Source organism: Euzebya tangerina (assembly GCF_003074135.1).
Classification (GTDB): Bacteria; Actinomycetota; Nitriliruptoria; order Euzebyales; family Euzebyaceae; genus Euzebya; species Euzebya tangerina.
Genome location: NZ_PPDK01000002.1, coordinates 403,701 through 575,425, shown reverse-complemented (window position 1 = coordinate 575,425; position 171,725 = coordinate 403,701). Strand labels below are relative to the sequence as shown.

Annotated in this window: 143 protein-coding genes, 2 tRNA genes and 2 pseudogenes (1 of these 147 only partly in view); 47 read left to right on the top strand and 100 right to left on the bottom strand. The window is 68.9% G+C overall.

Annotated features, from left to right (window positions below; all coding sequences use genetic code 11):
• The 12 genes from C1746_RS18355 to C1746_RS18300 form a co-directional block, all read right to left on the bottom strand.
• Positions 1-309, bottom strand: a 309-nt coding sequence (locus C1746_RS18355; protein ID WP_162867928.1) for a hypothetical protein, incomplete at its 3' end; no start/stop codon positions are given.
• 40 nt (positions 310-349) lie between these two features.
• On the bottom strand, positions 350-757 hold the full coding sequence (locus C1746_RS18350; protein WP_116716190.1) for a BlaI/MecI/CopY family transcriptional regulator: 408 nt from the start codon (positions 755-757) through the stop codon (positions 350-352).
• A gap of 53 nt (positions 758-810) precedes the next feature.
• Entirely contained in the window at positions 811-1,584 is a 774-nt protein-coding gene (tpiA, locus tag C1746_RS18345; RefSeq protein ID WP_116716189.1) for a triose-phosphate isomerase, read from the bottom strand.
• 26 nt (positions 1,585-1,610) lie between these two features.
• Positions 1,611-2,801, bottom strand: a complete 1,191-nt coding sequence (locus C1746_RS18340; RefSeq protein WP_240599047.1) for a phosphoglycerate kinase — start codon at positions 2,799-2,801, stop codon at positions 1,611-1,613.
• Positions 2,802-2,805: 4 nt separating this feature from the next.
• Positions 2,806-3,810, bottom strand: a complete 1,005-nt coding sequence (gene gap, locus C1746_RS18335) for a type I glyceraldehyde-3-phosphate dehydrogenase (RefSeq protein WP_116716233.1) — start codon at positions 3,808-3,810, stop codon at positions 2,806-2,808.
• A gap of 113 nt (positions 3,811-3,923) precedes the next feature.
• Positions 3,924-4,835: a DNA-binding protein WhiA gene (gene whiA, locus C1746_RS18330; protein WP_116716188.1), complete on the bottom strand. Its 912-nt coding sequence runs from the start codon at positions 4,833-4,835 to the stop codon at positions 3,924-3,926.
• 13 nt (positions 4,836-4,848) lie between these two features.
• Positions 4,849-5,814: a gluconeogenesis factor YvcK family protein gene (locus C1746_RS18325; RefSeq protein ID WP_162867927.1), complete on the bottom strand. Its 966-nt coding sequence runs from the start codon at positions 5,812-5,814 to the stop codon at positions 4,849-4,851.
• Positions 5,815-5,821: 7 nt separating this feature from the next.
• The gene (gene rapZ, locus C1746_RS18320; RefSeq protein ID WP_240599045.1) at positions 5,822-6,715 is read right to left on the bottom strand and encodes an RNase adapter RapZ; all 894 of its coding nucleotides are present in this window, start codon (positions 6,713-6,715) and stop codon (positions 5,822-5,824) included.
• Between the two features lie 10 nt (positions 6,716-6,725).
• Positions 6,726-8,711: an excinuclease ABC subunit UvrC gene (gene uvrC, locus C1746_RS18315; RefSeq protein ID WP_116716185.1), complete on the bottom strand. Its 1,986-nt coding sequence runs from the start codon at positions 8,709-8,711 to the stop codon at positions 6,726-6,728.
• Positions 8,712-8,774: 63 nt separating this feature from the next.
• Complete coding sequence (locus C1746_RS18310) at positions 8,775-10,250, bottom strand: protoporphyrinogen/coproporphyrinogen oxidase (protein ID WP_162867926.1); 1,476 nt, start codon at positions 10,248-10,250, stop codon at positions 8,775-8,777.
• A gap of 126 nt (positions 10,251-10,376) precedes the next feature.
• Positions 10,377-13,241, bottom strand: a complete 2,865-nt coding sequence (gene uvrA, locus C1746_RS18305) for an excinuclease ABC subunit UvrA (RefSeq protein WP_116716232.1) — start codon at positions 13,239-13,241, stop codon at positions 10,377-10,379.
• 69 nt (positions 13,242-13,310) lie between these two features.
• A complete protein-coding gene (locus C1746_RS18300; protein ID WP_162867925.1) occupies positions 13,311-15,464 on the bottom strand; it encodes a cell wall-binding repeat-containing protein in 2,154 nt (717 codons plus the stop codon).
• A gap of 139 nt (positions 15,465-15,603) precedes the next feature.
• On the opposite strand from C1746_RS18300, the gene C1746_RS18290 reads away from it, so the two are divergent.
• The gene (locus C1746_RS18290) at positions 15,604-18,687 is read left to right on the top strand and encodes a DUF302 domain-containing protein (protein ID WP_162867924.1); all 3,084 of its coding nucleotides are present in this window, start codon (positions 15,604-15,606) and stop codon (positions 18,685-18,687) included.
• 153 nt (positions 18,688-18,840) lie between these two features.
• Positions 18,841-22,449: a cell wall-binding repeat-containing protein gene (locus C1746_RS18285; protein ID WP_116716182.1), complete on the top strand. Its 3,609-nt coding sequence runs from the start codon at positions 18,841-18,843 to the stop codon at positions 22,447-22,449.
• 110 nt (positions 22,450-22,559) lie between these two features.
• Here C1746_RS18285 and C1746_RS18280 read toward each other — a convergent pair whose 3' ends face one another.
• Positions 22,560-25,331 carry an AfsR/SARP family transcriptional regulator gene (locus C1746_RS18280; protein WP_240599053.1) on the bottom strand — a complete coding sequence of 924 codons (2,772 nt, stop codon included), beginning with the start codon at positions 25,329-25,331 and terminating at the stop codon, positions 22,560-22,562.
• A gap of 141 nt (positions 25,332-25,472) precedes the next feature.
• On the opposite strand from C1746_RS18280, the gene C1746_RS18275 reads away from it, so the two are divergent.
• Positions 25,473-28,892, top strand: a complete 3,420-nt coding sequence (locus tag C1746_RS18275; RefSeq protein WP_116716180.1) for a cell wall-binding repeat-containing protein — start codon at positions 25,473-25,475, stop codon at positions 28,890-28,892.
• Between the two features lie 49 nt (positions 28,893-28,941).
• Here the strand turns inward: C1746_RS18275 and C1746_RS18270 are convergent, their stop codons facing one another.
• The gene (locus C1746_RS18270) at positions 28,942-31,836 is read right to left on the bottom strand and encodes an ATP-binding protein (protein WP_162867922.1); all 2,895 of its coding nucleotides are present in this window, start codon (positions 31,834-31,836) and stop codon (positions 28,942-28,944) included.
• Positions 31,837-31,916: 80 nt separating this feature from the next.
• On the opposite strand from C1746_RS18270, the gene C1746_RS18265 reads away from it, so the two are divergent.
• The gene (locus C1746_RS18265) at positions 31,917-32,582 is read left to right on the top strand and encodes an MBL fold metallo-hydrolase (RefSeq protein ID WP_116716178.1); all 666 of its coding nucleotides are present in this window, start codon (positions 31,917-31,919) and stop codon (positions 32,580-32,582) included.
• A 34-nt stretch (positions 32,583-32,616) separates the two neighbouring features.
• Here the strand turns inward: C1746_RS18265 and C1746_RS18260 are convergent, their stop codons facing one another.
• Both C1746_RS18260 and C1746_RS18255 read right to left on the bottom strand, forming a co-directional pair.
• Complete coding sequence (locus C1746_RS18260; RefSeq protein WP_116716177.1) at positions 32,617-33,006, bottom strand: type II toxin-antitoxin system death-on-curing family toxin; 390 nt, start codon at positions 33,004-33,006, stop codon at positions 32,617-32,619.
• Complete coding sequence (locus tag C1746_RS18255) at positions 32,999-33,202, bottom strand: CopG family transcriptional regulator (protein ID WP_116716176.1); 204 nt, start codon at positions 33,200-33,202, stop codon at positions 32,999-33,001. Before C1746_RS18255 ends, C1746_RS18260 begins: the two co-directional genes overlap by 8 nt.
• Before the next feature lie 77 nt (positions 33,203-33,279).
• On the opposite strand from C1746_RS18255, the gene C1746_RS22210 reads away from it, so the two are divergent.
• A complete protein-coding gene (locus C1746_RS22210; RefSeq protein ID WP_162867921.1) occupies positions 33,280-33,426 on the top strand; it encodes a hypothetical protein in 147 nt (48 codons plus the stop codon).
• A gap of 211 nt (positions 33,427-33,637) precedes the next feature.
• Here the strand turns inward: C1746_RS22210 and C1746_RS18250 are convergent, their stop codons facing one another.
• Positions 33,638-34,036 carry a hypothetical protein gene (locus C1746_RS18250; protein ID WP_162867920.1) on the bottom strand — a complete coding sequence of 133 codons (399 nt, stop codon included), beginning with the start codon at positions 34,034-34,036 and terminating at the stop codon, positions 33,638-33,640.
• A gap of 143 nt (positions 34,037-34,179) precedes the next feature.
• On the opposite strand from C1746_RS18250, the gene C1746_RS18245 reads away from it, so the two are divergent.
• Complete coding sequence (locus C1746_RS18245; protein ID WP_116716174.1) at positions 34,180-37,353, top strand: choice-of-anchor B family protein; 3,174 nt, start codon at positions 34,180-34,182, stop codon at positions 37,351-37,353.
• 112 nt (positions 37,354-37,465) lie between these two features.
• Here the strand turns inward: C1746_RS18245 and C1746_RS23260 are convergent, their stop codons facing one another.
• Positions 37,466-37,810 carry an Lrp/AsnC family transcriptional regulator gene (locus tag C1746_RS23260; RefSeq protein WP_414627975.1) on the bottom strand — a complete coding sequence of 115 codons (345 nt, stop codon included), beginning with the start codon at positions 37,808-37,810 and terminating at the stop codon, positions 37,466-37,468.
• 4 nt (positions 37,811-37,814) lie between these two features.
• Here C1746_RS23260 and C1746_RS23255 point away from each other — a divergent pair.
• Positions 37,815-38,179, top strand: a pseudogene (locus C1746_RS23255) (RidA family protein); the annotation flags it as partial.
• Between the two features lie 17 nt (positions 38,180-38,196).
• On the opposite strand, the gene C1746_RS18225 reads toward C1746_RS23255, so the two are convergent.
• The 4 genes from C1746_RS18225 to paaK form a co-directional block, all read right to left on the bottom strand.
• Positions 38,197-40,929, bottom strand: a complete 2,733-nt coding sequence (locus C1746_RS18225; RefSeq protein WP_116716173.1) for a choice-of-anchor B family protein — start codon at positions 40,927-40,929, stop codon at positions 38,197-38,199.
• A gap of 112 nt (positions 40,930-41,041) precedes the next feature.
• Positions 41,042-41,707 (bottom strand): hypothetical protein, encoded by a 666-nt coding sequence (locus C1746_RS18220; RefSeq protein ID WP_162867918.1) that lies wholly within the window; start codon positions 41,705-41,707, stop codon positions 41,042-41,044.
• 116 nt (positions 41,708-41,823) lie between these two features.
• Positions 41,824-42,525 (bottom strand): fasciclin domain-containing protein, encoded by a 702-nt coding sequence (locus C1746_RS18215; RefSeq protein WP_116716171.1) that lies wholly within the window; start codon positions 42,523-42,525, stop codon positions 41,824-41,826.
• Positions 42,526-42,747: 222 nt separating this feature from the next.
• Positions 42,748-44,052 carry a phenylacetate--CoA ligase PaaK gene (gene paaK, locus C1746_RS18210; RefSeq protein ID WP_116716170.1) on the bottom strand — a complete coding sequence of 435 codons (1,305 nt, stop codon included), beginning with the start codon at positions 44,050-44,052 and terminating at the stop codon, positions 42,748-42,750.
• A 221-nt stretch (positions 44,053-44,273) separates the two neighbouring features.
• Here paaK and paaZ point away from each other — a divergent pair, with 221 nt between their 5' ends.
• From paaZ to C1746_RS18195, 3 genes are all read left to right on the top strand, one after another.
• On the top strand, positions 44,274-46,313 hold the full coding sequence (paaZ, locus tag C1746_RS18205; protein ID WP_205711979.1) for a phenylacetic acid degradation bifunctional protein PaaZ: 2,040 nt from the start codon (positions 44,274-44,276) through the stop codon (positions 46,311-46,313).
• Between the two features lie 137 nt (positions 46,314-46,450).
• On the top strand, positions 46,451-47,125 hold the full coding sequence (locus C1746_RS18200; protein ID WP_162867917.1) for an alpha/beta fold hydrolase: 675 nt from the start codon (positions 46,451-46,453) through the stop codon (positions 47,123-47,125).
• Positions 47,126-47,208: 83 nt separating this feature from the next.
• The gene (locus tag C1746_RS18195) at positions 47,209-48,993 is read left to right on the top strand and encodes an acyl-CoA dehydrogenase (protein ID WP_116716167.1); all 1,785 of its coding nucleotides are present in this window, start codon (positions 47,209-47,211) and stop codon (positions 48,991-48,993) included.
• An 87-nt stretch (positions 48,994-49,080) separates the two neighbouring features.
• On the opposite strand, the gene C1746_RS18190 is transcribed toward C1746_RS18195, so the two are convergent.
• The 7 genes from C1746_RS18190 to C1746_RS18160 all read right to left on the bottom strand — a co-directional run bounded on the left by C1746_RS18190 (position 49,081) and on the right by C1746_RS18160 (position 59,371).
• Positions 49,081-50,025: a hypothetical protein gene (locus C1746_RS18190; RefSeq protein WP_116716166.1), complete on the bottom strand. Its 945-nt coding sequence runs from the start codon at positions 50,023-50,025 to the stop codon at positions 49,081-49,083.
• Positions 50,026-50,029: 4 nt separating this feature from the next.
• The gene (locus C1746_RS18185; protein ID WP_116716165.1) at positions 50,030-51,979 is read right to left on the bottom strand and encodes a cell wall-binding repeat-containing protein; all 1,950 of its coding nucleotides are present in this window, start codon (positions 51,977-51,979) and stop codon (positions 50,030-50,032) included.
• A complete protein-coding gene (locus C1746_RS18180) occupies positions 51,973-55,386 on the bottom strand; it encodes a S8 family serine peptidase (RefSeq protein ID WP_162867916.1) in 3,414 nt (1,137 codons plus the stop codon). Before C1746_RS18180 ends, C1746_RS18185 begins: the two co-directional genes overlap by 7 nt.
• A 201-nt stretch (positions 55,387-55,587) precedes the next feature.
• Positions 55,588-57,639, bottom strand: a complete 2,052-nt coding sequence (gene uvrB / locus C1746_RS18175; protein WP_116716163.1) for an excinuclease ABC subunit UvrB — start codon at positions 57,637-57,639, stop codon at positions 55,588-55,590.
• Positions 57,640-57,735: 96 nt separating this feature from the next.
• Positions 57,736-58,458, bottom strand: a complete 723-nt coding sequence (locus tag C1746_RS18170) for a mechanosensitive ion channel domain-containing protein (protein WP_116716162.1) — start codon at positions 58,456-58,458, stop codon at positions 57,736-57,738.
• Positions 58,455-58,814 (bottom strand): hypothetical protein, encoded by a 360-nt coding sequence (locus tag C1746_RS18165; protein WP_116716161.1) that lies wholly within the window; start codon positions 58,812-58,814, stop codon positions 58,455-58,457. Before C1746_RS18165 ends, C1746_RS18170 begins: the two co-directional genes overlap by 4 nt.
• Positions 58,811-59,371, bottom strand: a complete 561-nt coding sequence (locus C1746_RS18160; protein ID WP_116716160.1) for an RNA polymerase sigma factor — start codon at positions 59,369-59,371, stop codon at positions 58,811-58,813. The genes C1746_RS18165 and C1746_RS18160 overlap by 4 nt, the downstream gene beginning before the upstream one ends.
• Before the next feature lie 139 nt (positions 59,372-59,510).
• Here C1746_RS18160 and C1746_RS18155 point away from each other — a divergent pair, with 139 nt between their 5' ends.
• The 5 genes from C1746_RS18155 to C1746_RS18135 are packed head-to-tail and all read left to right on the top strand — an operon-like array spanning position 59,511 to position 64,880.
• Positions 59,511-60,293 (top strand): crotonase/enoyl-CoA hydratase family protein, encoded by a 783-nt coding sequence (locus C1746_RS18155; protein WP_116716159.1) that lies wholly within the window; start codon positions 59,511-59,513, stop codon positions 60,291-60,293.
• A gap of 16 nt (positions 60,294-60,309) precedes the next feature.
• Positions 60,310-60,678: a hypothetical protein gene (locus C1746_RS18150; protein ID WP_162867915.1), complete on the top strand. Its 369-nt coding sequence runs from the start codon at positions 60,310-60,312 to the stop codon at positions 60,676-60,678.
• Positions 60,675-61,700 (top strand): AAA family ATPase, encoded by a 1,026-nt coding sequence (locus tag C1746_RS18145; RefSeq protein WP_162867914.1) that lies wholly within the window; start codon positions 60,675-60,677, stop codon positions 61,698-61,700. Before C1746_RS18150 ends, C1746_RS18145 begins: the two co-directional genes overlap by 4 nt.
• 55 nt (positions 61,701-61,755) lie before the next feature.
• Complete coding sequence (locus C1746_RS18140) at positions 61,756-62,730, top strand: DUF58 domain-containing protein (RefSeq protein ID WP_116716156.1); 975 nt, start codon at positions 61,756-61,758, stop codon at positions 62,728-62,730.
• Positions 62,715-64,880 carry a transglutaminase TgpA family protein gene (locus tag C1746_RS18135; RefSeq protein WP_116716155.1) on the top strand — a complete coding sequence of 722 codons (2,166 nt, stop codon included), beginning with the start codon at positions 62,715-62,717 and terminating at the stop codon, positions 64,878-64,880. The genes C1746_RS18140 and C1746_RS18135 overlap by 16 nt, the downstream gene beginning before the upstream one ends.
• A 200-nt stretch (positions 64,881-65,080) precedes the next feature.
• Here C1746_RS18135 and C1746_RS18130 read toward each other — a convergent pair whose 3' ends face one another.
• The 13 genes from C1746_RS18130 to rpsA all read right to left on the bottom strand — a co-directional run bounded on the left by C1746_RS18130 (position 65,081) and on the right by rpsA (position 80,391).
• Positions 65,081-65,821 (bottom strand): SRPBCC family protein, encoded by a 741-nt coding sequence (locus tag C1746_RS18130; protein ID WP_116716154.1) that lies wholly within the window; start codon positions 65,819-65,821, stop codon positions 65,081-65,083.
• Positions 65,822-65,860: 39 nt separating this feature from the next.
• Positions 65,861-66,448: a nucleotidyltransferase family protein gene (locus tag C1746_RS18125; RefSeq protein WP_276310003.1), complete on the bottom strand. Its 588-nt coding sequence runs from the start codon at positions 66,446-66,448 to the stop codon at positions 65,861-65,863.
• 21 nt (positions 66,449-66,469) lie between these two features.
• Positions 66,470-67,642 carry an XdhC family protein gene (locus tag C1746_RS18120; RefSeq protein ID WP_116716152.1) on the bottom strand — a complete coding sequence of 391 codons (1,173 nt, stop codon included), beginning with the start codon at positions 67,640-67,642 and terminating at the stop codon, positions 66,470-66,472.
• Positions 67,643-67,663: 21 nt separating this feature from the next.
• Positions 67,664-68,881: a vWA domain-containing protein gene (locus C1746_RS18115; protein ID WP_205711978.1), complete on the bottom strand. Its 1,218-nt coding sequence runs from the start codon at positions 68,879-68,881 to the stop codon at positions 67,664-67,666.
• Between the two features lie 44 nt (positions 68,882-68,925).
• Positions 68,926-69,897, bottom strand: coding sequence for an AAA family ATPase (locus tag C1746_RS18110; protein ID WP_116716150.1), 972 nt, complete (start codon positions 69,895-69,897; stop codon positions 68,926-68,928).
• A gap of 3 nt (positions 69,898-69,900) precedes the next feature.
• Complete coding sequence (locus tag C1746_RS18105; protein ID WP_116716149.1) at positions 69,901-70,752, bottom strand: FAD binding domain-containing protein; 852 nt, start codon at positions 70,750-70,752, stop codon at positions 69,901-69,903.
• Positions 70,753-70,756: 4 nt separating this feature from the next.
• Complete coding sequence (locus C1746_RS18100; RefSeq protein ID WP_116716148.1) at positions 70,757-73,132, bottom strand: xanthine dehydrogenase family protein molybdopterin-binding subunit; 2,376 nt, start codon at positions 73,130-73,132, stop codon at positions 70,757-70,759.
• Positions 73,133-73,134: 2 nt separating this feature from the next.
• Positions 73,135-73,608 carry a (2Fe-2S)-binding protein gene (locus C1746_RS18095; RefSeq protein WP_116716147.1) on the bottom strand — a complete coding sequence of 158 codons (474 nt, stop codon included), beginning with the start codon at positions 73,606-73,608 and terminating at the stop codon, positions 73,135-73,137.
• A gap of 287 nt (positions 73,609-73,895) precedes the next feature.
• Positions 73,896-74,897 (bottom strand): GTP 3',8-cyclase MoaA, encoded by a 1,002-nt coding sequence (gene moaA, locus C1746_RS18090; RefSeq protein WP_205711977.1) that lies wholly within the window; start codon positions 74,895-74,897, stop codon positions 73,896-73,898.
• 40 nt (positions 74,898-74,937) lie between these two features.
• Positions 74,938-77,058 (bottom strand): molybdopterin-containing oxidoreductase family protein, encoded by a 2,121-nt coding sequence (locus tag C1746_RS18085; RefSeq protein WP_116716145.1) that lies wholly within the window; start codon positions 77,056-77,058, stop codon positions 74,938-74,940.
• Positions 77,059-77,169: 111 nt separating this feature from the next.
• Positions 77,170-77,880 carry a helix-turn-helix transcriptional regulator gene (locus C1746_RS18080; RefSeq protein ID WP_116716144.1) on the bottom strand — a complete coding sequence of 237 codons (711 nt, stop codon included), beginning with the start codon at positions 77,878-77,880 and terminating at the stop codon, positions 77,170-77,172.
• Between the two features lie 33 nt (positions 77,881-77,913).
• The gene (coaE, locus tag C1746_RS18075; protein ID WP_116716143.1) at positions 77,914-78,516 is read right to left on the bottom strand and encodes a dephospho-CoA kinase; all 603 of its coding nucleotides are present in this window, start codon (positions 78,514-78,516) and stop codon (positions 77,914-77,916) included.
• Positions 78,517-78,612: 96 nt separating this feature from the next.
• Positions 78,613-80,391 carry a 30S ribosomal protein S1 gene (gene rpsA, locus C1746_RS18070; RefSeq protein ID WP_170124923.1) on the bottom strand — a complete coding sequence of 593 codons (1,779 nt, stop codon included), beginning with the start codon at positions 80,389-80,391 and terminating at the stop codon, positions 78,613-78,615.
• Positions 80,392-80,689: 298 nt separating this feature from the next.
• Here rpsA and C1746_RS18065 point away from each other — a divergent pair, with 298 nt between their 5' ends.
• On the top strand, positions 80,690-82,123 hold the full coding sequence (locus C1746_RS18065; RefSeq protein WP_116716142.1) for an AAA family ATPase: 1,434 nt from the start codon (positions 80,690-80,692) through the stop codon (positions 82,121-82,123).
• Here C1746_RS18065 and C1746_RS18060 read toward each other — a convergent pair.
• The 7 genes and pseudogenes from C1746_RS18060 to polA form a co-directional block, all read right to left on the bottom strand.
• Positions 82,108-83,280, bottom strand: coding sequence for an O-succinylhomoserine sulfhydrylase (locus tag C1746_RS18060; RefSeq protein ID WP_116716141.1), 1,173 nt, complete (start codon positions 83,278-83,280; stop codon positions 82,108-82,110). The two genes, C1746_RS18065 and C1746_RS18060, sit on opposite strands and share 16 nt — an antisense overlap.
• A 108-nt stretch (positions 83,281-83,388) precedes the next feature.
• The gene (locus C1746_RS18055; protein ID WP_116716140.1) at positions 83,389-83,706 is read right to left on the bottom strand and encodes a YciI family protein; all 318 of its coding nucleotides are present in this window, start codon (positions 83,704-83,706) and stop codon (positions 83,389-83,391) included.
• Between the two features lie 124 nt (positions 83,707-83,830).
• Entirely contained in the window at positions 83,831-84,244 is a 414-nt protein-coding gene (locus tag C1746_RS18050; protein WP_116716139.1) for a rhodanese-like domain-containing protein, read from the bottom strand.
• A gap of 30 nt (positions 84,245-84,274) precedes the next feature.
• Positions 84,275-84,670 carry a DUF983 domain-containing protein gene (locus C1746_RS18045; protein WP_116716138.1) on the bottom strand — a complete coding sequence of 132 codons (396 nt, stop codon included), beginning with the start codon at positions 84,668-84,670 and terminating at the stop codon, positions 84,275-84,277.
• A 128-nt stretch (positions 84,671-84,798) separates the two neighbouring features.
• A pseudogene (locus tag C1746_RS23250) lies at positions 84,799-86,726 on the bottom strand (acyl-CoA dehydrogenase family protein).
• A 54-nt stretch (positions 86,727-86,780) separates the two neighbouring features.
• Positions 86,781-87,560, bottom strand: coding sequence for a TIM barrel protein (locus C1746_RS18035; protein WP_414627977.1), 780 nt, complete (start codon positions 87,558-87,560; stop codon positions 86,781-86,783).
• Positions 87,557-90,316, bottom strand: coding sequence for a DNA polymerase I (polA, locus tag C1746_RS18030; RefSeq protein ID WP_116716136.1), 2,760 nt, complete (start codon positions 90,314-90,316; stop codon positions 87,557-87,559). The genes C1746_RS18035 and polA overlap by 4 nt, the downstream gene beginning before the upstream one ends.
• A gap of 187 nt (positions 90,317-90,503) precedes the next feature.
• Here polA and C1746_RS18025 point away from each other — a divergent pair, with 187 nt between their 5' ends.
• Complete coding sequence (locus C1746_RS18025; RefSeq protein ID WP_116716135.1) at positions 90,504-91,895, top strand: ABC transporter substrate-binding protein; 1,392 nt, start codon at positions 90,504-90,506, stop codon at positions 91,893-91,895.
• Between the two features lie 71 nt (positions 91,896-91,966).
• Here the strand turns inward: C1746_RS18025 and C1746_RS18020 are convergent, their stop codons facing one another.
• From C1746_RS18020 to sodN, 5 genes are all read right to left on the bottom strand, one after another.
• A complete protein-coding gene (locus tag C1746_RS18020; protein WP_116716134.1) occupies positions 91,967-92,812 on the bottom strand; it encodes a MaoC/PaaZ C-terminal domain-containing protein in 846 nt (281 codons plus the stop codon).
• Between the two features lie 63 nt (positions 92,813-92,875).
• Positions 92,876-94,417 carry a DUF4153 domain-containing protein gene (locus C1746_RS18015; RefSeq protein ID WP_116716133.1) on the bottom strand — a complete coding sequence of 514 codons (1,542 nt, stop codon included), beginning with the start codon at positions 94,415-94,417 and terminating at the stop codon, positions 92,876-92,878.
• 241 nt (positions 94,418-94,658) lie between these two features.
• Entirely contained in the window at positions 94,659-95,762 is a 1,104-nt protein-coding gene (locus tag C1746_RS18010) for a HAMP domain-containing sensor histidine kinase (RefSeq protein WP_462686286.1), read from the bottom strand.
• Positions 95,644-96,351 carry a response regulator transcription factor gene (locus C1746_RS18005; RefSeq protein WP_116716131.1) on the bottom strand — a complete coding sequence of 236 codons (708 nt, stop codon included), beginning with the start codon at positions 96,349-96,351 and terminating at the stop codon, positions 95,644-95,646. Before C1746_RS18005 ends, C1746_RS18010 begins: the two co-directional genes overlap by 119 nt.
• 173 nt (positions 96,352-96,524) lie before the next feature.
• On the bottom strand, positions 96,525-96,935 hold the full coding sequence (gene sodN, locus C1746_RS18000) for a superoxide dismutase, Ni (protein ID WP_116716130.1): 411 nt from the start codon (positions 96,933-96,935) through the stop codon (positions 96,525-96,527).
• 11 nt (positions 96,936-96,946) lie between these two features.
• Between sodN and C1746_RS17995 the strand changes: the two genes are divergently transcribed.
• The gene (locus tag C1746_RS17995; RefSeq protein WP_205711974.1) at positions 96,947-97,366 is read left to right on the top strand and encodes a S26 family signal peptidase; all 420 of its coding nucleotides are present in this window, start codon (positions 96,947-96,949) and stop codon (positions 97,364-97,366) included.
• A 4-nt stretch (positions 97,367-97,370) separates the two neighbouring features.
• On the opposite strand, the gene hemB is transcribed toward C1746_RS17995, so the two are convergent.
• Positions 97,371-98,354 carry a porphobilinogen synthase gene (gene hemB, locus C1746_RS17990; protein WP_116716129.1) on the bottom strand — a complete coding sequence of 328 codons (984 nt, stop codon included), beginning with the start codon at positions 98,352-98,354 and terminating at the stop codon, positions 97,371-97,373.
• An 83-nt stretch (positions 98,355-98,437) separates the two neighbouring features.
• On the opposite strand from hemB, the gene C1746_RS17985 reads away from it, so the two are divergent.
• From C1746_RS17985 to C1746_RS17975, 3 genes are read left to right on the top strand one after another with little or no spacing between them, the layout of a single operon-like run.
• Complete coding sequence (locus C1746_RS17985; protein ID WP_116716128.1) at positions 98,438-99,520, top strand: S-(hydroxymethyl)mycothiol dehydrogenase; 1,083 nt, start codon at positions 98,438-98,440, stop codon at positions 99,518-99,520.
• Positions 99,521-99,522: 2 nt separating this feature from the next.
• On the top strand, positions 99,523-100,158 hold the full coding sequence (locus tag C1746_RS17980; RefSeq protein WP_116716127.1) for an MBL fold metallo-hydrolase: 636 nt from the start codon (positions 99,523-99,525) through the stop codon (positions 100,156-100,158).
• Positions 100,159-100,204: 46 nt separating this feature from the next.
• On the top strand, positions 100,205-100,933 hold the full coding sequence (locus tag C1746_RS17975; protein ID WP_116716126.1) for a copper resistance CopC family protein: 729 nt from the start codon (positions 100,205-100,207) through the stop codon (positions 100,931-100,933).
• Here the strand turns inward: C1746_RS17975 and lgt are convergent.
• Positions 100,820-101,788, bottom strand: a complete 969-nt coding sequence (gene lgt, locus C1746_RS17970) for a prolipoprotein diacylglyceryl transferase (protein WP_116716125.1) — start codon at positions 101,786-101,788, stop codon at positions 100,820-100,822. The two genes, C1746_RS17975 and lgt, sit on opposite strands and share 114 nt — an antisense overlap.
• 107 nt (positions 101,789-101,895) lie before the next feature.
• Here lgt and C1746_RS17965 point away from each other — a divergent pair, with 107 nt between their 5' ends.
• Both C1746_RS17965 and C1746_RS17960 read left to right on the top strand, forming a co-directional pair.
• Positions 101,896-102,675: an SCO family protein gene (locus C1746_RS17965; RefSeq protein ID WP_162867911.1), complete on the top strand. Its 780-nt coding sequence runs from the start codon at positions 101,896-101,898 to the stop codon at positions 102,673-102,675.
• The gene (locus C1746_RS17960) at positions 102,672-103,208 is read left to right on the top strand and encodes a copper chaperone PCu(A)C (RefSeq protein WP_116716123.1); all 537 of its coding nucleotides are present in this window, start codon (positions 102,672-102,674) and stop codon (positions 103,206-103,208) included. The genes C1746_RS17965 and C1746_RS17960 overlap by 4 nt, the downstream gene beginning before the upstream one ends.
• A gap of 36 nt (positions 103,209-103,244) precedes the next feature.
• Here C1746_RS17960 and leuA read toward each other — a convergent pair whose 3' ends face one another.
• Positions 103,245-104,984 carry a 2-isopropylmalate synthase gene (leuA, locus tag C1746_RS17955; protein ID WP_116716122.1) on the bottom strand — a complete coding sequence of 580 codons (1,740 nt, stop codon included), beginning with the start codon at positions 104,982-104,984 and terminating at the stop codon, positions 103,245-103,247.
• 287 nt (positions 104,985-105,271) lie between these two features.
• Between leuA and C1746_RS17950 the strand changes: the two genes are divergently transcribed.
• Together C1746_RS17950 and C1746_RS17945 are read left to right on the top strand one after the other, a co-directional pair.
• Positions 105,272-105,835: a disulfide bond formation protein B gene (locus C1746_RS17950; RefSeq protein ID WP_116716229.1), complete on the top strand. Its 564-nt coding sequence runs from the start codon at positions 105,272-105,274 to the stop codon at positions 105,833-105,835.
• Positions 105,832-106,572, top strand: coding sequence for a TlpA family protein disulfide reductase (locus tag C1746_RS17945; protein ID WP_116716121.1), 741 nt, complete (start codon positions 105,832-105,834; stop codon positions 106,570-106,572). Before C1746_RS17950 ends, C1746_RS17945 begins: the two co-directional genes overlap by 4 nt.
• Positions 106,573-106,619: 47 nt before the next feature.
• Here C1746_RS17945 and C1746_RS17940 read toward each other — a convergent pair whose 3' ends face one another.
• From C1746_RS17940 to C1746_RS17895, 10 genes are all read right to left on the bottom strand, one after another.
• A complete protein-coding gene (locus C1746_RS17940; protein WP_116716120.1) occupies positions 106,620-107,450 on the bottom strand; it encodes a HugZ family pyridoxamine 5'-phosphate oxidase in 831 nt (276 codons plus the stop codon).
• 21 nt (positions 107,451-107,471) lie between these two features.
• Positions 107,472-108,263, bottom strand: a complete 792-nt coding sequence (locus tag C1746_RS17935) for an ABC transporter ATP-binding protein (RefSeq protein WP_116716119.1) — start codon at positions 108,261-108,263, stop codon at positions 107,472-107,474.
• Entirely contained in the window at positions 108,260-109,177 is a 918-nt protein-coding gene (locus C1746_RS17930; RefSeq protein WP_116716118.1) for an ABC transporter ATP-binding protein, read from the bottom strand. The genes C1746_RS17935 and C1746_RS17930 overlap by 4 nt, the downstream gene beginning before the upstream one ends.
• Positions 109,167-110,204 (bottom strand): branched-chain amino acid ABC transporter permease, encoded by a 1,038-nt coding sequence (locus C1746_RS17925; protein WP_116716117.1) that lies wholly within the window; start codon positions 110,202-110,204, stop codon positions 109,167-109,169. The genes C1746_RS17930 and C1746_RS17925 overlap by 11 nt, the downstream gene beginning before the upstream one ends.
• 12 nt (positions 110,205-110,216) lie before the next feature.
• Complete coding sequence (locus tag C1746_RS17920; protein ID WP_162867910.1) at positions 110,217-111,545, bottom strand: ABC transporter permease subunit; 1,329 nt, start codon at positions 111,543-111,545, stop codon at positions 110,217-110,219.
• Positions 111,546-111,636: 91 nt separating this feature from the next.
• Positions 111,637-112,389: an amino acid ABC transporter ATP-binding protein gene (locus tag C1746_RS17915; protein WP_116716115.1), complete on the bottom strand. Its 753-nt coding sequence runs from the start codon at positions 112,387-112,389 to the stop codon at positions 111,637-111,639.
• Positions 112,373-113,518: an amino acid ABC transporter permease gene (locus C1746_RS17910; RefSeq protein WP_205711973.1), complete on the bottom strand. Its 1,146-nt coding sequence runs from the start codon at positions 113,516-113,518 to the stop codon at positions 112,373-112,375. Before C1746_RS17910 ends, C1746_RS17915 begins: the two co-directional genes overlap by 17 nt.
• Before the next feature lie 159 nt (positions 113,519-113,677).
• Positions 113,678-114,574 (bottom strand): transporter substrate-binding domain-containing protein, encoded by an 897-nt coding sequence (locus tag C1746_RS17905; RefSeq protein WP_116716114.1) that lies wholly within the window; start codon positions 114,572-114,574, stop codon positions 113,678-113,680.
• Between the two features lie 89 nt (positions 114,575-114,663).
• On the bottom strand, positions 114,664-115,263 hold the full coding sequence (locus C1746_RS17900; protein WP_116716113.1) for an ANTAR domain-containing response regulator: 600 nt from the start codon (positions 115,261-115,263) through the stop codon (positions 114,664-114,666).
• A 27-nt stretch (positions 115,264-115,290) separates the two neighbouring features.
• Positions 115,291-115,364 (bottom strand) — tRNA-Leu (locus C1746_RS17895).
• A 101-nt stretch (positions 115,365-115,465) separates the two neighbouring features.
• Between C1746_RS17895 and C1746_RS17890 the strand changes: the two genes are divergently transcribed.
• The 3 genes from C1746_RS17890 to C1746_RS17880 are packed head-to-tail and all read left to right on the top strand — an operon-like array spanning position 115,466 to position 117,580.
• Positions 115,466-116,197, top strand: a complete 732-nt coding sequence (locus tag C1746_RS17890; protein WP_116716112.1) for an SDR family NAD(P)-dependent oxidoreductase — start codon at positions 115,466-115,468, stop codon at positions 116,195-116,197.
• Positions 116,198-116,242: 45 nt separating this feature from the next.
• Positions 116,243-117,133 (top strand): TIGR01777 family oxidoreductase, encoded by an 891-nt coding sequence (locus tag C1746_RS17885; RefSeq protein WP_116716111.1) that lies wholly within the window; start codon positions 116,243-116,245, stop codon positions 117,131-117,133.
• A 6-nt stretch (positions 117,134-117,139) separates the two neighbouring features.
• Complete coding sequence (locus C1746_RS17880; protein WP_116716110.1) at positions 117,140-117,580, top strand: hypothetical protein; 441 nt, start codon at positions 117,140-117,142, stop codon at positions 117,578-117,580.
• A 134-nt stretch (positions 117,581-117,714) separates the two neighbouring features.
• Here C1746_RS17880 and trpA read toward each other — a convergent pair whose 3' ends face one another.
• The 7 genes from trpA to hisI all read right to left on the bottom strand — a co-directional run bounded on the left by trpA (position 117,715) and on the right by hisI (position 124,186).
• Positions 117,715-118,518, bottom strand: coding sequence for a tryptophan synthase subunit alpha (trpA, locus tag C1746_RS17875; RefSeq protein WP_116716109.1), 804 nt, complete (start codon positions 118,516-118,518; stop codon positions 117,715-117,717).
• Positions 118,518-119,750 (bottom strand): tryptophan synthase subunit beta, encoded by a 1,233-nt coding sequence (gene trpB, locus C1746_RS17870; protein ID WP_116716108.1) that lies wholly within the window; start codon positions 119,748-119,750, stop codon positions 118,518-118,520. Before trpB ends, trpA begins: the two co-directional genes overlap by 1 nt.
• A gap of 186 nt (positions 119,751-119,936) precedes the next feature.
• A complete protein-coding gene (locus C1746_RS17865) occupies positions 119,937-120,752 on the bottom strand; it encodes an indole-3-glycerol phosphate synthase TrpC (RefSeq protein ID WP_116716107.1) in 816 nt (271 codons plus the stop codon).
• Positions 120,749-121,723: a Ppx/GppA family phosphatase gene (locus C1746_RS17860; protein WP_162867909.1), complete on the bottom strand. Its 975-nt coding sequence runs from the start codon at positions 121,721-121,723 to the stop codon at positions 120,749-120,751. The genes C1746_RS17865 and C1746_RS17860 overlap by 4 nt, the downstream gene beginning before the upstream one ends.
• A complete protein-coding gene (locus C1746_RS22200) occupies positions 121,720-122,304 on the bottom strand; it encodes a hypothetical protein (RefSeq protein ID WP_162867908.1) in 585 nt (194 codons plus the stop codon). Before C1746_RS22200 ends, C1746_RS17860 begins: the two co-directional genes overlap by 4 nt.
• Positions 122,301-123,836, bottom strand: a complete 1,536-nt coding sequence (gene trpE, locus C1746_RS17855; protein ID WP_116716105.1) for an anthranilate synthase component I — start codon at positions 123,834-123,836, stop codon at positions 122,301-122,303. The genes C1746_RS22200 and trpE overlap by 4 nt, the downstream gene beginning before the upstream one ends.
• The gene (hisI, locus tag C1746_RS17850; protein ID WP_116716104.1) at positions 123,833-124,186 is read right to left on the bottom strand and encodes a phosphoribosyl-AMP cyclohydrolase; all 354 of its coding nucleotides are present in this window, start codon (positions 124,184-124,186) and stop codon (positions 123,833-123,835) included. The genes trpE and hisI overlap by 4 nt, the downstream gene beginning before the upstream one ends.
• 103 nt (positions 124,187-124,289) lie before the next feature.
• Between hisI and C1746_RS17845 the strand changes: the two genes are divergently transcribed.
• Together C1746_RS17845 and C1746_RS17840 are read left to right on the top strand one after the other, a co-directional pair.
• The gene (locus tag C1746_RS17845) at positions 124,290-125,018 is read left to right on the top strand and encodes an alpha/beta hydrolase (protein WP_162867907.1); all 729 of its coding nucleotides are present in this window, start codon (positions 124,290-124,292) and stop codon (positions 125,016-125,018) included.
• 121 nt (positions 125,019-125,139) lie between these two features.
• Complete coding sequence (locus C1746_RS17840; protein WP_116716102.1) at positions 125,140-125,625, top strand: nuclear transport factor 2 family protein; 486 nt, start codon at positions 125,140-125,142, stop codon at positions 125,623-125,625.
• A gap of 36 nt (positions 125,626-125,661) precedes the next feature.
• On the opposite strand, the gene hisF is transcribed toward C1746_RS17840, so the two are convergent.
• The 6 genes from hisF to hisD all read right to left on the bottom strand — a co-directional run bounded on the left by hisF (position 125,662) and on the right by hisD (position 131,195).
• Positions 125,662-126,432 carry an imidazole glycerol phosphate synthase subunit HisF gene (gene hisF, locus C1746_RS17835; RefSeq protein ID WP_116716227.1) on the bottom strand — a complete coding sequence of 257 codons (771 nt, stop codon included), beginning with the start codon at positions 126,430-126,432 and terminating at the stop codon, positions 125,662-125,664.
• A gap of 17 nt (positions 126,433-126,449) precedes the next feature.
• The gene (gene hisA, locus C1746_RS17830; RefSeq protein WP_116716101.1) at positions 126,450-127,178 is read right to left on the bottom strand and encodes a 1-(5-phosphoribosyl)-5-[(5-phosphoribosylamino)methylideneamino]imidazole-4-carboxamide isomerase; all 729 of its coding nucleotides are present in this window, start codon (positions 127,176-127,178) and stop codon (positions 126,450-126,452) included.
• Between the two features lie 102 nt (positions 127,179-127,280).
• Positions 127,281-127,937, bottom strand: coding sequence for an imidazole glycerol phosphate synthase subunit HisH (gene hisH / locus C1746_RS17825; protein WP_116716100.1), 657 nt, complete (start codon positions 127,935-127,937; stop codon positions 127,281-127,283).
• A gap of 19 nt (positions 127,938-127,956) precedes the next feature.
• Positions 127,957-128,556 carry an imidazoleglycerol-phosphate dehydratase HisB gene (gene hisB / locus C1746_RS17820; protein ID WP_116716099.1) on the bottom strand — a complete coding sequence of 200 codons (600 nt, stop codon included), beginning with the start codon at positions 128,554-128,556 and terminating at the stop codon, positions 127,957-127,959.
• A gap of 31 nt (positions 128,557-128,587) precedes the next feature.
• On the bottom strand, positions 128,588-129,673 hold the full coding sequence (hisC, locus tag C1746_RS17815) for a histidinol-phosphate transaminase (RefSeq protein ID WP_116716098.1): 1,086 nt from the start codon (positions 129,671-129,673) through the stop codon (positions 128,588-128,590).
• Positions 129,674-129,872: 199 nt separating this feature from the next.
• Positions 129,873-131,195, bottom strand: a complete 1,323-nt coding sequence (gene hisD / locus C1746_RS17810; protein WP_116716097.1) for a histidinol dehydrogenase — start codon at positions 131,193-131,195, stop codon at positions 129,873-129,875.
• 115 nt (positions 131,196-131,310) lie between these two features.
• On the opposite strand from hisD, the gene C1746_RS17805 reads away from it, so the two are divergent.
• Positions 131,311-132,006, top strand: a complete 696-nt coding sequence (locus C1746_RS17805) for an LON peptidase substrate-binding domain-containing protein (protein ID WP_162867906.1) — start codon at positions 131,311-131,313, stop codon at positions 132,004-132,006.
• A complete protein-coding gene (locus C1746_RS17800; protein ID WP_414627976.1) occupies positions 132,003-132,599 on the top strand; it encodes a DNA-3-methyladenine glycosylase I in 597 nt (198 codons plus the stop codon). Before C1746_RS17805 ends, C1746_RS17800 begins: the two co-directional genes overlap by 4 nt.
• Positions 132,600-132,655: 56 nt before the next feature.
• On the opposite strand, the gene C1746_RS17795 is transcribed toward C1746_RS17800, so the two are convergent.
• The 3 genes from C1746_RS17795 to C1746_RS17785 all read right to left on the bottom strand — a co-directional run bounded on the left by C1746_RS17795 (position 132,656) and on the right by C1746_RS17785 (position 138,746).
• The gene (locus tag C1746_RS17795; protein WP_116716096.1) at positions 132,656-133,762 is read right to left on the bottom strand and encodes a sensor histidine kinase; all 1,107 of its coding nucleotides are present in this window, start codon (positions 133,760-133,762) and stop codon (positions 132,656-132,658) included.
• A gap of 94 nt (positions 133,763-133,856) precedes the next feature.
• Positions 133,857-137,381, bottom strand: a complete 3,525-nt coding sequence (dnaE, locus tag C1746_RS17790) for a DNA polymerase III subunit alpha (RefSeq protein WP_116716095.1) — start codon at positions 137,379-137,381, stop codon at positions 133,857-133,859.
• A gap of 150 nt (positions 137,382-137,531) precedes the next feature.
• Positions 137,532-138,746 carry a saccharopine dehydrogenase family protein gene (locus C1746_RS17785; RefSeq protein WP_116716094.1) on the bottom strand — a complete coding sequence of 405 codons (1,215 nt, stop codon included), beginning with the start codon at positions 138,744-138,746 and terminating at the stop codon, positions 137,532-137,534.
• Positions 138,747-138,861: 115 nt separating this feature from the next.
• Between C1746_RS17785 and C1746_RS17780 the strand changes: the two genes are divergently transcribed.
• On the top strand, positions 138,862-140,004 hold the full coding sequence (locus C1746_RS17780) for an SGNH/GDSL hydrolase family protein (RefSeq protein WP_116716093.1): 1,143 nt from the start codon (positions 138,862-138,864) through the stop codon (positions 140,002-140,004).
• On the opposite strand, the gene C1746_RS17775 is transcribed toward C1746_RS17780, so the two are convergent.
• The 3 genes from C1746_RS17775 to C1746_RS22590 all read right to left on the bottom strand — a co-directional run bounded on the left by C1746_RS17775 (position 139,966) and on the right by C1746_RS22590 (position 144,620).
• Positions 139,966-142,272, bottom strand: coding sequence for a putative bifunctional diguanylate cyclase/phosphodiesterase (locus C1746_RS17775; RefSeq protein WP_116716092.1), 2,307 nt, complete (start codon positions 142,270-142,272; stop codon positions 139,966-139,968). The two genes, C1746_RS17780 and C1746_RS17775, sit on opposite strands and share 39 nt — an antisense overlap.
• A 16-nt stretch (positions 142,273-142,288) precedes the next feature.
• Entirely contained in the window at positions 142,289-144,163 is a 1,875-nt protein-coding gene (locus tag C1746_RS17770) for a VanW family protein (protein WP_116716091.1), read from the bottom strand.
• A gap of 61 nt (positions 144,164-144,224) precedes the next feature.
• Positions 144,225-144,620, bottom strand: coding sequence for a DUF4399 domain-containing protein (locus C1746_RS22590; protein WP_205711972.1), 396 nt, complete (start codon positions 144,618-144,620; stop codon positions 144,225-144,227).
• Positions 144,621-144,785: 165 nt separating this feature from the next.
• On the opposite strand from C1746_RS22590, the gene C1746_RS22585 reads away from it, so the two are divergent.
• The 3 genes from C1746_RS22585 (at position 144,786) to C1746_RS23240 (ending at position 145,804) form a co-directional block, all read left to right on the top strand.
• Positions 144,786-145,178, top strand: coding sequence for a hypothetical protein (locus tag C1746_RS22585; protein WP_205711971.1), 393 nt, complete (start codon positions 144,786-144,788; stop codon positions 145,176-145,178).
• A gap of 87 nt (positions 145,179-145,265) precedes the next feature.
• On the top strand, positions 145,266-145,499 hold the full coding sequence (locus tag C1746_RS23245; protein WP_116716090.1) for a DUF433 domain-containing protein: 234 nt from the start codon (positions 145,266-145,268) through the stop codon (positions 145,497-145,499).
• Entirely contained in the window at positions 145,496-145,804 is a 309-nt protein-coding gene (locus C1746_RS23240) for a DUF5615 family PIN-like protein (protein ID WP_162867904.1), read from the top strand. Before C1746_RS23245 ends, C1746_RS23240 begins: the two co-directional genes overlap by 4 nt.
• A gap of 72 nt (positions 145,805-145,876) precedes the next feature.
• Here C1746_RS23240 and C1746_RS22190 read toward each other — a convergent pair whose 3' ends face one another.
• Both C1746_RS22190 and C1746_RS17750 read right to left on the bottom strand, forming a co-directional pair.
• Entirely contained in the window at positions 145,877-146,260 is a 384-nt protein-coding gene (locus tag C1746_RS22190) for a hypothetical protein (RefSeq protein ID WP_162867903.1), read from the bottom strand.
• Positions 146,261-146,895: 635 nt separating this feature from the next.
• Positions 146,896-146,969, bottom strand: a tRNA-Val gene (locus tag C1746_RS17750).
• A gap of 50 nt (positions 146,970-147,019) precedes the next feature.
• On the opposite strand from C1746_RS17750, the gene C1746_RS17745 reads away from it, so the two are divergent.
• From C1746_RS17745 to C1746_RS17735, 3 genes are read left to right on the top strand one after another with little or no spacing between them, the layout of a single operon-like run.
• Positions 147,020-147,307: a DUF3467 domain-containing protein gene (locus C1746_RS17745; RefSeq protein WP_162867902.1), complete on the top strand. Its 288-nt coding sequence runs from the start codon at positions 147,020-147,022 to the stop codon at positions 147,305-147,307.
• Between the two features lie 4 nt (positions 147,308-147,311).
• A complete protein-coding gene (locus C1746_RS17740) occupies positions 147,312-148,007 on the top strand; it encodes a lipoyl protein ligase domain-containing protein (RefSeq protein ID WP_116716087.1) in 696 nt (231 codons plus the stop codon).
• On the top strand, positions 148,004-149,467 hold the full coding sequence (locus C1746_RS17735) for an alpha,alpha-trehalose-phosphate synthase (UDP-forming) (protein ID WP_116716086.1): 1,464 nt from the start codon (positions 148,004-148,006) through the stop codon (positions 149,465-149,467). The genes C1746_RS17740 and C1746_RS17735 overlap by 4 nt, the downstream gene beginning before the upstream one ends.
• Before the next feature lie 28 nt (positions 149,468-149,495).
• Here C1746_RS17735 and otsB read toward each other — a convergent pair whose 3' ends face one another.
• From otsB to C1746_RS17710, 5 genes are read right to left on the bottom strand one after another with little or no spacing between them, the layout of a single operon-like run.
• Positions 149,496-150,245: a trehalose-phosphatase gene (gene otsB, locus C1746_RS17730; RefSeq protein WP_162867901.1), complete on the bottom strand. Its 750-nt coding sequence runs from the start codon at positions 150,243-150,245 to the stop codon at positions 149,496-149,498.
• Between the two features lie 17 nt (positions 150,246-150,262).
• Positions 150,263-150,901, bottom strand: coding sequence for a MiaE family protein (locus C1746_RS17725; protein ID WP_116716084.1), 639 nt, complete (start codon positions 150,899-150,901; stop codon positions 150,263-150,265).
• Positions 150,898-151,671, bottom strand: coding sequence for an XdhC family protein (locus C1746_RS17720; RefSeq protein WP_116716083.1), 774 nt, complete (start codon positions 151,669-151,671; stop codon positions 150,898-150,900). The genes C1746_RS17725 and C1746_RS17720 overlap by 4 nt, the downstream gene beginning before the upstream one ends.
• A 10-nt stretch (positions 151,672-151,681) precedes the next feature.
• Positions 151,682-153,115 (bottom strand): wax ester/triacylglycerol synthase family O-acyltransferase, encoded by a 1,434-nt coding sequence (locus C1746_RS17715; RefSeq protein ID WP_116716082.1) that lies wholly within the window; start codon positions 153,113-153,115, stop codon positions 151,682-151,684.
• A gap of 32 nt (positions 153,116-153,147) precedes the next feature.
• Complete coding sequence (locus tag C1746_RS17710) at positions 153,148-153,822, bottom strand: ACT domain-containing protein (protein WP_162867900.1); 675 nt, start codon at positions 153,820-153,822, stop codon at positions 153,148-153,150.
• A gap of 206 nt (positions 153,823-154,028) precedes the next feature.
• Here C1746_RS17710 and C1746_RS17705 point away from each other — a divergent pair, with 206 nt between their 5' ends.
• Complete coding sequence (locus tag C1746_RS17705) at positions 154,029-154,955, top strand: SGNH/GDSL hydrolase family protein (protein ID WP_116716080.1); 927 nt, start codon at positions 154,029-154,031, stop codon at positions 154,953-154,955.
• Between the two features lie 106 nt (positions 154,956-155,061).
• On the opposite strand, the gene C1746_RS17700 is transcribed toward C1746_RS17705, so the two are convergent.
• A complete protein-coding gene (locus C1746_RS17700) occupies positions 155,062-156,510 on the bottom strand; it encodes a hypothetical protein (protein ID WP_116716079.1) in 1,449 nt (482 codons plus the stop codon).
• A 42-nt stretch (positions 156,511-156,552) separates the two neighbouring features.
• Positions 156,553-157,434, bottom strand: coding sequence for a KPN_02809 family neutral zinc metallopeptidase (gene ypfJ, locus C1746_RS17695; RefSeq protein ID WP_116716078.1), 882 nt, complete (start codon positions 157,432-157,434; stop codon positions 156,553-156,555).
• 78 nt (positions 157,435-157,512) lie between these two features.
• Between ypfJ and C1746_RS17690 the strand changes: the two genes are divergently transcribed.
• A complete protein-coding gene (locus C1746_RS17690; RefSeq protein WP_162867899.1) occupies positions 157,513-159,312 on the top strand; it encodes a cell wall-binding repeat-containing protein in 1,800 nt (599 codons plus the stop codon).
• Between the two features lie 17 nt (positions 159,313-159,329).
• Here C1746_RS17690 and hrpB read toward each other — a convergent pair whose 3' ends face one another.
• On the bottom strand, positions 159,330-161,819 hold the full coding sequence (gene hrpB, locus C1746_RS17685; RefSeq protein ID WP_205711970.1) for an ATP-dependent helicase HrpB: 2,490 nt from the start codon (positions 161,817-161,819) through the stop codon (positions 159,330-159,332).
• A 122-nt stretch (positions 161,820-161,941) separates the two neighbouring features.
• Here hrpB and sigK point away from each other — a divergent pair, with 122 nt between their 5' ends.
• Genes sigK through C1746_RS17665 form a run of 4 tightly spaced genes read left to right on the top strand, consistent with a single transcriptional unit; the run spans position 161,942 to position 165,580 of the window.
• The gene (gene sigK / locus C1746_RS17680; RefSeq protein ID WP_116716075.1) at positions 161,942-162,502 is read left to right on the top strand and encodes an ECF RNA polymerase sigma factor SigK; all 561 of its coding nucleotides are present in this window, start codon (positions 161,942-161,944) and stop codon (positions 162,500-162,502) included.
• On the top strand, positions 162,499-163,323 hold the full coding sequence (locus tag C1746_RS17675) for an anti-sigma factor (RefSeq protein WP_116716074.1): 825 nt from the start codon (positions 162,499-162,501) through the stop codon (positions 163,321-163,323). Before sigK ends, C1746_RS17675 begins: the two co-directional genes overlap by 4 nt.
• A gap of 26 nt (positions 163,324-163,349) precedes the next feature.
• Positions 163,350-164,027 (top strand): uracil-DNA glycosylase, encoded by a 678-nt coding sequence (locus C1746_RS17670; protein WP_116716073.1) that lies wholly within the window; start codon positions 163,350-163,352, stop codon positions 164,025-164,027.
• Entirely contained in the window at positions 164,024-165,580 is a 1,557-nt protein-coding gene (locus C1746_RS17665) for an ATP-dependent DNA ligase (RefSeq protein WP_205711969.1), read from the top strand. Before C1746_RS17670 ends, C1746_RS17665 begins: the two co-directional genes overlap by 4 nt.
• On the opposite strand, the gene C1746_RS17660 is transcribed toward C1746_RS17665, so the two are convergent.
• A complete protein-coding gene (locus C1746_RS17660) occupies positions 165,577-167,091 on the bottom strand; it encodes an MFS transporter (RefSeq protein ID WP_116716072.1) in 1,515 nt (504 codons plus the stop codon). The two genes, C1746_RS17665 and C1746_RS17660, sit on opposite strands and share 4 nt — an antisense overlap.
• Before the next feature lie 108 nt (positions 167,092-167,199).
• Here C1746_RS17660 and yczE point away from each other — a divergent pair, with 108 nt between their 5' ends.
• Positions 167,200-167,898, top strand: a complete 699-nt coding sequence (gene yczE / locus C1746_RS17655; protein WP_205711968.1) for a membrane protein YczE — start codon at positions 167,200-167,202, stop codon at positions 167,896-167,898.
• On the opposite strand, the gene C1746_RS17650 is transcribed toward yczE, so the two are convergent.
• From C1746_RS17650 to C1746_RS17640, 3 genes are read right to left on the bottom strand one after another with little or no spacing between them, the layout of a single operon-like run.
• Entirely contained in the window at positions 167,879-169,555 is a 1,677-nt protein-coding gene (locus C1746_RS17650; RefSeq protein ID WP_116716071.1) for a cell wall-binding repeat-containing protein, read from the bottom strand. The two genes, yczE and C1746_RS17650, sit on opposite strands and share 20 nt — an antisense overlap.
• Before the next feature lie 3 nt (positions 169,556-169,558).
• Positions 169,559-170,533, bottom strand: a complete 975-nt coding sequence (locus C1746_RS17645) for an MBL fold metallo-hydrolase (RefSeq protein ID WP_116716070.1) — start codon at positions 170,531-170,533, stop codon at positions 169,559-169,561.
• 55 nt (positions 170,534-170,588) lie between these two features.
• The gene (locus C1746_RS17640) at positions 170,589-171,074 is read right to left on the bottom strand and encodes a hypothetical protein (RefSeq protein ID WP_116716069.1); all 486 of its coding nucleotides are present in this window, start codon (positions 171,072-171,074) and stop codon (positions 170,589-170,591) included.
• Between the two features lie 217 nt (positions 171,075-171,291).
• Between C1746_RS17640 and C1746_RS17635 the strand changes: the two genes are divergently transcribed.
• Positions 171,292-171,725, top strand: partial view of a serine/threonine-protein kinase gene (locus C1746_RS17635; RefSeq protein WP_116716068.1) — the start only. It continues 1,390 nt past the right edge of the window; the window shows 434 of its 1,824 coding nt (coding positions 1-434); it begins with the start codon at positions 171,292-171,294; its stop codon lies off the right edge, out of view.

The following is a 171,725-nucleotide window of genomic DNA, read 5'->3' as shown; positions in this document are numbered from 1 at the left end:
CCCGTAGGCCACGAGTAGCCACTCCAGCCGACGGATCGCGAAGGTGGACCCGAAGACCTCGAAGGGCTGGCCGTCCGCGACACTGACCACCAGTGATGGGAGGAAGGTGCTGCCTGGGGCTAGGCAGGCCGCCGCGGCCGCGGCCGCGACAACAACAGGAGCGAGGATCAAGGTCCGGCGGGCCCGGCCCGATCGGATCAGCCCGAACCGCGCCGCCAGTGCGGCAACAACCGCCGCGAGGACCGAGCCGAGCAGTGCCCGGACGGCGAACGACTCGAGCGACACGAAGACGCCCAACCCATCTGACATGAACCCACTGGAACTCACCGGAGTGCCTGGCCCTCGCGGTCTACCGGTCCTCTTCCGCCCGCTTGGCGTCGATGCTGGCCCTCAGCGTGGCGACGACGTCCGCATCGGAGCTGTCGTCGATCTTCTCGACGAAGTAGCTCATGGCTGGTTCGGGGAAGGCCTGGACCAACCAGTCGACAACCGACGTGACGGTGGAGCGGGCGTAGTCATCCCGGCTGATGGTCGGGCGGTAGCGGTGCGCCAGGCCGGTGGTGTCACGTTCCAGCAGACCCTTGGCCGCCAACCGCGCCATCGTGGTCATGATGGTGGTGTAGGCAAGGTCACGCCGATCGGCGAGGCTTGCGTGCACATCGCGGACGGTCGCCTCCTCCAGCGTCCACACCATCTCCATGACATCAGTCTCGAGCGGTCCGAGAAGACCTTGCAGGTGCTTGTTCCGCTTGCCCATCGTGGTGGTCCGTTCGCGTGGTCGGTGTCCGTCTCAGGTGAGTCTACTGCGAGTCACAGGCGCTTGAACCGAGCGATCACCGCGAAGTCGTCAGCGGTCAGGCTCGCGCCACCGACCAGAGCGCCGTCGATCTCGGGCTGGCTCATCAACTCGGCCACGTTGCCCGGCTTGACCGACCCGCCGTACTGCACGCGGACGGCGTCGGCGGTGTCCTGGCCGTGCAGCTCGGCAACGGTCCGACGGACCACACCACAGCCGTCGTTGGCGTCCGATGCGAGAGCGGTGCGGCCGGTCCCGATGGCCCACACGGGCTCGTAGGCGATGACCATGCCGGCCACGTCCTCGGCTGCGATCCCGGCAAGGCTGCCGGTCACCTGGCTGGAGATGACGGCCTCGACCTGGTCCGCGTCACGCTCCTCGAGCGTCTCGCCGACGCAGAGGATGGGCGTCATCTCGGCCCCCAGGATCGCCTTGATCTTGCTGTTCACGACCCCGTCGTCCTCCCCGAACAGCGCTCGACGTTCGGAGTGGCCCGCGAGGACGAACTCGCAGGCCAGTGCAGCCAGCATCGGGGCGGCGATCTCGCCGGTGTAGGCGCCGGAGGGCTCGTGGTGACAGCTCTGCGCCCCCAACCTGATCGCGAGACGGTCGCCCTCGATGAGCGTCTGGATGGATCGCAGGCTGGTGAAGGGCGGGATCACGGCCACGTCGGTGGCGTCGTAGTCATCCTGCGTCAGGTGGTAGCTGAGGTTCTGCACCAGGGCGATGCCCTCCAGGTGCGTGAGGTTCATCTTCCAGTTGCCTGCAATGATCGGCTTGCGACTCATGAGGGTGTCCTCCGGGGATCTCGCGGTCAGTTCTTCAGTGCTTCGACGCCCGGGAGGTCCTTACCCTCCAGGAACTCCAGTGACGCGCCGCCGCCGGTGGAGACGTGACTCATGGCCGACGCCAGGCCCATCTGGCGCACCGCGGCGGCGCTGTCGCCGCCGCCGATGACGGTGTAGCCGCCGTTCTCAGCGACCGCCCGGGCCACGGCCTCCGTCCCGGCGGCGAAGGCCGCCCACTCGAAGACGCCCATGGGTCCGTTCCACAGCACCATCGAGGCGCCGGCGATGACCGCCGCGTACGCCTCGGCGGAGTCCGGCCCGATGTCAAGACCCATCATGCCGGCGGGGATGTCGTCGGCGGGGACGACACGGTGATCGGCGTCCGCTGCGAAGTCGCTTGCTGCCACGATGTCGGTCGGCAGGTGGATCTCCACCCCCTGCTCCGTGGCTTGGTCGAGCAGCGAGAGCGCAGTCTCGATCTGGTCCTCCTCGACGCGGGAGGCACCGACCGACCCGCCTGTGGCGGCCAGGAACGTGAAGCACATCGCCCCGCCGATGAGCAGGTGGTCGACGCGCGGGAGCAGGCTCTGGATGATCTCGATCTTGTCGCTGACCTTCGCACCACCGAGGATTGCGACGAAGGGTGACTCGGGCGCGTCGAGGAGTCGGGACAGCGCCCGGATCTCCGCGGCCAGCAGATCGCCGGCGTAGTGCTGGCTCAGCACGGCAGGAACCCCGACGGTGGAGGCGTGGGCCCGGTGGGCGGCACCGAAGGCCTCGCTGACGTAGACCTCACCCAGGCCGGCAAGTTCGGCCGCGAAGTCGGGGGCGTTGGCCTTCTCCCCCGGCTCGAACCGCAGGTTCTCGAGGAGTGCCACCTCGCCGTCGGCCAGGTCGGCGACCGTCGCACGGGCCTCCTCACCGATGGTGTCGCGGGCGTACCGCACGTCGGTCTCGAGCAGGGAGGCCAGCCGACCGGCGACGGGGGCCAATCGCAGACTCTCCACGACCTCGCCCTTGGGTCGACCCAGGTGGCTCATCAGGATCACGCGGGCGCCGGCCTGCCGCAGCCGGTTGATGGTGGGGACCACCGCGACCAGCCGGAAGTCGTCGGCGACCTCACCCGTGTCGGTCAGCGGGACGTTCAGGTCGGCCCGGACCAGGACGCGCCGACCGGCTGCGTCCAGCTGATCCAGGCCGGGAAGGGCGTCAGCCACCGCGCTAGAGAGAGGCGGCGACGAAGTCGACGAGGTCGATGAGGCGGCAGGAGTAGCCCCACTCGTTGTCGTACCAGCCGAGGCACTTGACCGTGTTGCCCATGGCCATGGTGGTCAGGCCGTCGAGGATGCACGAGTGGGGGTTGCCCACGATGTCGGAGGAGACGATGGGATCGGTGGTGTACTCGAGGATCCCCTTGAGCGATCCTTCCGCGGCCGCCTTGAAGGCGGCGTTGACCTCGTCGGCGGTGACCTCGCGACTGAGGGTCACGGTGAGGTCGGTGACGGAGCCGTCGGGGACGGGCACCCGGACGGCCATGCCGTCCAGCTTTCCCTCCAGCTGCGGCAGCGCCAGGGATGCCGCCTTGGCGGCCCCGGTCGTGGTCGGGATGATGTTGACGGCAGCAGCACGAGCCCGGCGGAGGTCCTTGTGGGGCGCGTCCTGGGTTCCCTGGTCGTTGGTGTAGGCGTGGATCGTGGTCATGAAGCCCTGCTCGATCCCGAAGCTCTCGTCCAGGACCTTCGCCATCGGAACCACCGAGTTGGTCGTGCAGGAGGCGTTGGAGATGACGTGGTGGTTGTCCGGGTCGTAGGTGTCGGTGTTGACGCCCATGACCAGCGTGACGTCCTCGTTCTTGGCCGGTGCGGAGATGAGGACCTTCTTGGCGCCGCCGTCGAGGTGGAGGGCAGCCTTGTCCCGCGATGTGAAGAGCCCGGTCGACTCGATGACGATGTCGGCGCCGAGGTCACCCCACGGCAGGTTTGCGGGATCGCGCTCGGACATCACCTTCAGCGTGTCGCCGTCGATGACGAGTCCGTCCTCGTTCACCTCGACGCTGCCCGGGAAGACGCCGTGAACGCTGTCGTACTTGAGCAGATGGGCCAGCGTGTCGTTGCTGGTCAGATCGTTGACGCCGACGATGTCGATGTCAGCGCCGCCCTTCTTGGCGGCTCGGAGAAAGTTGCGACCGATGCGGCCGAAGCCGTTGATGCCGACCTTGGTGGTCATGGGGGACACGCGCTCCTTGAGCTGTTGGGGGTTCCGGTGCGCCGTGAACATAGCCCACGGCGGCCGGTCGCAACCGTGCGATGCAGGTGAGAACGGGTGACCGGTCGGACGGCTCAGCCCGTGTCGGGATCGATCTGCTCGGCTGTCTCCTGGGCCAACTGGTCGATTCGTGCCAGACGACGGTGGACGGTCGCCTTGCCCACGGGTGGGTCGAGCAGTTGGCCGAGGTCGGCCAGTGAGGCGGCGGGGTTGGCGATCCGGACCAGCGCCACATCGCGCAGCTCGGCCGGCATGCCGTCCCAACCGATGGCGGCAACGATCCCGTTGATGCGGTCGATCTGGCCTGCGGCGGCCGCGGTCGAGCGGCGCAGGTTCGCACGCTCGGCGTTGACGGAGCGGTTGACCCGTCCGCGGAGCTCCCGCCGCATGCGGCTCTGATCGAACTCGAGGAACGTTCCGTGTGCGCCCATGCCGATCAGCAGGTCGCCGACGGCCTCACCGCTCTTGATGACCACTCGGGCGCCGGTGGCGCGTCGGCTGAGCATGGCGGCGAGGTCCGCTGCGGTTGGCTCGCTGGGCGCCGCGATCTCGAAGTGCACGGGCTGACCGGTGCCGGACAGGCGGCCGGCGACCATCACCGCACCCGCGAGGTAGTCCAGCGGCCGGCCTGTGTGCGGCGGTCGAATCCCACGCTGGGGTCGCCCATCGGCGTCCAACAGACCGAGCGTCGTCAACCCCGGGCCGGCCAACTCGACGAGGTAGGCCGATGTTCGGTCGAGTGTGCCGGCGGACTGGATCACGGTTGGTCGGTCCCCCAGGAGGTCGAGCACGCTCTCGCGCAGCCGTCGCGCCACTGCCCCGTGGCCGCACCGGACGACCACCGTCACGCGGGTGCCGTCAGCGCCCCCACGGAGGGTGAGACTCCCGCCGAACCGGACCATGGCGGCAAGCTCCGCCTGCCGCCCGTCGTCGTCACGGCCCGGCAGGTGCGCCAGCTCCTCGCGAAGTGCGGTGGTCAGGCTCACACGCGCGCGATCGTCAGGCGGTCGAGGGTCGTGCCGCGGTCAAGATCTGCGACAGCTGGTTCGCCAGCCGCTGGGAGTCGTGTGCGGCGACGACGGTCCCATCAGGCCGTCGGCTGGCCAGATCACCGGTCACCACGCGCACCCGGGGGTGGTCGACGACCGGAGCCAGGGAGGCCCCCGACCCCTCCGCTGGTGGGCCGTCGTGGGCCAGGACGGTGACGGGTCGTCGACCCGGCAGGTAGCGCAGCAGCGCCTCGACGTGTGCCTGGAGGTCCATGCCTGCGGTCTCGCCCGGTTGGGAGGTGAGGTTGCCGACGTACACCAGCGGAGCGGTGCTGGCCTCGACGGCCACGGCGATCTCGGGCACGAGGAGGTTGGGGATGACCGAGGTGTACAGGCTCCCTGGCCCCAGCAGGATCAGCTCGGCCGCCTCGATGGCGCCACGGGCGCCCCGGAAGGCAGGGACGTCCCCGGGATCGGACCAGACCTCTTCGATGGTCCCGACCGTCGTCGCGATCGCCACCTGACCCCGAACCGTCGTCCCGTCGATGCGGGCGCAGAGGGTCACCTCGCTGGTGGTGCAGGGGTGAACCCGCCCGGCACAGCCGAGCATCCTGCCGGCGGTGGCGACCGCGGTTCCGACATCACCACCCCCCTGCTCGAGCAGCGCCAAGAGGATCAGGTTGCCGACAGCATGCCCCTCCAGTTGGCCCGCGGAGAAGCGGTGACCGAAGACGGTGGCGAGGGGGCCGGTCCGGGCCAGGGTCTCGAGGGCCATCCGCATGTCCCCGAGCGCCATGATCTTGTGGTCGGACCGCAACTTGCCGCTGCTGCCACCATCGTCCGCGACGGTGACCACCGCGTCGGGGTGCAGTCCCAACTCGACCAGTGCCTCCAGCGTCCGCGCCAGGCCGTGCCCGCCGCCGATCGCGACCACGCTGGTGCGAGGATCCGCCGTGTGGGAGAAAGAGCCGTGCACGCTGGGGCTACTCCCGCAGACGGTCACGGTGGTTGACGTGGACGGTCTGCCCGTCCTGCCGGATGTGCGCCGCGACCCGTTCGGTGAGGGCCACGGACCGGTGCTTGCCGCCGGTGCAGCCGATCGCGATGGTGAGGTACCGCTTCCCCTCACGACGGAAGGCAGGGATCATCAGATCCAGCAGCGGGAGCAGGTGATCCAGGAACTCCTGGGCCTCCGGCTGACCCAGCACGTAGTCGCGAACGGGCTCGTCGAGGCCCGTGTACGGCTTGAGTTCGGGGACCCAGTGCGGGTTCGGCAGGAACCGGACGTCGAACATCATGTCGGCGTCACGAGGCGTTCCGTGCTTGAAGCCGAACGAGACCATGTTGGTGACCATCACGGTGTCGCCCGGCGAGCCGAACGCGTCGGTCAGCTTGTCCCGAAGTTGGTGGACGTTCAGCTTCGTCGTGTCGATGACCAGGTCCGCGTCGGCGCGGAGCTCGGCCAGGATCTCACGCTCCCTTGCGATCCCCTCGATCACGCGGTCCTCGCCTGCCAGCGGATGCACCCGCCGGCCGGCTTCGTAGCGCTGGACCAGGCTCTGGGTCGACGCCTCCAGGTACAGGACCCGGACGCTCAGGCCGCGCTCCTCCAAGGAGCGGACGGTCTGGCGGAGGTCACCGAAGAACTGCCGGCCCCGGACGTCGATGACCAGCGCGATCCGGCTGACCTCGGCGCCGGGTCCGGTGGCCAGTGTGACGACGGAATCAAGCAGCTGGGGCGGCATGTTGTCGATGACGAAGTAGCCGAGGTCCTCGAGGACCTTGGCTGCCGTGGTTCGTCCTGCGCCGGAGAGACCGGTGATGATGGCGATGGTTGGCTGCGCGGCCGCGTCCATGGGCTCGTCTGGGTGCTCCACGGTGATGAGCCTAGTGTGCTCGCGCGCCAACCCGCGGTCGGAGGTGGTCGTGGATCGTCCCGGCAAGGGTGTCGCTGATCCCGTCCACCTCCGCCAGGTCGGCTGCGCTGGCCTCGCGGACGGCCTTGACCGTGCCGAAGTGCGTCATGAGCGCCGTCCGCCGCGCGGGCCCGACGCCCGGGATGTCGTCGAAGACGCTCTCGACCATCTCCTTGCCGCGCAGGCTGCGGTGGTAGGTGATGGCGAACCGGTGGGCCTCGTCGCGGATCCGCATGACGAGGAACAGTGCCTCGGAGGAGCGCGGCAGCATGATCGACTCGGCCCGGCCGGGGCGGAAGACCTCCTCCATCTTCTTCGCGAGGGACGCGATCTCCACTCCTTCGACGCCAAGGTCATCGAGCGCACGCTTGGCGGCCCCGAGCTGCCCCTTCCCGCCGTCGATGAGGACGAGGTTGGGTGGGTAGGCGAACTTGCCGGGTTGGCCGTCGCGTGTCTCGAGCTCGTCCTTCTCCGCGAGGTACCGCTTGAACCGGCGCGTGATGACCTCGTTCATCATGGCGAAGTCGTCCTGGCCGACGACACCGCGGATCTTGAAGCGGCGGTACTCGCTCTTGCGTGGCAGCCCGTCCTCCATGACGACCATCGAGGCGACCGAGTTCGTCCCCTGCAGGGTGGAGATGTCGTAGCACTCGATGCGCAGCGGGGCCTGCTCGAGGGACAGGTGCTCCTGAAGTTCCTTGAGCGCCTGCGAACGTGCGTTGAAGTCCTTGGCGCGCTTGAGCCGATGCTGCTGGAAGGACTCCTCGGCGTTCTCGCGCACCGTCTCGAGGACCGTCACCTTGGGGCCTCGTTGCGGGACGCGGATGGTGACCCTGGAGCCGCGCAGCTCGGCGAGCAGCTCCTCGAGGACGTCGGCGTCCTCAGGCATCTCGGGAACCAGCACCTCTTTCCCCACGACCTGCGTGGTGGCGAAGTCGGGCTCCTTGAGCAGCCCGTCCGAGCCGCCCTTCGCGGTGGCCGTGAGCGTGCGGGACGGACGGCCGAGGGTTGAGACCCGCTCGCTGAAGACCTGCACGATGAAGCGGGTCAGGAGCGCCGCCATGTCGAGGGCCTCCACGCGGTCGACCGTCCAGCCCTTGCGGCCGACCACCCGGCCGCGTCGGACGAAGAAGACCTGGAAGGCCACCTCCAACTCATCGGCGTGCCAGCTGATGGCGTCGAAGTCCTCACGGCGTCCCGTCACCATGACCTGCTTCGCCAGGGCGGTCTCCATCGCCTTCAGCTGGTCACGGATCCGTGCCGCTGCCTCGTAGTTCTGCTTGTCCGCCTCGGCCTGCATCCGGCGCTGCAGTTCCTCGACGGCGCCGTCGGTGTCGCCCTCGATGAAGCCCATGAGCCCGTCGAGCAGCTCGTCGTGCTCCTCGGTGCTCACCTCCCCCGTGCACGGGGCCGAGCACTTGCCGATGTGGAACAGCAGGCAGGGACGACCCGACCGGCGGTGGCGGTCGAAGACCCCCTTCGAGCACGTCCGGACGGGATACACGCGCAGCAGCAGATCCAGCGTCTCGCGGATGGCGTAGGCGTGGGCGTAGGGGCCGAAGTAGCGGGTGCCGTCGTTGCGCGGGTTGCGGCGAACCATGGCTCGCGGCACGTCCTCCCCCAGGGTGACCGCCAGGTAGGGGTAGGATTTGTCATCGTTGTAGCGGATGTTGAACCGCGGTCGGTGCTGCTTGATCAGGTTGTACTCGAGGTGCAGCGACTCGACGTCCGAGGCGACGATGATCCACTCCACGGCTGCGGCCGCCTCGACCATGGCCTGGGTCCGCTGGTGCAGCTGGGAGAGGTCCTGGAAGTAGGACGCCAGCCGTGACCGCAGGTTCTTCGCCTTCCCGACGTAGATGACCCGGCCGTGCCGGTCCCGCCACAGGTAGCAGCCCGGATCGGTCGGGATCGTCCCCGGATCCGGGCGAAACGCGAGAGCAGGGTTTTCGGGCACAACCTGATCTTGCCAGCCCCCTGTGACTCCGCCGCCCGGGCCCGCCCCGCTGAGGGGCCGCCCTCAGTCCTCCACGACGTTGGTGGCGATCTCGCCCAGAGCGCGCTGCCAGCGTGAGTCGTCCCACGCGCCGTCGTCCGTGAGGCAGCCGACAGCCAGGTGGGCCATCTCGATGACGTGGTGGAGGTTGTCGATGACGGTCAGCCCCTGCCGACCCAGCAAGGTGACCCCTGGGATCGACCCGGCGCGCTGGACCAGCCGCCGCAGCCCTGGGACGGCGTCGTTGCCGTACCGGGGGTACACCCTGGGCAACCGGATGACCTCGACGGCGGACGGCCGCACAGCTGGCAGCCCCAGCCGCTGGATGCCGTCTGCCACCAGCGACCCGAGTTCTTGCACCGAGGACGACCAGGTGCGATCACCGACGGAGGCCGGGACCTCGGCACAGATCACGGTCGTGTCCGGCGGGTCGGGACCGTCCCGATAGTTCTTGGGTTCGGAGAGGCGCACGAACGGCACGCCGGGCGTGGGGACGTAGTGGGCGTCGAAGGCCGTGTACTGCGGGCGCTGCAGCGTGAGGTAGACGAGGACGACGCCACGGAAGTCCAACCCGGCGACCGGCACGGCGGCCTCCTCGCCCATCGCCTCGAGCAGTGCGTCGGGCGGCGCCGTCCAGAGGACCCGCTTCGCGGTCAATCGCCGCCCGGAGCCGAGCGTCACGCTGACCGTCGCGCTGGGTCCCGCCGCGGCCGGAGCGGGACCGGGCGCACCCGATCCTGCGGACGCCGAGGGTCGCGGGCTGCTGGCGACCGATAGCTGTGCAGGCGCGTCGGCCAATGCGATATCGACGCCGGCCTCGACCGCCGCTTCGGCCAGGCGCTCGGCGATCTGGCCGTAGCCCAGCCGCGGGTAGAGGAACGTCCGACCCTCGGGTCTGGCGGTGCCGACGAGCTTGCGGAGCACGTCCCCTCCCCCGGTCAGGGCGATCCGTCGCCGGGCCAGCTCGCCCGCGAGGCGGGAGGGCGGAACACCCCAGAGCTTCTCGGCGTACGGACCGTGGAAGGTGCGGAGTACCGTCGGGCCCAGGCGGGCGCGGATCACGTCGGCGTAGGAGTCGGATGGGGCTTCGCGCCGCAGGGGGCCGGTGAGCAGATCCCGGCCGATGGCGAGCGCCTGGGCGGGTGGGACGGTGCGAACCAGGTCGCCGACCTGCAGCGGGAAGCCAACCCACCGCTCCCCCAACCGCAGGCGGCCGCGACGGGGGCGGACCTGCACGTCCTCGCCCAACAGCTCCTCGACGAGCGCACGGCTGCGGGCCGAGGCCGCGGGGTGCAGACGATGGCTGCCGAGGTCCACGCGCTGGCCGCTCACCGTCACGCTGGCCGACATCCCGCCGAGCCGGTCGGACGCCTCGACCAGGACCACGGAGAACCCGCGCCGCGCGGCGAGGAGCGCTGAGGCGAGCCCGGCCGGCCCCCCGCCGACCACCACGACGTCCGCGCTCCGACCGGGGGTGTTCACGTCGGCGTGTGGGGTCACTGGGCGGTGCCGGCTTGGTTCGGTGGGTGGACCTGCCGCGCCTGACAGGCGGCAAGTCCACCCACCAAGACCGGACAGCGACCCGTCACACCCTGCCCTCGCGCCCTCACCCGCAAGATGACAGGATCAGTCCAGCATCCCGGCCAGGAACTTGCCGGTGTAGCTGTTGGGGGTGTCGACGATCTGCTCCGGTGTCCCCTCACCGATGATGGTGCCACCGCCCGACCCGCCCTCGGGCCCCAGGTCGATGATCCAGTCAGCGGTCTTGACCACCTCGAGGTCGTGCTCGATCACGATGACCGTGTTGCCCTTGTCCACCAAGCGGTGCAGGACGTCCAGCAGCTTCCGGACGTCGTCGAAGTGCAAGCCGGTGGTGGGCTCGTCAAGGATGTAGACGGTCTGGCCGGTCTGGCGTTTCCGCAGCTCGCTGGCGAGCTTGACCCGCTGCGCCTCTCCACCGGACAGCGTGGTCGCCGACTGTCCCAGCCGGACGTAGCCCAGGCCGACGTCGACCAGGGTCTCCATGTGGGTTCGGATCGACGTCAGGTTCTCGAAGAACGTGAGTGCCTCGTCGATCGGCATGTCGAGGACGTCGGAGATGGTCTTGCCCTTGTAGTGCACCTGCAGCGTCTCGCGGTTGTATCGCGCGCCCTTGCACACCTCACACGGGACGTAGATGTCCGGCAGGAACTGCATGTCGATCTTGATCGTCCCGTCGCCCTTGCAGTTCTCGCACCGGCCGCCCTTGACGTTGAAGGAGAACCGGCCGGGCTGGTAGCCGCGGACCTTCGCCTCCTGCGTCGCAGCGAAGAGCTTGCGGATGTGGTCGAAGACCCCGGTGTAGGTGGCGGGGTTGGAGCGCGGCGTCCGCCCGATAGGCGACTGGTCGATCCCGACGACCTTGTCGATCTTGTCCAGACCGTCCACCTTCCGGTGTGCACCGGGAACGGTCCGCGACCCGTAGACGTGTCGCAGCAGCACCTGCTTCAGGATGTCGTTCACCAGCGTCGACTTGCCCGAGCCGCTGACGCCGGTGACGGCCGTGAACACCCCGAGCGGGAACTTCACGGTCACATTGTCGAGGTTGTGCTCACGTGCCCCGCGGACGGTGATCGACTTGGACTTCGTCACCTTGCGCCGAGCCTCCGGCACCGCGATGGACTTGCGGCCCGAGAGGTAGGCCCCGGTCATCGAGCGGTCGTTGTCGAGCAAGCCGTCCAAGGTGCCGGAGTGGACGATCTCACCGCCCCGCTCCCCCGCCCCCGGGCCGATCTCGACGATGTGGTCCGCCGCCTCCATGGTCGCCCGGTCGTGCTCGACGACGATGACGGTGTTGCCCAGGTTCCGCAGACGCACCAGCGTGTCGATCAGCCGCTCGTTGTCGCGCTGGTGCAGGCCGATCGACGGCTCGTCCAGGACGTACAGGCAGCCCACGAGCCCGGACCCGATCTGGGTGGCCAGCCGAATGCGCTGTGCCTCGCCACCCGCCAGCGTGCCTGCGGCGCGGGACAGGGTCAGGTAGTCGAGACCGACGTCCAGCAGGAAGGAGAGCCGCTCATTGATCTCCTTCAGCACCGGTGCGGCGATCATGGCGTCGCGCTCGTCCAGCACCACCTGGTCGAAGAAGGCCTCGCTGTCGCGGATCGACATCGCCGACACGTCGGCGATCGACTTGCCCTCGATCAGCACGTGGAGCGGGAGGGGCCGCAGGCGCGCGCCCTTGCACGTCGGACACGGCACCTCGCGCATGTACTCCTGGATCTTGTCGCGCTGGTAGTCGGAGTCGGTCTCCGCGTACTTGCGCTGCAGCCACGGGATGGCGCCCTCGAAGTTGGCGTTGTAGGAGCGCTTCCGGCCGTAGCGGTTGGTGTAGCTGACGTGGACCTTGCCGTCCAGGCCGTGGAGCAGCACGCGCTTGTCCTTGGCCTTCAATGACTTCCATGGCGTCGAGGTCTTGAAGCCACGCTTGTCCGCGATCGCGGCGAGCACCTGGGAGAAGTAGCGCTGCTGTGGCCCGCTGGAGAACGGGATGATCACCCCGTCGTCGATCGAGTCGTCGATCGATGTGATCACCAGATCCGGGTCAACCTCTTTGCGGATGCCCAGACCGTCGCAGGCCGTGCAGGCCCCGTACGGGGTGTTGAACGAGAACGAGCGCGGCTCCAGCTTGTCGAACGACAGCCCGTCGTAGGGACAGGCGAGATGCTCACTGAAGACCGTCCGCTCCCCCTCCCCGTCCTTGGGTACCGTCACCACCGCCGCCAGGCCGTCGGCCAGGTTGAGCGCCTGCTCGATCGCGTCGTTCAGTCGCCGGCGGATGTCCGGCTTGGCCACCAGTCGATCGACCACGACCTCGATGTCGTGCTGCTCGTACCGCTCGAGCTCGGGCGGGTCGGCAAGGTCCGCCATCTCCCCGTTCACCAGCGCACGAGCAAAGCCCTTCTGCGAGAGCTCCTTCATGAGCGTCGTGTAGTTGCCCTTGCGTCCCCGGACCACGGGTGCGAGGACCATGAAGCGCTCCCCCTCGGGCAGCTGCTCCAACTGGTCCACGATCTGCTCGGCTGACTGGCGCTCGATCGGCCGACCGCACTCCGGGCAGTGGGGCTTGCCGATCCGCGCGAAGAGAAGCCGGAGGTAGTCGTACACCTCCGTGATCGTCCCGACCGTGGACCGCGGGTTCTTCGAGGTGGTCTTCTGGTCGATCGAGATGGCCGGGGACAGCCCCTCGATGAAGTCGACGTCCGGCTTGTCCATCTGGCCCAGGAACTGCCGCGCGTACGCGCTGAGCGACTCGACGTACCGCCGCTGCCCCTCCGCGTAGATGGTGTCGAAGGCCAGCGATGACTTGCCGGAGCCGCTCAGACCGCTGAAGACGACCAGGGCATCCCGCGGGATCTCGATCGAGACATCCTTGAGGTTGTGCTCTCTGGCACCGGCCACAACGAGGGTCGATGCGGGGGCGGGAACGGCGGATGGGTCAGGGCTGCTCACGATCCGCCCCAACCTACCCGGGGGGTGCGACAGCCACTCCCACTCGTCTGGCGGAGGTCGCCACACCGGTCATCCCGTCGTTGAGAATTCGCCCCACACTCCCAAGGGCCCGCGGTCTCTCTCGATCTGGATCTGGCCGCCGTCTTGGAGCGTCAATGGGTGCCCCAGGTACATCACGAGGATGCCGTCCGACCCGTCTATCCACAGGAAGGTACAAGGGAGACCGGCAGGAGCCATCAACTTGCTGGGCGTCGACGCAAGCTGTCCAAAGAAGCAGTTGGCCCGGATGTTCCTGTCCAGGATCCACACGGGAACACCCTCACGTTCTGGCGCTGGCCAACTCGTGTCGACGATGGCGAGGCTGCTTACCAGAACGTCGTATGTGACGGTGATCGGGTCCTGGTCCGGGCTCGCATCGGCGATGTCGAGCTCCACGGTTTGCCCGGTGCCGCCGAAGACCTCGGTCGAATCATCCCCTTCGCCGATGGTGACCTGGTAACGGTTGACGAAGGTGGCGTCCGAGTCAGCGATGAGTTTGAGCGTGCACCGGGCGTCGCTGAGCACCTCGCTCTGGCCTTGCATGTCATCCCAAGTCGCGAGCGGGGGGTACGGGTTTCCGTCAGCGTCAGCGACAGGGACCTCACCGGTAAGGATGAGATCATCGACGTTCTCGATGCCTTCGGGGTCATGGTCGCACGTCGTGGTTGACCGCAGCACGACCGGATACGGGGTGTCGCGGTCGTCCCGCACGGAGGGGATGACGGTTATGTCCACATTGTCGGGTTCGACACTGCCGGCCGGCCGAACGTAGCCGCGGCTGACCACGGCCGTCTCCCCGTTGTCGAACGTGGCGCGCAGGGTCGAGTCACAAGTTTCCCGTTCGCCGTAGCGAGGCACTTGCAACACGGCGTTGCCCGAATCGTCCAGCTCGATGACTCCCGAGGCATCAGGAGTTGCAGCGGCTAGGCAACCCTCGATCAACAGTTCGGTACCCGCCGCCAGATCGACGGGGTCCACACCAATCATGACGTTCGAACCGAAGCCGACTGCGGCGCCGTCCGCAGGACGGATCCCGATCAGCGGTGATGGCGGCAGACCGGTGCCGCGACGTCCGAACTCGCACGTCTCGAAGGAGATGATGCACAGCAGGACCGTGTCGTCGTCCTCTGGAGCGGCCACCTCCGTCTGGCTCATCTGTGCTTCAGTCTCGACGGGAAGTGCCTCGCCGGTGCCCAGCAGGATGGGAGAGTCGGTGGCCGCGGAGACAGAGGCAGCGGCAAAGCCGGCCTGCCACGCATCCTCCTCGGTGCCCTCGATCAGGGTCCACCCGGCGATGCCGTCCGCATCGTCGACCGTGTCTCTGTCGGCGACGACCTTGGCGATCTCGGCGGCTGTTCCGAATCGGTTGGGGCCGGCCACCCGGGTGACTCGGGTCAGTGTCTCCAGCTCTGCCTCGACAGCGGCGCTGATCGCCTCGGTGCCCCCCACGATGTAGACGTCCTCCACGCCGTCCCGGATGACATCCCGCGTGCGGCTTGACAGCGTGCTGCTGTCGGTCAGCAGGATCGGCCAGCCCGTCTCGGCGCCCATTGCGCCAGCGGCGAGCGCGTCGGCGAAGGCTTGAGTCGGGTCGCCGCTGCTCCCGTACGCGCGCGCGAGGATCACGGTCTCGACCGGCTCGTCTGAGGCAATGCGGTCGGCGATCTCCGCGGCGGTCGAGATCCGATCGGGGCCGGCGACGCGGTCGACGGCGAGACCCAGTCGAATCAGATCGCCGATGACAGTGTCGGACACGGCAGCGGTGCCGCCCAGAACCACGACGCGCTCGACGCCCAGTCGGCTGATCTCATCGCCGACGATGGCGGGCAGCTCGCCCTGCCCAGGAATCAGGAGCAGTGGTCGGGTGCCCTGTAGGGCGCCAGACGCCAGTGCGTCAGCGAAGTCGTCGTCCCGGGCGATCAGGACTTCATCGATGACCGCATCGTCCGGCATCTCCTGGGAGATGGCGACGCTGAGCTCGGCCGGGGTGTCGTACTGACTGGTGTCGATTATGCGGGTACCCGAACCCGGCTCGGACTCGCTGCTGGTGTCGAGACCGCTACCCGACTCACTATCTCCCTGAGCTGACGCTGGTCCTCCAACCAACACCGCCCAACCCGAGATGGCAATCGCCATCGCGACCATCACCATGACCAACTGTCGTGACGTCAACGCCTTGTCCATCGTCCCGCTCCCGTCTTGGACGCCTACCCGCAAACAACGCGTTCGAGATCCTACCGTTGGACGGCACCGCGTCTGGAGTTGCAGCGATACCGCTGTCGTCCTTGTGCTAGCGGTGGTGTGTAGTCGAGTATGCGGCCCCATGAGCCGAACCAGAACAGCAGTCCTGACCGCCTTCCTCCTTCTCGTGAGCCTGGTCGTACCGGCCGCGGCACAGGAGGATTCAGATCGACCGGAGTACGTCGTCGTGGATCCCGCGGAGGGGTTCGAGGCCCTGCCCGGCGCCACCGCGTTCGCCGGCACCATCGACCTGGGCAACGGCGAGTCGGGGTATCGGATCGAGGTGCCGGATGCCTGGAACGGCCAACTCGTGCTCTACGCCCACGGCTTCGTCGGACCGCAGGACCCCAATCTGGTCGTGCAGAACCCCCGGGATGCGCTCCGTGAATACTTCATCAGCGAAGGCTACGCCTGGGCGGCCGCCAGCTACTCCCAGAACGGCTACACCATCGATACCGCGATCGAAGAGACGGACGCCCTGCGGTCGCAGTTCTTCGACCTTACCGGTCTGGACACACCGACCGGCACCATCTTCCACGGGTTCTCCATGGGCGGACACATCACCGGTGCGGCTATCGAGCGCCGTCCAGACGCCTACATCGGGGCCCTTCCCGGCTGTGGCGTCATGGGCGACTACGACCTGTTCGAGTACTTCACGGACGTGAACCTGGTTGCTGGGGCGCTGGCTGGTGTAGAGGTCCCGGTTCCGGGCGACCCCTCATTCCTCGCCGGGCCCGCGCAGCAGATCACCGAGGCCCTCGGCCTTCAGTCTGGCCTGTCGACTCCGGAAGGACGACAGTACTCAGGAGCCGTCGAGGTCCTCAGCGGTGGTGAGCGTCCTACGTTCGATGAGTCCCTCGCCTACTGGAACGCCTTCCCGATCCCGTTCCTCCAGGCGCTGTACGGTCGCGGGCTGTCCGGGGGCATCGAGGACCCGGTCGGCTTGGACGAGTCGTACGACAACTCCGCAACGATCTACGGCTTCCCCAACGGCACGTCCGCGGAGCCAAGCCCGCAAGAGGCTGCATTGAACGCGGCGATCCCACGGTTCGACAACACAGAGGATCCCCCCTTCCCCGTCATCGACGGCACGCCGCAGATCCCGGTCCTCTCGCTGCACAACACCGGTGACCTCTTCGTCCCGCTTCTCAACCAGGTGGTGTACGCGCAGGAGGTCGCCGACAACGGGTTGAGCGACAACCTGGTCCAGCGGACAATCCGATCCCCCGGGCACTGTGACTTCTCGGGCGAGGAACTCGTCACCGCCTTCGCCGACCTGGTCGCGTGGATCGACTCGGGCATCGCTCCAGCCGGTGAAGACCTGCTGGACCCAGCGGTCCGGGCGGATCGGAACCTGGGCTGCGCCTTCACCGTGGGCGAGACCGACCCGAACCAGGGCCGCTTCCTGATGCCCGCGTGCACCGACCCAGCCCTGATCCCGTTCTCGGGCGACGACCCGGTCGCCACGTCGTTGGCCCTCGCCGCCCTCACCGACACGGGCACGGACACCGACACTTCGAGCACAACCGTCATCGCCCGGTCCGACGTCTTCGCCGACGGGCTGACCGGCTCGGCCCTGGCTGGCGTCCTCGGTGCGCCGCTCGTCCTCAACCCGATGGACAGCCTGGACCCTCGCGTGCTGGCTGAGCTGCAGCGGCGCGGCACCACCGACGTCACCCTCCTGGGTGGTGTGGATGCGCTGTCCGCGGACGTCGAGCAGGCCCTGGTCGACGCCGGCATCGCCGTCACCCGGATCGGCGGTCTGAACCGCTTCGACACTGCCGCGCTCATCGCGGAGGCCGTGACCGCAGCCGGCGGCTCGCCGGCACAGGTCTACCTGGCCTACGGCGGCAACTTCGCCGACTCGGTCGCGGTCGCCGGACTGGCGGCCTTCCTCGGCCAGCCGATTCTGCTGACCGAGATCGATCGCGTTCCGACCGAGACCACGGCGGCGCTCGAGACGCTCGACAGCGGCACCGAGACGATCGTCGTCGGCGGGAACGCCGTCGTCAGCGACGAGGTCGCCGGGGACAGCCTGCGCCTGGCCGGGCCGACCCGCTACGGCACCAGCGCGGCCGTCGTTGACGCCTCCCGCAACGCCGGCTTGTCCATCAACAACCCCTGGGTCGTGACCGGCGAGTCCTTCGCCGACGCTCTGATCGCCGGTCCGGCAGCTGCCCGAGCTGGCCAGATCATGGCCATGGTGGACGGCGATGACCTGCAGATCTCTGGGGCGTCGACCAATGTGCTGCTGGAGTCCCTGGCCCCCGACGTCGACAACCTCGTCGTCGTGAGCAGCGGCGGCGCGGTGACCGACACATCGGCCGACACCCTGCTGGCCGCCGTCACGACCGGTGCGGCGGTCACCGAGGGGGCCGGCCTGGTCACCGTGGACCTGGCCGGCACCGTCGAGGAGGAGGTCGCGGCGATCACCCAGCGGATCGAGGACGCACCGCCCAGCCTGCGACTGGAGGTCGACCACGCGGCGAATGCCGACGGGGCTGGCCTGACCCTCGAGCCGACCACCCTGCTCATCTTCGGAGCCCCGCCCGTCGGGACCCCGCTGATGCAGGCCTCCCGCTCGACGGCCATCGACCTCCCGCAGAAGATCGTGGTCTGGTCGGATGTCGACGGCACCCACGCCACCTACACCCATCCGGACTACCTGGTGGCCCGGCACGGCTTGGAGGGGGTCGATGAGCAGCTCGCGGCGATCGGCAACCTGATCCCGAGCCTGCTCGGACTGCCCGCAGCACCTCCGGCGCCCGCTGGTGGCGCAGGCCGCGGGGTGGGTCTCGCGACCGTCGAGGTGGAGGGCTCGGTCGAGGACGTCGTGGCCGACATCACGGAGCGGATCGATGGGGCACCACCGACCCTGATCGACACCATCGACCACGCCGCTGCGGCGGAGGCCGCGGGACTGGAGCTTGACCCGACCACGCTGCTGATCTTCGGCGCTCCCCCGGTGGGAACCCCGCTGATGCAGTCGGCACGGTCGGTTGCGATCGACCTGCCGCAGAAGCTGCTGGTGTGGTCCGACGACGCCGGCACCTACGTGACGTGGAACACCCCGACCTACCTCGACGGTCGCCATGGTCTCGAGGGCGTTGATCAGCAGCTCGAGATGATCGGCATGCTGCTGCCAACTCTGGCCACCGGCGGATAGACACCCCCGCGAGCAATCCCAACGGGCCCCGATCAGTCGGGGCCCGTTCTGCGTGTGTAAGGACTCCTACCGAGTTCCTACCGGCCCTTCCTAGCGTGCGTACCAACCCCGGCTTCGAGGGGTGTACGCACTGCTTCTTGAGGGAGAGCCATCATGTTCCGCCACAACGCCATCAGACCCGTCATCTCGTCCGTCCTGAGCCTGGCCCTGCTCGCCAGCCTCCTGACCCTCTGGCTCAGCGTGACCGCGTCACCTGCCAGCGCGGAACTGGTCCGCTCGATCGTCGATAGCACCCGCGATGCGGGGACGTTCTCCTCGCTGGTGCTCGATGCCGACGGCAACCCGGTGATCAGCTACCACGAGTCCGTGCGCGGTGAGCTCAAGCTGGCGCGCTGCAACGATCCAGACTGTGCCGGCGGCGACGAGGCCATCCAGGTGGTCGACACCGACGGTCGTGTGGGCTCCCACACCTCGTTGGCGCTGGCGGCCGACGGAACACCGGTGATCGCCTACTACGACATCGACAACGCCGACCTGAAGGTCGTGCGCTGCAACGATCCGAACTGCGCCGGAGCCAACGAGACTCCCCGGACCGTCGACGCCACCGGCGACGTCGGCCAGCACGCGTCTCTGGCGTTGGATGCCGGCGGGCACCCCGTCATCAGCTACTACGACGCCACGAACGACCGCCTCAAGGTGGCGCTCTGCGACGACCCCGCCTGCGCAGGAGGGGCGTCGATCCAGACCGTGGACGGCGCCGCCTCGGGTGGCACCTTCACCTCGCTCCATCTCGACGACGCCGGCCATCCCGTGATCAGCCACCAGGGGGCGGCACCCCAGCCGTTGACCGCCGCGGTGCGGCTGGTCCACTGCGACGACCCTGCCTGCGCAGGTGAGGACGCCGGCGTCCGGGTCACCACCACCGACGCGCCAGGTCACCGCAGCGCGCTGGAACTGGACGACGCCGGCAACCCGATCATCGCCTACCGGGATGCCCGGTTCCCGGGCGGTGTCATCCCGCGGCTGCAGGTCCTGCACTGCAACGACCCCGACTGCAGCGACGGCGACGAGATCATCTCGGTGCCCAATGGCGCCGTCGGCGTTGGTGCCTTCATCGACATGACCCTCGACGTGCTCGGCCATCCCGTCATCAGTCACTACGACATCACCAATGCCGATCTGCGGGTGGTCCACTGCAACGACCCGTCGTGCGCCGGACAGGACGAGTCCAACCGCAGCCCCGACTGGGCAGGGGATGTCGGGCAGCACACCTCCATCGCCCTCGACGCCGTCGGCAACCCGGTCATCGCCGAGTTCGTCGCCGGATCGAACGACCTGAAGCTGGTCCACTGCGACTCCCCGTCGTGTGGGGAGGACGAGGCGATCAGGACACCCGTCGGCACCGGCACGGTCGGCCTGCACTCCTCGTTGCAGCTGAACGCCGCCGACAACCCGGTTGCCAGCTTCATCGACGGGTCGAATGGGGACCTCGAGATCGTGGTCTGCAACGAGCCCATCTGCGGCGGCGGGGACGAGATGGTCTCGGTCCTCGAAGACGGCTCGGTCGTCAGCCAGGGAACATCTCTGGCCCTGGGGACGAGCGACAACCCCTCGGTGGCCTTCCGCCTGGGTGGTGACCTGGCTCTGGCCCACTGCACCGATCAGGACTGCGCACAGCCGACGGACGTCTCGGTGAACCTGCTGGCCGATTCACCCCCGCCGGGAGGCACTGGGCCCTTCCAGGGCGCGTCCGTCGTACTCAACGGCGATGAGAACCCGGTCGTCAGTTTCGCCAACTTCCAAGGTCGGGTGAACACGGTGTTCTGCAACGACGCCGCCTGCGCCGGCCGGGACGAGCTCTTCTCGAACCTGGACGACGGCTTGGGGAACGCCCGACCGACCGCGCTCACCCTCGACGACGCAGGCAACCCAGTTGTCGCCTACGACCGCCTGAACGCGGGGACCAGCGACTTCGACCTCCTCCTCGCCCACTGCAACGATCCCCTCTGCCAGGGCGACGACGAGTCCATCGAGGAGATCGGTGACCCCAACGCCTCACTCGGCTCCCCCAGGGCCATCGTGCTCGACGCCGACGGCAACCCAGTTGTGGCGTTCGAGAGCTTCATCAGCTCCACAGCCGTCGGGGTCCTCCACTGCAATGACCCGAACTGCGCCGGCGGTGACGAGTCGCTGACCTTCCCCGACACCAGCGGCGTCACCTTCGACGCCGACTTGGCGATTGCACCCGACGGGAACCCGGTACTGGCCTACACCGCCCGCCCGTCCAGCACGACACCGCCGAGCCTGCGCCTCTTGCACTGCAACGACCCGAACTGCGCCGGCGACGACGAGTCACCAACAACCATCGACGACCAGGGAGCGGTCGGCATACAACCGTCGCTTGCGCTGAACAGCGCCGGCCACCCCGTTGTCAGCTACCACGACGAATCGAACGGCGACCTCAAGGTCCTGCACTGCAACGACGCCGGCTGCCGTCCCAATCAGCTCCCGACCGCGGACGCCGGTGGCCCCTACTCGACCATCGCCGGGGATGCCGTGACCCTGGCCGGATCGGGCGGCGACCCCGACGGCGGGGCCGTGACGTACCAGTGGGACCTGGACGGTGACGGCGACTTCGATGATGCGACAGGTGCCGCGCCGGAGGTGGACACGACGGGCTTCGAGCCAGGCGACCGGACCATCGCCCTCCGCGTGGTCGATGACGAGGTCAATCACACGACCGCGAGCACAACGCTGACCGTCCAGCCCGACCCCGACGGACCCGGCGACCCGAACCCTGGGGACCCCGACGACCAGCCCGACCCCGATAACGTCATCGAGACCGCGATCGCGCTGTCCCAGGAGCGCTTCCCGGACAACCCGCAGGTGCCACCGACGCACGTGGTCCTGGCTCGCACGCTGGTGTTCGCGGACGCGCTGACAGGCTCGGTCCTGACCTCGCAGGCGCCACTGCTGTTCACGGACCAGGCGGCATTGGACCCGCGGACAGAAGCCGAGATCAACCGGCTTCTCGGGGGCCAGGGCACGGTGATCCTGCTGGGCGGCATCAACGCGCTCGCACCCGCCGTCGAGCAGGCCCTGATCGCCGCCGGCTACGACATCGTGCGGCTGGAGGGCCCGTCACGGGTTGAGACGGCCGTTGCCATCGCCGATCACGCTCGCACCCTCTTCGGGGACACCCCGGAGGTTGGCATCGCCCGGGCGGACAGCCCGCCCGACAACCCCACCGCGGCGTGGGCGGACAGCGTCAGCGCGGGCGGCTGGGCGGCGAACATCCACGCGCCCATCCTGCTGACACCAACGGCGAGCCTGCACCCGGCCACGGGGCAGTGGCTGGCCGACCACCCCGATCCGTCACGGGTCATCCTCGGTGGCACGGCCGCGGTGTCTGACGCGGCGGCTCAGGCGATCGGTCCGCACCAGCGGGTCGGCGGTTCCAACCGGTTCGAGACCGCGGTGCTGATCGCCACGCAACTGCGCACCGACAGCCAAGGAACCACGTTCCAGATCACGAACGGCGAGCACGTCGACGGCTGGGCCTACGCCCTGGCCGGGGCGAGCCTCTCCGCCATCGACGACGCGCCACTGCTGCTCGCAGCCGACGGCCGACTTCCGATCGAGACCGACCAGGCGCTCTGTGCCGGCCCCGACCGGGCGACCGTGCGCATCATCGGCGACACATCGGTCGTAGGCCAGGCCGTCCGAGACGCGCTGGCGACGGACTGCCCGACCACGCCGTGATCAGGTGACCCCCCCCCACCGGCACTCGCCGTCCCCCTCATGCGGCTTGCTCAACTGTCGTAGACGGCGAGTGCCGGTGTCCTGACTCCGAACCCCATGGGCATCGGAGGTCATAGCTCGTCCTGCCACGCATCCAGTGCATCGGGTAGTGACCTGATCGTCCGGGCCAACAGGACCGCCGCGCGGGGGCCGAGCGAGGCCTTCGCAACGTCGACCGCGGCTCGATAACCGGGCGCCTGCGGGAGCTGGCCCCCACGTCCGTACCGCTGCACCAACCGCTCGCCGAGCAGCACCGCCTCGTGCTTGCCCAAGGCGGACAACGGCTCGAACAGCCACGGCAGGGAGGCAATGGCCTGGATGTCATGGCCGGCCTCTCGTGTCCTCCTCAGGGCCTGGACGAGGGCGCGCAGCTTCTCCTCGTGGTCGAGGCCCTGGGCAAGACCGGTCCAGGTGGCACGAGCGACGGCCTCGATCGTGGCGGCCCCACTCTGCTCGCCGTAAGTCAGCGCCTCAGCCAGGGCCTCGCGCGCCACGTCGATCTCGCCCAGCGTCATGTGCGCAAGTCCCGTGGCATACCACGTCCACCCCAACAGGGACGGCACGCCGGTGCCAGCGGCCAGCTCACGGGCTTCAGACGCCGTTGCCATCAGCCACTCGCGAGGGCGGGCGGCCATGGCCCCGTACATGGCCATGGCGCCCTGGTTCATGGCCCCCGCGTAGGTGTTGCCCGTGGCGAGGACCCGCGCCGCATTGGCCTCCAAGCGACCGAGCGCGTTCTCCAGGTGCCCTTCGGCGGCCAGCGCGTGGGCCGCCAACGTGGCCAACTCAGCCGCCTCCCACTGATGGGCTGGCGGGCACGCCGCCAACGCCTGATCGACCATCGAGATCACCGTGGAGGTGCCCCCGGAGACGAAGGGGCCCCAGCCCGCGACCCCCGTGGCCCGACAGAAGCCCGGTAGGCCCCTGTGCGGCGAGCCGGTGATGGCCTCATGCGCCCACGCCGACACATCCGGACGAGACCGCCATCCCACGAAGCACATCGTCTGCGCCGCCAGCCACACCTGCTGATCCGACCGTCCCCTGCGACCCAGCTCAACGTGGACGGCGTGCAGGTTCGTGATCTCCTGCTCCATGCGCTGGGCGGCCCGCGGTTCGTCTGACGTCCGCATCCGAGCGTCGAGGCCTCGGGCCAGATCGACGTGGTAGGTCAGCACCTGCCGGGTCAGGTCCTCGGTCAGCTCGGGCACCACGTCACTGAGCGCCAACTCCCGGACCGTGTCCAACATGCGGTAGCGGCCCGCGTCGACGTCCAGATAGGCCACGCTGGCCTCGGCAAGCTCCACCACCTCATCGAACAGACCCAGGTGGTCCAGCAGGTCCGGTCGCGCGCCGCCCGGCAGAGTCGCCAACACCCGCATCGCGCGACGTTGCGGCATGTCCAGCCGGTCCACGGTCCACCGGATGGTCTGCCCCATCGTGTGGTGCCGCTCGGGACGGACCCCGCTGCGATCGGCAAAGGCCAGTCGGTCTCCGAGTTCGGTGAGAACGGCGGCAGCGGGGACAACAGCGAGGCGCGCAGCCGCCAACTCGAGCGCCAAGGGCAGCCCCTCCACTCGTCGGGCGATGGCGGCCAGGGCATCGCCGTCCTCCTCAGCGTGCCGCTGGGCTCGCAGTCGCGATCGCAGTAGCAGCGCGGCCTCCGAATGCTCCTCCCCCTCACCTCTCGTCGTCCGCAGCGGATCAAGCCGGTGGACTGCCTCGCCAGGGATCCCGAGTCGGCGGCGACTGGTCACGAGGATCCGAGCGGTGTCCGGCAGCGTCACCGCGTTCAGCAGTCTGGCGAGGTCTTCGCGGACCAGATCGGCGGAGTCGAGCAGGACCAGACCCGCCGCGGTCGCCAGCAGACGACAGACCTCCGGGCCAAGGGCCTGGCCCGGCGCCGGATTCGCTCCCAGGACCCGTGCCAGCGCCACGTGGAGATCATCGGAACGCCGCGCAGCGGCCAGGTCGACCCAGACCGCGGCAGCCGACGGATGCTGCTGCATCACGGCTTGCGCGAGGCGGGTCTTGCCGACACCACCGGGACCGACGATGGTGACCAGCTGATGGGTGGCCAGGAGCCGCTCGAGCCTGGCCATGTCCGCCTGCCGGCCGACGAGGTCACCAGTGCGATCGGTCGGACCGTACGAGGTCCGGAACAGGGCCGCGGGGTCCAGCGCAGCGAGGTGAGCCCGGCGGAGCTCTTCGCCCGGATCAAGTCCGATGTCCGCCAGGCGACGGTGCGCCTCCAGGAAGCTCGTGGTCGCCTCAGCTCGGCGCCCCAGCGCATGCAGTCCGGACACCACAGCCAGCCACGCCGCCTCCAGGTATGGATCCTCCTCCAGCACGCGGCGTGCCAGGGCAACGGCATCCGCTGGTCGGTCGACGCGGAGGTACGCCGCCGCGCAGTCGCACAGCACCTGGTTCCGACGGGTCCGGACCCGGGTCCGCGCCGCATCGAACTCCCCCCGGTGCGGGAGATCGGCGAACGGCACCCCGGGTGGCCACCGGGCGACGATCTCATCGACGCGCGACGCGTCCGGCCGATCCTCTACCCGTCCGCTCGGCTGAGCTGTGGCGACGGTCGCGACCGGTCCGAGCCGATAGCCCTCGGATATCGTCTCGACGAAGCCCGCGACGGTCTTGGCCCGAACCGTTCGGATGTAGTTCTGCAGGGTCTTGCGAGCGGTCGCCGGCGGCGCGGCATCCCAGACCGCAGCAATCAGCTCGGTCGTCCTCGCTCCGACCGGGTGGGAGGCGGCCAGACAGGCGACGATCGCCCGTTCACGTGGGGCCAACGGCACGACCTCACCCCCTGATGTGACGGTCGTCGGCCCGATCACATCGACCAAGAACGCATCATGGGTAGCGATCTGTCGACCGTAGAGGATGGTGGCCGGGCGGCTCGACAGTTTCTCTCGACCGTTTCTCGACCGCTGGCCTCTAGCGTCGCGCCAACGTCCTGACTCTGAGGGGAGCACGTCATGCAGAACAGCCGACCGAGAACCGGTCCGAGCAGGTACGGCCTGGCCCTGGGGGTGGCACTCGGGCTCGTGCTCTCACTGCTCGTGGCCGTGCCGACCACCGCACAGGAGCCCGACCTGGTCCGGGTTCAGCTGGCCGACACCGTTGATGTCGCCGTCGACATCTCCGGCCTGGGGTTCCCCAGCGGCGAGGCCGTCGACCGCGTGCTGCTCGGCCGGCGTGACCTGTTCGCCGACTCGCTGGCCGGCGGCGTCCTCGGCGACGGCTCGCCGCTGCTGCTGACCGACAAGGGGTTCCTGTCCGATGCGGTCGTCACCGAGCTGGAACGGCTCAGCCCGACGCGGGTGACGATCCTCGGTGGCGACCAAGCCATCGCCGCGGAGGTCGTGGACCACCTGGAGGCGATCGGCTACACCGTCGACCGTCTGTTCGGCCCCTCACGGATCGAGACAGCGGTCGAGATCGCCGAGTCCGTCAGTTCGTCCAGCGCCATCCTCGCTCGGGCTTTTCCTGCTGCCGGTTCGGCCGACGACACGCAGGCCTTCGCCGACTCCCTCCCCGCGGGCGCGCTGGCGGCCCAGACGGGCCAACCGGTCCTGCTGACCCAGACCGATGTCCTGACGGGGTCGACCCGGGACCACATCCAGGCCGCCGGGTACGACCGGATCACGATCGTCGGTGGCACGGCGGCGATCAGCCAGAGCGTCGAGGACGAGGTGGCGGCCCTGGTTGGCACGGTCGAGCGCGTCAGCGGCCCGTCCCGGTTCGACACGGCGATCGCGATCAACCAGGCCCGGGGCCTCACGGAGCCGAACGCCGGAGCGACCCTGATCATCGCCGACGGGCAGGTGCCGGATGCGTGGAGCGCCGGCTTCTCCGCAGCGGCGCTGGCGGCCGCGGACGATGCTCCGATGGTGTTCACCTCGGGGACGACCGTGCCGCCGGCCACCGCCACCTTCCTCGAGGGTGGCAGCCCGCCGGCCCGGGTCATCTGCTCTGCGCACCCGGATGCGTGCAGTCAGGCGGAGGTGCTGCTCGGCGTCGAGGCCGCCGGCACGATCGGCCCCATCGACATCGGCGTCGACCCCTCCATCACCCCCAGTCGGGCCACGATCACCGATGCGGAGGGCAACGAGCGACCGGTCGCGGTCATCGACGATGGCCTCGGCGGCCGGATGGAGTTCGTCGCCGACGAGCTGGTCGTGATAGGTGATGCCGACGACCTCGCGATGGCCATGGATGCGGCGGCGGGAACCATGGCCGAGAGCGCCTCGACCGACGAGCTGACCGGTGACTCGGGCGGCACCGCCCAGCTGATCCGCGTCGACACGGCCGCCGCGGACCCACCCGCCCTCGCTGACGGCCTCTTCGCTCTGGACCCGTACGCCCGAGGCTCGCTGATGGCCTCGAGCCAGGACGGGCTGGACCTGATGGCCGTCGCCGCCCAGTTGGCCGCGCAGGGCGTGGTCGCCGGACCGAACATCGTGTTCGGTGGGGACGACGTCGTCAGCGGCGACCTCGCCGAGGCCCGCACCGGCGACTTCACGCCCTACAGCCGCGACCCGCAGACCTGGGACTGGCTGGACGGGAGCCTCAACTTCGGTGTCCCCGACGCCTGGCGGGCCCTCGCCCTGACCGGCAACGCCGACACCCGGTCGCTCGACTTCGGCGTGATGGACGCCGGTTTCCCGATGGACGAGGAGATCCCTCCCGGGTCCGCCGGCTTCAGCAACATCCCCAACGCCCCCGGCGCCTGTGGCGGCGGTGACTGCCCGTTCCACGGATTCGACGTCACCGTCACCGCCGTCGGCCAGGTCGGCAACGGCCGCGGCACCGCCGGCGTGGCGGGGCCGGTCGCAAGCGCCCAGATGGTCTCCTTCGCCGGCGACCTGTGGGACATCCTGGCCTCGGTCCTCGGCGGCGCGCCGCGGCTGCTCACCTCCGACGTCATCAACATGTCGTTCTCGGCCAAGGTCCCCGCGATCCTCTCACCGCTGACCTTCCCACTGGATGTGATCACACGGAACCTGGCCCGGGCCGGGGTCATCATCACGGCCAGCGCAGGCAACGTGAACGGGGGCAATCCAGATTCAGCCAACGTGGACGGCGAGGACTGCTTCATCGTCTGCTGGGAGGAGCAGCGGGTGATCCCGTGTGAGCTCGATCGGGTCGTCTGCGTCGGCGGGGTGGCGCCGAACAGCACCGACCGGGATCCCGGCTCGTGGTTCGGTCGCGAGGACGTCGACCTCTGGGCGCCCTTCACCGTGTTCGTCGGTCCACAGGTGACGCGTGGCGGTCCGGACATCACCGACGGGGTCACGCAGAAGAGCGGCACCAGCTTCTCCGCGCCCTACGTCGCTGGGGCCTTCCTGTTGGTCAAGGCCGCCAATCCCTCGGCCGGAGCGGGTCGGGTCCTCAACACCCTCCGGACGACGGCGCTGGCGGGAACCAACCGGGCCGGTGCCATCGTGCAGCCGTACGCAGCCGTCCAGCAGGCGCTCGGAACCTCGACCGATCCGTTCTTCCTCGACTGGACGTCACCGGAGGATGGCGCCACGATCACCTTCGGCGACGTCCGCCTCCGAGCAACCGTCACCGAGGTCGACGGGCCGGTGGACGTGCAGTGGTTCCTCAACGGGGGCCTGGTCTCACGAGACCCCGAGTTCGACCTGGACCGCGATCTGCTCGACGTCGGAGCCAACGAGATCCGACTGGTCGCCACGTCCGGGCCTTACACCTTCGATCAGTCCCGCAGCATCAGCCGATCGAACACCGCGCCGACGCTCACGATCGAGAATCCCGCAGACGGGCAGACCTTCTTCGAGAGCCAGACCATCCCCTTGACCCTGCGATCCTTCGACCCGGACGAGTCGCCCGGCTTCGAGCTGCCGGACAGCGCCATCACCTGGCTGGCCGGGGGTGTGGCGATCGGAGCCGGCAGCAGCGACAGCGTCCCGGCAGCTGATCTTGGAATCGGTGCACACACGATCACAGCACGTGGCGACGACGGGCTCGAGACCGTCGAGGAGACGGTGACGATCACCGTGGAGGCGGACCCCGCCAACGTCCCCCCGAGCCCGCTGATCACCGCGCCGACCACGGACAGCATCGACGCCTGTTGCATGGCCAACCCCGGCGACCCGGGCCCCTGGTACGCCGAGGTCGATCTGGCTGGCACCGCCTCCGACCCTGAGGATGGGTCCCTGAGCGGCGCCTCACTCGTGTGGACCACGACGGCCGACGAGAACGGCGACGACACCGAGACCACCCGCCAACTCGGGACCGGCACATCCCTGTCGAACGTCCGTCTCTACGTCTCCGGCTGCGGGACGGTCCATCAGCTGACCCTGACCGCAACGGACTCCGGGGGTGAGTCGTCGGACGTGACGCAGTCGTTGTCGGTGTCGCTGCTCTGCTGAGCCCATCGAGGTGGCGAGACCTCCTTGAGCGGTCGACCGGGACCGATGGCTACGGCTCGTCGCTCCCGGCGGTCACCTGCTCCAGCATCGCCTCCAGATCGTCGAGGGACCGCTCGAGCTCGGGAACGGGCCGGCCCGCCAGGCGTCCGGCCTGCTGACCCAGCCGGCGCCGAGCCTCAGCCAGGCCCTCGTCGTACCCCGGTGCCTGCGGCACCCGACCCGGATGGCCGAAGCGGCGGATGAGCCGCTGCACCTGGAGCACCTCCCCGTCCCGTTCGAGCTGCGCGAGGGGCCCGATCATCCACGGGAGGAGCATCATCGACTGCCGCGGCTGATCGGTGGCCCGCATCCGACGCATGGTCCGGAGATGGGACGCCAGGACCTCCTGAGGCGAGAGGTCCGGCGAGATGGCCGTCCAGGAGCGTCTCGCGACGGCGTCGATGAGGGTGGCACCTCCCTCCTCCGCCATGGCAAGCGCTTCCTCGAAGGACAGCAACGCCTCGTCCAGCTGACCGCCTCGCACCTGCCACATGCCGGTGGCGTACCAGCTCCACGCCAGCAGGGTCGGAACACCGAGCTCGGCTGCGATCGAGCGGGCCTGCTCCGCGACGGCGTCCCAGTCCTGCGTGATCTCGGGGGCCAGCGCCCCGTAGAGGACCATGGCCCCGAGGTTCATCGCCTGGGCGTAGCGATTGCCACTCGACCTCGCCAGCTCCTGCGCATCCCGCAGACGGGATTGCGCGCCCACGAAGTCCCCCGCGGCAGCCAGTGCGTGGGCGACCATCTGACCGAGCTCGGCCGCTTCGTGGTGCTGGGCCCGTGGGGCGGCGCCGATGGCGCGATCAACCAGGTGGGCGACCCGCTCGGTGTCATGTGCCACGTACGACGCCCACGCAACCACGCCGGTCGCCCGGCAGTAGCCCGGGATGTCGATCCGGGGAGCCTGGGCGACGGTTGCACCGAACCAGGCGGCCAGGTCAGGGCGGGAACGCCACGTCGCGTAGCACGCGAACTGGGCCGCCAGCCAGATCTGATCCTCCCCGCGCCCGAGCTCACCGAGCAGGTCGAAGGCCGACCGGAAGTTGGGGAGCTCATCGGTGATCCTGCGCACCGCCTTGCCCTCCGCTGGGGTGCGCAGTTGCGCGTCCAGGTCGACGGCCAGCACCACCTGGGTCTGCAGCAGCCGGTCCAGGAGTTCGGCGGGCAGCTCTGGCAGCGCGAGCTCACGCCCGTACTGCTGAATGACGTCCAGCAGCTGGTAGCGACCACTGTCGATCTCGAGGAACGCCAGGCTCATCTCGGCCAGCTCGATGGCGCCGTCCAGCACGTCGAGCGTGGTGAGCAGCTCCGTGTCCGCGCCGGCCGGCAGCACCGAGAGCACGCCGAGCGCGAGTCTGGCTGAACGACCCAGACGGTCATGGCTCCACTGGATCGTCTCCCGCAGGGTCTGATGCCGACGTGGCCGGGTGGAGCCCACGTCGGAGAGGGACAGCAGGTCGTCCAGCTCGGCCAGGAGCTGCGGCGCAGGGACGGTCGCCAGCCGGGCGCCAGCCAGTTCCAGGGCGAGGGGAAGCCCATCGACGCGGGTTGCGATGGCCGTGACCGCGGCGTGCTCGGCAGGGGCGAGACGTCGGCTGCGGCGGGCCCGGGCTTCCAACAACCGGTCAGCGGGCGAGGGGCCGCCCCGGCCATCGCCGCTGCTCGACGCGGCAGTCTCCAGCGGGCTCAGGTGGAACAGCACCTCGCTGGGCAGGCCGAGCCGCTGACGTGAGGTGATCAGGAAGCGGGCATCCGCGGGCAGTCGAGCGGATGCCAGGAGCCGGGCGAGGTCGTCCACCACCAGATCCGCGCAGTCCACGAGGACCAGACCGCGGACGCCGGCCAGGAGCGTCTGCACCTCGGGTTCGAGCTCGGCACCCGCGACCGGTGTGGCACCCAGCGTCTGCCCGAGTGCGACGAGCATGCTGTCCCTCCCCCGGACGTTGGAGAGGTCGACCATCCCGCTGAGCTGCTGCGTGTCCGCCGTCGCCACCTCCTGAGCCAGCCTCGTCTTGCCGACGCCGCCCGGCCCGGTGATGGTGACGATCTGGTTGACACCCAGCAGGTCGTGGACCTCGGCCATCTCGCGTTCGCGCCCGACGAAGCTGGTGCTGGTGGGTGAACGCAGGGACGACGAGAGGGGTGGCACCTCGGGGTCGGCCGCGAGGGTCTTGCGGTGCAGAGCCGCCAACCGACCCCCCGGTCGCAGCCCGACCTCGTCGAGGCGACGATGCGCACGAAGGAACGTGGCGGCGACTTCCGCCCTCCGGTTCTGCGCCACCATCACCGAGATCAGGACCACCCAGCCGTGCTCGATGAACGGATCGTCGGCCAGCACCCGGACGGCGATCTGCTCGGCCTCGGCCAGCTCACCGCGGGCCAGCCGGTAGGTGGCGCACCAGGTGAGACATCGGGTGCGATCGTGCCGCAGCCCGGTCCGCTGGGCCTCGACGTCGGCATCGCGAAGCCCACGAAGCAGCTCCCCCGGCGGCAGGGTGGCTTCGAGCCAGCGCGCCTCCTCCTCCGAGATGGCGGCATCAGCGTCGGCGGGGTTGTGGATGCGGGAGGCCAGCTGACGCACCCGTTGGGCGTCGACCGACACGCCAGGCGAGAGGCGGTACCCGTCGCCGGTCGTGTGGACCAGATCGGGGGTGGCGGCCCGCCGCAAAGTGACGACGTAGGTCTGGAGGGACTTCCGGGCGGTCGCGGGGGGTGTGTCCCCCCACACGGCGCTGATCAGAGCGTCTCGGTCCACGACGCGCGGCGCGGAGATGGCGAGTCGTCCGAGGACCTGGCTGACCTTGGGTGGCAGTCGGATCTCCTCGCCGGAGGGCGCGCGGAGGACGGTCCGGTCGAGGATCTCGACCCGGAAGGCGGGGGGTGTTCCACCGGCGCTGCTTCCCACCGCTCCACCGTAGAAGATTGCGCCCCAGCCCGGCCGTCTGAACGCGCCGCCACTCCCGGTCATGCAGTAGAACAGGAGCCATGAGCACCGATGCGTCATACCCGGAACGTGGCCATGTCGAGACCGGCGGCCCGGCGGCCGTGAGACAGGTGGGCGATGGTCAGGGCGGTCACGTCGAGATTCGCAAGCTCTCCGTCGGCCCCATGGACAACAACTGCTACGTACTGGTCAGTGGCGGCGAGGCGCTGCTGATCGACGCAGCCAACGATGCCGAGCGGATCCTCGAGGCTGTCGAGGACCTTGACGTGGTGACGATCATGACGACCCACGGGCACCAGGATCACTGGCAAGCCCTGGCTGCGGTCGCGGAGGCGACGGGGGCCGAGGTCGTCTACCACCCGGCGGACGACGACATGATCCCGGTCGAGGCTGACCGGCACGTCGACCACGGGGTCGAGTTGTCATTCGGATCGGCCGGCGTGCGCCTGATCCACAACCCCGGTCACACCCCAGGGTCGACCTCGGTGCTGCTCGGGGAGTCACACGTGTTCACGGGAGACACGCTGTTCCCCGGCGGAATAGGACGTACACACTCTCGCGAGGAGTTCGACGTGGCCTACGAGCACGTCGTCGAGCACCTGTTCAGCCTGCCGGACGACACCTGGGTGTATCCGGGGCACGGGGACGACACCACGATTGGGGACGAGCGTCCGAGTCTTGAGGAGTGGCGGGAGCGCGGCTGGTAGCTCGATGCTGCTCCCATAGCGTGACGGCAGGGCATCAGCGTGGGTTGAGCCGGCGCAACTCCCGGGCGATATCGGGAACGTCGCGCAAGGATCCGTCGGCGACCGCGATCACCAGATCGTACGCCGCGTCGGCGTCGACTTGTTCCAAGAGGACGCCGTTCTTGGCCAGGAACACCCAGGTGGCGAGCCACCCCAGTCGCTCGTTCCCGTCGACGAGTGGGTGACTGCTCACGATCGAGTGCAGGAGCGCGGCGGCCATGTGCCACACGTCGGGGTAGGCGTCTTGGCCGAACAGGGATGCTCGGGGCCGGTTGACCGCCGCATCCAGGAGACCGAGATCGCGCACGACAACGGGTTCGCCGGTGGCCACTCGCGCGATCTCAAGGGCCTGCTCGGTGGTGAGGTGGTTGACCGGCTCACTCACCGAGTCGAGCAAGCAGGGCCGCAAAGCGCTCGGCGCCCTCCTCGGCCAGTCGAAGGGTCAACTCGCCATCGGCTCGCCGCATGAGGTACTCCTCGACCGCCGCGGTGACGACCTGGTGCATGGAGCGGCCTTCGGTGTCAGCCCGTGCCCTGAGGGCGGCAGTCTGCTCGTCGGTGAACCGGACGTTCATGGCCATAACCAATACGGTACCATATCGGTACCAGTAACCAGCCCACGCTTGTCACCATGGCAGCTGCACCGAAGACCTAGCTGATGTACACCGCAGGGTCTCGATTCCCCGGTGGACCGGGCAACACCTTCGGCAGCGCCGATGCCTTCGACGTCACCATGGACTCCCTCGAGTCCGAGATCTTCGGGCCGTTGGGCGACGATGTCTGGGTCTATCCAGGGTCACGGTGACGACACAACCCGGGTTAGGAGCGGCCCAGCCTTCAGGAGTGGCGCCAGCGCGGCTGGTGAACGACCCACCAGCGTCCCCAGGCCAGGCAATCGGCCCGGCCGAAGACGTTGTCCGCGGGGAGCACGCCACGAGATCCTCGACGAGACCGATCGCGACGAGGTCACGATGGACATCATCGGCTTCCTGGACCGCACAATCGGCTCGTAGCGATCAGCGGCGCCGACCCAGCACCGCCGCAGCCGCCAACACCAGGGTCACCAGTGACAGGACCACCAGGCGGGGCGCTGCACTGGTGTCGTCGTCCGGCGACCGGGTCGTCAGCTCGAGGAAGAGCAGACTGCCGAACACGGTCAAGCACACGTACAGCGCCAGTCGTGACCCCCGCCGAACCAACTCCCCCGCCGCAACCGTGACCACCCCGGCCACCAGCAAACCACCCTGCGCCGAGGCGTTCAGGTTGATCACATCCGTCGACATGCTGACGACGGCCAGGACCGCGTTGAGCGCGCCAAGGACGAGGAGCATCCAACCGGCGGCCCTGCCCAGAGGTGTCGCTGCGGCTCGGGTGACCCCCGTGGAGGTGTCTCGATGCTGACTCGTGGTCTTCACGCCACCGGATTCTGGCACAACCGCTTGACCTCGGCGGGTCGTCTGGCCTAGGTTCGCTTGAATCCGACGTGAGCACGCCGCTCTCCGTCGATCCGTCGCCTCCCGTATGGCCGCCGCCTGCGGGCTTCTCGGAAGGAACCGCAGTGTCCCACCGCTCCCTCAACCATCCCAGTCGGGCTGCCGCCACGCTGCTGGCCATCGCGCTGGCCGCGACCATGCTGTTCTCGGTGCCGCAGACCGCTCAGGCTCACGATGGCTGCACGGTCGCGCCACCCGCTGCAACGGGGGCCGTCGGTGCTGTGCTGGACGCCGTCAACGTGTTCACCTCCCTGATCGGCGACTCGGTTGCCGAGTGCACCGGTTTCGAGGTCGACAGCGTTGCCGACATCAGCGTGAACAGCGCCGAGTGCATCGACGGCATGGCCGGTGAGTTCCGTTGCGAGAACATCGATCTCGTCGGTCACGTGTCACACGAGGAACTCGGGACGACCGTGCTCAACGACATGTGGGGCTGGACGGATCCTGAGAGCGGCGAGGACTACGCGCTGGTCGGGTCGCGGACCGGGACGGCCTTCGTCAACATCACCAACCCGGCGTCGCCGGAGGTCTACGGCTTCCTGCCAACAGCCTCCAGCCAGGGCGGCGACGTGTGGCGCGACATCAAGGTCTATGAGAACTACGCCTACATCGTGTCCGAGCACGACGATCACGGCGTCCAGGTGTTCGACCTGACCAGGCTGCGTGACTGGAACGGGACGTACACGACGTACGACGTGGACAACCTCTACACGGGCCACGGCTCGGCCCATAACATCTTCATCAACGAGGACACCGGCTTCGCCTACTCCGTCGGCGCTGGCCCGACCTCCGACCAGCGCCCCTACGAGGTCCGGGTCGATGGCGGTCCGACGTACCTGGCCAGCGGCGCGGCCTTTGGTCCCGCACCGGGTGACCCGCCGGAGACGGGCGACTTCATCCTGACCGATGACGGCGTCGTCGACACCAACTCCGACACCACAACCGACGCGTGCACCGAACTGACGCAGACGCTCGACGGTGAGATCGCCATCGCGCTGCGCGGCAGCTGTGCCTTCACCGTGAAGGCCGCGAATGCGCAGGCCGCGGGTGCCTCTGCCCTCATCGTCGTCAACTCCGGCCCGGGCAGCTTCGACATGGCCGGAGCCGACGACACCATCACGATCCCCTCGGTCATGGTGTCCCAGGGTGATGGTGAGGCCATCATCAACTCCCTCCCGCAGTCCGGCGAGATCGGCCTGAACAGCAACTCCGCGCTGTGCGGCAACGGCCTGCACATGATCGATCTGGCCGACCCGGCCAATCCCACGTTCGGCGGCTGCTTCCAGACGCACGACTACGTCCACGACACCCAGTGCGTGATCTACGACGGGCCGGACGCCGAACACGTCGGCAAGGAGATCTGCTTCAACTCCAACGGCATCGAGTACGCCGCGATGGGTGAGAACTACCTCTCCATCGTCGACGTCACCGACAAGCTGAACCCGATCCCGCTGGCGCGGATCCCCTACGACACCTCCGGCTACTCCCACCAGGGCTGGCTGACCGAGGATCACACCCGCTTCATCCACAACGACGAGGGCGACGAGGTGCTCGGGACGGTGCAGGAGACCTCCACCCGCGTCTTCGACGTGACCGACCTCGACAACCCCTCGGTGGAGAGCACCTTCAACAACGGCGAGGTGTCGATCGACCACAACATGTACACCCAAGGTCGCTACGTCTACGCGGCGAACTACACCTCCGGTCTGCGGGTGTTCGACTTGATCGAACTCGGCACGCCGGGCGGTGAGCTCAGCGAGGTTGCGTGGTTCGACACCTTCCCCGACGACGATGCCAACCCGGTCACCGAGTTCGGCGGCGGGCTGTGGAGCAACTACCCGTACTTCGCACAGCGTGGACTGATCGGTGTCAGCAGCCAGGACCGCGGTCTCTTCCTCCTGGCACCCAACCTGGAGGACGTCGTGACCGTCGAGGCCACCGTGGAGACCGCGGATGCCGAGACCGACGGCGAGTTCACCCTGACACGGGCGCAGTCTGCGATCGAGGCGCTGACCGTCGAGTACCAACTGGGTGGCACCGCTGCCATCGGTGAGGACTACGTGGAGCCGACCGGCACGATCACCTTCGACGCCGGCGAGACCGAGGCGTCCTTGCCGATCGAGGTTCTTGACGCCATCGAAGAGGACGGCACGGTCGAACTGACCGTCATCGCTGGCGACGACTACATCCCGGGCGACCCGGCATCAGCAACCGTCACACTCCAGGCAGGCGACCAAGCGTCGGTCACCGAGCTCGAAGCCGACGACAACGTCGCTCGGTCCATCGAGCTCTCCCAGCTGGTCTTCCCGCCGGACAGCGACACCCCGACCGACACCGATGGCCGCTTCGCTCAAGAGGACGACACGTCAACTGACACCGTCCTGATCGGCCGCGACAACCTCTTCGCCGACTCCCTGTCCTCTGGAGGCGCACAGGGTGTCCTGGGCGCACCGCTGCTGCTGACACCCGGCGAAGGCCTTGACGACCGCGTCGCGGACGAGATCGAACGTCTCGGTGCTGAGCGGGCCATCCTGCTGGGTGGTGTGGACGCCCTGTCCGAAGAGGTCGCCGACGATCTGGAGGATGTGGTCGACACCGTTGACCGCGTCGAAGGCCCGACGAGGCTCGAGACCGCGGTTGCGGTGGCCGACGAGTTGGTCGACACGAGCAGCGACACGGCCATCCTGGCCCGTGCGTACCCGGCTGACGATGGCGAGCCGACCCAGGCCTTCGCCGACGCGCTGGCCGCGGGTGCGCACGCCGCGGACGTGCAACTGCCGCTTCTGCTGACCCAGACCGACGTGCTCAGCACCTCCACCTCGGAGTGGCTCGAGTCGAACGACATCGCCAACGTCGTCGTCATCGGTGGCAACCTGGCCATCAGTGACGAGGTCGTGACCGACCTAGAGGATCTGGGCATCACCGTGACCCGGGTCGGCGGCGAGAGTCGTGCTGAGACAGCAGTGTCGATCGCAGCCGCGAGAGGCGCAGCAACCGCAGCCGACGCTGACTCGTCGCTGTTGGTCGACGGCGCGAACGCAGATGCCTGGGCGGACGCCTTCCCGGCAGCCCTGTTCGCGAGCCAGCAGCTGACACCCATCGTCCTGGTCTCGGGAGACACCGTGCCCCCCGAGACGGAGACCTATCTCACGGACGGTGGCACCCCCTTGGTCTGCGCGAGCTTGACGACCGAGGCCGCTTGTGAGGCCGCCGCCGATCTGCTGGGAATTGACTCCTAGCAGGTCGCCCTGCACAGACGGGCCCGCCACCTGGCGGGCCCGTTTGCTGTTCACGGCAGGTCGAGCGAGGGCGGGCGCGGAAACCCGTCGAGCTGACGGAGCACCACCCGCGTCATCGTCTCCTCAGCGCCCACGTCCTCGACGAGCTGTGCCAGTGTCCGGTCGAGGTCGGCGATGTCTGCCGCCGCGACTCGCAGCTCGTAGTCATGGGGCGCCCGGTGACATGAACTGCGTCCAAGATCGATTGCACGTCGAGGAGCGCCGCATCGGCCTCTGCCTTGGAGACACCGCGGCGCAACCGCATGTCGACGAACACGAGAATCGGTCGACCGACTGCGCTGGGATCCAACTCGACTGTGAACCGACGGATCAGCCCTGAGGCTCTCAGGCGTCGGAGACGTTCGGTCGTCGCGGAGACACTGAGCGGGAGGTGATCGGCAAGCTGCGTCGCCGTCACCCGGCTGTCGCTCGTCCAGCAGCGGACGATTTCACGGTCAATCTGGTCCCACGCGGTGGAGGTGAGCGCCCCCAACCGCACCGTCTACGTCGCGGGGACCATGGGGCTGCATCCGAACGGGGAGGCACCCGCCGACCTCGACGAGCAACTGCGCTTGGTCTGGTCGAACATCGCCCGGATCCTGAGCGCCGCGACATGTCCTTGGACAACGTCGTTCGGGTGACGTCCTACCTGACCACGCCGGAGGATGCGGAGCGCAACGCTGCGGCACGCGTCCGGGCCCTGCGCGGGCGACTCGTCCCGACCACGGCGGTGGTGGTGACCACGCTGGACCCGACCTGGCGGGTCGAGGTCGAGGTGATCGCCGCCGCCTGGTGCTGGGCGGATCAGTCGATGCCGAGCAGGACACCGGCGGCCGTGCAGGCCGTAGTCGATGTCAGGGTGCCGCAGACCAGGTCAGTCCCTCCGTCCGTCAGGTAGACCGTGGTCTCGGGCGGGATCACGTCGTCAGCGGTGAGCACGATCGGCCGCAGTTCCTGGCTGGCGTACAGCGCTGCCGGGAAGGCATCCGTCCAACCGAACTCAGCGGCCCCGTCAACGAGGATGTTCGCTGCCGCGTCTGCAGCAGTGTCAGCACCTCGTGCAGCTGCGATCGCCGTGGCGGTCCCGGCGCGGTTGGGCCCTTCGGTCCTCGTCACGGTGATGCCAGCGCTCTCCAAGGAGCTGACCACGTCGGCACTGATCGCCGCCTCGCCACCGATGACGACGACATTGGTGACGCCGTGTGCCCCCAGCCACGCCGATGTCGGCGCGCTGAGCACGTCGGTCTGGGTCAGCAGAACCGGGATCGTCGCCTCGGCAGCCCACCCACCGGCAGCCAACGAATCGGCGAACGCCTGCGTCGGGTCGCCGTCACCGTCGCTCGGGTAGGCCCGGGCGAGCATCACGGTGTCGGTTGGTGTGTCCTCGGTGATCTCGTCCGCAAGGTCGACTGCCGTCTCGAGACGGGTCGGGCCCTCAACTCGGTCGACGGTGTCGACCACAGCAGCGAGATCGGTCGCCACCTGCGCGGACAGGGCCACCTCCCCACCCAGGATGATCGCGCGGGAAGCGCCGAGTCGTTCGATCTCCGCTGCCACGTCTGCGTCCAGACCCTCGGTCCCGGTCAGCAGCAGCGGGGCGTTCAGGGTGCCCTGGGCCCCGCCCGACGCGAGCGAGTCGGCGAACAGGTCATCGCGGCCGATCAGGACCACGTCGGCACCGCCGTCAGGGAAGGCCAACTCCGACCAGACGATGGACCGGTCCGGTGACTCCTCCTGGGAAGGCAGGACGGTTGTGGTGGGCTCATCAGGTCCGGGGTCGGAGGGGTCCCCGGGGCCCGAGGGCTCGCCGGCGTTCAGGGTCAGCGGTGCCGAGTCGACGGCGGCGCTGCCGTCGTCGTAGCTTCCCCGCACGAAGACGGTGCTGTCGCCAGGCGGGAGGTTGCTGGTGTCGATGGTCGGGTTGATGCCGGTTGCATCGTCGTACTCACCGTCGCCATCGATGTCCCAGGTCAGATTCAGCGCCTCCGCGTCCATGGAGCCCGAAGCATCCAGGGTGATCTGGTCACCGACGTCACCGGCGTACGGACCGCCTGCGTCGACGGCGATGGGCCGCAGGATGAACAGGCCGCGGTCGATCGATGAGACCGCGACCACGCCAGGCTGGGCGGCGTAGGGCCAGTTGCTCCAGGTACCGGGGAAGTCATCGGTCGTGACCACGCCGTCGGGGTCACGGCCGTCGTCCTCGGGGAACATGTCGAAGAACCCGACTTCCGTCAGCTCGCCATCTGCGACGCCCACGAGGTCCTGGACCCGAAGTCCGTTGGTGTAGTTCGACTGGGTCATGTAACGACCCTCGACGTACATGTTGTGGTCGATGCCGACGTGGCCGAGCTCGACGGCCTCGACCAGCACAGGGGCGTCCAGATCGCTGACGTCCCAGATGCGCGTCACCGTCTGGTTCGACCCATCGGTGTTGGATTCCACGATCTCATCGAGCTCGTCGCCGTGGAGGAAGTGGGCATGATCCTGGGTCAACCATCCCTGGTGGCTGTACCCCTCGAGGTCGTACTCGACGTTGGACAGGATGAGCGGATTCGACTTGTCGGTGACGTCCACGATTGACAGCGTGTTGATCCGCTCCTCGGCTGCGAACAAGGACGGCATCGGACCGATGTCCCCCTCCACAGCGGTCGAGTTGAGGCAGATCTCGCGGCCGGTGTAGTCACTGTCCGGACCGTCGTAGATGACGCACTGGGTGTCGTGGACGTACCCCTGTGCTCCAGCACAGCCAGCGAACGTCGGGTTGGCGGGGTCGGAGATGTCGACCATGTGCAAGCCGCCGTTGCTCTCCGGTGCGTTCTCGATCGCCCCGTCGTCACCACACGAGCGCGTTCCGACGATGTAGGCAAACCCGGAATCGGTGTTGATGGCGATGTTGTGGGAGCTGCCGACGGGCTCGCTGGAGGTGCCGGTGTACAACGCGGTCTCGGTGAACGTGACCGGCGCAGCAGCTGGATCGACGTCCCGCAGCTGAGTCAGGTCGAACACCTGCATCCCGTGACCGAGGTCCTCCGACACCACGAATGCGTGATCGGCGTAGACCTTGATGTCGCGCCAGAACGGCGAGTTGGTGGCCGTGGCCGTCGGAAGCTGGCCCAGCACGACAGGAGCTGTCGGATCGCTGAAGTCGACGAACGTCGTGCCCTCGATCCCTCCGATCAACGCGTAGTCCTTCCCCGTCTCACCGTCCGTCCAGCCCCAGATGTCGTTGACGAAGGAGAATCCGAGGTCGCCAGGCGAGACGTGGCCCAGCAGGTCCACGTTGTTGCAGGCGAACACCTCCGTCGCCGTGTCCACCGTCACGGTCGCCTCACCCTCGACGCAGTTGGCGGCCGGCATCGACTGCACATCGCGCTGCGACATCGAAGCCTGGATGTGGGTGTACTGGTGGAACTGGGAGAGCCCCGACCCCTGGCTGACCCCTTGGGAGAGTTCGGTGAGCTCCGCGATCGCACCGGGTGCGGCGACCAGGAACACCCCGGCGACGATGAGGAACAGGATGGAACGGCGTGTCATGGAGTCTCGCTTCCGCGTGGATGTGTGGCCGGACTGCGCGCTGCGGCTTCTCCGGCGAATCCGGGCAGACCCTCGCAGGTCACCACCCGCTGGGCAAGCAAGTCGAAGTGATCTAGGCGCAGTCCCGGCAGTACTCGTCGCCGTCGGGGAACAGCGACGGCGCGCGCAACAGGCCGCAGGAGGGGCACAGGCGGTCGGGCACCACCGTCTTCTTCGGTGCGCTGGAGGCCCGGGAGGTGGCTCGCCGCCGAACCGTCGCGGTACGGGATCGGCTGGGAACGTCGGTGGCCGGCCGCCCGAGGAGGTCGTCGACCTCACCGGCCAGGCGCTGCCAGCGCGTCTGCTCGGGAAGCTTGCGAATGCGGTGGCGACCCTTGGTCATCGCAGCGACCAGGAGTTGGTCGGCTTGGTCGCTGGCCAGACGACCGAACCACCGCGTCGGACGTTGTTGGTGATGTGAGCCACCCGCCGGGGCATAGCGATATGGACCGGTGATCTCCCCGAACAGCAGATCACCGGCAGTGTGGTCGAGGACCACGACCGTGTCACCGGCCGACATGCGGTCGGCGAACATGCGCAGGTCCTTGATCTGGTCCTCCGGCTTGGCAAGTCCCGCAGCCTCGAGATCCAGGTACACCTGCGCGTCCGAGCGCGCCGAGAGGTCGCCGGTCAGATCGGCATCCCAGCCGAAGCTGACCATTCCTTCGGCGACGAAGTCGCGAGCGTGGGAGCCGCGGCGCGGCAGGCGGATCATCCAGCAGGTCGATTCGGGGCTCACCGCCACAAGTCTGGCACGAGGTGATCGCCTGCCACACACCAACGGCCATCCCTCCGGAGAGTGGGATGGCCGTTTGCGAGGTCCTCAGGGAGTTGGACCTCTGGAGTCCGGGTCAGCTACTCACCCGCGACGCTCGGAGGCACCAGGACGGTGTCGATCAGGTGCACGGTGGCGTTCGCCGTCTGGATGTCGGGGACGACGATCTCGGCCTGACCGGCGACGGTGGTGCCCTCGACCGTCAGGGCCTCCTCGGTGAAGGTGGTGTACTCACCAGCGATGTTCTCGGACCCGACCTGTTCGCCGGGGATCACGTGGTAGCCCAAGACGGAGGTCAGGAGGCCGGCCGGATCGGCCAGTGCAGCCTCGAGCGTCTCCTGATCGAATTCAGCGAAGGCGCAGTCCGTCGGTGCGAAGACAGTCAGTGCGTCAGCGGAGTTCAGGGTGTCACCCAGTCCAGCTGCTCCGACCGCGGTGGTCAGCGTGGTCAACACGGGGTTGTTGGACGCGGCCGTGGCGACCGGGTCGTCGGTCATACCGGCAACCGTGCCCTCCTCGGCACCGCCTTCGACGGCTGCGAGGATGGCGTCAGCGTCACACGCCTCTGCGGAGTCGGTGACCGCCGCTTCGGTCTCTTCCATGGCACCGTCGTCCATGGCCTCGGTCTCTTCCATGGCACCGTCGTCCATGGCTTCGGTCTCTTCCATGGCCTCGTCAGTTGGCTCGGCGTCAGACGCGTCGTCCTCGGCGGCGCAAGCACCGGCGAAGAGGGCGAAGACGAAGAGCAGCGCAAGGCCGCGCAACTTGAGTGGGGATCGCATGAGGGGTGTCCTTCGTGTGGGGGATGGGTTGTTCGGAGCAGGCTCGTGCCGGCCCCCTTCGGCGTCGGAGCAATGGCTGAGCCGTACTCCCAGCATCACCGTGTCTGGCATCCCAAAACGAGGCAGACCCGTCCAGCGGGTCGGGTAATCGCCTGCATCCGCCGACGCTTCGGTTCCGAACGCGAGGTCAGCCCAGCGTCGGCGCCACGCCGGGCGGGTCGGTCAGTGCCGGTTGTCGATCAGTCGCTGCGCCTTGCCCATCGACCGGGGGAGACCGCCCGGATCCTTGACCTCGACCTCCACCGTGACGCCGACTCGTTGCTTGACCGTGGAGGCCAACCGACCGGCGACCGCCCGGGCCGCCTCCGGCGAGAGCGTCTCCCGGGACTCGGTCATGACCGTCAGCACATCCATCCGGTCCGGCTTGGTCAGCACGCACTGGAAGTGCGGGGAGAGAGCGTCGATGTCGAGGAGCAGCTCCTCGATCTGGCTGGGGAAGACGTTTACACCTCGGAGGATGATCATGTCGTCGCTGCGGCCCGTGACCTTCTCCATCCGTCGCATCGACGGCCGGGCAGTCCCGGGCAGCAGCCGTGTGAGGTCGCGGGTTCGGTAGCGGATGATCGGCATGGCCTGCTTGGTCAATGAGGTGAAGACCAACTCCCCCTCCTCGCCGTCCGGTAGCACCTGGCCGGTCTCGGGGTCGATGATCTCCGGATAGAAGTGGTCCTCCCAGATGTGCAGACCGTCCTTGGTGTCGACGCACTCCTGGGACACACCAGGCCCGATCACCTCCGACAGCCCGTAGATGTCGACCGCATGCATGTCGACGGTGTCCTCGACCTCCTGGCGCACCGCCTCCGTCCACGGCTCGGCGCCGAAGATCCCGACCTGCAGGCTGGTCGACGCCGGGTCCACGCCCTGCCGGCGCATCTCGTCGATCAGTGCCAGCATGTAGGACGGCGTGACCAGGATGACCTCGGGCTCGAAGTCCTGGATCAGCTGGATCTGCCGCTCGGTCATGCCCCCGCTCACGGGGATGACGGTGCAACCCAGCCGCTCGGCGCCGTAGTGGACACCAAGTCCACCGGTGAACAACCCGTACCCGTACGCGACGTGGACGCGCATGCCGGGCCTGACCCCAGCTGCACGGAGCGACCGGGCCACCACGTCGGCCCACATGTCGATGTCCTCGGCGGTGTAGCCGACCACGGTGGCCTTCCCGGTGGTGCCCGACGAGGCGTGGATCCTGGAGACCTGATCGCTTGGGACGGCGAACATGCCGAAGGGGTAGTTGTCGCGCAGATCGGTCTTGACGGTGAAGGGGAAGCGGGACAGGTCGCCGAGCGTCCGGCAGTCCTCCGGACGGACGCCCACCTCGTCGAACGCCCGGGTGTAGTGCGGCACGTTGGCGTAGACGTGCGCAAGCGTCGACTGCAGACGTTCGAGTTGGAGCTCGCGCAGCTCGGCCGTGGACGCCCGTTCGATGGGATCCAGGGTGTCGGGGTCCGGGGTGAGGTCGTTCATCGGGGGTCCAGATGTCGTGTGACGGGAATCGGCCGACCAACATCCTAGGAATACGACGTCCTCTGTGGCCAGCGGTGCGTCTCCTGCGCATCTACTGGAGGAGTTGCACGGGCTCTGCGTCGTACGCACACCACGAGCACGCCTGGCACCACGACTATGATGCGCCCCTCCACCCGGCCCGCCCCTCACCGGGCCCGTCCGCGACCATCAGGAGAAGAGCCGTGCTGACCCTGCAGAGCTACGTCGAAGGTCGCTGGGTCACCGGCGACGGCGAGCAGACCCTGATGCGCGACGCCGCCACCGGCACCCCGGTCGCGGTTGCCTCCTCCGATGGCCTCGACTTCGGCAGCATCTTGGACCACGGGCGGACCGTCGGCGGGGCCGCCCTGCGCGCCATGACCGTCCACGAGCGTGCCGTGGCCGTCAAGCTGATGGCACAGGACCTGATGGCCCGCCGTGAGGACTTCGCCGAGTTGTCCTGGTCCACGGGCGCGACCACGGCCGACCGCCAGTACGACGTCGAGGGCGGGTTCCTCACCGCTCGAGCGCTCTCCTCCGCCGCCCGGCAGGCCCTGCCCAACGGTCACGTCATCCACGACGGCCCGCCGGTCCAGCTCAGCCGCGACGGGTCCTTCGTCGGGCAGCACGTCTACACACCCCGACAGGGTGTGGTGGTGCAGATCAACGCCTACAACTTCCCGGTGTGGGGGATGCTTGAGAAGCTCGCCCCGGCGCTCATCGCCGGCATGCCCTCGGTCGTCAAGCCGGCACCGCAGACGGCCCAGCTGACCGAGGCCGTGGTGCGGCGGATCATCAAGGCCGGCCACCTGCCCGACGGAGCCATCCAACTCGTTGTCGGGGAACCCGGCGACCTACTCGATCACGTGACCAGCCAGGACGTGGTCGCCTTCACCGGGTCGGCCGCCACAGCCCGCACGCTGAAGGCCCACCCGTCGCTCCTGGCCAGCGGCGCGACGTTCAACGCCGAGCAGGACTCGCTCAACTGCGCGATCCTCGGCCCTGACGCCGGTCCCGGAACCCCCGAGTTCGAGCTGTTCTGCGCCGAGGTCGTCGGCGAGATCACCGCCAAGGCCGGCCAGCGCTGCACCTGCATCCGTCGCGTCATCGTGCCGGACGCCCTCGGCGATGCGGTCGCCGAGGCGCTGCTCGACCGGTTGGGCGACACGGTCGTCGGTGACCCGCGGGACCAGACCACCACGGTCGGCCCACTGGTGACCACAGCCCAGCGTCAGGCCGTGCTGGAGGCGGTGGAGGCCCTGTCGACCCATGCCGAGGTGCTGACCGGCGATCCCGAGAGCCCCTCGCTGCAGGGCGACGTGGACCAGGCCGGGTTCCTCGCCCCAACCGTCCTGCGAGCCGCCGATCCGTGGGCCGAGCCACTCCACACCGTCGAGGCGTTCGGTCCGGTCACGACCATCATCGGGTACGAGGACGTGGACGAGGCGGTGGCGTTGGCCGCCGCCGGGGACGGAAGTCTGGTCGGCTCGCTGTTCACGACCGACCGGTCGGTTGCCGCGGCCGTCGTCGGTGGGGCCGCTGCCCACCACGGGCGCATCCACATGGTCGATGCCAGCGTGGCGAAGAGCCAATCCGGCCACGGCACGCCCATGCCGACGATGGTCCACGGTGGCCCGGGTCGTGCCGGCGGCGGTGAGGAACTCGGTGGGGTCCGCGGGATCTTCCACTTCATGCAGCGCACGGCGCTGCAGGGCCCACCGGCGCTGATCACGGCGGCGACGGGCACCTGGCTGCCGGGCGCTGAGGCCCGCTCCCCCGAGGTGCACCCGATGGCCATGGATCTGGAGTCCGTCCAGATCGGCGATCAGGTCACGATCGGCCCTCGCGAGGTGACCTTGGCGGACATCGAGGCCTTCGCCCACTCGACCGGCGACCACTTCTACGCCCACATGGACGCGGATGCGGTGGCCGACCACCCGTTCTTCGAGGGTCGGGTTGCCCACGGCTACCTGCTCCTCAGCTGGGCGGCCGGCATGTTCGTCCACGCGCCCAAGGGGCCCCTGCTGGCCAACCAGGGCCTGAACGACCTCCACTTCGGCGTGCCGTTCTACCCGGGAGATGAGATGACGGTCACGCTGACCTGCAAGCAGAAGTCCCCCCGGACCGACCAGCCGTACGGAGAGGTCCGCTGGGACACTCGGATCTCCAACCAACGGGGCGAGGAGTGCGCCAGCTACGAACTGCTCACCGTGGTCGCCAAGCCAACAGGGGCTGGCTCCTGACGCCCGGCCATCATGGCGGGGCAGGAGTGCGTGACCTGCTGACGCAGTACCTCACCCCGGTCGATCCACCCAGGCGCGTTCGGGAGTCCCGGCAGCTGGAAGGGGCCGATGAATCGGTTCTGCATGTGGGCGATCACATGGTCCGTGTCCGAACCATCGGTGCTGGGCGGACGGTGGAAGCCGGCCGGACCGTCCTGGCCGCACACGGCTGGTCCGGCGGATCCGATCAGCTGGGGTTCATCGTGGCCGCCCTCGTCGACGCCGGCATACGGGTCATCCTCCCCGACCTACCCGGACACGGTCGGACGCCCCCGTTCCACGCCGATGGGACGGCGACGTTCGGGGACTTCGCCCAGGTCATCGGCGCCATCGCGGCCGCCCATCCGCTGCACGCCATCGTCGGCCACTCCGGTGGTGCGCTGGCCGCCCTGATGGCGATGCGCGATGGCGCCCACGCCGATCGGTTCGTGGGCGTCGGCATGCTGCCCAGGCTGCGAGAGTCCGTGGATCGCTTCCTCGACCGAGTCGAGGCCACCGCCGAGGAGCGGGCCACGTTCGAGGCCGACGGACGGAGCCGGTTCCCAGGGGATGTGTACGCCTGGACCAACGCCTACCGCGCAACAGCCGATCTCCAAGTCGACGCACTCCTCATCCATGACGTCGACGACGAGGCGGTCCCGATCGTCGAGGTCCGGGCGCTCGCGGCGGCGTGGGTCGACGCAACGCTGATCGAGACCTCCCGGTACGGCCATCACCTCATCCTCCGACGGGCCGACGTCATCGCAGAGATAGCCGACTTCCTGGACCGCTGACAGGGCCGCCGCAGTTTGTTCTCCGGACCTGGCCCCGGGGTACATTCGCGGGGACCCCGAGATCCTTGGAAGAGTTCAGACCCATGAGCTATCGCGCCCCTGTCAAAGACATGATGTTCACCCTCGAACACGTGGCCGGCCTCGACGAGATCGCCCAGATCGATGCCTTCGCTCACGCCGAGTCCGACCTGGTGGAGGGGATCCTGCGCGAGTGCGGCCGCTTCTGCTCAGAGGTGGTCGCGCCGACCAACGAGGACGGCGACATCCAGCACTCCCGCATGGTCGACGGCGGCGTCACCACCCCTGAGTCGTTCAAGGGGGCCTATGACTCCTACGTGCAGTCGGGCTGGGGTGCGCTGCAGTTCCCCGAGGAGTTCGGCGGTGGCAACTTCCCGACCGCGGTCGCGACGGCGGCCAAGGAGATGATCACTGCCGCCAACATGGCCTGGAGCCTCAACCCGCTGCTGACGACGGGTGCCGTGGTCGACCTGCTCGAACACGGTGACGACTACCTGCAGCAGACCTTCCTGCCGAAGATGGTCACCGGTGAGTGGTCGGGCACGATGAACCTCTCCGAGCCACAGGCCGGCTCCGACGTCGGCGCCCTGACCACCAAGGCCGTCCCGAATGACGACGGCACCTACGCGGTCACCGGCACCAAGATCTGGATCACCTGGGGCGAACACGACCTGACCGAGAACATCTGCCATCTGGTCCTGGCCCGACTGCCGGACGCGCCGGTCGGCACCAAGGGCATCTCGCTGTTCCTGGTCCCCAAGTTCCTGGTCAACGACGACGGCTCGTTGGGCGACCGCAACGCGGTCCAGGTCGTCGGCGTCGAGGACAAGCTGGGCATCAACGCCTCCCCCACCTGCGTGATGGAGTACGACAACGCCGTCGGCTACATGGTCGGCGGGCCCAACCAGGGCATGCGGCAGATGTTCACGATGATGAACGACGCCCGGCTCGGCGTGGGCGTGCAGGGCCTCGCGATCTCCGACCGGGCGTACCAGATGGCCGTGGACTACGCCATCGAACGGCGGCAGGGACTCGCGCCCGGCGACGAGGACACCGAGAAGGGTCAGTCCCGCATCGTGGCCCACCCGGACGTCCGTCGGATGCTGCTCACCATGCGCTCCCAGATCGAGGCCATGCGGGCGCTGACCTACCGCAACGCTGCCGCGCTGGACCACGCCCACCACTCCCCCGACGAGGCGAAGGCCGAGTACGAACGGAAGATGGCCGACCTGCTGACCCCGCTCAGCAAGGCGTGGTCGACCGACCTCGGCGTGGAGTTGACGTCCATCGCCATACAGGTCTTCGGCGGCATGGGATACGTGGAGGAGACCGGTGTTGCCCGTCACTTCCGTGACGCCCGTATCGCACCGATCTATGAGGGAACCAACGGGATCCAGGCTATGGACCTCCTGGGTCGGAAGCTGCCCATGGACGGCGGCGCCTACGTCAAGGGGTTCATGGCCGAGATGCGCGAAGTCGCCGAGAGCCTGGATGACGAGGCCTATGGAGCCATGGGCTCTCAGCTCGTCAAGGCGCTTGACACGGTTGAAGAAGCCACGACGTGGCTGATGGCCAACCGCACCGACTTCTCCGCGTCCTTCGGCGGCGCGACCCCCTTCCTGCGGATGTTCGCGACCACCGTCGCCGGGTACCTCCTGGCCGTCGGCGCCAAGGCGGCGCAGGCCAAGATCGAGGCGGGCGAGGAGGACCCGTTCTACGCGGACAAGCTGACGACGGCCCGCTTCTACTGCGACAACATCCTCCCCACGGTGCACGGCCTGCTGGACGCGACCACGGCCGGTGCGGACGACCTGTTCGCGATCGACGCCGACCGGCTGCAGTCGGCCTAGGAGCGACGACGGCGAAGGGGCGAGCCATCCGGCTCGCCCCTTCGTCTGCACTCACAGTGGAATAGGCACCACGTGACCAGCGGGTGATTACGGTCCGAGCTCGGGCTCCGACGTGCCGCCATCCTGGCCGATCGTGTTGTCGATATCGGTGCACGGCACGCCCAGCTCGTAGTCGCCTGCCGATGCCCCTGGCCCGCCGTCGCTCGGTGCGAATAGGCTGTTGGACTCGATGCACTCCTCGGTGGGCGTCGGATCAGGATCGGGGGTCCCCCCGCCGCCGCTGCCGCCACCGGTGCCGGGGGTCGCCGTGATCGGCGGAAGCGTCGCCGGGGTCGTCGGCGTCACCGGGGCTGCCGTGGGCGAGGGCTGTGTCGTGGGCGTCGGGGTCGTGGTCGTCGCGGTTGGCGTCGTCCCGACCGGGGTCGCTGCGGTCTGCGTGGTGGCTGCGGAGGCCACGATGATCTCCGCGTCCTCGCAGAGGAGGAAGTGGCGGACGTCGTCGCCGTTCACCTGCAGGTGGACGTTCGCGACGCGGTCGGCGACACGGAGCAGCTGTCCGTCGTAGGTGAAGGACACCACCATGGTCTTCAGGCCCTGGCCGAGATCCCGGCCGGCAAGCGGCCCACTGACCATCGTCCAGCCGGTGTCGGACTCGATCGAGCCCTCGACGAGCTCGTTGGACTCCGAGAAGCCGACCGGGATCTCACCGTCGAACCACGCCTCACGGCAGTCATCCACCGTGTAGGTGAGCAACGGATGGTTGTTCGCCACCACGAAGGCCAGGCCGGCCTCCGCACCAGCGGCAAACGCCGCGTTGCGGGCATCCCAGTAGTCCTCGATGGCCTGGATGTCAGCCTCGGTCGTCTCCTCCGGCGGCATCGCCGGTTGCGTGGTGACGACCGGGAGGACGACGGGGGCGGCGTCGGTGGCCGGCGGCTCGGACGAGACGCAGGCCGTGGCCAACAGGCCGACGACTGCCATCAGGACAGCGGAGCGGAGGCGGGCGGGCAGGGAGTGCTTGGGGCGGTTCATGGGCTTACTCGACTTCCACGATGCGGGAGATGGACGTCTGGTTCGGTTGGCCGTCATCGCCTCGGGAGGCCGTGGTCAACGTCATCGTGACCTCGTACTCGCCTGGGGCGTCGTAGGTGTGGACGAAGCGGTCGTACCGCTCAGTCTCCACAGAGCCGGTCTCGTCGGGGAAGAAGTTGCCGTCCCCGAAGTCCCAGTTCACGCGTTGGTCAAGACCCCAGGAGTCGTTCTCGAAGATCACCTGGTTCGTGGGTGCATTGGGGATGGTCGCGATTCGGTAGTTGGCCAGGTAGGAGTCAAGTTGGAACTCGATGCTCTCCTCGAAATCCACGCCCTCGTCCTCGGCGTCGTTGACCACCAGCGGTGAGACGACGGTGATGCGGCACACCCCGGACGGATCCTCCATCAGCACCGGCTCTTCGATGTCTGGCTGGATCGGCTCGGGAGCGTTCTGCTGTCCCAGGTAGTAGCTCGGTCGTGTGTCGAGGATTCCTGTTCGGACGAAGCTCTGGGGGATGGCGAACGAACCGCCGGTGATGCAGTCGCCGGACAGTTCCACGGAGTTCTGCAACTCGACGAGCGGGTCGTTCAGCCTGAGCTCCAACGCCACGAAGGCAGGAGTCCCGTCGATCGGCGGCAGCGGGGCACGGAGGATCTCATCGACGATCTCGTCGACGCACTCCGCGTACTCCTCGCTGTCAGGGTCCAGACCACGGTCGTTCTCGCAGGTGTCCTGCGCGCCCTCCGTGATGGCCTCGAGGTTCAGGTTGACGAAAGGCTCGATCACCGATCCCTCCGCAGGGATCGAGCTCAGCTGGACGGCATCCGTGACGGGTTCGGGCGGCTCGGTCGGGCCCGTGGTCGGAGTGTCCGTGGGGGTGTCCGTCGGCTCGGGCGCGATGTCGGGATCGATCTCCTGACACGCCGGAAGAGGCACGACGCAGGTGATTGGGCGGGCCTCGTAGACCGGGTTGTTCTGGATCAGCGCGGCCACGGCGGGCGGAAGCTGGTCACCCTGCGCCGGCAGGATGGCGCCGCGGGTCTCGACCGCATGCCGTGCGCTGGCGAAGCCACCAACCCAGCCATTGTCGGCGAATCCGTCGACGATGATGCTGCGTTGCGGGGCGTCCAGGACTCCCCGTGCCGCGTTGATCTGCAGTGCCGTGTCGACCCTGTCGGTGCCCGCGATGCGGAACACGCCGTAACCGAGACTCAGCAGTTGCGTTTCAACCGTGCTCGACACCGCTGCGGTCCCACCGATGATGATCACATCCGTGATCTGGGACTCCTGAAGGTACGCGGCAGTTGCGCCCGTCAGCGTCTCCTGCTGCGTCAGCAGAATCGGGGCCCCCTGCTCCAAGGCCAGTGGGCCACTGCTCAGGGCGTCGACCCATCCTTGCGTGGGATCGGTGGCCTCATCAGACCCGAATGCCCGCACGATGAGGGCGGTCTCGGCACTGGGTGCGCCCACTCGGGCCACCTCGACGGCGGTCTCGATCCGGCTCGGGCCGGCGATCCGCTGTGTCGGATACCCAGCGGCCTCGAGCGCGTCCACCGTGGACTGGCTCACGGCGGCTTCCCCACCGAGCACGAGCACCCGCTCGACGTCAAGGCGGAGCAGTTCGGTCGCGACCGCGTCCGGAATGGGCCGGCCCGCGGGGATGTCATCCAGGACCAGCAGCGGACCGAGGTCCTGCAACCCGGCCGATGCCAACGAGTCCGCGTAGGACCGATTGTCGGACGAGGCCACGATGACCGTGCGGGCCTCGCTCACCGTCAGCCGGCTGAGTCGGGCAGTGATCTGCTGGTTCGAGGGGGTGGAGCCGTCGATCACGACGATGTTGTCGTCGTTCTGTTGGGCCCCACTGACGCCGGACATCAGTCCGGCCGTCATGAGCAGAGCGGCAACGGCGGCGATCGTCGCGCGAGCCGTCATGGAACTGGTCTTCAGCATGTGGTGGCCTCCATCAGCGCGGCCTCGGCAGTGCCAGAGACCAGCGTCGCCCCGCCCGCGATGCGGACGCCGTCAGATGCGACGCACGACTCCGCCAGCAGCTGGGCTGTGGCCGGTGGCACGTCGTCGAATCCGGTGTAGAGCAGTGGTGAGTTGGTGTCGGCGGCAACGCCCGCCGCGGCAAGGCCGTGGACCCAGCCTCGGGCGAAGTAGCCGTTCGCGACGAGGTACCCGTCCTGCTCACCGCCCCAGAGCTCGCTGGCAACCGCAACCGCAGTGCTCGCACGGTCCGGACCGGCGATTCGAGTTGCGCTGGGCAGTTGGGCCGCCACCGCATCACTCACGGCCGCTTCCCCGCCGAACACGACCGTGTTGGTGGTCCCCCACGCCTCGAGGGCCGCAGCAACCTCGGGGTGCAGGGCGTCGGTACCGGTGATCACGATCGGCGTGTCGGTGGCTGCGGCCCAGGCACCTCCGGAGAGGGCATCGGCCCACTGCGCCGTCGGGTTGTCCCCGCCATCGGCGCGGGCAATGGCCACGGTGTCGGTCTCCGGCGTCAGCCGGCGAACCTCCTCAGCGATGGCCAGCGCGGTCTGGTAGCGGGAGTCACCCGCCAAGCGCACGACGTCGTAGCCGGCGTCGCTCAGTTGCGTGTCGATCTGCGGGCCCAACGCGGCCTCGCCACCGAGCACGTAGACCGTGCCGCCGGGCTCGACCTTCTCGGCCAGCACCTCCATGGTGGAGGGGGCCACGTTGTCACCGCGGGCCACCAGCAGCGGCGCGTTGGCGGTCAGGGGCGCACCCGCCAGCGCATCGACGGCAACGTCGGCGCGGGCGAGGACCGCCGCCGGGAAGATCTCCGGTCGACTGACGGCCAGGCCCTCCGCGGCCTGGACGACCGAGTCGACGTTGGTCCGGGGCAGCAGCCCGCGGGCGGGATCGCCCAGGGGGCCACCACGGGGTTCGACGTCGAGCATCCGGTTCAGGTCGAAGCGACCGTGTCCACTGGCCGCGTCATGACCGGCCGGTGCGAGGTCGATCGATGCGTTCTGGACGGCCAATCGCACGTCGTCGACGGTGCGTTGATAGCTGCCGTCAGGCTCGGGCAGGTTGACGTCCGGTGGGTACGGTGCGTTGTCGGGTGCGCGGACGAAGTCGCGGCTGATCTGCGGGTTCAGTCCCATGTAGAGAGAGATGGACCCGGTGACGAGTGGTGCGGCGAAGCTGGTCCCGGCGACGGAGCGGACCCGGTCCAACTCCCACAGCACGGCGATGTCACCGGCGAGGGTTCGCGAGTTGTTCCCACCGGGCGCGATGGTGTCCAGCCAGCGGCCGGTCGAGGAGTAGAACGCACGGTCGGCGTCGCGGTCGGTGGCACCGACGGTGATGACACCGGGGTAGGCGGCTGGGTAGACGATCGGGTCGTCCTCCGAGCCGAAGTTGCCGGCAGCGGCCACGACGGGGACACCCTTCTCGAGGGCGTAGTCGATGACCTCGCGCAGCGGGTCGAAGTTCTGGCTCTCACCGTCATTGCCCTCGAAGTTGTCCTCCGGGCTCGTGCACGACGGGTCGTCGAGGTCGATCTCGTCGTTGCCGTTGTTGTCGCGACCGTCGCTGCAGGCTGGCGTGGTGTCGAGGCCGCCGTCGCCGCCGTCGAGCGCGGACAGGCCCTCTGAGCCGTCCTCAGCGTCCTCGCAGCCGAAGTCGGGCTCGGCGCCGTTGGCCGGCTGGAAGTCGGCGGTCCCGTCGCGGTCGTTGTCGATGCCGTCGCTGCACTCAGGGGTGTCGGCCTCGCCACCCTCGGTCGTGACGACCTCGGTGCCGGGCGCGCCCAGCGAGACGTGCACGACGTCGGCGCCGTGATCGACGGCCCACTTGATGCCCTCAGCGACCACGGTGTTGCCGATGCAGCCGTTCACGTCGTTGACGCGGATTGGCATCAGGTTGACGCCCCAGTCCACGCCGGCGATGCCGAAGGTGTTGTTGCCACGGGCGCCGATCAGGCTGGCCACACCCGTGCCGTGGGGGTCACGGTCGGAGTTCCGTGCAGGTGGGCTGGCTCCGAAGGTCTCGTACGGCACGGAGTCCGCACCGATGAACGGGCCGATGGCCCCGCCGGCGTCACCGCCCTCGAGCTCGAGGCCATAGACCGCGTCCAGACCCCCCACGATGCGGGATCCGCCGTCGCGGAAGTCGAAGCGCGTCGCGTCGATGCCGGTGTCCACGACGGCTACGGTCACCGGCCGGTCCCGGCCGCCGCTGGAGGAGTCGCGGATCGTCGACCAGGCCTCCGGGGAGTTCATCTGGTCGTGGTACCACTGGAAGCGGTAGCCGTCGTCGTTGGGCGTGACCTGCTGAGGGGTCAACCGGTAGGCGATCTGGCCGCCCTCGGTCTGCAGACCGCAGGAGTCGGGCACCGGGAACTGCGGGATGTGGGTGCCCTGCTGGGCGTCCTCGCCTGATCCGGCACGCTGCTGCCAGTTCCGCTCGGGGAACCAGTCGCGGCCCGGGTTGTTCTCCTGAGCGTCGACGACCTCGACGGTCCAGGCGAACCCGGAGTCGGCCGTGAAATCACCGATCGCGCTGGTGGGGACGACGCCGTCGATCTCGAAGCCGTCGATCCGTTGCGCCGGGCCGGCGTAGGTCAAGGTCCAGGTGGCCGGATCGGGTGAGGGTGTCCGGGCCGCCAGCACCTGCAGCGGCCGGTTGGGGACGGAGGGCTCCGGGAAGAGCGAGACGACGAAGTCGGGCCCGGACTCGGAGTCGCCGAGGACCGTCGGGTACTCGGTCTCGCCGTCTTCGAAGGTGGTGTAGAGGCCGAAGGTCACACCACCGGAGCCGAGCGCCGCTGTCGCCCACTCCTGGCAGGCGTAGACGAGGAATCCGGTCTGGTCGAACCGCCCATTGTCATCCGTGGTCTGTGCGATGAAGATGCTGCGCAGGTCGACCGCTGGCGGCGGCGCGGCCGGCCCGGGGTTGTAGCTGACACCACCGGTCGTGTCGCCGCCACCGCGGTACAGGCTCTCGCGGCTGGCCTGCAGACCGGCGTCCGGCAGGTTAGTCCCGTCGTCGCACTCATCGTAGTACTGCTGCGCCAGGGCCGAGGACCGCTGGGTCTCGAGGTCGTTGAACGTGGCACCTGCCTCGTCCAGGCCCCCATCCGCACCCGTGGCCTCGGTGTAGTTGTCCACCAGAGCCGACCGAGCGGCGGCAGCTGCGGCGTCCTGACCGTCAGCCAGGGCCGCCCACTGGCTGCTCTCGTACTCGGTGCGGTTCTCGCGGGCGAACGCGGCCCAGTCGATGTCGAGCTGACCTGGCGTCCAGGACTCTGACACGACGGCACCGGCGTCAGATGGCGCGGCGGCCTCTGATGATTGGGTCGCTCCGGCGGCGGGAAGCAGGCTCACCAACAACACAAGGGCAAGCAGCACTGACAGGGGGAAAGACGAACGCATCCGGGGACTCCTCATCGGACGTTCTCAGTAGTTAACAGCAATCACAGTACTTGACGCTGGACCGCAGCATGCGGCGGAATACCCTCCCTCTATCGGCGTCTTTGCGTGAAAGCTGAGCCCTTTTTACTACGTCGTTCGCCCAGGCGCGTCGTCCTACGTCGCCGCGGCCATGCCACGCAGCTCTCGCTTCAACTCTCCGATCTCATCGCGAAGGCGCGCGGCGTACTCGAACTTGAGTTCGGCAGCCGCTTGGTGCATCTCATCGGTGAGGGTCTGGATGAGCAGCCCCAACTCGTCAGCCGGCATGTCGCTGACGTCGGGGAACTGCACGTCGCCTGGGGCTCCCTCCCGACTCCCCGACTCTGCAGTCTGATAGGGCATGCCGGCCTCGGCCGCGCGGGCCATCTGGATGATGTCACCGACACGCTTGCGGATCGTCTGCGGGTCGATCCCGTTCTCGGCGTTGAACTGCTGTTGGAGTTGGCGTCGACGATTCGTCTCGCTGATCGCGCTCCGCATCGAGTCGGTGATGTTGTCGGCGTACATGACCACCCGACCGTGGATGTTGCGGGCGGCCCGACCGATCGTCTGGATCAGTGAGGTCTCCGAGCGGAGGAACCCCTCCTTGTCGGCGTCGAGGATCGCCACAAGCGCGACCTCCGGAAGGTCCAGCCCCTCACGCAGCAGGTTGATGCCGATCAGCGCGTCGAAGTGGCCCAGCCGCAGTTCCCGCAGGATCTCCACCCGCTCGACGGTGTTGATCTCGGAGTGCAGGTACCGGACCTTCAATCCAGCTTCGAGCAGGTAGTCGGTGAGGTCCTCGCTCATCTTCTTCGTCAGGGTGGTCACGAGCACCCGCTCGTCCCGCTCGGCGTGCTCGCGGATCTCGGCGATGAGGTCGTCGATCTGACCCTTGGTCGGCCGCAGCACCACCTCTGGGTCGACCAGCCCGGTCGGTCGGATGACCTGCTCGACGATGGTCTGGCACACCCGCTTCTCGAACGGCCCAGGTGTCGCGGAGACGTGGACGGTCTGACCGGCCTTGCCCCGGAACTCCTCGAACGTCAGCGGCCGATTGTCCAGCGCACTCGGCAACCGGAAGCCGTGCTCGACCAGCGTGAGCTTGCGGGACCGGTCGCCCTCGTACATACCACCCACCTGCGGAATGGTCACGTGTGACTCGTCCGCGATGATCATGAAGTCATCGGGGAAGTAGTCCATCAGCGTGTAGGGCGTCTCACCGGGCTTGCGACCGTCCAGGTGCCGCGAGTAGTTCTCGATGCCGGAGCAGATCCCGATCTCCCGCAGCATCTCGAGGTCGTAGTTGGTCCGCATGCGCAACCGCTGGGCCTCGAGCATCTTGTTCTCGCCCTCGAGCACCTCGAGCCGCTCCGCCAGCTCGGCCTCGATGGTCCCGATCGCCGTGGCGAGCCCCTCCCCGCCGGTGATGTAGTGGGAGTTGGGGAAGATGTTGACCCGTTCGAACTCGCCGATGAGTTCACCGGTTATGGGCTCGAGCCGGGTGATCCGGTCGATGGTGTCGCCGAAGAACTCCAGGCGCCAGGCCGTCTCACCGTCGGAGGGGAAGATCTCCAGCGTGTCGCCGCGGACCCGGAACTTCCCGCGGACGAAGTTCAGCTCGTTGCGCTCGTACTGCAGGTCGACCAGCCGGCGGATCACCCCGTCGAGCTCGATGTCTTGACCCTCTGACAGCATCAGGTGGTACTTCTCGTACTGCTCGGGCGACCCCAAGCCGTAGATGCACGACACCGAGGCCACGATCAGCACGTCCCGTCGGGTCATCAGCGCCATGGTGGCCTCGTGTCGCAGCCGCTCGATCTCATCGTTGATCGATGAGTCCTTCTCGATGTAGGTGTCGGAGGACGGGACGTAGGCCTCGGGTTGGTAGTAGTCGTAGTAGCTGACGAAGTACTCCACCGCGTTGTGGGGGAAGAACTCCCGGAACTCGCCCGCCAACTGGGCGGCCAGCGTCTTGTTCGGTGCCATCACCAGGGTCGGCCGCTGCACCTCGGCGATGAGGTTGGCCATGGTGAACGTCTTGCCGGAGCCGGTCACCCCCAGCAGGCAGACGTCGGACTCACCCCGTGCCAGGGCGTCCGCCATCGCCGTGATCGCGCGCGGCTGATCGCCCGCAGGTTCGTAGTCACTGACGATCTGAAAGCGGCCATCCGCGGGCTGTGGCATGAGGATCAGCAGTCTATCGACGCCGTGTGACACGCCCCCGCCGGGCGACACCCTGGCGGCGCAGCCGGTCAGGTGCCACTCGGCTCCCAGGTGGGCTCAGGAGGCCTCGGTGCGTGCGCTCCCGTCCTCCAGGAAGTGCGTGTGCGGGACGTCGTGGATGGTGCCGGTGTCGTCGCGGATCTCGACGGAGACGTGTCCGACCTTCAGCACCTCACCCGTGACCCGGCCGATCGTCACCGACTGCCCGACGCGGAGCATGGTGTCGACGTGACGGCCGGCGATGACCGCGGACAGCAACTCGCGCATCCCGAGACCCACGCCCAGCGCGGCGGCGGCCAAGGTCGCGGCCAGGACCAGCAGCAGGATCTGGCGGAGCACCGCGATGTCGATCCCGGCCTGCTCGATGGCGATGAGGCCGACCAGGATCACGATCGACCAGTACACCAGCGTCCCAGCAGCGGTTGCGATCGCCGGCCGGACAGCGCCGACCAGTCGCTGCACGGCCGCGCGGACGACGGCAGCGACGAGCAGGGCACCGATGACGAGGATGAAGCTGATCGTGAGGCCGGGGAGGGCGCCGACGATCCCCGAGAGCGCGTCTTCGAGCCCCCGATCCGTCGCCTCCCGTCCCACCAGACGGCCGATCCCCAGCAGCACACCGACCGCGGTGACGACGACGAACGCCGTGCGGGCCAGCGAGTCGACCTCGCCCTGGTTGTCCAGCAGGCGCCCGCCCAGCAGCTTGACGAGCACGTAGGCGCAGATTGCGACCGCGACACAGACGACCACGGGGACCACGGCAGCGAGGACGGCGCTCATGGCCCGGCATCATCGCTGTTCGCCGAAAGGCCGTCCACCGCACGGTCGTTCCCCCGGTCTGCTGCCGCTCCGGGCGCGGGGTCAACCAGCCCCAGGAGGTCGGGGGCCGCACGTGCGACCCGGCCGAGTGACCCCCCGACCGTTCCGAGGACCGCGCCGACCACAGCCTCGACCTGCAGGCGGCTGACGACCTGCTCGACCGCATCGGGTCGCGGCACCGCAGCACCGCTCAGCAACGCGGCGGCGTCGCGGACCAGTGCCAGGGTCTCGCTGGCCAGCCCGTCGGGGTCACGCTCTACCTCGTCGTCGAGGTGGCCCGCACCCGTCGACCCACCGTCGAACGGCACCGCGGTCATACCGCACTCCCCTGCAGGTCGTAGGCCTTCAACGCCTCTGCGACCGTCTGCCGCGCACGGTAGATCCTGCTCTTGACGGCCGCGAGCGAGATGTCCAGGGTCGAGGCGATCTCGTCATAGGAGAGGCCCTGGACGTCGCGGAGGACGAAGGCAGCGCGCGCATCGGGAGGCAGGCCGTTCATGGTCTCGCGCACCACGGTGAGTCGCTGTCGGTCCTCCAACCGGAACTCCGGTGAGGTCGCGGTCGAGGCCCGGTCCGGGATCTCACTGCTCGCCTTGTCCTTGCGGCGTGAGACCAGCGTGAGGCTGACGTTGGTGGCGATGCGGTGCAGCCAGGTCGAGAAGGCGCTGTCGCCGCGGAAGTTCGGCAGCGCACGCCAGGCCCTGACGAAGGCCTCCTGGGTGGCGTCCTCGGCATCGCCGTCGCGCCCGGTGATGCCGCGGGCAACGCCGTAGACGGCTCCGTAGTGCTCCCGGACCAACGACTCGAACGCGCGGACGTCGCCCTGCTGGGCCTTGGCCACGCGCAGGTCTTCGTCGTTCTCATCGTCTGCCATCCGTTGGTCGCATCAGGATTGCACGGAGGTCCCGGGCACGCACACTCCCTTGGACTCGGCTCAGCACCGGATGTCGCGGCGTTAGGCTCCGGTCGATCAGCACCACACGAGCAGCACTCGCCGACGAGCAGGGAGCGCGATGCCAGCAGAGAACATCACCACCGACGTCCGTGGCCACGTCCTCCACATCGGCATCACCCGACCGGAGAAGCGAAACGCCTTCGATCGGGCGATGAACACAGCGCTGGCTGAGGCATACCACCTGCTCGCGACGGACGACGGGCTCCGCGTCGGGGTGGTCTACGCGGAGGGTGACCACTTCAGCGCCGGGCTCGATCTAGCTGACGTCGCACCTGCGATCGCCGCCGGAGAGCCGTTCTCGCCGGAGGGGCTGACCGACCCCTACGGCATCTGGGGGCCAGCCTGCCCCAAACCCGTCGTGCTGGCTGTGCAGGGCATCGCCTTCACGCTGTCGATCGAGTTGGCCCTCGCGGCTGACATCGTCGTTGCCGCCGAGGACGTGCGGTTCGCCCAACTCGAGGTGGCTCGTGGCATCGTCCCCTTCGGTGGCGCGACCGTCCGTGCGGCCCGGCACCTCGGGTGGGGCAACGCGATGCGGTTCCTGCTGACCGCCGAGGAGTTCGGTGCGACCACCGCCAAGGAGATCGGCCTGGTCCAGGACGTCGTGGCCGTGGGCCAGCAACACGAGCGGGCCACCCAGATCGCCGAGACCATCGCCGCCATGGCGCCGTTGGGTGTCCAGGCAACACTTCGCCAGGCCCGACTCTCCCGTGACGTCGGCATCGATGCCGCCGTCGCCGACATGCAGGAGAGCCTGCACGGCATCATGACTTCGAACGATGCTGCTGAGGGGGTCCAGTCGTTCCTCGAGCGGCGGTCCGGGACCTTCACCGGCTCCTGAGCCCGACACGGCACGCGTGTTTCGTCGAGTGGTTGCGGCCGGCACCGGCGGGCTGGTGGTCGCGGGGCTGGTCAGCGCCGGTCTGGCCATGCTGCAGCCGCCGGCCACTCTCGTCACGGCCCTCGCCCTGCTGGCGGTGATCGTGCCCCTCTCGGCCGCGGCCGGAACGGTCGCCGGTCTGACCCTTGCTGGTCTGGCGGGTCGGGCGACCGCCGCTCGACTGGCCGCGCTGGGCGCCCCCATCCTGGCGATCCTGCTGCTGTTCACCGTCGACCTGGTGGTGGTCAGCCCGGACTCGACAGGGACCCAGATCGCCTCGTTCGTCCTGGGCTCGGGCAGTGCCGCTGCACTGGCGGCCCGGTTCAGCGACGGAACGGGATCGTGACCATAAAGAAACAGCCTGATCTGCCGATGTTGGACGTCATGCACCCTGGCGTCAGCGCACCGGTTCAGTCCAGCACGTCCTCGCAGTCCAGCGGCACCGCATCGCCCAGCCGAGCCTTGATCGACCACGTCCAGCAGGTCGTCGTCGGCAAGCAGCCGGTGGTCGAGCTTGCCGTGACGACGCTGCTGGCCGGCGGCCATCTGCTCATCGAGGATGTTCCGGGCGTCGGCAAGACCGTGCTGGCACGGGCGTTGGCGCGCTCGGTCGGCGCGACGGAGAGCCGTGTGCAGGGCGCACCCGACCTGCTGCCGACCGACCTGACCGGATCATCCGTGTGGCGGCCCGGCGGCGCGGATGGCGACGGCTCGTTCGAGTTCATCCCCGGTCCGCTGTTCGCCAACGTCGTGCTGGTCGACGAGGCGAACCGCATGTCGCCCCGCACGCAGGCTGCGCTGCTGGAAGCCATGGAGGAGGGGCAGGTGTCCACCGATGGTGTCACCCGTGCCCTGCCACAACCCCACATCGTCATCGCCACCCAGAACCCGAGTGAACACCAGGGGACGTACCCGCTCCCTGATGCCCAACTGGACCGGTTCACGGCCGCGACCTCGATCGGCTATCCGGAGCCGGCCCACGAGGCCCGGATCATCACCGACCAACTCCGTGCCACCCCGATCTCCGGGCTTGGTGCGCTGATGGACCTCCATCAACTGGCCGCACTCCAGGCCGACGTGCGACAGGTCACGGCAACACCGGACCTGGTCGACTACGTCGTCAGGCTGGTGGCCGGCAGTCGCGTCCTCCCGGGCATCGCACAGGGCGCCTCGCCACGTGCCGGCCTCCAACTCACCCGCATGGCACAAGCTCGCGCGCTGGTTGCCGGTCGCTCCCACGTCCTGCCAGATGACGTCAAGGCCCTTGCGGAGCCGGTCCTGTGTCACCGGTTGATCCCGCACAACGAGACCACCAGTCCGGCCGACGCCATCCGGGACCTCGTCGCGCGCACGGCGGTGACTGGCTAGGCCCGTGCGCTCCACTGACCGAACGACGGGCCGTACGCGCCATCGGCTTCGCCGCATGGGCTGGGCCTCGGCCGGGCTCTCGGTCGTCCTGTACCTGGCGGGGAGCAACATCGGCTCGGGCTGGATCGTGATGCTGGCCGCGGCACTGGTTGCCGCGCCGGCCCTGGACCTGGTGACCGCGGCCGTGACGTCGCGCCACACCAACCTCGCCATCTCGGTGTCCGGACCCCCACGGGTCGGCGGCACGAGGCTGCGTGTGCAGGTCACCCGGCCCGCTGGGGTCACCTCCCTGCGGATCAGCGCCGCTGACGGCGAGTCGCGGGGCACCGTTCGTGGTCAGATGGCCACGATCACCGGTGTGGCAACCCTGCCGCGTGGCGTTCACGACGCCGTGAGCGTGAGGGCCGAGACGGTTGGTCCGCTGGGCCTCGCCGTGGCCAGGCGTCGCCACCAGGTGGCGACCAACCGCCTGATCGGACCATCGACGCTGCCCTGCCCCGTCCGTGTGCGGACCGGCATCGCCGGGGTCGAGGCGGACCGAGCCGCCGGCCACGCCGACGACGAGATCGCGAGCATCCGTCCGTTCGTGCAGGGAGACCCCAGACGGCTGGTGCACTGGCGTTCGACGGCCCGCCACGGCCAGGTCATGGTTCGCGAGCACATCCGTGTTGGAGGGGGAGGCCAGCTCTTGCTCGTCATGGACGGCGGGACGTGGACGCAGGAGGCCGCGGACCTCGCCTGTACCGTGCTCGCCAGCCTGGCCGAGCAGGCGACCGCGGACGGCCACGACGTGCTGGTGGCCATCGATGGGTCACTGATCACGTGGGAAGCCGGCTCCATCGGGACCCTCGCCGCCGTCCCGCCCGCCCACGGGGTTCCTGCCCGTCCTCTGGACATGCCTCCGGCCGTGCCGAACCCGCCCGCGGTGACCCTGCGCTGCCGGGACGGCCACCTGATCGTCCTGGCCTCCAGTGCTCCGGACGTCCAACTCGACAGCATGCAGGAGGTCCGCGCGTGGCTGCAACCGTGACGGAAGATCCCTCCGGCGGGACGACGGCACCGCCGACCTCGGCGGGTCGCCGGGCGCTGGCCATGGTTGCCGAGGTCAATCGGACCAAGCGGCCTGAGCACGACATCGTCCTGCGCTGCCTGATCCTCGGGACGGTGGTGCTCGGGGTTCTGGCGGTTGTTGCCGCTGGTGCGGCGCCGCTGCTCGAGACGCTGCTCGTCCTGCTCCTGCTGCCGGTCGGCTTCATCTGGTCGCACCGCCAGCGCCGCTCCTCCAACCTCACCGCCAAGGGAATCATCAGCGTGCTGGTGATCCTGGTGCTGTGGCGCTTCTTCGGTGATGTCCGAGGCATCGGCAACGTCGATGACGCCCGCCTGCCCCTGACCGTGATGTTCCTGGAGATCCAGGTCCTGCACGCCTTCGACCTGCCGCAACGGCGGGACCTGATGTTCACCCTGACCTCGTCACTGGCCTTGGTGGCGTTGGCCCTCGCCGGAGGCCCACCGACCTGGGTGGCCGTCGTCGTCGCCGCCTACGTGGTCCTGCTGGCCGTGTCGCTGAACCGCTGCCAGCGGTCCGTCGATGCCGAGTGGGTGGAGGGAGCGGAGCGCGCACTCAGGGCCGGCCCCGGTGCGGCGGCGCGGCCCGACGAGGCCGCGTCGTCCTGGTCGCGCCTGGTTCCCCCGATCGGTCTTCAGCTGACCGCGATCGTGCTGCTGGCCGGCCTGGTGTTCGCGTCGGTCCCCCTCCGCTCGGACGCCTCGCTGGGTGGTCTGCCGATCAGCTTCGGCGCGTCAGGACCACAGACCCCTGAGGGCTCTTCGCGTGTGGGCGGGGACCTGCCGTTCGGCGACTCGGATGGCGAGGGCGCTCGGGAGTTCGACCCGGTCGAGTACTTCGGGTTCGCCGAGCGCGTGGATCCCCGCGCCGTCGGTGAGCTGAGTGACACCCCGATCCTGCAGGTCAGGACCAACCGACCACGTCCACTGCGGGGTGTCGTCTTCGACTTGTACGACGATGGCGTCTGGGGTCGCAGCGCAGAGGAGCCGGCCCCCGTCCAGGGGCTGCCGGTGCGCCTCGATGCGCCCCGGTCGAGTCTCTCGGAGACGACGCGGGTGACCCAGACCATCGAGTTGCTGCGGCCGACGCCGAACCTCATCTTCTCCGCCGCGGATCCGGTTGAGGTCTGGACGGCCGCGCAGAGCGCGACGCCGTGGGACGACGGAACCGTGACCACCCTGATCGAGATGGACGTCGGGACGATCTACTCCGTGGTCTCGGAGGTCGACGTCACGGCGCGGGAGCAGTTGCGCTCCCAGCCGTTCGACTACGCCGCCAGCGTCCCGACGGCCCTCGACCGGTGGACCCAACTGCCGGATACGGTGCCGCAACGGGTGCACGACCTGGCGGCGCAGCTGATGGCCTCGGCCCCGCGGCAGACGCCGTACAGCATCGCCGAGACGATGCAGGACTACATCGGTGAAGAGATCCGCTACAGCCTGGACGGACCCATCACCCCGGAGGACGCCGATCCGGCGGATCACATCCTCTTCGACTCCCAGGTCGGCTGGTGCGAGCCGATCGCCACGTCGATGGTGGTGATGCTCCGCTCGGTCGGCATCCCGGCGCGCTTCGTGACGGGCTTCCAGCCCGGAGAGCGGCAGATCCTGAGTGGCCAGTACATCGTCAGGGCGTCCAACGCCCACGCGTGGGTGGAGGTGTTCGTGCCGAACCACGGCTGGGTGGCGTTCGACCCGACCGGTGTCACGACCCCGGTGCTGGATCCCGAAGGCGACGGCGCGCAGATCCTCCTGGCCGACCTCGCACGCTGGGTGGGCGAGCGCCTGCCGGACGATCCGGTCACCTACGTCTGGATCATCGGTGGGCTGCTGGTCCTCGGTGCGGCGGCGAGGACGCTTCGTGAACGACTCCGTCGGGCTGCGCTCCGGCGCGCCGGGCCCTGGGCGGGGCTGGTCGCCCGGCTCCGGTCCGACGGGCTTGACCCGCCGGAGAGTGACACGCCGGCGGAGGTGGCCGAGCGAGCACAGCGTGCACTCCCCCACCTCGACCAGGACGCCTTGGCGCAGCTCGTCAGGTACGAGGAGACCCGTCGCTACACCACGGATGAGGTGGACCGGACGGAGGCAGACCGGGCCCTGAGCCGCCTGTAGCCCCGCTGGGGCGTCCCACCTTCTCGGTGGGGGGCTTACTGTCCCGCTGGGGAGCCTTTCTTCCCGGTGGGGAACCCTACCTCCCGGTGGGGAACCTGACCTCCCGGTGGGGAACCTTACCTCCCGGCGGGGAAACTCAGCGTTCGTCCAAACTGTGTGCCTCCCCGACCTGCGCCTGCCCGAGCGGCGACGAACGGGTGCTACTCGCCGCGCCGCTTGAGCCACCACAGGAGGAGGACGACCGCCAGGATCCCGACCACCGGAGCGGCGCGCTTGGCCACCGGGGCGCCCGCGACGTCCAGCAGGTCGATTGCCTCCGGCTCCTGACGCGGGGCCGCTGCAGGCTTCCCACCCGTCGACGTTGCCGCCGATCCGGCCGTCGCGGCCGATGAGGACCCACCGCTGGAGAGTGACGCTGCCGAGCTGTCCGGCGTGTCCTCGGAGTCCTCGGCGCTCCCTTCGCTGCTGTCCTGTGCCGCGTCGTCCTCCTCTCCACCATCATCCGCCAACTTGGTGGCCAAGCACTCGGCGAACTGGTTGATCAGCTTCTGCCCGACCTCCTCCATCACACCTCGGCCGAACTGGGCCGGCTTGCCGGTCACGGCCAGGTCGGTCACGACGTTGACGTCCGCGCCGTCGCCGGAGGGCGTGATGTTGGCCCGCACGACCGCGTTCGCCGTCCCCGATCCGCGTGACTCCTTCCCTCGGGCGTTGATGGTCGCAGTCAAGGCTTCCGCGTCCACCTCCGAGTACTCGGCCTCCCCCTGATAGGTGACCTTGATCGGGCCGATCTTGACCTTGACGGTGCCGGTGAAGTCCTTACCGTCGACGCTGTCGATGGTTGCGCCGGGCATGCAGGGGCCGATGCGCTCGATGTCCTGCAGCACCTCGAAGGCGACCTCTGGCGCCACCGGGACGGTGAAGTTGTGGGTCAGTTCCATTGGTTCTCCTCGTGCTGGGTTCAGTGCCGGACGGATGGATCAGTAGGCCTGACTGGCGTTCCGCCGCCACCGCTCCAGCTGGTCAGGGGTGTCGAGATCGTTCGGGTCGCCGATGTCAGAACATTCAACACCCTCGACCAGGTCTCGGTTGGCTTCAAGCCATACCCGGGCACCGCTGTCCCCAACAGTGGCGGCCGAAACCTCCTCGAAGTACGAGGCACCGATGAGTACCGGGTTGCGCGGGCGACCCTCGAAGGTCGCCTGGACCACCCGCACCCCGGCACCCCCGCTGCCGTGCTCGCGGACTCGACGAACGACCGCTGCGCCGAGGCCCGGCGTGTCGACCGGCAGGATCACGACACCATCGGCACCAACCCGCTCCGACCACTCGAGCGCCTGGCGCACCGACGTGGACATACCCTGCCGCCACGCCGGGTTGTGGAGTTCGTGAACCTCCTCGGGGAGGAGGGTCGAGACCTGGTCTGCCGCCGCACCGATGACCGCCCCGACCGGCGAGCAGCCGCCGTCCAGCAAGGCGGAGACGGCGCCCCGGACAAGGGGGCCGTGAGGTCCGCTCAGCAATCCCTTCGGTTGTCCCATCCGTCGCCCGGCTCCCGCGGCGAGCACGACCCCGGCGATCACGTCGAATCACGCGCCCGCAGCCAACGTTCCCTCGGCCCAGGCGTCCTGCGACGACGCCGTCCCCGCGGTGACCTCGTCGGCCTCGTCGCCCGCGTCCGGGTGGATGCGGCCCTCGGTGTCGGTCAGTGGTCGGCCGCTGCCGCCCCACCGCAACTGCGTGATCTCGGCGGCGATGGAGACGGCCGTCTCCTCTGGCGTCCGTGCACCGAGATCCAGGCCGATGGGTGAGCGAAGCCGAGCCAGTTGCGCCTCCGGTACCCCGAGCTCGCGCAGTCGGGCCATGCGGTCATCGTGGGTGCGCCGGGAGCCCATCGCGCCGATGTATCCGGCCTCCGTCGCGAGGGCCACCTCCAGCAGCGGCACGTCGAACTTGGGGTCGTGGGTCAGCACGCACAGAGCGGTCCGGCTGTCGACTGGGGCGGTGGGCAGGAAGCGGTGGGGCCACTGGACCACGACCTCGTCGGCCTCCGGGAACCGAGCCTTGGTGGCGAACACGCGGCGAGCGTCGCAGACGGTGACGTGATAGCCGAGGAACTTGCCGATCCGGGCTACCGCGGCGGCGAAGTCGATGGCCCCGAAGACGTACATGCGCGGCGGCGGCTGGAAGGACTGGATGAAGACGGTGACGTCATCCACCCGGCGCTCGCCGTTCGAGCCGTAGCCCCGGTGCGCCGTCCGACCCTGCGCCAAGAGGCCGCGAGCGTCCGAGGAGACCGCCACCCCGAGGCCCTCGGAACCCAGATCGCCGTAGATGGCGTCCTCGGTCACGACCAGCTTGGAGCCGACCAGCCCGGGCCCGTCGACCACGGTGGCGACGGCGACGGGGATCCCCTCGCGGATGCGGTCCCGCACCATGTCGAACTCGGGGATGTCGAATGGCTCGATGAACAGCGAGATCTCGCCACCGCAGGTCAGACCCACGGCCATCGCCTCGTCGTCGGAGACGCCGTAGGTGACCTGCCGGGCCGGCCCGCCGTCCAGCACCTCACGGGCCTGCTCGACGACGGCACCCTCAACACACCCGCCCGAGACGCTGCCCACCACGATGCCGTCAGCGTTGACCGCCATGGCCGCACCAGGATCACGTGGTGCGCTGATGCGGGTGTTGACCACGGTGGCAAGCGCCGCGGGTCGGCCCGCCGCATGCCACTGGTCCAGCTCGGTCAGGATCTCTCGCATGGCTGTTCTCCTACTGGCGCCTCACCTACTGGCGCGGTGTGTCCCAACTCTGCCGCGATTCGGCTCTGTCGACACTCCAGCAACGACGGCTGCGAGCCGTTCGAGCGCTGCAACGCTGTGGCCGCTCAGGAACTGGTCCACGTGCGGCAGGGCCGCAGCCATCCCGCCGACCAGCGGCCGGTAGCCGGGTGCAGCCTTGCGGGGGTTGGACCAGACGACCCGGTGGGCCAGCCGCTGGAGTCGCGCCATCTGCTCCCCCAGGATGCCGGCGTCGCCCCGCTCCCACCCGTCGCTGAGGATCACCATCACCGCGCCACGAGCCAGTCCGCGTTGCCCCCAGCGGTCCAACCACTCCTTCAGTCCGTCTCCCAGTCGAGTCCCTCCTGACCAGTCGGGAATGGCCCCGGCGACGGCGGCCATGGCGGTGTCCGGGTCGCGGTGCCGAAGTTCGCGTGTGATCCGCGTGAGCCGGGTGCCCACGGTGAAGGCCTCGGTCGGACGGGTTCGGGGCCCGCGACCGACGGCGACGTGGGCGAACCGAAGCAGGGCGTCGGCGTAGGAGGTCATCGACCCGGACACGTCGACGAGCAGGACGACCGCTCGGGGACGGTCCTGTTGTCGGCGGTGTCGCAGCCGTCGCGGATCGCCCATGCCGTGCAGCGCCTCGCGGACGGTGGCTTGGCGGTTGATGCTGCCGCGGTGCCATGGTTCGTGGCGGCGGGTCCGCCGTGCTTCGCCCGGCAGGCGGAGGGTGGCGAGCAGCCGGTTGACCACGTCACGGTCCCCGGCGTTGAGGGACGCCAGGTCGCGCTGGCGAAGGATCTCGGTCCCGGACGCGCCGGCCTCGAGGTTGAGGATCTCGGCCTCGTCGTCGGCGTCGTGCCCGTCAGTCAGCGGAGCGGTGAGTGACTGCAGGTCGGGTGGGGAGGCGTCGGGTGGGGCGACCTTCAGCCGTTCGTGGGGTGCCTCGCCGGTGAAGAAGGCGTGGAACGCGCGGTCGTACCGGCCGAAGTCCTGCGGGTCGCTGCAGAGGGTGGAGTGGCCGGCCCAGTAGACGTCAGTGGTGGAGGTCGGGTCGAGCAGGGCTAGGGAGTCGACGAAGGCCTGGACCCGCCCGGTGGTGACCGGGACGCCGGCGGCGCGGACGGTCCGGGCGAACGCGGTGGCGGTGGCGGCCATGTCGGCGCGCGGACCGCCTCTGACCGGGGGTGTGTCATCTTGGAGTTCTTCGTCACGCATGAATGACTCACCTCAAGGGAGAAACGCGACGACTCGCAGGTGGGTCACGCTGACAGGGCCTTCTCCAGCATCGCGTGGACGTTGAGGCGTTGGGCGTGCTCGAGGTCTTCGCGGTACTTCAGGACCGACCCGAGCGTTGCCGTCGCCAACTCCGCATCCAGCGTGTCCGCCCCGAGGGCCACCAGTGCCTGAGTCCAGTCGATCGTCTCGGCCACGCCAGGAGGCTTGAAGAGATCCTCCTCACGGAACTGCTGGACGACGCCCACGACCTGCTCGGTGAGGGCTGCGGACGCCGCCGGGCATCGCCGCCGGACGATCGCGCACTCGCGCTCGAAGTCCGGGTGGTCCAGCCAGTGGTAGGTGCACCGTCGTTTCAGGGCGTCGTGGACCTCTCGCGTCCGGTTCGAGGTGATGATCACCACAGGCCGTACCGCCGCGTGGACGCGGCCCAACTCGGGGATGGTCACGCTGAACTCGCTCAGCAGCTCGAGCAGGAACGCCTCGAACTCGTCGTCGGCCCGGTCGATCTCATCGATCAACAGCACCGACGGAGCGGTCCGGAGGGCCCGCAGCAACGGCCGCTCCAACAGGAACCGCTCGTCGTACAGCTCACCCTCGAGTGCCTCGACGTCCCCTGTCGACCCGGCCGTCTCAGCAGCGCGGAGGTGCAGCAGCTGGCGGGGGAAGTCCCAGTCGTACAACGCCTGGGAGGCATCGATCCCCTCGTAGCACTGCAGCCGGATCAGTGGTGCGTCCAGCAACTCCGCGAGGGCTTGCGCCAGCGCCGTCTTCCCGACCCCTGGCTCGCCCTCCAGGAACAGCGGTCGTCCGAGCTTGAGCGCGAGGTAGGCCACGGTCGACAGCCCGGTCCCGGCCAGGTAGTCGGTCCGCGCCAGCTGCTCGGCCAGCGCCGTGGGACTGTCCACCCCGTCCGGCAACGCCGCGACAACACCGCCGGAGGCGACCGCGTGGGCCGCCTCCGACCGTGGACTGGCTGTGTCGTGGTTGTCGCTCAAGCCTCAGCCGAGCGCAGCCGTGACGGCACGCTTGGTCAGGACACCCGCCAGGTGCTGGCGGAAGGCGCCGTCGCCGTGGAGGTCCTCCGGCGGCGTCGTCCCCTCCCCTGCCGAGGCGCAGGCGGCCGCGATGCCGGCGGTGTCGTCTGACGCCACACCGGTCAGGGCGCTCTCCACCGAGGTCGCCCGTACTGGCACCGAGCCCATGTTGGTCAGGCCGATCTTGGCGTCGGTGATGGAGCCGTTGGCGGAGACCACGGCCAACGCGCCGACGATGGCCCACCCCTGCGAGGTGTGCTGGAACTTCTGGTAGTTCCACCGGGTGCCGTTGGCCAGACTCGGCCACGACACCTCGACCAGCACCTCATCCTCATCAACTGCCGTCATCAGGTAGTCGACGAAGAACTCCGACGCCGGGACGGTCCGCCGGCCACCAGGACCGTGGATGGTGAACTCGGCGCCGAGGGCCAGAGCCATCCCCGGCATGTCGCTGGCGGCATCGCCGTGGGCCAGCGAGCCACCGTGCGTACCGCGGTGCCGCACCTGCGGGTCCCCGACGTGGCCGGTGACCTCCGCGATGACGCCGCAGTTGTCCTTCACCGTCTGGTTGGTCATGACGTCGTAGTGGGTGGTGGCCGCGCCGATGACGACGCGGTCACCGTCCATGCGGACGCCGGTCATCTCGTCGACCCGGCCGATGTCGACCAGGGTCTCGGGGTAGGACAGCCGCAGCTTCATCAGCGGCAGCAGGGAGTGCCCACCGGCCAGGATCTTGGCGTCCTCGGAGGCCCCGAGCGCCGAGACGGCCTCGTCCACCGAGCTTGCCCGGACGTACTCGAACTCTGCTGGGATCATCGGTCTAGCCCTCTCCGTCTGATGCGGCCTGCATCGCGTTCCACACGTTCTTGGGTGTCATCGGCATCAGGACGTCAGTCACGCCCATCGGCCGCAGCGCGTCGATGACCGCGTTGACCACTGCCGGGGTCGAGGCGATGGTGCCGGCCTCGCCGACCCCCTTGACGCCGAGGTCGTTCGAGGTGGCCGGCGTCTCGGTCCGGTCGGTGATGAGGTGCGGCATGTCGACGGCGGACGGCAGCGTGTAGTCGATCAGCGACGCGGTCAGCAGGTTCCCGGCGTCGTCGAACTCCACACCCTCCCACAGCGCCTGGGCGATGCCCTGGGCCAGGCCTCCGTGGACCTGCCCCTCGACGATCATGGGGTTGATGACGTTGCCGACGTCGTCAACGCAGACGTACTTGTGGACGCTCACCTTGCCGGTCTCGGTGTCGACGTCCATGGCACAGAGGTGGGTGCCGTGGGGGAAGGAGAAGTTCTCCGGGTCGAACACCATGTTGGCGGTGAGGTCCAACTCGACGCCCTCGGGGTAGTCGTGGCCGGCGAAGACCGCCAGGGCGATCTCCTGGATCGTCACTGACTTCTCCGCGTCACCCTTGACCGAGTAGGTCCCGGCGCTGAACTCGAGGTCGTCGACGCTGGCCTCCAACATGTGCGCCGCGAAGGGCATGGCCTTCTCCACGACCTTGTCGCAGGCCCGCTTCAGTGCGATCCCACCCACCACCAGCGAGCGTGACCCGTAGGTGTCGAGGCCCATCGGCGCAATCTTGGTGTCGCCGTGGAGGACGTCGATGTCATCGAAGGGCACACCGAGGTAGTCGGAGGCGATCTGTGACCACGCAGTCACGTGACCCTGCCCGTGGGGGCTGGTACCGGTCACGACCTCGACCTTTCCGGTCGGGAGCATCCGCACGGTGGCGGCCTCCCACCCTCCGGCGCCGTAGGACAGCGACCCCAACACGCGGGACGGGGCCAAGCCGCACATCTCGGTGAAGGTGGAGATGCCGATGCCGAGCTGGACGGTCTCGCCGGCATCCCGGCGGCGCTGCTGCTCGGCGCGGAGGCCGTCGTAGTCGAACAGCTCCATGGCCTTGTCGGTGGCAGCCTCGTAGTTGCCGGTGTCGTAGGTCAGCCCGGTGATCGTGTCGAACGGGAACTCCTCGTGGGTGATCCAGTTCTTCCGCCGCAGCTCCATCGGCTCCATGCCGAGCTCGTTGGCCAACTCGTCGACGATCCGCTCGATCGCGAAGGTCGCCTCGGGGCGGCCTGCCCCGCGGTAGGCATCGGTCGGCGTCTTGTTGGTGAAGACACCGGTGCAGGTGAAGTGATAGGCGTCCATCTTGTAGATCGACGGGAACATGAGGGCGCCGAGCACCGGGACACCAGGGGTGACCAACTGCAGGAACGCGCCCATGTCGGCCAGCAGGTCGACCTTGAGACCGCGGATGGTCCCATCGGCGTTGGCCGCGATCGAGATGTCCTGGATCTGGTCCCGGCCGTGGATCGTGGCCTGGATGTCCTCCGAGCGGGTGGCGGTCCACTTGACCGGCTTGCCCATCTTGCGGGCGATGGCCGTCATCAGGACCTCTTCGGCGTACACGTTCAGCTTCGAGCCGAAGCCGCCGCCGACGTCGGGGGCGACCACACGCAGCTTCTGCTCCGGGATCCCCATGGTCAGTGCCAGCATCAGACGGAGGACGTGTGGCACCTGGGTGGCCGAGTAGACCGTCACGTCGCCGCTGGCCGCGGAGGGATCGACCACGACCGAGCGCGGCTCGATGGCCGCGGGGATGAGGCGCTGGTTGATGAACCGACGAGTCACGACCGTGTCGGCGCCGTCGAACGCCGCGTCGACGTCGCCGGCCTCGAAGGGCCACAGGAAGCTGCGGTTGGACTCGAGGTCGGCATGGACCAGCGTCGCGCCATCCTGCGCGGCGGCTTCCATGTCGACGACGGCCTCCAACGGCTCGTAGTCCACGTCGATGTGCTCCAGCGCATCCACGGCGGAGGCGCGGTCCCGGGCGACGACGACGGCGACGGCGTCACCCACGTAGTTGACCTCGTCGACCGCAAGCGCCATGTGCGGTGGGTTGACCATGTCGGGAGTGACGGGCCAGGCACAGGGCAGCGCGCCATACTCACCTTCGAAGTCCGCGGCTGTGTAGACCTCGATCACGTTGGGCTGGGACTTGGCGCCCGAGACGTCGAGGTTGGTGATCTTGGCGTGCGCCATCGGCGAGCGCAGCATGGCGGCGTGCACCATGCCGGGCAGGACGATGTTGTCGGTCCAGCGGGTCTGACCCGTGATCAGCCGCGCATCCTCCTTGCGCAGGGTGGCCTTGCCGATCTCGGTGTCGGGACGTTCTTCGATCGCGGTCATCGCTATGCTCCCTGCATCTCTTCGGCGGCCTGCTGCACGGCTGCCACGATGTTCTGGTATCCGGTGCAGCGACAGAGGTTGCCCTCGATGCCGTGCCGGATCTCCTCCTCGGAGGGTGAGGGGTTCTGGCTGAGCAGCGACGTGGCCGCGCAGATCATGCCGGGTGTGCAGTAGCCGCACTGCAGGCCGTGCTTCTCATGGAAGGCCTTCTGCACCGGGTGCAACTCGCCGTTGGCCAGACCTTGGACGGTGGTGACCTCGGCCCCGTCCGCTTGCACCGCCAGCATCGTGCACGACTTCGCCGACCGGCCGTCGACCAACACGGTGCAGGCACCACAGTTGGACGTGTCGCACCCGATGTTGGTCCCGGTCAGACCCAGGACGTCGCGTAGGTAGTTCACGAACAGCAGTCGTGGTTCGACGTCGTCGGTGTAGGTGGTTCCGTCCACCGTGACCGAAACTGATTGCTTCGCCATGAGCCCTCCATATGAAGTTCGATGTCGGCTCCGACATCAGATGACCGTCGTCGATCGTGGTAACCGATGACGGGTGCGCTGGATCTCGGATGTGCCGAGGACCGGGCAGCACGCTGCGTACAAGCCGGAGCGTAGTGGCAAGCAAGTGGCGGCGAAAGGCCTGCTCGGTCGTTTCGGACACAATCTTCCGACACGTTCGTTGCAGAGGTCGGCTGCCCCCTCCATGCGGAGGTACTCCGCGAGCGCACCGGCGTCGGCCGGACCTCGCCATGTGGCGAGGCGGGGCCTTACCCGCCTATGTAGCTCATCTCGACCCGGCCCTCCGGTTGGACTGGATGGGCGCCACGGATCTCGGAATAGCGGTCGGACCGGACCCCCCAGATGGCAGCCAGCCGGGCGACCAGCGCGTCGTGGCTCTCGCCGGCACGCAGGACCGCCCGCAGGTCGTGGCCCGAGGAGGCGAACAGACAGGTGAACAGCTCCCCGATCGCCGAGAGGCGAGCTCGGACACAGGTCCGACAGAACGGATCGGTGACGCTGGCGATTACCCCGACCTCGCCAACCCCGTCGTCGTAGGTCCAGCGATTGGCAACGGCACTGCCCGAACGCGCAACCGCCGTGAGCGGGTGGACCTCGTCGATGGTCTCGACGATCTCGGCTGCGCTCACGACCTGGGACAGGTCCCACCCGTTGGTGCTGCCGACGTCCATGAACTCGATGAAACGGACCGTGGCACCCGTCTGGCGCCCGTACTCCGCCAGCGGCACGATCTGGCTCTCGTTCACGCCGCGCTGGACCACCGCGTTGATCTTGGTCACCAGTCCGGCGTCCACGGCTGCCTCGACGGCGCCGGTCACGGTCGCAACCGGGACCTTGACGTCCGCCATCCGGGCGAAGACGTCGGCGTCGAGCGCGTCCAGGCTGACCGTGACCCGGGACAGGCCCGCCGCCATCAGGTCGGGCAGGGCCGCGGGGAGCAGTACCCCGTTGGTCGTCATGGCGATGTCATCGATGGCGGGAACGGCGTCGATCGCCGCGATGAGGTCCGGCAGATCGGTGCGCAGCAGTGGCTCACCGCCGGTCAGCCGGATCTTGGTGACACCCAGCTCCGCAGCCGCCTCGATGACGGCCACGATCTCTTCGAAGGTCAGGAGCTCCGACCGGGGCAGGAACGCGTGATCGGGACCGAACAGCTCGCGCGGCATGCAGTAGGTGCAGCGGAAGTTGCACCGGTCGGTCACGGACACTCGGAGGTCCCGGAGTCCGCGTCCCAGCTGGTCGGTCGTCACGTCATCGAGGGTAGCCGTCACGCGTGCACCACCAGCCTGATCACACGGCGCTGACCTCGACGGCTGTGTCGTTGAAGGTCGGGTTGCGACCGAGGTCGCCGTACCGGTCGGCGGTCAGCGCGTTGACGGTCAGGCCTCCCTCGACCTTCTCCGGCCAGTGGCCCATCGGCAGCAGGACCACACCCGGGCGGACGTCCTCGGTGACCGAGGCCGTGGCCCGAATCCGGGCCCGGCCGTTGGTGACCTGCACGGCGGCGCCATCGGCGATGCCTCGTGGCTCCGCATCGAGTGGGTTCATCGCGCACGTCGGACCGCGCTGGATGCGCCGCTGGTGGGTCATGTTGCCGTACTGGGAGTTGAGGAACGCGTGGGCCTTGGGAGTCACCAGAGCCAGCGGGTAGCGGTCGTCGCTGCCCAGCTCCTGCGGTGGGATGTAGGTCGGCAGCGGTTCGACCGGGCTGCCGTCCTGACCTGCCACCACGCCCTGTCGGAACAGCGGTGCCACGAAGTTGCCACCAGCGGCCATGGATGCGACCAGCTCCACCTTGCCGGACGGGGTCGGGAAGTTCCCCTCCACATGTGGTGCGTAGGAGTCGGTCTCCGGGACGGTGAGCCGGACGAACCCCTCCTCCTGCAGCCGCTCCAGCGTGATGCCCTCCATGACCGGCGCGGTCCAGTCCAGCGACTGGCGCATCATCTCGTCGTCGTCGAGGTCGAACCAGGGGTCGTCCAGGCCCATGCGCCGTGCCAGTCGTCGGAACAGCTCGGTGTTGGACACCGACTCACCCACGGGGTCGATGGCCTGCTCGTTGTAGGTCAGGTAGAGGTGACCCCAGGAGAACATGACATCCTGATGCTCTGCGGAGGTGGTGGCCGGCAGGACCAGGTCGGCGTAGCGAGCGGTGTCGGTCACGAAGTGGTCGGAGACGACGGTGAACAGGTCCTCTCGCTCGAGGCCGCTGAGGACCGACGCCTGCTCCCCCACCACCACGGCCGGGTTGGAGTTGTAGACGAACAACGACCGGATCGGTGGCCCATCGAGATCGCCGGCCAGGGCCTGCCCGAGCCGCCACTGGTTGACCACACGAACACCGTCGGCGTTGGGGTGCGTCCCGTGGAGGTGGTCCCAGTTGACGGGGAACGCCCAGATCGGCATCTGCAGCAGCCCGCCACCGACGTGGCGCCACGAGCCGGTCAGCGCGGGGAGTGAGAAGATCGCTCTCGCGGCGCTGCCGCCCCCGCTGGACCGCTCGAGGGCCACACCCACACGGATCACCGAGGGCTGATTGGTGGCCAGGCCACGAGCCAGACGGCGGATGTCCTCCGCCTCAAGGCCGGTCTCCTCGGCCGCCCACTCGGGTGTCGCCTCGGCGACGTGGCCGACCAGCTCGTCGTAGCCGACCGTGTGGGCGTGAGCCCACTCCTCGTCGACCAGGTCCTCGGCGATCAGGACGTTCATCAGCGCAAGGGCCAACGCGCCATCGGTGCCGGGACGGATCGGCAGGTGCCAGTCGGCCTTCTTGGCCGTCCGGGTGGCAAACGGGTCGATCACCACGACGGTGGCGCCGTCGCGCTGCGCCTGCTCGATGAAGGGCCACAGGTGCAGGTTGTTGGACAGCACGTTGCAAGCCCAGATGACGATGTACTTGGCGTGGACCAGCGCCTCCGGATCCACCGCCGCCGTGGGGCCGAGTGTCATCAGGTAGGCAGAGATGCCTCCGGAGTCGCAGAAGGTCCGCTCAGAGACACTGGTGCCCAGGCCGTTGAAGAAGCGGTCTCCCACGGTCAGACCGTTGAGGATCCCCATGTTGCCCAGGTAGCTGTACGGGAGGATGGCCTCAGGGCCGTCGGTCTCGATGATCTCGGTATAGCGGTCGGCGATCTCGTCCAGCGCCTCGTCCCACGAGATCGGCTCGAACTCACCCGCCCCCTTGGGGCCGACCCGGCGGAGGGGTGTGGTCACCCGGTCCGCCGCATGGACGTGTCGCTCGTAGTCGTTGACCTTGGCGCACAGACCACCCTGCGTGTAGGGATGATCGGCCCGCCCGGTCACGCCGGTCACCTCGCCGTCTTCGACCGTGAGGGTCATGGCGCAGGTGTCCGGGCAGTCGTGAGGACAGGCTCCGTGCACCTGTCGAGGTCCCGACTCAAGTGTGGTCATGGCGTCTCCCTGGGGCCGCGTGTTGGTTCCTCCACGGACGCTAGGACCCCGGCGGAGGCGTGGTCAATGGCTGGAACCTGCTACGGCGGTTGCCCCTGCGGTGCGGCGCGGCTACGCGGTGCTGATCACCCGGCAGAGCGCAGCGGTGTTCGCGACGCCGAGCTTCCGGCGTGCCGCCGCCAGTTGGTGGCCCACGGTGTTGATGGACGTCCCGCGGCTGTCGGCGATCTCGCGGTACGTCAGGCCCGCGGCGGCAAGTCGAGCAACGTCGGACTCGGCATCGGAGAGCGTCGCGAGCGGATCTGGGTGTCGTGGCTGCGACCGAGCTTGGCGAAGCACCGGCTGGAGGACCTTGGTCACGAACTCCTCGACCAGTGCGACCTGGAGGCTGTCGAGCTCGGCCGGTCGATCAACCCAGTCGACGCAGATCACGCCGTTGCCGTCGCCGGCCCGCTCGAGGCGGCGGACCACCATCGCCCGGGTGCCCAGCTCCGTCATCACCTGACCGGTGGTCGACGAGCCGAGCTCCTCCCGTACGTCGTGCACCACGAACGTCCGCGGGGTGGCCAGAACCTGGCGCAGCACCTGGTCGTCCAGCGGCAGCGCGAAGCTGGAGGGAGGGTCATCCCCGACGGAGACCGCCCAGGAGGGCCGGTAAGTCGTTTGGCCGGTGTGCGCGTGACCTCCGTCTGCCCGGTCCGCGGCCAGCAGTGTGCACAGCGCCTCCAGCCCTCGACGCATCACCAGGCCGGCGTCGTGCCCGACCTCGAGGACAGACGTCGTCGCCTCCCAGAGATCGCGTGAGGGGACAACCGACGGCATGCCCTCACCCTAACCAGCGAGGGAGGGTGCCTCCTACCGCGGGTCGGCGGTGATGGCGGCCACGAGCCGGTCGACGGCATCGTGGAGGTCGGGGATGGAACCGGAGTTGTCGAGGACGTGGGTGGCAACGGCTCGCCGCTCATCGTTGGAGGCCTGGGCGTTGATGCGTCCCCAGGCCTCGTCGGGGTCCATGGCGCGATGGTCCACGAGTCGGCGGTGTTGGGTCTCCGGGTCGGCGACGACGACGATGATGGTCGGGTAGTTCTCGGCGTGGCCCATCTCGACCAGCAGCGGGGAGTCGACGACAACCGGCTTGGGGTGGTCGGCCAGGGCGTGGATGCGGAGCGCCATCTCCTCGGCGATCCGTGGATGGGTGATCTGGTTGAGGGTCTGCCGCGAATCGTCGTCGGCGAAGACGATCGCCCCGAGCCTGGCGCGGTCGAGGGTTCCGTCGTCGGTGATCACGTCCGGCGCGAAGTGCTCGGCGATCTCGGCGAGGGCCGGTTGGCCTGGCTCGACGATGTCGCGGGCGACCCGGTCGGCGTCGACGACGGCCCAGCCGTGGACCTTCCGCAGCCGACTCGAGACGGTCGACTTGCCCGAGGCGATCCCGCCGGTGAGTCCGATCAGCTGCATGAGCCCATGCTGTCAGGCCGCCACGGCCTCCGGAACCGTGGGGTCAGAACAACGAACGGGACCACCGCTGGGTGGTCCCGTTCGTCTGTTCTGGTCCTACTCTTCTTCGTCGGAGGCCTCGTCCGCAGTTGGCGTGTCCTCGGACTCGTCGTCGGAGGTCTCGGCCACCGGGTCTTCCGCTGCCTCTTCTGGCTCGTCGGCTGCCTCCGCCTCCTCGGCGGTGGCTTCCGGTGCCTCGGCGCCGGATGCCTCCTCCGCGCTGTCGTCCGCCGCGGGCTCGTCGTTGACCTCCGCAACCTCCGCAGCCTCCGCAGCCTCAGGCTCGGTGGACTCTTCGGCGGCCGCCTCCGCCACCTCGTCGGCCGGCGGAGCCTCGGTCTGGACCTCGTCGGCCATCGCCTCGGCCGCAACAGCCTCCTCGGCGACCGCAGCTGGCTCGTCATCGACGGAGTCGTCCGCCCCGACGGGCGCATCGTCCTGAGCCACCTCTGCGGCCTGGGCCTGGACCCGGGCGATGATGTCCTGCGCGGACAGGCCCGTGTCGCCCGCCTCGGCTTCGGCGTCCTCGCTGCCGCCCCCACTGCCGGAGGAGCGCTGCATCGCCTGCGCCAGTGCGGCACCCATCGCCGAGCCACCGTCGCCCGAGCTCGAGCTCGAGCCGCCACCTCCACCGCCGGAGGAGGGAGCTTCGGCAGCGTAGGCCGGGACCTCCTCGATCTCCGGCGCCTCGCCGTAGCCGGCCTTGACGGCCTGCTTGAGCGACAGGGAGATCCGGCGACGGACGTCGTCGATGTCGATGATCTTCACGGTGGCGGAGTCGCCGACCTTCACGACCTGCTCGGGCTGCTCGACGTGGGCGTCGGCCAGCTCGGAGATGTGGATCAGACCCTCGATGCCGTCCTCGACCTTCACGAAGGCGCCGAAGGGCACGAGCTTGGTGACGCTGCCCTCGACGAACTCGCCGACGTAGTGCTGCCGGGCGAACTGCTGCCAGGGGTCTTCCTGCGTGGCCTTCAGGGACAGCGAGACGCGCTCGCGCTCCAGATCGACGTCGAGCACCTCGACCTCGACCTCCTGGCCCAGCTCCACGACCTCACCAGGGTGGTCGACGTGCTTCCAGGACAGCTCGGAGACGTGCACCAGACCGTCGACGCCACCGAGGTCCACGAAGGCACCGAAGTTGACGCAGGAGGAGACGGTGCCCTTGCGGATCTCGCCCTTCTGCAGGGTTTCCAGGAACTCGCGGCGGAACTCGCTCTGCGTCTCCTCCAGGAACTTCCGGCGGGACAGCACGACGTTGTTGCGGTTCTTGTCCAGCTCGATGACCTTGCACTCGAGCTCCTGCCCCACGTAGGGGTGCAGGTCGCGGACCCGGCGCATCTCGACCAGCGAGGCGGGGAGGAACCCTCGCAGACCGATGTCGAGGATGAGGCCACCCTTGACCACCTCGATGACGGAGCCGGTGACGGTGGACTCGCGCTCGTGGATCTCCTCGATCTTGCCCCAGGCGCGCTCGTACTGGGCGCGCTTCTTGGAGAGGACCAGACGGCCGTCCTTGTCCTCCTTCTGCAGGACCAGGGCCTCGATCACGTCACCGACGGCGACGACCTCATTGGGGTCGATGTCGTGCTTGATCGACAGTTCGCGGCTGGGGATCACACCCTCGGACTTGAACCCGATGTCCAGCAGGACCTCTTCGGGATCGACCTTGACGACGACGCCTTCGACGATGTCACCGTCGTCGAAGTCCTTGACGGTCGCTTCGAGTGCCGCGAGGAAGTTCTCCTCGGATCCGAACTCCTCGAGGAGGATGGCTGCACCCCGCTCCCGCTCTTCGTCGACGGCGGTGGTCAGGGTGTACTTGGGGTCGGTCATCGTGTGGCGGTCCAGTCAAGGGGGGCACACCCGCCCAGGTGGCAGGCGTTGGGATTCGTATCGCGACGCCGACGGGGCAGATGTCCCCGGCGGCCTTGTGTGTCCGGCGGCGGCCGCGCGTGGGCGTGCAGCACAGACGGCCCCGTGACGGGGCAGGGCGAACAGTCTGCCACGATGGGGCACACGCTGCTACGGGTGGGAGGGTGCTTGGACGCGTCAGCCGCTGGCACCCAGGGGCTCGACACCCTACGGTCGTCAGGCGACCGCACGCATCAGCGCTGCGCCAGGGGAAGGGATCATGGAACGCACCGAGTTCGCCGAGTTGTTCGCCGACTTCCTGCGCGGAATTGCGCAGGACCGCAGGCCCGGCGAGTCACCCATCAGTGCGGCCATCCGCGACCACCTAGGCCAGCCAGCCTCGTCGCTCGACGTGGTCTCGCTCAAGCTTGCCCCGCACGAGCAGCCAAACGTGCAACTGGCGCTGGACCTGTGGGCAGATCGACCGAACCGGGAGCTCGAGTTGATCGGCCTTTCGGGCCAGGGACGTCGCAACCGCGGCCTGACCCTGGGCGAGTTGATCACTCCGATCGACACCGGGCTGTTGGGACACGGGGGGATGGGCCTCGGCCCCGTGGACTACGTCTCGCGACCGATCGCCGTCGGACGTTCGCTGTCGTGCGTGGACTTCGGTGTCGTCCTCGCCAAGGATGGGCAGGCATCCATCGTCGCCTTCATCAGTGGACCGGCACCGCGACATGGGCAGGACAAGCTGGTCGTCGAGGCGGTCGCGGCCGAGCGTGCCGGCGCAGAGCGCTTCCTCGCAGAGTTGACCGAACTTCGGCGCGAGCACGACGTCCACCGCGGTCAGGTCGTGACGCTGGGCAACCCCCACGGTCCCTTCCACCACGATGCGGCCGAGGTGGAGTTCATCGACCTCCCCCGGGTGGTCCGCGACGATGTGGTCCTGCCGGACGGCACACTCGACCTGATCGAGGAGCAGACCATCGGCATGGCGCAGCGCGCGCCGTCGCTGCTGGCCGGTGGCCGACATCTCAAGCGCGGGTTGCTGCTCTTCGGCCCACGGGGCACGGGCAAGACGCACACACTGACCTATCTGATGGGCGCGATGCCCGACCGGACGTCCATCGTCTTGTCCGGGCAGGGGTTCGGCGCCATCGCTCCCGCAGCAGAGATGGCTCGGAGCCTGGCTCCCTCCATGCTGATCCTCGAGGACGTGGATCTGATCGCGCAGGAACGAGGGATGGGACCGTCTGGAACGAATCCCCTGCTGTTCCAGTTGCTGAACGAGATGGACGGCGTCGGCGCCGACGACGACGTGATCTTCGCGCTGACCACCAACCGCGTGGACCTCCTCGAGCCGGCCCTGGCGGCTCGGCCGGGCCGAATCGACCTGGCGATCGAGATCCCCCTACCGGACGCGGACGGTCGCAGACGGCTCTGGCAGGCCTACGCGACGGGGTTGATCGTGGATGCCGTCGACGTCGACGCCGTGGTGGACCGGACCGAAGGCGTGACCGCGTCGTTCATCAGCGAGTTGCTGCGACGAGGGGCGTTGTACGCCGCCGACACCAGCGGCAACGTCCCGGTCCTCACCCAGTCCGTCGTCGACAGGGCGTTGACCGACATGTTGGAGCGCGGCGGAGCGCTGGGCCGTCGACTGCTTGGCGGAGAGCCGGCCGACGTCGCGCCGCACGGTCACCCCAGCGCCTGATCCAGGTCATCGAGCAGGTCGCCGACGTCCTCCAGGCCCACCGACACCCGGATGACCCCGTCCGTGATCCCGATCGCCGCACGAGCGTCCGGCCCGATGCGTCGGTGGGTGGTCGTTGCCGGGTGGCAGGCCAGCGACTTGGCGTCGGCGAAGTTGTTGGAGATGTCGACGGTCTCCAGCCGGTTGAGGACCTCGAAGGCCCGCGCGGTCCCGCCAGGCACCTCCCAGGTGACCACGGTCCCGCCGCCGCTCATCTGCTGTCGGGCCAGCTCGGCCTGCGGGTGGGAGTCCAACCACGGGAACCACACCCGCTCGACGCGGGTGTCACCCTCCAGCCACTCCCCCACGGTCAGCGCCGAGGCGGCCATGTGCTCCACACGCAGCCGCATGGTCTCCAGCGACTTCAGCACGACCCAGGCGTTGAAGGGACTGATGATCGGTCCGGTGTGGCGCATGAAGGGCTGGACCTGCTCGGCGATGAACGTCTCCGTCCCCAAGATCATCCCGCCCATCGTCCGGCCCTGACCGTCCATGTGCTTGGTGGTCGAGTACACGACGACGTCAGCCCCGAGGTCCAGAGGCTTCTGGAACACCGGTGAGGCGAAGATGTTGTCGACGATCACCGTGGCGCCTGCCGCGTGGGCTAGTTCGGCGACGGCGGCGATGTCGACCAGGGTCTGCATCGGGTTGGCGGGGGATTCGAAGAACACGGCCTGAGCGGGAGTGGCCAGCTGGGCCTCCCACTGGTCAAGGTCCGCCCCATCGACGAAGTCGCAGGTGATGCCGTACCGCGGCAGCAGCTCGTCGAGGACCACGAAGCACGAGCCGAACAGGCTCCGAGCAGCCACGACCCGGTCGCCGGCGGAGAGCGATGCCAGAAGTGCGTAGAACACCGCGGCCATGCCGCTGGCCGTCGCCCACGCGGCCTGCGCCCCCTCCAACTGCCGCACTCGCTCTTGCAGCATGGCGACGGTCGGGTTGGACACACGCGAGTAGCGATGGCGGTCGAGCTCACCAGCGAACGCCGCCGCCGCCTCCTCCGCGGACCCGTAGACGTATCCCGAGTTGAGGAACAGGGCCTCTGAGGTCTCCGCCATCGGCGACCGGGTTTGCCCCGCCCGGACGGCAGCAGTGTCGGGCCGCCACTCGGCCGTCATCGGCCGGGACCGGTCGGAGTGGTCATGGCCGACAGGTGTACCCGACCCGGGCCGCGGTGTCCCCGGCCCGGGCAGGTTGATTGCTGGGAACGCCTCGTCCTGCGGGGGTCAGCCCATGTCGATCGCGGTGCTGACTTCCACCGTGCCGTCGCCGGTCAGGATCGGGCAGCCCTTGGCCAGCGTGGTGGCGTGGTCGAGGTCGTCCGCGGCCAGGATCGTGTAGCCGGTGAGCTTCGAGACGGGCTCGCCGGACACCGCGCCGTCGGGGGTGATGCTCCGGGACTCGCCCAGGGGGGCCCCGCCATCGACGACAGCGTCGCCCAGGGTCTCATACCAGGTTCCCCAGGCCTGCATCACGGCGGCTTGGTCGGCAGGGTCGGACGGCATGTCGGATCCGCCCGTGTAGGTCAAGAGGTAGTTCGGCATCTGTGCGCTCCTTGTGCTGTGGGGTGGAAGTGGCTGTTCCACTTCTCACCCGTCCCGACGTACGGGGGAGCGTCGAATCGACACCGAGCCGGAGATTGCCCTCTGTCCGGCCGGGATCAGGCGGTCAGGACTGGACCCACGGCAGGCCGTCAGCCTTCCAGCCGGCCCGATTGCCGCGATGTCCGTCCTCGTCCACGCCGCCCTCGAACCCGTCGGAGATGTTCTGCGCCCTCTCGAACCCGGCGGCTGTTGCGGCGCTGGCGGCGGCTTGGGAGCGAGCCCCGGAGCGGCACAGGAACATCACCGGCGCGGCCTTGGCCACGCCAGCCGCCTGCAGTTGGTCCAGGAAGGCGTCGTTGCGGACGCCGCCTGCGTGGTTCCACTCGATCTGGAGGTAGCGCCCCGCCGCGTCGTCCAGACGGGGAGTGCCCACGAAGGCCCACTCGGCCTGGGTCCGCACGTCCACGATCGTGGCGTCGGCGTCGTCCTGGATGATGTCGAACGCCTGGTCCGGCGTCACGTCGCTGTGATAGCTCATGGCCCCTGTCTACCCCTCGGTCAGCCCGTCCTACTCAGACCAGCGCGGATTGATTCGGTGGTCCGCCCAGATCCAGATCGTCTTGGAGCGCGGGTAGAACCAGATCGGGATGATGACCATCGCGGCGACGGCGATCCAGGTGACCAGGGTCCAGGGGACGTCGGGCCAGGTGACCAGCAGCGAGACGCCGAAGATCACGAGGAAGGAGAGCAGGCACACGGCCATGCTCATGATCATCGCGCCGACGTAGTAGCCGGACTCGCCCCGCTCGAAGTCGAACCCGCAGCCCTCGCAGGTCTCGACGATCTCACCGAAGGAGTGGGTCACCGGCGCGTACCCGCACATCGGGCACTGCATGAGCAGCGCCCGTCGCAGCCGCGCCCGCTCCTGCTCGCGCGGGTAGATCTGCTCGGGCGGCTCGGGCATGCCGGCCAGTCTGCCGGCCTCTTGCGGGTACGCATGCGTGAGATCGCCCGCCCTGAGCGGGTCAACTCACGCATGCGTCGACGCACGGCGCACCCGATCGAACCGAGCCCGCCCGGCCACCGACCTGGTCAGCGGCGGGCGATCGGTGCGAGCATCTCTTCCGGCACCCCGAAGGCGTCGACCAGCTCGACCGCGTGTGGTGCCACCTCGCGCAGCAGGTCCTCGACCTCGCGGGTGACGGCTTTGGACGCCTCGGCGCTCAGGCGACCGTGCTCCATGAACCAGGCCCGATCCTCGTGGATGATCGACAGCGCGTAGAGGTCGCTCAGCAGCTCGAGCCGCTGCCGGGCGGCCTCGTCGTCACACGTGTCGACGAAGATCGTCAGCTCCTGCAGCACCAGCGCGTCCACGTGGGCGCGGGCCGCCGCAAGGACGTGGTTCTGCACGCGGTTGAACGCGCGGAAGGCATCGCCGTGATCGTCGAGGCCGCCCTTGATCCTCGCTGCCGCCGTCTCGAGCAGGTGCTCTTCGCGATGGGTGAACATCTGGATCTGCCAGGCCCGGTTGCGCAGACCGACCTCGTGGTCGGGGGTCTCCTCGGACGCGGGCATCGCGCGACGCAGCGACGACACGAGCGACGCGCCGCGCAGTCGCTCGACCAGCCGGTCCAGCACCATGTCGGCGCCGAACCGGACCGTGCCCAAGAGGTCGAGGTCACTGAACTCCTTGCGGTACCCGGTCAGCAGCCCCTTGGCGACCAGTTGCAATAGGACGGCGTTGGCACCCTCGAAGGTGGTGAACACGTCGGTGTCTGCCCGCAGATCCGGCAGGCGGTTGCGGGAGAGGTAGCCCGCGCCGCCACACGCCTCGCGGCAGGCCTGGATGGTGTCGCTGGCGTGCCAGGTGGCGACCGCCTTGAGTCCGGCTGCCAGCGACTCCACCTCGCGCCGGGCCCTTGGGTCGTCGTCGGCAAAGGCCTGCACCAGGCGGTCGACCAGATCCTTCTGGGCGGCGTGGAGGGCGTAGGTCTTGGCCAGCGCCGGCAGCAGCGTCGATTGATAGGCCTGATAGGTCAGCAGGGGGACGTCCTCGCCCTCCATCACGACACTGGACCCGGTCGGCGCCTCGAACTGGCCACGCGTGGCGCCGTAGCGGACGGCGATGGTCAAGGCGACCTTGGTGGCGCTGATCGCCGCGCCAGCGACGCTGCACCGGCCGGTGACCAGGGTCCCGAGCATCGTGAAGAAGCGGCGCGTCGGGTTCTCGATCGGGCTCGAGTAGGTGCCGTCGTCGTCGATGTCGCCGAAGCGATTGAGCAGATTGCCCGTGGCACGTGGACGTTGTCGAAGGCGAGCGAGCCGTTGTCGACGCCGTTCAGGCCGGCCTTCGGGCCGTCGTCGTCGATGGTCACGCCCGGGAGCGGTGCCCCGGCATCGTCTCGGATGGGCACCACCACGGCGTGGACGCCGTGCGACCCGGCAGCGGTGACCAGTTGGGCGAACACCACGGCGGCCCGGCCATCTCGGGCGGCGTTGCCGATGTAGTCCTTGGTGGCATCCGGCTCGGGGGTGTTGATGACCAGCGTGTCGTCGGCGGCGTCGTACGTCGCCGTGGTGGCCAGCGACTGGACGTCGGAGCCGTGACCGACTTCGGTCATGGCGAAGCAGCCGGGCAGCGTCAGATCGGCGATGTCGGCCAGGTAGGTGCGGTGGTGCCGTTCGGTCCCGAGGTTCTGGATGGCCCCGCCGAACAGCCCCCACTGCACGCCGGCCTTGACCAGCAGCGACAGGCTGCCGAAGGCGAGGGTCTCGAAGGCGGCGATGCCCGCGCCGAGGTCACCGGCGCCACCGTAGGTCTCGGGGTAGCCGAGCGCGGGGCTCAGCCCCGCTTCCGCGAGCGCGCCCAGCTGCTCCCACACCCGCTCCTGGTGTTCGTCGCGGGTCATGCCGGCGCGGGGGTGGAACAGCGGGTCGGTCAACAGCTCCCGGACCTGATCTCGCACCGCCCCGTAGGAGCCGTCGAGGTGCTCGGCCAGGACCGCGGTCACATCGCTCATGGTGGCATCCTCCCCTACCGAGGAGCGCAGCATCCGCCCGCGCCGGCCGCGGCGTCAGACCGTGAAGGCCTCGCGGAACCGCTCGAGTGCCGTCTCGCTGTCCGCGCTGGCCCACCCCTCCAGGCCGACCACACCCTCGTAGCCGACCTCAGCCAGCGCCCGCGCGATGGCCGGATAGTTGATCTCACCGGTACCGGGTTCGCAGCGTCCCGGCACGTCAGCGACCTGCACCTCACCAAGCCACGGAGCGGCACGACGAACCAGCTCGATCAGGTTGCCCTCCCCGATCTGGGCGTGGTACAGGTCGAGGTTCATGCGGAGGTGGGGGCTTTCCGCGGCGCTGACCAGCGCCAGGACGTCGGCAGCGCTGGCAAAGGGCACACCCGGATGGTCGACCTCGGTGTTCAGGTTCTCGACCACGAAGGTGACCCCTTCCCGCTCCCCCAGGACCGCCACCCGCCGGAGGGTGTCGGCTGCGGTGATCCACTCGGCTCCGCTCGGGTCGGACAGCGGCGTGACCGGCAGACCCTCGGGCCCCAACCCCGTGCCGTGCAGGTTGAGGTTGGGGCCGCCCAGCAGGTTCGCCACGGCCACGCTCTCCTCAGCGGTCCGGAGCAGCTCCTCGGCACCCTCCGGATCGCTCAGCCGACCGCTGATGTAGCCGGTCATCGAGGTGACCTGTGCTCCGGTCGCGACGATCCCCTCGATGTCCTTCCCGCGCCAGTCCCACATCTCGACGGCGAACCCCAGCTCGTGAATCCGGCGGACGCGGTCGATGAACGGACGGTCGAGGAACACCATCTCGGCGCACACCGCCAGCCTGACTGGCATCAGTGCTTCTCGGCCTCCGCCCAGGACGGTCCGGCCGCCGTGTCGACCTCCAGCTCGACGTCGAGGTCGATCACACCCGACATCGTGGTGACGAGCAGCTCCTGCAGCTCGTCCTGCTCCTCCGGGATGGTCTCGCAGACCAGCTCGTCGTGCACCTGCAGCAGCAACTGCGACCGCAGCTCGCGCCGCTGCATCTCCGCGCGGACATCGATCATCGCGATCTTCATGATGTCGGCGGCGGTGCCCTGGATGGGCGCGTTGAGCGCCATCCGTTCGGCCATCTGCCGGCGCTGTCGGTTGTCACTCATCAGGTCGGGGAGATAGCGCCGGCGACCTGTGAGGGTCTCGGTGTAGCCCGTCCGCCGGGCCTCCTCCACCCCGCCGTAGAGGTAGTCCCGGACACCGGGGAACCGCTCGAAGTAGGCGTCCATCAACTCCTTGGCCTCATCCCGCCCGATCTGCAGCTGCTGCGCCAGCCCGTAGGCGCTCAGGCCGTACGCCAACCCGTAGGTCATGCCCTTGATCTTCGATCGTTGGGTGTTGTCGACGTCGGCGATGGGCACGTCGAACACCATCGAGGCCGTCTGGGCGTGGATGTCCTCGCCGGATCCGAAGGCCGCGAGCAGACCGGCGTCCTGGGAGAGGTGGGCCATCACCCGCAACTCGATCTGGGAGTAGTCCGCCACCAGCAGTGTGTCAAACCCCTCGCCCGGGACGAATGCCCGTCTGATCTGGCGACCCAACTCGGTCCTGATCGGGATGTTCTGCAGGTTCGGGTTCTGCGAGGAGAGCCGGCCGGTCACGGCGACGGTCTGGTTGAACTCCGCGTGGATGCGGCGGCGCCCGTCGCCGACCAGCCGTTGGAGCGGCTCGATGTAGGTGCCCTTCAGCTTGCTGAACTCCCGGTAGGACAGGATCGCGGGCAGCACCGGGTGCTCGTCCAGGATCTTGGTCAACTCGGTGGCGTCAGTCGACCAGCCAGTCTTGATCTTCTTGGTCTTGGACAACCCGAGGGCGTCGAACAGCAGCGCCTGCAACTGCTTGGGCGAGTCGAGGAACTTGAGGTCGGCGAAGTCGGCCAGGTCGTGTTCGTCCTGCTCGACGGCCGCCAGCGCCTGCTGGCGTGACGCGGTGACCTTGGCGTCGAGGTCGGCGCCCAGCTCTTCCAGCACCGCCCCATCGACGGTGATGCCGACGCGCTCCAGATCGGCCAGCCCGGCGATCAGAGGGACCTCGATCTCGCGGATCAGCTCGGCTTGCCCACGGCCGGTCACCTCGGCGTCGAGCACCTCGGATAGCTCGTACACCGCCTGGGCGCGCAACGCCCGCTCGTGCCACTCCGCATCAGCCTGGCCGTCCTCCTCGAGGTCCAGCAACCCCAGCTGCGCGGGTTCGTCATCGCCCGACGGCTCCTCCGCCGTGGTCGACAGTCGCTTGTTCAGGTACTCGAGCGCCAGGGCCTGGAGGTCGTAGGTGCGGACGGAGGGCTGCAGGATGTAGGCCCACAACTCGGTGTCGATCGCGGGCTCGGCGACCGCGGGAAGCTGCAGGGCCCGGGCGAAGTGATGGAGGGCCTTGCCGTCGTGCACCCACAGCTGGTGGCCGCTCGCCCCCGACACGACCTCACCCAGGGCGGCGCGGTGGTCGGCGTCGAGATCCTCGGCCGCGGCCGCCACCGGGTCCGCCCCGGCCGCCGCCAGGGCGACCGCGACGGGTGAGACGTCGGGCAGGAGACCGCGGCCGAACGGAACCACCGCGATCGGCTGGCCGGTGGGAACCTTGGTGATCCACTCGGCCAGCTCGGACCCGCTCACGCGACGAGGTTCGGCGTCGAAGACGCCAGCCTGCTCCTCGGCCTGTGTGCCGAGGACGTTGTCCTGCAGCCGGTCCCAGAGCGAGCGGAACTCCAGGGTGGCGAACAGCCGCCGCACCCGATCGGCGTCGATGTCGGCACGATCGAAGTCCGTGATCGGCTGGGGCAGCTCGAGCGTCCTCGTCACGGTCGTCACCTGCTCGCTGACGAAGACGCTGTCCCTGTGCTCGGCGAGCATCGCCGGGACCTTCTTGCCGCGGAGCTTGTCGAGGTTGGCGTAGATGCCCTCGAGATCCCCCCACTCCGTGAGCAGCTTGGCGGCCGTCTTGTCCCCCACCCCGGGGACGCCCGGGATGTTGTCGCTGGGATCCCCTCGCAGGGCCGCCAGGGACGGGTAGGACAGCGGTGGGATCCCATAGCGGTCGACGACGGCGTCGTGGTCCATCACCACGGTGTCGCTGATTCCGCGTCGGGTGTAGAGCACCTTGACGTGGTCGTCGACGAGCTGGAACAGATCACGGTCACCCGTCACCACCAGGACGTCCCAGCCCGCGTCCTTGGCCTGCTCGGCGTAGCTGGCGATGAGGTCGTCCGCCTCCTGTCCCTCGAGGTCGACCCGGGGGATCGACATCGCCGCCAGCACCTCGTCGATCAGGGGCAGCTGGCTCTTGAAGTCGTCAGGCGACTCGCTCCGGTTGGCCTTGTACTCCGGCATCAGCTCGGTCCGCTCGGCCGGCCGCCCTCGATCGAAGACCGCCGCCAGTCCCTGGGGGTCGTGTTCGTCGAGCAGCTTGATCACCATGGAGGTGAACCCGAAGGCCGCGTTGGTCACCTGACCGGTCGTGGTCCGCAGGTCCTCCGGCAAGGCGAAGAAGGCCCGGTAGGCCAGGCTGTAGCCGTCGATCAGGGCCAACGTCGGGCGCGTGGTGTCGGCAGGGGCGCTCATGCGGGGTGATCCTACGCGGCGGCTGTGACGCTGGGCATCGCTCGCAGGTCGGCGGTGGAGCGGCCGGAGCCGTTTCGTGACATTCGTCTTACGGCCATAGTAGGTTTGCGGCAGTCGGCACGGTCGATCGTGATCGGGCGCCGACCCTGACGAAGATGTTTCCCACTCTCACAGAGGAGTCTGTGGCATGACCACGAAGTTCAAGTGGCTGCGCCTGGTTGCGATGATGTGCCTGCTGGCCATCGTTGCTGCCGCCTGCGCAGCTGAAGATGACGCCGGCGACGAGGCAACCGACGACGAGCCCACTGAGGCGATGGAGGAGGAAGAGCCCACCGAAGCCATGGAGGAGGAAGAGCCCACCGAAGCCATGGAGGAGGAAGAGCCCACCGAAGCCATGGAGGAGGGCACCGAAGAGGAGGCCGCATCCGGTGGTGACGGCGAGGCGCTGAGCATGGCCTACGTCCTCCCCGAGACCGGTCAGCTCGCCTTCCTCGGCCCGCCGATCATCTCCGGCTTCCAGCTGGCGGTCCAGGAGATCAACGAGGCCGGTGGCGTCAACGGCACCGAGGTGGTGCAGGACGGCGGTGACGAGGGTGACGGCGACGGCACCATCGCGAACCAGACCGTCGACCGCCTTCTGGCCGACGACGTGGACATCATCATGGGAGCGGCCTCCTCGGGCATCTCGCTGACGATCATCGACAAGATCACCGGGGCTGGGGTCGTGCAGTGCTCGCCCTCCAACACCTCGCCGACCTTCACGACCTACGACGACGGGGGCCTGTACTTCCGTGCCGCCCCGACCGATGCGCTGCAGGGCCCTGTCCTTGCTGAGCAGATCGTTGCCGCTGGCGGGACCAATGTGGCCGTGCTGGCGCGTGCCGACGACTACGGCCAGGGTCTGCTGGACGCGACCGAGGCTGCGCTGGAGAACGCCGGTGCCACCATCGCCGTGGCAACCACCTACGACCCACAGGCCCAGAGCTTCGACGCCGAGGTCCAGCAGGTCGTGGACGCCGGTGCTGACGCGGTTGCCGTGATCTCCTTCGACGAGGGTGCCCGCATCCTGTCGACCATGATCGAGCGTGGCGTCGGCCCAGCCGACATCATCGTCTTCGGTGCTGACGGGATCGCCTCCGGTGACACGCCCGAGCTGGTCGACCCGGACAACCCCGGCGTGCTGGAAGGCATGATGACCACCTCCCCGACCCCGGCGTCGGACGAGGACTTCAACTCCGCGCTGAACGAGTTCAACCCCGACCTCGAGGACACGCTCTTCGCGGCTGAGGGCTACGACTGCGCGATCGCCGCTGCACTGGCGGCTCAGGCTGGCGGCGAGAACTCCTCGCAGGCCATCGCCGACAACATGATCGCGGTCACCGGCGAGGGCACGAAGTGCACCTCGTACTCCGAGTGCCTGGAGCTGCTCGAGGCCGGCGAGGACATCGACTACGACGGTCCCTCCGGTCCGATGGACTTCACCGAAGCCGGTGAGCCATCCCAGGGCACCTACGCCGTGAGCATGTTCACGGCCGACGGTGAGCTGGAGCAGGTCGAGACCGTGCAGTCCTCCCTCTAGGGATCACTGCGTAGACAGCTGACGACGGGCCCGGGCGCATCACGCGTCCGGGCCCGTTGGCGTTCCGGCAGTCAGGTCAGCGTGAGCTTGGCCTGCTTCAGCACCGTCGAGCCGTTGACCGCTGACTCCACGATGACCTCGTCTCCCTCCCGCCACAGGCTGTGGACCAGCGTGTCGCCCGGCATGACGACGCCGGAGAACCGGGCGCTGAAGCTGCGCACGGCTGACCCGTCACCGTCGAGCACGGTGTCGACGGCCGCCTTCCCCGCCGACCCGAACGTGCACATGCCGTGCAGGATCGGTCGGTCGAAGCCGCCGACGGCCGCGAACTCGGGGTCCACGTGGAGCGGGTTGTAATCACCTGACAGCCGATACAGCAGTGCCTGCTGCTCCAAGGTGGGCGCGTGGACGACGGCGTCGGCGTCACGCTTCGGGGCCCGGACCCGCTCAGGCCGAGGGCCACCGTCACCGCCGAAGTCGCCCTCCCCCTTGATGAAGGCCGACATCGTGTTGGTGATCAGCACCTCGCCGTCGACCTCGGTCGTGATCTCGAACACCGCCATGGCGCCGGACCGCTTGTCGTAGACCGCGCTCGGCTGGCAGCGGGACACCGCCGTGGCGGAGGTGGGGAGGGACCCGTGCAGCTGCAGGGTGTGGTCGGCGTGGACGAGCATCCGCAGGTCGATGTCGAAGCCCGGCAGCTGGTCGAACCGGTCGATCGGCATGAAGCCCGGGATGGTCCCGAACGTCGGCAGCACCACCAGGTCCTCCTCGTACACGTACCGCAACTCCCGAGGGTCCGTGGCCGGAACACCGGCCCCGATCCCGAGGTGGTACAGCATGACGTCGCGCTGTGTCCACGACGAGTCCCACTCGATGGGCGGAGCGGCCAGCAGGGTCTCGATGTCGATCGGCATGCGACTGGTCTACCAGTCGACACCCCCCGTGGGCACCGCCCCTCGCCGTGGGACGGCAACGGTTCACTCGCAGAGCCGGGCCAGCGCCTGCGTTGCAGATGCGCGGCCGTGGTTCCAGTCAGCGATGCTGGTGTCATCCGGGCGGTCGGGTTCACACAGCCGAGCGACGGCATCGGCTCGAGTCGTGGCGTCAAGACCCGGCTGGGCCAGTGCGTCGACCACCAGCGGCACCGCATCATCGGACAGCCCCGCCAGGTACCGCAGGTCGACGTCGTGTCCTCCAGCGATGCCCCGCTCGATGTTGGTTCGAGCGATCAGCGCATCCGGTGACAGTCCGGCGACGACGAGGCTGGTGGCCACGACCAGGATGACCATGGCGGGCAGCAGCCACGGTCGCTCAGCGTCGTGACGCATCGTTCTGAGCCCGACCAGGACGAAGCACCCGCCGATCAGGACGGCACCGATCATGGCCCAGAGGCGCAACTCGCTGAGTCCGAATGCCTCGGCGTAGAGCTGGAGGCGCCGGACGGCGGAGGCGACGACGAGCAGGACGCCCACCGTGACGGCCACCGTGACGGCGCGCACACTGCGGGCCAAGGTGCCGGCAGCGGTGTACCGCACCGAGCCGAGCACGGCCGTCAGCACGAGAAGCGTGATACAGGCGACGGCGAGGAGTTGGAAGAAGCCCTCGCGGGCGTACTCGGCATAGCTGACACCTGCCTCCGCGAGGATGGCCTGTGCCCCGCCGGTGGCCGCGTACACCTGGGAGCCGACGAAGAGGGCGAAGACGCCGGTGAGGGGCACCAGGACCGTGAGGCACTCGGTGATCCCCAACCACCGCGGGACCTCTGCATCGTCCAGGCACGCACTGGCGGTCGCCCGGACCATGGCCGCAGCACCCCAGGCCGCCAGCAGGGTCACGATGACCCGTTGGGTGGCGGTGTCCAGCAGGTTGTCCGGCAGGTCGACGGTCAGCAGTCCCGCGAAGACCTGGTCGGCGCTCAGCAGCGAGGTGATCAGCCACAGCAGCGGCACAGCCAACAGCAGACCGCGGACGATCGCCCGTGTCCGGGCGCGTCTCAGCCGACCAGACTCTCCTGGCCGTCCAGGCTGACGGGCGCCCAACCGACGGAGGACCGGTTGCAGATAGCGGGGGCCGACCATGACGTTGTAGAGGAGCTCCAGACCGCGCAGCATCGCGCGCATCGGACCGGTGGCCCAGACCGACGGACCGTGGGCACTGGTTGCGACCAGGCTGAGCGCGCCGCCGTAGGCGGTGAGCAGGAACAGGATGGTGGGTGGACTGGTTCGCAGCGGCACGAACACGGCGGTCGCCGCCGCCCCGGCGAGCAGCACCGTGTCGGCGGTGGACCGGGCCGGCAGCGACCTGGCGACCACGACCACGAGGCCGAGGAGCAGGACAGCGACGCCGAGACCCGTCAGCCTGGTCGGACCCAGGACGAGCGCGACGGCGGCCAGCGTCGCCACCGCCATCAGGTCGGACCGCGTGGGCGGTCGCAGACGCCGGAACAGCACATCGGGCGTGCTGCTGCCGGGGTCCGGTCGTCCCGGCGGCGTGGCGGCGTCGGTGGTGGTGCTGGACATCGTGGTGCCTCCTTCTCTTACTTCTCTCGGGGTGAATGTGTCTCGTGGGGTCAGGTGCTGGGATCTGGTCGCCCGCGAACGGCGCGAGAACGATGGAGCGCACCGATCGACCACTGACGGGCGCTCGGCCGTGGCCTCGTCCGGTCAATTAGTGCGGAACGCGTTCCCCTCAGGCGGCTGGCCTGGGGAGATGACGGAGGGTCAGGTGAGCGACCCCGCCGTGGTGGTCAATCTGTGCGGATCAGGGAGGCGCCGTCGGGAGGTCCATGACCATCCGGCAGCCCGGAGCGGTCGGGTCGTGCGCGATCCGGCCACCGTGGAGGTCCACGATCCAGCGGCAGATGGCCAGGCCGAGGCCGGCACCTCCGCTGCTCCCGCGGGCCCGGTCCGCCCGGTAGAAGCGCTCGAAGACCCGTTCGGAGTCCTCGCTCGAGATCCCAGGACCGTCGTCATGGACGACGACCTGACCGCTGTCGGCCACCACGACGCGGACCACACCACCCGCTGGTGTGTGCCGGAGCGCGTTGCTGATCAGGTTCGCGACGACCTGCCGCAGGCGCACCGGGTCGCCAGGGACCACGACGGCGTTCGCGGCAGCCGTCACCTCGACGGTGAGGGTCACCTGCTGGTGCTCGGCGAGGGCGGTCAGGTCGCCGACGACGGATCGGGCAACGGCCGACAGGTCCACCGGCCCGGATGCCAGGCCCGCGGCGCCCGACTCGAGCCGGGACAGATCCAGCAGCTGCTCGACCAGCGCACTCATCCGATTGACCTGGTCGAGCAGACCCTCCACGGCGACCTCGTCGGTTGGTGTCACCCCGTCCACCAGATTCTCGAGGGTGGCTCGCATGCCGGCCAACGGGGTCCGCAGCTCGTGTGAGGCGTTGGCCACCAGATCCCGTCTCAGCCGGTCGGTGGTGGCCAGCTCCTGGGCCATGGCGTTGAAGGCGTCAGCCAACTGCCCGACCTCGTCAGTCGCGTCGGTGGCGACGACGTGGTCGTACTCGCCGCGACGCATCCTCGTTGCGGCGTGGGCCATGTCCCGCAGCGGCCGGGTCATGCCGCGGGCGAGGACCTGGACGAAGAGCAAGGCGATGGCCACGGAGATGACCGGGCGGACCCAGACGGGCCAGCCGAGCCGGAAGCCGAACGTCGACACCGTTGCGCTGACCACCACTGCGACGACGATCAGGATCCCGAGCTTGAGCTTGATCGATGGGATGCGGTCAAGGGGACGCAACGCCACGCCCTCCTCCGGCGTCCGCCGGCGCCTGCGCGGCGTACCCGACCCCACGAACGGTGCGGACCACCTCGTCGCCCAGCTTGGCTCGGATGGCGCGGACATGGCTGTCGACGGTGCGCTCGGCCGCCTCATCGCTGTAGCCCCATAGGGAACGAACGATGGTCGGCCGATCCTTCACGACCCCGACCTCGGCGGCCAGGACAGCAAAGAGGTCGAACTCGGTGGCGGTGAGGTGCACCCGCGCTCCCGACCGCGTCACGATTCGTCGGGCGACGTCCATCGTCACCTCACCGACGACCAGGTTCCCGCTGGCACCGTCGTCCTTGTCCCGCTGGACCCGGCGAAGCAGCGCACGGATGCGGGCCACGAGCTCACGCGGTGAGAACGGCTTGGTCAGGTAGTCGTCAGCTCCGACGCCAAGCCCCACGATCATGTCGACCTCATCGGCCTTGGCCGTCAGCATGATCACCGGAACAGCTCGGTCGGCCTGGACACGACGGCACACCTCCAGGCCGTCAAGGCCGGGCAGCATCAGATCGAGGACGATCAGCGCCGGCGAGATCTCCGCGGCCTGCTGCACCGCCTGGTTCCCGTCGCCCACGACGGTGGCCTGGAACCCCTCCGACCGCAACCGATCGGCAACGGCCTGCGCGATGATCGCGTCGTCCTCCACCACGAGAATGTGCTGCATGGCGTCAGACAGTACGACGGGGCCAGTGCAGATCCGCCCGACCGCCGCGTGAAGATTACGTGCAGAACGCCCCACCACCAACTGGTGATGGGGCGCTCAGGGTTCGTCAGGGGTTGGCTCGTCGTCTGCTGGCGATACCGCCCAGGGGGCTGGCCGCCCCCGTAGACCCCGCTCTAGCTCTTCGTCTGCTGGAAGATGTCGTCGATCTCGGCGATGAGATCGAGCAGCTTCTGGCCGTCGGCGGGGTCGACGCTCTTCTTGGCGTCACCTGCTGCCTTGATGGCGCGCCAGAAGAGGTCGTGCAGTTGCGGGAACTGCTCGACGTGCGGCGGCTTGAAGTAGTCCGTCCACAACACCGAGAGGTGGTGCTTGACCAGCTCGGCCCGCTCCTCCTTGATGGTGATGGCGCGCTGGCGGAAGACCTCGTCGTCCGAGTCCTGGTACTTCTCAGCGGACTTCAGGACCGACTCCGCCTCGATGCGGGCCTGGGCCGGGTCGTACACGCCACACATCAGGTCACAGTGGGCGTACGCGCTCTCAGGGGCACGGAAGCGATCGGTCAGTTCGAGTACTCGACGAAGCATTGCGTCTCCTTATGGCTCAAGACTTGGTGATGCTGGCTGCCGGTACCGTTCCCGACGTGCGCGGTCCTAACCATCACAGGCGCCTCCGGTCGGGGCTGCGAGGTGCGCTCTGGCACCGCCCCCGGCGGGTGGCGGTCGAGGGGCTCAGCATGCTGCCCACGCTGCACCCGGGCGATCACCTGCTGGTGGTGCCGCTCCCTCCCCGGACCGGGAGCCTGGTCGCGGTCCGCGATCCTCGCGAGGAATCACGGATCATGATCAAGCGGGCCGGCGTGGTCCGCGCCGACCGCAGCGTGGAGGTCGTGGGCGACAACCCGGACCACAGCACGGACAGCCGCACGTTCGGGGCCGTTCCGCCGCACCTGGTCCTCGGACGTCCCGTCTACCGCTACACGCCGCCGCAGAGGGCCGGTTGGCTGTGGCGGGCGTAGGTCGTCACGCCAGCCAGGCCGCGACATCGGCCGCGAAGTAGCTGAGGATGATGTCCGCCCCGGCACGCTTGATGCCGGTCACGCTCTCGAGCACCACGGCTTCCTCCTCCAACCACCCGGCCGCGCTCGCGGCCTTCAGCATCAGGTACTCCCCGGACACCTGGTAGGCAGCCACCGGCAGGACCGATGCCGCCGCAACCCGTGCCAGCACGTCGAGGTACGGCCCGGCCGGCTTCACCATGACGACGTCTGCCCCCTCCGAGACGTCCAGTGCCAGCTCACGCAGGGCCTCCCGGCTGTTGCCGGGGTCCATCTGGTAGCCCGTCTTGTCACCGTCCTTGGGGGCGCTGTCCAACGCGCCGCGAAACGGTCCGTAGAACGCGGAGGCGTACTTGGCCGTGTAGGCCATGATCGCCGTGGTCGTGTGCCCGTCCCCATCGAGCGCCGACCGGATCGCCCCGACCCGTCCGTCCATCATGTCCGACGGCGCGATGATGTCCGCCCCCGCCTCGGCGTGACACAGGGCCTGGCGGACGAGCATCTCGACGGTGACGTCGTTGGCAACCCGGCCGTCAGGGCCGACGATCCCGTCCTGCCCGTCGCTCGAGTAGGGATCGAGCGCAACATCGGTCACCACCAGCAACTCCGGGTGCGCGTCCTTGATCGCCGCGATGGCCCGCGGAACCAGCCCGTCCGGGTTGGCGCACTCCACGCCGTCGGCGGTCTTCAGCGAGTCCTCGATCTTGGGGAACAGCACCACACCGCGGATGCCCAACTCGGCGACTCGTCCGGCCTCGGCCACCAGACCGGGAACGCTCCAGCGGGTGACACCAGGCATGGACTGAAGTGGTGTGTCCTCCGCATCTTCGTGCACGAAGACGGGCATGAGGAAGTCGTCCGGCGTCAGCGTCGTCTCGCGGACCAGGCGTCGCATGGCCTCGCTGTGGCGGTTGCGACGCGGGCGGCTGGTCAGGTCGAGCTGAGGCATCGGTCTCGACGGTACCCGGCCGCGGGCGGCCGTCGTCTACGCTCCGCAAGGGCACCACCGCACCCAAGAGTCAGGAGCCACACGTGCACACCGTCCAAGGAGTCATCGCCCGATCGGCTGGTGAACCCGTCACGCTGGAGACGATCCTGGTCCCGGACCCTGGGGCCGGTGAGGCACTGGTCCAGGTCCAGGCCTGCGGCGTCTGCCACACCGACCTGCACTACCGTGAGGGGGGCATCAACGACGAGTTCCCGTTCCTGCTGGGACACGAAGCGGCGGGCGTCGTCGAGGCGGTTGGCGAGGGGGTGACCGACGTGGCCGCCGGCGACTTCGTCGTCCTCAACTGGCGCGCGGTCTGCCAGCAGTGCCGCGCCTGCAAGCGGGGCGACACCTACCTCTGCTTCGACACCCACAACGCCGAGCAGCCGATGACGCTGGAGGACGGAACGGAACTGTCACCGGCATTGGGCATCGGCGCCTTCGCGGAGAAGACGCTGGTCGCGGCCGGGCAGTGCACCAAGGTCGACCCGGCGGCCGACCCCGCCGCGGCCGGGCTGCTGGGCTGTGGGGTGATGGCCGGGTTCGGTGCCGCAGTCAACACCGGCGGCATCACCCGCGGCCAGTCCATCGCGGTCATCGGCTGCGGCGGGGTCGGCGACGGGGCCATCGCGGGAGCGGCGCTGGTCGGCGCCTCACCCATCATCGCAGTGGACACCGACTCGCGGAAGCTCGAGTGGGCCACGGAGATGGGCGCGACCCACACCGTCGATGCCTCCCAGGCCGACACCGTCGAGGCGATCAAGGCGTTGACCGGTGGGTTCGGCGCGGACGTGGTGGTCGAGGCGGTCGGCAACCCGGCCACCTACGAGCAGGCGTTCAAGGCTCGGGACCTGGCCGGAACCGTGGTGCTGGTGGGCGTCCCCACCCCGGACATGACCCTCGAGATGCCACTGATCGACTTCTTCAGCCATGGTGGGGCGCTCAAGAGTTCCTGGTACGGCGACTGCCTGCCCGAGCGGGACTTCCCGATGCTGGTCGACCTGTACCTGCAGGGCCGGTTCCCCCTCGAGAAGTTCGTCTCCGAGCGGATCGGCATCGACGGCGTGGAGGGCGCGTTCGCCAAGATGCACGACGGTGACGTCCTGCGCTCCGTGGTGGTCCTGTAGGGATGGCCGGCGACCTCCGCATCGATCACACGATCACGTCCGGATACTTCAACCTGGACGGCGAGACCTTCGACGTCGACAACAACGTCTGGGTCGTCGGGGACGACGACGAGTGTGTGGTCATCGACGCCCCACACGACGTCGAGGCGATCCTCGAGCTGGTCGGAGACCGCACGCTCACGGCGGTGGTGTGCACCCATGCCCACGACGATCACGTGAAGGTCGCTCCGCAACTCGCGGATCAGACCGGGGCCACGATCATGCTCCACCCGGACGACCGGGTCGTGTGGGAGCTCACCCATCCGTGGCGCGAGGCCAACGCCGAGCTGTCCGACGGACAGACCATCCGGGTCGGCGATGGCCACCTTCGGGTGATCCACACCCCCGGCCACGCCCCGGGAGCGGTGTGCCTCTACCTCGACACGCAGGGGGTGCTGTTCAGCGGGGACACGCTGTTCAACGGTGGTCCGGGGGCGACGGGCCGCTCCTTCTCCGACTTCGACACGATCCTCGAATCGATCCGCGAGAAGCTCTTCGAACTGCCGGACGACACGCGGGTGCTGACCGGGCACGGGGACGAGACGACCATCGGCGCGGAGCGGCCGGCCTACGACGAGTGGGTTGCTCGCGGACACTGACCGGTCGCACGCCTCGACCCGGGTCCCACCCCCGTACTGTGGGGCCATGACGCACCCAGCCCGCCGCCTGCTCGCCTGGCTGACCCTGTCCCTGTCGCTGGCTGTGCTCGTCGTCCTGCCGACGCCGGCCGGGGCGCACACCGAACTCGAGTCATCGGTGCCGGAGGATGGTGCTGCCGTTGCCGATCCACCGTCAGAACTGGTCTTGACCTTCACAACCGCCGTGGCCGACGCCGAGGCCGCCCAGGTGAGCGTGACCGATCCCGCGGGTGATGACCTGGTGGCCGCCGACCCGGTGATCTCCGAGGACCTGACCCGCGTCACGGTGCCACTCAATCAGGCCGTCCTTCCCGGCGATCACACGGTGGAGTGGGCGGTCGTGGCCGAGGACGACCACCTGATCTCAGGCACCCTCACCTTCACCTTGGCACCACCGGAGGAGGTGCTGACGCCACTGCCGCCGACCGACGGCCCGGTTGTGGAGCCGGCACAGGAGGCGACGGAACCGGTCACCGAAGAGCCGGCGGACGCGGTGTCCCCACCGGAACCGACGCCGCAACCCGAGACGACCGCTGGCGACGAGCCCGAACCGACCCCGAGGGACGACGCGTCAGCCCAACCGACCGAACTCGCCACCGACCTCACGGCCAGCGACGAGGGCTCACCGCTCGTCGGAATCGTCCTCGGTGGGCTCGCTCTGCTCGGCGTCGCCGCTGTCCTCGTGCTCCGTGTCCGGAACAGCGGACCCCTCGGTGACGGAGACCAGGACAGCTGAGGCCTCGGACGGCTCGGCGCCCTCGTCGGCTGCCGCCTTCGCGGTGGGCTTGCGGCGACGCAGACCGACGTCGGAGACCTGACCCTTGCTGTTCCACCAGCGCAGCATCAGGACGCCGCCGGCGATGAAGACCAGGGAGAACAAGCCGTTGCGCGACAGGCCCAGCAGCCGGAACTCGGTGTCGGTCCGAATCAATTCCAGGGCGAAGCGGATCACGCCGTACCCGATCGCGTAGACCATGATCAGGGAGCCGCGCTTCAGCCTGCCGGTCTTCTCCACCCGCAGGATGACCGCCATCAGGATCAGGTTTGCGATCGATTCGTACAGGAACGTCGGGTGGAACGTGGTCAGCGGCGCCTCGCCACGGATGGGGTCCTCGATGACGACGCCCCACGGCAGGTCCGTCGGCGTTCCGTAGAGCTCCTGGTTGAAGTAGTTGCCCCACCGACCGATGGCCTGGGCCAGGGGAAGAGCCGGTGCCAACCCGTCCATGAACGCCGGGAAGTTGCCACCCCAGCGTCGCAGCAGCACGTAGAGGGCGATGAGGCCGAACGTCAGCCCGCCGTAGAGCGCCAGCCCGCCCTCCCAGATCTGGAACACGGCCAGCGGGTCGTCGATGAACCGGCCGATCCGAGCGCTGACGTACGCCGACCGTGAGCCGATGAAGGCGATGACCACAGCCCAGACGGTCACGCGGTCGGCCAGTTCGCCACTGCCGCCGTATGACTCGTACCGCTTGCGGGTCCACGTCGCCGCCACCAGCACCGCAACGGCGATCAGGACGCCGTAGATGCGAACCTCGGTGAATCCGAGATCGAAGCCCTGGATCGGTGGCACGGGTATCTGGGCGAACATGGCGACCACCGTAACCGTGCGCCCGTGAGATGGGTGAGGTGGAGGGGGCCGGGCAAGAAGTTGTGTGCGATGTGAACTCTGGCGCCGTGTCCGGCGACACTTGGGGCATGAAACCGACGTCTCGTGGCTTGACCCTGCTCGCTGCGCTCGTGCTGGCCCTGACAGCGGCCTGCGGCAGCGACTCGGGCGATGACGCAGCTGGCGACTCGACTCCTCCCGCCACACCGGTCACCGAAGCGCTCACGGCAACCGTGGACGAGGAGACCCTGGCCGATCACAGCGGCCACGAGACGAACTCGACGGCCGCCAGCCAGATCGCCGGCCGGCAGTTGCAGCAGAACCTGATCCCCGACCCCGACGCCAGCGGGTGGCAGGGTGCGGTGCTGCCCGAGCCCGTTCCCAAGCCCGACTTCACGTTGACCGACACCGACGGCGACGCGTTCGACTTCCGCGCCGACACCGCGGACGCCGACGTCACCTTCTTGTACTTCGGCTACACCACCTGCCCGGACATCTGCCCGCTGCACATGGCGTCGATCGCCACGGCCCTGCGGTCGGCCCCCGCAGACGTGGCCGATGAGGTCGAGGTGGTCTTCGTCAGCGTCGACCCCTCCAATGATGAACCACTGCTGCGGCAGTACCTGGACAGCTTCGATCCGTCCTTCACCGGATTGATCGGCTCGGCGGAGGAGGTCAACCGGATCATGGCGGACATCGGCCTGATCCCCAGCGCCATCGCCGACTCCAGCGGCTACCCACCGAGCCACCCCGTCAACATCATCGCCTTCACCGGTGATGAGTCACGGCTGGCCTACCCGACCAGTGTCCCCGGCAGCCTGATCGCCGAGGATCTGACGCAGATCGCAACCGAAGGACCCCCCGCATGAGAACCCGCATGACCGCCGCCGTCCTCCTCAGCCTGGCCCTCCTCGTCAGCGCCTGTGGAGGAGACGCCGACGGCGACGTCGCACTCGGTGAGGCGTTCAGCTTCACCCCCGCCATCGACACCACGGCCGCCTACTTCGACATCACCAACAACTCCGAGGACGACGACGTCCTGCTCTCGGCCGACGCGGACGGGTTCGAGGACGTGCAGTTGCACGACACCGTCGTCGCGGACGGGTCAGCATCCATGGTCGAGCAGGAGGACGGCATCCCGATCCCGGCCGGCGAGACCGTCACGTTGGAACCGGGCGGCCTCCACGTCATGCTGATCGGTGCGGAGAACGACCTCGCCGCAGGTGATGAGGTCACGATCAGCTTGGAGTTCGAGAACGCGGGTGCCGTCGAACTGACCTCAACCGTCCGTGACCGCACCGAGGAGGACCCGCAGCCCATGGAGATGGACATGGAGGGCGAGATGGACATGGAGGAAGGGTCGATGGACGGAGAGTCCATGGATGAGGACGGCGAGGGGTAAGCCCGGCAGCTCGATCCGGCGGACAGGCGCCGGCCGTCAGTCCGACGAGCGCCGTTGCGACCGGTTGACCGCGCTGATGATGGCCTTCAGCGAAGCACGGACGATGTTGGGGTCGACGCCGACGCCCCACATGATGTCGTCGCCGAACTGGCACTCGACGTAGGCGGCCGCGCTGGCGTCACCACCGGCGCTGAGCGCGTGTTCGGTGTAGTCCAGGACACGCAGGTCGACGCCCCGGCCCTGGAGGGCGGTGACGAAGGCGTTGATGGGCCCGTTGCCCTCGCCCTCGACCAGGATCTTCTCGCCGTCCTCGAACAGGTGGACCGCCAGTTTGTCGCCCGCATCACTGGAGCTCTCCTGGGTGTAGCCGTTGACGCGATAGCGGCCCCATGACCCCTCCTCACCCGGGTCGGTGGGCAGGTACTCGTCGGTGAAGATCTGCATCATGGTCGCGGGCGTCACCTCACCCCCGTGGGCGTCGGTGTGAGCCTGGATGACGCCGCTGAACTCGATCTGCAGGCGGCGGGGCAGGTCGAAGGAGTACTCGTTGCGCATCACGTAGGCGACGCCGCCCTTGCCGGACTGGCTGTTGACCCGGATGACCGCTTCGTAGGTCCGGCCGACGTCCTTCGGATCGATCGGCAGGTACGGCACCGCCCACGTGGCATCGGCCACGGACACACCGTCCGCCGCGGCGTCGATGTCCATGTGCTCGAACCCCTTCTTGATGGCGTCCTGGTGACTGCCGCTGAACGCGGTGTAGACCAGGTCGCCGCCGTAGGGGTGGCGTTCGTGCACGCCCAGTTGATTGCAGTACTCGACGGTCCGGCGGATCTCGTCGATGTCGCTGAAGTCGATCTGAGGGTCGATCCCCTGGCTGAAGAGGTTGAGGCCGAGGGTGACCAGGCACACGTTGCCGGTGCGCTCCCCGTTGCCGAACAGGCACCCCTCGATCCGGTCTGCGCCGGCCAGGTAGCCGAGCTCCGCCGCGGCGACGGCTGTCCCGCGATCGTTGTGCGGGTGCAGGCTCAGGATGACGGAGTCCCGCTGGGCCAGGTTGGCGTTCATCCACTCGATCGAGTCGGCGTAGACGTTCGGCGTCGCCATCTCCACGGTTGCCGGCAGGTTGATGATCATCTTGTGATCCTGCGAGGGCTCCATGACCGCCAGCACAGCGTTGGAGATCCGGGCGGCGAACTCGAGTTCGGTGCCGGTGTAGGACTCGGGGCTGTACTCGAAGGAGATGTCGGCGTCGCTCCGCTCGGCCAGCTTCTTCACGAGCCGCGCACCGTTCAGGGCGATGTCGGTGATGCCGTCCATGTCGGTGCCGAACACCACACGACGCTGGAGCGTCGAGGTGGAGTTGTAGAAGTGCACGATCGCGCGGTCGGCACCCTCGATGGCGTCGAAGGTCCGCTCGATCAACTCGTCGCGGCACTGCGTCAGGACCTGGATCGTCACGTCGTCCGGGATGGCGTCGTCGGCGATCAGGTCGCGGACGAAGTCGAAGTCGGTCTGGCTGGCGGCGGGGAACCCGACCTCGATCTCCTTGTAGCCCATGCGGACGAGCAGGTCGAACATGCGACGCTTGCGCTCGGGACTCATGGGGTCGATCAGCGCCTGGTTGCCGTCCCGGAGGTCGACAGCGCACCACCGGGGTGCGGTCTCGATCCGCTTCGAGGGCCAGGTGCGATCTGGCACATCGACGGTGATCTGGTCGTGGAAGGGGACATACCGGCCGATCGGCATGCCCGACGGCTGCTGGGTGTTCTTCATGGCTGCTCTCCTACTGGCGCTCGCGGTGGTCGTGCTGCGGTGGTCCTGCTGGGCCCCGGACACCGACTGGTGTGTGTTGATTCGGGGTGGTGTGCGACCGGCGCGCCTGGATGCTCCGCGGGCGAGTGACCGGTCTTAGGAGGTCTCGCCGCGGCGACCAAGGAGAAGGAGGCTGCGCATCTACCCGGTCACGATAGCACTCCATGGCCTGAACTTTGCCAACTATTGTCGCTGGAGCGGGTCTTCAGCTCTGACGTCGGTCGGTCGATCACTCAGACTGGATGATGATGACGCTGTTCCTCACCCAGGTCTTCGCGCTGCTCGCCGTGGCGGTCCTCGTCGGCCTGGGTGCAACGCTTGCCTCGCCGAGGTTTCGTGCCGCGGTCCAGCCGCATGCCGTTGGTGCGGCCGCCGCCATCACCGGCACGGCAACCGCTGGCAGCCTCTACCTCTCCGAGGTTGCTGGCTACGTGCCCTGCGAGCTGTGCTGGGCTCAACGGATCTTCATGTACCCCGTGGCGGTGATCTTGCTGGTGGGGCTCCTGGCCCGTCGACCAGCGACGGAGGCCTTCCGCTACGCCGCCCCGCTCGCCGGGCTCGGCCTGGCTACCAGCATCTGGCACGTCATCATCCAACGCCTCCCGGTGTCCCAGGGGTCCTGTGACCCCGACAACCCCTGCTCGGCGATCATCATCGAGCGGTTCGGCTTCCTGACCATCCCCACCATGGCCGGCATTGCCTTCCTGGCGGTGCTGGTGCTCTGGGGCATCACCCGCGGAACGGGCGGCGTCACTCCGACGACCCCTGAACACGACACCCGAGACCTGACAAGCGAGAGCATCCCATCATGAGCAGCGACCTGAAGAACAGCGACGTCGACCCCACTGACGGGGACAACTCCAAGCGCGCCAGACAGAAAGCTCGTCGAGCTGAGCGGCTGGCCGCCGAGCAGGCAGAAGCGGCGAAGCGGGGCACCAAGCAGACCCTCCTGAAGGTGCTCGGTGTCATCGGCGCCATCGCCCTGGTCGGCGTCCTCGGCTTCGTCCTGGTCCAGGGCAGCGACCCCACGCTCGGCATCGAGACGGCCACCGTCGACGGCGACGCTGCAGCGCTCCCCCAGGTCAGCGCGCAGGGCGCGGCTGATGCGGCCGTCGGATCACCGGCGCCCGTCGTCGAGGGCTTCGACGCGGACGGCACCCCGGTCACCATCGGCGAGCCCGGTCAGGCCCAGGCCGTGGTGTTCCTGGCGCACTGGTGCCCCCACTGCCAGGAAGAGGTGCCGCTGATCACCCAGTGGGCAGCGGACGGCGTGATCCCGGATGACGTCCAACTGGTGGGCGTGTCGACCCTGCAGGACCCGGCCCGGTCGAACTGGCCACCGGATGAGTGGCTGGCCGGCGAGGACTTCCCCGGGCCCGTGATCTACGACGGCGACGAGACCACCGCAGAGAGCTGGGGCCTGTCCGGTACACCGATGTGGGCCTTCACCAACGCGGACGGTCAGATCGTCGCGCGCTACTCCGGCCAGATCGACCAAGCCACCTTCGAGCAGGGCCTGGCGCTGGCCAGCGACGCAGCGCCGGCCTAGTCAAACGGCCTGGTCGCCACCCGCGCGACGTGGAACGGAGCGCCTGCTCAGGCCGCTCGCGCCTGCCTGACCAGTTCGACCATGGCCGTCCGGGCCTCATCGGCGGCTTGGAGCGGCTCGCCGAACCCGATGCGACCGAAGGCCACCTCATGCCCCTCGGGATGGTCGTCGACGGCGATCTGCACCTCGAAGCCGTACCGGTCACACGACAGCATCGAGACCTCACCGATGCTGCCCGGCACGTCCAGGAAGGCTCGGGTCATCTCCACCAGTGACTCGCCGTGGTCGGCGTTCATGTGCGCCACGATGCCGGCCTCGGCAGGTGCAACCGGATCGGGCTTCGCAGTCGGGTAGCCCGCGACATCGACCCAGCTCATCTCGCCGAACCCGCGGACGTACCGGATGGCCGAGACGCCAAGACGGCGAACCGCGAAGTCGGGGAAGCGGGCCCAGAACGCCGCGGGGTGTGTGTCAAGGTAGGTCTGCGTGGCGCGTTCCTGCTCAGCCTCAGGGACCGGATGGACCTCCCCGACCAACGTTGCTCGGGCGGCGGCAAGTCGGCCGGCGCCCTCGCCCGTCGCGCTCACCAGCAGGGAAGCCCGACAGTCGGCGTCGAGGTTGCGGGCGTGCTCCGCCATGCTGCTCATCAGGATGAGCGGCGCCCCGTCCGCATCGACCGCGAACGTGACGATCGAGCCGAACGGATGGCCCGCCGGGTCGAGGGCGATCGTGGCGAGCGTCCCGTCGGTGGAGCCCGCCAGCAGCGTGCGCGTCCGTTCGGCGTGGCTGGGCTCGGCGGCGCCGGGCTGGCGGTAGGTCGGCGGGCCGCCGCGGGAGTGGGGGTCGTCGCTCACAGGGTCGTTCACGGGGTCGCTCACCAGGTCGACAGTAGCGGTGCCCTACTCGTTCTTGGCCAGGGTTCCCAGGTACAACTCGATGACCTTCGGGTCGCTCAGCAGCTCGTCGCCCGTCCCCGTGTACGCGTCGCGCCCCTGGTCGAGCACGTACCCGCGGTCGCAGATGCGCAGGCACTGCTGGGCGTTCTGCTCCACCATCACGATCGTCACGCCAGCGTCGTTGATCTGCTTCACCCGGTGGAAGACGACCCCCTGGTTGGCCGGCGACAGACCGGCCGAGGGTTCATCCAGCATGAGCACACCCGGATCCATCATCAGCGCCCGACCCATCGCAACCATCTGACGCTCACCGCCGGACAACGACCCAGCCTGCTGCTTCCGCCGGGTGCCGAGCTTCGGGAACAGCCCAACCACGAAGTCGAACCGCTCCTTGAACAGCGAGGGCTTGAGGTACACGCCCATCTCGAGATTCTCCTCGATGGACAACGACGGGAAGACGTTGTTGGTCTGGGGGACGTACCCGACACCGTGGTCGACCAGTTCGTGCGCGCTCATGCCGGTGATCTCCTCGCCGGCGAGCACCACCCGTCCGTCCCGGACCTCGACCAACCCGAACATGGACTTGATCAGGGTCGACTTGCCGGCACCGTTGGGTCCGATGATGCCGACCAGTTCTCCCTTGCGGACGTGCAGGTTGCAGCCGTTCAGGATGTCGACGCCCGGCAGGTAGCCGGCCACGAGATCCTCGGCGAACAGTATGGACTCCTCCGGCGTCGGCGGGGTGCCGGCCTCGGACAGGACCTGCGCGTGCTGGCGGGTGTCCTGGTCGCTCATGAGTCGTCCTCGTCATCGATGTCGGACAGGGAGATCTCGCCCTGACCCTCGGCCCCGCCCAGGTAGGCCTGGATGACCGTCTCGTTCTTCCCGATCGACTCCGGGGGCCCCTCGGCGATCACCCGCCCCTCAGCCATCACGACCACCCAGTCGGAGATGTCCATGACCACATCCATGTCGTGCTCGACGAAGACCACGGTCATGCCGAGCTCATCCCGCAAGCTCTTGACGTGGCCGAGCAGGGACTGGACGAGCGCCGGGTTGACGCCGGCCATTGGCTCGTCGAGGCAGACCAGGCTCGGTTCGACCATGAGGGCGCGAGCCATCTCGAGCAGCTTGCGCTGGCCCCCGGAGAGCGTTCCGGCCAGATCCTCCCGCTTGGTGTCGAGCTTGAAGCGGGCCAGCAGATCATCGGCCCGCTCCGTGATCGCATCCTCCTGCTTCGCCCAGGTCCACGGCATGATCGCCGGCAGGAACCGCTCGCCGGTCTGACCGGTGCCGGCCAGCCGCATGTTCTCGATCACGCTCATGCGGTTGAGGGACTTGGTCAGCTGAAACGTTCGGACCATCCCGTACTTGGCGACCTTGTGGGCGGCCACACCCCCCAGGTCGTGGCCGTCGAAGGACCAGCTGCCCTCACTGGGCTCGTCGAACCCGGTCATCAGGTTGAAGAAGGTCGTCTTGCCGGCTCCGTTTGGTCCGATCAGGGCGGTGATCAGACCCCGCTGGATCTCCAGATGGTCGACGTCGACGGCGGTCAGACCGCCGAACCGTCGCGTGACGCCGTCCACGATGAGGGCCGGGTCCGGCTTGGCCACGCCAGCCTCCGGTGCGACGGAGGTCATGGCGGCCTGGGACTCCCGCGTGAGCGGGTTCACCTCCGCCGGCGCGTCCGACTCGGTCTCAGCGGGCATCGAGCAGCATCTCCTCTCGGTTGCCGAAGATCCCCTGGGGTCTGAACGCCATGAGCAGCGCCAGCATCAGGCCGACCATGATGAACCGGATGGGTCCGACCTCGGGCAGGGCGATCACGGAGTCCGGGATGATGCCCTCGGTGATCAGCTCACGGATCAGCGTCTCGAGGCCCGAGGTGATGAACAGGAACAGGAAGCTGCCGACCACCGGACCCCAGATGGTCCCGGTGCCACCCAGGATGATGATGACGTAGGCGAAGAAGGTGCGGACCGGGATGTAGGTGTCGGGTGCGACGGCCTGGGTTCCGATGGCCAGGAACATCCCACCGAACGCGCCGAAGACACCGCCCAGGATCAGGGCCTGCATCTTGTAGCTGAAGACGTTCTTGCCCAGCGCCCGGGCGGCGTCCTCGTCCTCGCGGATCGACTTGAGCACCCGCCCCCAGGGCGAGCGCATGAGCAGATAGGTCCAGGCCACCAGCACCAGCACCAGGCCCCAGCCGACCGTCATGGTCCACAGCTGCTGGGAGGAGTAGTTGAGTTGCCCGAAGTACCGTCCGGCCGGGATCGGGTTGATGGCGAAGAAGTCGTCGGCGAACTGCTGGATCCCGAACACCGAGTTGGTCAGTGGCTGGAAGGTGTCGGAGCGGAACAGGAATCGGAGGATCTCGGCGGCCGCGATGGTCGTGATCGCGAGGTAGTCGCTGCGCAACCGGAGGGTCGGGACCCCGAGCAGCAGGGCGAGCACCACCGCCAGGACGATGCCGAGGATGACCCCGAAGATCAGCGGCTGGCCACAGGGGCCGATCTGGTCGGCCGCCGTCTGGGTGGCGGCTTCGTCGGGGCAGGCCCGGGCCATGATCGCCACGCCGTAGGCACCGACGAGCATGAACCCGACCTGCCCGAAGTTGAGCAGGCCGGTGTAGCCGAAGTGGATGTTGAGGCCGATGGCGGCCAGCGCGAAGACGACGGCTTCGACACCGAGGCCGGCCCGCAGGCCGTCGTACAGGACGTTGGTCAGTTCCATGCGTGCGCCGCCCTATCCGAAACGTTCAGCTCGTCCCAGGATCCCCTGGGGTTTGACCAGCAGGACCAGGATCAGGATGAGGAGGGCCCACACGAACTTCAGCTGGACGCTGAAGAAGGCGGTGGACACCTGGCTGATGACCCCCACGACGAGGGAGCCGAGCATCGCGCCGTACGCCGTGCCGATGCCGCCCAGGATCACCCCGGCGAACATCAGCAGGAGCAGATTGAAGCCCATGTTGACGTTCACCTGCTCCGTCGAGCCGAGCAGCACGCCGCCGAGCGCCGAGAGGCCACCGCCGAGGACCCACACGAACTGGATGACCCGGTTGACGTTGATACCCGAGGACTCAGCCAGGTCCCGGTTGTCCGACACGGCCCGCATGGCCTTGCCGATCTTCGTGCGTTGGAGCATCAGCCCGATGCCGACGAGCACGACCGTGCTGATCACGATGATTCCGAGGTCACGGGGGACGATGCGGATGCCGAAGAGGCTGATCTGCTCCTGGATGTTGTAGTTGGTGAACGGCCGGGTGTCGCCGCCGTAGGCGATGAGGATGACGTTGCGGATGATGAACGACAGCCCGATCGAGATCACGAGCATCGCGATGAGCCCGACCCCACGACTGCGCAGTGGCGCCCAGACGGCGGACTCCAGGCCGCCGCCGAAGATGCCGCCGATGATGATGGCGACCACGCCGGCGAAGACGAGGTGGACGCCGGGCCCCGCCGGCGAGGCGTTGATGAAGAAGGCCACGACGGCCCCGAGGGTGACGAGCTCGCCGTGGGCGAAGTTCACCAGTCCGGTGACCCCGAAGATCAGCGACAGGCCGATCGCGCTGATGGCGATGATGAACCCCAGCTTGATGCCGTCGACGAAGAGCTGGGGGACGCGGCTCAGCTTGTTCGCGAACGCACCGCCGCCCGCCCCACCCGTGCCTTCGCCGTCCAGCGGGAACAGCGCGTTGGCCTGCCGACCGGGCTGGACGGTCTGGGTCCGCTCGGTGGTCTCGTTCCGGGGCGTCAGGCCCTCGGGCAGGGTGGTGGCGTCCATCTGGATGGTGTACTCACCGGGGCCGGGGAGGTCGATCAGGGCCTCACCGTTGTCATCGGTGAGGGCTGAACCGATCTCCGCTCCCTCCGCATCGATGACCGTGATGCCGACGTTTGGTATCCGCTCCTGGTCCTGGCCGGCGCCACTGAACACACGGGCCAGCGCCTGCTCGGCCGGTTCCTCGTCCTGGGCCAACGCCGAGGGCGCCCAGGCGATGCCGACCGCGACCAGGACGGTCGCGATGAGCGCAACCGCTCGCTTCCACTCCACAGCAACCACGTAACTCACCTTGTGTTGGGTCTCATCACGCGAGGTCACGCGTGGCGAGTGGTCGGCAGCATACTCCCGATGGAAGGACACGTGGTGTCGTGCGTGTAACTCACAGGACCTGGCTGAGGAACTCCTTGAGGCGATCGCTCTGCGGGTTCTCCATGATCTCGAGGGGCGGGCCATCCTCGACGATCACGCCGCCGTCCATGAAGATCACGCGGTCGGCGACCTCGCGGGCAAAGCCCATCTCGTGCGTGACGACCATCATGGTCATGCCCTGGCTGGCCAGATCGGTCATGACGTCCAGGACGCCCTTGACCAGTTCGGGGTCGAGCGCGGAGGTGACCTCGTCGAAGAGCATCACCTCGGGCTCCATGGCCAGCGCGCGGGCCATCGCGACGCGCTGCTTCTGCCCGCCGGAGAGCTGCGCGGGGCGGACGTCGGCCTTCTCGGCCAGACCCACCTCGGAGAGCCGGGCCATCCCGATCTCGTTGGCCTCCGACTTCGACATGTCCTTGACCTTGCGAAGCGCGACCGTGACGTTGCCGAGGACGGTCATGTGCGGGAAGAGGTTGAAGTGCTGGAAGACCATGCCGCAGCGCTGGCGCATGCGGTCGACGTTGACGCCGTCCTCGGTGATGTCGATGCCGTCGAGCAGCACCTGACCCCCAGTCGGCTCCTCGAGGAGGTTGACACACCGGAGCATGGTCGACTTCCCGGAGCCGGACGGCCCGACCACGACGACCACCTCACCGGCCGGGATCTCGAGATCGATACCGGTCAGAACCTTGAGGGACCCGAAGGACTTCTGGAGGTTGCGCAGTTCCACTCGTGGGGTGCTCACCTTAGACTCCCCCAGCATTGGTCATGCCCAGCCCAGGTTCCAGCGGGTCGTCGTCTTCGCCGCCCTTCTGGCGGGCCTCGGCTTTTCGTCCTTCCCGCAATCGGTCGTCGAGGTAGTTGGTCAGTCTTGTGAGCGGAACCGTGAGCAGCAGATAGAAGATCCCAGCCAGCACCACAGCTGAGTAGTTGCCGTTCTGCTGGGCCAAGTTGGTGCCCACGCGGTACAGGTCGCGGCCCTCGAAGAAGCTCGTTGCGTTGGCTGCGAGCCCAACCACGAAGATCAGTGACGTGTCCTTCAGCAGCGCGATGTACTCGTTGGTCAACGGCGGGACCACCCGCCGGAGCCCCTGCGGCACGATCACCAACCGCATGGCCTCCCGATGTGGCATGCCGAGCGACCTCGCCGCCTCCATCTGTCCCTCATCGATCGACTGGATGCCTGATCGGACGATCTCCCCGACGTAGGCCGTCGCGACAAGCCCGAGGGCGAACGCAGCCTTGAAGATGGGGTTGTTCCCGACCGGACGGATACCCGCCAAGGGCAGTGCAAATCCGATGAGGACGATGGTCAGGATTGCCGGCAACCCGCGGAAGATGTCGATGTACAGAACGGCGAAGTTCCTGATCAGCCACACCCGCGAGATGCGCATCAGAGCGAGGATCGTCCCGAGGATCTGACCCATCACCGTGGCGATGATCCACGCGATCATCGTCACCTTGAGCCCCTCGAAGAACATGGTCGGCAGCGCGTCTGCCATGAAGCCGAGGTCGAAGAAGAGCGTCTGGAGCGTGGACAGTTGCTCGGAACTGCTGAGCGACCACGAGATCAGCCCGCCCACGACGAAGATGGCAAGTCCAGCCAGGCCCGCCTGCTTGCCCATCGTGGCTTGGCGCATGGTGCCGTCCCCAGGCGGGCTGTAGTCGATCCGACGGCCGTACTGCGTGGCGACCCACCAGGCTGCAACTCCCGCGATGGGCACCAGGGCGCCAGCGATGCCGACGTTGACGACGAAGATGACGACCGGTGCGGCGATCAGCGTGAAGGCGCCCAGTGCAAGGGCGATCTTCGGCGCCGTGTCCCCGCCGCTCGGCGTCACCCGGTCGGGACGATCCAGCATGGCTGGTGGTTGCTGCGCAGTGTCGGTCATGGTCATCCGATCCTCACTGGACCACCTCGGGACGTGGTCCGATGCGCACTCTCGCACAGATGTGTTTCCGGAGACACCTGCCGACGCAACAGCCGCGAAAACAGCGACGCCCCACCCGGTCACGGGTGGGGCGCAGGCTCTTGCCTAGCTGGCGATTCCCTAGCTGGCGAACTGCTCCGGGACGTCGCCCTCGAACCAGGTGCCGTAGATCTCGGCGTAGGTTCCGTCTTCGATGATGCCGGCCAGGGCCTCGTTGATGGCGGTGGCCAGACCGGTGTTGCCCTCACCGACCCCGATGCCATACAGCTCGTCGGTGTTGACCTCCTCGGCAAGCACGGCCGTCCCAGCCTCGACCTGACCGCCGACGACGGGGAGGTCGATGAAGACCGCATCCACCGACTCGCTGGCCAACGCGGCAAACGCGTCGACGGAGGTCGGGAACTCCTGGATGGAGCTGTCCGCGAAGTTCTCAAGTGCGTAGTCAGCACCCGTCGTCCCGGACTGGACCGCGATCGTCGTGTCGGCGGTGAGGTCGCCGACGCCCGTGATCTCAGAGCCCTCGAGCGTCGCCAGACCCTGGTTGGCGGCGAAGTAGGGGTCGGAGAAGTCGATGGTCTCGTCGCGTTCGTCGGTGATGGTGATGGCTGAGATGATGGCGTCGAAGGAACCACCAGCCAGCTGCGTGAAGATGGTGTCGAACGGTGTGTTCTGGTACTCCACCTCGACACCGATCCGAGAAGCGATTTCGTCCATCAAGTCGATGTCGAACCCAACTGGCTCGCCATCCACGATGCTCTCGAACGGCTCGAAGGCGATGTCGGAGCCCACGAGGAGCTGACCCTCCTCGAGGAGCCCGAGGTCACCCGAGGAGGCGGCCTCCTCGGCGTCCTCCATGGCCTCGTCGGCCGATGCCTCGACGTCGTCGACTGCCGCGCTGGCCTCGTCGGCCGACTCCTCCACCTCGGCATCTCCGTCATCGTCCGACGCACAGGCGGCGGCCGTCAGAGCGAGCAGCGTCATCAGGGCGATGAGCCAGCGGAAACGTTCGATCTTCATTGCGTGTCCCTTCACATGGAATTTGATGGCGAATGCTATCGGCCCGATGCGGAGACTTCCCAGAAACCTCCTACGACAGTCGTAGGGCGTCAGCCTGCGGCGTCAGCGTGGTCGTTGATGACCTGTTCCGCGATGATCTTCATGGTCAGCCGCTGCTCCATGGCGGCCTTCTGTAGGTGGCGGAATGCAGCGGCTTCGGTCATGCCCTCCGTCTCCATGAGGACACCCTTGGCCTTCTCCACAACCTTGCGGGCCTCGAGCCGGTCGGTCAAGGTCCCGACCTCCGCCTCGAGCCCCTTCAGGTCCTTGAACCGGCCTGCGGCGATCTCGATCGCAGGCAGCAGGTCGTGCTTCTGGAAGGGCTTGACCAGGTACGCCATGGCCCCTGCGCGACGTGCCTGCTCGATCAGATCGCGCTGGCTGAAGGCTGTCAGGATGAGCACGGCCGAGAGCCGCTCACCCGTGATCTGGTCTGCGGCCTGGATGCCGTCCATGACCGGCATCTTGACGTCGAGGATGCACAGGTCCGGCTGCAACTCCCGCGCCATCCGGACGGCCGTGGCGCCGTCACTGACCTCGGCAACGACCTCGAAGCCCTCCTCGACCAGCATCTCCTTGAGGTCGAGGCGGATCAGTGCCTCGTCCTCGGCGATCAGGACCCGGATCGGTGCGTCAGCGACGTCGGTCATTCGCAGGAAGGCCTTCCGTGTTGTGGGTACCCCCGGTGGGATTCGAACCCACACTTGCACGAGTTTGAGTCGTGTGTCTCTGCCAGTTGGACTACAGGGGCGCGTGGCCCACGTAGCTTAGGCGCGCCGTCCGAGCGGTGCTACGGGGCCCGCCCTCATCGAGGCGTGGATACCGAGACCTCGGGCGGGGTACCCCTCCCCCATGAGCGAACAACAGTCAGTCGTCATCGTCGGAGCAGCAGGTGGCATCGGGTCGGAACTGGTCCGCCGTCTCGCCAAGTCCGGAGCCACACTCACCCTGGCCGGACGAACCAAGGAGCCACTTGATGAGTTGGCCAGCGAGGTGGGTGCCACGTCTGTTGTCTGCGACGCCACGGACCCGGAAGCGGTCGACGCACTGTTCGAGGAGGCCGGGGAGATAACCGGGGCGGTGAACCTGGCCGGCTCGTTGCTGCTCAAGCCGGCCCACCGAACCTCACCGGAGGAGTTCAGCGACACCATCAACGCGAGTCTGCTGACGGCCTTCAACGTCGTCCGCGCGGCCGCCGGGTCGTTGGTCACGGCACGGAGCGGTGGGTCGATCGTCCTCATGTCGTCCGCTGTGGCCCGGACCGGGATGCGGCACCACGACGCGATCGCCGCCGCCAAAGGTGGGGTCGAAGCGCTGGCACGTGCCTCGGCATCCTCCTACGCCGACAAGGGGATCCGCGTCAACGCGGTCGCTCCCGGCATGACCGAGACGGCCTTGACCAGCAAGCTGCTGGCCACCGACACCGCCCGCAAGGCCAGCGAGAACCTCCACCCCATGGGGACGATCGCCCAGCCCGAGGAGGTGGCGAGCGCCATCGCCTGGCTGCTCGACCCGGTCCAGCGGGTGGTGACCGGCCAGGTCCTGGCCGTCGACGCCGGTCTGGGCAGCCTCCATCGGCGCTGAACCCTGCTCGGCCGCTCGCCCAGCCCACCACGAAAGCAGCGCAGCATGAAGATCGCCATCACCGGATCCACCGGCCTCATCGGAGAGCGCCTCGTGGCGGACCTTCTCTCGGACGGGCACCAGCCCATCCGCATGGTCCGGAGCAACCCGACGGGCTCTGACATCGTCTGGAGTACGACGGGGCCACTGGACCCTGCCGCGCTCCGGGGTGTGGACGCCGTCGTCCACCTGGCCGGTGAGCCAATCGGTGCGGGCCGGTGGACCGACGCCCGGAAGCGACGGATTCGTGAGAGCCGCGTCAACGGAACGACCACGCTGACCACGGCGATGGCGGCTGCTGATGGTGGCCCGAAGGTGCTGGTCAGCGCCAGCGCGATCGGCTACTACGGCGATGCCGGCGACACGGTGCTGACCGAGTCCTCGCCACCTGGGGACGACTTCCTGGCCGATGTGGTCGTGGCGTGGGAGGCGGCCGCAGACCCGGCGCGTGAGGCCGGGATCCGGGTGTGCCACCCGCGCACTGGGATCGTGCTGGATCCGGACGGTGGCGCCCTGCAGAAGATGCTCCCCTTGTTCAAGCTGGGGGTCGGGGGGAAGTTCGGCTCCGGCGAGCAGTGGTGGTCATGGATCACGATCGACGACGTGTCGGGAGCGATCCGCTGGATGCTCGAGAACGAGGACGCCGACGGCGCGTACAACCTCACGGCGCCCAACCCGACGACCAATGCCGAGTTCACCGAGGTCCTCGGCGACGTACTCGGCCGACCGACGTTCCTGCCGGTGCCGAAGTTCGGCCCGAAGCTCATCCTGGGCGAGTTGGCCGACGCGCTGCTGTTCCACTCCCAACGAGTCGAACCGCAGCGGACGGAGAAGGACGGGTACACCTTCCAGTTCGCGAATCTGGCGGCTGGTCTGCGGCAGGTCCTCGGCAAGTAGCTCGTCGTGAAGCCGGTGGTCCTGGCCAACGTGGCCTCGTCGGTCTTCATGGCCGGGATGATCTGGACGATCCAGGTCGTCCACTACCCCCTGTTCGAGCAGGTTGGCGAGGGAACGTTCGTGGCCTACATGGCCGAGCACCAGCGCCGCATCAGCCTGGTGATCCTGCTGCCCTGGGCGGTGGAGGGGCTCAGTTCGCTGGCCTTGGTCGCTGACCCACCGGACGGAGTCGGACGGGTCCTTCCGCTGGCCGGTCTCGCGGCCGCTGGGGTGGCGGTGCTGGCCACGGTCGGCTTGGCCGTGCCGGAGCATGGGCGCCTGTCAGACGGGATCGACCTCGAGGCCATCCGGCGTCTGGTCTCCACCAACTGGGTCCGGACAGCAGCCTGGTCGGCGCACGCCGGGATCGCGCTGTGGATCGCGGCCAGGGCGGCTCGGCGGGGCTGAGCAGTGGGCCAAGTGTGTCAAGTTCGAGCGGCCCCGCAGGCACACGTGACACACCAACCTGGACCGGGCCACAGCGCACGGAGGTGCGTCAGGTTCGAGCGGCCCTCCAGGCACAGGTGACACACCCTCAGGGGTCAGGCGCGCGCAGCCCGACGGACACCCTCGGCCAGCCCGGCCACGTACTCCTTGACCGCCTCGGGGCCTCCCTCCCCGGCCGCCTTGACGACGGCTGAGCCGACGATCACCCCGTCGGCGAAGCCCGCGATCTCCTCGGCGTGCTCCGGCAGGGTCACCCCGATCCCGACGCACACCGGCTTGTCGGTCAACGGCCTGATGCGGTCCACCAGCGGCCGGGCTCGCTCCGACAGGGACTGCCGGACCCCGGTGACACCCATGGTCGAGGTGGCGTACACGAATCCGGTGGAGGCCTCCACGACCCCGGCGATCCGCTCGTCGGAGGAGCTGGGCGAGGTCAGGAACACCGTCTCCAACCCGTGCGCCGCGGAGACCTTGCACCAGGTGACCCCCTCGTCGGCGGGCAGGTCGGGCAGGATCGTCCCGGCCAACCCGGCCTCGGCGCAGGCGTCGGCGAACGCCTCCAGCTGGTCCACGCCGTCGTAGTGCCAGGCGATGTTGTAGTACGTCATCGCCACCGCGGGAACGTCGATCGCTGCCGTCAGGCGGCCACACATCGCCAGGTCATCGGCCGGGGTGTACCCGTGGCCCATGGCGACCTGGTTCGCGGCCTGGATGATAGGCCCGTCCATCAGCGGGTCGGAGTAGGGCAAGCCGACTTCGATCAGATCCGCACCGCCCTCCACGGCGGCTTCGATGCATGCCTGTGAGGTGTCCATGTCCGGGTACCCGGCGGGCAGGTAGACGATGAGGGCTGCACGCCCCTCGGCGTTCACGGCCGCAATCCGCTGGGCGACGGCCATCACGCACCTCCGGCCGGCGGCGCCTCAGCACCGTCGAGGCTGGTCATCTCGAGCACCCGTGCCACCTCGTCCACATCCTTGTCCCCGCGGCCGGAGAGGTTGATCACCACGGTGGCGTCCTCGCCCATCTCCCGGGCCAGCCGCAGCGCAGGCACGACGGCGTGCGCCGGCTCGAGGGCTGGGATGATGCCCTCCAGCTCGCAGAGCAGCTTGAACCCCTCGAGCGCCTCGGTGTCCGTCGCGGCCAGGTACTCCGCACGGCCGGTGTCGGCCAGCCACGCGTGCTCGGCCCCGATGCCCGGATAGTCCAGGCCTGCGCTGATCGAGTGGGTCGGCTGCACCTGTCCGAACTCGTCCTGCAGGACGATCGTGCGGGCCCCGTGGAGGATCCCCTCCGTCCCACCGCTGATCGTGGCGCAGTGCCGGCCGCTGTCGACCCCGTGGCCGGCCGCCTCGACGCCGACCAGTCGGACGCCCGGGTCCTCGATGAACTCGTAGAACGCACCCATCGCGTTGGACCCACCACCGACACAGGCGACGACGGCATCGGGCAGCGCACCCTCCACCTCGAGCATCTGGCCCTTGATCTCCTCGCCGATGACCTTGACGAAGTCGCGGACCATGGTCGGGAAGGGATGCGGACCCATCACCGAGCCGATGAGGTAGTGGGTGTCGTCCACGTTGGTCACCCAGTCGCGCATGGCCTCGTTGATGGCGTCCTTGAGCGTCCGGGTACCTGACGTGACCGGCACCACGGTCGCACCCATGAGCCGCATGCGGACGACGTTGAGCCGTTGACGCCGGCAGTCCTCCTCTCCCATGTAGACCACGCACTCGAGGCCGAGGAGTGCGGCGATGGTCGCCGTCGCGACGCCGTGCTGGCCGGCGCCGGTCTCGGCGATCAGGCGCGGCTTGCCCATCCGCTTGGCCAACAGGCCCTGTCCGAGGACGTTGCAGAGCTTGTGGGAGCCGGTGTGGGCCAGGTCCTCGCGCTTGAGGTAGATGGTCGCGCCACCGGCGTGCTCGGTCAGCCGGTCGGCTCGGTACAGCGCGGTCGGCCGGCCGCCGTAGGTCGCCCGGAGGCCGTTCATCTCGGTGAGGAAGGCCGGGTCGGCCATGGCCTCGCCGAAGCTGGCGGTCAACTCGTCCAGGGCACCCATGAGCGCCTCGGGGACGTACTGGCCGCCGAAGCGGCCGAACTGGGTGTCGTGTGGTGCGTCGAGGGTGGTCACGGAAGGCTCCGATGGGGTCCGGTCGCGGGAGGCCCAACGGTACGCGGCCTGGTCCGCACGGCCAGGTCTGCGCCGGTCGGCCACCGGTGGGTGGACATACCCCTCCCGCGGGGTGGTATGTCCACCCACCCAGGTCACCCGCAACGGCGACCGGACCTCAACGGGCAGACCAGGGCGCGGCGGACCTCAGCCCAGCAGCGCCCGTACGGCCGCGGTGGGGTCCGCAGCCGTCGCGACGTGCTCCCCCACCAGGATCGCGTCAGCGCCGAGCGCCTCGTACTCCGCCACGTCCGCACGGCCGCGGATGCCGCTCTCGGCGACGAGCAGGGCCCCGTCAGGCAGGTCGGCCTCCTCCCGAACTCGGGCCACGTGGCCGCGGTCGACCTCCAGCGTCACCAGATCGCGGGCGTTGACCCCGAGGATCAGACGCCGACCTGTGTCAGCCGTGGCGTGGGCGGCCACGCCTCGCGCCACCTCCTCCGCGCTGTGTGTCTCGACCAGGCAATCGAGCCCCGCCCGGTCGGCCACCCGCATCAGCTGGCCCATCTGGGTGTCCTCCAACGCCGCCACGATCAGCAGCACGGCCGCGGCCCCAGCCGAGCGCGCCTGCCAGACCTGGTACTCGACGACGATGAAGTCCTTGCGGATGACCGGAAGATCAACCGCGTCAGCCACCGCCTCGAGGTCGGTCAGGCCACCGGAGAAGTGAGCCGGCTCCGTCAGCACGCTGATCGCGCTGGCACCGCCGTCGGCGTAGGACCTGGCCAGTGCCGCGGGGTCGGGGATGTCGGCCATGTGGCCGCGGGAGGGGCTGGCCCGCTTCACCTCCGTGATGGCCGCAACCTGACCGGCTCGCGGGTCGGCGAGGGCAGCTGCGAAGCTCGGAGGTGGCGCCGTGGCCTGGGCCTGGTGGATCATCTCGGCCAGCGGGACCTCGGCTTCGTCCGCCGCCACCCGCTGGCTGGCCTCGGCACACACCTGCTGCAGGAATCCAGATCTCATCGGTCGGTGACCACCTTCGGGTCGACGATGTGACACCCAGCGACCACGTCGAGCAGCACCCCTTCGCGGAGACCCCAGTCGCACAGGGTGATGGCCGGCAGATCCAGGGCCTGCATGGTCGCCAGCACCGCCACCCCGGCCCCGGGCAGCAGATCAGCCCGCTTGGCCGAGATGCCCTCGATGTCCATACGGGCGTGGGCGTCCATCGAGCACAGGTGGGCGTAGGCGAGCTCCAACTGGTCGCGGCTGACCAGCATCCCCCGGACCTTCTCCGGCACCGCGCCTCCGATCATCTTCAGCCCCAGTCGGCCGAGGTCCCGGATCGTCCCGGCCGTGCCGTAGGTGACCAGCCGCTCGTCCGGGTACCGCCGCTGCGCCAGGATCTCCTCCGCGGCCGGCTGGATCAGCTCCATGCAGTGCCGGTGCAGCGCCGCCTGCTCGTGCAGTCGGGGCGGGTCGGACACGTGGTCGACCAGCTTCCCGCCCCCCAGGGGCAACGAGACGCCAGCAGCCATCCCGCCGGTTCCTCCCAGGGCGATCTCCAGGGATCCGCCCCCGAGGTCCATCATCAGCACCTCGGCATCGTCGGCCAGATTCATGGCCGAGACGATCCCCTTCAGGCTGAGCGCGGCCTCGTCCCGCCCGTCCAGCAGCTGGATGGGTACCCCGTGCCGCTTGCGCATCTCCTTGCGAAAGGCGTCCCCGTCTTCGGCGACCCGCAGTGCCTCGGTCGCGACGGCCACGACCTGCTCGGCTCCCTCGTCCTCGACGATCTCCATGAGGTCATCGAAGGCGGTCGCGGCGCGCTTGAAGGCGTCCTTGCCCAGCTTGCCGGTCCTCGCCACCGGCTCGCCCAGTCGGTTGGTCAGCTTGCGGGTCTTGACGCGCTTGATGCGGCCCCGCGGGCGGGTGTCGGCCACGAGGAGGTGGAACGAGTTGGAGCCGAGGTCCAGGGCGGCCAGCCGACTCACGAGTCGCGCTCCGACGTCGAGTTCGGGGACGCGTCGGCCAGATCCCACTCCTCGTCCGCGGTCGTCTCGGCTTGGACCGCCTCCACGGTGTAGCTGCTGTCCGCCACGTCGGCCGCCGGAGCCGACGGGGAGCGCAGCCGCCACGCCAGACCGCACAGCACCAGACACCCCAGCAGGGCGAGGCCGTAGAGCCCCATGGCCGGCAGAACGGTCTCATCGGGGTCCACACCGCCCAGGAGGACGACGCCGAAGGATTCTCCGGGAATGGTCAGGACGGGCACGATCGCACCGAACACCGTGACTGTGGCGAGCGCGATGGTGATGGTGCGGCCACGTCGACCGGCAACTCGCCCGACCGGACTGACCAGCAGCAGCAGCGTCCCCGCGGCCATGACGATCAAGGACGTGGGAACTGACCCTGGCCTCAACTCGGCCCCGCTCAGCCCACGAATCCGCTGCGGCAACTCGAACTCCTCCGGGGAGGGGCTGGCGACCGCGACCTCCCACCACGTTGCGGTGGTCAGTCCCAGCATGAGCACGCCCAGCAGAACCACGGCAAGGCCCAGGTAGCTGGTCTTCACCCCCGGTCCTCCCCCACTGTGGCGACGTGGACGGCCGTGTCCTCGACGCTCCGCTCCCACGCCTCGGCTGCCCGCACGGCACTGAGCAACGCCATCGCCTTGTTGCGCGTCTCCTCGTGTTCGGTCTCTGGCACGCTGTCCGCCACGACACCCGCGCCCGCCTGGACGTAGGCGTGGCCGCCGTGGAACACCAGGGTCCGGATGGCGATGCACAGATCGGCGTTGCCGGCCAGGTCGATGTAGCCGATGCCGCCGCCGTAGATGCCGCGCCGGGTGGGCTCGAGCTCCTCGATGATCTCCATCGCCCGGACCTTGGGTGCACCGCTCAGCGTGCCAGCCGGGAAGGTTGCCCGGATGACGTCGATCGGTCCCATGCCCTCGGCCACGGTGCCGCTCACCCGACTGACCAGATGCATGATGTGGGAGTACCGGACCACGGACATGAAGTCGGTGACCTCGACGGAGGCGACGTCGGAGATCCGCCCCAGGTCGTTGCGGGCCAGGTCGACCAGCATCACGTGTTCGGCGCGCTCCTTCTCGTCGGTCGTCAGCCGCTCCTCCAGTTCGGCGTCCTCGGCCGGGGTCGCACCGCGCGGCTGCGAGCCGGCGATGGGCCAGATCTGCGCCGTCCCGTCATTGACGGTCACCAGGGCTTCGGGCGAGGATCCGACGATCTGCAGGTCCCCGAAGTCGAAGAGGTACATGTAGGGCGAGGGGTTGATGACCCGCAGGACGCGGTGGACGGCCAGCGGGTCGACCGTGGTCTCGAGGGAGAAGCGCTGCGACGGGACGATCTGGAAGGCGTCCCCGGCTCGGATGTAGGCCTTGGCGGCGTCGACGGAGGCCATGTACTGGGCCGGCTCCATGTTCGCGGCTGCCTGCTCGACCTGAGTCGGCTCCGGTGGGGGGATGACCGGGGCGGCGATCGGCTCCGCCAGGTGTGTGACCAGCCGCTCCCCGGCCTCCACCGCGGCCCGGTGCGCACCCTCGGGGTCCGACCCCGGGATGGTGTTGGTGACCACGGTCAGCCGTTGCCGCAGATGATCGAAGGCCACCACCTGGCCGGGCACGATCAGGCGCGCATCATCCAGCCCTTGGTCGTCGATCGTGTCCGTCGGGAGGCACTCGATGAACCGGACGACGTCCCACCCGAGGTACCCGACGAGCCCGGCGAACAGCGGCGGCAGGGCGGGCAGCTCCGGCACGGTCAACCAGTCGAGGAGTGCCTGCGCCGTGACCAGTGGGTCACCGGTTGCGGCCGCCTGATGGACGGCGTCCGGTACCTCACCGTCCACATGGACGACGCCATCAGCAGCGGTCATCGTGATCAGCGGCGCCAGGCCGATGAAGGAGTAGCGGCCCCACCGCTCACCCTGCTCGACCGACTCGAGGAGGAACGAGCCTGGCTCCCGCAGCCGCGCGTAGACGCTGACCGGCGTGGAGACGTCGGCCAGCACCTCCCGCACGACTGGGACGAGCACGTGTCCGTCGGCCAGTTCGAGGAAGTGGTCGAGATCGGGTGAGGCACTCACTGTCGAGGCGTGTCCTCCAGCGATTCCAGTGGCCCGAAGCAGGTGCGGGCGCCCGTGTGGCAGGCGACGCCATCACCCTGGTCGACCGCGACGAGGAGGACGTCGGCGTCACAGTCGATCTGGACGTCCACGACCCGTTGGGTGTTGCCGCTGGTGGCGCCCTTGTGCCAACGCTCGCGACGGGAGCGCGACCAGAAGACGGTCTCCCCCAGTTCCAGGGTCTCGGCCAGCGTGGCCGGGGTCATCCAGGCCATCATGAGCACCTCGCCGGTGTCGTGCTGCTGGATGATGGCGGGGATCAGCCCCTCCTCGGTGAGGGTTAGGCGCTGCGTCAGCTGGTCGGCGTCCATGGGTCGCGGCGATGGTAGGCGCTCGGTGGCGTGCGGCCAGCCCGGCCAGCTGGTCTCGCAACAGGGGATTCGTGCGCCGACGACGACCCCACGGGGAGGCATCATGATCGCTGTGCGCTTCACGCTGGTCCACAGCCCGCTGGTCGGTCCGGGCACCTGGACGCCCGTCGCCATGACCCTACGAGATGAGGGTCACGACGTGGCCGTGCCGTCTCTGGTCCGGCTGGCGGCTCAGGGACGGTGGGAGGCCATGGCCGACTCCGCCGCCGCACGAGCAGCCGAGGGCGACGGACCGCACGTGCTCGTCGGTCACTCCGGCGCGGGGCCGCTGCTCCCCCAGATCGTCAGCAGGATGCGGCCCGGACCGGACGCGCTGATCCTGGTCGATGCCGTCATCCCGCCCGCCTCGGGAACCGTCGACGTGGTCCCGCCGCAGTTCTTCGACTTCGTCCGCTCCCTCGTTCCCGCAGCCCAGGAGGGGTCATCGTCCGCGGGCGACGACGTCGCGCGGCTGCCGGTGTGGGCGGAGTGGTTCGGGGATGACGCCATGGTCGGACTGGTCGTGGATCCGGAGGTCCGAGCCCGGCTGCGGCAGGAGATGCCACAGCTGCCGCTGAGCTACTTCGCCCAGCCGATACCGATCCCGGCCGGCTGGGATGGACGGTCGTGCGGCTACCTCCTGCTCAGCGACGCCTACGGCGCGAACCTGGACGCTGCGGTCTCGCGCGGCTGGACCGTGGCCGTCGAGCCGGGCAACCACCTCGACATGGTCAATCGGCGCGCGTCCATAGCGGCGACCCTCGTGGAGATGGCCGGCGCCCTGCTGGGCTGAGGACCTCGGGGCACCCGGACGGGCGGGCCGACCGCGATGTTCCCCCGGTGACGGATCCACAGAGTTCTCACAACCTCACCCGTCACAGTGGAGTCCCAACCGCCGCTGGGAAGGACACTCCATGGACCGCCGCACCGTCATCCTCGGCACTGCCACAAGCGTGGCCGGATCAGCCACGGCAGCGCTGGCCTGGCCACCCGAGCGGCGCTGCGATGACCCTCGCGAACGGCGCAACCTCCGGGTCATGGAGGAGTGGGTGGACAACCTCGTGACCGGCGGTGACAACAGCGCCTTCAAGTCGCCCGACATGACCGTGACGACGCCAGCCGCGCTGCCGTACGGCGGGACGATCCCCGATGCCGAGTACGGTGAGGCGCTGGCCCGGTATTGGGGACCACCGCCCACGCCGCCGGAGGGCGAACCGACGCTCTTCGCCGACGCTGACCGCGTGTTCCTGCAGGGCACGTTCGCCGCCACCGGGCAGCCGACCGGTCTGGCCGTCGAGGTGCCGCTGGTGGAGGTCTTCACCCTGGCGCGCGGGCTGGTCACCAACGACACCCTGTACTTCCTCGACCTCGACGTGATCCTGGCTGCGCTCGACGCCTAGGGCGAATCGACCTGGGACCTCGCGCGACGGGTCCGCTCAGGTCATCCGGACGGGCAGGCCGGCCGCGGCCATGCCCTGCTTGACCTGGCCGATCGAGATCTCGCCGAAGTGGAAGATCGACGCGGCCAGCACTGCGGAGGCCCGTCCGTGAGTCACCCCCTCGATCATGTGGTCGGTTGAGCCCGCTCCGCCGCTGGCAATGACCGGGACGGTGACGGCGTCGTCGACGCGGGCCAGCAGCTCGGTGTCGAACCCGATCTTGGCGCCATCCCGGTCCATCGAGGTCAGCAGGATCTCGCCGGCTCCGCGGCGCTCGCACTCGGCGATCCACTCGATCGCGTCCACACCGGTCGGTCGCCTGCCACCGTGGGTGTAGACCTCCCAGCCCTGGCTCGGGTCGTCGGGGTCACGGCGCTTGGCGTCGACCGCGCTGACCACGCACTGGCTGCCGAAGGCATCGGCGATCCGGCTGAGCACGGTGGGGTCGGCCAGGGCGGCGGAGTTGACCGACGTCTTGTCGGCCCCCGCCCGGAGGAGCTTGCGAGCATCCTCCACCGATCGCACTCCACCGCCCACGGTCAAGGGGATGAACACCTGCTCGGCAGTGATCCGGACGACGTCGTAGATCGTGTCCCGGTCGTCGGAGGAGGCGGTGATGTCGAGGAAGACCAACTCGTCGGCACCCTCGGCGTCGTAGAGGCGGGCGAGCTCGACCGGGTCACCGGCGTCCCTGAGACCGGTGAACTGAACGCCCTTGACCACCCGGCCGGCGTCGACGTCGAGGCAGGGGATGACGCGGACTGCCAACCCGTCCTGGTCCGTCGTCACCGGTTGGCCACCAACTCCAGAGCCTCCGTCAGGGTGAAGGCCTCGGCGTAGAGCGCCTTGCCCACGATGGCGGCATCAACCCGCTCGTGGCAGCGCGCAAGGGTCTCCAGATCGGCCAGGGAGGAGACCCCACCGCTGGCCGTCACCTGCGCCGTGGTGGCGTCGGCCACCTCGCAGAGTCGCTCGACGTTCGGGCCGCTCAGCATCCCGTCACGCCGGATGTCGGTGAAGACGAACCGGGCCACACCCATCTCGGTGAAGGTCGCCAACGCCTCGAACAGGTCACCGGACTCCGAGGTCCAGCCTCGCGCCTTCAGCGTGTGCCCTTCCGCGTCCAGGCCGATCGCGACCCTCTCCCCGTGGGCGTCGAGGGCGGCCTCGACGAAGGAGGGGTCCTCCAGCGCCATGGTGCCGATCACCACCCGCTGGGCGCCGTACCCGATCGAGGCGTTCAGGTCCTCGAGGGTCCGGATACCCCCGCTGGCCTGCACCTTGACACCGGTCGCCTGGACGATGTCGGCGATCAGGTGGCGGTTCTTCGGCTCGCCGGTGAAGGCGGCATCGAGGTCGACGACGTGCAGCCACTCGGTCCCCTCGTCGGCGAAGCGCTGCGCGGCTGCGACCGGGTCGACGTCGTAGACGGTCTCGGCATCGGCCTTGCCCTGGGTCAGTCGGACGGCGCGGCCGTGCTTGATGTCGACGGCTGGGAAGAGGGTGAGGGGCATGGGCGACAGGGTAGGTCGCCGCCATTCAGCAACATGGTGCAGATAGCCGGCGGTCTGCAGGGCAGGTGCACCTTGGTGCCCCATGGCCTCGAGGGGGCTGCGTCAGGACTGGGCCACCGCGGCCACCTCGGCCCGGATGGCCTCCAGCAGTCGACGGCCGACATCGGCTGACTTCTCGGGGTGGAACTGGGTGCCGATCACGCTCCCCTCCCGTGCGATGGCCGGGACGTGTCGGCCGCCGTAGGTCGTCTGGGCGATCACGTGGTCGGGGTCGGACGGCGCGGCGTAGAAGGAGTGGACGAAGTAGACGCGCTCACCCACGACCGGTCGGACCAGTGGGTCGGGCTCGTCGCCGCCCGGCACGCCAAGGGCGTTCCAGCCCATGTGCGGCACCGTCAGCGGCTGGCCGTCCGCGGCGACGGCCGGGAACCGGTGAACCCAACCCGGCAGGATGCCGAGGCCTCGGACGTCGGCGTCCTCATCGGACCCCTCGTACATGATCTGCAGGCCGACGCAGATGCCGAGTACGGGCCGACCGTTGGCCACTCGGTCGCGGATGAGGGGCGTGAAGCCGGCCTGGTCGAACTGGCGGACGCACTGACCGAAGTGCCCCACACCGGGGACGACCACAAGATCGGCGTTGGCAGCCGCACGCGCGTCAGCGGTCACCTGCGCGTCGAAGCCGGCTCGGTCCAGGGCCTTCTCGGCCGACCGCAGGTTGCCGGCGTCGTAGTCCAGGACGGCAGCGGTGACGCTCACCGCCGAGCCTCAGGAGCGCTCACTGCAGGACGCCCTTGGTGGAGGGCACCCCCTGCCCGGTGACCGCCACGGCCCGGCGGAGGGCGACGGCCACTCCCTTGAAGACACACTCCTGGATGTGGTGGGAGTTGTCCCCGGCCAGACAGCTCACGTGCAGTGAGATGCGCGAGTTGGCCACCAACGCCTCGAAGAAGTGCTTGGTCAGACTGGTCTCGTAGGTCCCGACGAGCTCCACGGGCGTGTCGGCGTCGTACACCAGATACGGCCGACCCGACAGATCCACCGCGACCCGGGCCAGCGCCTCGTCGATCGGCACCAGCGCGTCGCCGAACCGTTCGATGCCGGCCTTGTCACCCCAGGCCTCGGCCAGGGCCTGGCCGATGGCGATGCCGGTGTCCTCGACGGTGTGGTGGGCGTCGACCTCGAGGTCTCCGGTCGTGCGGACGTGCAAGTCGATCCGCCCGTGGCGACCCAACTGGTCCAGCATGTGGTCGAAGAACGGCACCCCGGTCTCGATGTCGGCGGTGCCGGTGCCGTCGAGGTCGAGCTCGACCAGGACGGCCGTCTCCTTCGTGGTCCGCTCGATGCGGGCCGTGCGGGTGGGTGACTGGGTGGTCATGGGTCAACTCACTGAGGTGGCGTGCGGCCGCTCAGGCGGTCAGAGCCGCGCCGAGGGCGGTCAGGAAGGCGTCGTTCTCCTCGGGGGTGCCGATGCTGACGCGCAGACACCCGTCGAGGCGAGGTTTGGTCGAGAAGTCCCTGATCAGGATGCCATCCGCCAGCAGCCTGTCGAACACCTCGGCAGCCGTCACGCCCGTGGCGTCCACCCGGAGCAGGATGAAGTTCCCCGCTGAGGGCCAGACGGTCACGCCGTCCAGCGTGCCGAGGGCGTGCAGCACCCGTGCCCGTTCGGCGACGAGGACCTGGATGTGGCTGGTGATCTCGTCGGCCAGATCGAGCGCGGCCAGACCGGCTGCCTGGGTCAGCGCGTCCAGGTGGTAGGGGAGCCGCACCTTGAGCAGATCCTCGACCACCCACGCAGGGGCCAGGAGGTAGCCCAGGCGAAGGCCGGCCAGCCGCCAGGCCTTGCTGAACGTGCGGACGACGACCAGCCGGTCCAGCTCGTCCAGCAATGCCCGACCCTGTCCGGGATCGTCGGCCAGCTCGACGTAGGCCTCGTCCAGCACCACCAGTCCGTCGAAGCTGTCGTGCAGCGCGCGGACGGTCTCTGGCTGGACGGTCAATCCGGTCGGGTTGTTCGGAGAGGCCAGGCACACCAGGGCCGGCCCAGTGCGCTGCACCGCCTGGACCGCCACCTCCGGAGGCAACGAGAAGTCCTCCGCCAGGTCGAACTCGACGACGGCCGTCCCCGTAACCGTCGCGAGCAGCGGGTGGGCGGAGTAGCCGGGACGGGGCAGCAGCACCGACCGTCCGGCCCCGCCGTAGCAGGCGAACAGCTGAGACAGGATCTCGTTGGACCCGTTGGCGACCCAGACCTGCTCGACCGGCAACCTCTCGCGGTCGGCCAGGGCGGTGCGCAGCGCGACGGCGTCCCGGTCGGGGTAGCGGTGGAGGGGCAGTCCCTCGGCCACCCGCTGGGAGAGCGCCTCGAAGAAGGCGGGTGGTGGCGCCCAGGGCGTCTCGTTGGTGTTGAGGCGGATCGGGACGTCGAGTTGCGGGGCCCCGTAGGGCACGACGTCCACCAGGTCATCTCGGACCGGCGGTTGTCCCGTCACGGTCGCCCCGGTCTTGCCTTGCTGTCCGAGCCCAACTCGCTGCCTGAGCCGCCGTCGTCCGAGCCCAACCCGTCGTCCGAGCCCAACCCGTCGTCCGAGCCCAACCCGCTGTCCGAGCCCAAGTCGGCATCTGCCTGGCCGGGTGGGTGGACTTCCCACTTCTGGTGGGTGGGAAGTTCACCCACTCTGACCGAGCCGCTCACAACCGGCCCTCTCGCCGGGCGTCCAGCCGGGCTTCGAGAGATCGGACGTGGGCGGGGAGCCCCTCAGCCTGACCCAGCGCACGCACCACCGGAACCATCCGGTCGAGCGAGTCCGTGGAGAACTCCACCCAGTTGATCGGGACCATGAAGTCATCGGTCCGCAGACCCCCGGTGAACCGCGCCGTGCCTCCGGTCGGCAGCGTGTGGTTCGGACCCGCGCAGTAGTCGCCGAGGGCTGTCGGGGTCTGCACCCCGACGAAGATGGTCCCGGCCACGCCGATCTGCTCGGCCACCGAGCGGGCGTCGGCAGTCTGGATCTCCAGGTGCTCGGGAGCGAAGGCATCGGACACCTCGACGGCGTGGGCCAGGTCGTCCACCAGGATCACCGCACCCTGCCCGGCCAGCGCCTGCCCGATCCGCTCGCCGGTCGGGAGCGCGGCCACCTCCTCCGCCACCAACGGCGCCACCTGGTCGGCCAGCCTCTCGGACGGTGTCACGAGGATCGAGGTGACCAGCGGATCGTGCTCGGCCTGCGCGATCAGGCTGGTCGCCACCAGCCGCGGGTCGGCGGTGCCGTCGGCGATCAGGAGCACCTCGGTCACCCCGGCCATGGCATCGATGCCGACCACGCCCTGCGCGGCGACCTGCATCTTGGCCTCAGCCACGAAGGCATTGCCCGGCCCGACGATCTTGTCGACCTTCGGGATGGTCTCGGTGCCGAAGGCCAGCGCCGCCACGGCCTGGGCGCCTCCGACGCGGACCACGCTGTCCACCCCGAGCAGTGCGGCGGCCGCGAGGATCGTCGAGTTGGGCATGCCCGAGGGCCCCGGCGGGGTTGCGAGGACGATCTCGTCGACGCCGGCCACCGTCGCCGGGATGACGGTCATCAGAACCGTTGAGGGATAGGCGGCCCGTCCGCCCGGCACGTAGACGCCGACGCGCTTGACGGGCGCGTGACGGACACCCATCGTCGCGCCGTCGTGGACGTCGTCCCAGTCGCGCGGCCGGGACTGGCGGTGGAACCACTCGACCTGCTCGGCGGCCGTCTCCAGGGCCTGGCGGAGCTCGGGATCCAGTGCCTCGAGTGCCAGCTTGAGCTCGGCCGGCGGGACCAGCCACGCCGATCCGTCCCAGCCGTCGAAGCGCCGTGTGTACTCGGCGACGGCCGCATCCCCTCGCTGCTGCACGGCGGCGAGGACGTCGGTCACCACATCACGGGCGTCCGTCATGGTCCCGGCGGGCGGACGTGGCAGCCGATCGGAGGGGTCGCTGCGGTCGCCGCGCAGGTCTATCCGTCGGAGCGGTGGGGCGGGGGACATCGGCCCGCAGCGTAGCCGTCGGCTGGTGCCTCAGACGCGGCCGGCGCGGTGCCCGCACGGCGGCATCACACAGCGTGAAGGCACCGCCAACCGGGCTCAACTAGTCTGGGCAGCTGTGGACCTCCCGCTGTTCCCCCTGCACCTGGTGCTGTACCCGGGCCGGCCACTTCCCCTGCACCTGTTCGAGATGCGCTATCGGGACATGTTGCGTGACTGTCTGGCCGGTGACGGATTGTTCGGCGTCGTGGCCATCCGCTCGGGCCGGGAGGTCGGGACGGACTGGACGACGGGCAAGAGCCACCCGCCCGCGGATCCCTCTCCGCCCACGCAGCCCTCCTCGTCCATCTACGCCGTGGGGACCATAACCAAGATCAGGACAGTCTCCGAACGTGACGACGGCCGCTTCGACATCATCACTGTCGGCAGCGGCCGTTTCCGTGTGCGAGAGACCCTGAACGACCGCAGCTACCTGCACGCCGACGTCGACGAGCTCGATGAGTCGGAGGAGCCCCAGGACGTCATCGCGGCAGAGGAGCTGCGAACCGTGCTGCTCCCCTACCTCAAGGGGCTCGGCGTGCCGGAGGAGTTCTGCGAGCGCCTGCCGACCTCCCCAGCCGAGTTGTCCTACCTGGCGTGCAGCGCCCTCCAGGTGGAGGTCCCCATACAGCAGGGCCTGCTCGAGTTGCCAACCCACGCCGAGCGGATGCTCGCGACCGCCAAGATCATCCGCCGCGAGGCTGGGATCATCCGGCACCTCGGCGCGGTGGGCTCGTTCCGGCCGCCGGGTCCTGGCGGCGCCCAGCTGAACTGACCGTGGCGACGCAGGACGGCCTGATCACAGGCCAGGACGGACGTGTCCGCTGTTGGTGGCCAGGCGATGACGAGCAGTACGTCGCCTACCACGACACCGAGTGGGGCCGGCCCGTCCACGACGACGTCCGCCTGTACGAGAAGCTGTGTCTGGAGGGCTTCCAGTCCGGCCTGTCGTGGATCACCATCCTGCGGAAGCGGGACAACTTCCGGGCCGCGTTCGCCGGGTTCGACCCAATGGTTGTGAGCGAGTTCGGGGCGTCCGATGTCGACCGGCTGCTCCAGGACGCCGGGATCATCCGTCATCGGGGAAAGATCGAGGCGGCGATCACCAACGCAAGTGTTGTGCTGGAGATCCAGGACCAGCACGGGTCGCTGGACGCGTTCGTCTGGCGGTTCGCACCGGAGACGGGGACGCGTCCGCGTTCGCTTGCGGAGGTGCCGGCGACGACGCCCGAGTCCACCGCGCTCGCCAAGGCCCTGAAGGCAGAGGGGGCACGCTTCGTCGGCCCCACGACGGCCTACGCCTTCATGCAGTCGATGGGCATGGTGGATGACCACATCGTGGGGTGTGAGTTCGGCCGCGCTGACTGACCGTGGCCGCTTGTCTCGGCGGACGCCGACGACCTGCGGCGTGAGTTCGGTCGAGGCTACGCCGGCAGTCGGAGCGTGACCGTCGTTCCCTCGCCGACCTGAGAGGTGATGGTCACATCGCCTCCGAGCCGCCGGACGGCCAGCGCCACGATGCCCAGCCCGATCCCGTGGCCGGGGTAGCGCTCGCGGGCGTGCAGACGGGTGAAGAGATCGAAGACGCGGTCCAGGTCGCCTGTTCGGATCCCGAGCCCTCGGTCGGCGACGGTCACCGACACCCAACGATCGTCGGCTGTCGCGGTGATCGAAACCACGGGTGACTGGTCCTCCGCCACGAACGTCAGGGCGTTCGAGAGCAGCTGGATCAGGCAGACCTGCAGGAGCTTCCCGTCGGTCCGGATCGTGGTCACCGATGGGAGGTCGACATCGATGGTGGCCCCGTCGAGCAGGCTCTCGGTCCCGAGCTGGGTGATCGCCGCCTCCAGCGTCTCGGCCACGTCGACGTCATCCAGGACGATCTCGTGGCGAGTGATCCTGGAGAGCTCGAGCAGCCCGCCGATCATGGAGGCCAACCGGTCGGTGCCGTCGAGGATGAACCGGAGGTAGGTCCGCCCATCGCCCTCCAGCACCTCGCCGTAGCGCTGCTCCAGCAGCGTGGCGAACCCGCTGACCGCGCGGAGCGGCTCCTTCAGGTCGTGGGAGGCCGTGTACGCGAAGTTCTCCAGTTGTTGGCCGGCGAGGGAGGCGGCGGCCAGCGCGGCATCGCGATCCGTCCCAGCTCGGAACGCCGCGACCGCACGATCCGCCCGGAGGACCACCTCCTCCACCACGGTCGGCGTGGGGATGACGTCGCTTGCACCTGACCGCAGCAATCCCGCCCGCTCGGTGGAGGTCGTCTGCGCCACCACCAGGATCGGCAGACCAGGCGCACCGCCGGAGGACGCGAGACGCTCCACGGCGTCTTCTGCCACCTCGGCATCGTCCGCCACGAGAATGACGACCTCGGCCGCTCCCTCGGCCACCAAGTGGGCAGCCTCTGCAACCGGCACCGGTGGCCAGTTCCAGGGCCCACCCTCCAAGCTGGACGCGGCCCCCGGGCCGCCGGATGCGAGGACAGCCGCGTGCTGAGGGACCTCGACCCGCCCGTCCGCCGAAGTGTCCGCCATCCACCGCCCGACTCTAGATGCCCTCGAGCTGTCCCGGCATCGCGGAGGCTGCTGCAGGCCGCCTTCATCCCGTGCGTCGGCCGAGCTCAGGTCGTCACAGGCACTGCGCGCCGAGGAGGGACTTGAGCTCCGCGAACAGGCCCTGGCTGCGGCGGACCCCGAGCGACTCCGGAACCGCCAGTTCCGTCGAGCGACCCCCCAACCCCGCAACGGTCAGCCTGACGTCGACCGGTCCGGCGTGCTCGGCGAGGACCGCCCGCAGGCGGGTGACCATCTCGGGGGCACACTGCCGCGGGTGCAGGCTCAGGTTCAGGGGCGCACCGGTGGCCTCGCTCAGGTCGGGCCGTGACACCCGGTCGGCGATCAGCTGGGTGGTGTCCCGGCCATCGTCGACGCGCCCTTGGACGACCAGCACCTCATCCTCGACGAGCAGATCGGCGTACCGCGTGTAGCACGACGGGAAGAACATGACCTCGATGCCGCCCTGCAGGTCTTCGATGGTCCCCACCACGTAGGACTCGCCCTTCTTGGTGAACTTCTTCGTCACCGCGGTCAGCAGCCCGGCGATGGTCACGTCGGCCCCGCCCTTCGCCTCGTGGATGGCGGGGATCGGGGCAGACGAGATCTCCTCCAGAGCCCGCTCCAGCCCGTGCAACGGGTGGTCGCTGACGTAGAGGCCCAGCATCTCCCGCTCCGCCTGGAGCTTCTCCTTCCGGTCGAACTCGAAGTCGGGGATCTCGACGGCATCGAGCTCCGTCTCGTCCTCGCCTGCCCCGCCGAGGCCGCCGAAGAGGTCGTACTGCCCCTCCTCCTCCCTGCGCTTGATGGCGAGCGCGTTCTCGATGATCGGGTCCACGACCAACTGCAGGCCCTTGCGGGGGTGGCCGAGCGACTCGAACCCGCCGGCCTTCACCAGCGACTCGATGGTCCGCTTGTTCAGGGTGCTGATCGGGACCTTGTCCACGAAGTCGTGGAAGTCGGTGAACGCTCCTCTGCTGCGACGGGCCTGGATGATCTCGTCGACGACACCCTCCCCCACGTTCCGCACGGCCGACATGCCGAACCGGATCTGCCGCGGTGGGATCTCGGCCGGCCCGTCGGTATCCCCGGCTGCCTGCCCTCCGTTCCGCGACGGCGTCACCACCGGCGCGAAGTTGATCAGCGAGTCGTTGATGTCGGGGACGAGCACCTCGATGCCCATGGTCCGGCAGCTGTGAAGCGCGGCGGGCAACTTGTCCTTGTTGTTCTTGACGCTGGTGAGCAGCGCGGCCATGTACTCCACCGGATAGTGGGTCTTCAGCCAGGCCGTCTGGTAGGTGACCAGCCCGTACGCCGCCGAGTGCGACTTGTTGAAGGCGTAGCTGGCGAACCCCTCGATCTCACTCCACAGGTCGGTGCCGAGCTTCTTCGGGTACCCGCTGGCGACGGTCCCCTCGATGAAGTCGTTCTTGATCGCCGCCATCTTGTCCTTCAGCTTCTTGCCGATGGCCTTGCGGATGCCATCGGCCTGCCCCAGCGAGAAGCCGGCGATCTTCTGAGCGATCTTCTGGACCTGCTCCTGGTAGATCAGCAGGCCGTAGGACTCCTGCAGGATCTCGGTGACATCCTCGTGGATGTAGGTGACCGGACTCAGGCCGTTCTTGCGGTTCGCGTACTCCACGTGCAGGTTCGCGCTCATCGGACCGGGTCGGTAGAGCGCGCCGAGGGCGGTGATGTCCTCGAACCGGTCGGGCTGCATCAGCTTGCACAGGGCCTTGTAGCCGGCGGACTCGAGCTGGAAGACCCCGTCGGTCTCGCCGCGCCCGATCAGCGCGTAGGTCTCGGCATCGTCCAAGGGCAGGTGATCGACGTCGATCTTCTCCCCCGTCGTCATCTCGATGTGCTCCAGCGCGTCGGAGATGATCGTGAGGTTCCGCAGCCCCAGGAAGTCCATCTTGAGCAGGCCCAGGTCTTCGACCTGTCGGCCGTCGTACTGGGTGACGACCTCGGCTTCTCCATCGACCTGGAGGGTCGGGACGATGTCGGTGATGGGCTCGTCGGCGATGACCACTCCGGCGGCGTGGATCGAGTGCTGGCGGCGCAGCCCCTCCAGGCCCGCGGCCAGATCGAGGACCTTCGCCGCGTCCGGGTTGGTCGTCTTGGCCTCGGCCAGCTCGCCCGACTGCTGCAGCGCGTCAGCCAGCGGCGCCTCCTTCCCCTGCACCGCCGGAGGGAACATCTTGCACAGCCGATCCCCGAAGGCGTAGGGCAGGCCCAGCACCCGCGTGGCGTCCTTGATGGCCTGCTTGGCCTTGATCGTCTGGAACGTCACGATCTGGGCGACGTGGTCCTGGCCGTACTTCTGCGCCGTGTATCGGATCATCTCACCCCGACGGCGCTCGTCGAAGTCCATATCGATGTCGGGCATGGAGATGCGCTCGGGGTTGAGGAACCGCTCGAACAGCAGGCCGTGGTGAATCGGGTCGAGGTCGGTGATGCCGGTGCAGTAGGACACCGCACAGCCGGCGGCCGACCCGCGACCGGGCCCGACCCGGATGCCGACGTCGCGGGCGTGGTCGATCAGGTCGGCGACGATGAGGAAGTAGGCGGAGAACCCCATGTCCTCGATGACGCCGACCTCGTACTCGATCCGCTGCTTGACCTCGTCCCGCAGCCCCTCGTAGGTGGTCGCGCCGTCTTCCGCGCCGTACCGCCGGACGGCGCCGATCTTGACCTTCTCGCGCAGGTAGGAGGCCTCGTCGTGGTCGGCGGGACAGTCGAACTTCGGCAGGTGCATCGAGTCGAAGTCGAACTCGACGTGGCACCGCTCCGCGATCTCCAGCGTGTTCTTCCAGGTCTCCGGGTGGTCGGGGAACAGCGCCTGCATCTGCTCCGCCGGCTTGACGAAGAACTGGTCGTTGTGGAACTTGAAGCGGTCGGTCTCGGACTTCAGGGCCCCGGTCTGCACGCACAGCAGCGCGTCGTGGGCGTCGAAGTGCGTCTGCTCGGTGTAGTGGCTGTCGTTGGTGACAACCAGTCCGACATCCATCGCCTTCGCGATCTGGATCAGCTGGCCGTTGGTGGCGTGCTGCTCCGGGATGCCGTGGTCCTGCAGCTCGATGTAGTACCGGTCGCCGAAGACCTCGCGGTACCAGCCGGCTGTCTCACGGGCATCGTCGACGTTGCCGACCAGCAGCTTCTGGTTGAGCTCGGCTCCGAGGCAGCCGGACAGGATGATCAACCCCTCCGAGTGCTCCTCGAGCATCTCCCGGTCGACTCGCGGCTTGTACCAGTACCCCTCGGCGTAGGCCCGCGAGGTCAGCTTCATGAGGTTGCGGTAGCCGACCTGGTTCGAGGCCAGCGCGGTCAGGTGGTAGTACCGCTTGCCCTCGACCGTCAGCTCGGTGGTGTTGCGCCGGCCGTGTGGCGCCAGGTACAGCTCGCAGCCGATGATCGGATTGATCCCTCGCTTGACGGCCTGCCGGTGGAAGTCGATCGCCCCGAACATGACCCCGTGATCGGTCATGGCGACCGCGGGCATCTCCAGACGCTCCACGGCATCCATGAGCTGACCCACGCGACTGGCACCGTCCAGCATCGAGTACTCGGTGTGGACGTGAAGGTGTGCGAAGTCGCCCATGCGCAGCAGGTTCCCCGGACGTGTCGGTGGTGGAATTACCGGAATGAAGTTAAGCGGGGAAGGGTGTCCTGACAGTAGCCAGTTGCACCGTCGTGCTCAAGGGCGATTTCACTTTGAGGGCCGACGTCTGCGGACCCCGGTCGAGTTCGATCAGAGCACCTCGAAGGTGAGACCCGCGTGGGCCTGCAGCCCCTCCAGCAACGGCTCTCCCATCGCCGAGGCCGGGGTCCAGTGGCCCCCACCGACGTCGGCCTTGCCCTCGGCCAGGGTGATCGATGCCTCAGCCAGCATCTTCGAGGTGGACCCGTAGCCCGGATCCATGTCCCCGGTCACCCGGATCAGCAGGGTTTTGGTCGGATCCTCGGGGTGCTCGGCCACCAGGCGGATGTCGAAGAACCCGTTCTCGCGGGCTTTGGGACCTGGGCCGGTGCCGGCGTCGGGCATCGCCCGCTCCGCCAGCCTGCGCAGCGGGTCGACTGACAGTGCCGCCATGCCCCCGGCCGTCCCGGCGCCGAGGATCCCGGCCTTGGCGGCACCCGCGAGGCCGGCGCCCATCAGCATGCCCTCCTCATAGCGGAAGTGGTGGCCCCACGGATAGTCCAGGAGTGCATTGGTGCGGCGCACCACTCGCGTGTTGACCGCCGCCATGACGAACGGTCCGACCCACTGCCCGAAGGCCTCATCCTGCTTCGGTGCGACCGCGTCGTTCTGATCGGGACCGTTGCGGTGGCCCTCGGGGTTCAGGGCGTAGGGGTCGGCCATGATGTTCCTGACCTCGGGGTCCTCCTTCGCCTCGGCCAGCATCGCCATGCCGCTGGCCAGCGTGCCACCCGACGCGCCACCTCGCGCGGCCTTCAGTCGGAACCGCACCTGCGAGGCGTAGACGCCGTGTCGCCGCATCATCTCCTGCTGGGCGAAGAACACCCCCAGGTCGGAGGGGATGGAGTCGAACCCACAGGTGTGGACGATCCGGGCACCCGTCGCCTGCGCAGGTACCTGCGTGGCGTCGATCATCCGTCGCATCCACGGCACCTCGCCGGTGAGATCGGTGTAGTCGGTCCCGGCCTTGACACAGGCCTCGACGACGGGAGTGCCGAAGCGTGCGTAGGGACCGACGGTGGTGCACACGACCTTGGTCGCCTGCGCCATCGCAGCGAGTGAGTCGGGGTCGGTCGAGTCGGCCACGACGTGCGGGATCCCCTCGGCACCGATCTCGTGGGCCACGGTCGCGAGCTTCTCGGCGCTGCGTCCGGCCATGGCCCAGCTGAAGCCGTCCGGCGCGCGGGTCAGCAGGTGCTCGGCCACCAGCCGGCCGGTGAATCCGGTTGCTCCATAGATGACGAGGTCGTACGGGCGGTCGCTCATGGTGCTGCTGCTTTCGCTGGGCGGTTCCGCCCACTGTGCCCGCGCTGCGGCGTCAGAACACGCCCGGGGCCCCACCTGCCCGGCTCGTCCGCCGTGCGAGGATAGGTTGGCCACGATGAGCAGGAGTGAGCTCGGGGCCTACCACCGCAGCACCATGTCGGCGGGCAAGGCGGTGGTGGTCGTGCTCATCAGCCTGCTCCTCGGAGGCCTGCTGAACGTGACCAGCCTGACCCAGGCCGCCGAGCGGCAGAACGGGGTCGGCCGCCAGGTCGCCATCGTGCTGGTCTGGCCCTTCAGACAGGTCAGCAACGTCCTGGGTCTCGATCAGCCCCGCGAGCTGCTGACCGAACGCCTGGGGCGCGACCCGCTGCAGGAGGAGGGGGCCGCGCCGGGCGCAGATGAGGCGGCTCCCTCCGACGACCAGGCCAGCACCGACGACGTCGCACCGGGGCCTGGCGTGGAGGACGCGCTGGCCGCCGCCGCGGCTCTGGCCGGTCGGGAGGCCGTGGACCCCGAGGCGGTGGCCATCCCGCTGGACCTCGACCCCGAGGCACCGGCGTTGGCGGTTGCCGGGGACCTGCCGGACCGGTTGACGGCGACGTTCACCGACGAGGACCCGTTGGACGTGGCGGTCGTCGGCGACTCGTTGACCGAGCAGTTGGGCCCCGCCCTGATCGACCAGGCCGCGCGGAGCACCGTCCCGACGGTGGTGACCCACGAGTTCACCTACTCCTCCGGCCTCACGCGCCCTGACTTCTTCGACTGGCCGGCCGAGGCGGCCAGCCTGGCGGAGCAGCTCGACCCCGATGTCTGGGTGGTGATGCTCGGGGCCAACGACGCCCAGGACGTGCGCGACGCCGAGGGTCGGTTCCAGCAGATCGGCTCCGACGAGTGGGAGGCGGTCTATGAACGCCGGGTGGGGGCGCTGATGGACCAGCTGACCGAGGACGGCCGTGCGGTGATCTGGATCGGCCAGCCGGTGATGCGTTCCTCGGAGTTCGACAACTCGATGCGGTACGTGTCAGAACTGTACGAGCAGCAGGCGGCGGCTCGGCCCCTGGTGTCCTTCGTCAACTCGCGCCGTGTGTTCGACGACGACCAGGGCCGGTACGCCGACTACCTGCCGGGGGCGACCGGCCAGCTGTCGCAGATGCGACTGAGCGATGGCATCCACCTGACGCGAGCCGGGGCGGAGCGATTGGCCCAGCAGGTGCTCCCGCTACTGCCCGGGCTGCCGGTCGAACCCGTCCAGGAGTGACGGGTCGTCCGGGATGGTCTGCGACTGCACGATCGCGCCGACGTCTGCTGCCGGCATCGGTCGACCCAGGTGGAACCCCTGCGCCTGCCGGCACCCCAGCGACATCAACTCCTCCAGGACATCGGCACTCTCGACCCCCTCCGCCGTGCAGGGCACGTCGACGCCCGCAGCAAGCTCGAGGCAGGCTCGCACGATCGAGGCCGCCGCGGGATCGACCATCATGTCCTTGACGAAGGACCGGTCGATCTTGAGGACGTCGATGGGGATGCTCCGAAGCTGCGAGAAGGAGAAGTAGCCGGTTCCGAAGTCGTCGACGGCGATGCTGATGCCTGCGGCCCGCAGCTGTCCGAGTGCGTTGATCAGCCGGGCGGAGTCGCCGACGATCGCGCGCTCCGTCAACTCGATGACGATCGACGAGGGCGGGACTTGGTGCTGCTGGAGGGTGCTGAGGAGGTTGGTGACGTAATCGTCACGAGCCAACTCGTTGGCGGACACGTTGATGCTGACCGGGATGTCGATGGCCTGGTCCCGCCACCGCGCGATCTGCTCGCAGACCATCTCGAGCACCTGATGGCCGACCTGGTGGATGAGCCCACTGCGCTCGGCGACGTCGATGAACAGGTGGGGGCTGTGCACGACCCCGGCGCTGTCCTTCCACCGCACCAGCGCCTCTGCACCGACCACACGGTCGCCCTCCAGGTCGACCAGGGGCTGGTACTGCATCATCAGCTCGTCGTTCCGCAATGCGCGACGCAGCCCCTGCTCGACGCGGAGCTGCTCCAGCGAAGCCGTCCGGAGCACATCGTTGAAGGGCACAACCCGCACGGACCCGCGCTTCGCGGCGTACATCGCGAGGTCGGCGTCGCGGATGAGCGACTCGGGTGTCGAGGCGTGGTCCGCCATGGCCACACCACAACTCGACTGGACCCGGACCTCGTACTCGGCAACCGACTCGAGACCGCTGGCTGCCGCGACGTAGCGATGACCGGCCTTGACCGCATCGCTGACGCCAACGGCGTCGGTCAGCACCACGATGAACTCGTCGCCGCCGAAGCGCGCGACCAACTCGGAGGGACCCTGCGCCATGAGCAGCCGGTCGGCCACCGAGGCGAGGACATCGTCGCCAGCAGCGTGGCCGAAGTTGTCGTTGATGAGCTTGAAGTCGTCCAGGTCCATGAACAGCACCGCCACCGTCTGCGGGTCCAGCCGCAGGCTGTCCGCGAGGTAGCGCTCGATCATCTGCCGGTTCGGCAGGCCGGTGTGCTGGTCGAAGCTGACCCGACGCCGCAGGTCGCGTTGCGTGGCCTGCTGACGGTCGATCGCCGCGTCACGTTGTCTGAGGACGGCGTTGACGCGGGGCACGAACACCGCGAGGACGGCCAGGCCCGCAAACGCGTAGGCCCTGACCTCCCCCGGCCACGACGGACCGACCATCAGGCCGATCGGGAGGGCGGCAACACTGCAGCTGAGGAAGACGAGCTGGTTCAGTCCCAGCCGCGGGAGCTGTGGTTCGCCGATGTCGGTGAGCGTCTGGGCCGATGGCGGAAGTGTGGCCCCGGCAGCCATGAGGCCGCCGATCCCCCCGGTCACCATGACACCTGTCAGCACGGCCGAGGGCGTCCCTGGCGTCGCCGTGGCCAGGACCAGCAGCAGCGAGTGCGCGACGTACGCCAAGGCCGCACCCAGGATCAGCGTCAGACTCGGTGTTCGGGGCCCTCGCAGGTACATGGCGACCGTGAGGCAGGCCAGCGTGCAGCAGAAGAAGAAGTCGCCGGCCGCCACGATCAGCGGCTGGACCGCGGCCCCGTCAGCCACTGCCGGACCGATGAGAACCTCCGCCACGACCACGAGCGGGACCAACGAGGCAACCAGGCCGTCGACCAGCAACTCGATGTGGCTCCCCCGCGACCGCAGCCGAACGACGGCGAAGATGCCGAACAGGATGATGACACGGGTCACCACGTCGGCGATGCGGATCGGCGACGCGGCCTCGGCTGCGAAGGTCTCGAAGTCCGCGGCGCGGCGTGCCGTGTTCAGCACCATCGTGCCGAGTGCGACCGACCCGAACGCCAGCCACGGCAGCGCCTGCCCACGCGGCACGCGGGAGGCACGCCAGAACGATGCCACACCAGCCGCGCTCGCCATCAGCAGCTCGACCGCCGCCCGAGGGGCGTGCTCCGCGGGGACCAGCAGCGCGACCCCCAACAGGCACACTGCGGCCGTCACGCCACAGAGAGCCAGATACGGAGTTGGGATTGCTCGCAGCATAGACCCCGAAGGTTACCTAGGAGTCACGTGGTCGTTCCACTGTGTAGAAGGTCGTCCATGATTCCTGGATCGGTGCCCCGTCGGGCGGCGTCCGGATTCTGTCGACGGTGATGGAGAACTCACCGCCACAGGCACACGGCCCGCTGATGGTCTCGACCTGCCAGTACGGCAGCGACCAGAAGGTGACGGTGACGGAGTTGGCGTCGGCCTCGGTGTCCACGAGGATCGCGTGGGGCGTGTCGTTCCTGACCTCGAGATTGACGTTCGGGTAGTTGACCGTGGCCTCTCGGCCCGCCGGGTAGCGGGAGAAGTAGATGCTGTGGGCCTTCCAGTCAACCAGTTCGATCCCGGCGAACCAGGCGGCGTTGAAGAACGTGGTCGCGAACTGGCTGACGCCGCCGCCGATGTCGGTCGTCAGCTCCCCGTCGATGATCGCCCCACCCGCCACGAACCCGTTGTCGACCGTGCGGCGACCGACCGCGTGGTTCAACTCATAGGTCTCGCCAGCCGGGATGATGGTGTTGTCGACGATCTCGGCCATCCGTTGGATGTTGATGTTCCGGGATTGGCCGGCCGTGTAGAAGGTGGTGAAGGTCGAGATGGGTTCGACGATCCCGATCGTCTCCGGCGTCGCCTGCTCGCCGCTGTCCCCCTGCACCGCGACGGTGCCGCCGCCGGCCAGTCCGGCCTCGATGATGCCGGCCAGTGTGGCCTCGCGGTTGGGGACGAACCCACCCTGGGAGTCCTCCAGCACGATGTCGCCGGTGATCGAGGCGACGTCGGTCAGGTCCTCCCCTCGTCCGGGGGTCGGGGACCGATTCTCGATTCGCGCTTGGATGATCGGGTCGATCTGGGCCAGATCGAGGAGCGCGATGACCCGCGCGGGGGCGGCGGCCAGGTCGGGCTCGAGGATCAACTCGCCCCCACCGGCCTCCTCGACGGTCACGAGTGCACGGAGTTCGCGAGGTGAGAGGGTGATCTCGGTCTGGATGCGCTCACTGCCGACGGCCGTTCCGCCATCACCCTCCGTTGGCGGCGCCGGGGTGTCCGCGACCAAGGTGACGTCGGCCGACTCGAGTGTCTCGATCTGAGCGATGACGGCATCGATGTCGGCCTGCTGGACCGTGGGGCCGGCGGCGGTGCCGTCCACGCCGCGGGTGAGCTCGTCAGGCCACTCGCTGGGGTCGACGGTGTCGACCTGGGCGACGGCATCGATGACGGCGTCCTCGACCGCGCCCGCACTGATGTCCAGCCCGTCGTCGGCCTCGGTGACCTCGATGCCGGCGGGTTCGACGAGCACATCGGCGTTGGTCGGGGCGACGGTGAGCTGCTCGGCGGCACGGGTCAGCGGAGCCGTCTCGATCGAGTCGAGGACCAGCGGGTTGGCCTGCGGACCCTGGACCACACGACGGAACCAGGTCTGGATGGACGGCAGGCCGGTGCGCACCGGGTCGGTGCTCCGCTCGCGGTCGACCTCGAGGCCGAGATCGGCACCGCTGACCGTCACCTCGCTGCCCGCCGCGGTCGTGAGCAGGATCGGCAGCTCGTCGAGCGCCTGCTGGGCGGCGTCCAGGGCGGCGTCGGCGTCGGCCTCATCGGCCACGGTGGTACCGGCCAACGTGGTGGTGCCCGGCAGTCGAGTTGCCGTGAAGAACGCGGCACCGGCAAGGAGCACCACAGCTGCCAGACCGCTGATCAGCAGGGTCCAGTTCCGGCCGGTCGGCTCGACCGCCATCGTCGGCTCCCACGACGACACCGACATGACGGGGTGCCAATCGTCAGCATCGTCAGGCCCGTCCTCATCTGACAGCAGGGCAGGCTCCGCCTCATCTGCGGCATGCTGGTCCTCGAGGTCACGGGCGTGATCGTCAGAGACACTGGCTTCACGCACGCGGACACGGTACCGCGGGCCGTCGCGGAATCAGCGACGCCTCAGCGGCAAATCGGGCGCCCTACTCGACGGTGATGCTGACCTCGTCGGTGAGGTCGAGTGCCGTGTGGGCGCCGTCACCGGCTTGGAGGCAGAGGGAGTACTCACCGGGCTCAAGCTCCAAGGTCGTGGAGGTGGAACCATCGCCGTAGTGGAGGTGCGCGTCGTCGGAGGGGATCACCTCGCCAGGGGTCACACACGGCGTGTTGACCATGACGTGCATGTGGCCGGCCCCGTCTACGACCTCGCCGGCCTCCTCGACCTCGAAGTCGGTGACGTCGAAGGACACCTCAACCGGGCTGGTGACCGTGTCGCCGTCGCTCAGGTCCTCGAACGCGACGGCGGGTTCGCCTCCGTCGCTCGAACAGGCGGCGAGCAGGAGGAGGGCGGTCAGGAGAGCGATGCTCGTGTAGCGCACGGCGGGTCCTTTGCGGCGGCTGGATCGGTGCACGACCCAGTCAAGACCAGCGCCGGCGGCGTGTCCAGGGCATCTGTTGGTGGTGGGGCATCGCTGGTAGTGCGGCCCTAGACTCCAGTCCCACCGCCGTGGTGGTCCGTCGCCCCCGTACCGAGGAGTTCTTCGATGAGCGAGCAGTTGTCCACCCCCAGGCACGAGGTGACGGGGATCATCGCCGATCCGTCGCGGGCCGGTGAGGTGGTCGATGCGCTGCACGGCGCTGGGTTCGGCGAGGATGAGATCCGGCTGCTGTGTGGCCCCGAGGCGAGGGAGGCGTTGGATGACCATCACGGGGATGGGCTGCTGGGCCGACTCGCCCACGCCATCGAGCACTTCGGCGCCGAGGGCGGAATCCGTCACGAAGCGGTCCAGGCGCTGGATGAGGGGCAGATCCTCGTGGGCGTCGCCGCACAGGACGACGCGGTCAAGCGGCAGGTCGTGGACGCGCTGCCGGCTGACGCGGTGGGCCACCTCCGCTACTGGACCCGCTTCGAGGTGGAGGACATCCTCCGCCGCTGAGAGGCCAGTGGCGATCAGCGGGGTTGCACCCGACCGTCGCGTGTGCTCCCGCCGGGCGTCGAAACTTGTAGACCTATTCTGGTTCTCATGACAGGAGATCAGGTTGACCTCATCGTGCGCGACCCTGACGTGCTCCACGGACAAGCACACATCCGCGGAACAAGAATCCCAGTGAGCGTCGTACTGGACTGCCTGGGTAGCGGTCTTACCGAGCGAGACATCATGAGCCACTATCCGTCCTTCGGGACCGACGGAGTCAGTGCGGTATCTGCGTACGCTGCAGCCCTGGCTCGCGAGGAAGTACTGCCGCTTCTGGCGTGAACTTACAGCTTGACGAGAATCTCTCGCACCATCTCGTTCCAGTGATTGCCGAGATGGGCCACGACGTTGACACCGTTGCTGACGAAGGGTTGGTAGTGAGTTCTGACCTTGACGTCCTAGAGGCTGCTCGGACCGAGGGCAGAACGATCTTGACGCAAGACCGTGGATTCGGTGACATCCGGGCGTATCCGCCTGGCAGTCACCAAGGGATCATCGTTCTGAGGCCAACCAGCCAGGATCCGATCTCGGTTCATGACCTCGTGAGCCGCCTGCTCCGCACGATCGACCTTGACGATGTCCTGTAGCGGCCCAATCCTGGATCGCGCACACTCAGCGAGACCACGTAGGCACTCGCCACGATCTACGGAGAAGAGCCACTACTCATTGAACTCAATCGACCCATCGGGGTTGAAGATCCACTCCATCCCGTTGCAGAAGGCTCTGTCCAGTCGCGCGATCTCGTTGCCGGCCGTATCACGGGCCACGGCCGGTCGAGGTGGACAGTCGTCTCTGCCCGCTGAGGCCGCTGAGGTGATAGCGCCCGCAGGCACATTCAGCGACCAGTCTTCGTAGCGCGGGATTGGCGAGGTAATGACGATGTCAACATCGGAGTTATTGACAATCTTCATGTCGTCCGGACCTCGCAGGAGACCGCAGCCCGCGCCAGCAATGACCAGAGCGGCGAGACAGGACGCTAGTCGGGGTTTCATGAAGTGAACTCTTTCGTTCTTGAACGGCGAGAGGAAATTACGCATCGCCATCAACTACTCGTTGAACTCGATCGACCCATCGGCGTTGAAGATCCACTCCATGCCGTTGCAGAAGGCTCTATCAACACGAGCTACTTCGTTTCCATCACTGTGGCGGGCAACTGCCGCCATGCCTGGGCAGTCCCTGCCTGGGTCTGATGGCGCCAGGGCGACACTGTTGGCCGCTACTCTCACCGTGGAGTAGTCCCGACCGGGCGCGGCGGACTCGACGAAGATGTCCTGATCCGTGTTGTTAACTATCCTCATGTCGATCGGGCCCCGGAGAAGATCGCATCCCGCAGCGGCAGCCGTGAGGGCCACCAGACAAACAGCTACTCGCAATTTCATGCTGGCGTTCTCCCTGTGATGTCCTCGCCCACCTGCTGGCATTGATCTGAGAACGTCGTCTTGAGCCTAAAGCGTACGGGGTCCGTACGGCCACAAGCCCGCCCTAAGACTTCTGAGGCGCCCAATCGGCAATCCAGACACGCGAGAGAGCCCCCCGCACGCCGTCGGGCACCGTCACTGGTTCAGCCCGGCCTGGCCTGAACGCCCGGCGGAGCTAGGACGCCTGGGCTTGCCCGCTGGGACGCGGAGTGACCTGCCAGGTGAAGGATGCTCGCGTCGGCGGAGCGAGTCGGTCCCAGTGGGCGCTGAGGGGCTCGAACCCCCGACCTCCTCGGTGTAAACGAGGCGCTCTCGCCATCTGAGCTAAGCGCCCGAGAGCCTGTCCGTCAGCGACGGCGGGTCCACCATCCTACGATGCCGCCCATGAGCGACACCCCGACCCCACCAGCCGCACCGAAGATCTCGATCAAGGTCGACGACGACCGCAAGTTCGGGGAGTACGCCAACTTCCTGGTGGTCTCGCACTCCGCCCACGAGTTCACGCTGGACTTCTGCCAGATCATGCCCGGCGGCGATGCCGGGAAGGTCGGAGCCGAGGTGGTGAGCCGGGTCAAGATCGCCCCGACCATGGTCGGAAAGGTCATCCGGGCCCTCAACACCAACATGACCGGCTACGAGGACAAGTTCGGACTGGTCAACGACGTCGGCTGAGCGCATGACCGAGTGGGTGGATCTGGGCCTGGAGCAGGACACCAGCGCCGCCCTCCTCGAGCGGTCCGTCGATCTGCTCGCCCAGACCGGCGAGGACGGACGGCCCCGCCTGCGGTGGTACCTGCCGACCGACCAGGCCATCGTCCTCGGCCGAGGACAACGCGACCCCACCCCGGTGGACGGCTACGCGGTGATCGGCCGTCCTTCCGGCGGCGGGGCCGTGCTCATGGACCGCCACCTCCTCTCCCTCGACGTCATCCTGCCCACGGGGCACCCGTGGCTCGCTGCAGCGGACCTGGGGCAGGTGTTCGACCCCGTCGGACAGGCATGGGCCGACGCCCTGACCGCGCTCGGGGTCCCCGGCATCACCATCCACACCGGCCCGGCGACGGCCACCCGCCTCGGCCCGCCCGAACAGCGGCCGCTCGCTGAGATCTGCTACGCCTCGCTCGGCCGCGGAGAGGTCAGCAGCGGCGGCCAGAAGTTGGTCGGGCTGTCCCAACGTCGCCGCCGTCACGGGGCCCTCATCCAGTGCGGGCTGCTCCGTCGCTGGCGACCTGACCCGCTGATAGCGGCCCTGGACGTCGGTCGAGCAGCCCAGGCGATCCGTGCGGCTGCCATCGGGCTCGACGACGTGACGCAGGACCCTATCGAGAACCAGGCGATAATCGAGGCGGTATCGGGAAGGGTCGCAGCATGACCTCTGGTGATGACCAATCGCAGCGCAAGCTCATCGTGGCGTCCAATCGCGGGCCGGTCTCCTGGAGCCGTGAAGACGACGGCTCGTGGACCGCCACCCGCGGCAGCGGCGGACTGATCGTCGCCCTCGGTGGCGCGCTGATGGACCGGCCGGGCGTGTGGGTGTCGGTGGCACTGGAGGAGGGCGACGTGGAGATGGCGGCAGCGCACGACGGCGCAGCCTTCGACGCGGAGACCGACCGCGGGACGTTCACCCTGCGGCTGGTCGATGCCGGCGAGGCCTACGACCAGTACTACAACCGGGTCGCGAACCGGCTGCTGTGGTTCACGCTGCACCAGCTCTGGTCCGACCCGTACCGGCCGAGCGGCATGAACTGGTCCGACCCGTTCGAGGACTACCTCGCGGTGAACGAGATGATCGCCGAGGCCGTGATCTCCGAGGCCACCGACGAGGATGGCTCGTCCCTGGAGTGCGAGATCCACCTGCAGGACTACCACCTGCTGACCGCCGCACCGACCATCCGCACCGCGCTGCCGGACGCGAGGATGTTGCTGTACATCCATACGCCGTGGGTGCATCCGCAGTACCTGCAACGGCTACCCGACCGCATGGTCTCCGCGATTCTCGAGGGTCTCTCCGCCTGCGATCTGGTGGGCATCTCCGCACCTGAGTGGGCGCACAACGTCCGCGACTGCCTGACGACGGTTGGCGGCGGCGTCGCCGACTTCGACCGAATCCGCACCGCTGATGGCAGCACGCTGGTCCGGGACTTCACCCTCGGCATCGACCGACCCGGCCTGCTGGCGGTCCAGGACTCCGACGCCGCCAGGCGCGAGCGCGAGGACCTGCGCGAGCAGGTGGGCCAGCGCCAGCTGATCGTGCGGGCCGATCGCACCGACCTTTCCAAGAACATCTTGCGCGGCCTGCACGCCTACGACCTGCTGCTGCAGACCCACCCCGACCTGGCCGATCGGGTGCACTTCCGCATGCTGCTGAACACCTCTCGTCAGGGCGTCGAGGAGTATCGCGAGTACCTCGACCGGTGCCTGCAGGAGGCCGATCGGATCCGCGAGGTGTGGGGCGAGGCGGTGCTGCTGGTCGACACCGAGCAGAACTTCCCGCGGGTGGTCGCGGCCATGAGCGAGTACGACGTGCTCTTCACCAACCCGGTGATCGACGGCACCAACCTGGTGGCGAAGGAGGGCCCGTCTCTGAACGAGAACGACGGGGTGCTGGTGCTCTCACGCAACGCCGGTGCCGCCACCGTCCTGAAGGACGCGATCATGATCAACCCCTTCGATGTGGCGCAGCAGGCCGAGGCGCTGCATCGCGCACTGACCATGAACGCGACGGAGCGGGCCGAGCGAGCCGCCGGTCTGCGCGCGGCCGCCGACCTCGGCGCACCCGCGGAGTGGCTCGCGGCACAGGAGGCAGCGCTGGAGGAGGCGCTGGCGTACTGAGCGACCGCCGGACGACCGGGGCCGTCGCTCAGGTGACGCGGTCGAGGACGGCCCGCAGCCACCGGGCCATACCCTCGGTGCCGTCCACCACGACCGACGCCGCGCGCAGGACCCGAGGGTCGGTCTCGGCCCCGTGGTCGACGGCGACGCCAAGGCCACCACGACGTGCGACCTCGGCGAAGGCGGGAAGGTCGCCGACGTCATCGCCCGCGTAGACCACGGTCGCAAAGCCCTCCGCCAGCCCGGCCACAGCGGTGCCCTTGTCGGCCGGCACCGGGGGTCGGAGCTCGATGACCATCTTCCCCTCCTCGACCGCGAGCTCGCCGGCCGCGTCCTGCACGGCCCGGACGAGGGCCTGCTCGGCGTCCGGTGAGTCCGCCCGACGCCAGTGGACCCCGAGTGCCCGCCCCTTGTCCTCGAGTTCGGCTCCGGCCCACTCGGCCACGACAGCGGCCAGCACCTCACGGGCCCGGTCGAGGTCCTCCTCATACGGCGCCACCCGGTCGTCGGGCACGATCTCACCGTCGACGACCCGCTCCAGGCCGTACAGCCCGATCAGCTCCACACCCGGGATGCGCACCCGGTCGGCCAGGAAGGCCGCCTGCCGCCCGGAGACCATGGCCACGCGCCCCAGCTGACCGACCAGGCCCTGGACGATCTGCGCGGTGCTGTCCGGCATGGCCGACCTCGCCGGGTCGGCCGTCATCGGGGCCAGCGTGCCGTCGAAGTCGAGCACGAGGCAGGCACGGTCGGGGGCGGTGTCGGGCCAGTCAGCCATGGTGTGGTCCATCCTGATCAGTGGATGCGCGGCTCGTGGGGGAGGTCGGCGATGACGCCGGCCTCCACCTGCGCCAGTTCCGACAGCCGACCGTGCACGTCCACGCCCGGGCACTCAGCGTCGGCCAGCTCGACGAAGACCCGGTAGTGACCGGCCTCCGACCTGGCCAGTTCGCCGTAGAACTCCCCCAACTCGACGTCCCCGGCCGACCGCAGGGCCCGCCCGAGCAGGTTCAGCCGCTCCCACGATCGGGCCTCGATGAGCGCCGCCACCAGCAGCCGGTCGCACAACCCCTCCGCTCCCCCACCACGCCGCTCCGACAGCAGCGCCCCGGCGAAGCGGTCCGGCCGGTCGGCCAGGAGCGACCAGCCGCGCCGTCGCATGTGCCCGATCACCTGGTCCAGGTGGCGGATCTCCTCCCGCGCGAGCTTGCCCATCTTGTAGACCAGTTCGTCTCGCGCCGGGTTGGCGTTGAGCAGCGACAGCGCGGAGAGCGCGGCCTTCTTCTCCGCGTGGGCGTGGTCGCTCATGGTGGCGTGGAGGTTCCCGAGGGCGACCTCCTCCCAGCCGGGCGGTGTGGCGATGAGCAACGCCTCGACCCGCTCATCGGGCACGAAGGGGTCGCGCGCCGGCTGGTCCGCCGCTGGCGGGCTCATACCTCCGACCAGTCCAGACCCAGGCGGCCGCCTGTCCGGTCGTGCTCGACCATCAGCATCTCCGCCACGATGGACAGGGCGATCTCGGCGGGCTCACGGCCGCCGATGTCCAGGCCGACCGGCGCCCGCAGCCGGGCCAGATGGTCTTCCGGCGTCCCGCTGTCGCGCAGGCGCGCCACCGCCTCGGGTGCATGGCGCCTCGACCCGAGCATGCCCACGAAGCGGGCGTCACTGGCCAGCGCCACCCGCAGGACCTCGTCCACGTACGGCGCGTCGTGATCGCTGAGCAGCACCGAGTCACCGGCTCCCGGCGGTGCCGCCAGCAGGTACCGACCGGGGTCGTCGGCCTTCACCTCCACCCCAGCGGGCACGTCGGTCGTGCCACCTGGCGCCACCAGCACGACCCGGCGGCCGAGCAGCGTCGCCTGGGCCGCGACAGCCTGTCCGACCGGTCCGGCACCGAAGATCAGGATCGACTCCTGCGGGTGGTGGACCTCGGCGAAGACCTCGATGGCCCGCTCCTCGCCGTGCCCGCCGAACTCGACCCGTCGCCTGATCGGCCCGCCGTTCGCGAGGGCCTCGGTCGCAACCTCGATCCCAGCGGTGTCGAACTCCGAGCAGCCCAGCGACCCGGCAATCGGGCCGTCGGCGCCGACCACCAGCTTCGCGCCGGTGTGCGAGGAGGCGTTCTCGGTCACCTCGAGCACGGTGATCAGCACCACGGTCTGCCCGCCCCCGCGGGCCTTGGCCAGCGCGTCGTACACGCTCATGACAGCTCCTTCATGACAGGCTCTTCGGTCCGGCTGCCGGGCTCGTCGCCGCTTCGTGCAGGTCGGCGATGGACTCGGTGATGAAGTCCCCCAGCCGTTCGATGTCGAACAGCGTGTCCCGGTCGCCGAGCAGCCCGAAGTGCATGCGGCCGGCGTAGGAGGAGACGGCGATCGAGAGGGCACTCTCACCCGCCAGAGGAATGAACGGGTAGGACTCCTCGAGCAGGGTGCCCGCCAGATAGCGGGGTTCCTGGGGCCCCGGTGCGTTGGAGAGGGCCACGTTGTAGCGCTCCTCGGCCAGCACCAGTCGCGCCGCGCGGGCGTGCAGGGCCGGCGGGGCGTACCCGGCGAGCTTCACCAACTGGTCGGCCGCGACCGCCTGGCGTGACTCCTTGAGCCCCGCCATCTCCCCCATGATCCGGTACAGCCTGGCGACCGGGTCCATCTGCATGACGGGGAGCGGAGCCAGCACGCCGACCACGCCGTCCCCCACGGTGCGGGCCTCGCCGAAGCCACGTGGCCCCGGCTCGGGCTCGTCGACCCGAACCGGCACCATGACCTTCAGATCGAGGTCCTTGGTCTCGTGTCCCCGCCAGCGCAGCAGCCGCCCGACCGCATCACCGACCACGGCGACGACGACGTCGTTGATGTTCCCCCCGAAGGCCCGGCGGATGTCCCGCAGATCCTCCAACTCGCACTCAACCGTGGCGAATCGCCGATGCTGGCTGAGGCGGCGGTTCAGCGGCGACTGCGGCGCACCTCGCGTCAGCCGACCGATCAGACCCCCGGCGGCTCCCGCCACCCCGGCGGCGTTCCGCAGGTACACCCGCGGATCGATCGACTCGATGACCGCCAAGACGGCCTGCTGTCCGCGGTGCACCCGCTCGGCCATCGCGTCGGCCACGATCGCGGACTGCGGCGGCGGCCGGTCCGGATGCCAGGACGGCTGGAACCGACCGGCGCCGGCGGTGAGGTCCGTCGGCTCCTCGTCGAGGAGCGGGCCGAAGGGGTCACCGTCCTGGCCGTTGGCCATCGCCAGGTGCACCTTGCGGAAGAGGCAGACCCGGTCGCCCTCCAATCCGTCGATGACGTAGATCTCCCACAGCGGCCGGTCGCGGTCCATCCGGCGGCTCATCAGGCGCGACAGGAACTCTCCCAGCTGCCCGCGGTCACCGGGGCTGGGGAGGGCGGCGTGGCGGACGTGGTAGCTGAGGTCGAAGTCGGGATCGTCCACCCAGATCGGCCGGCCGGCGACGGGGTTGTTGAAGACAACCCGCTTGCGGGCCTTCGGGATCCGATCGATCCGCTCGCGCAGGACGCGGACCACGTCGGCGTAGCGCAGGCCCGGCTCGAACACGCCCAACCCGCCGACGTGCATGTGGTGAGCCGTCGTCTCGAGGTTGAGGAACGAGGAGTCGAGGACGCTGAGCCGGTCAACTGCCATAGACCGCGATGGTATCGGCGGCTGTCGGGCGATCAGGCCTGCAACCGGCTGGCGCCAGCGCCGAGCACCTCCGCCCGCACCGCGATGTGGGCCAGTCGCCCCAACTGGTCGACCTCCGCCGGCAGGAATCGGGGGCCCTCATTGCGACCCATCAGCACGGCCGTGTTGCGCTCCACCAACGGCGCGGCCGCCACCTGCAGCTGCGTCAGGTCCTGCCACGCCTCCGGCATCCAGGGCGCGCGCTGCAGCCGCCGGCCGTCATCCAGTGGCATCCACGGCGCCTCCAGCCCCTCGACCGACGGGACGTTGCCGCTGCGGTGGAGGATCTCCGGTCCGGTGTGGGTCCCGGCCACGACGATGGCCCACGTCGCCCACAGGGCCTCCGGCAGCCCGTCGACGAGCAACCGGACCGCCCCCACTCCACCATCGACCAGGCGGGTGGCCAGGCGTAGCGGAGCGGTCAGGTCACGGAAGGTGTCACTGTGGACGATGGTCTCGACCACCACGGAGGGGACGTCCTCGATCGCCCGACGCAGCAGATCCGGCTCGACCTCGGCCTCCACCGTGATGTCGTCCACGGCCATGCCGTCAACGACGCCGACGACGTCGAGGGACAGGATGTTGCCACCGGCCTTGCCGATGGCGCTCGAGACCGCCGAGAGGGCTCCCCGCCGATCGGGGAGGGACAGGCGAATCGCAAACCGCATGGCAGCACGGTAACCCTCACGGGTCACATCCAGGGCGCAGGGATGCAACGGCCTCATTTCCTCGCCGGGGACAGCGGGCTCGAGTTCCGACCGTGCTGTTGTTGTTCGGGAAGATGACGGTTCGATGACACGGGGAATGACTCAAGGCAACGTCGGGGTTGTCCGATCATTGGCGATACCCCACGCAGCCCAAGGACGGTGATCCAATGCCCACGTCACGCTCGACCGTCGGAGCGTTCGTCGCCGGGGCGCTGATCGGGGTTCCCAGCACGTTGGGTGTCGTGATCGGCAACCAGATCAACCGAGCGCGGCGACACGGGTTCCTGCCGCTCCCCGAGTACGACGTGGACCTGCGGGTCAGTCCCCCGTGGGTGGACGGCGACGTCCTCTCCGTGGCGTTCCTCGGCGACTCTCTCGTGGCCGGCGTCGGAGCACCGCTGGCCGAGCAGTCGTTGCCGGCGCAGACCGCCTACCGACTGGCTGCCCATCTCGGTCGTCCGGTCCACATGCGGGGCCACGGCGTAGCGTCGAGTCGGATCGAGCACGTCATTGCAGAGCAGGTGCCGGAGCTGGATCACTCCGTCGATCTGGTCGTGGTCCTGGTCGGTGCCAATGACGCAACACGAGCGGCCAATCCCCGCGAGTTCGGTCGGCGGGTCGACCACCTGACGACGGAGGCGTCGACGCGGACCGGAGGCGCCCCCGTCGTCTTCATGGGCATCCCTCCGCTGTCGACCGCGCCCCTGCTCGCCTGGCCGCTGAAGGGTGTGGCCGGCCTGGTCGGCGACGCACTCCACCTGGTGCAGCGACGGGTGTCCTGCTCACATCCTGGCGCGCGCTACATCGATGTGCGGTCAGCCGTCTTCCAGGACTTCGCCACCATGAGCCGGCGGCTGTTCAGCGCCGACGGCTACCACCCCAACCCCGCGGGATACGCCGTCCTGGCCGAGGCGGTCGCGAGCGCGCTTGCGGACCTGCTGGTCGAGGAGTTCGCCCAGACCACCCGTCACGGCGGCCGGGGTGAGGGACCGGGCGAGGCCGAGTGGCCCGCTCCCTCCTCCGCGGTGCACCTCCCTCCGACCGAGCACTACGAGCCCGGCATCCCACCCCCCACCCTGGTGGACGCGGCCTGACCGCGGCTCCCAGCCACACGGCAAGGTTCCCCACCACGAGGCAAGGTTCCCCACCACGAGGCAAGGTTCCCCACCACGCGGCCAGACCCCCGGTGCCACGGGCAGATCAGGTCGGCGGCGGGACGACGGCGGCCGTCCGGCGCCGGGCCGCCGCTGCGGCTGAGACCTCCTGTGCTCTGGTGACCAGCGCCTGCAGTTCCTGGCGAGAGCGGTCCGCGGCGTCCGCGGCGTCGTGCAACTGATCGGCCACGTCAGCCAGACGGCCGATGACCGCCTCCGCCCGGCCCGCGCCGTCATCCAGACGGTCGGCGACGGCCTCCGCCCGCTCCAGCGCCTCGGCCTGCTCCGACCGCACGCCCTCGGTGTGCTCCTCGATGACCGAGAGGACCTGCCGCGTCACCTGGTCCAGGCGGGCCGCGGCGTCCTCCTGCGCCTGGGCCTCGTCGGCACGCCGTCGTAGCAACGCGGTGGTGTCGTGGATGGTGCGCGCCAACTCGCCCTGCTGCTCGGCGATGCGGTGGGTCTCCTCCCGCAGCGGCTCGACACTGTGCCGGACCTCCTGCGTGATCGACTCCTCGGCGTGATCAACTGTCGCGCGGAGTCGCTCGAGCGCCGCCTCCCCCGCCTCGTCGATGCGCCGCAGCGACGCCTTGGTGGTGGACGCGAGGTCGTCGGTCAACGTCTCGACCACCTGCTGGATGCTGCGCGTGGCCCACGCCAGCGTGGTGGACAGCGCCTGCACCTCCGCCGCCGTCTGCTCGGTCCCGGCGGTCAGGACGGCGTCGAGCATCTCGCTGATCCGCTGCTCCAGGGCTCCGGCCGACTCGGTGATGCGGTCCAGCGCTGCCACGGACATCGTGTGGAGGTTCGCGGCCGTGTCGGCCATCTGCTGGGAGGCATCGGCGGCGGTGTCCCGGGCCGCGGCCAGGTCGGCGACCGCAACACCCAACTGCTCGGTGGCGGCGGTCAGCAGACCCGTGTGATCGGAGACGCGCTGGTCCAGCCGGTCGATCATCCGCTGGAGGCGCACCTGGCCGTCGTCAGCGATGCCGGCCAGGTCGGCACCGGTGTCGGTCACCGCCACCCGCAGCGCCGTCAGCACCTCGGCGATGTCATCGACCAGGCTGGTCCCGATCGTTGCCGCTGCCCGCTCCAGGCTGCTGATCGCACCGAGGGTCGAGACCTCGTACGCCTCGATGTCCGAGCGCAGACGGCGGCTGTACTCGCCCGTCGCACCTCCCAGGCGATCCACGCGCAGGGCCACGTCAGCGATTGCCTCGTTCGTGGTCTGGGTGGCGCTCAGCAGCCGAGCCAGCATGCTCTCGGCATCGCGGGCGAGGTGCTGCATCCGCCCACCGATCCCGTCAGCGCTGCTGCTCGCGTCCGCGAGCGCCGTCGCCACCTGCGAGGACAGCCCGGACACCAGGGTCAGCAGACGGTTGGTCTGGGCGTGGTTGGTCTCCATCCGGATCTGCAGCGCCGTCAGGCGGCTGCCGAGTGCCCGGCTTGACTCCTGATCGGTCGGCGCGAGACCGTCCTCCCCGTCGGGGGTCATGCGATCACGGGATGGATCGGCCACGTGGTTGCCCGGTCACCCTCAGATCGAGCCGCTGAACGTGTCGCAGACGTTGGGATCGCCAGCGTCGAAGCCCTCCCGGAACCAGCGCATCCGTTGCTCGGACGAGCCGTGCGTCCAGGTCTCGGAGTTCACCGGCACCCCGGCGTTCGACTGGATGGAGTCGTCCCCGACGGCCGCAGCGGCGCGCAGACCCTCCTCCAGATCGCCGGACTCGAGCAGGTCGTCGCTGAAGGCTGAGAAGGCCCAGACACCGGCGAGGCAGTCGGCCTGCAGCTCGAGCCGGACGGAGAGGTCGTTGGCCTGGCCCGGGTTGGCCTGCTGTTCGTTGCGGACCTGGCTGGAGATGCCCAGGACGTTCTGGATGTGGTGACCGATCTCGTGCGCCAGGACGTAGGCCTGGGCGAAGTCGCCGGGGGCCCCGAAGCGGCTGGCCAGCTGGTTGAAGAAGGTCAGGTCGATGTAGACCTTGCTGTCGGCCGGGCAGTAGAACGGGCCGGTCGTGGCGGACCCGAACCCGCATCCGGCCGTGTCGGTCCCGCCGGTGTACAGCACCAGGGTGGTGCGGTCGTAGATTCGTCCGGTGGCGGCGAACTGGTCGGTCCAGAAGGCCTGGATGTCATCGAGCACGAAGGAGATGAACTGGTCCTGCTCGGAGGTCGCCTCGCCACCGGTCTCGACGATGTCGTCGTTGCCACCGGCTGGTTGGGCCACCTGGGCGCCGACCTCCCCGAGGATCGAGCCAAGATCGCCTCCGCTGCCGGTGAGCAGCGTGAACACCAGCACCAGGATGGCCCCCAGACCCAGTCCTCCGCCACCGATGGCAGCCGTCCGACCCCGAGGGCGCTCTCCACGCCGATCCTCGATGTCGTCGGACAGCTGACCACGTCGTTCGAACTTCATCGCTGTCGAGACTAGAGGAGAAGTCCCGGACGTGGTGTTTCCCCGGGACGGATTCCGGTGAAGCCAACACTGATGGGGATGCGACGCAGGATCATGGCTCTGGTGACGATGTGGCTGCTGGTCACCGCGCTCGGGGTTCCCGTGGCCCCGGCACAGATCAGCTCCGAGCCGGAGGCGCCGGACGTTCAGCGTGTGGCGGGCAGCGATCGGATCGGCACGGCAGTCGCCCTCAGTCGCGTGACGTTCGACTCCGCCTCCACCGTCGTCCTGGTCCGCGCGGACGCCTTTCCGGACGCACTGACCGCCGGGCCACGGGCGGCGGAGGTGGGTGGGCCGGTGCTGCTGACCGACGGCCGCACGTTGCGGGACGACGTCCGATCTGAGCTGGAACGACTGGGGGCCCAGACCGTCCTGGTCCTGGGCGGTGAGGAGGCCGTGTCGGACTCGGTGCTGGAGGATCTGGGAAGCGAGGTCAGCCACAGCCGGATCGCTGGCGAGGACCGGTATGAGACCAGTGCGGCGGTGGCCGCGGAGTTGCCGGAGGCCGACGGCGTCGTTGTCGCCACCGGTGAGGACTTCCCCGACGCGCTGGCCGCCGGTCCGATGGCGGCGCTGCTCGGCTGGCCGCTCCTGATCACCGAACAGGACGCGCTCCCAGCCGCCACGCGTGCGGTCCTGGATGAGCGGCAACCGACCGAGGTCCTGCTGGTCGGCGGTGAGTCGGCCGTCGGTGCCTCCGTCGCCGACGACCTGGCGGCGGTCGCCCCGGTCAGACGAATCGCTGGCTCCAACCGCTACGCGACCGCGGCCGCCGTCCAGTCCGCCGCGATGGAACGGGGCGCCGACCCCACGGTCCTCACCGTGGCGACCGGGCGAGACTTCCCCGATGCGCTGGCAGTCGGCCCTGCTGTGGCGGCGCGTGGCGGGTCGCTGCTCCTGGTGGACGGCGCTGACCTTCGGGAGCCACTGGAGGTCGCTCTGCGCATCCGCTCGCAGGTCGCCGAGGAGCGGACGACGACCGTTCAGGTGCTCGGTGGCACGGCGGCCGTGACTGACGACGTCGAGTGGCAGATCCCGACGATCACGACCGGGAGCGAACTCCCCGGCGGCGGGTTCACGCTCTTTCCCCGCAACCGCATGGTCGCCTTCTACGGCAACCACTCGACCGCCGGGCTCGGGGTACTCGGTGAGCAGCCTACGGACGCCGCGTACGACAGACTCCTCGACCAGGCCGAGCCCTACGAGGCCGGCACCCGCCAGGTCCTGCCGACCTTCGAGCTGATCGTCTCCGTCGCGACGGCCGCCGCAGGCCCCGACGGGGACTACAGCGCGCCCTCCACGCCCGAGCAGATCCAGCCGTGGCTCGACGCGGCCCGTCGCAATGGCGCGTACCTGGTCCTCGACCTGCAGTCGGGGCGCACGGACTTCCTCACGGAGGCGAGGCGATACGAGGAGTTCCTACGCCAGCCCGACGTCGGCCTCGCGCTCGACCCCGAGTGGCGGCTCGATCCTGGTGAGACCCCCACCGGCAACGTCGGCGAGGTCGACGCGGCCGAGGTCAATGCGGTCGCCGAGTACCTCTCCGGGCTGGTCCGCGAGGAGCGGCTTCCACAGAAGCTGCTGGTGGTCCACCAGTTCCAGATCCGCATGGTCGAGAACCGTGACGCCATCATCAACCCGCCCGAACTGGCGGTGACCTTCCACATGGACGGCCAGGGCCGACAGGCGGTCAAGCTGGACACCTACCGGTTCATCAGCGATGACACCGGCCGCTGGGCCAACGGCTTCAAGCTGTTCTACGACGAGGACCCCGATCTCTTCACGCCTGCGGAGGTCCTGGCTCTGGATCCCGTCCCGGACTTCATCAGCTACCAGTAGATCTCCCTGGGTCCGGCCTACCTCCGGCGTTTGGTCTTGGCGGTCGGTCTGGCGGAGAGCGGGTCTTCGGGCCACGGATGTTTGGGGTAGCGGCCACGCATATCCGCTCGGACGGCGGCGTAGGAGCCCCGCCAGAAGCCGGCGAGGTCGTCGGTGACCTGCAGCGGCCGACCCGCGGGGCTGAGCAGATGGACCAGCACCGGCTCCCCCCCGACCGTCGGCGTCAGGTCCAGGCCGAACAGCTCCTGCAGCTTGACCGCGAGCACCGGTCGCTCGCCGGTGTAGTCCAGCCGCACCTCCCGCCCTGTCGGAATCTCGACGCGGGAGGGCGCATGGACGCTCACCTGGGCCTGCAACGCATGGGGCGCACGGGCGAGCAGCGCGTCCCGCAACGGGATGGCCTGGAGGTCTGCACGGCGTCGGGCCGTGGTGAGGAAGGGCCCCAGCCACTCCGGCAGCTCACGGATGAGGGTCTCGTCGTCCATCGCTGGCCACCCGGCCTCGGGGTCAACCCGGTTGAGGTGGCGCAGCCGGTCCCGCAGGTGGGTCGTCGACGCCGTCCACGGCAGGGGTCGGAGTTCCTCCTGGGCGATGCCCTGCAGCAGCGCACGGTGGACCTGATCCACCGGTGGGTCGGGCAGCGGCGTCCGTGAGAGCACGGCGGCGCCGTAGCGCAACTGCCGTTCCGCGATCACGTCGGGATCGGCGTCCGGGCGTCGGCGGCCCCACCTGACCACGTCCACGTCGGATGCCATGTCGCGGGCCGAGGCCGGATCCAGGGCGGCCGCGAGGTACACCCGGGCCTCCTGTGCGCCGCGATCCAGCGAGGCGATCACGATCAGCTCCTCACCGGCCAGCGCGTCGCCGTCTCGCAGGCGGGCCCCTCGGCCACCGGCCATCACGAAGGAGCCTCGTTCGCCGCGGGCCATCGCAACCCGGTCGGGGTAGGCCAGGGCGACCAGTCGTCCGACCTCGTCGCCACGGTCGGGCCACGGGGCGGCCGACTCGGCTGACGACGGTGCGGACGCGCCGGCGCGGTCGACCAGGCGCTGGATCCGCCGCACGCCCCGGATGACCCGAGCCAGGCCGCCGCGGTGCACATCGCCGGGCGGGGCTCCGCGCAGTGCCTGGAGCCGAAGGCCCAGGTCGGTGTCGCGTCGCTGCAGGATGTCCCGTTCGCCCAGCAGTGCGGCGACCTGGACCGCCGTCCTCCGCTGCGCGGGTGGCGCGGTCAGCACCATGTGGCCCAGGCGGGGGTGAAGTGGCAGGTCGACCAAAGCACGGCCGTGGTCGGTCAGCGAGCCATCGTCCGTGGTCGCCCCGAGGTCGGCCAGCACCTGCTCGGCAGCGTCCCAGCTGGCCGGTTGCGGCTGGTCGAGCAGCGCCAGGTCCTCCACGGGTGTGCCCCACGCCGCGACCTCGAGCGCGGTGGCCGTCAGATCCTCCTCGGCGATCGCGGGCGCCGGATGGGCGACCAACGCCTCGGTCCCGGCCCACAGCCGCAGGCACAGCCCGGGGCCCTCCCGCCCTGCTCGCCCGCGCCGCTGGTCTGCGGCGGCGGCCGAGACGCGGGTCGTGACCAGTCGGGACATGCCGGAGGAGGGGTCGAACGCCGGGCGTCTGACGTACCCACCGTCGACGACGATCCGGACCCCGGGGACGGTCAGGCTGGATTCGGCGATGTCGGTCGCGACGATGATCCGGCGACGATCTCCACCCGGGCGCAGCGCCCTCCGCTGCTCCTCGGCCGGCAACGCCCCATACAGCGGCCGGACATCGAATTCAGGTACACGGCCGCGCAGCTCACGCACGGTCCGCTCGATCTCCGATCGGCCTGGCAGGAACACCAGCACGTCCCCCTCGTGCTCATCCAGTGCCTGCACGGTCGCCCGGGCAACGCCGGCTGGCAACTCCCGGCCGCTGGGAACGGGTCGGTGGACGGTGGTGACCGGATAGGACCGGCCCAGGCTCTGCACCACGGCGGCGTCCTCGAGCAGATCGGCAACCCGCTGCGCCTCCAGCGTCGCCGACATCACCAGCAGGCGAAGGTCCGGGCGGAGCGCCGACTGCGCTTCCAGCGCGAACGCCAACGCCAGGTCGGCCTCGATCGAGCGCTCGTGGAACTCATCCAGGATCACCGAGGTGACGCCTTCAAGCGCCGGATCACGTTGGATGCGGCGCACCAGGACGCCCTCGGTGATCACCTCCACGCGCGTCGCGGCCGACACCGACCGGCCGTCACCGGTGGTGTAGCCAACCGTGCCGCCGACCGGCTCGTCCCGCAGCTCCGCCATCCGTTCGGCCGCTGCCCGAGCCGCGATCCGGCGGGGTTCGAGCACCAGGCAGCGTCCCGTGTGCCAGGGGCTCTCGACCAGGCTCAGCGGCACCAGCGTGGTCTTGCCAGCGCCGGGCGGAGCGTGCAGGACGACCCTCGGCTGCTGGCGCACGGCCTCACCGAGGGTGTCCAGGACCTCGGTGATCGGCAGCGTGGGCAGCGATCCGGCCATCGACCCCATGTTCGCAGCGTGACGATACGCTGACCGACGTGCAGGGAGACCAATCCGGGGACCCACCCCGCGCCGAACCAGTGTCAGGGCCTGCTGAAACCCTGCCACCGGCCAGGGATGTCATGCAGTCTCCGTCTCCTGATGACCCCGACCAGTTGATGACCGTGGTGGCAACAGGCGACCGCGCAGCATTCGAAGCCCTGTACGACCTGATGGCACCACAGGTGTTCGGCGTGATCCGCCGAGTTCTCCGTGACCCTGCCCAATCCGAGGAGGTGACCCAAGACGTGTTGACCGAGGTGTGGCGAACTGCGCCGCGATTCGACACCAACCGCGGGTCCGCCCGAGGCTGGATCCTGACGATGGCGCACCGCAGAGCCGTCGACCGGGTGCGCTCGGAGCAGTCGTCCCGCGATCGGGAGGAGCGCGTCGCCCGCCGGGACACCGATCGGCCCTTCGACCGGGTCGCCAGCGAAGTCGAACACCGCTTCGAGACCGCGCAGGTCCGGGAGGCCCTGGACAGCCTGAGCGACGTGCAGCGCCAGGCTATCGAGCTGGCCTACTTCGGCGGCAAGACGTACCGGGAGGTTGCGATCGACCTGGACGCGCCGCTGGGCACGGTCAAGACCAGGATGCGTGACGGGCTGATCCGACTGCGAAACGCGATGGAGGCCAGCTCATGAGCCTGCCTCCCGAACACGACCTGATCGGCGCCTACGTCCTGGATGCGCTGGACGCTGAGGAGCGAGCCGCCGTGGAGCAGTACCTGTCGACCTCGCCCGAGGCCGCCGCTGAGGTTGCGGAGCTTCGGGACGCCCTGACCGCGCTGGCGGAGACCGCTGCCGAGGCGCCCCCGGCCAGCCTCAAGGGCCGTGTCATGGCCGCGGTGGACGAGACCTGGCAGGTTCCGGGTCCGGTCGCCGTCATCGGCGAGGAGTCCGATCTCGTCGTCGAGCACGACCTGAGCTCCGAGCAGCCCGAGGCCACAGCTGAGCCGGACCGCGAGGACGTCGTCATCTCCTTGGCGGACCGTGCGCGCGACCGCGACGACCGACGTGGCGCGACGGGCGTCTGGACCCGACTGGCGCTCGGGGCCGGCGCGGTTGCGGCCGGCGTGGCGGTCGTGCTGGCCGTGTCGCTGGCCAACCTGAACGAGCGGCTTGACTCGATCGAGCAGCAGGCCGATCAGATCGCCGCCGTCGTGGCCGCAGACGATGCCCGCCAGGTCACGGTCGACGTCGAGGGTGGCGGGACGCTCAACGCGGTGCTGTCGGTCAGCGACGGCGCAGCTGTGGTGGTCAGTGACGGGTTGTCCGTGATCAGCGACGACGAGATCTACGCGCTGTGGACCATCGACGGTGGAGTGCCGGCGCCTGTCGGTCAGCTGACCGACGGTGAGGCCCTCGCCGTCACGGCTGACTTCGAACTCATCGGGTTGACGGTGGAGCCTGATGGTCCCCTCGACCAACCCACCGGCGACATACTGGCGCTGCTGGAGGCCTGACACGGGGACGCACTAGAGTGCGCCGGGTGCCACCTCGCCCCCTTGATGACGTGCTCGGACCGGGCTGGGCCAAACCCATGGAGCCGGTCGCCGACGCGATCGCTGCCATGGGCGACTTCCTGCGCGCCGAGATCGCAGAGGGCCGCTCGTTCCTGCCGGCCCCCGATCGGGTGTTCGCCGCCTTCGGCATCCCCTTCGACCACGTCAAGGTCCTCATCCTCGGTCAGGACCCCTACCCGACACCCGGCCACGCCATGGGCCTGTCCTTCTCCGTCCACCCGGACGTCCAACCCCTCCCCCGATCGTTGCAGAACATCTTCACCGAGTACGCCGACGACCTCGGGCACCCGCCGCCGACCACCGGTGACCTGACGCCGTGGGCCAATCAGGGGGTCATGCTGCTCAACCGATCGCTGACCGTGGCACCTGGCAACCCGGCCTCCCACCGCGGCAAGGGCTGGGAGCCGATCACCGAGCAGGCCATCCGGGCCCTGGCCATGCGCAACAAGCCCCTGGTGGGCGTGCTGTGGGGCCGCGACGCCCGCAACACCAAGCCGTGGCTCCTCGACGCCCCCACGATCGAGAGCGTCCACCCCTCGCCGCTGTCCGCCTCGCGTGGCTTCTTCGGGTCACGACCGTTCTCGAGCGTCAACCAGCACCTGGAGGCCGCGGGTGCGCCACCGATCGACTGGCGCCTGCCGTGACCGCACTGGCACAGCTGGTGGCGGTCGCGGAGCGGGTGGCGGCCACCTCGGGGCGCAACGAGAAGGTCGCGCTGATCCGAGACCTGCTGCGGGGTACCGCCCGGAACGGGGGCGAGCAGGACGTGGCCCTCGTCGCGACCTACCTGGCCGGCGAGCCGAGCAGGCGGCGCTTGGACGTCGGGTGGGCGTCGGTCTACGACATCGACGTCGACCCCGCTCCGACCTCGACCCTTCGCCTGGGCGACGTCGACGCCGCCCTGGACCAGCTGGCGACGGCAGGCGGCCCGGGCTCCGTCGGATCTCGTCGGGCCGTGCTCGATGAGCTCTTCGGCCGGGCGACCGACGACGAACAGGACTTCCTCCGTCGCCTGATCCTGGGTGAGATGCGCCTGGGCGCGTCGGCTGGCGTCGTCACCAAGGCGGTCGCGACGGCAGCCGAGGTGCCCGAGACGGTCGTGCGACGTGCTGTGATGTTGTCTGCGGATCTGGGCGGCACCGCCACGGCAGCGGTGTCGTCGTGGCGGGACGGCGGGCCTGCGGCGGCCCGCGCCGCGCTGGAGGCGACCCGGCTCGCTGTGGGGCAGGGTGTGCAGCCGATGCTCGCCTCGACCGCGGCGTCGGTCCGCGAGGCCGTGGAGGGGATGGGCACGGCCGTGGTGGAGTGGAAGCTCGACGGCGCGCGGATCCAAGTACACCGGACCGACGATGGCATCCGGGTCTTCACCCGGAACCTGAACGACGTCACCGAGCGCTCCGCCGCCGTCGTGGAGGTGGTCAGCGCTCTGCCCGCCCGCCAGCTCATCCTTGACGGTGAGGTCCTGGCCGTCGGCCCGGATGGCCGTCCGTCGGCGTTCCAGGACACCATGAGCGCCTTCTCGGCCGACGAGGTGGAAGAGCGTGGCCTCTCCCCCTTCTTCTTCGACATCCTCCACTTGGACGGTGACGACCTGATCGATGACCCGCTGTCCGAGCGGCGGCGGATCCTGCATCGCCTCCTAGACGAGGCCCAGCGGATTCCCAGTGAGATCGTCGACGACGCGGATGCCGGGGAGGCGATCCTGTCCGCGGCCCTCGATCGTGGTCACGAGGGGGTCATGGTCAAGTCGCTCGACGCGCCGTACGCCGCGGGACGGCGCGGCAAGGCGTGGCGGAAGGTCAAGCCGGTCAAGACGCTGGACCTTGTCGTCCTGGCGGTGGAGTGGGGCTCCGGTCGACGAACGGGGTGGCTGTCGAACATCCACCTCGGCGCCCGCGACGGAGACGGGTTCGTGATGCTGGGCAAGACCTTCAAGGGCATGACCGACCAGATGCTGGCCTGGCAGACGGAGCGCTTCCTGTCGCTCGAGGTCCGGCGCACCAAGCACGTCGTCCACGTGCGTCCGGAGCAGGTCGTGGAGATCGCGGTGGACGGCATCCAGACCTCGAGGCGGTATCCCGGCGGCGTGGCGCTGCGCTTCGCCAGGGTGCTGCGCTATCGCGATGACAAGGACCCGTCGGAGGTCGACACGTTGGCGACCGTCAAGGCCCTGGGCGACTCAGCAGGCCAGGGCTAGGGCTGGTCAGTCCCCGCCCGCGCCAGGTCGCGGCGGGCAGGAGCCGGGCAGTCCACGCTGGTGTGCGGATGCTCGTGCGCCTCGGGCACCCGGTCGTCCCGCCGTGAGACGGACAGGGAGCCCGGCAACCCCACCGCCGCAAGGGCGGCCCCCGCGACGGCCAGGCCCGCGCAGATCGTCATCGCCTGACCGAAGCCGTCGGTCAGGGCCGTGACGGACTCGAGCGCATCGGGCCCGAGCCCTGCGGCCACCGGCAGGACGGCCACGGCGATCAGCCCAGCCGTCCGCGCCACCGCGTTGTTGACCCCCGACGCCAGGCCGGCTCGCCGCTCGTCCGCGGCGGCGAGCACCGTCGCCGTCACCGGCGCCACCAGGCAGACCAGCCCGAACCCGAACAGCAGCACGCCCGGGAGAACCCCGGTCGTGTAGCTGCTCCCATCATCCAACTGTCCGAACAGCAGCATCCCGCCGGCCAGCAGGAGCGGCCCGACCGTCAGCGGGATGCGAGGGCCGATCTGGTTGCTCAGCCGGCCGGACCGGGCACTGAGCGCGAACATCAGCAGCGTCACCGGCAGGGTTGCAGCACCCGCCTCGAACCCCGAGTACCCCAGCACCTGCCGAAGGAAGACGACCAGCAGGAAGAACACCCCGCCGAGAGCGGCGTAGACGACGAAGGTGAGGGCATTGGCGATGACGAACACGCGGTCGGCGAACATGGACGGCGGCACCAGCGGGGCCTCACCACGCCGTTGGGTCTCCACGAACAGCGCCAGGACGGCGGCGCCGGCGACCACGATGGTCACGCCGGTCAGCGATACGCCACCGCCCAGACCGATCAGGCCGTAGGTGAGCAACCCCAGTCCCAGGGCCCCGGTCACCGTGCCGGCCCAGTCGATGTGGTGCGCCGTCGCATCCGGGTCGGTGCTCTCGGGCAGATGGCGCGTGGTCCAGATGATGGCGAGCACACACACGGGCACGTTGAGGACGAACAGCCACCGCCACCCGGCGACGTCGAGGATCACACCGCCGAGAAGCGGCCCGATCGCCGCTGCGACCCCGCCCAGTCCCGACCAGGCGCCGATGGCGGCGGCGCGGTCGTCCTTGACGAACGAGGCCTCGAGGATCGCCAGGCTGCCGGGCGTGAGCAGCGCGCCCCCGACGCCCATCACGGCCCGGGCCGCCAGCAGCACGCCGAGCGTAGGAGCCAGCGCCGCGGCCACTGACGAGGCCCCGAAGATGACCGTGCCGAGCAGATAGACCCGCCGGCGACCGAAGCGGTCACCCAGCGCGCCACCGATCAGGATCAGCGACGCGAGCGTCAACATGTAGGCGTTCAGGATCCACTGCACGCCGGTGGTGCCGGCATCCAATCCCCGCGCGATGTCCGGCAGCGCCACGTTGACCACGGTCCCGGTGATCTGAGCGACGGCAGAGCCGGCCACCGTTGCGGCGATCGCCCACCGCCCCGCCGTCGAGGCGAAGTGCAACCCATCGGCGGTCGGCGAGCTCACAGTGGCGGATTCTACTGCCGCGTGTCATCGTGCGAGCCCGTCCGTCCGGGCCGTCGCTCCCGCAAGTGGGTGGCGGAGTGGCTGCGGGCCAGGACCTATCGTCACGTCATGTCTGGAGCAGAGACCGAGGCGAGGACGTCCGGTGCGCACGATCCCGAAACCCGGCGCGGGCAGGAGACGCTGTGGCGGACGTCCCCAGGTCGTCTCACGCGTCTGATCCTCGGGCTGGTCCTCTTCGGCGTAGGTGAGGCCCTGATGGTGCTGTCCACGCTTGGGAACTCGCCCTGGACGGTCTTCGCCGAGGGACTGGCGCTGCGCACACCGATGACCATCGGCGTCGCGACGATCGTCACGGGCGTGGTGATCTTCCTCATCTGGATTCCGCTGCAGGTTAGGCCCGGGATCGGAACCGTCCTCAACCTCTTCCTCATCGGGATCGCCATCGACGCAACGCTGTTCGTGCTGGACGACCCGGAGGGTCTGGTTCTCCGGACCGCCTACCTCCTGCTCGGTGTGGTGACGGTGGGCGTGGGCTCCGGGTTGTATTTGGGGACCAACCACGGCCCCGGACCACGTGACGGTCTGATGACCGGCCTGAACCGCCTCACCGGCGTGCCGATCTCGCTGGTCCGTGGGGTCATCGAACTCTCGGCGCTGGGCATCGGGTGGGTGCTGGGCGGGACCGTTGGTGTGGGCACGGTGGTGTTCGCCCTGCTGATCGGCCCGTCCGTCCAGGGGGGCCTGGCGTTGGATGCCCGCGTCAGGGCCCTGCTCGCCCGGCCTGGGTTCAGCGGCCCGACTCGCTGAAGTGCTGGTAGTCGTCGCTGCTGCTGAAGTCCGCTCCCCAGCACCAGCCGACCTCGGCGAAAGCCGCGACGACGGGGCCGGGGCGGATGATCATGCCCGGGCGCACGTCGCTCCGGTCGAGGTATGCGCGGCCAGCGTCGGGCAGGACGACCGTGCGACCGACGTAGGGGTTCTCGATCGGGTTGATGTCCACGGCACGGCCGAACGCGTGCTCTGACCAGCGTGTGGTCCCGGCCACCACTCGACAGTTGAACGCCGAGGTGTTGTTGGCGTCCATCGACGCGATGTCATCCGCGGCGTACCGCCTGACCGGCTCCATCCGGGCGATGGGGAAGCGCGCCTCGAAGATCCGCTGGAGGACCTGCGTGACGTCCGCGGTGACGTCGACGTGGACGATGAGCTGACCGCCATCTGCGACCGTTCCGTCGAACAGCCACCGGCGCGCCTGCACCACCCGCAGGTCGTCCAAGCCGACCGGGCATCCGGGCCGCCACGACACACCGGTCATCGCGGCACGCTCCTCCATGGTCAGCGCACGGACCTCTGCAGCAGCACCCGGATCGGGCTGACCAGCCAGTCGGGCCGTGATCTGGTCGTCGACGTAGTTGCCAACCGCCACCGTGCCCCCGGCCACTGCGACGTCCTCGATCGTCGCCAGCGGGGGGCGATCGGATCCTGTGGGAGGTCCCAGGGCGTCGCGAACCTCGGGCGGCAACTCCGCCTTGGTGGACAGCAGCACGGCAGCATCGCGGCGTGCGGCCCAGGGGACCAGCGCCACAGCGTCAGGCCAGTCCTGCCCCGATGCGACGGCCAGGTGTGTCGCTGTCGCACCCGCAACGTCGGCCGCGACCACGCTGGTCGCGTAGCGGTTGGGCCCGGCGACACGGCTGACGGGGAGATCGAGGGCCGTGATCTGGCCGACGGTCTCCTCAGTCACCGCAGCCGGACCGCCCATGACGTGGACCTCGGCGGCGTCCGCCTCGGCCAGGTAGGCCCGACTGCTCGGGTGGAGCTGGTCTGGGGCGGTCAGCAGCAGTTGGGCCGGCGCCAGGCTGGCAGCCGAGAGGGCGTCGGCGAACACGGCGCTGCTGGCCACCACGGTCGGCAGCCCGGGCGGGCCCGGGACAGCTCGGAGCGCAGCGACGGCCAGCGTGGCCGGCGAGGAGCCGCGTACCGACTGGACCTCGACGGACTCCTCGTCCAACGCGGGCAGCACGGCGTCGTTGATCTGATAGACCAGCGATGGGTCCAGCCGCCTCAGCTCCTCGACGGTCTCCGTCGGTGCGGGCAGGCCGCTGCTCGGTGGGGTGGATAGCAGCAGCGGGGCGTCCAGACGGGCTGCCAGATGCCCGGCCACCAGCGCCTCGAACGCCGATCCGCCATCGGCGACGACCACGGACGCAGCCGTGGCCCAGCCGTCTCGGGACAGCTCGGCGGCCGTGCCATAGCGGTTGGGGCCGGCCAGACGGCGGACCTCCGTCGTTCCCTGCGCCGCCCCGGTCGAGTGAGTCGCCTCCACCGCGCCAGCGGGGACGGCGGCGAGCAGCAGGAGGAGCGACAGCAGGACGGGCAGCACCGTGGCGTGACCGACGGACTGCCTGATGGACACGGCGGCGGTCGGTGCGACCCCGAGGTGAGCTGGTGATCGACGATCCATCGGTTACCTGTCGACGCTGGGAACCAGAGGTTGAGCTGGCTCGTGATCCGCCCCTGGCTGCCGGTCGGCCCGAGTCGGTACCAGGACACGGTCGAGGTCACGGGCGATGACCACGTCCGGGTGGTGCGGCGCAGCCTCGTCGGCGAAGCAGCGGAGATCGGGGTAGCGCTGTGAGAAGTGGGTCAGGACCAGGCGCCGCGCCCCAGCCGTGGCCGCCGCTCGAGCCGCCTGCTCGGCGGTGAGATGGCCGTAGGCCTCGGCGAGTTCCTCGTCCTGCTGGAGATAGGTGGCCTCCACCACCGCCAGGTCCACATCAGCGACCAGCTCAGCGATTCCCGGGCACAGCTTGGTGTCCATGACCACTGCCGCCGAGCGGCCGGGACGGGTCACGCTGACCTCACGGAGATGGACGCGTTCCCCGTTGACGGTGACCTGCCCCGTCCGGACGAGCTCGCCGACCGGTGGCCCTGACAACCCTCGGGCCCGCAGACCGTCGGCGTCCAACCGCTGCTGATCCTCGTCCTGGATGCGGTACCCCAACGTGGGGACGCGGTGGTCCAGGGGCACGGCAACGATCGTCGACCCGGTGGCCATCGGCACACGGGACGACTCGGAGGTGGGAAGCGGACGTCGGATGACCTCAACCGCGTCCCCCACATCGGCGACGCTCAGCAGGGCCGCGACGTGACGCTCTGCCTCGTCGGGGTAGATCACCGTGACCGGGTCGCGACGCTGGTCGAGCACCATTCGTTGAAGGACACCGGGCAGTCCGAGGGTGTGGTCGCCATGTCGGTGGGTGAGGCAGATGTGGCTGATGCTGCTCGACTTGACGCCTGCGTAGACCATCTGGCGCTGCGTCCCCTCGCCGGCGTCGACCAGCACGGCGTCCGATCCCCACCGCAGCAGATACCCGTTGTGGTTGCGCTCTCGGGTTGGTGCCTGACTGGCTGTTCCGAGCACGATCAACTCCCGATCCACGGCATCCAGGGTAGGGCCACCGCCACGTCGGGCGCGCTGCAGGCCTCCATCACACCTACGCCACGACGTTGTCGGGGTAGTCCTCCGCCCACCGGCGCCGGTCAGCCAGCAGCACGGTCACCTCGCTGGAGCGATGCGGGACCGGAGGGGGCTCGTACTCCCAGGCGGTCGGTGGCGCCCGGACGACAGGCTCTCGACGTCGTCCCTGGTCGGTGCTCGGGACGGCGGTGCATGGCCGACACACGGGCGGGGGGTGCTGGTCGCGCGTCAGGGCCCGAAGCGGCTGTCCACAGCGAGAGCACTCCCCCTCGATCGGTCCTCGGCCGGCGGCCGCCAGCAGGGCGTCCGCGCCACCGGTTGCCTCCTCCAGGATGCCCGTCGGAATCTCGGGCAGCCGCCAGTACGAGTGGCGGATGACGGCTCGGCACTCCTGGGGGTCCAGTTGGCTGAGGAGGTCGACGAGCAGCGCCAGGAGCGTCGCCTCGTCAGGCTCATGACGTGCCTGCAGATGAAGTCGGCGAAGGGCCTGTGCAACGTTCATGGTCGTGGACCGTACGTCTGCCCCAGGCCCCGCTGGGGAGGCCATGGGGCAAGCGTGTGGAGAACCCCACGGAGCTGTCCACAACATCGTGGAGACGCACGGAGACGAGTTGGCGTGTGGTAACGTTGGCTCAGCTGTCCGCCGTCGCTGACGATTGCACACCCTGCACCAGGTGTGCGCCACCTCCGAAGTCGAGCGGCCGTAGGGTTGTCGCGGCATGGCCACCCCACATCGAATCCCAGGCTTTGACGACCTGACCCCGATCGGGCGGGGTGGGTTCGGTGTTGTGTACCGGTCACCGCAACAGGGCTTCGGCCGTGACGTGGCCATCAAGGTGTTGAGCGTCGATGCCACCCAGTTGGACTCCGTCGCCCGCCGCCGGTTCGAGACGGAGACGACCACCACGGGACAGCTCTCCACCCATCCACACATCGTGACCCTGCACCAGACCGGGCTGACCGAGGGCGGACATCCGTATCTGGTGATGGCGTACATGACCGGTGGCTCCCTGGGACAACGGCTGGCGACCGAGGGACCGCTGTCGTGGGATGAGGCGACCGCCATCGCGATCAAGATCGCCGGCGCCCTGGGGACCGCACACCGGGCGGGCATCATCCACCGCGACGTGAAGCCGGACAACATCATGGTGGA

What these genes read in the sequence shown, in the direction of transcription:
- C1746_RS18350 (WP_116716190.1), bottom strand. Translation starts at nt 757, where the DNA reads ATGGGCAAGCGGAACAAGCACCTGCAAGGTCTTCTCGGACCGCTCGAG.
- tpiA (WP_116716189.1), bottom strand. Translation starts at nt 1,584, where the DNA reads ATGAGTCGCAAGCCGATCATTGCAGGCAACTGGAAGATGAACCTCACG.
- gap (WP_116716233.1), bottom strand. Translation starts at nt 3,810, where the DNA reads ATGACCACCAAGGTCGGCATCAACGGCTTCGGCCGCATCGGTCGCAAC.
- C1746_RS18300 (WP_162867925.1), bottom strand. Translation starts at nt 15,464, where the DNA reads ATGGACAAGGCGTTGACGTCACGACAGTTGGTCATGGTGATGGTCGCG.
- C1746_RS18290 (WP_162867924.1), top strand. Translation starts at nt 15,604, where the DNA reads ATGAGCCGAACCAGAACAGCAGTCCTGACCGCCTTCCTCCTTCTCGTG.
- C1746_RS18285 (WP_116716182.1), top strand. Translation starts at nt 18,841, where the DNA reads ATGTTCCGCCACAACGCCATCAGACCCGTCATCTCGTCCGTCCTGAGC.
- C1746_RS18275 (WP_116716180.1), top strand. Translation starts at nt 25,473, where the DNA reads ATGCAGAACAGCCGACCGAGAACCGGTCCGAGCAGGTACGGCCTGGCC.
- C1746_RS18265 (WP_116716178.1), top strand. Translation starts at nt 31,917, where the DNA reads ATGAGCACCGATGCGTCATACCCGGAACGTGGCCATGTCGAGACCGGC.
- C1746_RS18255 (WP_116716176.1), bottom strand. Translation starts at nt 33,202, where the DNA reads ATGGCCATGAACGTCCGGTTCACCGACGAGCAGACTGCCGCCCTCAGG.
- C1746_RS22210 (WP_162867921.1), top strand. Translation starts at nt 33,280, where the DNA reads ATGTACACCGCAGGGTCTCGATTCCCCGGTGGACCGGGCAACACCTTC.
- C1746_RS18225 (WP_116716173.1), bottom strand. Translation starts at nt 40,929, where the DNA reads ATGACACGCCGTTCCATCCTGTTCCTCATCGTCGCCGGGGTGTTCCTG.
- C1746_RS18215 (WP_116716171.1), bottom strand. Translation starts at nt 42,525, where the DNA reads ATGCGATCCCCACTCAAGTTGCGCGGCCTTGCGCTGCTCTTCGTCTTC.
- paaK (WP_116716170.1), bottom strand. Translation starts at nt 44,052, where the DNA reads ATGAACGACCTCACCCCGGACCCCGACACCCTGGATCCCATCGAACGG.
- C1746_RS18200 (WP_162867917.1), top strand. Translation starts at nt 46,451, where the DNA reads ATGGTCCGTGTCCGAACCATCGGTGCTGGGCGGACGGTGGAAGCCGGC.
- C1746_RS18195 (WP_116716167.1), top strand. Translation starts at nt 47,209, where the DNA reads ATGAGCTATCGCGCCCCTGTCAAAGACATGATGTTCACCCTCGAACAC.
- C1746_RS18190 (WP_116716166.1), bottom strand. Translation starts at nt 50,025, where the DNA reads ATGAACCGCCCCAAGCACTCCCTGCCCGCCCGCCTCCGCTCCGCTGTC.
- C1746_RS18185 (WP_116716165.1), bottom strand. Translation starts at nt 51,979, where the DNA reads ATGCTGAAGACCAGTTCCATGACGGCTCGCGCGACGATCGCCGCCGTT.
- uvrB (WP_116716163.1), bottom strand. Translation starts at nt 57,639, where the DNA reads ATGCCACAGCCCGCGGATGGCCGCTTTCAGATCGTCAGTGACTACGAA.
- C1746_RS18170 (WP_116716162.1), bottom strand. Translation starts at nt 58,458, where the DNA reads ATGAGCGCCGTCCTCGCTGCCGTGGTCCCCGTGGTCGTCTGTGTCGCG.
- C1746_RS18165 (WP_116716161.1), bottom strand. Translation starts at nt 58,814, where the DNA reads ATGACCGCGGTGCCGTTCGACGGTGGGTCGACGGGTGCGGGCCACCTC.
- C1746_RS18160 (WP_116716160.1), bottom strand. Translation starts at nt 59,371, where the DNA reads ATGGCAGACGATGAGAACGACGAAGACCTGCGCGTGGCCAAGGCCCAG.
- C1746_RS18155 (WP_116716159.1), top strand. Translation starts at nt 59,511, where the DNA reads ATGCCAGCAGAGAACATCACCACCGACGTCCGTGGCCACGTCCTCCAC.
- C1746_RS18140 (WP_116716156.1), top strand. Translation starts at nt 61,756, where the DNA reads ATGGGCTGGGCCTCGGCCGGGCTCTCGGTCGTCCTGTACCTGGCGGGG.
- C1746_RS18130 (WP_116716154.1), bottom strand. Translation starts at nt 65,821, where the DNA reads ATGGAACTGACCCACAACTTCACCGTCCCGGTGGCGCCAGAGGTCGCC.
- C1746_RS18120 (WP_116716152.1), bottom strand. Translation starts at nt 67,642, where the DNA reads ATGCGAGAGATCCTGACCGAGCTGGACCAGTGGCATGCGGCGGGCCGA.
- C1746_RS18115 (WP_205711978.1), bottom strand. Translation starts at nt 68,881, where the DNA reads ATGCGTGACGAAGAACTCCAAGATGACACACCCCCGGTCAGAGGCGGT.
- C1746_RS18105 (WP_116716149.1), bottom strand. Translation starts at nt 70,752, where the DNA reads ATGATCCCAGCAGAGTTCGAGTACGTCCGGGCAAGCTCGGTGGACGAG.
- C1746_RS18100 (WP_116716148.1), bottom strand. Translation starts at nt 73,132, where the DNA reads ATGACCGCGATCGAAGAACGTCCCGACACCGAGATCGGCAAGGCCACC.
- C1746_RS18095 (WP_116716147.1), bottom strand. Translation starts at nt 73,608, where the DNA reads ATGGCGAAGCAATCAGTTTCGGTCACGGTGGACGGAACCACCTACACC.
- C1746_RS18085 (WP_116716145.1), bottom strand. Translation starts at nt 77,058, where the DNA reads ATGACCACACTTGAGTCGGGACCTCGACAGGTGCACGGAGCCTGTCCT.
- C1746_RS18080 (WP_116716144.1), bottom strand. Translation starts at nt 77,880, where the DNA reads ATGCCGTCGGTTGTCCCCTCACGCGATCTCTGGGAGGCGACGACGTCT.
- coaE (WP_116716143.1), bottom strand. Translation starts at nt 78,516, where the DNA reads ATGCAGCTGATCGGACTCACCGGCGGGATCGCCTCGGGCAAGTCGACC.
- rpsA (WP_170124923.1), bottom strand. Translation starts at nt 80,391, where the DNA reads ATGACCGACCCCAAGTACACCCTGACCACCGCCGTCGACGAAGAGCGG.
- C1746_RS18065 (WP_116716142.1), top strand. Translation starts at nt 80,690, where the DNA reads ATGGAACGCACCGAGTTCGCCGAGTTGTTCGCCGACTTCCTGCGCGGA.
- C1746_RS18060 (WP_116716141.1), bottom strand. Translation starts at nt 83,280, where the DNA reads ATGACGGCCGAGTGGCGGCCCGACACTGCTGCCGTCCGGGCGGGGCAA.
- C1746_RS18055 (WP_116716140.1), bottom strand. Translation starts at nt 83,706, where the DNA reads ATGCCGAACTACCTCTTGACCTACACGGGCGGATCCGACATGCCGTCC.
- C1746_RS18050 (WP_116716139.1), bottom strand. Translation starts at nt 84,244, where the DNA reads ATGAGCTATCACAGCGACGTGACGCCGGACCAGGCGTTCGACATCATC.
- C1746_RS18045 (WP_116716138.1), bottom strand. Translation starts at nt 84,670, where the DNA reads ATGCCCGAGCCGCCCGAGCAGATCTACCCGCGCGAGCAGGAGCGGGCG.
- polA (WP_116716136.1), bottom strand. Translation starts at nt 90,316, where the DNA reads ATGAGCGCCCCTGCCGACACCACGCGCCCGACGTTGGCCCTGATCGAC.
- C1746_RS18025 (WP_116716135.1), top strand. Translation starts at nt 90,504, where the DNA reads ATGACCACGAAGTTCAAGTGGCTGCGCCTGGTTGCGATGATGTGCCTG.
- C1746_RS18020 (WP_116716134.1), bottom strand. Translation starts at nt 92,812, where the DNA reads ATGCCGATCGACATCGAGACCCTGCTGGCCGCTCCGCCCATCGAGTGG.
- C1746_RS18015 (WP_116716133.1), bottom strand. Translation starts at nt 94,417, where the DNA reads ATGTCCAGCACCACCACCGACGCCGCCACGCCGCCGGGACGACCGGAC.
- C1746_RS18010 (WP_462686286.1), bottom strand. Translation starts at nt 95,762, where the DNA reads ATGTCCGCGCCATCCGAGCCAAGCTGGGCGACGAGGTGGTCCGCACCG.
- C1746_RS18005 (WP_116716131.1), bottom strand. Translation starts at nt 96,351, where the DNA reads ATGCAGCACATTCTCGTGGTGGAGGACGACGCGATCATCGCGCAGGCC.
- sodN (WP_116716130.1), bottom strand. Translation starts at nt 96,935, where the DNA reads ATGCTTCGTCGAGTACTCGAACTGACCGATCGCTTCCGTGCCCCTGAG.
- C1746_RS17995 (WP_205711974.1), top strand. Translation starts at nt 96,947, where the DNA reads ATGGCTCAAGACTTGGTGATGCTGGCTGCCGGTACCGTTCCCGACGTG.
- hemB (WP_116716129.1), bottom strand. Translation starts at nt 98,354, where the DNA reads ATGCCTCAGCTCGACCTGACCAGCCGCCCGCGTCGCAACCGCCACAGC.
- C1746_RS17980 (WP_116716127.1), top strand. Translation starts at nt 99,523, where the DNA reads ATGGCCGGCGACCTCCGCATCGATCACACGATCACGTCCGGATACTTC.
- C1746_RS17975 (WP_116716126.1), top strand. Translation starts at nt 100,205, where the DNA reads ATGACGCACCCAGCCCGCCGCCTGCTCGCCTGGCTGACCCTGTCCCTG.
- lgt (WP_116716125.1), bottom strand. Translation starts at nt 101,788, where the DNA reads ATGTTCGCCCAGATACCCGTGCCACCGATCCAGGGCTTCGATCTCGGA.
- C1746_RS17965 (WP_162867911.1), top strand. Translation starts at nt 101,896, where the DNA reads ATGAAACCGACGTCTCGTGGCTTGACCCTGCTCGCTGCGCTCGTGCTG.
- C1746_RS17960 (WP_116716123.1), top strand. Translation starts at nt 102,672, where the DNA reads ATGAGAACCCGCATGACCGCCGCCGTCCTCCTCAGCCTGGCCCTCCTC.
- leuA (WP_116716122.1), bottom strand. Translation starts at nt 104,984, where the DNA reads ATGAAGAACACCCAGCAGCCGTCGGGCATGCCGATCGGCCGGTATGTC.
- C1746_RS17950 (WP_116716229.1), top strand. Translation starts at nt 105,272, where the DNA reads ATGACGCTGTTCCTCACCCAGGTCTTCGCGCTGCTCGCCGTGGCGGTC.
- C1746_RS17945 (WP_116716121.1), top strand. Translation starts at nt 105,832, where the DNA reads ATGAGCAGCGACCTGAAGAACAGCGACGTCGACCCCACTGACGGGGAC.
- C1746_RS17935 (WP_116716119.1), bottom strand. Translation starts at nt 108,263, where the DNA reads ATGAGCGACCAGGACACCCGCCAGCACGCGCAGGTCCTGTCCGAGGCC.
- C1746_RS17930 (WP_116716118.1), bottom strand. Translation starts at nt 109,177, where the DNA reads ATGCCCGCTGAGACCGAGTCGGACGCGCCGGCGGAGGTGAACCCGCTC.
- C1746_RS17925 (WP_116716117.1), bottom strand. Translation starts at nt 110,204, where the DNA reads ATGGAACTGACCAACGTCCTGTACGACGGCCTGCGGGCCGGCCTCGGT.
- C1746_RS17915 (WP_116716115.1), bottom strand. Translation starts at nt 112,389, where the DNA reads ATGCTGGGGGAGTCTAAGGTGAGCACCCCACGAGTGGAACTGCGCAAC.
- C1746_RS17910 (WP_205711973.1), bottom strand. Translation starts at nt 113,518, where the DNA reads ATGACCGACACTGCGCAGCAACCACCAGCCATGCTGGATCGTCCCGAC.
- C1746_RS17905 (WP_116716114.1), bottom strand. Translation starts at nt 114,574, where the DNA reads ATGAAGATCGAACGTTTCCGCTGGCTCATCGCCCTGATGACGCTGCTC.
- C1746_RS17900 (WP_116716113.1), bottom strand. Translation starts at nt 115,263, where the DNA reads ATGACCGACGTCGCTGACGCACCGATCCGGGTCCTGATCGCCGAGGAC.
- C1746_RS17890 (WP_116716112.1), top strand. Translation starts at nt 115,466, where the DNA reads ATGAGCGAACAACAGTCAGTCGTCATCGTCGGAGCAGCAGGTGGCATC.
- C1746_RS17885 (WP_116716111.1), top strand. Translation starts at nt 116,243, where the DNA reads ATGAAGATCGCCATCACCGGATCCACCGGCCTCATCGGAGAGCGCCTC.
- trpA (WP_116716109.1), bottom strand. Translation starts at nt 118,518, where the DNA reads ATGGCCGTCGCCCAGCGGATTGCGGCCGTGAACGCCGAGGGGCGTGCA.
- C1746_RS17865 (WP_116716107.1), bottom strand. Translation starts at nt 120,752, where the DNA reads ATGAGATCTGGATTCCTGCAGCAGGTGTGTGCCGAGGCCAGCCAGCGG.
- hisI (WP_116716104.1), bottom strand. Translation starts at nt 124,186, where the DNA reads ATGGACGCCGACCAGCTGACGCAGCGCCTAACCCTCACCGAGGAGGGG.
- C1746_RS17845 (WP_162867907.1), top strand. Translation starts at nt 124,290, where the DNA reads ATGATCGCTGTGCGCTTCACGCTGGTCCACAGCCCGCTGGTCGGTCCG.
- C1746_RS17840 (WP_116716102.1), top strand. Translation starts at nt 125,140, where the DNA reads ATGGACCGCCGCACCGTCATCCTCGGCACTGCCACAAGCGTGGCCGGA.
- hisA (WP_116716101.1), bottom strand. Translation starts at nt 127,178, where the DNA reads ATGCCCCTCACCCTCTTCCCAGCCGTCGACATCAAGCACGGCCGCGCC.
- hisB (WP_116716099.1), bottom strand. Translation starts at nt 128,556, where the DNA reads ATGACCACCCAGTCACCCACCCGCACGGCCCGCATCGAGCGGACCACG.
- hisD (WP_116716097.1), bottom strand. Translation starts at nt 131,195, where the DNA reads ATGTCCCCCGCCCCACCGCTCCGACGGATAGACCTGCGCGGCGACCGC.
- C1746_RS17795 (WP_116716096.1), bottom strand. Translation starts at nt 133,762, where the DNA reads ATGGCGGACACTTCGGCGGACGGGCGGGTCGAGGTCCCTCAGCACGCG.
- dnaE (WP_116716095.1), bottom strand. Translation starts at nt 137,381, where the DNA reads ATGGGCGACTTCGCACACCTTCACGTCCACACCGAGTACTCGATGCTG.
- C1746_RS17785 (WP_116716094.1), bottom strand. Translation starts at nt 138,746, where the DNA reads ATGAGCGACCGCCCGTACGACCTCGTCATCTATGGAGCAACCGGATTC.
- C1746_RS17780 (WP_116716093.1), top strand. Translation starts at nt 138,862, where the DNA reads ATGAGCAGGAGTGAGCTCGGGGCCTACCACCGCAGCACCATGTCGGCG.
- C1746_RS17775 (WP_116716092.1), bottom strand. Translation starts at nt 142,272, where the DNA reads ATGCTGCGAGCAATCCCAACTCCGTATCTGGCTCTCTGTGGCGTGACG.
- C1746_RS22585 (WP_205711971.1), top strand. Translation starts at nt 144,786, where the DNA reads ATGAGCGAGCAGTTGTCCACCCCCAGGCACGAGGTGACGGGGATCATC.
- C1746_RS23245 (WP_116716090.1), top strand. Translation starts at nt 145,266, where the DNA reads ATGACAGGAGATCAGGTTGACCTCATCGTGCGCGACCCTGACGTGCTC.
- C1746_RS22190 (WP_162867903.1), bottom strand. Translation starts at nt 146,260, where the DNA reads ATGGCGATGCGTAATTTCCTCTCGCCGTTCAAGAACGAAAGAGTTCAC.
- C1746_RS17745 (WP_162867902.1), top strand. Translation starts at nt 147,020, where the DNA reads ATGAGCGACACCCCGACCCCACCAGCCGCACCGAAGATCTCGATCAAG.
- C1746_RS17740 (WP_116716087.1), top strand. Translation starts at nt 147,312, where the DNA reads ATGACCGAGTGGGTGGATCTGGGCCTGGAGCAGGACACCAGCGCCGCC.
- C1746_RS17735 (WP_116716086.1), top strand. Translation starts at nt 148,004, where the DNA reads ATGACCTCTGGTGATGACCAATCGCAGCGCAAGCTCATCGTGGCGTCC.
- otsB (WP_162867901.1), bottom strand. Translation starts at nt 150,245, where the DNA reads ATGGCTGACTGGCCCGACACCGCCCCCGACCGTGCCTGCCTCGTGCTC.
- C1746_RS17725 (WP_116716084.1), bottom strand. Translation starts at nt 150,901, where the DNA reads ATGAGCCCGCCAGCGGCGGACCAGCCGGCGCGCGACCCCTTCGTGCCC.
- C1746_RS17720 (WP_116716083.1), bottom strand. Translation starts at nt 151,671, where the DNA reads ATGAGCGTGTACGACGCGCTGGCCAAGGCCCGCGGGGGCGGGCAGACC.
- C1746_RS17715 (WP_116716082.1), bottom strand. Translation starts at nt 153,115, where the DNA reads ATGGCAGTTGACCGGCTCAGCGTCCTCGACTCCTCGTTCCTCAACCTC.
- C1746_RS17710 (WP_162867900.1), bottom strand. Translation starts at nt 153,822, where the DNA reads ATGCGGTTTGCGATTCGCCTGTCCCTCCCCGATCGGCGGGGAGCCCTC.
- C1746_RS17705 (WP_116716080.1), top strand. Translation starts at nt 154,029, where the DNA reads ATGCCCACGTCACGCTCGACCGTCGGAGCGTTCGTCGCCGGGGCGCTG.
- C1746_RS17700 (WP_116716079.1), bottom strand. Translation starts at nt 156,510, where the DNA reads ATGACCCCCGACGGGGAGGACGGTCTCGCGCCGACCGATCAGGAGTCA.
- ypfJ (WP_116716078.1), bottom strand. Translation starts at nt 157,434, where the DNA reads ATGAAGTTCGAACGACGTGGTCAGCTGTCCGACGACATCGAGGATCGG.
- C1746_RS17690 (WP_162867899.1), top strand. Translation starts at nt 157,513, where the DNA reads ATGCGACGCAGGATCATGGCTCTGGTGACGATGTGGCTGCTGGTCACC.
- hrpB (WP_205711970.1), bottom strand. Translation starts at nt 161,819, where the DNA reads ATGGCCGGATCGCTGCCCACGCTGCCGATCACCGAGGTCCTGGACACC.
- sigK (WP_116716075.1), top strand. Translation starts at nt 161,942, where the DNA reads ATGCAGTCTCCGTCTCCTGATGACCCCGACCAGTTGATGACCGTGGTG.
- C1746_RS17675 (WP_116716074.1), top strand. Translation starts at nt 162,499, where the DNA reads ATGAGCCTGCCTCCCGAACACGACCTGATCGGCGCCTACGTCCTGGAT.
- yczE (WP_205711968.1), top strand. Translation starts at nt 167,200, where the DNA reads ATGTCTGGAGCAGAGACCGAGGCGAGGACGTCCGGTGCGCACGATCCC.
- C1746_RS17650 (WP_116716071.1), bottom strand. Translation starts at nt 169,555, where the DNA reads ATGGATCGTCGATCACCAGCTCACCTCGGGGTCGCACCGACCGCCGCC.
- C1746_RS17640 (WP_116716069.1), bottom strand. Translation starts at nt 171,074, where the DNA reads ATGAACGTTGCACAGGCCCTTCGCCGACTTCATCTGCAGGCACGTCAT.